The 172643-nt window shown below is 51.5% G+C and carries 151 protein-coding genes, 1 tRNA gene, 1 pseudogene and 1 riboswitch (1 of these 154 only partly in view); of the genes and pseudogenes, 61 read left to right on the top strand and 92 right to left on the bottom strand.

Going from position 1 to position 172643, the window contains the following annotated elements; translation table 11 throughout:
• Positions 1-141 precede the first annotated feature (141 nt).
• From P2G88_RS04570 to P2G88_RS04475, 20 genes are all read right to left on the bottom strand, one after another.
• Complete coding sequence (locus tag P2G88_RS04570; RefSeq protein WP_275794519.1) at positions 142-1395, bottom strand: glycosyltransferase family 4 protein; 1254 nt, start codon at positions 1393-1395, stop codon at positions 142-144.
• A gap of 155 nt (positions 1396-1550) precedes the next feature.
• A complete protein-coding gene (locus tag P2G88_RS04565) occupies positions 1551-3257 on the bottom strand; it encodes a hypothetical protein (protein WP_275794518.1) in 1707 nt (568 codons plus the stop codon).
• A gap of 430 nt (positions 3258-3687) precedes the next feature.
• A complete protein-coding gene (locus P2G88_RS04560) occupies positions 3688-5796 on the bottom strand; it encodes a secretin N-terminal domain-containing protein (protein WP_275794517.1) in 2109 nt (702 codons plus the stop codon).
• Entirely contained in the window at positions 5780-6289 is a 510-nt protein-coding gene (locus P2G88_RS04555; protein WP_275794516.1) for a hypothetical protein, read from the bottom strand. The genes P2G88_RS04560 and P2G88_RS04555 overlap by 17 nt, the downstream gene beginning before the upstream one ends.
• A gap of 2 nt (positions 6290-6291) precedes the next feature.
• A complete protein-coding gene (locus tag P2G88_RS04550) occupies positions 6292-6846 on the bottom strand; it encodes a hypothetical protein (protein WP_275794515.1) in 555 nt (184 codons plus the stop codon).
• Positions 6847-6861: 15 nt separating this feature from the next.
• Positions 6862-7560 carry a hypothetical protein gene (locus tag P2G88_RS04545; protein WP_275794514.1) on the bottom strand — a complete coding sequence of 233 codons (699 nt, stop codon included), beginning with the start codon at positions 7558-7560 and terminating at the stop codon, positions 6862-6864.
• A gap of 373 nt (positions 7561-7933) precedes the next feature.
• Entirely contained in the window at positions 7934-8824 is an 891-nt protein-coding gene (locus P2G88_RS04540) for a type II secretion system protein GspK (RefSeq protein ID WP_275794513.1), read from the bottom strand.
• 4 nt (positions 8825-8828) lie between these two features.
• Positions 8829-9539 (bottom strand): prepilin-type N-terminal cleavage/methylation domain-containing protein, encoded by a 711-nt coding sequence (locus P2G88_RS04535; protein WP_275794512.1) that lies wholly within the window; start codon positions 9537-9539, stop codon positions 8829-8831.
• Positions 9536-9976: a type II secretion system protein gene (locus P2G88_RS04530; RefSeq protein ID WP_275794511.1), complete on the bottom strand. Its 441-nt coding sequence runs from the start codon at positions 9974-9976 to the stop codon at positions 9536-9538. Before P2G88_RS04530 ends, P2G88_RS04535 begins: the two co-directional genes overlap by 4 nt.
• Positions 9963-10361 carry a type II secretion system protein gene (locus P2G88_RS04525; RefSeq protein WP_275794510.1) on the bottom strand — a complete coding sequence of 133 codons (399 nt, stop codon included), beginning with the start codon at positions 10359-10361 and terminating at the stop codon, positions 9963-9965. Before P2G88_RS04525 ends, P2G88_RS04530 begins: the two co-directional genes overlap by 14 nt.
• Complete coding sequence (locus P2G88_RS04520) at positions 10361-11560, bottom strand: type II secretion system F family protein (protein ID WP_275794509.1); 1200 nt, start codon at positions 11558-11560, stop codon at positions 10361-10363. The genes P2G88_RS04525 and P2G88_RS04520 overlap by 1 nt, the downstream gene beginning before the upstream one ends.
• On the bottom strand, positions 11560-13233 hold the full coding sequence (locus P2G88_RS04515) for an ATPase, T2SS/T4P/T4SS family (protein WP_275794508.1): 1674 nt from the start codon (positions 13231-13233) through the stop codon (positions 11560-11562). The genes P2G88_RS04520 and P2G88_RS04515 overlap by 1 nt, the downstream gene beginning before the upstream one ends.
• A 3-nt stretch (positions 13234-13236) precedes the next feature.
• Positions 13237-13632 (bottom strand): type II secretion system major pseudopilin GspG, encoded by a 396-nt coding sequence (gene gspG / locus P2G88_RS04510; RefSeq protein ID WP_275794507.1) that lies wholly within the window; start codon positions 13630-13632, stop codon positions 13237-13239.
• Positions 13633-13634: 2 nt separating this feature from the next.
• Complete coding sequence (locus tag P2G88_RS04505; protein WP_275794506.1) at positions 13635-14918, bottom strand: lipopolysaccharide biosynthesis protein; 1284 nt, start codon at positions 14916-14918, stop codon at positions 13635-13637.
• 131 nt (positions 14919-15049) lie between these two features.
• Positions 15050-15658, bottom strand: coding sequence for a sugar transferase (locus tag P2G88_RS04500; RefSeq protein WP_275794505.1), 609 nt, complete (start codon positions 15656-15658; stop codon positions 15050-15052).
• Between the two features lie 42 nt (positions 15659-15700).
• Entirely contained in the window at positions 15701-17017 is a 1317-nt protein-coding gene (locus P2G88_RS04495; RefSeq protein ID WP_275794504.1) for a hypothetical protein, read from the bottom strand.
• Between the two features lie 8 nt (positions 17018-17025).
• On the bottom strand, positions 17026-18189 hold the full coding sequence (locus P2G88_RS04490; RefSeq protein WP_275794502.1) for a glycosyltransferase: 1164 nt from the start codon (positions 18187-18189) through the stop codon (positions 17026-17028).
• 29 nt (positions 18190-18218) lie between these two features.
• Complete coding sequence (locus tag P2G88_RS04485) at positions 18219-19448, bottom strand: O-antigen ligase family protein (protein ID WP_275794500.1); 1230 nt, start codon at positions 19446-19448, stop codon at positions 18219-18221.
• 16 nt (positions 19449-19464) lie between these two features.
• Positions 19465-20388, bottom strand: a complete 924-nt coding sequence (locus P2G88_RS04480; RefSeq protein ID WP_275794499.1) for a Wzz/FepE/Etk N-terminal domain-containing protein — start codon at positions 20386-20388, stop codon at positions 19465-19467.
• Entirely contained in the window at positions 20388-23066 is a 2679-nt protein-coding gene (locus tag P2G88_RS04475; protein ID WP_275794497.1) for an SLBB domain-containing protein, read from the bottom strand. The genes P2G88_RS04480 and P2G88_RS04475 overlap by 1 nt, the downstream gene beginning before the upstream one ends.
• Before the next feature lie 229 nt (positions 23067-23295).
• On the opposite strand from P2G88_RS04475, the gene P2G88_RS04470 reads away from it, so the two are divergent.
• The 3 genes from P2G88_RS04470 (at position 23296) to galE (ending at position 26177) form a co-directional block, all read left to right on the top strand.
• Positions 23296-24744 (top strand): peptide MFS transporter, encoded by a 1449-nt coding sequence (locus P2G88_RS04470; RefSeq protein WP_275794496.1) that lies wholly within the window; start codon positions 23296-23298, stop codon positions 24742-24744.
• A gap of 102 nt (positions 24745-24846) precedes the next feature.
• Positions 24847-25146, top strand: coding sequence for a DUF6170 family protein (locus tag P2G88_RS04465; protein ID WP_275794495.1), 300 nt, complete (start codon positions 24847-24849; stop codon positions 25144-25146).
• Positions 25146-26177: a UDP-glucose 4-epimerase GalE gene (gene galE / locus P2G88_RS04460; protein ID WP_275794494.1), complete on the top strand. Its 1032-nt coding sequence runs from the start codon at positions 25146-25148 to the stop codon at positions 26175-26177. The genes P2G88_RS04465 and galE overlap by 1 nt, the downstream gene beginning before the upstream one ends.
• 131 nt (positions 26178-26308) lie before the next feature.
• Here the strand turns inward: galE and P2G88_RS04455 are convergent, their stop codons facing one another.
• From P2G88_RS04455 to ccmA, 12 genes are all read right to left on the bottom strand, one after another.
• Positions 26309-27325 carry an SDR family oxidoreductase gene (locus tag P2G88_RS04455; protein ID WP_275794493.1) on the bottom strand — a complete coding sequence of 339 codons (1017 nt, stop codon included), beginning with the start codon at positions 27323-27325 and terminating at the stop codon, positions 26309-26311.
• 9 nt (positions 27326-27334) lie between these two features.
• Positions 27335-28609 carry a Vi polysaccharide biosynthesis UDP-N-acetylglucosamine C-6 dehydrogenase TviB gene (tviB, locus tag P2G88_RS04450; protein WP_275794492.1) on the bottom strand — a complete coding sequence of 425 codons (1275 nt, stop codon included), beginning with the start codon at positions 28607-28609 and terminating at the stop codon, positions 27335-27337.
• 96 nt (positions 28610-28705) lie between these two features.
• Positions 28706-29461: a VacJ family lipoprotein gene (locus P2G88_RS04445; protein ID WP_275794527.1), complete on the bottom strand. Its 756-nt coding sequence runs from the start codon at positions 29459-29461 to the stop codon at positions 28706-28708.
• A gap of 8 nt (positions 29462-29469) precedes the next feature.
• Entirely contained in the window at positions 29470-30681 is a 1212-nt protein-coding gene (gene ccmI / locus P2G88_RS04440; protein WP_275794491.1) for a c-type cytochrome biogenesis protein CcmI, read from the bottom strand.
• A complete protein-coding gene (locus tag P2G88_RS04435) occupies positions 30678-31118 on the bottom strand; it encodes a cytochrome c-type biogenesis protein (protein WP_275794490.1) in 441 nt (146 codons plus the stop codon). Before P2G88_RS04435 ends, ccmI begins: the two co-directional genes overlap by 4 nt.
• Entirely contained in the window at positions 31115-31687 is a 573-nt protein-coding gene (locus P2G88_RS04430; protein WP_275794489.1) for a DsbE family thiol:disulfide interchange protein, read from the bottom strand. Before P2G88_RS04430 ends, P2G88_RS04435 begins: the two co-directional genes overlap by 4 nt.
• Positions 31684-33669 carry a heme lyase CcmF/NrfE family subunit gene (locus P2G88_RS04425; RefSeq protein WP_275794488.1) on the bottom strand — a complete coding sequence of 662 codons (1986 nt, stop codon included), beginning with the start codon at positions 33667-33669 and terminating at the stop codon, positions 31684-31686. The genes P2G88_RS04430 and P2G88_RS04425 overlap by 4 nt, the downstream gene beginning before the upstream one ends.
• Before the next feature lie 11 nt (positions 33670-33680).
• The gene (gene ccmE, locus P2G88_RS04420; protein WP_275794487.1) at positions 33681-34148 is read right to left on the bottom strand and encodes a cytochrome c maturation protein CcmE; all 468 of its coding nucleotides are present in this window, start codon (positions 34146-34148) and stop codon (positions 33681-33683) included.
• On the bottom strand, positions 34132-34350 hold the full coding sequence (gene ccmD / locus P2G88_RS04415) for a heme exporter protein CcmD (protein ID WP_275794485.1): 219 nt from the start codon (positions 34348-34350) through the stop codon (positions 34132-34134). The genes ccmE and ccmD overlap by 17 nt, the downstream gene beginning before the upstream one ends.
• Positions 34340-35092, bottom strand: a complete 753-nt coding sequence (locus tag P2G88_RS04410; protein WP_275794484.1) for a heme ABC transporter permease — start codon at positions 35090-35092, stop codon at positions 34340-34342. Before P2G88_RS04410 ends, ccmD begins: the two co-directional genes overlap by 11 nt.
• Before the next feature lie 13 nt (positions 35093-35105).
• Positions 35106-35774, bottom strand: a complete 669-nt coding sequence (ccmB, locus tag P2G88_RS04405) for a heme exporter protein CcmB (protein ID WP_275794483.1) — start codon at positions 35772-35774, stop codon at positions 35106-35108.
• A complete protein-coding gene (gene ccmA, locus P2G88_RS04400) occupies positions 35771-36436 on the bottom strand; it encodes a cytochrome c biogenesis heme-transporting ATPase CcmA (protein ID WP_345798873.1) in 666 nt (221 codons plus the stop codon). Before ccmA ends, ccmB begins: the two co-directional genes overlap by 4 nt.
• Positions 36437-36580: 144 nt before the next feature.
• On the opposite strand from ccmA, the gene P2G88_RS04395 reads away from it, so the two are divergent.
• Positions 36581-38662, top strand: a complete 2082-nt coding sequence (locus tag P2G88_RS04395) for a flagellar hook-length control protein FliK (protein WP_275794481.1) — start codon at positions 36581-36583, stop codon at positions 38660-38662.
• Positions 38662-38979, top strand: a complete 318-nt coding sequence (locus P2G88_RS04390; RefSeq protein ID WP_275794526.1) for an EscU/YscU/HrcU family type III secretion system export apparatus switch protein — start codon at positions 38662-38664, stop codon at positions 38977-38979. Before P2G88_RS04395 ends, P2G88_RS04390 begins: the two co-directional genes overlap by 1 nt.
• Positions 38980-39029: 50 nt before the next feature.
• On the opposite strand, the gene P2G88_RS04385 is transcribed toward P2G88_RS04390, so the two are convergent.
• The 14 genes from P2G88_RS04385 to flhA form a co-directional block, all read right to left on the bottom strand.
• Positions 39030-40208, bottom strand: a complete 1179-nt coding sequence (locus P2G88_RS04385) for a DUF885 family protein (RefSeq protein WP_275794480.1) — start codon at positions 40206-40208, stop codon at positions 39030-39032.
• 231 nt (positions 40209-40439) lie between these two features.
• Positions 40440-41789: a hypothetical protein gene (locus tag P2G88_RS04380; RefSeq protein ID WP_275794479.1), complete on the bottom strand. Its 1350-nt coding sequence runs from the start codon at positions 41787-41789 to the stop codon at positions 40440-40442.
• A 281-nt stretch (positions 41790-42070) separates the two neighbouring features.
• Entirely contained in the window at positions 42071-42481 is a 411-nt protein-coding gene (locus P2G88_RS04375) for a DUF2802 domain-containing protein (protein ID WP_275794478.1), read from the bottom strand.
• A gap of 82 nt (positions 42482-42563) precedes the next feature.
• A complete protein-coding gene (locus tag P2G88_RS04370) occupies positions 42564-43052 on the bottom strand; it encodes a chemotaxis protein CheW (RefSeq protein ID WP_275794476.1) in 489 nt (162 codons plus the stop codon).
• Positions 43053-43072: 20 nt separating this feature from the next.
• Positions 43073-43801, bottom strand: coding sequence for a chemotaxis protein CheW (locus P2G88_RS04365; protein WP_275794475.1), 729 nt, complete (start codon positions 43799-43801; stop codon positions 43073-43075).
• On the bottom strand, positions 43798-44577 hold the full coding sequence (locus P2G88_RS04360) for a ParA family protein (protein ID WP_275794474.1): 780 nt from the start codon (positions 44575-44577) through the stop codon (positions 43798-43800). Before P2G88_RS04360 ends, P2G88_RS04365 begins: the two co-directional genes overlap by 4 nt.
• A gap of 46 nt (positions 44578-44623) precedes the next feature.
• Positions 44624-45787 carry a chemotaxis response regulator protein-glutamate methylesterase gene (locus tag P2G88_RS04355; protein ID WP_275794473.1) on the bottom strand — a complete coding sequence of 388 codons (1164 nt, stop codon included), beginning with the start codon at positions 45785-45787 and terminating at the stop codon, positions 44624-44626.
• Entirely contained in the window at positions 45787-48054 is a 2268-nt protein-coding gene (locus tag P2G88_RS04350; RefSeq protein ID WP_275794472.1) for a chemotaxis protein CheA, read from the bottom strand. Before P2G88_RS04350 ends, P2G88_RS04355 begins: the two co-directional genes overlap by 1 nt.
• Before the next feature lie 12 nt (positions 48055-48066).
• The gene (locus tag P2G88_RS04345) at positions 48067-48813 is read right to left on the bottom strand and encodes a protein phosphatase CheZ (protein ID WP_275794471.1); all 747 of its coding nucleotides are present in this window, start codon (positions 48811-48813) and stop codon (positions 48067-48069) included.
• Positions 48814-48847: 34 nt separating this feature from the next.
• Entirely contained in the window at positions 48848-49231 is a 384-nt protein-coding gene (gene cheY / locus P2G88_RS04340; RefSeq protein ID WP_275794470.1) for a chemotaxis response regulator CheY, read from the bottom strand.
• Between the two features lie 44 nt (positions 49232-49275).
• Positions 49276-50001, bottom strand: coding sequence for an RNA polymerase sigma factor FliA (locus P2G88_RS04335; protein WP_275794469.1), 726 nt, complete (start codon positions 49999-50001; stop codon positions 49276-49278).
• The gene (locus P2G88_RS04330; RefSeq protein WP_275794468.1) at positions 49998-50870 is read right to left on the bottom strand and encodes a MinD/ParA family protein; all 873 of its coding nucleotides are present in this window, start codon (positions 50868-50870) and stop codon (positions 49998-50000) included. The genes P2G88_RS04335 and P2G88_RS04330 overlap by 4 nt, the downstream gene beginning before the upstream one ends.
• On the bottom strand, positions 50867-52201 hold the full coding sequence (flhF, locus tag P2G88_RS04325; protein ID WP_275794467.1) for a flagellar biosynthesis protein FlhF: 1335 nt from the start codon (positions 52199-52201) through the stop codon (positions 50867-50869). The genes P2G88_RS04330 and flhF overlap by 4 nt, the downstream gene beginning before the upstream one ends.
• A 38-nt stretch (positions 52202-52239) precedes the next feature.
• Entirely contained in the window at positions 52240-54339 is a 2100-nt protein-coding gene (flhA, locus tag P2G88_RS04320; protein ID WP_275794466.1) for a flagellar biosynthesis protein FlhA, read from the bottom strand.
• A gap of 402 nt (positions 54340-54741) precedes the next feature.
• Here flhA and leuA point away from each other — a divergent pair, with 402 nt between their 5' ends.
• The 6 genes from leuA (at position 54742) to P2G88_RS04290 (ending at position 62831) form a co-directional block, all read left to right on the top strand.
• Complete coding sequence (gene leuA, locus P2G88_RS04315) at positions 54742-56298, top strand: 2-isopropylmalate synthase (protein ID WP_275794465.1); 1557 nt, start codon at positions 54742-54744, stop codon at positions 56296-56298.
• A complete protein-coding gene (leuB, locus tag P2G88_RS04310) occupies positions 56299-57396 on the top strand; it encodes a 3-isopropylmalate dehydrogenase (RefSeq protein ID WP_275794464.1) in 1098 nt (365 codons plus the stop codon).
• Entirely contained in the window at positions 57396-58796 is a 1401-nt protein-coding gene (gene leuC / locus P2G88_RS04305) for a 3-isopropylmalate dehydratase large subunit (RefSeq protein ID WP_275794463.1), read from the top strand. Before leuB ends, leuC begins: the two co-directional genes overlap by 1 nt.
• Positions 58793-59395 carry a 3-isopropylmalate dehydratase small subunit gene (gene leuD / locus P2G88_RS04300; protein ID WP_275794462.1) on the top strand — a complete coding sequence of 201 codons (603 nt, stop codon included), beginning with the start codon at positions 58793-58795 and terminating at the stop codon, positions 59393-59395. The genes leuC and leuD overlap by 4 nt, the downstream gene beginning before the upstream one ends.
• Before the next feature lie 170 nt (positions 59396-59565).
• Positions 59566-61488, top strand: coding sequence for a hypothetical protein (locus P2G88_RS04295; RefSeq protein WP_275794461.1), 1923 nt, complete (start codon positions 59566-59568; stop codon positions 61486-61488).
• 149 nt (positions 61489-61637) lie between these two features.
• On the top strand, positions 61638-62831 hold the full coding sequence (locus tag P2G88_RS04290) for an HD-GYP domain-containing protein (protein ID WP_275794460.1): 1194 nt from the start codon (positions 61638-61640) through the stop codon (positions 62829-62831).
• Positions 62832-62917: 86 nt separating this feature from the next.
• Here P2G88_RS04290 and P2G88_RS04285 read toward each other — a convergent pair whose 3' ends face one another.
• Both P2G88_RS04285 and P2G88_RS04280 read right to left on the bottom strand, forming a co-directional pair.
• Entirely contained in the window at positions 62918-63934 is a 1017-nt protein-coding gene (locus P2G88_RS04285; protein ID WP_275794459.1) for a general secretion pathway protein GspB, read from the bottom strand.
• Positions 63927-64838 carry an AAA family ATPase gene (locus P2G88_RS04280; RefSeq protein ID WP_275794525.1) on the bottom strand — a complete coding sequence of 304 codons (912 nt, stop codon included), beginning with the start codon at positions 64836-64838 and terminating at the stop codon, positions 63927-63929. Before P2G88_RS04280 ends, P2G88_RS04285 begins: the two co-directional genes overlap by 8 nt.
• A gap of 367 nt (positions 64839-65205) precedes the next feature.
• Here P2G88_RS04280 and P2G88_RS04275 point away from each other — a divergent pair, with 367 nt between their 5' ends.
• Entirely contained in the window at positions 65206-65619 is a 414-nt protein-coding gene (locus P2G88_RS04275; RefSeq protein ID WP_275794458.1) for a hypothetical protein, read from the top strand.
• Positions 65620-65678: 59 nt separating this feature from the next.
• Positions 65679-66926, top strand: coding sequence for a multifunctional CCA addition/repair protein (locus tag P2G88_RS04270; protein WP_275794457.1), 1248 nt, complete (start codon positions 65679-65681; stop codon positions 66924-66926).
• A gap of 4 nt (positions 66927-66930) precedes the next feature.
• On the opposite strand, the gene P2G88_RS04265 is transcribed toward P2G88_RS04270, so the two are convergent.
• A complete protein-coding gene (locus P2G88_RS04265) occupies positions 66931-68139 on the bottom strand; it encodes an acyltransferase family protein (protein WP_275794456.1) in 1209 nt (402 codons plus the stop codon).
• Between the two features lie 98 nt (positions 68140-68237).
• On the opposite strand from P2G88_RS04265, the gene P2G88_RS04260 reads away from it, so the two are divergent.
• The 3 genes from P2G88_RS04260 to srmB all read left to right on the top strand — a co-directional run bounded on the left by P2G88_RS04260 (position 68238) and on the right by srmB (position 71426).
• Positions 68238-69119 carry a LytTR family DNA-binding domain-containing protein gene (locus P2G88_RS04260; RefSeq protein ID WP_275794455.1) on the top strand — a complete coding sequence of 294 codons (882 nt, stop codon included), beginning with the start codon at positions 68238-68240 and terminating at the stop codon, positions 69117-69119.
• Entirely contained in the window at positions 69119-69847 is a 729-nt protein-coding gene (locus P2G88_RS04255; RefSeq protein WP_275794454.1) for a sulfite exporter TauE/SafE family protein, read from the top strand. The genes P2G88_RS04260 and P2G88_RS04255 overlap by 1 nt, the downstream gene beginning before the upstream one ends.
• Before the next feature lie 343 nt (positions 69848-70190).
• Positions 70191-71426, top strand: a complete 1236-nt coding sequence (srmB, locus tag P2G88_RS04250) for an ATP-dependent RNA helicase SrmB (protein WP_275794453.1) — start codon at positions 70191-70193, stop codon at positions 71424-71426.
• Between the two features lie 8 nt (positions 71427-71434).
• Here the strand turns inward: srmB and P2G88_RS04245 are convergent, their stop codons facing one another.
• The 5 genes from P2G88_RS04245 to P2G88_RS04225 form a co-directional block, all read right to left on the bottom strand.
• Positions 71435-72202 (bottom strand): transporter substrate-binding domain-containing protein, encoded by a 768-nt coding sequence (locus tag P2G88_RS04245; protein WP_275794452.1) that lies wholly within the window; start codon positions 72200-72202, stop codon positions 71435-71437.
• Positions 72203-72314: 112 nt separating this feature from the next.
• Positions 72315-73076: a hypothetical protein gene (locus tag P2G88_RS04240; protein ID WP_275794451.1), complete on the bottom strand. Its 762-nt coding sequence runs from the start codon at positions 73074-73076 to the stop codon at positions 72315-72317.
• Between the two features lie 185 nt (positions 73077-73261).
• Positions 73262-74695: a hypothetical protein gene (locus P2G88_RS04235; protein WP_275794450.1), complete on the bottom strand. Its 1434-nt coding sequence runs from the start codon at positions 74693-74695 to the stop codon at positions 73262-73264.
• A gap of 103 nt (positions 74696-74798) precedes the next feature.
• Positions 74799-75719, bottom strand: a complete 921-nt coding sequence (locus tag P2G88_RS04230; protein WP_275794449.1) for a histone deacetylase — start codon at positions 75717-75719, stop codon at positions 74799-74801.
• Positions 75720-75772: 53 nt separating this feature from the next.
• Entirely contained in the window at positions 75773-76816 is a 1044-nt protein-coding gene (locus P2G88_RS04225; RefSeq protein ID WP_275794448.1) for an energy transducer TonB, read from the bottom strand.
• Between the two features lie 151 nt (positions 76817-76967).
• On the opposite strand from P2G88_RS04225, the gene rdgB reads away from it, so the two are divergent.
• From rdgB to P2G88_RS04210, 3 genes are all read left to right on the top strand, one after another.
• Complete coding sequence (gene rdgB, locus P2G88_RS04220; protein WP_275794447.1) at positions 76968-77570, top strand: RdgB/HAM1 family non-canonical purine NTP pyrophosphatase; 603 nt, start codon at positions 76968-76970, stop codon at positions 77568-77570.
• Entirely contained in the window at positions 77563-78705 is a 1143-nt protein-coding gene (gene hemW, locus P2G88_RS04215) for a radical SAM family heme chaperone HemW (protein WP_275794446.1), read from the top strand. Before rdgB ends, hemW begins: the two co-directional genes overlap by 8 nt.
• Before the next feature lie 84 nt (positions 78706-78789).
• On the top strand, positions 78790-79944 hold the full coding sequence (locus tag P2G88_RS04210) for an AI-2E family transporter (protein WP_275794445.1): 1155 nt from the start codon (positions 78790-78792) through the stop codon (positions 79942-79944).
• On the opposite strand, the gene P2G88_RS04205 is transcribed toward P2G88_RS04210, so the two are convergent.
• The 6 genes from P2G88_RS04205 to P2G88_RS04180 form a co-directional block, all read right to left on the bottom strand.
• Positions 79937-81139: a methyl-accepting chemotaxis protein gene (locus tag P2G88_RS04205; protein ID WP_275794444.1), complete on the bottom strand. Its 1203-nt coding sequence runs from the start codon at positions 81137-81139 to the stop codon at positions 79937-79939. The two genes, P2G88_RS04210 and P2G88_RS04205, sit on opposite strands and share 8 nt — an antisense overlap.
• Positions 81140-81240: 101 nt before the next feature.
• Positions 81241-82029, bottom strand: coding sequence for a YggN family protein (locus tag P2G88_RS04200; RefSeq protein ID WP_275794524.1), 789 nt, complete (start codon positions 82027-82029; stop codon positions 81241-81243).
• Positions 82030-82132: 103 nt separating this feature from the next.
• The gene (locus tag P2G88_RS04195; RefSeq protein WP_275794443.1) at positions 82133-82654 is read right to left on the bottom strand and encodes a DUF1566 domain-containing protein; all 522 of its coding nucleotides are present in this window, start codon (positions 82652-82654) and stop codon (positions 82133-82135) included.
• On the bottom strand, positions 82651-84327 hold the full coding sequence (locus P2G88_RS04190; RefSeq protein WP_275794441.1) for a DUF1566 domain-containing protein: 1677 nt from the start codon (positions 84325-84327) through the stop codon (positions 82651-82653). The genes P2G88_RS04195 and P2G88_RS04190 overlap by 4 nt, the downstream gene beginning before the upstream one ends.
• 51 nt (positions 84328-84378) lie before the next feature.
• Positions 84379-84861 carry a PAS domain-containing protein gene (locus tag P2G88_RS04185; protein ID WP_275794440.1) on the bottom strand — a complete coding sequence of 161 codons (483 nt, stop codon included), beginning with the start codon at positions 84859-84861 and terminating at the stop codon, positions 84379-84381.
• 1 nt (position 84862) lies between these two features.
• Positions 84863-85858, bottom strand: a complete 996-nt coding sequence (locus P2G88_RS04180) for a response regulator (protein ID WP_275794439.1) — start codon at positions 85856-85858, stop codon at positions 84863-84865.
• Between the two features lie 186 nt (positions 85859-86044).
• On the opposite strand from P2G88_RS04180, the gene P2G88_RS04175 reads away from it, so the two are divergent.
• Positions 86045-87010, top strand: coding sequence for a DUF3034 family protein (locus tag P2G88_RS04175; protein WP_275794438.1), 966 nt, complete (start codon positions 86045-86047; stop codon positions 87008-87010).
• Positions 87007-87429 carry a group 1 truncated hemoglobin gene (locus P2G88_RS04170; protein ID WP_275794437.1) on the top strand — a complete coding sequence of 141 codons (423 nt, stop codon included), beginning with the start codon at positions 87007-87009 and terminating at the stop codon, positions 87427-87429. Before P2G88_RS04175 ends, P2G88_RS04170 begins: the two co-directional genes overlap by 4 nt.
• Before the next feature lie 266 nt (positions 87430-87695).
• Here P2G88_RS04170 and P2G88_RS04165 read toward each other — a convergent pair whose 3' ends face one another.
• From P2G88_RS04165 to P2G88_RS04155, 3 genes are all read right to left on the bottom strand, one after another.
• Positions 87696-88028 (bottom strand): hypothetical protein, encoded by a 333-nt coding sequence (locus P2G88_RS04165; RefSeq protein WP_275794436.1) that lies wholly within the window; start codon positions 88026-88028, stop codon positions 87696-87698.
• Between the two features lie 141 nt (positions 88029-88169).
• On the bottom strand, positions 88170-89219 hold the full coding sequence (locus P2G88_RS04160; RefSeq protein WP_275794523.1) for a methanobactin export MATE transporter MbnM: 1050 nt from the start codon (positions 89217-89219) through the stop codon (positions 88170-88172).
• Positions 89220-89279: 60 nt separating this feature from the next.
• Positions 89280-90092 (bottom strand): MbnP family copper-binding protein, encoded by an 813-nt coding sequence (locus tag P2G88_RS04155; RefSeq protein ID WP_275794435.1) that lies wholly within the window; start codon positions 90090-90092, stop codon positions 89280-89282.
• Positions 90093-90115: 23 nt separating this feature from the next.
• On the opposite strand from P2G88_RS04155, the gene P2G88_RS04150 reads away from it, so the two are divergent.
• The 5 genes from P2G88_RS04150 (at position 90116) to P2G88_RS04130 (ending at position 97868) form a co-directional block, all read left to right on the top strand.
• The gene (locus tag P2G88_RS04150) at positions 90116-92848 is read left to right on the top strand and encodes a choice-of-anchor B family protein (protein WP_275794434.1); all 2733 of its coding nucleotides are present in this window, start codon (positions 90116-90118) and stop codon (positions 92846-92848) included.
• A 326-nt stretch (positions 92849-93174) separates the two neighbouring features.
• A tRNA-Ile gene (locus tag P2G88_RS04145) sits at positions 93175-93251 on the top strand.
• Positions 93252-93910: 659 nt separating this feature from the next.
• A complete protein-coding gene (locus P2G88_RS04140; RefSeq protein WP_275794433.1) occupies positions 93911-94396 on the top strand; it encodes a hypothetical protein in 486 nt (161 codons plus the stop codon).
• Between the two features lie 215 nt (positions 94397-94611).
• Positions 94612-96837, top strand: a complete 2226-nt coding sequence (locus tag P2G88_RS04135; protein WP_275794431.1) for an acetyl-CoA hydrolase/transferase C-terminal domain-containing protein — start codon at positions 94612-94614, stop codon at positions 96835-96837.
• Positions 96838-96914: 77 nt separating this feature from the next.
• Positions 96915-97868 (top strand): hypothetical protein, encoded by a 954-nt coding sequence (locus P2G88_RS04130; protein WP_275794430.1) that lies wholly within the window; start codon positions 96915-96917, stop codon positions 97866-97868.
• 84 nt (positions 97869-97952) lie between these two features.
• Here P2G88_RS04130 and P2G88_RS04125 read toward each other — a convergent pair whose 3' ends face one another.
• The 8 genes from P2G88_RS04125 to P2G88_RS04090 all read right to left on the bottom strand — a co-directional run bounded on the left by P2G88_RS04125 (position 97953) and on the right by P2G88_RS04090 (position 108160).
• Entirely contained in the window at positions 97953-98954 is a 1002-nt protein-coding gene (locus P2G88_RS04125; RefSeq protein ID WP_275794429.1) for a PA2778 family cysteine peptidase, read from the bottom strand.
• Positions 98951-99334: a DUF6627 family protein gene (locus tag P2G88_RS04120; RefSeq protein ID WP_275794428.1), complete on the bottom strand. Its 384-nt coding sequence runs from the start codon at positions 99332-99334 to the stop codon at positions 98951-98953. Before P2G88_RS04120 ends, P2G88_RS04125 begins: the two co-directional genes overlap by 4 nt.
• A gap of 265 nt (positions 99335-99599) precedes the next feature.
• The gene (locus tag P2G88_RS04115; RefSeq protein ID WP_275794427.1) at positions 99600-100127 is read right to left on the bottom strand and encodes a hypothetical protein; all 528 of its coding nucleotides are present in this window, start codon (positions 100125-100127) and stop codon (positions 99600-99602) included.
• A gap of 24 nt (positions 100128-100151) precedes the next feature.
• Complete coding sequence (locus P2G88_RS04110) at positions 100152-101471, bottom strand: M24 family metallopeptidase (RefSeq protein WP_275794426.1); 1320 nt, start codon at positions 101469-101471, stop codon at positions 100152-100154.
• Positions 101472-101783: 312 nt separating this feature from the next.
• Complete coding sequence (locus P2G88_RS04105; protein WP_275794425.1) at positions 101784-104882, bottom strand: PASTA domain-containing protein; 3099 nt, start codon at positions 104880-104882, stop codon at positions 101784-101786.
• A gap of 479 nt (positions 104883-105361) precedes the next feature.
• Complete coding sequence (locus P2G88_RS04100) at positions 105362-106822, bottom strand: tetratricopeptide repeat protein (protein WP_275794424.1); 1461 nt, start codon at positions 106820-106822, stop codon at positions 105362-105364.
• A gap of 164 nt (positions 106823-106986) precedes the next feature.
• A complete protein-coding gene (gene ytfE, locus P2G88_RS04095; protein ID WP_275794423.1) occupies positions 106987-107646 on the bottom strand; it encodes an iron-sulfur cluster repair protein YtfE in 660 nt (219 codons plus the stop codon).
• 34 nt (positions 107647-107680) lie between these two features.
• Positions 107681-108160 carry a hypothetical protein gene (locus P2G88_RS04090; protein WP_275794422.1) on the bottom strand — a complete coding sequence of 160 codons (480 nt, stop codon included), beginning with the start codon at positions 108158-108160 and terminating at the stop codon, positions 107681-107683.
• A 150-nt stretch (positions 108161-108310) separates the two neighbouring features.
• Between P2G88_RS04090 and moeB the strand changes: the two genes are divergently transcribed.
• On the top strand, positions 108311-109063 hold the full coding sequence (gene moeB / locus P2G88_RS04085) for a molybdopterin-synthase adenylyltransferase MoeB (RefSeq protein ID WP_275794421.1): 753 nt from the start codon (positions 108311-108313) through the stop codon (positions 109061-109063).
• On the opposite strand, the gene P2G88_RS04080 is transcribed toward moeB, so the two are convergent.
• The 4 genes from P2G88_RS04080 to P2G88_RS04065 form a co-directional block, all read right to left on the bottom strand.
• Positions 109055-110860 carry a thiamine pyrophosphate-dependent enzyme gene (locus P2G88_RS04080; protein ID WP_275794420.1) on the bottom strand — a complete coding sequence of 602 codons (1806 nt, stop codon included), beginning with the start codon at positions 110858-110860 and terminating at the stop codon, positions 109055-109057. The two genes, moeB and P2G88_RS04080, sit on opposite strands and share 9 nt — an antisense overlap.
• 13 nt (positions 110861-110873) lie before the next feature.
• The gene (locus P2G88_RS04075; RefSeq protein ID WP_275794419.1) at positions 110874-112301 is read right to left on the bottom strand and encodes an MFS transporter; all 1428 of its coding nucleotides are present in this window, start codon (positions 112299-112301) and stop codon (positions 110874-110876) included.
• A gap of 116 nt (positions 112302-112417) precedes the next feature.
• Positions 112418-113302, bottom strand: a complete 885-nt coding sequence (locus tag P2G88_RS04070) for a U32 family peptidase (protein WP_275794418.1) — start codon at positions 113300-113302, stop codon at positions 112418-112420.
• A gap of 4 nt (positions 113303-113306) precedes the next feature.
• Entirely contained in the window at positions 113307-114302 is a 996-nt protein-coding gene (locus tag P2G88_RS04065; protein ID WP_275794417.1) for a peptidase U32 family protein, read from the bottom strand.
• Positions 114303-114516: 214 nt separating this feature from the next.
• Here P2G88_RS04065 and P2G88_RS04060 point away from each other — a divergent pair, with 214 nt between their 5' ends.
• The gene (locus P2G88_RS04060) at positions 114517-114993 is read left to right on the top strand and encodes an SCP2 sterol-binding domain-containing protein (protein ID WP_275794416.1); all 477 of its coding nucleotides are present in this window, start codon (positions 114517-114519) and stop codon (positions 114991-114993) included.
• A 10-nt stretch (positions 114994-115003) separates the two neighbouring features.
• A complete protein-coding gene (locus P2G88_RS04055; protein ID WP_275794415.1) occupies positions 115004-115426 on the top strand; it encodes a hemerythrin domain-containing protein in 423 nt (140 codons plus the stop codon).
• A 97-nt stretch (positions 115427-115523) separates the two neighbouring features.
• Here the strand turns inward: P2G88_RS04055 and nrdD are convergent, their stop codons facing one another.
• Entirely contained in the window at positions 115524-117341 is a 1818-nt protein-coding gene (gene nrdD, locus P2G88_RS04050) for an anaerobic ribonucleoside-triphosphate reductase (RefSeq protein ID WP_275794414.1), read from the bottom strand.
• Positions 117328-117807, bottom strand: coding sequence for an anaerobic ribonucleoside-triphosphate reductase activating protein (nrdG, locus tag P2G88_RS04045; protein ID WP_275794413.1), 480 nt, complete (start codon positions 117805-117807; stop codon positions 117328-117330). The genes nrdD and nrdG overlap by 14 nt, the downstream gene beginning before the upstream one ends.
• A 254-nt stretch (positions 117808-118061) precedes the next feature.
• On the opposite strand from nrdG, the gene P2G88_RS04040 reads away from it, so the two are divergent.
• A complete protein-coding gene (locus P2G88_RS04040) occupies positions 118062-118472 on the top strand; it encodes a ribonucleotide reductase subunit alpha (protein WP_275794412.1) in 411 nt (136 codons plus the stop codon).
• 49 nt (positions 118473-118521) lie between these two features.
• Here the strand turns inward: P2G88_RS04040 and P2G88_RS04035 are convergent, their stop codons facing one another.
• The 6 genes from P2G88_RS04035 to P2G88_RS04010 are packed head-to-tail and all read right to left on the bottom strand — an operon-like array spanning position 118522 to position 126470.
• Entirely contained in the window at positions 118522-118866 is a 345-nt protein-coding gene (locus tag P2G88_RS04035; RefSeq protein WP_275794411.1) for a hypothetical protein, read from the bottom strand.
• 16 nt (positions 118867-118882) lie between these two features.
• Positions 118883-119674 (bottom strand): peptidylprolyl isomerase, encoded by a 792-nt coding sequence (locus P2G88_RS04030; RefSeq protein WP_275794410.1) that lies wholly within the window; start codon positions 119672-119674, stop codon positions 118883-118885.
• 60 nt (positions 119675-119734) lie between these two features.
• Positions 119735-120418 (bottom strand): respiratory nitrate reductase subunit gamma, encoded by a 684-nt coding sequence (gene narI / locus P2G88_RS04025; RefSeq protein WP_275794409.1) that lies wholly within the window; start codon positions 120416-120418, stop codon positions 119735-119737.
• Positions 120418-121149 carry a nitrate reductase molybdenum cofactor assembly chaperone gene (narJ, locus tag P2G88_RS04020; protein ID WP_275794408.1) on the bottom strand — a complete coding sequence of 244 codons (732 nt, stop codon included), beginning with the start codon at positions 121147-121149 and terminating at the stop codon, positions 120418-120420. Before narJ ends, narI begins: the two co-directional genes overlap by 1 nt.
• A gap of 4 nt (positions 121150-121153) precedes the next feature.
• On the bottom strand, positions 121154-122683 hold the full coding sequence (narH, locus tag P2G88_RS04015) for a nitrate reductase subunit beta (RefSeq protein WP_275794407.1): 1530 nt from the start codon (positions 122681-122683) through the stop codon (positions 121154-121156).
• A 1-nt stretch (position 122684) separates the two neighbouring features.
• Entirely contained in the window at positions 122685-126470 is a 3786-nt protein-coding gene (locus P2G88_RS04010; RefSeq protein WP_275794406.1) for a nitrate reductase subunit alpha, read from the bottom strand.
• Positions 126471-126741: 271 nt separating this feature from the next.
• Between P2G88_RS04010 and P2G88_RS04005 the strand changes: the two genes are divergently transcribed.
• From P2G88_RS04005 to moeA, 3 genes are all read left to right on the top strand, one after another.
• Entirely contained in the window at positions 126742-128586 is a 1845-nt protein-coding gene (locus P2G88_RS04005) for a histidine kinase (RefSeq protein WP_275794405.1), read from the top strand.
• A gap of 119 nt (positions 128587-128705) precedes the next feature.
• Complete coding sequence (gene narL / locus P2G88_RS04000) at positions 128706-129365, top strand: two-component system response regulator NarL (RefSeq protein ID WP_275794404.1); 660 nt, start codon at positions 128706-128708, stop codon at positions 129363-129365.
• Positions 129358-130605: a molybdopterin molybdotransferase MoeA gene (gene moeA, locus P2G88_RS03995; protein ID WP_275794403.1), complete on the top strand. Its 1248-nt coding sequence runs from the start codon at positions 129358-129360 to the stop codon at positions 130603-130605. Before narL ends, moeA begins: the two co-directional genes overlap by 8 nt.
• 239 nt (positions 130606-130844) lie before the next feature.
• Here the strand turns inward: moeA and P2G88_RS03990 are convergent, their stop codons facing one another.
• The gene (locus tag P2G88_RS03990) at positions 130845-132458 is read right to left on the bottom strand and encodes an antiporter (protein ID WP_345798872.1); all 1614 of its coding nucleotides are present in this window, start codon (positions 132456-132458) and stop codon (positions 130845-130847) included.
• 234 nt (positions 132459-132692) lie between these two features.
• Positions 132693-134423, bottom strand: coding sequence for a bifunctional protein-serine/threonine kinase/phosphatase (locus P2G88_RS03985; protein WP_275794402.1), 1731 nt, complete (start codon positions 134421-134423; stop codon positions 132693-132695).
• A 126-nt stretch (positions 134424-134549) separates the two neighbouring features.
• Here P2G88_RS03985 and P2G88_RS03980 point away from each other — a divergent pair, with 126 nt between their 5' ends.
• The 13 genes from P2G88_RS03980 to P2G88_RS03920 all read left to right on the top strand — a co-directional run bounded on the left by P2G88_RS03980 (position 134550) and on the right by P2G88_RS03920 (position 145782).
• Positions 134550-135860: an MFS transporter gene (locus P2G88_RS03980; RefSeq protein WP_345798871.1), complete on the top strand. Its 1311-nt coding sequence runs from the start codon at positions 134550-134552 to the stop codon at positions 135858-135860.
• 287 nt (positions 135861-136147) lie between these two features.
• A complete protein-coding gene (locus P2G88_RS03975) occupies positions 136148-137332 on the top strand; it encodes an alginate export family protein (RefSeq protein ID WP_275794401.1) in 1185 nt (394 codons plus the stop codon).
• 375 nt (positions 137333-137707) lie between these two features.
• Entirely contained in the window at positions 137708-139195 is a 1488-nt protein-coding gene (locus P2G88_RS03970) for a NarK family nitrate/nitrite MFS transporter (protein WP_275794400.1), read from the top strand.
• 103 nt (positions 139196-139298) lie between these two features.
• A riboswitch (molybdenum cofactor riboswitch) is annotated at positions 139299-139452 on the top strand.
• Positions 139441-140409: a GTP 3',8-cyclase MoaA gene (gene moaA / locus P2G88_RS03965; RefSeq protein ID WP_275794399.1), complete on the top strand. Its 969-nt coding sequence runs from the start codon at positions 139441-139443 to the stop codon at positions 140407-140409. (Overlaps the previous riboswitch by 12 nt.)
• Positions 140410-140973 (top strand): molybdenum cofactor guanylyltransferase, encoded by a 564-nt coding sequence (locus P2G88_RS03960; protein ID WP_275794398.1) that lies wholly within the window; start codon positions 140410-140412, stop codon positions 140971-140973.
• Positions 140970-141515 (top strand): molybdenum cofactor biosynthesis protein B, encoded by a 546-nt coding sequence (moaB, locus tag P2G88_RS03955; protein WP_275794397.1) that lies wholly within the window; start codon positions 140970-140972, stop codon positions 141513-141515. The genes P2G88_RS03960 and moaB overlap by 4 nt, the downstream gene beginning before the upstream one ends.
• A complete protein-coding gene (gene moaC / locus P2G88_RS03950; RefSeq protein ID WP_275794396.1) occupies positions 141512-141997 on the top strand; it encodes a cyclic pyranopterin monophosphate synthase MoaC in 486 nt (161 codons plus the stop codon). The genes moaB and moaC overlap by 4 nt, the downstream gene beginning before the upstream one ends.
• Positions 141994-142239, top strand: a complete 246-nt coding sequence (gene moaD / locus P2G88_RS03945; protein ID WP_275794395.1) for a molybdopterin synthase sulfur carrier subunit — start codon at positions 141994-141996, stop codon at positions 142237-142239. Before moaC ends, moaD begins: the two co-directional genes overlap by 4 nt.
• Position 142240: 1 nt before the next feature.
• Positions 142241-142696 (top strand): molybdopterin synthase catalytic subunit MoaE, encoded by a 456-nt coding sequence (gene moaE, locus P2G88_RS03940; protein WP_275794394.1) that lies wholly within the window; start codon positions 142241-142243, stop codon positions 142694-142696.
• Positions 142683-143426 carry a molybdate ABC transporter substrate-binding protein gene (gene modA / locus P2G88_RS03935; protein ID WP_275794393.1) on the top strand — a complete coding sequence of 248 codons (744 nt, stop codon included), beginning with the start codon at positions 142683-142685 and terminating at the stop codon, positions 143424-143426. The genes moaE and modA overlap by 14 nt, the downstream gene beginning before the upstream one ends.
• Entirely contained in the window at positions 143423-144106 is a 684-nt protein-coding gene (gene modB / locus P2G88_RS03930; RefSeq protein ID WP_275794391.1) for a molybdate ABC transporter permease subunit, read from the top strand. Before modA ends, modB begins: the two co-directional genes overlap by 4 nt.
• A gap of 8 nt (positions 144107-144114) precedes the next feature.
• Positions 144115-145170: a molybdenum ABC transporter ATP-binding protein gene (gene modC / locus P2G88_RS03925; protein ID WP_275794390.1), complete on the top strand. Its 1056-nt coding sequence runs from the start codon at positions 144115-144117 to the stop codon at positions 145168-145170.
• A 405-nt stretch (positions 145171-145575) separates the two neighbouring features.
• Entirely contained in the window at positions 145576-145782 is a 207-nt protein-coding gene (locus tag P2G88_RS03920) for a cold-shock protein (RefSeq protein ID WP_275794388.1), read from the top strand.
• Positions 145783-146244: 462 nt separating this feature from the next.
• Here P2G88_RS03920 and P2G88_RS03915 read toward each other — a convergent pair whose 3' ends face one another.
• Positions 146245-148257, bottom strand: a complete 2013-nt coding sequence (locus P2G88_RS03915) for a hybrid sensor histidine kinase/response regulator (RefSeq protein ID WP_275794387.1) — start codon at positions 148255-148257, stop codon at positions 146245-146247.
• Between the two features lie 91 nt (positions 148258-148348).
• Positions 148349-149527 (bottom strand): EAL domain-containing response regulator, encoded by a 1179-nt coding sequence (locus P2G88_RS03910; protein WP_275794386.1) that lies wholly within the window; start codon positions 149525-149527, stop codon positions 148349-148351.
• Positions 149528-150089: 562 nt separating this feature from the next.
• On the opposite strand from P2G88_RS03910, the gene P2G88_RS03905 reads away from it, so the two are divergent.
• Positions 150090-150335, top strand: a complete 246-nt coding sequence (locus P2G88_RS03905) for a hypothetical protein (RefSeq protein WP_275794385.1) — start codon at positions 150090-150092, stop codon at positions 150333-150335.
• A gap of 52 nt (positions 150336-150387) precedes the next feature.
• On the opposite strand, the gene P2G88_RS03900 is transcribed toward P2G88_RS03905, so the two are convergent.
• Positions 150388-152454 (bottom strand): amidohydrolase family protein, encoded by a 2067-nt coding sequence (locus P2G88_RS03900; protein WP_275794384.1) that lies wholly within the window; start codon positions 152452-152454, stop codon positions 150388-150390.
• Between the two features lie 228 nt (positions 152455-152682).
• Here P2G88_RS03900 and P2G88_RS03895 point away from each other — a divergent pair, with 228 nt between their 5' ends.
• From P2G88_RS03895 to P2G88_RS03875, 5 genes are all read left to right on the top strand, one after another.
• Positions 152683-153309, top strand: a complete 627-nt coding sequence (locus tag P2G88_RS03895) for a cation diffusion facilitator family transporter (protein WP_275794383.1) — start codon at positions 152683-152685, stop codon at positions 153307-153309.
• Between the two features lie 14 nt (positions 153310-153323).
• Positions 153324-153665, top strand: a complete 342-nt coding sequence (locus tag P2G88_RS03890; protein WP_275794382.1) for a hypothetical protein — start codon at positions 153324-153326, stop codon at positions 153663-153665.
• Between the two features lie 128 nt (positions 153666-153793).
• Positions 153794-155041, top strand: coding sequence for a TolC family protein (locus tag P2G88_RS03885; protein WP_275794381.1), 1248 nt, complete (start codon positions 153794-153796; stop codon positions 155039-155041).
• Entirely contained in the window at positions 155038-156285 is a 1248-nt protein-coding gene (locus P2G88_RS03880; RefSeq protein ID WP_275794380.1) for an efflux RND transporter periplasmic adaptor subunit, read from the top strand. Before P2G88_RS03885 ends, P2G88_RS03880 begins: the two co-directional genes overlap by 4 nt.
• An 8-nt stretch (positions 156286-156293) precedes the next feature.
• Positions 156294-159425: a CusA/CzcA family heavy metal efflux RND transporter gene (locus tag P2G88_RS03875; protein WP_275794379.1), complete on the top strand. Its 3132-nt coding sequence runs from the start codon at positions 156294-156296 to the stop codon at positions 159423-159425.
• A gap of 57 nt (positions 159426-159482) precedes the next feature.
• Here P2G88_RS03875 and P2G88_RS03870 read toward each other — a convergent pair whose 3' ends face one another.
• Positions 159483-160220 (bottom strand): MauE/DoxX family redox-associated membrane protein, encoded by a 738-nt coding sequence (locus P2G88_RS03870; RefSeq protein WP_275794378.1) that lies wholly within the window; start codon positions 160218-160220, stop codon positions 159483-159485.
• 394 nt (positions 160221-160614) lie between these two features.
• Between P2G88_RS03870 and P2G88_RS03865 the strand changes: the two genes are divergently transcribed.
• Positions 160615-161535, top strand: coding sequence for a C1 family peptidase (locus P2G88_RS03865; protein WP_275794377.1), 921 nt, complete (start codon positions 160615-160617; stop codon positions 161533-161535).
• Between the two features lie 140 nt (positions 161536-161675).
• The gene (gene lepB / locus P2G88_RS03860; RefSeq protein ID WP_275794376.1) at positions 161676-162314 is read left to right on the top strand and encodes a signal peptidase I; all 639 of its coding nucleotides are present in this window, start codon (positions 161676-161678) and stop codon (positions 162312-162314) included.
• Positions 162315-162329: 15 nt separating this feature from the next.
• On the opposite strand, the gene P2G88_RS03855 is transcribed toward lepB, so the two are convergent.
• Complete coding sequence (locus P2G88_RS03855; RefSeq protein ID WP_275794375.1) at positions 162330-163472, bottom strand: histidinol-phosphate transaminase; 1143 nt, start codon at positions 163470-163472, stop codon at positions 162330-162332.
• A 1-nt stretch (position 163473) separates the two neighbouring features.
• Positions 163474-164382 carry a CHAD domain-containing protein gene (locus tag P2G88_RS03850; RefSeq protein ID WP_275794374.1) on the bottom strand — a complete coding sequence of 303 codons (909 nt, stop codon included), beginning with the start codon at positions 164380-164382 and terminating at the stop codon, positions 163474-163476.
• 186 nt (positions 164383-164568) lie between these two features.
• Here P2G88_RS03850 and P2G88_RS03845 point away from each other — a divergent pair, with 186 nt between their 5' ends.
• The 7 genes and pseudogenes from P2G88_RS03845 to P2G88_RS03815 all read left to right on the top strand — a co-directional run bounded on the left by P2G88_RS03845 (position 164569) and on the right by P2G88_RS03815 (position 172068).
• Positions 164569-165855 carry an efflux RND transporter periplasmic adaptor subunit gene (locus P2G88_RS03845; RefSeq protein WP_275794372.1) on the top strand — a complete coding sequence of 429 codons (1287 nt, stop codon included), beginning with the start codon at positions 164569-164571 and terminating at the stop codon, positions 165853-165855.
• Positions 165848-169021, top strand: a complete 3174-nt coding sequence (locus P2G88_RS03840; protein WP_275794371.1) for an efflux RND transporter permease subunit — start codon at positions 165848-165850, stop codon at positions 169019-169021. The genes P2G88_RS03845 and P2G88_RS03840 overlap by 8 nt, the downstream gene beginning before the upstream one ends.
• On the top strand, positions 169021-169635 hold the full coding sequence (locus P2G88_RS03835; RefSeq protein ID WP_275794370.1) for a TetR family transcriptional regulator: 615 nt from the start codon (positions 169021-169023) through the stop codon (positions 169633-169635). Before P2G88_RS03840 ends, P2G88_RS03835 begins: the two co-directional genes overlap by 1 nt.
• A 160-nt stretch (positions 169636-169795) precedes the next feature.
• Positions 169796-169969: a hypothetical protein gene (locus P2G88_RS03830; protein ID WP_275794369.1), complete on the top strand. Its 174-nt coding sequence runs from the start codon at positions 169796-169798 to the stop codon at positions 169967-169969.
• Positions 169970-169990: 21 nt separating this feature from the next.
• Positions 169991-170377, top strand: a pseudogene (locus P2G88_RS03825) (acyloxyacyl hydrolase); the annotation flags it as partial.
• A 171-nt stretch (positions 170378-170548) separates the two neighbouring features.
• The gene (locus P2G88_RS03820; RefSeq protein ID WP_275794368.1) at positions 170549-171424 is read left to right on the top strand and encodes a hypothetical protein; all 876 of its coding nucleotides are present in this window, start codon (positions 170549-170551) and stop codon (positions 171422-171424) included.
• A 152-nt stretch (positions 171425-171576) separates the two neighbouring features.
• Positions 171577-172068, top strand: coding sequence for a hypothetical protein (locus P2G88_RS03815; protein ID WP_275794367.1), 492 nt, complete (start codon positions 171577-171579; stop codon positions 172066-172068).
• A 177-nt stretch (positions 172069-172245) separates the two neighbouring features.
• Here the strand turns inward: P2G88_RS03815 and P2G88_RS03810 are convergent, their stop codons facing one another.
• Positions 172246-172643: the 3' portion of a cytochrome b/b6 domain-containing protein gene (locus P2G88_RS03810; RefSeq protein WP_275794366.1), read on the bottom strand. 121 nt of this gene lie beyond the right edge of the window; the window shows 398 of its 519 coding nt (coding positions 122-519); its start codon lies beyond the right edge, outside the window; the stop codon is at positions 172246-172248.

Here is a 172643-nt window from a genome sequence, read left to right as displayed (position 1 = left end):
CGCAGGGCTTCTGCTTTAAACTCTTCGCCGTGGCGTTTACGGGATCTGGATTCTTTTGTCATGCTTCACCTCGATTGCGATTCTATCGCTTAACGAGGTGTCCAGTCTTGTTGGTATGGATCACTTGTAATACGTCAACGATCAGGTCGCAAAACCCTCAATCAAATTTATCTGCTTCAGGGCCAATTTATCCCGGTCAAATTGCTGTGAAAGTATATTGCAGCGTTCGGCTATCTGAGTCATTTCATCTGTCGAAACAGTACTGAGTTCGATTAATGCGTTGGCTAAGGCTGTTGGATCGTCAGGGGCTACTGTTGCGCCAATACTTGATCCTGTAATCATCTCCGAAATCCAACCTGGATAGTTACAAACAACAGGCATGCTTGCAGCAACATAATCAAAAAACTTATTAGGTGATGTGCCATAGTAGAAAGCCGGAACATTTTTCAGTAGCATCAGACCTGCATCCATAAAACCAAGACAGGTTACAAGTTCGGTTTTTGGCATGGGGGGGTGGAAAATCAATATATCACTGACCTCCATCTCAATCGCTTTCTTCTGCAAGCTGGCTTTCAACATACCATCGCCTATTAAATGTATGGCAATGGTGTCTAAACCTTGGTCCTTTATCTCTTTTGCTACATCAAGCAGTACTTCCAAACCGTTTGCTATGCCGTGAGTACCGGCAAACACAAAATTAAATTTACGATCACACCAATTATCAAGAGGGCATTTTTGCCCAATAACGCCTTCCATCCTTTGGCTCCTGATTAGTCTCGCTGATTGAAATGCATCAATATCACACCCGTTTGGGATCATCGCACTGACCTTTCCTGGCTGCTTCCTGCGGATACCTTCGACCATTCCAGGTGAGAGTCCAACATTTTGAGAGGAGTAGCGATACGCTAAGCTCTCCAAGATATCCAATACTTTCAGTATCAGAGGATTAGAGATGACTCCCATGGCTTTGGGTAGCTCAGGCCAAAGATCTCTCACTTCAAAAACATAGGGGGTTTTACGCCACATTTTTAGGGCCAGAGCAGGTACCGCTATGGTTAGGGGCGTGGAGGTAGCATACACAAGATCATATCTGTCTTTCAGCGCGACAAGGATGGTGCGAAGAGCAAAGCTGATAAATGTTTTTGCCCGTTTAAAGAAGCTATCGTGGTTAGAATAAGGAATGGCGAGCTCAATCACCTTGATACCATTAACTATCCCTGACCTTATACCACCTTTAAAAGGCCCGTCCAGACCTGTATTGCCGGCACCAAAACTCCCGCAGAGCACTGTGACCTGATGCCCTCGTTCTACCAAACGGCTGGCCACCTCATAGGATCTGGTGCCTGAAGCACCATTTGGTGTTGTGAAATGCTGATGTAGGTAAAGAACCTTCAACTTCTAACTCGCGATGAAAATTGGGCGCATATTATAAGGAAAGCTCCATGCGATGTCATTTACAGTATGTAATTGGCTGGTATACGTAGGTATTAAATGACAAAAAAAGGCCCGCATATGCGGGCCTTTCTACGTTTAACAATAGTCCCGAAGGATTATTGCCATACGCGGTTGTCTTTGGTGCGGCTTACGCAATCCAGTTCGCCAGCATCACCAGCCAGGTCGCCACATACGCGAACTTCAGACTGGTTGATGTTGTACAACACTTTACCAGCAGCACGGCCGTCTGGGCTCTTGTTCTGTACGTCCAGGTGAACAGTGTTCTGAGGAGCGATTACAGTAAAGGTCAGACCGAAGTGGTAGTTAGTGTTGGCATCCAGACCCAGAGCAGAAGCGATGGTCGCGCCAGTTACAGTCATCTGACCGTCTGCAGGAATAGAAGTAGGCAGAGACACGTTAGTGAACTGGTTATTAACTTCTGCTACAGACAGACCAGTAGTGGCATTGTAAACCACGGCATCAACGATCACTTCGGCAGCCTCAGAAGACTCGTTAGTGAACTTGATGATAGAAGACCAACCAGTAGTGCTGGGGATAGTGTACACATAAGGTACCTTGGCCTGCATACCGTTGATTACCCAGTCGTGAGAGGTGGCTGAAGTCAGAGAGAACTGAGCAACATCAACTGGCTCGCCGTCGGTCTGGTCAGGATTTACGGTCATCGCAAAAGTCCAAGCACCAGTTTCCAGCGGGCTGTTAGTGGCATCTACCACACCGTTTTGACCAGTACCGTCAGCGGCACCGTCGTTCACGTTGATGTCGTTGTTAACGGCAGCAGCGAACAGGTTAGTAGTCGCGTTAGCACTCAGTTCATAAACACCAGTAGTGGCGTTCTTGGTGAAGGCAGCAGCACCCAACTGAACAGAGCTTACACCAGTGCTGTTATCGCGAGAAACAGACATGGTGTAGGTATCAGTAGCCTGAGCCAGGTTAAAGGTGTATTCAGCGGTGTTAGCCAACTGAATGGTCGCGCGAGACGTTTGAACGTCTGGCGTAGTCTCCACGAAACCGGTACGAGTTGGGCTTGCTTCTACGTCGATAGTAGAAGTCACAGTATTAACTGTCAGAGTCAGACCGTTAACCATGGTCGCCACGTCGGCTGGAGCTACAGTCTTAGGTGCTTCCAGAGGGTTAGAGGCGCTGTCACGGGCATCAGAGATAGCAACAGTTACTTTGTCTCCAGCAGCACGATCCTGTTCTACAACGATATTAGCCACGTCGCCTGCAGCAAAGGTATTGGCGTTGAACAGGTACAAAACTGTACCGGCCGGCAATGGAGCATCACTAGCAATTGGAGCACTAGCAGTACCATCACTCAGCAGAGCAGTTTCTGTGCCAGCGAAACCGGTGGTATCGATTTCGATCAGCAGGTCGCTGTAGTAATTGCCATTAGGTGAGTTAGTGAAGTCATTGGTAGTACCAGCATATCTGAACGCACCAGCACCGGCAGCAGCAGCCTCATCCCAAATCGCTACGAAATAAGTCGGATCCTGCTCCAAACCACCATTGGTGAAGGTGTAGCGGATGGTTGACTTGTCTTGCAGTGCCACAGCAGACGCATAGGTGATTACGCGCTGAGTGAAAGCAGCCAGACCTTGATTTGGCAACGCGGCGTTACCCAGGTCTACACCCAGGTCAGCACCGGTAGTGAAGCGACGCTCAACAGTCACATCACCTTTGCCGTCAGCGGCATAGCCAGCAAGGTTACCGTTAGTAGCGCCAGTTACCGCGGCACCAGCGTCAGCGGCCCAGTTCAGTACATAAATATTAGAGCTAGCAGCAAGTGCACTACCTGCAGTCATTGTCCCTGCAACAGCGAGTGCCAAGAGTGATTTTTGTAATTTCATGTTTGTCCTCTTACAAAATCGTGTTTTTCATGAAAAACGTCGGGTTCTGCTCGTTTTCTAATCCAGACGACCAGACCCCGAGTCCGTTCCAATTGAACACAAGTTTCCAACCAGTGTCAACTTCCATCGGCAAAGACGGTACAGATTTTTTATAGCTAATTCAAGAATTTGAATTCCCAGGGCAAAAAAGCCGAAAAAATCACCTCAAAGGTATATTTTCACTTGCGCCAACACCCCAATTGGCAGCAAAAACATACTCTAATTTAGTCAAAAAGTGGCCATTGGCAAATTTTCGCAGGGAATATGTGAGGGATTCCATGCTCCACAAATATTTATTGCGTAAAAATGTCCCGAAAAAACACGGAAAACATACAAAACACAGCCCTTATTTTATACGCAACTCTTGCATACCCTCACTAAAGGCATCGAGCACGGCATCAATCTCTTCCTCGGTACTGAGAATTCTTGGCGTAATCAGCACCACCAATTCAACTTTGGAGCTGCCTTTACTTTTACTTTCAAAGAGATTGCCAAACAGGGGCAGATCCCTTAGCAACGGCACACCGCTATTGGTGTCATTGCTGCTTTCGCTAATCAGGCCCCCTAACACCACGGTTTGACCATTTTTGGCCAGTACATGGGTGGTGATAGAGCGATTGGAAATAATGGGGGAACTGACATCGGATAATTCGTTGGGTGTTGCATCGCTAACCGACTGGTTAACCAACAATGAGACTACCCCTTTGGAGTTAATGTAAGGCGTCACCGATAAATTGACACCAGTGGAGCGATATTGCACAGTTTGCAGCAAAGTATTGCCACTGCCTTCTAAGTTGGACGATTGCTGAGAAATCACCGGTACTTGAGAGCCTACATTGATGCTGGCCACTTCCCCGTCTCTTACCACAACCCTGGGATTAGACAGTACATTAACCCTGCTGTCAGAAGACAGCAGAGACAAGGTCACGCCATAATCCACGCCGGTCAGGGCGAAAGCCAAACCGTTTTTCATATTGTAAGAGCGCTCTACCCTGGCATTACCCAATTCATTATTAAAAAACCATTCAAGCCCCTGAGTGTAGGAATCGCCCAAGGTTACTTCGGCGACTGTCGCCTCTATCACCACCTGCTTAGGTAATACATCCAACTGCTTTATCATCGGCAACAATTCGTGATAGCGCGATGGGGTAGCGTAGAACACAAGGGCGTTTTGGTAGTAGTCCACAACCATAGAGAGATCACGGGTTTTAATAGATGTGCCAGTGGAGCCGGTATTACCTTTCTGATTTTGGCGGCCGGAACTGCTATCTGTACCACCGGCATTGCCGGCGTTAAAGCCATCCTGCTGGTTTTGCCCACCTGACCTGGGGGACATACTGGTAGTGCTGCCTTGCATTTCGTTATCCAATTCCAGAGAAAGCAGCTGCGCCAGGCTGGCACCTAGTTCTTCTGAACGGGCGTTTTCGGGGAAATAAACGAAGTAGCGCTTATCACTGCCTGAGGTTGGCACATCAATTTGCTTGGCCCAGTATTTTATCCTTTGGATTAAGTCATCGCTGGCGGCATGAATAATCACGGAATTACGCCTGGCTATTGGTGATAGGGCTAAACGCCCCTGCTTATCCTCTGCCGTCGGCAATCCTTCAGCACTGAGTAGTGACTGAACCTGAGTAATAAACTCCTCAGGATTAACATAGGTGAGTTTCAACAAACCTATGTGTCGGCTTTTTGCAGAGGGCACATCAAAGGCATTTACCACTTTTAAAAAGCGACTGATTTCGTCTCTGGAGCCCACCGCCAGCACCGCGTTTTGCTCGGGTACCCATTTTGAACGAACATTAAGCAAAGTGCTGACCACTTCTTGAATACTTTGCCACTGGGCGTAATAGATTGGCACCAGCTGGGCAATCTGCTCTGAGGCTTCCAAGGGCATGTCGGAAGCTTCCCGGCCTATTCCTAGAGCAAAAGCACCTTTAGCAGAGCGGTTTTGCTGATAGTAAAAAAAGAAGATACCGTCTTTCACCTCGGCAGCGATATTGTTTTGTGAAAGCAGCTCGTTGGCGATCTTATAAAGTTGCTGCTGGCTGGTTTTATCCTGCAAGTTTAAAGACAAATTGACAGATTGGTTACTTTCCACCGACGCATCCATCACGTAATTCAGTCCAAGATACTGACCAAATACCAAATGAATAAAATCACTTGCCCGCATTTTATTGATGGCTACTGTGAGTGTGGGTGCCTCACCTAAGCCCAGCTGTTTTTGTTGTTTCTCTGAGGAAAGCACCGCAGACGAGGCACTTTGGGGTACCACCTGCAAAGATTCATATGAACTGCCCACTTGGCCTTGGCTGTTGTCGTCAGCCTCTCTCTCAGATGAAGCGGCGGGAAAGGCGTTAAGTTTGGACTGGGGAACCTGCAACTTGGCATTATTTGCCGTACAAGCCGTCAATAATGCCACCGATAATGCGGTGATGAGGTTAGCTTTCACTTTCATTTTTTAGTTGCTCTTTATCAATATCAAATAAGGCCAGCGTATATTCATCACCCGACACTTCCACCACCACCCTGCGGCCTTCTATGCGGATCAAGGTTGCACCAAGGATTTTTTCACCAGCACGTACATGCACTATATCGCCAAGTTTGGCCGCCTGGCCCAGCGTGCTTGCCGAAAACGTCGCATAGTGGTCCTGGCCAGCGGATGACACCGCCAGTAAGGTGACTTCATTCTGTTCAAAACGGATTGCCGCTTTCCCAATCATCTCGGGTACCGCCGCTTCTACCGTTTTTGCAGTATCCTCCGGCTCTCTGTCAGCAAAGATATCCTGACGTTTAAATTGGTAGTCTGCCTGTGACTTTGAATCAGTGCCTGAGTGCACAGGTTCGGGGAGCGCGAGTTCTTTAGTAGTTCCCAATAGTGGGCCTATCAACGCAGCACCGTCGATTAACAGCAGTAGCAATAAGATCATGATGACAGATGAGGCTTTCATCGTTATGAGGGCCTCTTCAGGTGATAATAACTAATGGTCAAATCGAAATTAAAATCCTGATACAAGCTGTTGGTGTCCCTGGCCAGAACCAACTGTGACAGATGCAGTTTTGGCTTAAATTCAGACAGTCGCTTCGCTAATTCTTGTAAATCTGCGCCCCGGCCGGTAAAGCGAATCTGCAGTTGACTTTCTGTAATTTGCTCATCGATATTTGAGGTTTTCCACTGACGGCGACCTTTCTCAATCCCTAACTCTTCGGCCATGGTTTCTATTTGCTTAAGGAACTGCAATTGCTCTTGCGCAAGCCCTGGCACTCCTGAGAAATAAGCTCCTAACTTTGACTGTTTATTGCGAAGGGCATCAATATTGGTTTGCAACTGTTCTGTTGCTTGTCGAATTGAGTCTTCATCCCTGGTTTGTGTCAGCACGAAAGACAAGCTATCCAACCACTCAGCTCGCAAGTTATAAATGGGTAGCCAAACAAATTGAATCAGCAGCAGCATACCAAGTAACACAGCATAAACTTGGTGTTTGGGTTGCTTAAGCCATTTTTTCATCGAAGTATTCATGCACTACCTGGATAGATAACAGGAAATTGTAAATACCTGTTTTTTAGTAAATCTGTCTTCATTCAAGGGGGACGAATAGTGAGCCTGTTGACAACGTCCGTCACTTAGCAACTCATTGAGTAGTTTTGCAGCATCGTCTGCCTGACCGCGCATTACTACCTGATCTTCACTGATACGTATCTGCTGGATAACATATTCTGCGCTACCAGCACCCAATATCCTAAATATTTCATCGGGGGATCTTATGCCGGCAATCAAAGCCTCTAGTTTTTCGGTCTCAGCCAGAAGGCCGTCATGGACTTTTTTCTCAGCAAAATAGCTTTGCATTAATTCCTGACTATCGGCCAGGCGACTTTGATTCATGGTTAAAGCCGCAAAAGACAGAGCCAAAGTTGCCAACAAATAAGCGGTAATGGTCAAGGACACACCAAGCAGCAACTTAGGCTTTAAACTGAATTTTCGTTCTTTCTGGGCTTTAGAAAAGCGCAAAAACGGTAACGCTTTAAGCCAATGCCAAGGTTTACCTAAGGCCCATAGTAAACCAGCTTCGTTAGAGGCGAAGTTATAGGTTTGTGGCCCTGCATCTTCGCCTGAGTTCGAAAGGCTTTGGCATACAAATAAACCGCTCTCCTCTTTTTCAACGCGAAAGCCCCCTTCCTGGTTTGCCGCGTCCTCACCCGGCTCCAGCGCCAACCAAAGCATCAAGTCTTCCGGGATCAGGAACCGAGTTCTATCAAAACAGGCCGATGGTATGGATTCCACTAATTCAGCCTTATAAAACCAGAAATAAACAAGAGTCCGACCTTTTCCAAGGGACTTAGGCAGATAACAAAAGCGGAAATTTGGAAACGGACAATACTGAGCAGCATTCAGTCTGACGGCTTTATCCAGATGCAGAGGATTACTAATCGGAAACTCAGCCTTAGCGCGGTAAAACAATTGCCTTGATAAGATCAACACTCTGGGGCTTAGCTGTTGTTTCTCCCCAGTAGCCTGTGAGACAAGAGGCAGAAGACCTGACTTAGCATCCCGAATAAAGCCTGCCTGCCCCGCTAGCCACCGCAGCATGTTGTTTTTACTTATCATCTTGCGCCGCTTCATTCCAGTACCAATACCCATGGGAATTTACCAAGTCGCCCCTATCCCCTTTGCGAAACACCACTTTTCTATAAGCCGCAACATCAGGTAGGTCGACGTAAACCGCGAATTCTATCGTATTGCTTGGCGAAAATGAAAGGTGATCAGCCAAGCCAGTTGTTTCAAACATTCTGGCCAGGTCACTTTCAGAGAGGGCACCACGCTCTTTAATAATTTGCTCTGCCCGACTTTGCCCAACAGTTATTTCCACTATGGCCTCAGGGGCAACAATGTAGTTAAAGTTGCCTACTTCAAATGGCGTTAAATAGGGAAGAAGCTGCTGCCATAGCGACTCATTCATTGCAGGCAATCTCAACAATTCTTCGAACGACTGCATGTCGGCATTCCTGGGAAGCGGCTTACCTAGTAGTTGATAATCTCTTTGCTCCATGCCATTGAGATGAACCAGATCATCCCCATCGGTCCAATCTTTAGCTTGGGCCTCCAGAGTGTCTGCCAGCTTTTCAGAGCCTGACAATCGCGCCACAAGTTGTTTGAACAAGGTGAAATTTAAGGGCGTAACCGGCAGTAAAGAGGAGGCATCACGAATACGCACATTTATATTTTCATTCAGCGCAAATACCTGGCCGTGATAGTTCCAGCCGCCCGGCAACTCCACAGGCTCGGTGGAGTACTGTTTTTTCAAATGCAAATATTGAATTTGCGCAAGCGCATCTTCAGCCAGGTATTCCGCCTCCACTTTTTCCAGCATCGCAGTGGCATCGGAAAGCGCCAGTCTGCTTTGCCAACTAAACAATGCCACCACCAGCGCCATTACAATGGCGGTGACAAGAGCTGAAATAAGGGCAACACCTGACTGCTTGTTCATGAGATCACAAGCTCTCCAGACCATAAAATTGCGACTGTGTGCGGATCGCCTTGGCCGTATTGTTAACCTTAGGAACAAAAATCAGTTCAGAACCCGGTGCATTACCATTCCATGTTAGGGTAATGGCCCGCGGAAGTCCGGATTCAAAAATATATTCAAATTTATTTACTTTTTTACCGGCCAACTCCATTCGCTTTGGGTCCAGGTTAAAGGGGAGACGATACTCAAAAGCAAAGTTGGGGGCTTGTGCCTCGCTCAGTTCGAATTCCTTTCGCTCTACCATCTCGGAAGCTGAGTAAATAATCTCAAGCGCTTCCGGTAAGTTGGCAAAGTGATAGTTACTCAAACTCATTTCCCTTAAAGTTATACCGATATGTCTCGCGCTATTGTCCAGAGTCCAATCAACCAACACCGAGCCCGGCAATCCCAATACCGAATAGTGGCTGATATAGGTGATGCGTGAGCTATCACCGTAAAACAACAGGACAGGTTTATTGTCTGCGGACACCAGGTAGTAGTCGCTCATTGACTTTATGGACTTATCTAATTGCGTAATCAGTCTGAAATCGGCAACCAAATCATTATTAACAACTTCTGATTTGCTGATGGATTTGATAAACCCTGCAATGGCCAGGTAGCTGGTAGCCAAAATAAAGCTCAGGATCGCAGCAACAATCAGCAGCTCTATCAAAGTGAAGCCTTTAGATGCCCTCACTGCGCCTCCTGGAACGATGATTCCGCGTTCTCCCCTATCAGCCTTCTAAATTTGAAAGTGTGTAAAGGTCTGCCGGATATATTTCTGATCTCGACGGTGACACCAACTAGGTAAAAAATTCCTGCCCCCTGAGCTACTTGCCCCATTTCAAAATCCCAGAAGCCCTCCTGGAAGCGATCAAGCACTTCCCCATGCCAGTGTGCCGTGAAACCAGACAAGCGATATTCACCTGATAAATTCTGACTGCTGAGATGAAGGTCAACATGATTCTTGGCCAACAACGCAATATTGGCGGCCTGGCTTTTCTGCTCAAGCCGTTGCGTGGTATCTATATATTGGCGAAGGGCAAGTTGTCCTAAGGCAATAGCAGAGACCAGAATAGCCAAAGAAATAAGCACTTCAATGAGGGTAAATCCCTTATGCCTAACAAAGGACATAATTCAACTCACAGTCAAAGACGATAAACTGCTTGGCACCGTCAATGAAATAGGCCACGGATTGCTCTTGCAATAAACCCGTAGTGGAAAAATGGAGCTCGGCATCTTCAAAGGTTAGCTGTTTGAAATCTATTGACTGTTCCAGAGCAGCCCCAGACCAGACTTCCATCACAGTTCCCTGAAAGTGGAGGGAATAGGCCTGCTGTTTGTTCATGGCCCTGAAACTGGTGTTCTGCACCTGCTGGCGAACTTTGTTTTTTTCAGCAAATCGTTCAAAACTATTGAGAACAGAGACGCCTTTGGGGCCCACCAACATAGTCAGCGCAGAGATGATCGCCATCACGATCAAAAGCTCAATCAGGGTCAATCCGCGAGCTTTGTGCATTAAAGGCTGATATCCTGGGTGGCCATTATGCTCATAATCATTACGATAACGATTCCACCCACAATCAAGCCCATAAAAAGTATTAACATGGGCTCCAGCAAGGTGGTCAAGGTTGATACCCTTTGCTTAAAAAGTTGCTGACTTCTGTTTGCCACGTTCTCAAAAGCCGAGGCCATATCGCCGGTCTCTTCACCGGTTTCGATAAAACCCAACTGAATATTGTCATATAGCCTGACCGGCTCTAGCGAGTCGCTGATACGGGCGCCTTGTTTGATCTTCTCTATGGCCGAAATAAGAGATTCGCGTAAAAGCGGGTAGGCAACGGCATTCGCAGCAAGTTGCATGGCTTCATCCAGTGAAACACCGGATTTCAGGGTCAGATGCAGAGCTGATGAGAAACGTATTCTGTCCACCACCCTGAGCATGCTGCTGACAAAAGGCAAATTAAAAACCAGATTCTTGAATTGATCGCTGTTTCTTAACAGTCCCGGGAGCACGGCCACCAACAGCAGTGGCGTAAGAATAATTCCGGCAATGACCACCACCCCATATGCTTCCATAAAGTTAGCCACATTCAGCAGCATGTGGGTGTACCAGGGCAATTCCTTAGCCTCCTCAAACAAGGGCGCAAGCTGCGGTAAAACAAACTGGAAGATAAAGGTAATTGCCAGGATACAGACAAATAACACTACAGCGGGATATGTGAGCGCCCGCTGCAATTCTTCCTTAAGGGCAATTCTGAACTTCAAGTCTTCGGTAATGCGGGACACGGCACCGGCCAAATCGCCCGTTGCCTCCCCTACCTGCAATAAACTGATATAAAGTCTGTTGAACAAGTGCGGAAACTGTTTCGCCTTGTCGGTAAAGCTTTGTCCCTGGCGAATGCTCTGGCGAAACTGCGCAATAAAATATTTTAATGCCTTACTGGGTGCACCCCGCTCCAGGATGCCAAAGGCCTTATCCAGTTTTACGCCGCTTTTTAACAGATCGGCCAAATTGGATATAAAGACTTCCAGTTCCTTTAAAGAGAAGTTTGCTGCACTGTGTCCTTGTTCCTGAGTGTTAATGGCGCTGATGGAAATCGCCGTCAACCCTTGTTCGGCCAACCTGCGTTTGACCACTGCTTCATCGGCGGCCAGTTCATCCTTTTCAAGCAATTCGCCCGCACTGTTATAGGCTTTAATTCTGAATAGCTGCATTAACCCGCCACCCGCTTCACTTCTTCGATGGTGGTTTGGCCTTTAATCGCCTTAAGCAGCCCATCCTGAAGTAAATTGCGACGATGCTGGCTTTGCATCATCCGCCTGGCTTTGACCACAAACTCGGCATCCTTTTCCAAATCGGCGATAGACTCGTCACAACGCAAGTATTCCACCAGTGCCACACGACCTTTATAGCCGGTATTTCCGCAGGCCTTGCAGCCAACGGCACTGCGCAAGGTGATTTGTCCCTTGTTGTAAATGCCGGCAAGCTGTTTTAGGGGTAAATGCTCGTGCTGATGACCATAATCCATTGGCACTGCGCAATGTTCACAGAGTTTTCTCGCCAGCCTTTGCGCGACAATGGATATCAGCGCCGCATTTAACAAGTATTCGTCAATCTCCAGATCAAGCAAACGAGTAAAGGCGCTGGGCGCATCATTGGTATGCACGGTACTGAACACCAAGTGTCCGGTCAAAGAGGACTGAATCGCTATTCTTGCCGTCTCAGTATCACGGATTTCACCTAGCATGATAATATCCGGATCCTGACGCACAATACTGCGCAGCCCGCGAGAAAAGTCGAGGCCGATCTCCGGCCTTACCTGTATCTGGTTGATACCGTCCAGCTGGTACTCAACCGGATCTTCAAGCGTGATAATTTTCCTGTCTTCGCTATTCAGACGATTCAGGAAAGAGTAAAGAGTTGTGGTTTTACCGCTTCCGGTCGGGCCGGTCAGCAGGATAACGCCCGCCGTTCGTCCCAGATCTTCTTCAAGCAGTGCCAAGGTGTCTGCTTCGATACCCAGTACATCGAGATCGTAACCGATAGAGCGCTTCATCAAAAAGCGCATTACCACGCTCTCACCTTCATTTAAGGGCAATGTGGATACCCGAATGTCGAATTCATAGGTGGCAAAGCTGTATTCTATCTTGCCGTCTTGGGGACGCCTTTTTTCGGCGATATCCAAGTTGGCCAGGATCTTGATTCTGGAGACGATGGGCAACTGCAACTTTTCGGGCAGAACTTCCAGCTCTTTCAGCACGCCATCCACACGCATACGGGCGCGGCATGCACCTTTGTAGGGCTCAATATGCAAATCCGAGGCTCCGGCCCTTACCGAGCGAATGATCAAGGAGTCCACCAAACTCACAATCGGCGTTTCACTTGCCAGTTCCTTGAGGCGCTGAATATCGCCGTCCAATCCCGCTTGTTCCATGCCGAAGGCGTCCGTTTCCAGGTAACGGGCTTGCGCAGTACGCAGCACGGTAGGGCTGCAGATAGACAGCTTGTAGGCAGTCTGTTCAAACTCGAGGTATTCCCTTACCGGATCGGCCAGCTCCCCGCTGCCCAGAAGGTGGATAAGGCCAGATTCCCATTGGATAGGCACGGTGCCGTGTTGAGTAAAAAATTCCACGTTTAATGGGCAGCTTCTGACCAGTTCAAGCAGGTGTTCACTTAAGACAACCTCATCGAGATTGTCAAAACTCACATAAGGCACCGCCATGGCAATGGCCTGCGCCTCAGCGAAATCCTCCTCGCTGACTAAGCCTAGGCTGGAAATAATAGACTGAAGGCTACCACCATAGCTCTTTTGAAAGCTGTGTATCTTGTCGGCATCGACTTCACTCAGCCGCCCCTTTTCGCTCAGAACATCGACTACATTTCTCATTGCTTAGAACACAATGTCATCACTGTTTTCACCTTCTTCCTGGGTGCCGTTTTTACCTTTTGACAACAGCTTGAAAGAATTGCTATCGGTATTCACTGAATACTCATAGGGTTGCCCCCAGGGATCAGCGGGGATTTCTTTGGGAAAGTAGGGACCATCCCATGTAGGCAGGTTGGAAGTACGTAACTCCTCCAGACGCGCCGGATACTGACCATTGTCCAGTCTGAAGGTATCTAATGCCGTAGCAATCAACTGCATTTGCGCTTGCGCCGTCTTTTCTTTAGATGAATCAACCTTCCCAAACATGGCTGGGCCAACCAAAGACGCCAACAGACCGAGGATGACCATTACTATCAGCAATTCTATTAACGTAAATCCCCGAACTGGTTTATTTTGCATTTTTACTCTACCCCTCCAATTACCGTCTCTTTTGAAGACGCAATCCTATTCAAAAGCACATACATCAGCAAGTAACATACGCTCATCCCCAGACTGAAACCGACCAATGCCACTTCAGCCGAGGCTGCCGTCTGCGCAGACAGGACAAAACAAGCCACCACCAGAATCAGTCTCAGACTATCCCAGAGGAAAAGCGTTCCCTGTTTATTGGCAATAGCGGTCAGATTAATAAAGGGGGATACCACAAACTGAGCCAGGAACATGGGAGCCAGAATTCTAACGAATTCCCCAACCTTTTCCCACTGGGCACCAAGCAGCCAACTGAACAACCAAGGAGCGATCATGGCCAGCAGTAACATCGGACCCAGTCCTATCAGAAACAATCTGAGCATGGCTCGTTGCAGCATTGAGTGACATGCCGAGCGATGGGACTTCCATAACCTACTGAACTGCGCATTATAAACCTGGCTCACTGCCTGACCAATTAACACCATGGGAGCCGCCATCACCTTCTGCGCCAAGGCGTAGAAACCTGCCGCCTCAATGGAAAATAACGCTGCCAGGAACACTGTAGGCGCCTGGGTAACAGATACGTTCAACAAGGCTGCCGGAGTCGAAATGCGGATAAAACGGCGATGCCTCCTTATCAGACTTAGATAAAATCGACGACGCAGCGGACGTCGATTACGCACAGATTGGCCACTCTTACTGCACAGCATAAACAAGCTAAGCACCCGGCCAACCACATCACCCAAGACCAGGCCGATAGACGGCAAGATAACCATAACCGTCTGTGCTATTGCAATGGCCGCCGAACGAACCACCTTGGCAACGGCAACCACCTTAAACTGCTGTCGCCATCCGAGGTAATTGGACAGCAATAGAAACACGGCAATAGCTGCGGACGCCAGCGGTACAAAGAGTAAGGCAGGCTCTATACCTTCTGGGAGGAGCCCCGCATAAACCCCTGAGAACATGGCAACACAGCTGAAAAATACAAGATTAATAAAAGCGAAAAGGCCGCCGAGCACCACTGTCGCCCTGGCCTGACGCTCGGTGCGACAAGCATAAACGGCTAACTCAAAGCGCAGACAGAATACGGCAGAAAGTATTCCGGACACGCTCATAAAAACGCCGAACTGACCAAATTGCTCGGGGCTGTAGAGCCGGGTAAGTAAGGGCACGACCGCCAGGGTGATAAGTTGCGCCAGCACCGCCCCTGACATCACCTGCAACAGGGGCTTGCGTATTGAACCCAATTTCATAAAACGATGGCTACTTAACATCTAGGTCCCCTGCTGACATCAATAAGCAACCTTAAGTTGCTTGATCAAACAGAACAGGGCGTTACACATTCACGCAAAAACACTGCAGAAGGCGTTATACAATTTCCCATCCCACTATGAATGAATAAGCGCTAATTGTGCCCATTATATTTGCTCATAGTAACCTTGGCTGAGGCATTTACTCCCTCCGCACCCAGTACTTTTTTCACCGTCAGTAAAACTATCTTAATATCCATCTGCAGGGACATATTGTCCACGTAGAGCAAATCATAGTGAAACTTTTGCTTCCAACTTATGGCATTTCGACCATTCACCTGCGCCAGGCCTGTAATCCCGGGTTTGACACTATGACGGCGCCTTTCCTCTTCACTGTAAAGCGGCAGATACTCTACCAATAGCGGCCTCGGGCCGATAAAGGACATATCACCCTTCAGGATATTTAACAATTGTGGCAACTCGTCAAGGCTGGTTTTTCTGACCAGTGCGCCCAGTTTGGTGAGTCGATTTAGGTCTGGCAGCAGTTGTCCGTTGCTGTCCGTGTCTGAAGTCATAGTGCGAAACTTAATTAACTTAAAATGCCTTTCGTGGCGACCAGGCCTAACTTGAATAAAAAACGGGCTACCTTTGAGACTAAAAGCGAGCAGCAACGCCACTGTAAACGATAGCGGAAGAGTAAGCACAAGCAACACAGCGGCAAACACGCGGTCTGCCACTGCTTTGAAAATTGGATAGATTGTCATCTGTTCACGTTATTACATACGAAAGCGGCGAGGATTCTACCTTTATTGGGCCATGATGTCCTGGCTCATCAGCACATAAAGTTCCGAAAAACCATTGCTGAAATAAGCAGGCCAAGCAACCAAAGGGTTTCTCTCCCTGGTAGTGTTGGGGCCTACGTAGGTTTCCAAAATATTATCGTTTAAAGGAAAAGTCATGTTGGAAAAATCCGATTTCAACTTGGTACTCTTCAAAAAGGAATACCAGCTGAGCATCAAATTACCTGAGTTCTGGTAAGGACCGTAACCCAAATTATCCCCTACAGTTGCATAATTGTACCGATATACCCCATTTCTGCCATCTGAATAATTGTTCATTCTGGGAGCCTGGAACTCTGCAGTCGCAGAAACCAGAATGTGGTTTTCAAATTGCCACTTTAAACGGCCAAAAAGATCATCGAATAACTGATACTCATCACTCTGCACAGAATAGGCATCTCTTAAACTAAGCAACCAAAGTGGCATCCGATGCAAATGAGAAGAATCAGTGGCAATATCATCCAATATCATCTCGACAAGATCCGGCACCAATATTTCATTGCCTGCATATCGGTAGTCACGATAATGGCTCCATACGCCAGGTTGGAACAACCAGCCACCTTCATCGGTGAGCAGACTCTCTTGGGCATATAGCGTGGATGCGTAACTCAGTATTTCTGTTAAAAATACTGGTTGTGTCAAGTCAAGCGCGTTAGTAATAAAAGCAATGTCAGCCGAAACTGAAAGGAAATGAAACTCCTCATCAAAAATAGCCCTGGCGTACTCCGGGTTCGGCGCAAATTCATTAAGTTTGAAATCCAGTCTCTCGCGCATCCCCCCTGAAAACACACGGCCACCATAGGTTGTCACTTCCGCATTGGTCCACAGCTCTTCCAGGTTTTGTAGTATTTTTTTGTAAAGAGACTGCTGATGCTCATCAAATTCTGCTCCAGACTGGATAATCAACTTCAAAAATTGGGTGTTCAGATAGAAAAATTGCAATCGGCGTTGGAAATGAGTATCGAGTGTTTCCTCAAAGACTCTTTCATATCGCGTGAAAAACTCAACAAAATCTTCCTGTACGAAGGATTGTTCAGACCGCAGGAAACTCCAATGTAAAGGCACCATAAGCACATGGGCTGCATCATAGTTTTCTGAGGGCAACCACAGTTCGCCCTGAAGGTAGCGTTCGCCTGTGCCCCCCCACAATTCCAGAATCCTCTCGTTTTTTGCAGGCGGCGCTGGAGGCTCTGGAGTAATGATATCTACATCCCCGGAGCTTCCACCACAGCCAATAACAGCGATACACATTTGGAAAACAAACATATACTTACAATAGCTCATGTACCTGCTCACTTAACATTCCTCATGTTGACCTTATCAAAATCCACACAGATACGATGAAAAATCGACACATACTGTTGAGCAATGTTACTCCAGTTGAAGTCATCAATCTCTCTGGCAATGATGTTCTGCGGAATGCCTCTGGGCCACCTTTTCAAATGAGCAATGATAGCTGCCGCTATCCCCGCATCATCTTTGGGGTCGACACTCTCGAGGATGCCACTACCTTGAAACATCCCATCTATAGCTTCACCAAAGGAACAAATGACTGGACAACCTTGGCTCAGAGCCTCGATGTAAACTAATCCAAATGATTCGTGAAACGAAGGCATCAGGAAAACGGAGGATTGCCTGTATACATCGCGAACCTTATCCTTTTCGGTCATATGCTCGTGGACATCCAACCAATCAGGTCTATCAACAATCCCTGTTAGCTGCTGCAACTTTTCCCATGACCCACCTACCATTATTAATCGAAGGCTCGGAACCTCCTTTCTGGCAATGGACACAGAGTTTAAAATCGCAGGTAAATTCTTATTTTTGTCAAACTTACCAACGTAGCAAACCGTCTTAGCACTACATTCCCCTCCCTTTGTGCTATTGACATTCTCTATCCAATAATTGTCAATCCCATTCGGAAGTACTTTGTATAAGTTACGACAGTAAAAGAGACCTGGATAACGCTCTTTAAGGCGATTTTTGTAAGCCTCAGATAGAAACACAACCTCAGACGCATTTTTTAACACCTTTCTGACTAACCATCGGTACCATGGCAGCTTTGGAATAAACCAATTCAGGTCGGTGTTTCTAACAACAATAATGTAGGGCAATCCCAGAAACTTACTGCAAAGGTAAGCAGGAACACCATCGCTCCAAGCAGTGTGAGCAAAGAGTATTGTGTTATTATCCTTGACGCGGTGTCTTAAATGCCCAAAAAGGGCCTGTGCAAACCATATCACTTTCAACAGGGGAAAAAATCGAATTACTGGACCGTTCAATCTCCTAAAGAATGTAGCAATGCCATTTGCTTCGACATCAGCAATTCCCACGTCTTTATCTCGCCTTACCGGCACAAAAACATCCTGTTGCGACACACCACTTCGTGATAAAGCATGAATTAAATTATTATGCACTCTAGAGGAAACATAATTATTACAGATATGCACCAACATATTTTCACCGGAAAATTGCGTTAAAAAGTCTAAGCGGAACGTTCTTCAGAAAAATCCACTTTTCCCCGTGCACGCCCCTCCCCCCCCCGAAGAGTAACCATAGAAACAGTTAAACCCAGAAAGAAAAAGAACTGTCTATTCTCAACATAGGAAAAAGACTTCATTGAATTTAAGAACAAGAAGAAGAATACGGCGAATACGTAAGTGCTTCGTCCATTTAATGATGTAATAAAACCAATCAACAATGGAATGGAAATCAAAACAACCCCAACAAATCCAAGCTCATACCCTACTTCAAGGAAAAGATTATGAGGGTAGTCCATCCCATCAAAACCGTGAAAATTTCGGGAGTAACTTCCTAACCCATGACCTACAATGGGACTTTCGTTGATACCATCCAAAGAAAAGTCTATATGAGAGTACCTGGTATTTATTGACGCCCCCTGATCATTACTTACCAGAAGCATAATTCGCTCCGCACTCATTGACAGCAATTTAACAATTTCTTCGGATTTCTCTGCATATCTTGTTGCAAAGACAGAGAAGGCAAGAAGCATTAACCCTCCGATTATTGTCAATTTTAACGATTCAATGGAGACACGCTTGGAGGCCAAAGCTTTTGCAAAGGGCATGGAGAAAAGTATTAACAGAACCAAAACCAGAAAAACTAGCGGTGCTCTAGCACCTGACACAAAAAGCGTTACGCCAAAAAACAATATCAGCAGCCACTTAATAACCAAATTGGTTTTCTTTAAAAAAAGGGTCATAATGCATAGTGCACACAGCCCACCAACACCTAAATAAAGCGTTTTAAGCGATTCCAGATTAAAGCTCTGACCGGCTAGCAAGCCTAAGCGCCACTTGGGGAAAAAATATAAAAAAATACAACATGTTAGAAATGAGAAAATAATTAAGTACTTGGTGAATTTTTCCAGATCAAATTCCCTGTAAAAAACCGGCAACGCAAAACAAAAAAAGGGTATCAGAAACATTGAAAATTTTGTCAGATAATTAAACTCAGAACTCGTGTATATGCTTGAAAAAGCCATCCAAGAGAGAAAGAGCAGCATGCAAAATCCAACAACACTGGCTTCCTTCCTTATAGAAAAACTTTTAAAAATGATGACTTTTAATAGCATATCCAGAAAAAGAAATATTAGACATAGCAGTGTTATATCTGGAAAGCCAGAGGCAAAAATCTGGATGTGGCCCTTTAAAGGACCACTGACCATTAATAGTGCCGATAGTAACTCAATCATTCAATATTCAAATGTTTTATGCTGACGTATTTTTTGGACTGTATCGATACAACACAACCACTGAGCTGAGAATTACTGCGCCAACGAAAATCAAAATAACGATCACTGCCCTTAAAGGTTTGAATTTTTCATCCGGAATATAAGGCGGGTCAATAGTTTTTAGAACATACTGCTCCTTAGTATCAAGCAACATTTTCCTTTGCAACTCATTCTCAATAAGCTGGGAAAAAACACTTTTAATGCTTGAAAGATCTGTATTTCGTATCTTCTCCTCTAGATATGCAATTTTTGCTTCTGATTCCTTCAAAGCATTTTCTTTCATCACCAGATTAATTTTATCAACAATCAGGGACAACCAAACCGCGGCTAAGGAAGGTGAGTATGACTCTATAGACAACTTAATCAACCCGGTTTCGACATCTTGATTCACACTGAAGATATCATTGAATGCATCAAACAGTTCCGTTTGATTAGGTTCTCTAAAAGAACCATCATTGCTCTCAATTCTCCACTCTCCATTTTTGTACAGATCCTCGTCAATGATGAAACTCCGCTTTTCCCAACTCCAGGCTTTCCCGGCAATAAGTGGAATGGCTAGATCATTCTCATTAATAAACTCCAATACAAACTGTCGGGTTTTTAAAATCGAAAGAGACAGGGTGGAGTCGTCTTCCGATTCCTGAAGATTGATGCCAGCTAAACTTGCTAACCCGCCGAATTGTGATGCCATACTTTGCAAGCCGCTTAGTTCACCATCGGATTTAACCTGCTTTAACACAGTCACAGAACGATAGGTATTCTCGATAAACAAAGTTCCGATAGCGGCAAGCATCGCAACCAAAGAAGAAAAGATAACAATCTTCCACTTATGATTTAGCAGTATTGCCACACAAGCGGCTAAGTCGATTTCTCGACCTGCTACCATTGAGTTTGAATTCATTACAATGATCCTATTGCAGCGATTGCTACACCTGTCTGATAAAGGATTTGCGTAACAGTTGACCAAAGGGTCAAATTGTCAATGGGAGCTGTATCCATGGGTACTACAATAGTATCGCCAGCGGACAAACGGCTCGAATTTGAAGCGAACCAGAAGGAGGACGATTCTGGCCGTTCTACTGAACCATTTGCTTTAATCACGTAAACATTCTCATCGTCCCCCAACCGTTTTATACCCCCACTGGCAAGAAGATAGTCGTTCAAAGACATATCAGATTTATAGCGATGCGAGGTCGGCAGATACACTTCACCAATAACGCTGACGGTCTCACTCTGCGGGGGGATATGCAACACATCACCGCGAATCATCAAGATATCAGCCTTCTCATTACCTTCTAGAATAGAGGGTAAGTCGATAACCATCCGCCCTATGGCCTCGACATCTGTCAAATCTTGGAGAACTCTTTGCAACTCGGCATAACTGGTTGTACCGGTTTCAGTGACGCTTTGCGTCAACTTCTTGGCCGCGAGCTGTTTTCTAAGTTCATCAGCCAGTTCGAGCAGGTTTTTCTTTTCCTTTTGTTTTAAATCAAGCCTCGTAAATACTGCACCTTGAGGTAACGCATGGCTGGTTAAGCCACCGGCCTGTTCAATAAGCTTGGACAACTTTGTGCCGCGTTTGAATGTATAACTACCAGGGTAAAGCACTTCACCGAATATCTGCACCGTGAGGTATTCATTTGTTGATGGCCTCGGGAAAATAGACACCACATCTCTTTCGCTAAGCACGAATTCATCGGCATCTTCAACAAGCACATCAAATTGTTCAACACCACCGTTCTCATCCACCCTTGAGATTTTTACAACTTCAGCAGCAATGTCGGTTAAACCGCCTGCGGCTTCAAAGGCTTCTTTTAACGTTAAACCAATTTCGAGTGGATAGGTGCCAGGAAATCTGACATTACCCGTCACTTCAATTAACGGCAGTCGCTGGCTATAGAAAGTCTTGTTGAGAATTCTTTCGTAAATGGGCCAAAGTAGATACTGACGAGAGGTCTTGTTCCATCTGTGAATCTGGTATTTATCAACTAATTCTGCGAGCCGAACGTTTTCCAGTTCATAGATAGACGGAACATCTGTAGGCGTTAACTGCACTTTAATGTCAGGCTGGGTTACGGAGTAATACAGATCCCAAAAAAACTTTTCCTCGATAGTTTTACCTACCCGCTCCTTTATCAACTCGTCTCTCTCTTCCTCCGCAGACAAATCCTTAAAGCTGAGCAACTGGTCAGAATTTGAATATCGAGAGAAGAAAACGACCATATCATTAACATCCAGAGGAATATCGTCTGAAGTCCCTTGAATGACCTGATAGGGATTGAACTGATGGACTGAAATACCTCCATTAACTTCCCTTAGAATAAGTGCATAATAAAGGTCAGTATGTACAGTAAAAAAGGAGACTTCTGAGCCGATCAAGGATTTAACGGTTAACCCCTGCTGCCATTCAAAAAAACCTGTCTGAGAGACTTCACCCAGCACCTGAACGGCATTTCCAAATCTGTCGTTGACTTCAGGCACAACCATTTCATTGAGTCCCATTGCTATCGGGTCATTCTGGCTGGCCGACGAAAAGTCCATATTGACGAGCTTCTTCACACCGTTTCTATATAGATGCAAGCTGACAGAATTAAGCAAGGCACTAGCCTTAGCGTTTCCAGACATTTCCAGCAGATCTTTGTATGTTTCGCCTTCAATCAATTCATAAATAGCAGGACGTTTAACCGCTCCTTTGACGGTAACAGTGCGACCAACGGACGGAACAAAAATAACGTCGCCAGATTGCAGAAGAGCGTCATTGCTGGCATCCCCCTTAAGGATAAAGTCGTACAGATCCATGGTTTGAATAGTTTTCCCTGCCCGCTTAAGCTGTACTTTTCGCAATGACCCATTTTCTTTTATACCGCCTGACACAAACAGTGCATGAGTGATAGTTGCCAACGAGCTAACAGTGTAAGCGCCGGGCGTAAATACTTCGCCCACGATAAAAACCTGTATAGAACGCAGCTCACCAAAAGAGATGCTAGCCTTAACCCCCAATAATTGATTGCTGATCTCTTCGGTCAGCAACTCTTTAACTTCCTTGTAAGTCAATCCAACGACTGAAACAGGTGCCAGACCAGGAAGCTCTATTTTGCCCTCACTGGAGACCTTAACTTCAAGCTGTTTGTTTTCTTTGCCATAGATATTTACAAGCAAAGAATCACCAGGTCCTATCACATAACTCAGAGGTACCGGAGCGTTGGACAGAGGTGAAAAAGTAGTAGGTTGAGCAGCAAAGATGTCATAACCGAAAGGCTTTATTTCTTCTTCTTTTTTCTTACCTTTCTTACCATCCTCTTCTTGAACTTCCTGCTCTTCGTCTTCAGACAAATGTTCACCTCTCGGCAACATCATTAGCTGCTCATTGGTGCGGCTGGGCTCGTTGCCTGTTTGCTGGATTCCAAGCATATTCATATCCAGACCGTACTTTTTGGCCAATGCCTCCTGCTGGGATGGAGAGAGTTTTTTGAACATCTGAATTTGTTCATCGGTTGGCGTGAAGCTTTGGGCTGGTGCCGTTATTGGCGCGAGAAGACACAATGATGCTATCAGCGCGATGAAAAGTTTGGACTTCATAAGCAATAGTATTCCTGCTCTTGCTGCTGTTTATATTTGAGGTTCGAAATGAACAAGCTGGCGATTCTAACCCAATGACGACGCTTTTCGAAGCATTACGGAAGGGATTAGCGGAATGACTGGCTGTATCCCATTCTTGCTTTTGCCCCCCTTCGGCGGTATAACCGGGGGCTGACCTCGGGCGGCGGACGCCCGTATTCCGAATAACTAGTATGATAAGGAAGAATAAATGAAGGCACCCAGTGCGGGAACCCTGATGGGACATCCCAAAGGCCTGTTCCTCTTATTTGGTACTGAGATGTGGGAGCGCTTTGGCTATTATGGCATGCGCGCCCTGTTGGTACTGTATCTTGTTGCTGCCGTGGAAGACGGTGGTTTTGGCTGGACCAATGGCGATGCGCTGCGACTCTACGGCACCTTCACCATGGCCGTATATCTCACTCCCCTGATTGGCGGCTGGTTGGCAGATAATTTTATCGGTCAGCGCAAGGCTATTATCCTTGGCGGTATTTTCTTCTCTTTGGGCTATTTCACTCTGGGTATTCCCAAAACCATGATCCCCGGCTTTGAGCTGGAAGTGTTTTATTTCGGATTGGTGCTTATTTGTACCGGTAACGGCTTGTTTAAAGCCAACGTTTCCAGCCTGGTGGGTGATCTCTATCATGAAGGTGATCACCGTCGTGATGGTGCTTTCACTATCTTCTATATGGGTATTAACCTCGGTGCGTTTCTGTCACCTCTGATTGTTGGTTACCTGGGTGAACAGGTTAACTGGCACTATGGCTTTATCGCTGCCGGTTGCGGCATGTTGATTGGTTTGGCCCTGCAATTAACCTTGGCCAACAAGTATCTCGGTGAGATCGGTGTGGTGCCCTCTGCCAAGCTCAATCAGCAGAATAAAGCCAATATGGCTTCCACGGCCCTGACCAAAGAAGAAAAAGACCGCACCAAAGTGATTTTGGTCATGAGCATCTTCTCCATCATTTTCTGGGTGGGTTTCGAGCAGGCGGGTGGTTTGTTCAATATCTACGCCTCCAGCTTCACCGATCGTGATCTGTTCGGCTTTGAAGTGCCGGCGTCCTGGTTCCAGTCCTTAAACGCCATGTTTATTATTCTGTTTGCCCCAGTTGTAGCCTCCATCTGGGTGGGCATGGGCAAGAAAGAGCCCACCTCGCCGGTGAAATTTGCCCTGGCTATGGTGTTCCTGTCTCTGGGCTTCTTCGTAATGGTTTGGGCGACCATGGTGCAAGGTGGCGACACCAGCGTTAAGGTCAGCATGTTGTTCCTGGTATTTGCTTATCTTTTCCATACCTTGGGTGAGCTTTGCCTCTCCCCCATTGGTCTGTCTATGGTATCCAAACTGGCCCCGCTTAAGTTTACCTCGCTGTTAATGGGTGCCTGGTTCCTGTGTACCGCCATTGCTAACAAGCTTGCCGGTGTGGTCGGCTCCTTTGTTGGCGAAGGCGAAGCGCAGGTTGAAAATGCCCTGGCTATCTTTGCTTCTGTGGGTATTGCCGGTCTGGTTACCGGTGGCATCGTGTTTTTAAGCGCCAATAAGTTGGTGGATTGGATGCACGGCGCTGAAGGTGATACTCATAGAGACCTAGAAGATGAGTTTAACGAAGAGTTGTCTGTCACGGCCACTCACGAAGGCATGACAGAAGAGCCGATTAAATAATAAGGCTCTGCTGTCAAACGCCCGGATTATCCGGGCGTTTTTCTTTGTAAGCATCGGGGCATCTCAGTATCATTGGCTTATGATGAAATGACTAAACGGCCAATGAAGTTCTATTTTTCCACCCGGCAAATACCTGCTCTGAGGCACTTACCCTTGACCCAAAGGTTACAACAAGTGCAGTTAGCGCAGGCAAAATTAACAGGTCCTGAGAAGTTACTGCTCAATGTGCTGAAGCTGGTGATCCTTATCCCTATCTTCGTGCTGATTTTGCGGTCAGGTCAGGAGTGGACTTCATTACTCTGGGCATTCTTAGTGGCAACCGCTTTTCCGCTGCTGCTGAAGCCCTTGCAATACGGACTCTGCAATAAATATCTGAGTTCGCCAACACAAAAGGAATCCTGATGGCGCATATATTAGTTACCGGCGGTGCCGGTTATATCGGTAGCCACACTGTGCTGCAATTGCTCGAACAAGGCGATGAGGTCACGGTAGTCGATAATCTCAGTAACGCTTCTGCTCAATCTCTGCATCGGGTGCAAAAGCTCACAGGCAAACGTCTGCGCTTCGTCGAAGGTGACATTCGTGATCCCCGTCTCCTTGACGAAACATTTTCCCTAAAGCGGGTAGATGCCGTTATTCATTTCGCCGGCCTCAAAGCGGTCGGTGAATCCGTACAATTGCCATTAAGGTACTACGACAATAACGTCTATGGCACCCTGGTGCTTTGCGAAGCCATGGCCAGGCACAATGTAAAAAACCTGGTATTCAGTTCATCGGCCACAGTATATGGCGATCCTATCGCTCTGCCGCTTGTTGAAAGCATGCCCACCGGTCAGCCAACAAACCCTTATGGCCAGTCCAAGCTGATGGTGGAGTTGATCCTTAAGGACCTTTACAAGGCCGATCCGGACTGGAATATCGCCCTACTCCGTTACTTTAACCCTGTGGGTGCCCATCTCTCTGGCGAAATAGGAGAAGATCCTAACGGCATACCCAATAATCTGATGCCATTTATCGCTCAGGTGGCTTGCGGACGACGTGAATGCCTGTCTGTATTTGGTGATGACTACGACACCCCCGATGGTACCGGCGTCAGAGACTATATCCATGTAGAAGACTTGGCCAATGGGCACCTAAAAGCGTTGATCAAACTGCAAAGCTCACCTGGCGTGGTGACTTATAATCTCGGTACCGGACAGGGCTATAGCGTTCTGGATATGATCAAAGCCTTCGAGCAAGCCAGCGGTCAGCAAGTGACATACAAAATCGCCCCAAGACGAGAAGGCGACGTGGCATCCTGTTATGCAGACCCTTCATTGGCGCTTCAAGAACTTGGTTGGCAAGCGCACAAAGGTATCGAGGAAATGTGTGCCGATACCTGGCGTTGGCAGTCCAAGAACCCCGATGGATATCGACATGAAAGCGAGAAGTGAATATCAGTGAAGTCTGAGGAGTGATGCATGTTAACACCCTCCTCCTTGCTCTCTCTGTGTTCTCAGTGATCCTGCGGTGATAAACGAAAAAAGGAGCGAAATTCGCTCCTTTTTCTTGTTCTGCCCCCAGCTTACTGGTTTTTAATATACCAAGGCATGGTCAGGCTAATACCATCAAAAATATGAAACTGTGGCTGATAGCCCAGAATCCGCTCGGCCTTACTCACGTCAGCCTGGGAGTGGCGCACATCGCCTGCACGAAAGTCACGGTATACAGGCTTACGGTTGTAGGTCACGCCTTGTTCAGCCAACGCATCTTTGATGGCATGAAACAGTTGATTCAGCGTGGTTCTGTCCCCGACAGCCACATTGAAGACTTCGCTATTTTCTACCGGCGTAGTGGCGGCCAGTAAGTTAGCCTGCACCGCATTTTCCACATAACAGAAGTCTCGACTGGTCTCGCCGTCACCATTGATATGCACTTCCTGATTCAGGGTCATGGCCGCCGTCCATTTGGGGATCACAGCGGCATAAGCACCGTTAGGATCCTGACGTCGTCCAAACACATTAAAATAGCGCAAGCCAATGCTATGAAAACCATATGCTCTTGAGAAAACGTCAGAATAGAGTTCATTGACGTATTTTGTCACAGCATAGGGCGACAGAGGTTTACCAATGTTTTCTTCCACTTTGGGTAAAGCAGGGTGATCGCCATAAGTGGAGCTGGATGCGGCATAAACAAAAGACTGCACTGATGCTTCCTTGGCAGCCACCAGCATATTCAAGAAGCCACTGATATTCACTTCGTTGCTGGTTACCGGATCATTCAACGAACGCGGTACAGATCCCAGGGCAGCCTGATGCAGCACATAGTCCACACCTTTAACGGCTTCTTCGCAATCGGCTTTTTTACGGATGTCACCTTCGATAAAACGAAAATTGGCCCAGCGTTTGTCGCCAACCAAAGACTTCACTTCATCCAGATTCTTCCGATGTCCGGTAGCAAAGTTGTCTAACCCTACCACCTTTTGGTCCAGCTTTAACAAGGTCTCCAACAAGTTGGAGCCGATAAAGCCTGCCACTCCAGTGACCAGCCATACTTTTGGCTCTGCCTTGAGTCGTTGCTGTAATGCCTGGTAGTTGTCCATAGGAAGTTTCTATAGCCTCATATCGGTCAGTGCCTTATCGAAGGCATATTTCAGATCGTAAATCACGCGGTTGTCTTTGCAGATGGCAGATAGTGCCGCAGCATCGTAAGACTTAAATTGTTTGTGTGCCACTGCCAGAATAACCGCGTCATAGGCTTTGCTATCGGGTTTATCCACCAACTCCAGTCCGTACTCATGCATGGCTTCTTCGGGCGATGCCCAAGGGTCGTGAATATCCACGTTAACCCCGTATTCCTTCAACTCATCCACAATGTCTACCACACGGGTATTACGCAAATCCGGACAGTTTTCTTTAAAGGTCAATCCAAGCACCAGGACACGCGCGCCTTGTACCTGAATGCCTTTTTTAATCATGGACTTGACCAACTCACTGACCACATATTCGCCCATGCCGTCATTGAGTCGGCGTCCGGCTAAGATCATTTCCGGATGATAGCCGATAGCCTGTGCCTTATGAGTCAGATAGTAAGGATCCACGCCAATACAATGTCCACCTACCAAACCGGGTCTGAAGGGCAAAAAGTTCCATTTGGTACCCGCCGCTTCAAGCACTTCTAGGGTGTCGATTCCCATGCGATTAAAAATAATCGCCAGTTCATTAATCAGGGCGATATTTACGTCGCGTTGGGTATTTTCGATGACCTTAGCCGCCTCCGCCACCTTGATAGAGCTGGCAAGATGGGTACCGGCGACAATAATTTCACGGTAAAGAGCATCAACGGTTTTTGCCACCTCAGGCGTTGAGCCGGAGGTCACTTTTTTGATAGTGGAAACACGGTGCTCTTTATCACCCGGGTTAATGCGCTCTGGGCTGTAGCCGGCAAAAAAATCCTGGTTGAACTTAAGGCCCGACACACGCTCAAGCACAGGTACACAATCCTCTTCGGTGGCGCCGGGATAAACGGTGGATTCGTAAATCACGATATCCCCTTTTTTAAGCACTTTACCGATAGTTTCACTGGCGCGTACAAGAGGAGTCAGGTCGGGACGCTTAAAATCATCAATGGGCGTAGGCACGGTGACAATAAAGACATTGGCGGCCTTCAGCTCATCCAGGCTGTCGGTAAAGGATAGCCCTTTGGCCTCCTGCAACTCTTCCTTGTCCACTTCCAGGGTAAAATCCACCCCTTTTTTAAGCTCGCTGATTCGCTTGCTGTTAATGTCAAAGCCAATTACTTTGCGCTTTTTACCAAATTCCACCGCCAGTGGCAGCCCTACGTAGCCAAGGCCAATCACGGCCACATGCAAATTACTAATATCCATTGCTTTATCCACAAGTAAAACTGAGTTACCAGGCCACAAACCATCCTGCTATGGTGAGGGATTTATCAGCCAAGTCAACGCCCAGCAACGATTTTCCTACAAATCATCGAGGAAGCTGTCGATGTCTTCATCTAACTGCAGCTCCTCTTCACTAACTTCTACCTGGCCATCTTTCACTTTAAATTCCAGGTTCTGAAAGTAAATATCCTTGACCATGGCGTAAGGGTCCACAGCCTCATTGAGCAGCGCCTCTTGCTGCACCAGATCAATACGTTTCTCAAGCCCTTTAACCACAAACCGAACAATGTTCAGCTGCCAGGCAAGGTTATCAATTGGGAAATAAGCCGAATCCACCGCATCGCCCACACCACTTCTAACATCATTGGGCCCCATAGCAGGCACCATTAAATAGGGTCCAGTGCCCACGCCCCAGGTACCCAACACTTCGCCAAACTCCTCTTCCTTGCGCTCCAGCCCCATGGCTTTGGCAACGTCGATTGTACCGAGCAGGCCAACCGTGGAGTTGATAACAAAACGCCCCAGACTGACCATGGAGGGGCCTACTTTACCCTGCAGTAAATTGTTAATGCTACTTGAAGGCTCTTCCAGGTTTTCGGCTGCATTTAACAACCCTTTGCGGGCAAAATTGGGCATATAATCGCGATACACTACTGCCACGGGCCGAACCAGATAGGCATCCAGGTAGTCCCAGTTAAAGGTCCACACAGCACGGTTTACGGGCTCCAGTGGATCCCAGTATTTTTCTTCCACCTGATTAGTTTGCGCCTGTTGCTCTGCGTTATTAGGCGTGGCACAGCCCCCCAACAGTAGCAGGCTCAACCCAAGGAACATGAACTTTTTCACTGAATTTCCTTATCAATAGTGATGGCGCTTGATAATTCGTTGCCGGGCTCAATTGCAAGATTGATTTCACCTTGCAGTTCGCCAGGTTGCAACTCAACCTTATCGTCCAAGGAGACTCTGGCCACCAATGTCGCTTGTTTAAGACTGGATAAATTAACGCCAGGCATCATAGCATCGTCATCCGTTAAGCTGACGGTGATCGGGAAAGCACTCAGGGGCTGCTTGACTACCGCCGCCGGCAATCGGCTTTGTCCTTGCGCATCTCTGGCAAATACAAAAAGATAGCCATTTTCAGGCAGACGCGCCTGCAGCTCAGCGGCCATATTCACAGTAAGCATCAATTTGGTTTGGGCCTGTGGAGAAAGTTGGGCCATCCGATTAGCGACTTCCTGTTGCATGGGATCATCTGCTGGAAGTCTGTCCTTCAAGGCCTGCCAATTGCTAAGGGCCAAGGCTTTATCGCCAAGCTGGGTAGCGGCGATAGCAAGCAGCCCCATCGCTCCTTCGTTGTCCGGAGCCAAGGCACGTAAGCGTAGCAAGTACGCCTTAGCTTCCCTGATATTTTGCTCATCGTTGCTCATCAGCAACGCCTGCGCGAGACTTTGCAAGGTACTTGGGCGCGCCGGATCCAAATCGAGGGCCTTATGATAGGACTCAATGGCCGTATCTAAACGGCCCAGACTGGCATACAGACGCCCCAGCAACAACCAGCCTTCGGGACTGCTGGGGTCTTCCTTCAATTTGGTACGAAGGGCCAAGGCGAAACGCTGCAACTCGTCGGCGGTCAAATTAGGATCAGCTTCCACTACCACCCTACGTCCCAAGGGACCGAGGTCTTCCATGGCCTGTTGCCAGCCTTGCAACAGCGATAGTTGATTGGCCTGCCAGTAACTGGCCGAGGCGACCACTAAGCCAATGACTAGCAGGAGCAAGGGGATTAGCGATGATTTTTGCCTTAAAGCAACCTTTTCCTGCTGCTCCAGCACCATGGCCATCTTCAACTCGTCTTCTGCCGTTTTTTTGTCTGCAGCGTCAATCAGGCCCTCTTGAAGCTCTTTATCCAATTCCAGCAAACGCTGACGCGTTAGTTGCAGGTTTAGCCCTTTGCTACGGTCAACATTGGCTTGACGCGCCCTGACAAGGGGCAATACCGCCAGTGCTATTGCCAGCAAGAACATGGCCGTCATGGCAACCCAGTAGCCTGTCATTTATCTTTCTCCAGCCATTCTTCTGCTTCTGCCAATAAGTCGTGAGCATTTGTCTCTTTACTTCTCTTGCGCTTTTTGACCAAGACAACTACTGCCAATAACACAAATGCCAGCGGCAATAACCACAGTGAAAGCGTAATCAGATTCAACGGTGGCTGATAATAGACGAAGTCCCCATAGCGGAGTTTCATATAATCCACTACTTCGGATTTGCTTTGCCCCTCTTGCACCAATTGATAGACCTTACGCTTGAGGTCTTCGGCGACCATAGCGTTGGAATCGGCAATATTCTGATTCTGACACTTTGGGCAACGCAGTTCTTCAGTCAACTCCACGAAAAGCACACGTTTTGCCGGATCGTCAAAGGGGTATCGCTCTTCTGCGGCAAAGGCGAGCGCAGGGAGAAGCAACAGCACAACAATCATCAATGCTCTCATGGGCCCATCAACTCCTGATATAGGGGAAGAAACTTCTGCTCCCAGATACGAGGATTGAGGTCACCGACATGATGAAGGCGAATCCTACCCTCACGATCAATCAAAAAGGTTTCCGGGGCACCCGTCACCCCCAAATCAATGGAGTAATCGCGGCTGACGTCAAAAATATTGAATTCATAGGGATCGCCCAATTGTGAGAGCTTATCGCGGATAGACTGTTGGATCTGCGGCAGGCTTTTTCCACCGAAATCCGGGTCCAGGTCCTGCTCATAATACAGACCAACAATGCGCACCCCCTGCTCTTTCAATTGAGTCAGGAAGGGAAGCTCGATGGCACAGGTGACGCACCACGTCCCCCACACATTCAGCAGCGTCACCTGCCCCTGAAACACCTGGGCATTGTATTGCGTTGTCTCATCCATCACATCAGGCAAGGTAAATGCTGGTACCTGGCGTTCCAGTAAACTGGATTCCCGCTCTCTGGGATCGGAATAAAGACCCTGCAACAAAAACAAAGTAACGAAAAGAAATAACGCCAATGGCAACAGGAAGAGACCGATTCGCTTCATACTGCGACCTCCTGCTGATTGCCACTGACCGGGGCTTCAACTAAACGCGCCATACGGTAACGTTTATCAGACATACTCAGCAGTCCACCAATGGCCATCAATAACGCGCCAGCCCAAATCCAGCGCACAAAGGGCTTCACATAAGCGCGCACAGCCCAATCTCCATCAGGCAATTGTTCACCCAAAGCCACGTATAAATCGCGGGTCAGCCCGATATCCACCGAGGCCTCTGTCATCACTGTACGTTGTACGGTGTAAAAACGCTTTTCAGCCGCCAAATCGCCGATATGACGCTCGCCTTCGTAAACATCCAGATGGGCCACATGCCCTTCATAGTTGGGCCCATCCAGCCTTTCCACGCCGACAAAAGTGATGTGGTAACCGGCTAACTCGACTTGATCCCCCGGGCTCATGCGCAAATCGCGCTCTTCGCTATAGCCACTAACCATGGCAATACCCACCAGCATCATGGCAAAGCCCAGGTGTCCGGCCACCATTCCCCAGTGACTGGGGGTCAGTGCAGACAACTTAGCCATCACGCCTTGACTAGCAGACATACCGGCTATGCGCTGACGTACTTCCTGAACGGTGGCGATCAACACCCATACACTCAATCCCAGGCCCAACATCGCCGTATAGTCGACCTTATCTTTAGCAAAGCCCAACAGCACAGTGGTGAAGAACGCCAGCAAGAAGGCAAACAACAACTGATTTTTAAGCGCACTGAGAGGTTGATTCTTCCAGCGACTCAATGGACCAATGGAGAGTAAGGCAACAAAAGGTACAATCAGCCAGGTAAACATCTGATTAAAAAACGGTGCACCAATACTGATAGAGCCCAAACCCAGCTCTTTATGGACCAACGGCAGCAAGGTACCAAGCAGTACAACCAAGGTGGCGGCACTGAGCAGAATATTGTTGCCCATCAACATGGTTTCCCTGGACATCACCTCATAGCGACCGACACTGGTCAATGCGGGTGCCCGCAGCGCATACAACAGCAGAGAGCCACCAATCACCACGACCAGTAAGCCCAGAATAAACAATCCCCGGGTCGGGTCGCTGGCAAAGCTATGTACCGAAACCAATATGCCTGAGCGCACCAGGAATGTGCCCAATAAACTCAATGAGAAGGCGGCAATAGCCAACAATACTGTCCAGGACTTAAAGACTTTGCGCTTCTCAGTGACTGCCAGCGAGTGCAATAAAGCGGTGCCTACAAGCCAAGGCATAAAAGAGGCGTTCTCAACAGGATCCCAGAACCACCAACCGCCCCAGCCAAGCTCGTTGTATGCCCACCAACTGCCAAGGGCAATACCCAGCGTCAAAAAGACCCAGGCAGCCAGGGTCCATGGACGCGACCAGCGAGCCCAGGTGGAATCGAGCCTGCCATTAATCAGCGCGGCGATAGCGAAGGCAAAGACCACCGAAAAGCCCACATACCCCATGTACAACATGGGCGGGTGGATAATCATGCCAAAATCTTGCAACAGCGGGTTCAAGTCTCTTCCATCCACCGGATAAAACGGCAGCAAGCGCTCAAAAGGATTGGAGGCAATGAGGACATACAAATAGAAGCCAATGCCCACCAAAGACAACACCGACAAAACTCTGGCCACCATATCTAAAGGAATACTGCGACTGAAAAGCGCCACCGCGGCAGACCAGGCAGTAAAAATAAGTACCCACAGCAGGAAAGAACCTTCATGCCCCCCCCACACGGCCGTAATTTTATAATACCAGGGCAGCAGGCTATTGGAGTTGTGGGCTACGTAGGCAATGCTGAAATCATCGTCAAGAAAGGATTGGGTCAGGCAAAAATAGGAAAAGGCGGTAAATAAAAACACCCCTATGGCTAATGGCCTTGCAGAGGCCATCAGCGATGATTGTCCCGTTGTTGCTCCCCACAAGGGATAACCCGCCATCAGGATAGACAGGAATAATGCCAGTACCAGTGAAAAATGCCCAAGCTCAGCCAGCATCTATGCCTACCTTAGTTATATGAACTTTCAGAGGGTTTAACGTGCTTAATGCCCTTCATGGCCTCTGCCACTTCCGGTGGCATATACTCCTCATCATGCTTGGCTAACACTTCCTGGGCCTCAATTTGGGTTTCACCCACTAAATGGCCGGTGGCAACAATGCCCTGCCCTTCGCGGAACAAATCCGGCAATATGCCTTGATAGCTAACGGTAACGATGGGGCCGGTATCCACTAAATCAAAGCTGACGGCGAGACTATCGGGATCACGCCGAACCGACCCTTCGACCACCATACCGCCAATGCGCAAACGCTGGCCAATTTGAGGCTTTTGCCCACTTTTGCCTTGCACAATTTCCGAGGGGGTGTAGAAAAGGTCAATGTTCTGTCCCAGCGCATATAACATCAGGGAGATAGCCCCAGCCACCACCACGACAATACCGCCAACCGCCATCAATCTTTGTTTACGCCTTGGATTCATGTTTTTCCCCATTTTGCTGACTGGCGCGAATTCTGGTTTGTCTGGCTTGCTCTTTTCTAAGCGCCTCAATCAAACACCTGCGACTATGCAACCCATGCCACCATAGCAGCAGCAAAGACAACAGACCGACACCGAAAGACAACCAGACATAAAGCCCATAACCGCCCATCGCCAGGAAGGATTGGAAACTGTCAAACTGCATTTTGTTCCTCTTCAAGCAACATTGCTCTCACCCAGGGACGATGGCTTTCTCTTCTGAGTAATTCATTCTGCAGACGATATAAACACATGGCGCCGGTAAGTAGCGCCAGTCCCAAGATGCACAGCAGCAACGGCCACAACATGCTGCTGTCGATAGAAGGTTTGGCAAACTTGGTAATAGTGGCGCCCTGGTGCAAGGTATTCCACCACTCCACGGAATAGTGGATGATGGGCAGATTCACCACCCCCACTAACGCCATCACACCCGAGGCTTTGCTACCTTGCTCTTTATCTTCAAAGGACTGGTACAGGGCGATTACCCCCAGATACAAAAACAGCAGGATCAATTCCGACGTCAGCCTGGCATCCCACACCCACCACGTGCCCCACATAGGCTTGCCCCAGGCAGCGCCGGTGAACAAGGCAATAAAGGTCAGTACCGCGCCCACCGGTGCAATGGCTGCTACTGCCATATGCGCCGTACGAATTTGCCAAACGAGACCGATAAATGCGGCAATGGCCATGGCGCTGTATGTGCCCATAGACAAAATGGCACTGGGCACATGCAGGTAAATAATTCGGAAGGAATCGCCTTGTTGATAATCAGCCGGGGCAAAAGCCAGCCCCCATATTGTGCCAGTGGCCAGTATCAGCAAAGCAGAAACACCAAACCAAGGCAGCAAGGTTGTGCACAGAGCGAAGGCTCGTTCAGGTTTGGCGTAGGGGTGTAACCATTTCCACATCAGCTGTTCTCACTTAACTCTGACTGATTCTTAGGGCATAGGCAGTGGCCATGGGGGTCAGTGCCAACGCCAACAAAAACATTGCGCCGATAATGGCAAGCTGACCATTATAGGGAAGTTGCATGGATGCCGCATCCACAGCGGAAGTAGCAAAAATCAGCAATGGTACAAAAAGCGGCAACAACAGCAGCGACAATAGTACTCCACCACGCTGCAAACCCAACGTCAGGGCAACTCCGGTGGCCCCCACCAGGCTGAGCAAAGGCGTGCCAAGTAACAATCCCAGCAACAACGACCAGAACATGGGTTCGCTGAGATTGAGAAACAGGGCCAGAAGCGGAGAAATCAGCAGTAAGGGCAACACGCTGGTTAACCAATGTGCCAGCACTTTCGCCAGTACCAGTAAGCTCAACGGCAAGCCAGACAGCATCATCTGCTCCAGCCAGCCGTCATTAAAATCTTCGCGAAACAAACGCTCCATACCCAGCAAAGATGACAGCAAAGCGGCAACCCAGATCACACCGGGACCAATTTTCTGCAGGGTTTGCGGCCCGGGACCTATGCCCAGGGGAAACAAGCTGATAACCAGTACAAAGAAAATAATCGGCTGCATCAGCTCGGATTTCTGACGATAAGCTAACGCCAGCTCTCGGCGCAGCACCCCGGCCAGGCGTCCCGTCATAGTCGGTACTCCAAGTGCAGATCCTTTACCGGGTAATCCATATCGAGCTGTTGGTGAGAGGTCATGACCACGCTTCCACCGCTTTGCAAGTGGCTGGTTATTTTTTGTTTAAGGAGCATTATTCCTTTACGATCCAGCGCCGTAAAAGGCTCATCCAGCACCCACAATGCCGCGGGCTTGAGCCACAAACGTGCGAGTGCTACCCGACGCTGCTGACCGGCAGACAGTTGGCGACAAGCCAACTCTTCCAATCCAACCAGGCCGAGAGCATCTAATAAGGCATACAGGTTTTCATTGGTTTCAATGCCCTGTATCTGACACCAATACTGAAGGTTCTCAAGGGGATTCAGGCAAAGATTTACGCCTAACTTGTGGCCGAAGTATTGCAGCTGATGTTGGAAAGCCATGGGATGCTTAACAACCGACTCCCCCCCCCAGGTCACGTCGCCGCCAGCAGGCTCTGCCAGTCCGGTCAAAATACGCAGCAAACTGGTTTTACCGGCACCGTTGGGACCCTGCAAATGCAGAATCTCCGCCTTGTCCACGGAAAAACTGAGGGAATCAAACAAGACCCTGTCGCGTTTTATGCAGGTTAGATTATGTGCAATCAGGCAGGACAAACCAACTCTCTGACAACCAAGGGAAAAATGCGGCAGAATCATATCACAGCCGGGCCTTAATGACAGTCTTGCTGCTAGGTTGAAAAGTGCATATGAAAAAGGCTTAACGCACCTTTTGTTCTTTATACTTTACTGTGCGTTGCCGACCTGAGTTAAACTCCCCAAAAAGGCTGTCGATAAGCTGACATGACAGATTTGCAATTTTCCCCACAACAACAGCTGGCTAGCGCACTCAAGCAAATGCAGTCAGGTGCGCCAATCGAAGCATCCACGCGCAATGCTGTGCCGGTGTTGGTCAAGGAAGTCAGTATTCAGCAAGTCTTGATGATAAGCGGTGGCCGGGAAGTCAGAGCCGGGATAAGAGACATTCAAGGCAGCCTAACCCCCGGGCGTGAGTACCAAGTGGCACAAGAAACCGGCAATGCTGGCCGATTGCAATTCTTTTCAGCAGAGACTGCACGTCTACCTCAACAGACGCTGAATTACCCTTTGCCTAAAGCCTTGGCCCAGGCAATTACAACAGAAACCATTCTCGCCCTTTCGCAAAAGCAGCCCGGTGCCATGATCATGCAGGCCGAGGTTATTGAGCAAAAAGGCAATCTGCTTACAGTACAGCTACCAAGCGGAAAGCTAGAATTGCCCCTGCCGAAAGACAGTGGTCAATTTAGCCCGGCTCAGAAGCTGACCCTCGAGCTACTGCCCAAAGGTGACCAATGGCAATTGCGCATTAGTCAATCACCTGAACAACCGACGCCAAGAACATCCAGCGCTCAGCTGCCGCTGCAGATTGTTCTTCCTCGTGCTCTGCAGCACGCCGTTGGCGAGTTATGGTTAAGCGAACGCAACAGCCCCCCGATGGATAGACAACAACTTGCACAAATGGCCAAGGCACAAGGGACTTCCGTTCCACAAGCGCTGCAGCAACTGCTTGATAAAACAACATTGATCGCCCAGCAGACGCGTCAGGAGCAACCGTCGTTGCGCCTGTTGGGCGGTAATCTTTTAGAAATTAAAGCACCGACCACGCCAATACCGCAGGCGGTGATCACGCTGCAAAAAGCCGATTTACCAAAACTGTCTGCCCTGCTTTCGCAAGCGACTGCCAACACCAGCGGCGCTCAAAATAATGCGCAGGCAATGCCTCTTTCAGTGGATACGAGTTCGCCACAGGGTAAACAGCCAGTAACAGCGGTAAACATTGATAAAACCCAAGCAAGCTCGGGAAAAGTAATTGCACAGGAGACTTCCGACAAAGTAGCGTCTACCCGCATGAGCGAGAATGCAGCGGTTCGACCGACGCAGAATCAGGCTGCAGGAGCCCCCCTATCCTCAATGCAGACCCAATATCAGCAACTGGTGTCTTTAAGCCGGCAGTTGCAGATTGTCTTGGATGCCCCACAGCAAGCTTTGGTCAAATTGGAACAATCCCTTAATCCCACTCCCGGTAATCCCCCTGGACTGGCGCCACTACTGCAGCAACTGAAGCAAGATCTGACGCAGAGCCTGCCCAGAGGAAAGGACATTCATCAAGACGTAGAAAGCCTGCGCCAATTGTTGAGCGCGGCAGCTTTACCTGTGACTCCGGTCACGCTTAATAGCCCCCCTCCGAGTCAGGGATTACTTGGAGGATTGATGGTGATGCTGCAGGTGGCATTAGCATCTCGATTATCACGGAGCCTGCCCTCCCAGGGTGCAAAACTGGCTGAGGGGCTGGCGAGCCTGATTAGCCACAGTAAGGCCATGAGCGGGCAAGCCCCCATGACTCCCAAGCAGCTCAGTGACTTTTCTCAGGTTGAACAACGACATCAGATTATTCGCCAGTTGGGTCAATTGCTGTCTTCCCACAGCGCCTCAAAAACAACCAGCGCCGATTTGCAGTGGCAAGGACAGGATGTCTTTCATTACAGCCTGCCGGGTATCAGTTCACAGCGCCATCCGCTGGAGATCCTGATCCGCCGCGAACCGCCTTCGGAGGAAAGACGCCAACAAGCTCAAAGCACTGACAAACAGTGGCAGCTAAGCATGAAACTGGAAGTGGGTGAAATAGGGGCTTTACTGGCCAAAGCCAAGTTATTTCAAGAACAACTGGAATTGGATTTCTATGCAGGCAATCAGCAAGTGCGGGAGAAGGTAGATCAGTATCTGCCCGTGTTGATAGAAAGACTCGAGGCATTGGGGTTAACAGTACATAGAAGCCAATGCCAACTGGGCAAAATTCCCGAGCATTTGCAGCAGCGTCCGTACCATTTATTTGAGACAAAGGCATGATGGAAAAAGGCAATAAGCCTCGCAGTGCAGTAGGCATAAAATACGAGGCAAAGGATAGCAAGCAGGCCCCGACCGTCATCGCCAAGGGCTTCGGCGATCTTGCTGATGAGATCATCCGTTTAGCCAAAGAAAATGGCGTTTTGGTCCATGAAGATGAGCAACTGGCAGCCTTTCTCAGCACCTTAGACTTAGGTCAGGAGATCCCCAAAGAACTGTACTACGTGATTGCAGAACTGATTGCCTTTTCCTATGTGCTGCAAGGTAAATATCCGGAAAGTTGGCGTAATGTTCACGGACGAGTGGATGACAGGGCTTAAGCTATCAGCTCTTTTTCCCATGCACACTAAACAGCATCTCAGCCTGTTTTTCAAGTATTCCCCTTAAGTGGCAACGCTTTCAGGGAAAAATTAGATAAGCTCAGGATCTCTTGGTGGATATCGGCTAAAGATTTATCCGGGTAACGTTGCTGCATGATGTCTATGGTTTGCAAGATCATTGCCTTGCCATAGACATAGGTAATTACCTGAGCGGGCCAACGCCTAATTCTGTTGATTTCTCTCGCCATAACTGATTTTTGCTCGGGAATATGAGTTAACCACTCCTTTTCGGCGCGCTCGTTGTCCCATCCCTTGGCATGGATACCGATGTCAATTAATACCCTCACCGCCCTTAGCGCCTGCCAATCCAATGCGTAATGCGCGCTTGACTGGTCGATGAACAATCCAAGTTCACTGCCAAGGGTTTCAATGTAGGCCGCCCAGCCTTCGGCGAATACTAGCGCCCCTTGCAGTCCCAAAAAGTCCGGACATTGGGCATTGTTTTGCAAAAATTGGCTTTGATAATGATGTCCGGGTACGCCTTCATGCAGAAACAGCCAATCCAGGTGCTTTGCCGGCAAGTTGTCATCATGCAGGTGATAAATAAACTGCTGCGTGGCGGCATTGTATATGCCAGGTGCCGGAAAATCTTTTGGCAAGCCGGATTTTACAATTGTTACCTTCGGTGCCTGATAAGCAGTCGCCAAAACCTGTGGCAAATGTTGGTAAACCGTCACTTCCCTTTGCTTAAATGCACGAACGATGCTGTCAGCATCATCTCCTTTGATGACGCTGTGATCCTCTGGCAGATCGCTTTCTGCGAGCTGCTCACGCTTTCGTCTGGCGTCATCAAGTTCAGACAGGGCAATAGACTCCAGCTCATCAAGTGGCACATCCGCATGTAGCCAACTACGAAGCCAGTGACGGTACCAGTTGTTGCCATCGACAAACTGAGAAAAGGAGCCTTTATATTGTACCGAGGAAGAGGGCAACGCATCGAGCAACTGCAACCGGCTTTGTGCCAGTGCTAACACAAAGCGGATTTCACTGGTCGCTAGCGTTTCACATTGGGATAGTGTTGAGCTTTGCTGAACTGACTCGCCGAACTGTTTGGACAATGTCGCCAATAACCGCTGCTGATGGGATTGGTCGGTGCTTGCCTGCTGTTGGAGGATAGCGGCAAAGTCGAGCTCGACACGGTGGATATTGAGCGCTGCAATCTGCCGCACGAGTGTCAGCAATGTTGAATCTGATGCAAGAACAGGGCTGGACATAGTCGACATCAGTGCCCCGCATAACAGCGCGCAGGTGCGAAATATCTGTTTAAACACTTTGTAGCTGAGCCTTCTACTATTTTGCAGTGTCAAATAACGTGAGCATGAATCCCCTGCCCCGGCATTATCTCACCAACACAAGGGCACGACACAGATGTGTCACTAATGCTATTCATGCTCAATCCCCTATGGCGTTAATATGCTTTGCATCCACTCAAGAGACGCCTTGGCGATTTCAGGATTGTAGTGTTCAAGCGGTTCTTCCGGCCGATAGGTGTTGTTCCTCATAGCTGCCAGTAAGCTCTGTTTGTTTGGATATCGCATCAGGGCATGGTCTGTGTCTGGGAACGAAATTGAATGGCCGCTACTTTTTGGGGTAGCATCGACTAATGCCGCAATTTGTGTAGCCCAGCTGCCGTCTATGGCCTGGATGTCTAAGGTGCCGTGCATCATCAAAGCATGGGACAGACTGTTTGACCACATACCGGTGAAATCATATCGATTCAGGCTTCTGAAAAAACTGAAATGTCGATCGAACACACTCTCTCCGTTTATCGGTATCAAACCTGACCTCATCGCGTCGTTCAGGGTTTTGTCTTGCAACAGGTGTTGCCAACTTTTGTCAGTATTGAGCCATTGGTCCAGAAAGGGATTAACAGTTTTAAGATTGGCAATGGACTGCTTGCTGCTTACACCGAAATACTGAACGGCTTGTTTAGTGTAAATATCCTGGAGGTACTCAAACCAGGGCTTAAGAACGCCCCCATAGCCCATGACCCCTTTTACCAGGCCTTGCTCGGCTATCTTGGCGGCATGCAGCACACCAAGCGAATGGCCAAATACAAACATATTATCCGGATTAATCCGTTTATCGGAGGAGAAATGCTGCAAGCCAGCCACGAAGGCCGCATTCTCGGTATCAAAGTCGTAGTCAGCACAATTTAGAGGCCCCTTACTGTCGCCGACGCCGGGTTTCTCCATTTTAAATACGCTAAATCCTGCTTGAGCATAACTTGCCAAAAGCTGGGAGAGGGTCATATTGGGTGACATGCCGTAATCGATGGAATCGCAGGTGTAGCCCTGTATGAACATCACTGCAGCTTTGTCTTCGCGGGGGGTATCGGGGTAATAGCTAATGGTGCGAATATGGTTGTTTTTCCAGGTAAATTGACCATAGTCTACGGAATATCCTTGACCGCTTTCTCTGGGACGCGATTTTGCTACCCCCTCCAGCCGTACCTCTTTTCCCTCGCGCACAACAGAGAGCTCTAGCTTGGTGCCTTCGTTAATAGCTACCAGCTGCTCCAATAGATGAGCAAAATCCCGCACACTTACACCGTTTAAGGCTTTCAGTGTGTCGCCGGTTAGCAGTCCAATTGCCGCACCTGTGCCATCTGGATGGAGACCACCAACTTCCACCGCTATACCCGGTGCACTGTCTACAGGCGCTAATCCTAAAAAAGCTGAGCTCTGCAATTGTGCGTTGGCATTAGCAAAGACCAGTACTGAAAAAACCAAGAGTAGTTTGCGAAACATAGTGATGAACCCAATAACACAAAGAATGCGCTGATGCTGTTAAAGGAGGGTTCACTGGAAGATAATCTGCAAGGAGGTTAACAATTTAATGCTTTTTATGGACGAATGACATCAAAAATGACAGCTTACCTATCATCATTGATAACGCGCGAGGAGACACCTATTGCGGTTCAGATTCAAACTAGTCACAGAAGCATCATGTTATGTGAGGCCGATTCTTAGCGCCCCTACTGAAAGATTAGAAGAACATCACCCATCCCTTACTGCCAGCATGACCTTGCTTAACCTTTTTTCCCATGCACACTAAACAGCATCTCAGCCTCGGCTCTGGGTAATTCACAGGCTTCCATTAATTCCTCAATCGAGGCGCCCTTTTGCAGAAGCTTTACGGCGTGGGAATAGCGCTTGGTCTGCGGATCCATTTGCGCCAATTCTTGTTGTCTTGACTGCAGTTCCTGCACTTCCAAGATCAAGGCTTTGACTTTATCACCGACCCCCAGGCTACCGACCCGCAGTTCGTGCAGTCCCTCCTGCAGCTCGCTTTGGCTTTGCTTGTGGGCTTCATGCAGCCCTTTCTGGTCGGATAAAGAAGTGGCAAGTTGAAGTAATTTGCGATGCAGATAAACACAGTAAATGCTCAACAACACAAGGCCTAGCATTAACAACGGCCAAATCCATTCACTCCAGTTCATCAATCACCTGCATTTTGTTAGCTCCTTGGGACAGACAAAAAAACGCCCGGCATGACCGGGCGCATGCTCGACCTTTGACGCATTAAAGACTACTGATTTCGTCCCACTCTTCATCGGTAAGCAGCTTGTTCAAATCCACCAGGATCAGTAACTCGCCATCTCTGTTGCTGACACCTTGGATAAACTTGGCGCTTTCCTCAGTACCTACATTTGGCGCGCTGTCGATCTCGGAAGACTTGAGGTAAACCACCTCAGCCACGCTGTCTACCAGAATACCAACCACCTGCTGTTCGGATTCGATAATAACGATACGCGAGTTGTCAGTGACTTCGTGAGCGTCTAGACCGAACCGGGCACGGGTATCAATTACCGTTACCACGTTACCGCGCAAATTGATAATCCCCAGAACATAATCCGGGGCACCTGGTACCGGTGCAATTTCGGTGTAACGCAACACTTCCTGCACTTGCATCACGTTGATGCCGTAAGTCTCTTCACCCAGGCGGAAAGTCACCCATTGCAAGACTTCATCTTTGGCAGCAGCTGCATTAGTGCTACTTTTATCACTCATAAGATCCGCTCCTGAGCTTGTTAAGCGTCATCTTCATTAATACCAAGACCCTGATCCAGCATTGCTATCATCGCATTCACATCGAACAAGGCGCACATTTTTTCTTTGACTAACCCTGCCAGCCAGGGACGCTTGCCGTGGGCTTCTCGCCATTTGACATCATCCTGGTCCAGGGTAACGGTATTCACCAGCGATTCACAGCACAGGCCCCAACCGCTATCTCCTAACATAATAAGATATTGATAATTTAAGGATTCTGCCAGTGTTTCACTGTATTTTTCTGGCATTACCCATTGTGCGGTGTCCACCACCTTGAGCTTTTCGTCACGATGCAGCATCACCCCCATAAACCAATCCGGCTTACCGATAAGGGGAGACGCTTTCTCCAACTTGTGAATACCGCCCAGTTCAGTCAAAGGTACCGCAAGGGTCAATCCTGCCACCCTGAAATAAAGCGCCTGGAATGAGCCTCTGCGATACTCAGGTGATTCGGTCTCTTCCAATACCGGAGCCGGTGTCATTTCCTCGGCAGCCACGGGGGGCAGCGGCACAGCAACTTGTTTGGCCTGAATGCCTGGCTCTGCCTGCACCGGTTCGGCGACAGGTGTCTGCACCTGTGATCCTGCGGCCTGCTCCAAAAGTCTTGCCACGGACTGTTGCTGAACTGAGTCGATAACCGGATCTTCGGTTAATAGTGCCGACAGGTAATCTTCCATTACCCGTTCATTAGCAAACTGCCCCTTTTTCATGACGAACTCTCTAGGGACTGCAAATGTTCAAGTAAGGTGGCGTAAGCATACACACCGCGGCTTTTCGGGCAATGCAACGGTGGCGGACTTTGCGCCTGACTGGCATCGCGAAAACGGGTATCTACCGGGATCACGCCACTCCATACCTTCTCACCATAGGTCGCCTGAAGCTGCTTATAAGCGTCCATGGCGGCATTAATACGCTTATCGTACATAGTAGGAATAATACTGTACTCAAAGGCTTTTGGCTGAGACTTTTGCATGATTTCCAAGGTGTGCATCATACGATCCAAGCCTTTAAGGGCAAGAAACTCAGTCTGTACCGGTATTAGTATTCTGTCACTGGCAGCCAGGGCATTGACCATCAATACACCGAGCACCGGCGGACAATCCAACAGCACATAGTCGAATTCATGAGAAACCGCATCCAGCGCATTTTTCAGCACCAAGCCCATGCCGCCTTGATTGCCCATGGTGCGGTCTAACGTGGCCAGCGCCATGGTAGCCGGCAGAATAAAGAGTGAATCCAACTTGGTGGGACACAAACAGTCTAATACTCTGTCGGTACTTGGCTTTTTGCCGGCGATAAAGATGTCATAGAGGCTGGCGGAAAGTTCTTCAGAATCAACGCCAAAATAATAACTTAAGGATGCATGTGGATCGGTGTCGACCAGCAGCACTCGCTTTCCCTGAAGGGCCAGTAATGACCCCAAGGTAACAGTGGTTGTAGTCTTACCTACTCCACCTTTTTGATTTGCAACTGTCCAGACGACCAATGCATAAACCCTTATTAGAAAGTGGACAGACTCATTGCCCGATGATTCAAGCCGACATTTCCATGAGGATATTTGCGCTGATATCATCCAGCGCCATACTGGCAGAGGAAATCCCCGCAGCAGCCACTGCCTGGGGCATACCATAGACAACGCAACTCTTTTCATCCTGCGCCCAGATTAACGCGCCGTGCTGCTTTAAGCATCTGCAGCCTTCTCGTCCATCGGCGCCCATGCCGGTCAGGATCACCCCCAGCACATTACCGGAGTAGACTTTGGCGATGGACTCAAAAGTGATATCGACACTGGGCTTGTAAGTGATATTTTCAAGGCTGCTGTCATCGAGAATACGTATACGACTCTGCCCTGCTGAACCCTCGAGCAGCATTTGTTTTCCACCTGGGGCCAGATAGGCACAACCGGGCTTTACTAAGTCGCCATTACTGGCTTCTTTCACCGTGATTTTGCACAGATTATTGAGTCGGGCAGCAAAGGCACTGGTAAACGTCCCTGGCATATGCTGAACCAGAAAAATCGGATAAGGGAAATTCTCGGGTAGCTGCGTGAGAATATTCTGCAGTGCCACCGGACCACCGGTAGAGGAACCAATAGCTAACGCACCATAGCGCTTACCTGAGCTTCGTGTCAGGCGTGTAACTGATGCTCCACCAACACGCCCCGCTGCCTCTCTGGCTTGTCCGAGGAGACTTCCGGTACGAGGACTGTCCGGACGCAAAGGCTGTGGCTTAGAAGGCTCAGGGCGTAATGTTTCAGAGCGAATAAACTCAGGGCGAGGCGTGGGTCGTAAAAAAGCACGGCGACGAGCCAGGGCTTTGACACGCTGCTGTAAAAGAGAGATGGCTTCGTTGCGTTCTTTAGCGATATCTTCGAAGCGCTTTGGCAGAAAATCCAAGGCACCGGCGTCCAGCGCATCTAATGTCGCCTGTGCACCATCATGGGTAAGGGACGAAAACATCAATACCGGGGTTGGCCGCTCAGCCATAATGCGACGAACCGCAGAAATACCGTCCATTACCGGCATTTCTACGTCCATGGTAATCACATCAGGCTGCAGTTTCGCCGCCTGTTCGATTGCCTCTTGTCCGTTTCGGGCTTGCCCAACGACCTCAAGCCCAGGGTCCTGGTTGAGGAGTTCCGTCACACGACGGCGGAAAAATGTCGAATCATCGACGACCAGAACCTTGTATCGCATTATACCGCTGCTTTTTTGGAGTCTCTCAGGCTTTTCTTAGCGTAACGTTTGAGTAAACCGGGAATATCCAGAATGAGGGCAATGCCGCCATCGCTGGTGATCGTGGCACCGGCCATACCTGGAGTACCTTGCAACAGGGCATCCAGAGGCTTAATGACCACTTCTTCCTGACCTATCAGCGCGTCCACCACAAAGCCGATTTGCTGGGTGCCAATCTGCGCGATCACCACATGTCCCTTGGCTTTCTCAATGGCCACTTTTTGCTTGGAACGTGTCAGCCACTCTTTGAGATAAAATAGTGGGATCGCCTTGGAGCGCACAATCATAGTCAACTGGCCATCAACCGTGTTGGTCTTCTTGATGTCCATGTTGATGATTTCATTCACTGAGGCCAGCGGCAGGGCAAATGTCTGCTCGCCCACCACCACCATCAAGGTTGGCAGGATAGCCAGGGTCAGGGGCACCTTGATTTCAAGGCGGGTACCCACCCCTTTTTGCGAGTGGATTTGTACCGTGCCGTTTAACTGGGTGATCTTGGTCTTCACCACATCCATACCTACACCGCGTCCGGAGATATCGGAAATCTCGGTTTTGGTGGAGAAACCTGGCGCAAAGATAAGATTAAAGGCTTCGGTATCAGACATGCGCGCTGCCGCATCCACGTCCAATACACCGCGTTTGATGGCAATCTCTTTGAGCTTTTCAGGATCCATCCCTTTCCCATCGTCATCAATGGTCAACAGGATATGATCCCCTTCCTGAGAAGCGGCTAGTTTCACCTCACCCGTGCGTGGTTTGCCAGCGGCAACACGCTCATCGGGCATTTCAATACCATGGTCCACCGAGTTCCTGACCAAGTGCACCAAGGGATCAGCCAAGGCTTCAACCAGGTTTTTATCCAAGTCTGTCTCTTCGCCTTCCAGCTTAAGGACAATGTCTTTCTTGAGGCTACGGGCCAAATCCCGCACAACCCGGGGGAATCGGCCAAATACTTTCTTGATGGGCTGCATGCGGGTTTTCATTACCGCACCTTGCAGATCGCCGGTCACTACGTCCAAATTGGCAATGGCCTTGGACATATCTTCATTAGCAATGTTAACCCCAAGGCTGATCAGGCGGTTACGCACCAATACCAGCTCACCCACCATGTTCATGATCTGATCAAGACGCTTGGTATCCACACGGACAGTGGTTTCCGCAGCCGCCGCTGCAGGCGCCGCGCCAGGCTTTTTATCGCCCGCTTTCAGTGGACCGGCAGAGGCTCTGTCTTCGTCATCATCATCGTCATCAGATGCGGCCGCTTTGGCCGCCACCGGCGCAGCTGCAGGCTTAGCAGCTGGCGCAGGAGGTGGTGTGGGCGCCGCTTTATCGGCAGGTTTGGCAGCGGGTTTATCTGCCGCTTTGGCCGCAGGCTTCTCGGCAGGCTTGTGGGCAGCCTTGGGGGCTGGCCCTTTTCCGCTGCCATGCAGCTGATCAAGCAGAGCTTCAAATTCGTCGTCGGTAATATCTTCGTCGCTACCCGAAGCCACTGGCGCGTCTTTTTTCGGCGCAGGGGCCGCGGCGGGTGCCTTAAACTTGCCTTCACCATGCAATTGGTCAAGCAAAGCTTCGAATTCATCATCGGTAATGTCTTCATCACCGGCGTCACCGGAAGCGGCCGGTGGTGTTTTTACAGCGCCGGCTTTGGCTCCGGGTGCGCTGCCGGAACCGTGTAATTCATCCAGCAGCTTTTCAAATTCTTCTTCGGTGATGTCATCGATCTCACCGCCAGTGGATGCTTCGCTTTCCACAGGTTCAGGCTCGGGTTCGGGTTCTGGTTCTGGTTCGGCCTGAACAGGCTCAGGAGCATGAGCAACCTCGTGGTGTTCATCTTCTGACTCGGGTTTGCTGAGACGGTGCAGCGCATCCAGAATTTCTTTGGGGGCTGGCTCCAGAGGTTCACGGGCTTTCACACTAACGAACATCTCGTTAATGGAGTCTAAGGACTGCAGAATAACGTCCATCAACTCTGGCGTAACACTGCGCTTACCAGTACGTAATACGTCAAACACGTTCTCCGCACCGTGACAGGCCTCTACCAACTCTGTCAGCGACAGAAATCCAGCACCGCCTTTGACCGTGTGAAATCCACGAAAAATAGCGTTGAGCAGATCGGTGTCGTCCGGATTATTCTCCAGTTCAACTAACTGTTCCTGCAACTGCTCCAGGATTTCACCAGCCTCGACCAGGAAATCTTGTAAGATGTCCTCATCAACATCAAACGCCATGCCCAACTCCCCTTAAAACCCTAAGCTTGAAAGTAGATCATCTACGTCGTCCTGACCAGTGACAACATCATCGCGATTAGACGCATCGATAATTGGTCCTTCGGCTTCTACCTTGTCTGGTTTCTTCTTGGCTTTCTTGGTTTTCTCACTCACATCTGAATCACCAAACATGGTCAGCATATTTACCAAGCTATCTTCCACTTCTTTTACCAGCACGATCACCTTGCGGATCACCTGCCCAGTCAAGTCCTGATAACCCTGGGCCATCAATATCTCTGTGAGCAGTTGATTAAGTTTAGCTGAATCAGCATCAGCCTCTTTCAGCAAACTATCCACGTTGTGACACAGCGATTTGAAGTCACCAAGCTGAATATCCCGCTCCATCAGCTTCTTCCACTCTGGAAGCACATCATGAATACGGGCGTTTAGGCGCTCAGCAATTGGCATGCTGGTCTCAACCGCATCCATGGTGCGGTTGGCTGCATCTTCGGTAGTGTCTATGACGTAATTGAGCCTGGATTTGGCGTCGGGAAGATCTTCCTTAGTCAAATCGGCAAGACGATCATCGATTTGGAAACTATTTAGTGAGTCATGCAACTGGCGGGTTAATTTTCCTACCTGGGCAAATAACTCCATGGAATCCTGTAAGCTAATAGCTTCCAGCAGGGCGGTAGCGCCCTGATAATCTTCCTTTTCGAGTAATGTGACCAGCTGCCTTGCATCTTCCAATGACATTGGCGCTTGAATGGATTCTGTCATACAGGCGTTCCTTAAACTTGAGGATCCGCCAGGACTAACCGAGGCGCTCGAATATCTTTTCCAGTTTTTCTTTCAAAGTGGCCGCAGTGAAGGGCTTAACCACATAGCCGTTCACACCGGCTTGGGCTGCAGCCACAATCTGCTCTTTCTTGGCTTCGGCCGTTACCATTAAAACCGGAAGGTGTTTAAGGTTATCGTCGGCGCGGATGGCCCTGAGCAAGTCAATACCCTGCATTCCGGGCATGTTCCAGTCGGTGACGACGAAATCAAAATCTCCCTGCTGCAGCATAGGCAAAGCGGTGCTGCCGTCGTCTGCTTCAGACACGTTGGTGAAACCCAGGTCTTTCAAGAGATTCTTGATGATTCGCCTCATCGTCGAGAAGTCATCGACGACAAGAATTTTCATATTCTTATCCAAAACCGCCTCCAATGAGGATTCAACAAATTCGTTATTATTCTAGGCTAATCTTCGCGCCAGGATTCCATCCGACTGCGTAGTCTCAGCATGGCTTGGCTGTGAATTTGGCTCACTCTCGATTCGCTCACTTCCAGCACTTCACCGATTTCCCGAAGGTTCAGTTCTTCATCGTAGTACAAGGACAATACGATGGCTTCTCGCTCAGGCAGTGTAGTAATAGCATGGGCCAGCGCTTTTTGAAATGATCCCTGCAACAAATCCTCAAAGGGGGTATCGCTGCCTTTGGAATCCTCCGTTGATATTACATCTTCGGTGACCCCAAGATCCTCAATTCCCACCATCCGGCCAGCATTAACTTCAGTCAGCATCAAATGGTATTCGTCCAGACTCACATTGAGCTTGGCTGCCACTTCCGCATCTTTGGCATCACCGCCCTTTTCCTTTTCGACCTGAGAAATGGCTTCAGAAATGGTGCGATGATTACGGTGCACAGAACGTGGTGTCCAGTCGCCCTTGCGAATTTCATCCAGCATGGCGCCACGAATACGAATACCCGCGAAGGTTTCAAAACTGGCGCCTTTGGAGCCGTCAAAATTTTTCGACGCTTCCAACAGTCCTATCATGCCAGCTTGGATTAGATCGTCAACTAAAACACTGGCAGGCAAACGTGCCATCAGGTGGTGAGCAATACGCTTCACTAAGGTGGCATGTTGCTCCACCAGCTTCTGCTTATCATCCAATTGCTGATAGGCTGCGGCTTTACTATTCACACATTATCTCGCTCGGCAATGGAACGCTGACTGACCAATTGTTCGAGGAAAAATTCTAAATGTCCACCTGGCTGAGAGGGTATCGGCCATTGCGCGGCCTGCTTTGCCAGATTATTGATAGCCACTGCGGCCGGTGAAGTAGGAAAGGCTTCAACAATTGCCTTCTGCTTTCTTACCGCCTTGCGAATATTTTCGTCAAAAGGAACAGTTGCTACTAATTCCAACGCCACATCTAGGAATCTATTGGTCACTTTTGAGAGTTTAGCAAAGAGTTCCTGCCCTTCACGTAAGTTGCGAACCATGTTGGCCACAATCTTAAAGCGGAATACACCGTGATCACGGTTGAGGATTTTAATCAGGGCGTAGGCATCGGTCAGGGAAGTGGGCTCGTCACAGACCACCACCAGAATATCTTGTGCGGCGCGGGCGAAACTGAGCACCATATCGGAGATACCGGCAGCAGTATCCACAATCAATACATCAATTTCGCTACGCAATTCGCTGAATGCGCGGATCAGGCCGGCATGCTCGGTAGGGGTGAGTTCGGTCATGGATTGTGTACCAGAGGAGGCAGGCGCTATCTTGACGCCATAGGGCCCTTCCACCAGCACATCCTCAAGCAGACACTCTCCGGAGAGTACATGACTGAGGTTCTTCTCAACTCGAAGGCCAAGCATTACATCCACATTAGCCAAACCCAAGTCGGCATCAAGCACCAGCACACGCTTGCCCTGCTTCGCCATAGCGATTGCAGTATTAAGGGTGATATTGGTCTTGCCCACGCCGCCTTTACCACCGGTGACGGCAATGACCTTAATTAAGCTGGGTCGATTCATTCTTCTTAAGCTACTCGCTTGATCCTCAATCATATTGATACTGCTGAGTTTACAACTTGCTTCGTTTTATGGGGCATTAAAGCATACTGCTTAAATAGCCTTGCTGCACAGGTAATTATGTACTTGGCTTCGGCTGCCTTGATGTCCTCTGGCACTTTTTGTCCTTCTGTCAAATAACTGACAGGCAACTTGTGCTCAATGGCGACGCTGATAGCTTCGCCCAAACTGTAACATTCATCCAGTTTTGTGAAAATACAGCCCTGCAAGGAAATCTGCCCGTAAGCCTGTACCTGATGTTCCATTACCTGGCGCTGGGCATTTGCAGCCAAAACCAGATAATGTCTGATACTAGTATAAGAGGACTGACTCAAAGTATCTAACTGTTTGATTAATCTGGTATCTCTTTGACCAAATCCGGCTGTATCAATCAGCACCAATCCTTTGCTGCGGAACTGATGCAGAAGCTCAGACAACTCCTCAGCATTACAGGCTTTACGCACTGTACAACCGATAATCTTGCCGTAAGTGGCCAATTGCTCATAAGCGGCGATACGATAGCTGTCGGTCGTGATCAAGGCTACTTGTTGATGACCGTGACGTTGGGCATACTGCGCGGCCAATTTAGCAATGGTGGTGGTCTTGCCGGTGCCGGTTGGCCCTACCAGCGCCACAACCCCACCCTGACGCAGAATATCGTTGTGGGTGGTGTGTAGACGATTGGCAAGCAACTTCATCAGGAAGATCCAGGCATCACGCTCTTCTGCATTCGGCGGAGCAAAAGAAACCAATTGCTCAGACAAATTGGCACTGATACCCATGCGCTCCAGTCTGTCTACCAAAAAATCATGTAGTGGACGGGTTTGTTTACGCTGTTCACGCATCAGCCCAGAAACCTGAAACTCCAGCACATTACGCAGAGATTTAAGTTCCTGACGGATATCCGACATGTTCTTTTCTTCAGAGAAGGCATCCCACTCATTGAAGTTCTCTTCCGGCATTTTGTCAGCGGCAACACTGACCTGGGCCGGACGGGGTGCTTTGATTGGCGCAGGCGCTTTTTCATGGCCCATCTGCTTTTCCAATAAAGCACGCAGGCTATCAGGACCACTGTCACCAATGATTTCACTTAAGGAAGGCGTTCTACCTTGCGGTTTTGCCTGCGGCTGTGGTGCTGCGGCCTGAGGGTTGATCGCAGGTTTCTGAATGGGAGCCTTGACTGGCGGCTCTCTGTCATAGGCCGCCACAATCTCAATGCCATCGCCCACTTTTTTGTTGGACATGATCACCGCATCCCCACCCAGCTCTGCCTTGACCTGAGTTAGCGCATCACGCATGTCTTTACCGTAAAAGCGTCTGATTTTCACCTTTCCCCTCCTGCCACCGTCTGATTACTGCGGTGCCGTTACTGACCTACTGCACTGACAATCTTGATTTGCTTGTCATCGGGAATTTCCTGATATGACAGCACATGTAACCCGGGTATGGCGTGCTTAAGGAACCTGGACAAAATTGGCCTGAGCATTCCAGAGGTTAACAATACCGCTGGTTCACCCGCCATTTCCTGTTGTTGCGCCGCATCGGTTAAAGACTTCTGCAAGCGCTCCGCTAACCCAGGCTCGATGCCGGCACCATCGCCACCACCCGCTTGCAATGACTGGTGCAATATCTGTTCCAGATCCGGAGATAAAGTAATAACGGGGATTTCTTTGGCGCCACCGTTGACCTGCTGCACGATCAAACGCTTCAGAGAGATACGCACAGCAGACACCAGAACGTCGGGATCTTGACTCTTAGGACCATACTCGCACAGGGTTTGTACAATGCTGCGCAGATCGCGAATGGGTACGCCTTCATATAACAGGGTCTGCAGAATTTTTACCACGGTGCTCATGGGCAGAATATCCGGCACCAGCCCTTCCACCAGCTTCGGATTTTGTTTGGCCAGCATATCCAGCAGTTGTTGCACTTCTTCATAGCCCAGCAACTGATAAGCATTGTTGGTTAACAGTTGGCTTAAATGGGTGGCCACCACCGTGGCGGCATCCACTACCGTATAGCCCAAGGTTTGTGCATGCTCTCGCTGATTCGGCCTTATCCATACCGCATCCAGGCCAAAGGCCGGATCCTTGGTCGGTTTGCCATCCAACTTACCAAACACCTGACCAGGATTGATGGCCAGTTCACTGTCATGGCTGATATCCGCTTCGCCAAGGGTTACACCCAACATGGCAATGGTATAAGTATTAGGATTCAGGTCGAGGTTATCGCGGATATGTACAGGTGGGATAAGGAACCCCAGTTCCTGTGATAACTTCTTGCGCACCCCTTTGATACGAGCAAGCAACTCTCCGCCCTGGGATTTATCCACCAAGGGGATCAAGCGATAGCCCACCTCCAAGCCGATGGTATCGACGTGCTGTACGTCGTCCCAGCCCAACTCTTTCACTTCGGTGGATTGTCTGGACTGCTCCGGTTGGACCGGCTGCAAGGCGCCTTCTTTGGCCTGCTGCTGTTCTTTACGCCAATCCCAGAAGGCGTAGCCCCCCAACAAAAACGCAAAGCTTAAAAACGCCATGTGCGGCATGCCGGGTACAATCCCCATCACAAACAGAATCCCCGCCGCAATGACCAACGCACGGCGGTTACCCAACTGCCCTTTGAGCTCTGTGCCGACTTCTTGCTCTTCATTTTCGCGAGTGACGATAATGGCGGTGGCCACCGACAGTAACAGTGAGGGGATCTGTGCCACCAAACCGTCACCGATGGTCAGGATGGTGTAGATTTCAAGGGCACTGGAGAAATTCAAATCATGTTGGATCATACCGATGAAGAGGCCACCCACGATATTGATCAGCATGATAAAAAGGCCGGCGATAGCATCGCCTTTGACAAACTTTGAGGCACCATCCATTGAACCATAGAAATCTGCTTCCGAGGTGATTTCCTGGCGTCTGCGGCGGGCTTCGTCTGAATCTATGTAGCCGGCATTAAGGTCGGCATCGATGGCCATCTGCTTACCCGGCATGGCGTCCAAGGTAAAGCGGGCGCTTACTTCTGAAATCCGCCCGGCACCAGCAGTGACGACCTTGAAGTTAATGATCATCAAGATGGCAAAGACCACAATACCCACGGCAAAATTACCGCCAATTACCACTTCGCCGAAAGACTGAATCACTTTACCGGCGGCATCTCCACCTTCATGTCCTTCGAGCAAAACCACCCGGGTAGAGGCCACGTTCAAGGCCAGACGTAAAATGGTGGCAATCAAAAGGACCAGGGGAAATGCACCAAAATCGATGGGACGCTTGGTGAAGACAGCCACCAGAATGACCACCAGGGACAAGGCGATATTGAAACTGAACAAAATATCCAGCAACAACGGCGGTATAGGCAGAACCACCATGCCCATAATCGCCAGCAATACCAGTGGCGCCCCGAGGCCTGAGGTGAATTGCTGTACCTGGTTCTTGTTGATGCGTGTTAAATAAGCCGGTAATTCCATGGTCAAACAACAAAATATTGACGTCTGACCGTGCATCGCAACTAACGTGCCAGTTCTAAAAATATTCCTGGGATAAACCCCGCATTGCAAAAACGCTGAATATTTAGAATAAACATCTCACCAATACCACATAAAACAAACAGACTGACGCAGCAAGCCATCTTTAAACAGAAAATCGAAATTATTTACCTAATTTTTGGTTGACTGATTTTTTGTGCCAGGTTACTAATAGGGCCAGTAATTCAATACATCTGAATAACATGAAACACGCCTCTCTCGCTTTCCTACTCCTTATGGCAGCACGTTTGCACGGGTAGGTATTGCCGATTGGCGATAGAGATTAAAAAACCCGTGCCCAGCACGGGTTTTTACTTTTTGGAACACAACAAGGCGGATCAGGCCATGACAGACAGAGTGAAGATTTTTGACACCAGCTTACGAGACGGCGAGCAAGCACTGCCGGCCAGCCTGAGCGTAAAAGAGAAGCTTCAAATTGCGCTGGCGCTGGAAAGGCTTGGTGTCGACATTATCGAAGCGGGCTTTCCGGTCTCTTCGCCAGGTGATTTCAAGTCAGTACAAACCATTGCCCGGGAAGTCAAAAATGCCATCGTCTGTGGTCTTTCCCGCGCAGTGATGGCCGATATCGATGCTTGTGGTGAAGCCCTGAAAGTCGCCGAGCGTTTTCGTATCCATACCTTTATCGCCACCTCAGATATTCACGTGGGGGCAAAATTGCGCAAGTCCCAACAAGAGGTGCTGGAGATGGCGGTAAACGCTGTAAAGCATGCGCGTCGTTATACCGATGATGTGGAATTTTCCTGTGAGGATGCCGGACGCACCCATATCGATTATCTGTGCCGGATGGTGGAAGCGGCAATTGATGCGGGCGCCACCACGGTCAATATTCCAGACACCGTAGGCTATACCATCCCCAGTGAATTTGGTGCCATTATCCAAACCTTGTTTAACCGTGTGCCCAATATCGATAAAGCCACTATCTCGGTGCACTGTCATAACGATTTGGGCTTGGCGGTAGCGAACAGCCTGGCTGCAGTGCAGCATGGCGCCAGGCAAATTGAGTGCACCATCAACGGCATCGGCGAGCGCGCCGGGAACTGCTCGCTGGAAGAAATCGCCATGATCCTGCAAACCCGTGAGGCGCTGTTAGGACTAAAAACCGGTATTCGCAGCCAGGAGATTTCCCGCACCTCAAAGCTGGTCAGCCAAATCTGTAATATGCCGGTGCAGGCCAATAAGGCCATTGTCGGTAGCAATGCCTTCAGCCACTCCTCAGGCATTCACCAGGATGGGGTCTTAAAAGCGCAAAATACCTATGAAATTATGACGCCAGAGAGTGTGGGTATTAACAAAAACCATCTGAATCTGACCTCGCGCTCGGGCCGTCATGTGATCAAACACCGCATGTTGGAACTGGGTTACAAAGATGAAGATTATGATTTGGATACCCTGTACCAGGCGTTTTTGAAACTGGCCGATAAAAAAGGCCAGGTTTTTGACTACGATCTGGAAGCCTTGGTGTTCTTTGACCAACAAAAGCAGCAGCAAGCCTTTTATGAGCTTTTGTATCTGCATGCCAACGCCGGCAAAGGGATGATCCCATCAGCAACTGTAAAAATGCGCATGGGCGATAAAGAGGGAACCGCATCGGCCACCGGGAATGGTCCGGTAGACGCCGCCTTTAATGCCATTATCCAGGTCATCGGCAAGCGCGATGTGGAAATAGTCGACTTTAAGTTGGACTCCAAAGGCGAAGGTGCCGATGCGTTGGCGCAGGTCAGTGTGGTTGCCGAGTACAACGGTCGTCGTTTCAACGGTATCGGTCTTGCCACCGACATTGTCGAAGCCGGGGTAAAGGCATTGATTTACGTGCTGAACAACACCTGTTTGGCCGACCAGATTGACGAGAAAAAACAACAACAGAAAATTGCAGGAGTCTAGATGACCCAGTTCAATATTGCGGTGCTGCCTGGGGATGGTATCGGCCCCGAAGTGATGGCAGAAGCCATCAAAGTGTTAGGCGCTGTCGCCGAGCGTTTCTCCTTAACCTTTAATTTGTCGCATTTTGATGTGGGTGGCTGTGCCATCGACAAACATGGCCATGCCCTGCCCCCAGAAACCCTGGCTGGCTGCGAACGCGCCGATGCGATTTTATTTGGCTCTATCGGCGGACCCAAATGGGACAAACTGCCTTTGGAACAACGTCCTGAGCGGGCCGCCCTGTTGACCCTGCGCAGTCACTTCGACCTTTTTGCCAACCTGCGCCCTGCCCGTATTTATCCTGGTCTTGAAGCCCTCTCACCGCTTCGCGCCGATATCAGCGCGGCCGGCATGGACTTACTGGTCATGCGCGAGCTGACCAGCGGTATTTATTTTGGCAAACCCAAAGGCATCGAAGGAGAAGGCGAAGAACAGCAGGCCTTTGACACCATGCGCTATTCCCGTCGTGAGATTCGTCGAATTGCCAAGCTGGCTTTTGAGGCTGCCCGGCTTCGCAATAAAAAGGTAACCTCGGTGGATAAGGCCAACGTGTTGGCATGCAGCCGTTTGTGGCGCGAAGTGACCGAAGAAGTTGCCACTGACTATCCGGATGTCACCCTTGAGCATATCTACATCGATAACGCCACCATGCAGCTGATCCGTTATCCGGCCCAGTTTGACGTGCTGCTTTGCTCCAATTTGTTTGGCGATATCTTAAGCGATGAATGCGCCATGCTGACCGGCTCCATGGGATTGCTGCCTTCCGCCAGTATTAACGAGCAAGGCTTTGGCATGTATGAGCCGGCCGGCGGCTCGGCCCCGGATATCGCCGGGCAAGGCATTGCCAACCCTATCGCACAAATTCTCTCGGCAGCCATGCTACTGCGCTACAGTCTTAACCAAAATGATGCCGCTGACGCCATTGACAAGGCAGTGCAACAAGCACTCACCCAAGGCATGCTGACGGCAGAGTTGTTAAGTAAAGATAAGCAGCATCAAGCCAAAAGCACGCAACAAGTAGGCGACTTTATCACCCGATGCATCAAGGAGCAGCACTGATGGGTAAGACCTTATATGAGAAGATCTGGGATGCCCATCTGGTGGCCCAAGTCGGTACAGATAACCTGATTTATATCGACCGCCACCTGATCCACGAGGTGACCTCTCCGCAAGCCTTTTCCGGCCTTGAGGAAAAAGGCCGTAAGCTACGCTGTCCCGAACGCACCTTTGCGACCATGGATCACAGCATTTCTACCCGCTCATTGGCACTGGATGCCTGCGGCGATGCCAATAAACTGCAGCTGGTGACCCTGAAGGAAAACTGCCAAAAACAGGGTGTCGAGCTTTTCCCGGTGGGCCACAAGCGTCAGGGCATCGTGCACGTGATTGGCCCGGAGTTGGGTCTGATCCTACCCGGTATGACCGTGGTATGCGGTGACTCTCATACCGCTACCCATGGTGCCTTTGGTGCACTGGCCTTTGGGATTGGCACCTCTGAGGTGGAGCATGTGTTTGCCACTCAAACCCTGAAACAGGGCAAGGCCAAAACCATGAAGATAGAGGTCAATGGCAAACTGCCAGTGGGCGTTACCGCCAAAGACATTATCCTCGCCATTATAGGTAAAATCGGTCATGCCGGCGCCACCGGCTATGTGATGGAATATGCCGGCAGCGCCATTGAGGCCCTGTCAATGGAAGGGCGTATGACCATCTGTAATATGAGCATTGAAGCCGGGGCCAAAGCAGGCCTGATTGCACCAGACAAGATCACCTTCGATTATCTGCAAGATAAGCCTCGGGCCCCTAAAGGAGAAGATTGGGATACCGCCCTGACTTATTGGCAAAGCCTGAAATCCGATGCCGATGCCCATTTTGACAAGGTAGTGACGTTACATGCCCAGGACATTAAACCTCAGGTCACCTGGGGAACTAATCCTGGCCAAGTGGTGGCGGTCGATGAGGCGATCCCTGAACCACAAAGCATCAGCGATCCGGTGGCCCGTACTTCTGCAGAAAAAGCACTTAAATACATGGACTTAAAGCCCGGACAGAAACTCAGTGAGGTGGCCATCAGCCATGTGTTTATCGGCTCTTGTACCAACAGCCGTATCGAAGATCTGCGTGAAGCCGCCAAAGTGGCGCAAAAAGGTAAGGTCGCCAGTGGCGTCAATGCCATCGTAGTACCTGGCTCAGTCGCCGTGAAAGAACAGGCCGAAGCCGAAAAACTGGATAGCATTTTCAAAGCGGCAGGCTTTGATTGGCGTTTGCCGGGTTGCTCCATGTGCCTGGGGATGAATGACGACATATTAGGGCCGGGCGATCGCTGCGCGTCCACCAGTAACCGTAACTTTGAGGGCCGCCAGGGCCGGGGCGCCCGCACTCATTTGGTTAGCCCTGCAATGGCCGCCGCAGCGGCGCTGGCTGGGCATTTTGTAGATATCAGGGAGCTTGACGCATGACAGGTATCAGTATTGTTGAAGGCACCGCTGTGCCGATGGATCGGGCCAACGTGGATACCGACCAGATTATCCCCAAGCAATTCCTTACTGCCGTGACCCGCGCAGGCTATGGTAAGCACCTGTTTCACGACTGGCGTTACCTGGATCTGCATGAAAAAGAGCCTAATCCTGACTTTGAGTTGAATAAACCCGAATATCAGGGCGCCAGCATTTTGCTCGCCAGGGAAAACTTTGGCTGCGGCAGTAGCCGTGAACACGCGCCCTGGTCACTGACGGATTATGGCTTCAAGGTCGTGATTGCCGTCAGCTTTGCCGATATTTTTTACGGCAACTGCATGAACAATCAGCTTTTACCCATTGCCCTTGAAAGCCAGCAAATGGATGTGCTGTTTGACGCAGTGAAGGCGGATCCGGCGGTACAGATCACCGTGAATTTACCGGCACAGCAGGTCAAACTGGGCGATTACCGTTTTGATTTCGCCATTGAGGCCCATCATAAATTCAAGTTAATCAAAGGCCTGGATGCCATTGGCGAAACCCTGACGCTACAAGACGCTATTGCCTTATATGAGCGCAGTATTCCCGCCTGGCGTGAATAACCTCTTTTCTTCATTCAGGCATAATAGGACGGGCTATCTTTTCGACTGCTCCACCTGTCGAAGTGGGAGCCGTTCTGCTAGAATTCTCGCCTCTTCTACCCCTTCGGTCAGGAAGACTGGTGGTTCACGCCTTGTGAGCTAAAACACAAAATGTCTAGGATAGTGAAATAATGAAAGCGCATTCTATTGCCTGCCTGTTGCTGGCAACGCTGCTTTATGGCTGCGGCGGAGGTTCTTCGAGCAACGATACTAGCACTCCATCAACACCCAATAGTGCACCAACCTTGTCAGGGCTATTCAGCCTCAATACCAAGGCCAGAGTTGAAGGTTTATTAGTCATTGATGCCAAAGACAGTGACGGTGACAACCTCAGTGTAAGCTTCACCGAAAAACCGGATTGGTTGAGTTACGATTTCAATCAGAATCAACTGACCCTCAAAGCCAACGCCGGCTTTTTTGATATCGGCAGCCATAGCCTGCAGGTCACGGTGTCCGACGGCAAGGCCAGCACCAGCTACCCGCTGAATATCGAGGTGGAAGACAACCCGGATCAATACCAGAACATCAATCTGGGCCGAGATAACTTCACCGGACACTGGGTTTTGGAGTCCGGTCATCAAGTTCACTTGTTCGAGGACTATAGCGGTGTATTCGTCGACAATGACAAACAGCCCTATCCACTGTCCTGGAGCGTTAACTACGGTTTTATCGATATTCGTGTAATGGAGCCGGGTTGCCAGGATTGCACAATGGAAAACCTGGAAATTGAAGCATTGGTGAAAGAGGGCAACAGATATCGGTTGCATATCGCCAGTAACAAGCGAGAGTCCTTTACCACCAATACTCTAGTACCATCAACTTATGCCCCCAACAAAGCCATGTACGGTGATCCCCAATCGCCAGCCGGTTTTGCGTTGTCGCTGGATCTGGATCTGGAAAGAAGCGTCCTGGAAGGACGACTCAATTACTATATAAATGTGGAATGGAATGCACTTCGCTCCGCCAGCTACAGCGGTAGCTACCATGTCAGCCTGGCTGCTTTTGGAAACGCCACGGGCATCCAACTAAATAGCTCCACAGGCACCGCGGTCATCGAGAACTACACTCTCAGAGTGCCCAGAAGGGCAGACAGCAGAGATGTGGAGATCGCAGTAAACTTTATCCTCAGCGAAGCAGAAATTCTGTTTGCCGATACAGCACTGATGATAATGAAAACCACCATCAAGCCGGAGCTAACGGATGAATTTTCCGGCACTAATCTAGCCGAGTACGATGGACTAGAGCACTTTTTACAAAGCAGTTTCACCAGCGTGCAGGAATTCAGTTTGCTCACCCCCACAGAAGCGCCGCAGATAGCGGTGGGCAGCACATATGCATCCAGATTTACTATTCCCGCAGCCTTTGAGAATTACCCCTTACTTAAAAGCGCCAACAGGTTAATTATTGATGATGCTCAATCCGCCAGATTGGAAACCCGTTCCATTGACGGCGACATCTTGTCCATACCAATCAACTGGTCAAGGCAACAGAACAGTTTAACGCTTAGCCATGCCGGGCAATCCACTACCTACCAATTCTATCTCACCCTTGCCGGTGATAGAGTGGCCACCGGCTTCAACCTGCTTACCGAAAGCAATGAAGTCTATACCTATTTCTATAGTTTCGAAGAGGCTCAGCCTATATCACTGAGCAGTGAACAATTGCAGGGCCGCTATCAGCACCTCAGCTTTCTGAAGTTCGATGGCTGGCAGCAGGACCATATGAAATTGGCCGGCAATAACAAAGGCGATTACTACCATTACAGTTACGATGCTGAACCAAGGGGCTTTTGGACGCTAAATGCCGATGACAGCTTTAACCTGGTCAATTATAGATCCAGTTGTGCCGGAGCCGACAGTTATGAAGAATGCGTCTCTATTATCCAGAATGCCAGAGCCAATGGCGAATTCTCTACCCTGGTACGCCGCAAGTTAACGCCCTATAAAATTGAGGGTGACAAGCACTACTTCTGGCAAGAGTTGCAGTATGATTTGTACGATGAAACCATACAAAGTGCTTCTTTGGTGATCATGACTAAAAAGGCCTCTCAGTAATGTTCCACAAAGAAACCCGGTATCCTCAAAAACCGGGTTTCTTTCGTGTCCGACGCCCCGCTTACAACGCAACAGCTTGATCTCTTGTCCACTTTGGTCGATAGTTCAGCCCTGTCTATTCGCGACGTCAACGGCAGTAAGACAATCCTATGTTAAAGCGCTTTCCCATCGACGAAATTAAGGCCGGTATGTATGTGACTCAGGTCACCGAACAGAGCGGTTTTCTTAAGGTGAAAACCTCCGGATTGATCAAGGATCCTGGCATTATTCCCCGCCTTAAAGCGCGTGGCATTAAAGAAGTAGAAGTGGATTTATCACGCAGTCTGCTTGGCTTTGAAAAAGAAGAAGAGCCTGTGGCTGCGCCTAAAGCGCAGGAAGATCCACCACCTAAGAAGAGTGAAGCCGGGGCCCTGAAAGAGGCGCAAAACTTATATAGTCAGGCGAAAACTGTTCAATCAAGAATATTCAAGCGTCTTCGTCAGGGTGCGCAGGTAAAAGTGACCGAACTGATGTCGCTGAGTCACGATATGATGGAGTCGCTGTTTGACAATCCCAATGCTCTTTCCTGTCTAACCCTGATTAAAGACAAGAATGATTATTTGCTGGAGCACTCCCTCAACAGTTCAATCCTGATGGGACTCTTTGCCCGTCACTTGGGTTTCGACCGAGAGTTGATTGATGAACTCGGTCAAGGCGGCATGATGATGGATGTGGGCATGGCCACCTTACAAAACAACTTGCTGGATAAGCCATCCTCACTGACCAACGAAGAGCAAAACTTGATGCGTACCCATGTGGATTTTGGCGTTAAATTGCTGAAATCCTCCAAGATTGAATCGGAAGTAGTACTGGATGTGGTGGCAAACCACCATGAAAGATTGGATGGGTCTGGTTATCCAAAAGGTAAGTCCGGTGATGAGCTGTCCGTATATGCTCGCATGGCCGCCATTGTGGATACTTATGATGCAATGACATCTGATAGACCTTGGCGTAAGGCGCTCACGCCCACACAATCGTTAAAATCACTGTTATCCAGCAGTCAGGGAAAGCTAGATCAACAGTTGGTGCAGCAGTTTGTACGCTGCATGGGCGTCCACCCAGTAGGCTCATTGGTCAAACTCAAGAGCGGTAAAATCGGCATTGTCACAAGGATGAATAAAGAAGATCCCCTGTGTCCCATTGTCCGCACTTTTTACTCAGCTCGCTCACAACATTACACAGAATTAAAGATTGTCGATTTATCCAAAGCACAGGATAAAATCGAATCGGGGGTGCGCCCTGATGAATTTAAAATGAATCTGCCTAAGTTTTTTAAGGATGTGTTTTTAGGACAGTTGGACTAAAAGGGAGTCTAATATGTTGCTGGACAGCGCATGCCCGAAGTGTTTGTCCAGCCCGACCGTCTGAAGCTCGTCATTTGTTACGCATCTCACCAATCGGTTAACGCGGCCATACTAAATTCCTGACCTTTGAACAGCAACACCACTTGCTGGGGTTCGATACGCAGAATTCTCAGGTTGTCGGTGATCCAATCCCCCTCACCTAGCGCCATACCGTTCACCCGTACCCAGCGATCTGCCGCTTCCGAGGCGTACATATGGGCAGAGAAAGAGAGGCTGGGTAAATCGGCCTGCACCCAGGCCGGTAATTGATCCACACTAACCACGTCACTGGTTTCCATTGTCGCAGGACGCTCCCGAACCGGTTTCTCAAGGGGCATTTCTTCATCGAGGGCAATCACCGCTTCGCGGAATTTTTGCATAAGCTCTGGAGAAATATCTTGTGTAGATGGCACTTTAGCAGGCGTGTTAAGTACGTCGCCCTCCACTTCAGCCTCACCGTTAGGAATACTGACCAGCCTTTTGGCAGGCACCGCAGTCTCAGTATCGGGGGACGTTGCTGGTAACTGATCGACAGGGCTGCTGTTCGCTGGCGCCGGCAACGCATCTTGCACATTAACCACGTTGTTTGCCGCTGGCGTCGCAGCTACCTCAACCACCGGCTTACTCTCAAAAATACCGCGCCATTGTTCATAAGTCGCGCCAGTCCAGCCCAGCGCAAAACCGCCGATTAGTACCATCGCCCCGGTAAGGGCCCGTTTGCCGTAATAGCGCCAAGGGCCGGGCAAAGACTGCACCGAAGGCATAAATAAGCTGCGATTAAACTGCTCCGAGAGCTGATTATCCAAAGGCTTATGGCCGCTATCCCGGCGTAACAAAGTTCGGGTATGAGTGGACTTTGGGGCAACAGGGGCGCTGGTTTCCAGTTCTACTGTTTGTGCCGGGTCGATAATCAGTTCACTGACGCCCATCTCACGCAGGCCGTGTACCATGGCCTCGCTGGTTACCAAGCCGGATTTTCGAATTTTTACCGGGCCGTTTTGTGCTGCGATTTGCAGGATCACCATGCCCGGTTTCAGAGCATCAATGCTTACACGCTCAGCCATACAGCCTCCCTGCGATAAATCCCAGCGCCGCGCCCAATAACAATAAGCCCCCCATCAGCAATCCCCATTGTCGGCCTTGGCGCTGGCTGACCACATCCTCGCCCAGAATTTGCCCGGCTGCTGCCAAAAACAGATAGCGCGGTACTTGTGGGCGTTGCTTGGTAAAAGCCAATGTCAGCGCGCGATCGCATAACAGGTTAATCACTCGGGGAATGCCACCGGTGATCTGATACACCGCCTGCAGTGCGCTGGCACTAAACAGACTTTTGTCGCCACCAGCTACTGATAAGCGATGAGCGATATAGTCTTTCACTTCGCTGCCGGTCAGCGGCAACAGGTGATAACGGGCGGTAATACGCTGGGCCAACTGGCGAAGCTCGTTACGTTTAAGCAGTTGCTGCAACTCCGGCTGACCAATCAGCACTACTTTTAAAAGCTTCTCGCGATTGGTTTCCAGATTGGTTAACAGTCTCAGTTGCTCCAATACTTCAGGCAGCAGGTGCTGGGCCTCATCGATAATCAATACCGTGTTGATGCCTCGCTCATGATTGGCTGCCAGACGGCTTAGGATCTTGTCGGTAAAATATTTGAGGCTGGCCTTTTCATCTTCATAGTCCACCCCGAGCTCATCACAGATGGTGGCGAGTAACTCTATGGCCGACAAGGTGGGATTCAGGATCATCGCCACCTGGGTATTATCCGGCAATTGCTGCATCAGTTTGCGCGATACCGTGGTTTTGCCGGTCCCCACCTCGCCGGTGAGCATGACAAAGCCGCCACTTTCCCTAAGACCAAAGGTTAAATGGGCCAGGGCTTCCTTATGCCGGGGACTCATAAACAAATAGTCCGGGTTGGGCGCAATAGAGAAAGGGTTATCTGATAAGCCGAAATAATTCAAATACATGGGCTTGGCGGCACCGGTAATGGAGAGGGTCAACAACAAAGAGAGCCAAGCTAACCCCTTATCCCTGGCTTGTCAAAGGCCAAACTCAGTGAATGATATGCCTTATCGCGTGTCACAAAAAAACAAACAACGCTGGCATCAGAACCGAACGAGCAAGCTCGAGGAGCATTCACTTACTACAGCCATCTCAGGACAATACAAGACTGATTACTTTTCAATCAAAATATTTCCTGAAAACCACTTCCAAATTGCACAATTCCGCCTTATGATGCGCGCCGCTGGGGTATATACGAGCTGAACAGACTAAGGCTACGAGACCGATGCATTGTTTTGGTTGGGCAATAGCCTGAGTTTAATGAGGCAATCAATGAAAATTTCTGTTCTTCCCCTGGTGTTCCTGTGCTTGTTCGCCTTTAACCTGTATGAAAACTACAGTGCTGAAGTGCCTGCTTCTCAAAGCACACAAATCATCGCATCCGATGCCGATATGGTCGATGGGCAAGTTTCTTTTGCCTTAGATAGCATTCCTTCTGTCAGTGCCAAAGTGCAAAAAGCCTGGGACGAAAACGAAGTGGTCGGTACCGCTTTATTTGTCGTTAGCAGCGTGATCCTGGTGCCTTGGTTCCTGGCTCTGTGTGCCTATATGCTGTTTAATCTGACCATGTTAAAGGTGTTTAAGCCACGTAATCTTTGGCCACAAGCCAAGCCTGCCGCCGGCAAAGCACCTGTTGACGCCGTCCAGGTTAACGACAGCAAAGAACTGGTCGACGCTACCAACTAATTCGATCACCGTCCCTTCTTCAGGCAGAATAGCAAGCAAACAACTAAGTTTGCTTGCTTATGCAGATCTACCTAGTGGGCGGTGCGGTCCGTGACCAGCTTTTACATCGCCCAATCAAAGAAAGAGACTACGTGGTGGTCGGTGCCACCGAAGAGCAGATGCTCGACCTTGGCTATCGCCAGGTCGGCAAAGACTTCCCCGTTTTCCTGCATCCTGAAACCGCCGAAGAATATGCCCTGGCCCGCACCGAACGTAAATCAGGCCGCGGCTACACCGGCTTTATTTGCCATGCCGCACCCGATGTGACCCTAGAACAGGACTTGGCCAGACGCGATCTCACCGTAAACGCCATGGCCCTGGACAATGACGGGCAACTGATCGATCCCTTTAATGGCAAACAGGACCTTGATAACCGCATACTGCGTCATGTTTCCGATGCCTTCGTGGAAGATCCCCTGCGTGTACTTCGGGTCGCCCGCTTCGCCGCACGCTATCACCATTTGGGCTTTGGTATTGCCAATGAAACCCTGGAACTGATGCGCGAGATAGCCCAATCCGGCGAACTGGCTCACCTGTCTGCCGAACGGGTATGGAAAGAGACGGCCAATGCCCTTAGCGAAAACCATCCCGATGTATTTTTTGAAACCCTGCGCGCGGTAGGCGCACTGAAAGACTGGTTTGGCGAGCTGGATGCGCTTTGGGGCGTACCCAATCCGGCCAAATGGCACCCCGAAATCGATACTGGGGTGCATACCATGATGGTGCTCAGTCAGGCGGTATCGCTGTCTGATAGTCTGGCCGTACGCTATGCCGCCTTGGTCCATGATCTGGGCAAGGCGATGACTCCACCCGAGCACTGGCCATCCCATCGCGGCCATGAAACCCTTGGCCTGAAAGCCATCGAAGTGATCAGCGACCGATTAAAAGTGCCCAATGACTGCCGCGACCTGGCGCTGTTGACGGGTGAGTTCCACACCCATTTACACCGCGCCTTTGAGCTGCGGCCGGAGACAGTGCTTAAAGTGCTTAATCGCTGTGACGCCTGGCGCAAACCCGAACGTTTCGAGCAGATGCTGATTGCCTGTGAAGCCGATGCCCGCGGCCGCCTGCATTTTGAAACGGCTCCCTATCCGCAGGCGGATTATTTTCGTGATGCTTTCGCAGCAGCCCAACGGGTGCAAGCCCAGCCATTTGTTGAGCAGGGTATTAAAGGCAAAGATATTCGTAGCGCCATGGACAAAGCCCGACTAAAAGCCATCGCCGAGATGAAGGACAAGTGGCAATCAATATCAGGCATAAAAGCCTAGCCACCTATACGGCGGCTAGCCCTTCTGCATGTGAATTTTTTTTGCGGCGCATTTTCAGTCCAAACAACGGCCTTAGCCAGTTGCTGCGTTTGGCAATCTCATAACCCAGATAACAGCCAGCACTGGTCAGCAGCAGAATAATCACCGCTTCGAGTCCTGGGGCCAATGCAAGACTTTTCAGGTTGGCGGCGGCAACAATAATCAGAGTCTGATGCAACATATACCAGGGCAGAATCGCGTCATTGGCGTACCTGAGAGTTGGACTGGGCTTATTCAGCCAATGGCCTGCTAATCCCAGTACTGCCAATATCCAGGCCCAATGATTGACGGTATACACCATACCGTAGGTTATTTTCACCGCCAGGTTCTCGTTAAACAATGCCGCGGCATCAGGAAACGCCTGATGATTATCCAGAATAATCAAGCTGTAGGTGCAAAGCGCCAACAACAGCAGACGGTTCCGGTTTGCGATAGCCCCTTGCCACCAGCGCTGCTGCAAAGGAAAAACATAACCGAGCACAAAGACGCTGAAATATTTACCATGGTTGTACCAATCATCTAATAGCGCATGGGTACTGGGAAAAGATTGGCGAAGCGCCAACCAGATCAACATCAGAATGACAGCCATGGCGAAAAAAGCCATCCAGAAAGGCACAGCTATCAGCATTTGGCCTTGAGCCAAGCGTTTAAGCACTGGCGCCAACAGCAGAATCAACAAGCTGTAGCACCACAGATAAGGCAGAAACCATAAGTGATTCCAGGTAAGCAGACCGATGGGGCTATGGTGTTCAACCAGCAAAGTGGTATGGGGGTTGATGTACTCCAGCCAGAAGGCCCAAAAGCCCGGTTCAATCAGGCCTTGGTCAAGGGCCTCATAGTAAGGCTGTGGTGCCACAATCACGAACATCCCAAACAGCAGCGGCAGCATTAACCGGCGGGTGCGAATACTGGCCAGCTCAGTGTATTTATATTTGTCCGCCACCAAGGCCAGCGCCATGCCCGAGATAAAAAACAACAAGGACATACGCCAGGGATTCGAGAGGATCATTACATCCTGGAGCCAAGCGAAAGTTTGCTCGTTTTTGATATGCCAGCCCCAATCAGCTACGTAATACATGCCGACGTGGTACAAAATCAATATGCCAAATGCCAGGGTACGCAGCCAGTCAATGTCATAGCGCCGTGCATTCTGCGAAGTTTGCGTTTGAGTCATAAGATATCCTTAGGGTAGATTAGCGACCCTAGCATGGGCATGAAACGTCATAGCAAATAGCAGCAAATGGCTTAGCGGACGGGCTTTGGGGATAAGCGGTGGAATACCGGGATAAGCAACAACAGCAAAAAGCAACCTTATTTGAGCGTTTTGATCGTCGGCGTCATCTTTATCTGTGGCTGGCTGTCGGCTTGTATCTTTTAATCAACAACGGCATTAATGCCTCATCGGTGTGGATGGAGCATAATCGCGACGGAAATCCCGGCATTGCCCTGTGGGAGCCGATTGTCTGGGAATATACCAGTGCCCTCAGCACCTTGATTTTACTGCCGCTACTGTTCTCCATGGCCAGGCGATTCCCCCCCAAAATGACGCGCATCGGCCAGCAAATTTTGCTGCATTTTGGTGCCAGCCTGGTGCTTTCTCTTTTACATGTCGCCCTGATGGTATGGATGCGTGAGCTTATCTATTTGATGCTGGACAACCACTACCAATTTGGACCGCTGGTGCGGGAGTTTTTCTACGAGTATCGTAAAGATGCCTGGGGCTATTTGTTTTTCTACAGCCTTTACCAAATATATTTATTTATCTACAGCCGCCTTCGCGGCGAAGCAGAGTTGATCGGCTCACAACAAGCCAATGAAAACCAGCCAGTGCCGGATCATCTGCTGGTACGCAAGCTGGACAAGGAGTTTCTGGTCAAGGTAGAAGATATCGACTATCTGGAATCGGCCGGTAACTATGTCAATCTGTATAGCGGCGGTCGTATCTATCCTCTTCGTGCCACTTTGGCCACTACTCTCGAGCGCTTGCAAGGCAAGGGTTTCAGCCGCATTCACCGCTCTTATGGGGTGAATCATAACGCCATCGACAATATTCGTTATCTGCCAAGCGGCGATGGCGAAATACAACTTAAAAACGGCCAGGCGTTGAGCCTGTCGCGCCGCTACAAAGACGACTTTAAGCGGCAGTTTCACTGATGACTGTAGACTATCTGTGGCTGGGGCTGGCCATTTGGCTGGGATTCACCGTACAGGCGGTAGCGGGCTTTGGCTCTATGGTAGTGGCGGTCTCATTGAGCAGTCTGATGTTTGCCATCCCGGAGCTGCTGCCGATCCTAATCCCGCTCAATATTCTGGCCACCGGCTCCATGGCCTGGCAATGCCGCCGGGATGTGGATTGGATGCTACTGCTTAAAGGCATTCTCCCCTCCATGATCCTCGGCATGGGCGCAGGCATTTTGCTTTTGGATGAGTTACCCGGAAAAGCACTAAAAACCGGCTTCGCGCTGCTGGTACTTTGGTTTGCACTGCGCGAGTGGATAAAGCTTTATCGTAATCTGCCGATGAATCCACGCCCTGCCTGGTGGCGTCAGCTTTGGACCTTATTGGCTGGGCTGGCACAGGGACTCTATGGTTCAGGCGGCCCGCTTTTAGTCTATGCCATCGGTAGCAAAGGCCTGAACAAAGCCGCATTTCGCGCAGTGCTGCTATGTGTCTGGTTTTCGCTGAACAGCCTGTATACGGTTGTGATGCTGTTCCAACATAAGGTACAACCTGTTGCTGGTCTTATTCTGCTGTATGCCCCGCTACTGTATCTGGCTATTCGCTTGGGCAACTATCTGCATCATAGGGTAGACGAACGCCAGTTTAAGCAAGGTGTTTGTGCTTTGTTGGTGATGTCGGCTTTGGCGATGCTGGTGAGTTGATTCCCGCTTACAACATGCGGGAATGACGGGAATTGTTACTGTATGCGGCGGAGTTCCCGATTACTGCATTCGGGAATGTTCCAGTTACAACTAAGGTAAATGAGGGATGCCCGATAAAAACATTCGGGCAAGACAGCCAGTGACAGTTGTATTAGCGGGGATCCCGTCATTCCCACATGTAGTAAGTGGGAACACACCCGCATGCTTTAAGCGGGAGTCTATTCCAGGAACATTGCTGGATGCCCGATAAAAACATTCGGGAATGACGGTAGGTTACATTATAATCCGGGCCATGCTTGTATAAGTTTCGCCCCGGCTAGATGCCGTCGCTAATTGGATACCTATGTTCGATAAATTGGAACTCGACGACAACCTGGTACGCGCCTGTCGCGAATTAGGCTTTAAAAACCCCACCAGCATTCAGGAAATGGTGTTACCTCCCGCCATGGAGGGTAAAGATATCCTCGCTTCTGCGCCCACTGGCACAGGTAAAACTGCCGCATTTCTATTACCTGCGCTGCAGTTTATGCTGGATTTTCCTCGTCGCGAGCCTGGAAGCTGTCGCGTATTGATCCTCACCCCCACCCGCGAGTTAGCGCTACAAATTTATGAGCAGGCCCAGGCGTTGTCGCGCTTTACCCACTTTAACTGCGGCGTTATCACCGGCGGCATCAACTACGGTACCGATAAAGACACCCTGTCGCAGAATCTGGATATTCTGGTAGCCACGCCAGGCCGGCTATTTGAACATATCGAAAACGAGACCTTCGATTGCAGGGATATCGAAATTCTGGTGTTGGACGAAGCTGACCGCATGCTGGATATGGGTTTTAGCAGTATCGTCAACCAAATTGCTGCTGAAGCCCGCTGGCGTAAGCAAACATTCCTGTTCTCTGCAACGCTGGAAGGCCCGGGGATAGCCCGCTTCGCCCGTGACATTCTCAAGGATCCGGTGCAGGTAGAAGCCAACCCCAGTCGCCGCGAACAGGGCAAAATAATGCAATGGATGCATCTTTGCGATGATGCAGCCCATAAATTTGCCCTGTTGGAGCATATCCTCAAGAACCAGGTACAAACCGCCATTGTGTTTGTCAAAACACGTGACCGCCTGATGCAATTAAAACAGCAGTTGGACAGTGCACAAATTCCCTGCTGCTGGTTACAAGGCGAAATGCCGCAGGATAAACGTATTGATGCCTTAGTGCGCTTCAAATCTGGCGCCGTCAAGGTGTTGATAGCCACCGACGTGGCGGCTCGTGGCATCGATATTCCCGATGTCAGCCATGTGATCAACTATGATTTACCGCGCACCGCCGATGTCTATGTACACCGTATCGGACGTACCGGTCGCGCCGGTAAAAAAGGTATCGCCATCTCCCTGGTGGAAGCCCATGACTATAAGATGCTGGGCCGTATCGAACGCTATTCAGGCGAGCTGATCAAAAAACGGGTAATCGATGAGCTGAGGCCTAAGCACAAAGCCCCCAGCCTGGCGAAGAAAAAGAAAAAAGCTGCTGCCAAGAAAGGCAAAAGCACCGTCAAAAAGTCTGCCACTAAGAGGGCGAGTAAATCTGCCTAAGCCACAAGCTACCGGCATACTTCGCTTTCGCAGGCCATATTTAAGCTGGGCAGACCCTCTTGGGGAGTCTCGAGCAACCGTTTGAGTAGGCTACCCTTTAAGTGTTTAGGCGCGGCCAGGTAATCCACAGAGTTGTCTATTACCGCCACGCCTTTCACCACCTCTTTAGCAAATCCTAAACTTGCCAGATTTTCATGCACCACCGGCATAAAGCCGGGAATAAAGTCCACGCGATTTTGCATTAGCATTTGTTCCAGAATGGTGGGCGATGATGAGGTGATAATTGAGATATGCTTTTCGGTAAAGCCGAAACGACGTAAGGCACTGCACTGCGCACTGGCGCGTGTACAAGCCACCTGATGATCACTCCCCAACCATTGCGCTTTGGTTTGCTCAATAAAGGGAGAATCGCTTCGCGCAATCAGCTGCATCTCTCCGCTGTCATACAGTGGCAAAATCCAGTGGTATTGGTCTTCGCGTTGGGGAGTTCTGAGCAACTCAAATATCAAACTGCTATCGTCACTTGCAAGCATATCCATGGCTCTTGGCCAAGGTAAAAAAACAATCTCGTAGCTTAATGTACTGGCCTCCATAAAGCGCTTTAGCTTGTCGATGGACGCCCTGGCAAACTTACCTTGCGGTTTACTGAGCTCGGTTTGCGTATGCAGATTAACGAGCACGGCAATATCCGGACGCTCTGCAGCAATAGCGGAAAGTGGCAGAAAGAACCACCACCACGCTCCTGACTTGCACTGCATTACTAACCAGTTCAGCATCTGCCTATAACGCCTTGGCCTTGTCTGGCTTAGCATAGCTTGTCCTGTGGGTCATGCCATATGGCTTGAGGGGCCGGCTTAGATTTCACACCTGTGCAATTAGCCGTGCACTCTAACAAATGCCATCTGCGCAGGGCATATGAAGTTTCGGCAAATCATCTTGCGGTGTCTGCAAAAGCTGTTGCAATAAGGTTTCCTGCAAATGCTTAGGGGCAGCCAAGTAGTCCACCGAGGTATCAATAGTGGCCACGGCTATCGCCGCGCTATCTTCATACCCCAGTCTCTGCAGATTTCTGGCAACGGCCATGGGATAGCCCGGGATAAAATCTACTCGCTCCAACATCAGCAGTTGCTCCAGCACATCCATGGACGAAGGAGCTACGGTAAAAATCCGTTTTTTGTCAAAACCAAAGCGCAGAAGAGCATTGCAATGGGCGGTGGCTAAGGTACAAGCCACCAAGCTTTTTCCTTGTATCCATTGTTCACGCGTTTGCGATGCCATTGGCGAGTCTGCGCGAACCATCAGCGCCATATCGCCGTCTTCAAAGACCGGCATAATCCAATAAAATCGCGATGCTCTTCTGGGAGTTTTCAGTAATTGGAAGATAAGACTGTGATCATCTTGTTGAACCTGTTCGATGGCTTTGGGCCAGTCTACAAAAACAAGCTCGTATTTCAGGCCACTGGCGTTAAGAAACATGTCGAGCTTGTCGAGAGCCGCGCGTGATAACTGACCTTGGGGACTTTGTATGACTTCTTTGGTTTCAGAATCCACATAGACATTCAACACTGGCAACTCAGAGGCGCACGTGTTGCTGGCGAAACTTGATGCCACCAGCAACAAAAACATCCATGACAGGAGCGCTTTTACCATCTTTCTTATTGTCGCCACAAAAGGGGGAATGCTGTGCACCAATATAGCGATACATCCGCTTAAAGTATGAACAGAACCAGCCTATCAGCCATACCTAATCCGGGCAATGCAATGATATAGATTATTACGCTTCGTGCGGCCTGAGACACATCGGCGGTCCCTGCCAGAGGGACCGGATGGAGGGGTTAATCGGCTCGGCTAACGGTCTCACTCGGCGCTGAATGATTCCCATGAAAGTCCACTGCCACAATATGATAGCTGACAGTTGCTGGCGGCCATGGGTCGACAAAACCTGGTTCGATGACATGGGTATAAGCCTGACCATTTCTGAAGATCAAGTACTTGGCGACACTGTTATCGTCGCTGGATGCTTGCCAGCTAAGTGACAAGCCGTACTCTCCTTCTTGGCTTAAGCTAAGCCCCTGAGGCACGCTGGGCGGCTGATGATCGCCTGCGTAGCTGCTTACCACGGCTTCGGCGACCAACTGATGGGAAAAATCATAAGCAGCCAAATGGATTTGGTGTTCAACCCTTTGCGCCAACCAGGACAGGCTGAAGCTATCTGCCTGACCATTCACAGCCGTTAACACCTGGCCATTAGCAGACAGTTTGTAATACTGCAGCGGTACTGAAGGGGGTGTCCAGTTTAAGTCGATACCCCAGTTTTGCGGGTTTGGGGTGGCACTCAAGTCACTCAGGGGGGCAGGAGATTCATCGGGTTCGCTGCCTTCAAATCCATAGTACTCAGCAACTACATCCCAGGCCAGGGTCTGCAATATTCTGGCCTGCTCTACAGGCATGTCCAAGAGCACATTGCCCCAAGCATCCAGCATTCTGGTGCTGGCACCCTCCGGTGACTGGCCGTATATCGCCGAATAAACCACTGCAGCCACAAAGTAATTGCCGGTGGCGTTCATATGGACGGCATCGGAGAAGAGGTCTGTGCGGTTTTCCAGGCCGGCAATCTGGCCTTGTTCTATCTGATGGATCAGTGTCTTTAGTGCCAAGTTAACCGGGATCACCTGGATATTTGCGTGCCGTCCGCGCTCCGCAGACAGGGCCTCGGCTTCGGCGGCGATCTCTTCGTATTCGGCCAATTCAGCGTTCACGGCGTCCAGCCATTCACCGTTGTGATAATAAAGCCCTTCCCAACTGGTAAACAAGAAACTGCGACCTTGTGGGTTTTTACTTAGCAACAGCTCGGTAAACTGCTCCAGGTATACTTGAGTGTGATTCCACACATGGTTGCTGTGAATGGAGTTGTTTGCATCTGTCACCACCAATACGTCGTAGGCATTCTCTCCCGAGACGCTTTCGATGGCGTCACAGGCAAAATCCTGTGGCGGCCATCGTCCCTGAAAGTCTTCACTGTGGCAGGTTTCCCAGTTGACGCGAAGCGGCGTGCCGTTATTCACCTGAACCGCTTTGTGTAGGCTGAGGCCCTGGCTTGTGGCCATTTGTGCCAGCATATGGGGCATTTCATAGTTAATAAGGCTGTGGCCGACGAATACGGCTTTGGCCTCCTCCACTGGTGCGGCGAAAGCACCAGTACTGCATACACCGGCAATCAAACCGGCCACAACATTTTGCATTGCCAAACGAACGGCTTTCTTCATCATTTTTTTCTTCCTCTACTACACAGAAGTGCACTGTCGCGTCTACGCAATAGGGATGCAATACAAAGGGGACGGGTTGCCTGTTCTTCGGTATCAAATGCCTGAATTATGCTATTGGTGAAGTCACCATTGGTGCCAATCCTGCCGCACGAAAGAGCTGCAAATGCACTTGGGTCAATGCCTGAATGTCCCGCTGATAGCCACCGCCGATTACCGCCACCACCGGCATTCCCTGCTGTTTACATGTGTTGAGCACCAGGCAGTCCCGGGTATATACACCTTGCGTGCTGATATGCAGATGGCCCAAGTCATCGTCAATATGCACATCCACACCGGCATCATAGATCACCGCATCAGGCTGATAGAGACGAAGCGCCAGACTCAGCGCACTGTCCAGCGTATCCAGATATTGTTCGTCTGCGGTGCCTTTAGGCAAAGCGAAATCCATATCCGATAGCTGCTTTCTGTGGGGGAAATTCTTTTCGCCATGCAGGGATAGGGTAATGATACGGCTATCGTCTTTGGCCAGATGGGCAGTGCCATCGCCCTGGTGCACATCACAATCCACTATCAGCACTCTGTCCACACCTGAAGTTTTCAGCATTTCCAGGGCCGCCAAATACAAATCATTGACCATACAAAAGCCAGCACCAAAATCGGCAAAGGCATGGTGATAGCCACCCGTCAGATTCAACGCCATACCATGTTTCATTGCCAATTGTGCCGCCAAAACCGTGCCGCCCGCGGCGGTCAGGGTGCGGCGGATAAGTTGTTCAGACCAGGGAAAGCCGATACGACGCATGGCCTTTTCATCCAAATCGCCGCGACAAAGCGCCTGGATATATGCAGGGCAGAACACCTCACAAAGCTTTGTTTCTTCCAGCGCCTGAGGAGTAAAAAAGTGTTGTGATGGGACCCCGAAACCCGCCAAGGCATCGCGAATAGCCTGATACTTTTCAATCGGAAAACGATGCCGGTAAGGCAAGTTCAGTTGGCTATAGATAGGATGGAAAACTAGGGGGACCAAATTCGGCTCCTGACAATGGAATAACACTAGTATTCCATTGTCAGGCGAACAGATCAGCTCTTCTGTGACTTTGTCTCTGGAGCCAATTCCACCAAGGTAAAGCGGCTGTTAGGCTCGCCTTTGACATACACACTGCACTGTCCCCAACTTTGCGGCACATCCCAAATAAGCTCTGCGATAGCTTTATAGCTACTATGTTGGCTATCACAACGCACTTCCAGGCCCACCAACTCACCCTCCACATCAATCAGGGTAAAGCGATTGCGACTCAGACCATGACTCCATAGGGCTCTCTCATCCACGGCACCCTCAACAGCAATGGGTGATTCGCTGGCAAGCAGTGCCGCCGCATTATCGGCATAGGGCTGAAGCTGCGCGATGACATCTTGGTGATTTGAATTGGTACGCAGTTTATTGAAGGTTTCAAGGGCTGCCGCCAACAGGTTGGCGCTGACTTCTAACTGAAAGCGTCTGGCTCTTAAAACAAAGAGTTGTTCATCGGTAAGCCTGTCTTCGTAAGCCAGTGCTCGCTTAAGACTTTGAAGCTCTTGTTCTGCGGCGCCTTTGGCCTGCTGATAAGCCGCCTTTACCATCCACAAAACGGCCCCCTCATTGAGGTTCCAGGACTCTTTATCTTCCAGCAGATCCAGCTGCACCTTAGCCGCATCCAACTCCCCAGCCTTAATCAAGGACTGGATAGATTCAACGCGGTTAGCAAAACGCCGGGTAACACCTTTGCTTGGCTTAGACATGGAGAAGTCGAACAGCACGCCATTTTTACATTGTTGCACCGGCTTGCCATCCAGTTGTGCCGGTTCGAAAGTCCACTTTTCTACAGCTTCTTTGGCTGCCTTCTCAAAGAGGCGCTGCCCTGAGGAGTCTTCTACCAGCACATTCTCCACTGTGCCTTGTGCAGAAACCACATAGCTTAACTGTACCCAGCCTTCCTGACCTTTACGGCCCAATTGTGTCGGATATTTGGGCACCACTCTGTCCACGACTTCGGCATTAATAATGCTATCCAGGTAAACAGGCTGTTCAGCGCAGACCGGCAAACTGATGGCGGAAATGACCAGGGTAAAAGTCCTTTTCAGCATTAAGAGCCCTTGTAACTTATTGATTGGAAATAACTTCCTTATCTTAAACCTAAAAATTGCAGGATGACAACACAAGCACGTGCCCAGCAACATTCAACCGCTTGCGAAAAAACGCTAAAATGACGCCTTTATCACGCAAAGATCGATTTATATGAGTCAACAATGGGTCATGGCCACCGGCAATGCCGGTAAAGTCAAAGAGCTGACCACCCTGCTCTCGCCACTGGGTATTGAAGTAGTGCCACAAACAGAACTGGGCGTTGGCGAGGTGGTGGAAACCGGCACCACTTTTGTGGAAAACGCCATTATAAAAGCCCGTCATGCTTCGCGTATCACCGGTCTGCCGGCCATTGCCGATGACTCCGGACTGGCGGTAGACGCCTTAGGCGGCGCCCCGGGGATTTATTCCGCCCGTTATGCCGGAGATAACGCCAACGATGAGCAGAATATCGATAAATTACTGTCTGCCATGCAGGCTACTCCAGAAGGGCAGCGAAGCGCTCGCTTTATCTGTGCTTTGGTGTTTATGCGCCATGCTGATGATCCGATACCGCTGATTTGCCAGGGACAGTGGCAGGGACAGATCGCTCTCACACGTCAAGGGGATGGCGGCTTTGGCTATGACCCGGTATTTTGGCCGGATAATCTTCACTGCAGTGCCGCCGAGTTACCCAAAGCGGTCAAAAATACTCTAAGTCACAGGGCTCAAGCCATGCAGCAACTGCTGAAACTATTGGATCACCACATTGCGTAACCCGCCGCTGTCTCTCTACATCCATATTCCCTGGTGTGTGCAAAAATGTCCTTATTGCGACTTTAACTCCCATGGCCAGAAAAGCGCCTTGCCAGAAGCGGAGTATGTGGCCCATTTGCTCGACGATTTGGCCGAAGACGCCAAGCTGGTGGGCAGCAGACCCGTAGACAGTATCTTCTTTGGTGGCGGCACCCCCAGCTTGTTTTCCGGTGACAGCATCGCCAGGATTCTGCAGGGCGTCAAACAACGGGTGAACCTGGCATCGGATGCCGAAATTACCCTCGAAGCCAATCCCGGCACCGTGGAATTGGCAAAATTCGGCGGCTTTAAAGCGGCTGGCGTTAATCGCATCTCCATCGGCGTACAAAGCTTTCAAGAGCAAAAGCTCAAAGCATTGGGCCGTATCCATGATGCACCACAAGCCGAAAAGGCAGCGTACTTTGCCCATGGCGTCGGCCTGAACAGCTTTAACCTGGATTTGATGCATGGCTTACCGGACCAAAGCTTGGACGATGCCCTCTACGATCTGCGTCAGGCCATCGCCCAGTCACCGCCGCATCTGTCCTGGTATCAGCTGACCATTGAGCCCAATACGCTGTTTGCTTCTAAGCCGCCGACATTACCCATGGATGAGGTGTTATGGGATATTCAGGAGCGTGGTCATGCCCTGCTCGCCGAAGCAGGCTATGTACAATACGAGACCTCTGCCTATAGCCGTCCCGGCCATCAGTGCCGACACAATCTCAACTATTGGCGTTTTGGCGACTATCTGGGTATCGGCTGTGGCGCCCACGGGAAAATCACCCAAGCCGATAAAGGCAAGATCCTGCGCACGGTTAAGGTCAAGCATCCCAAAGGCTACATGGATTTAAGCAAAGACTATCGCCAGGAAATCAAAGCCGTAGAGCAGGATGACCTGCCCTTTGAATTTTTTATGAACCGTTTTCGGCTACTCGAATCTTGCCCCAAAGACGACTATGAGGCACTCACAGGTTTGTCGCTGGACGCGTTTGCCGTGGCCGATAAATTGGATAAGGCCGTACAATTGGGACTGATATTGGAAGACCCACAGCATTGGCAGGTCAGTGAGCAGGGCAAACGCTATTTAAACAACCTACTGGAAACGCTGTTGTAACAGGACCAACCGGCTCAGGCTGCCTTGTGCCTGGGCGCCTTACCTGGTTATGTCAGCCTGATGGCAGTACGCAGAGGGAAATTTATGCAACAAGAAAAACTTGAACAACGCTTTTTTCTGCTGTCATTGGGGCTGGTTACTCTGTTGTTCGCTTATCTGCTGCAAAGCTTTTTCGGGGTCATCTTCTGGTCCTGCGTCATTGGCATCTTGTTTTATCCGCTGTTTGCCAAGCTCGAATCTGCCTTTGGTGGCAGGGCCAACCTCGCGGCGCTGACCACCTTGCTGCTGTGCTGCGTGATGGTGATAGTGCCGGCCTTGGTGATCCTCGCCTCTTTCTTTGCCGAGGGTGCCAGGCTGTATGAAAAGCTGGAAAGCGGCGAACTGGACCCGGGCCAGTACATCGAGCAATTCAAATTATCCTTTCCCATCATGCAAGATTTTTTCGCGCGCTTTGGTATCGATTTGGACAACCTGAAATCCAATGTCGCCCAAGGAGCCATCAGCGCCAGCCAGATGCTGGCAGAGAATGCCGTGCAACTTGGCCAGGGCACCATGACGCTGCTGTTACACCTTGGTGTGCTGCTGTATATCAGCTTTTTTATATTACGTGACGGCCCGCAGCTGATTGCCATACTGGTTAGCGCCCTGCCTCTGGGCGATGAAAGGGAGCATTTACTTTTTAGAAAGTTCTATGAAGTCACCCGCGCCACCATCAAAGGCAACCTGGTGGTCGCTGTGATGCAGGGGGCCATGGGTGGCCTGATATTCTGGCTGCTGGGCCTGCAGAGTCCGCTGCTATGGGCTGTGGTGATGACCCTGCTCTCGTTGGTGCCTGTGGTCGGCGCCGCGCTGATTTGGGCACCGGTGGCCTTGTACCTGCTGGTCTCGGGCAACTGGATCGACGGCCTTATCCTGATCGCCTTTGGCGCAGGGGTCATCGGCCTGGTCGACAATATTCTGCGGCCAGTGCTGGTGGGCCGGGATACGGCCCTCCCCGACTATCTGGTACTGCTTTCCACCTTGGGCGGTTTTGCCGTGTTCGGCATGAACGGCTTTGTGGTCGGACCGCTGATTGCGGCGCTTTTTCTGACCTTCTGGGATATCTTTATCCGTGAGTTCAATCCCCGCTTCGACCCTGGCGAAATAGACGCCAAGAAGGAGTTGCAACAGTGGCAGGAACAAGACCGCGAGCCAGAGAGCGATAAGTCCAAGACCGCGACAGGCGACCCGCTCAAATAAAACGCTGCAACTGGGCGTGTGTGCTGTCGGTTTCCTGTTTAAGGTCGCGAATATCCTGCTCGACATCCTGCATGTCGGTGCGAATTGCCGCCCCTAATTTAGAAATATGCTGCACCGACGCATGGGTGCTTTTATAGGTATTGCTTAAATCGTGCACCGCGCGGCCTATTAGCCTCAGGCGATCGCTGTTGCTGGCCAGCTCCTGCACCATGGCCTGGAACTGCTCACTGGTGGAATGAATATCAGACTGGGCTTTGCCGGCGACTTGCGTCAACTTCTGGGTTTCCTGCTGCGTGTCTTTGACCAGCCCTTCCATCTGGTTGATAAAATTGTTGATCTGACCGGTGGCCTCATTCACTTTAACCGACAAGGTGCGTACCTCATCAGCTACCACCGCAAAGCCGCGACCGGCCTCACCGGCACGGGCAGCCTCGATGGCCGCGTTAAGGGCCAGCAAGTTGGTTTGGTCAGAGAACTCCTGCACCATCTTTAAGATCTGACGAATACTGACCGCATTTTCCTTCAACCCCCCCACAGTGCTGTCAAATTCCTGCAGCAGCTTGTCGATATCACCCACATCATCAGCCAGTGCTATTAACCGCTGCCTGGAGTCATCGGCGGCATCGAGATTAGTGAGAGTGGCTTCAGCCACTGCGTCGGTCTGCTCGACAATATTGCCGATGGCATCGAAAACGCCCTGACTGGAGGCGCTGATCTCATCGGTGATCTTGTCCTGATTCTTGGCGTTTTGTGTACTGTTTGCGACTTTGGCTAAAACGGCCTGGTTTTTGTCGCTGGCCAGAGCGGCCTGTCCACTGATGTCATGCAGCAGTTTGGCAAGACCGGCCACAAAGTTGTTGTAGCCTTCTGATAGCTGACGAAATTCATCATAGGTAAAGGCCGGCAAGCGCCCGGTTAAATCCCCCTGATGATGATTGATGCTATCCAGGTTTTTGACCATTGCCTGCACGGGGCGCACAATTAGGAAAGTGAGATAAAACAGGGTAAATAGAAAAGCCAGCACGCTCAAAACCGCGATGCTGGTCAGCAGGCCGCTGCGGTCTCCCTGTTCGGGCCAGGCCAACCACAGCGCCACCACCTGGAAAAGATACAAAAAGCTGACATTACCAATGATTTTGCGGGTCAGCGTATAGAAAAAGGTCTTCTCGACAAAGTGATAGAGTTGCCCAAACATGGCGTTTCCTTATGTCTATGCCGGATAAAGGGACACAGTCTAGTCCAATGCATGGACTAAGATCCTGACATATATCATAGATTTGTGGAAAAGCGTTGCACTTATTTGCTGGCTTTGGCGTTACCGGTAACGATGAGATCATAGGGCTTCAACGCAGGTACCGTTGCGCGTAGCTCTTCCTCAATACGATCCAGGCGGGTCATTTCATTACAGAACCACTCTGCTTTTTTACGTAGGGTATTGGCCTGAGGAGCGATGCGCCGTTCTATTTCCGCACCCATGGTTTCAAGACGCCTGGACAACTCTTCCATGCGCTTCTCGATGCTGCTGTCCCCTTCGGAAGAGAGCCCGCCAATAGCGGAGAGGATCCCACCAATGGAGGTATTCAGCGCGCCTTCGATTTCGCGCTCAAGCTCGGGATCCATGATCTCATCCACATCTTCCAGACTGCGTGGACCGATATAGAAATTCTCGTTAGCACGGATAAATTTGCCCTTCACCTTCTCGCGCACACGCCATAGCGCCTTCTGCAACCGTTCATAGTTGTCGTTGTCACTGCCAATCAACCCCACATACACATGATCCACTGTGCTAATGGCTAGATCCACGCCTTCGCTGGCCAGAATGATCACCTTGGGGACCGCATAATGGATGCCGCTGGCAAGCTCATGCAGCAAGGCTTCTTGCTTTTCGTCCAATTCAATCCACTCGCCCCTGACAATCAGTTGCTTCGCATCGTTGATCTGATAATGGGTATGGGCATCCTCGGTGATACGGATATGACGTTTATTGACCACCAGGCCATACTGAAGATCCACTTCACATTTTAAGGCGGCCAAGGCTGGCACGCTCATCACAACCAACAACAGGGAAAGGGCGATACGCAACATAGTCAATCAGGTGTCCGAACCAGGAAAAAACCATCGAAATATAGTGTGCGCCTGCTCGGCCCGCACGCCAAGTGCAGACCGACCAGCCGAGCAAAAAACAGGTTCAACGCCGGGTGACCAACCGTACATAGGGAAACAGCGTCTTGGCCTTGAGGGCATTACTGCCGTTATAGAATGCCACGGTCCAGGCCCGCTGGGTATCCAGCATTGAGGGAGTGGCGCTCCAAAAATCATCGGAGGGAGTATTCGGGAAGATCTCCTCATTAATAGCAGGATGTACACATTGGCGTTCCACTAAGCTGGTCAGCTCCTTGACGTTAGGCACCCGCCAGCCCTTCAGTCCAGCAAATTCGAGACCATAGGCTGATTGTAGCGCTTGTTGCCAGTTGAGCTGCGAGGCCTCACCAACACATAGCTCGTTTTCACCGTCCCAACTCTGGCCAACACTGCAGCGCATCCAGGTGAGTCCGGTACTGGTATCGGTGACGGTGCCATCTTCATTGTCGACAAATACATCTGATTGAGTTGTCGCTGTCACTGTCGTCAAACAGGTTTGCGCGGTTGCCATAAAGCCAAGGCAGCCAAGCACCATCGCCCACATTAATTGAGAGAATCTCTTTTTCATCGCCCCGCCCTTACCAAGCGCACGGCCGCTGCCGAGGATTTATTCAGGAAATTGTCATTACCGCTGGAAAAATTAATCGCCCAGGCATTCTGCGCGGTGGTACTGGTGCCATCGACGCTAGAGCCGCTGGTCCAGAACCAGAACGGACCATTATTGGTAACATCCGGGAAATACTGGGTATCGATAAGCGGGATGGTACTTTTGCCATAGTGCACCAATGACAATAATTCCCGATGGGTCGGCAAACGCCAGTCATAAAACCCACATAAGCCGGCCGCATTGACCGCTGTCACATGGGCGCTGGTGTTGCATTGTGCCTGCGTACAACTGGTGCCAGCCCCATTTAACACCCCTGGATTGCCGCCGGTGTTAGTGCTTTGGTACCAGGAAAAGCGATGATCGATATCATGCACGCCGCCGCTGTCATCTTTTACCTCCCAGATAAGGCCGGTAAGGTTATCACGTACACAGCGCCAGGGCTGCGAGGTATCATCCTGCTCATCACCATTGGCATCGAGGCGGGTAAAATCGAACCCGCCTTCACCCCGTCCGGCTTTGGTCAGCAGCCCATGGGCCGCTGCCCTGTCACGTCCGCGATCGCCATCCTGTCCGGGGAAGGCAGCCAGAGCATTGTCCGACAAGCTGCTGTTGTCAGCCCGGCGCGTAACGCCAGTATCATTTAACCTTGCTTGCGGCATCGGACGGATAATCGCCCTGACACTGGCTTCTGAAATATGTCCCAGCGCATCTTTTACTTCCAGGGTAAAGGTGGCGGTATCGGTACTGCCGATTACCGGGGCCGCCGCAGAAGTAATCAGCGATGTGGGGCTTTGGATCGCCGGCGCCAGAGCCGAATCGTTGAGCCAACGGTAAGTCAGTGGCAGTGCTGCCGAATTGACTGTGGAGGCGGTGCCCGCCAGCAAAATGCTTTCGCCGCTAAATAAGCTTTGCTCGATACCGGCAGTGACTGCAGGTGGCGTATCTCCCACGGATAGCACCTGAATCTCGATACTCTCGCTGTCCTGCGCACCCTCCTGGTCGGTTACCGTTAAGGTAAAGCTGAGGGTCTGTCCGTCTTGTTCGATGGGCGTATTGATAGACAGGCTATCACCATCCAGACTGAGGCCCTCTACCACGCTAGTGCCTTGGGTCTGCTGCCAGCGCCAACTGGCGATGGGGGCTTTTCCGGTGGGCGGATCTGCATCAATACTGTCGGTGCCATCCAAGGTCACCCGGATCCCGGCGGGGTAGCGCCCGTCGGTCATTGGCGTGCCCTCAGTCACATTCAAAAAGGCGGTGGGCTGCGCATTAACCGGATTGACCGTGATTATGGTGTCATCGGTTCCGCTATTGCCCTGCCCGTCTGTCACCACCAGGGTAAAAACGTAGCTTAGCGGTACGCTGGTGGTCGGCGTCGTGAAGGTGGCGGTTGCTTCGCTTGTGCTTGCTTGGGTAAAACTGATGTTGGGACTGACGCTCCAACGATAGGTAAGTGTGTCGGTTTGACCACGCGCCTGCGCACTGAGGGTCACCAAGGTTTGTTCATCGACACTTTGATCTGCCCCGGCGGTCACCACCACTAGCAGGTTGTCATCGCCCTTGCCGTCAATAAAATCGTCACTGGAGCAGGCTTGCAGTAAACAGCTGGCCACTATCAAAAACAGGACTCTCACAGTCTCTCCAACAATGCTTTTCTTAGTTATCTTACTAACCGGGGGTTTTCTTTAACCCCGTTCGTGTATTTCGCTTAAGGTGACCTGCACCGATTCCAATTGTTTCTTGCCGGTGGCCACATCGGTCATGTCGTAAATCATCATGCAGATGTTATCCACCTTTCCGGTGGTGCTGGTCAGGGGAGAGAGAGTAATGTTCTGATACATAACATCTTCCGACCCGGTAATAGGGCGATAATTGGGAAAGCGCATCAGGTAAGGACGCTGCTCCCAGATCATAAAGGCGCGGTTACGCAGTTCAAAAACCGGCTTAGCTTTGTTCATAAACCAGGCTTTATCGATTTCATCAAAAAGTTCAAACAGCACTTTGTCCCTGACCTGGCTGGGTAGCAGTCCGGAGTGACTTTCCATAAAACCATTCCACAGCTTGACGCGAAAATCCTTATCCAGCACCACCAGCCCCACATCGACAGTTTGCAGCATGTCCATCATCCAGTGGAACTCAGGCATATCGTTAAACAGGTTATGTGCCATGTTATTCCTCCAACAGATGGGACAGCTTCTGATTCATCACTTTCATGGACTCCTCGGTCACCAGCAGCACCAGATCGCAATGCACACTGTAGCCTTCCAACCCGTAACTAAGCTCAATGGCCAGGGTGCGTCGCCAGCGGGTCTTGTTAGTGGAAATCAATTCAGTGATATTGCGGTGTTGCCCCAGCACCACAGGGTGTCCTTGGCTAAAGTGCAGGTCCAGCTGTTGGGCCAGTCCATTTAAGCAGGTACCAATAAGAATATTGGCAGCGTCCATCAACAATTCCAACTGAACGCGGTCATCCACCTCGCCTTTGATATTCATGATCTTGGCCACATCGGCAAAGCTGGAATCACTTAAAATAAATAAGGCCTCACCACATACCCCCGGCCCCACAAAGCCCTGGCAAATACCGGATACGGTGTCTTTATCCTCGATATCCTGCAGCATCATATGCAATTCTGCCGACTCGATAAGATTCACGTTGGGGATAGGCAGTTTGACAAACACATTAAGAATACGGGCCAGATGATCGCCCGCCTGCCCCATGGCGATATTGGTAATTTCCTGATAGCAGTCACGAATGGCCGGATCCAAGCGATCCAGTTGAGGCGCCGACTTGTCTTCTTGTGAGGCAATAATGCGGTGTTTAATCAATACCTGGTAGAACAGCTCAGGCTGGATCGGCTTTTCGATAAACTCCAGCGCTCCTAAGGTCTTCACGCGCTCATGGGCTTCAGGCTGAATATCCCCTGATATAACAATCACCTTGGTGGGCAACTTGGCGGCTTGAATGGCCTCAAGCACCTGATAGCCGTCCATTACCGGCATATTCAAATCCAGTAGCAACAGGTTACCTTTGCCTTCCTGCAACGCTGCCATACCCTCCTGGCCGTTTCGGGCAAAATGTACGGCAACCGGCCAATCCTCAGGCAGGCACTTGGCCACTTGCTTACGCGCCACCAGGGAATCATCACAGATCAACACTGAAAACATAATTTTTTATCCACCTGCATCGTTCACCAGAGGGCCAGAGCACACATGAAAACACCTAATTGATAGCAGCTAATCGACTGAGTTACCAAGGATTCTTCCTATAAGAATAATCAACTGGCGAATGATCCAACAAAGGGCCATTATCGGTACACTTAATTCGCGAATTAGCCATTAGCGGACAGAAAAATGATAACAAAAACAGCACTCGGCAAGACTTTGACTGCGGCCGGCTTGCTTGCCTTCAGTACACAATCCACGGCTACCGGCAGTGCCTTGGTCGCCACTGGCGGCATTACCAGTTTTGAAGGCACCGCCGGTGGCGGCATAACGCCATGGGCCTTGATAGCAGGTTATGGAAGTAGCGAAGAAGTCCAGGGTACCGCGGCGCTACAGATGCTGAATGTGGGCGACTATCAACTGCGCACTCTTGGCGCCGCCGTGGGCATCTATGACCGCGTCGAGCTATCTGTCCAGCGCCAGGACCTGAAGATTGGCGCCGGTATTGTCAGCAACGTGTTTAATCTGCTCACTGAAGGCGCGGTCAGTAATGCGCCGGGTACCAGTATCGGGCAGGATATCCTGGGTCTGAAAGTCAAACTGCTTGGCGATGCCGTATTTGAACAAGACAGTTGGCTTCCACAATTGTCTGCTGGCCTGCAATACAAGAAGAACCGCGACATGAACACAGACCTGCCCCTGGTCAATGGAGCGGTTCCTATTCCAGGTGTTGGCGTACCCGCCCTGCTTGGCGCCACAGAAGATGCTGGTACCGACCTGTACCTTTCTGCCACGAAGCTGTGGCTTGGCGGGGCGATGGGCAACAATCTGCTTTTGAACCTTACCGCCCGTATGACCAAAGCCAATACCTTCGGTTTACTGGGCTTTGAATCGGCCACTGATGATGGGTACGAACTGGAATGGGAAGGCTCGGCAGTCTTGCTTCCCTCCCCCTCCACCGCTGTGGGCGCAGAATGGCGCACGCAAAGCGACAGGTTGGGCGGACTGGCTGAAGAGGAAACGGTGACCGATTTCTTCATTGCCTATTTTCCCGATAAGCATTGGTCATTAACCGCAGCCTATGTGGATTTAGGCAGTCTGCCCTTTGAATCTAATGCCCACGGCTTCTACCTCTCTGTGACGGTGAACTTATGAAATTCCTGACCATACTGTTTTTAACCCTGGGTCTGGCAGCCTGCGCCAACTCGCCGAAGCAAAGTCTGTATGAAGAGATTGGCGGCACCAGCACTTTGGATAAAGTGTATGGCCTGGCCATCAACCGCATATACAACGATCCGCGCCTTGCACCCCATTTTGAAGGGGTACCAAAGAGCCATCTGAGAAAGATGCTGACCGAGCAAACTTGTGAGCTGATTGGCGGTCCCTGCACCTACAGCGGAAAATCTATGCAAGAGGCGCATCAGGAGCGCAACGTCACCCATGCCGAGTTCTATATACTGGTGGAACACGTACAACAGGCCATGCGTCTGATCGGCCTGACTTACGCTCAGGAAAACCGTCTGCTGGCGGCCCTGGCACCGTTGAAGAAAGATATTGTTTATCAGGGAGAATAACGCCCGTTAGACAAAGTGCTTGGTAGCAAAAAATAAAGTGGGGCCGAAGCCCCAAAGCAGGGAACAATACATGTGTTCAAATCCAGTAATGAATCCATGTATAGGTTGGTTCACTAGGCCAACGAGATCAGTGTATCCGCACAATGGCGTAAATTAATGGCGAAGTGACGAATTGTATTAAAGGCGGGGTGGATAGCCGAATTCCATGGATAAAGGGAATTTCAGGCACAAAAAAAGCCCCGCAGAGCCTTTTTGGTTAAGCACTATTAGATAGTACTTTCCTGGTGAACACGGATAAATAATTCCGGGTCGTCCACCTTGCTGTAATCCAGTTTGTACTCTTTGCCGTTAAGGGTTTGCACAAACAACAGCGTTTTCTCTTCACCAAAGAAATCACCCAAGGTGATATCGATAAGCTCCATATCCATCATTTTCGCATCGCGCTTATTGTCTGGAACAGGACCATCGTATTGTTTAATGCCTCTGTGCGTCACCAACACGGGCGGGTTATCGTCGCCGTTGATAAGTAAGAGGTCGTACTTTCTCAACTTGTGGATGATGGTGTTTCGACCACTCAGCAGATAGGGTTTTTCTGTCATACTGACTCCGCAACCAATTTGTTCAACATTGTTCTTGTTTTTTTGAAAAGATAACAGAGTTTTTACAGTCACGCGACCGTAAATTGTCAAAAATCAGGCTCTGTGGAGACGCTCTTCGTCCTGCCGTCAGGCCAATACTGATCAGGGCTTGGGTGGTCCATGCCGAGGATTGTTGAGAAAGGCTGGATCGGTCAAGCTATGCAAAAAGGCCAAAAGGTCCTGTTTTTGTGCATCAGTTATCTCAAAACCCTTAACAAACGGGCTTTTCAACGGGCTGTTTATGCCATTACCCCGTCCACCGGCAGCGTAGAAATCGATCACCTCTTCCAGGGTGGCGAGACTGCCGTCATGCATATAGGGCGCACTGACGGCGACATTGCGCAGGCTGGGGGCACGGAAATGGCCCATATCCCGCGATTGTTGGCTGATTTCAATCAGGCCCTGATCCGCTATGGGGAAAGCCCCCTGCCCATCTTCATTGTAGAGCCCGGTATTGTGAAAGGGGCGAAGGTCCAGCTGCTGGCGTTCATGCTTGCTGGACTGCGTGAAGTTAAATCCGCCATGACAGTGATGGCATTCCAGTTGCTCAGAGAAGAACAGTGCCAGCCCTTGTTGGGCAGAGTCGCTAAGTGCGCTGTCATCGCCGCCATAGGCGTAGTGATCAAAGGGGCTGTCGAAAGACAACAAGCTTCGCACAAAGCTCGCCAGGGCTTTGACCACCAATGAAAAACTCACCTCCTCACCGGGGAATGCCTCCTTAAAGAGGGCGTGGTATTGGGGCGTATCCAAACGGGCCAGCACCTCATTTTCATGGCCGCTGATGCCCATCTCCACCGGTTTTTCGCCGAACAGGGGGATCAGTAACTGCTGCTCGATATGGCTAAGGCCAGAATGCGCCCAGGTAAAGCTGCCGTTGTAGGCCACATTGACCAGCGATTGACTGTTGCGTCGGTGTGCCTCTCCCGTGCTGCCAATAGCAGTGACTTTAGGTTCGGCGAAAGCATATTGTTGTTGATGACAATCGGCGCAGGATTGACTGGCATTAGCGGACAAATTGCGGTCGTAGAAAAGATGACGTCCCAGCGTCACTTTTGCCTGTGACATCGGATTATCCTCAGGAACCAAAGGAGCCGGGAAACCCTCAGGCAGTTGCCATTGGTAGGGCTCTGGGGCCTTGGTACAGGCCGCCATTAACAGCAGGAGAAAAGAAGCTGTGAGAAAGCGAAATAGCCTAAACACGGCGAAAGAGGCCTAACGCCATTCGAAAACGGCGCCACCTAAATTCTCAAGCAGCCGGTCACAAGATGTCGTTTCACCGGGATGAAAAGTACAGCTGTTTTGCCGTGCGGGGGTGATACCCGCCATCAACCTGTCTAAATGCAGAACCAGGGTGGATGCTTGTCCTTTGGGACGTTTCAGTGACACCTCAAACAAATTGGGTGACTGGCATGGCTGCTCCGGAGGGCGCACTTTAGAGGCTGAATCACAGCCGGTGCTACCCAAATGAAAGGCCCAGCTGTCGGATACGGATTTGAGTTGCAGGCGCATAAATTTATGGCCTGTCTGCCAGGTCCAAAACATGCTGGACAGATTCAATGGTGAGGGCTGGCTTAAGGGATCTTGATGATTAGTGGTATAAGGCAAACCCAGAGAAAAGCTAAGCTGCTCAACCGCACTTAAATCCAGGCCTGGGTTTAGCTGCAAACGATGATGACCCATTTGCTCGCTGGCGTTGACACATTCGTTCCACTCCATCGAGATCAGGGCCGATTGCTCGGTTTGCCAGTTGTTCACCGCAAAAGGTAAGGGATTATTGTTCTGGTCACGCAAATCGCTGACATAGAATTTGACATGCTCCAGGTACCAGTTCCCGGCCATGGGCAACGCACTACCACAGGGGATGGGTTTACCGCCCATATACAACTCGACCTGCAGTTGGGGCTTTTGCGATAGAAAGCCGCAGCCCGCCAATACCAGTATTCCCCCCCATCCGACACAAAGCCGTACAAGGGATTTTGAGTAGACGCGCAATGCTGCTATGTTTGCCAGAGATTTTATTTTCATCAGCGCTTGGGAAGGCAAAAACGATGAGACAACTAATACCCTGTATCATGCTGGCGGTTACCCTGTTCAGTCAACCCGCCATCGCGCACGCAGAGAAGGGCAAGGACAGGTTTGTCGCCCCTGATGGGAACGATAGCGGAGCCTGTGACAACCGCCTGCGGCCCTGTGCTTCCATAGCCTTTGCAGCCAGGCAGTCCAACAAGGGTGACCGCATTCTGGTTGCAACAGGTAGTTACAATATTGATCAACAAAGTGATCTGTTTTACGTCCTCAGTGAACTGGTACCGGTTCTTGGCGGCTACAGCCGTATCGACTTATTCGCCAGCCAAAACCCTGATACCCATTTAACCTTCCTAAACGGCGTGCCCGAAGACTATGCCAAGCGAGTCAGTGAACAAGGCTTTGTGGCTATCCGCGACCAGCAACATAAAGCAGATGACCAGTTACAAGCCAAGCTGGCAGAGATAGCCGAGCTGAATCAGGCCCATAACCAGACTGCGTGTGTCGACGGCAAGGCCGGCAGTTATAGCTGCGACAAGGTATCGCTGGTCAGCCACATGCCGCTGTCGGCCTTTACCGGCAGCCCCAGCGCCGCCAATGACATTTGGGGCCATGTGGATTTGAATACCGGAATCGAATACGCCCTGATTGGCCTGCGTAACGGCCTGTCCGTGGTTAGTCTGGAAGATCCACAAAACCCATTGGAAATTTCCCATATTGCCGGGCAAAGCACCACCTGGCGCGATGTTAAGGTGTACCAATTCTATGATGAACAAAACCGTGTCTGGCGCGCCTATGCTTATGCCACCGCCGACAGCACCTCGGAAGGCCTGACCATAGTCGATCTTTCAGGCTTACCTGGCCAGGCGACCTTGGTGCAAAAGCAGAAGCTGCATGGTAGTGCCCATAACGTGTATATCAGTAATGTGGATTACAGCCTGAATATTGCCCTGGACGGCGCCACACCTCAGGTACAGATCAGCGGCGCCAATGTGCAGCGAGGCGCCATGCATGGCTTTAGTCTTGGCGATCCAACCCAACTCAAAGAAGCCTATCGGGCCCCCAGCGGCCTGTCCGGAGACTACAGCCATGATGCTTCTTCGGTCCTTATCACCGACGCGCGCAAGGACAGCCAATGTGGCCCTGCGGCCGCCAACGGTTGCACGGTGTTGATGGACTTTAACGAAAGGGAATTTCGCCTGTATGACGGCTCGGCGCTGAATCAGATTACCGAGATTGGCCGAGCCACCTACCCGCAAGCAAGCTATGTGCACTCCGGATGGTGGAGCGAAGATAAGCGCTATGTGCTGGTGCATGATGAACTGGATGAACGTAATCTGAGCCTGAATACCACGGTTCGCATTTTCGATATTTCCGATCTGCGCACACCGCTGTTGGCCGCCACCTGGACCGGCCCCACCGCCGCTATCGATCACAACGGCTTTGTGCGCGGCAATCGCTACTATATGTCTAATTACGAGCGCGGTCTGACCATTCTGGATATTGGCGATCCCTTAAATCCGAAGCAGGCCGGTTTCTTTGATACCTTCCCAAGCTCAGACAACAATGGCTTTTTAGGTGCCTGGGGAGTATATCCCTTCCTGCCAAGCGGCTTGATTCTGGTCAGCGATATTAATAGCGGTCTGTATGTACTGCGTGATGAGACGCCTGCTGATGTGGGACTGGTCTCCTTTACCCAATCCGCCGCAGTTGCTGATGAAGGCGATACCCTGAGCCTGGATATTCAATTAAACCGAAGCACCTCCGGGCAGGTAGATGTGGCCTATGAAACCCTGCCCGGCTCTGCCCAGCAGTCTGACTTTACCCCACAAAGCGGCATGCTGAGTTGGTCGGGCAATGATGCACAAAGCCAAACCTTAACCCTGGCAATAGCCCAGGACACAGCGGATGAAGAGCCCACAGAAAGTTTCTTTGTGCGCCTTTATAACCCCAGCACAGGCGCCAGCCTGACCCACCCCAGCCTGGTAAGAGTGGATATCCCCGGCGCCATACAAAGCGGCAGTGTGCGACTCACCCAAGAGCTGCTGCAGGTAAGGGAAAACCAAGGCCAAGCAGACATTGCAGTGCAACGCATTGGCGGCAGCGAATCGACTATTTCTATTGATTATGAGCTTATCCAGGGCAGCGCCGTGGCGGGAGAAGACTATGAGGCCATGACTGGTACCTTAACCTGGGAGGATGGCGATAACGCGGACAAAACCCTCACCTTAAGAGTGATCAACGACAACAGCCAGGAGCCCCAGGAATTTATGACCCTGAGCCTCACCGCTGTAGGCGATGCACGCCTCGGTACCCCGGCCACCACCCTTATTCAAATACTGGACGATGAATCCAATCAGCCACCCACAGTGGATGCCGGCACCGACCAACAGGTAAATACCCGCGCTGCGGTCAGCCTCAGTGGCAGCGCCACCGATCCTGACGATGAAAGCCTCACCTATTTGTGGCAGCAAACCGGCGGCAGCAGCGTCAGCCTGACCAATAGCCAAACCAGCAGCGCCAGCTTTACTGCGCCAACTCAGGATGCCACCCTCACTTTCAGCCTGATAGTAACAGACAGCTTTGGCGCCAGCGGCACCGACGAAGTAAAAATAACCGTGGTCGCCCCGGCCACTGTCACGCCAACGCCAACACCCACCAATCCAGGCACCAGCTCAGGCGGCGGCGCACCATTGTGGCTGCTAATCGGCGGCGCACTGATGTGTGCTTTAAGGCAAGTAAGGCGTGAAGCGTGAAGAAAAATCCTGTCATTCCCTAATGTTGTAATAGGGAACATCCCCACATGTGGTTAGTGTAAAAAAAAGCGGTCATGCCCGAATGCCGTAATCGGGCATCCTTCCTTAGCCCGTCATTCCCGAATGTAGTAATCGGGAACATGCCCGAAGTAGTAATCGGGCATCCATCCTTATCCTGTCTAATGCTGACTAAAAATCAACCGCTTACATCCCCCACCCCAGCCAAATGGATGACAGCAAAATAAAACTTGCTTATACTGCGCTCCGCTTTGATAGTCGCTCCCCGGCGACAAGTACAAGTCAAAGCGCAACAAATTTCAGAAAATGGCCCTATAGCTCAGTTGGTTAGAGCACCCGACTCATAATCGGTAGGTCCCTGGTTCAAGTCCAGGTGGGGCCACCATTTCACAGACTCTACCGCGATAGTAACCACCAACCTAATTTAGTCTGTGTTACCTCTTTGCCACTTTTTAACAGTACACTTTGTACCTTCTACCCAGATTTAACACCATGACAATGTTGAGCTTTCCAATTAACTCAAGCCAATGAAGATCGCACAATAAAACGCTGCACTGCCGACCCCATCTTTAAGGCCCTCAAGCACCTGTCCAGTTACAAAGGCATTGCGGCCTTAGATAAACCATTTCGCCAGTTCCCGGTTTCCTCTGGCTGGCCCTGCCTGCCTGGGGATCCTTGCGTTTTATCTCGTCCCTGCCCTCGACACTGTCGATAAAATAGGTCTTGGCAGAACAGCCTTCGCTGCACAAGGCGTTGGGCTGCATCACATAATCCGGATATTGCTGGCGTGCCCTCCTTGACCAGTGGCAGTGCCATTTTCGTGAAGGCGCCAATGGGGGCAACGGTAAAGCCTGGCCGTGGCTTTACTTGGTGCGGCTGCAATTGCCTGGAAGCGCATTGCGGCTTAGCGGCCGCTTGGCGCAAAAAAACCGGACTGTCCTGTCTGACAAGCTACGCTGTATAAGGACCACTTGGTCTGTCCATTATCTTGGATGGATTCAAGGTACGAAGTGCAAAGGATAAATCTGACAGGGTGAAATCAGTATGTTTATTGGGCATGGTAGCTATGCGGTGGAGCATGATCAGAGCATCATCGTCTTTGTGGCGCAAGGGGCCTGGAATTTGGAGGCGTCCAAGAGCGCTATCGAGCTTATCTCTCTTTATGTTGACGCGATGTCGGCAACAAACTTTGCCATCATCGCCAACACCCGGCAGGTAGAAGGGATCACGCCGGACAGCTTTAAAGTCTGGCTGTCAGCGGTAAGAAAATGGCTGCATCAGGGCCACACTACCCTGGCCAGGGTCGATGAGCCGCGCTCGGCTTACTATAAAATTTTTCTGTCAAAGTTTGATGAATTCGCCAGAGCACACCAGCAATTTCAGTTGCTGGACTCTATGGATGAAGCATTTTCATGGCTTCATCAGTTGGGCTTTAAGGGCTTTGAGAACGGCCTGCCAGCGCTTAAATTCTTTGATGGATTGGATATCAATAAGGGGCGGGCAACCTCTTTTTCCAACCAACGCCGTTAGCATGTGACAACCATTGCGGGCCAGGATAAGAAACGGCGCAAAACCATTAAGTCCGGCTAGCCGGACGAGAATCTGGAAACGGAGGAAGTGTTGAAACAAGCGAAAGACAACGGCATCTTCACAGAAGAGGAAGCTGATAAGCTCGCTAAAGCGTGCAACGCCGTCGATGACTGCCATACCGGTAGACCACTTCTGTCCAAACGAACTTTCGCCACATGAATGTTAGCTCTGCCAAGCGCTTTGATGATGCCTCGCGCTGTGCCGAAGCGATTGTCCAGCGTGTGGGCAAACGCATTGTCCTTGGCCTGCCGCTGGGGCTTGGCAAGGGCAACCTGTTGGCAAATGCGCTGTATCAGTACGTCAAAGACAGGCCCGAGCTGTCTTTACATATCGTCACGGCCCTGACACTGGAAGCCCCCAGCGCCAACAATCTCCTGGCACAACGTTTTCTGGAACCGCTACTGAAAGAACAGTACGGCGACTATCCGGGCCTGGACTTTGCCCATGACCGGCGCCAGGGAAAATTGCCGCAAAACATACGCGTGAGCGAATTTTTTCTACAGCCCGGTGCGTTCATTGGCGATGCGCGCGCCCAGCAGGATTATGTCAGCAGCAATTACACCCATGTGGTGCGTGATTTACTCGATGCCGGCATCAATGTCGTTATCCAGATGGTAGCGCCCGATTCAAAGGACCAGGCTCGGCTGAGCTTAAGTTGCAACCCTGATATCACTCTCGATCTGTTAGCGGCGCTTAAGCCCGCACAGCGCAAGCAATTTTTGCTGGCCGGCGAAATCAACCCGTCGCTGCCATTTATGCCCCATGACGCGGTGCTGCCTGACGAGCAATTCGATGTGCTGTTAACGGCAAAGCCCTATGCACTATTTCCTGTGCCATTGGCACCGGTTGATGAGGCCCATTACGCCATGGCACTGCATGTGGCGAGTCTGATCAAGGATGGCGGCACCCTGCAAATTGGCATCGGTTCGCTCGGTGATGCCATCAGCCATATGCTGATTCTCCGTCAGCAATTCAACCCTATCTATCAGTCACTACTGTCAAAACTCTTGCCAGAGGCGCAACAATCCCTCAGAAGCATGATACCGGTGCAGCGCCATGCTTTTGCCGAGGGGCTTTACGGTGCCAGTGAAATGGTGGTTGAAGGTTTTTTGCATTTGCATGAGCACGGCGTGCTGCGTCGTAAGGTCTACGATGACAGGGCCTTGCAACAATTGCTCAATGAAAAGCTTATCAGCGAACCGGTTACCCTGGCGGCGCTGGATGCACTGCAAAAAGTGAAGCGGATTAACGAACCGCTGCTGCAAGCCGACTGGCAGTTTTTGCAGCACTACGGATTAGTGGCCCAGAACATCTGCTATGCCGATGGTGATTTGCAGTTTGCCGATGGCAGCCGTTCACCTGCATCACTGCAACACCCCGGCACTCGCCAGAAGCTTGAGCAGCAAGGTCTGGGTCAAACCCTTCGGGGCGGCATCTATCTACATGGCGCATTTTTTCTTGGTTCCGCTCGTTTTTATCAGCAATTACGGGACTTACCGGAAGCAGAGCGCACTGGCATCAACATGACCGGCATTTCGTTTATCAATGAACTGTTCGGCGACACCAGATTAAAAAAGTTACAGCGACGCGACGCCTGTTTTGTTAATTCGGCCATGATGGCGACCCTCAATGGCGCGGTGATTTCTGATGGCCTTGCCAATGGCATTGTCGTCAGTGGCGTCGGTGGTCAATACAATTTCGTTGCCCAGGCCCATGCACTCAAAGGCGCTCGCTCGATCCTTTGCCTGCCGAGCACGCGCCGTCAAAGCGGCGAGATCCTCTCCAATATCGTCTGGCAGTATGAGCATCAGACCATTCCGCGTCATTTGCGCGATATCGTGGTGACGGAATATGGCGCGGCGATTTTGCGTGGCAAAACCGATCGCGATGTCATCGTCGCGATGTTAGCCATTACCGATTCACAATTTCAGCCGGAATTGTTGGCTAAGGCCAAGGCGGCCGGCAAGATTGAGCAGGACTATCAGATCCCACCCGCGTTTCGAAACAATACCGCCGCTTCGCTCAAGCAAAAATTTGCCGATGCCGGCGCCCTTGAGCATCTGCCGTATTACCCGCTCGGTACCACATTCAGCGATGAGGTGGCACTATTGGCATCATCGCTTCAGTACCTCAAAGAGCGTGGTGGTAACCGCCGTATCTTGCTCGCCTTGTTATGGCAGGGTCTGCGGGGAGGGCAGAAATTACGGGATCGTTTTTGCAACCATTTGGCCCGGATGCAGTTACTCGAGTGCAAGAGTTGGTCTGAGCGCATCAACCGCTGGGTGTTGCTTGGCGCGCTGGAGAGCGACCGTGATGTGCGCCGGCCACTACGGGCAAAAGCGCCAACTGATGCCTCGACCAACGAAGGGACCACGCAATGAATGAGTCAGTGAAAATAGAATCCCGATCCGTCAACTAATCGATCAGCACCTTAACTACAATCTTACAAGGATGTGCAATGAATACTCAGAACGAATTGTCGGCCGGCTCAGACAAAAGCAGTTTGATGGAGAAGCTGTCACAGCTTGCGACCCGCTTGTACAACTCCCTGCCAAAACAGGTAAAGCGGTTTATATACGATCTCACCTTTGCTTCACTTCGCCAGAATGACCCCCGGCCGAACAAATTAAAGTGGCTGACACTGTTAGATATCGGAGAATCGCAAAAAAACGGTGGGTACTACACAAATGCCAAAGAGGTAACAGCTGGCTCTGAAAAGGCACCCACAAAGCCAGACGAAATTAGGCGCTTGAAGAAAAATCAGGCGATTTTTCAGTTCCAAGGCGTTTGGGTGGGAGGCCTTAACGGTGCCTTGTTTATGGCCCTGGCAACCTACGGCCTTGCCGATTGGCCCTTGCTCACGCTGTCCGCTGATGTTGATCTGCCTTTTACTATGCAGAAAATACAGCCTTACCTTTTTTGGGTGTGGTGCCTTGGGTATTTCAGCACGTCAATTTACCTCAATACCCGTGATTTACAGTGGCAAGAACTGGGATTCAGCGATCTTCTATGGGATATATTAATTACCTTAGGAGCCGCTTTTGTCCTTATACAATTTGCTTTCGTGCCAATGCCAGACAATAGCATTGCTCTGGCGTTTTCAAGCGATTGGCAAATGAGCCAAAGTCTGTCTCAAGCAGTGCTGCATATGAATCTGTTCTTTGTGGCGGTGGGACTGACCAGTTACTTGTGTTATTCAGTACTGGGCACAGACAACGCTCAGGGTAGCGGGCGATGCAGGATGTACCTGGCTGTTCTGGGGGGATTGGGCTGGGCAAATATCGGCTTGGGATATGCCTCATCTTGGTTTCAGAGTCTGTTATTTGTTTTACATGGCTACTTGTTATACCGCTACATGCAAAAAGGGATCTATGAAGGGACCCCTGCTTCATCAGGTGTGGCAGCACCATAGCTACGAGCGTATCAAGTGGTCCTTGTGCATTGACACGCCGCCCTGCATCAAAGCGTTGTAACCACGGATTTTCAAGGTGTTGGGTTATGTTCCTGGGGTAAGCGCCGGAGGGGCCACCATTTTCATCTCACACATAGGCCCGCTAGCAGCGCCATGCCTTTCGATATCTTGCTGGGTCTCTATTAGCGTCTCATCTCCAGGAAACGTTGTGAGCGCGAGCTCAATAATATTCTTGGCATGCTCTGCACAGTTGATTTTCTGAAGCGCTACAGCGTAATTATTCAGGTAAGCCAGTTGCCCCTTGCCCGCGTTGTAGCCTTTGCCAAACCACTCAACCGCCATTTCTGGTTGCTCGGACAGGTAGTGGTTGGCGATAAGAAAGTAAGGCAGCCATTGGCCAGGCCACTGTTTTGTGGCATTTTCCAAGAAGCCCAGGGCTTCGTTGGTTTTTCCTATAGCTAACATATCATAGGCCGCACTGACGTAGATAAAGGGGTCAAGCACTGGCGAAGTGACAGTTTGGGGGAGCGGCGCCAGCAGCCAGTAGCCGCCCCGCGCCCAGGTTTTCTCAAACAGTGCAAAGGACATGCTATGGTTCGGTGTCAAACCAGTATGCAGGGTGATGGTTTGCTCGTTGAGGTCATAGCCAATCACGACCGCATAATGCCATTGCGGCAACCATGGAATGGAAAGATTCTGAAAAACGATGGTGGGGATGCCGGCGTCTATCAGTGACAGTAATTCGCGTAAATCACTTTGCTTACTGTAGGGCAAAAGACCGAATTGACGGGTTGCCACAACCATTTCCAACTGCAAACTCCCTTCTTTCTCTGGAATAAAGAGTTTTGGCGCTATCTGCTCTGGCGAGACGGGTTTGTGGTGATAGCCAAACACCTCTGCAAGCGTTGTCGGGCCGCAGTAAAAGTCTTGCTGGGGAATAAAAGGTACAGAATCAATACGTATCTGCGATGCAATATCCCCAGGCGGTGAATGCAATAATGCCCGGGTCTGTGGCGGTGTCTGGCATCCGCTTAGCATAAAAAAGCCTGCCAACAGGCAGGCTTTTAAGAACAAAAGCGACTTCACTTGGTACTGATAGGGCGAATAAAGGGATATACGTCGGTAACACCAGCCAAATCAAGAATGGCGATAACAGCCAGAACCGTTAATACCGCACCTACAATGCCACCGGCAGGGGCTTCTTGAAGGTGTGCATTTAACTGATTGATTTCGTGGTCAGTCATGGCATTTATCCGCGCCAATGCGTCTTGTGGTTTGACACCCATGCTGATGAGCTGCGCTTCCACATCTGCGCGTTCAACCATACCGATTAACTGCTGTTTATTAAATTGAGAGATTTGCGCGCTCATTACGGCATCGGATGAAATTGCATCGGCATGTGATTGGCCTACCACACTGACTAACAGCGACAATGAACATAAGATACTTTTAACGGCATACTTCATTTTGTTTCCTAGATCTCATGGTGTAAGTTTTTGTTGTGATTAGTAAAGCAGCTTTTAGGGGCGAACGCGAATGGTAGCCAAGTTAGCGAACATAAGGGAGCGCAAGTTATGGGGAAAGCTCAACGCCTGTCCTTGAGCCTATCGCAACACTGGTTCCCTTTGCTTGTCTGTGCACACACCAGACAAGCAAACCGCTATGACGTTGTCCAACCGCAGCATCATGTGTCGAGAATGACCCTGACCTACAAACCACAGATGCTAAGGTCTACTCGTTGTAAGACGCGGAAGCAGCAGAAGAAGGCGGAGTGGGCAATAAAATCAGTGTCGATACGTCTTCGTTGCCCTCTTTTTTCCAGATTTCGTTTCTTATAACGCGTTTATCTTCGGCCAATTGATAGGAAAATCCGGAGTTATGCGGCATGTCTAATGAGGCGAGGTTACGAACACTTATCATCCTGAATTCTATTGGTACCGGACTCTGCGTTGAGATCCACTGCATGGTCGGCTGGTGATTTGAGGCACAATAATGCGTCGCCACCAAGTGTTCGCCATCCATATGAAATGCTGTCATTTCCTCCCGGTTGTTTGGCATTTGCCAGGTCTCCAGTAACACGGAATCTTTGGCGGTCAACCGATAGGTAACGGTAGTATCTACCAAGCCCTGCACCTTGTATTCTCCGGTCAGTGCCTTCAATCTTTCAAATACAGCTTGGGCTGGTGTCAACGTTTCCTGTGCTACTACCTGCATCGACGTAGTGATGCCGGCCAACAATAGCAGGACAAGGTTTTTCATTACACACTTCCTATGAGGATGTCATCACTCAGATTGGATCAGATGAAAGCCCGTCTGGCGGCCATGCAGATAGCGTACGCCCTGTTTATCAAAATAGGCGTCCTCTTCGAGCATGATACGAATTTCCTTGTTCCAGGCTTGAATAAAGCTCGCTGCATTCAGTTCAATAGAATAAGCCGTGTTCAGATGCAGCGGGTAGTCGCCGCTGCCAGGGACGCCATCCTGGGCGTCCCACATGCCAAGCGTGGTGCCGGCCGCATGGCCATGATAGCCGATAGGATGGCTGTAGATGGCAGGCTTTATCCCTTCTTCAATGGCCATTTGCCGGGACATTTTTAACACCTCATTGCCGGTGCGTCCGGCTTTAAAATTGGCGGTAAAGATATCCTGCAAACGATTGGCGCTGGCCATGGCTTGATATAAATAGTCGGGGGCATCGGTTTCACCGGGGCGCAGCACATAAGCATGCTGTTGCTGATCGGTATTCAGGCGCAGATAAGTAATACCAAAATCCACATGCAGTAAGTCACCAGGCTGGATAACCTGCTCTTCCTTGTTTTTGCTAAAAGCACTCAAATGATCGAACTTTTCGCCACTGGCCCGCTGAATGGAGACAGTGGGATGAAACCAGTTGTCCAATTTCATCGCCTGGGACTGCTCTCTAAGCCACCACACCACATCTTCGGTGGTGGTTTTCCCTGGAGTGATGACTTGATTCGAGAAAGCAGTGGCAATTAACTTATGGCCCATGGCCACTATGCTGGGATACAGGGCCATTTCCTTTTCGCTGCGGGTTTCCAGCCAGGCGATAGCCAATGGCTGCGCTGGCACTAACTTAGCCTGCCATTTACTACCCAGAACTTGTTGCAACTCTTCGTACTCGGTGGCCGTGATGCCATCCGCCAGGGCCACATTAGCGGACTTATTGATGGCAATGCTGGCCGGAGCCCTTTGCTCAATCACCTCTTTTAGCGCCTGCCATTGATCCGGTTGTTTTTCCTTGTCCCAGGCCTTTTTAAAGGCATTGCCCACATCGTAACGAGCGATGGCCAAACGCTCCACCGGCTTTCCCTGACCAGGGTTAAACAGTACCAAAATGGTACGTCTGCGCGCCGACAGCCAAGTCGAAGGCAGCATGGTTTTTAACACCGGATCTTCATTATACTCGCGGGAGATCAGCACCCACATATCAATCCCTTCACGCGTCATCAGCTGAGGCAGCAGGTGGGTTAGCCTGTCTTCGAGGAGTTCATCGACAAGCGCCGCCCTCTCACGCATGGGCAAGGGATGGGCAGTGGCCTGAAAGCCGATGATGAAAAAGGTCAGAATAAGAAGTAATCGCATACGAAAGTCTTGGTGCTGTTATTGTCATTGGCAGACTACCACAAAAAGTACGATGTTCACCTTGAACACAATAAAAATCATAAAGTTACTGCTCAAGTACTAAAGTCGTCTGCTATTAACTGACACCGAATGACTCAGTGCAAGCCAGAAAAAAATAAAGGGGAAGCTAATCTGCCGTCGTTGGGTTGGTGGGAGGTTTCTGCGGCTTAAACAATGTGACATCAGGCGCTGTAGAATGGCGCCGTCTAGAAGACGACGCCATTCACTCATGGGACATAGCTAAGGGTAGATATGCGTTTTAGCCCTTGTTGCCTAATTAACCGCACACCTTGGTCTGCTACACATCAGCATTAACATACGCGCATCCAGCACCGTGATAACGCCGTCACCATCCAGATCTCTGGGATCTTCAGGACCGGTAGCGGGTTGATTTCTGGCATCCAGAATCAAGCCAAGATCGTCGCGGTCTACATCACCGTCGCCGTCTATATCACCCTGCACTCCGGCGGAAACGATAAGATCCATATCACTGCCGGGGGCGACTAGACTACCGCCAGAAGGTGTTTGATTGATCACCACGCCTGTCGGTACAACGGCACTATATTCTGTGGTGACTATACCCACCGCCAATCCCGCGCCCGTAATCGCGGCTTCAGCGTCTGCCTGCAACAGGCCTATCACATCGGGTGTCGAAACCTGAGTGACTCCGATTGAAACCACTAAATCAACCGCACTACCAGCAGTGGCTTGAGCACCGCCTCCAGGGGTTTGACTAATAACATTACCCGCAGGAACAGTGCTGCTGTTTGCGGTGCTTACCGCTCCCACCGTCAACCCCGCGCCCACAATGTTTGCTTCTGCCGTTGCCTGCGGCAAGCCGGTTACATCAGGCACAGTTATTAACAGTGACCCCAAAGAAACAGTCAAATCAACAGGCGTCCCCTCAGCGACAAGACCGCTGGTTGGATTCTGACTGATCACATTACCTGCAGGAACAGAACTGCTGTTTGCGGTGGTAACGGCACCTACTGTCAGTCCCGCATCGACTATGGTCGTTTCAGCAGCCGCTTGCGATAGCCCTGTTACATCAGGAACATTCACTAGCAGGGGACCATCGGAAATCACCAGGTCAACAGGTGAACCTGGTAGCACCGTTCCTCCTGTCGGGTTCTGGCTGATCACATCACCGGCGGGAACAACTGCGCTATTGGCAGTGGAAACCGTGCCGACCGTCAGACCCGCCGCCACGATGGCCGCTTCGGCATCAGCTTGAGACAGGCCCACCACATCTGGCACGGGCACAGGCGTTGGCCCCAATGAAACCGTCAAATCGACGCTGTCACCAGCCTGCGCCTGGCTGCCACTTAGCGGTGTTTGACTGATGACGTCTCCCGCTGGCACCACGGGGTCCTGCGCGGTTGAAACCGTTCCGACCACCAAGCGAGCTGCTGTGATGGCCGTCTCAGCGTCAGCTTGCGGCAAGCCCACCACATCGGGCACCAGCACTTCATCCACAATTTGCACAAAGCGGGTTTCAATGGCATCCGGACTCAATGCATTGGCATCGGTTACCGTCAGTTTGACGATAGCACTGCCGCTATCACCCAGGCCCGGCGTAAAGATCCAGGAAGGATCGGTACTGACAACGACGTTGTCGAGTCGCCATTCGAAGGACAGGGGATCGGCATCCGGATCACTGGCATTAGCCGAGAAACTCAATGGATTGAGGTTACTGGCGGTTGGTGTCAGCGTCGCAGGCACAAAGGACATGATCTGCGGTGGTCCGTTAACTTCAAGCACCTGCAAATCGGCATAGGCAATATCCTCATTACCATCAGTATCGGTGACTAGCAGGCCGATTTTTCCTACCAGCGGCGTATTAAAGACCGGGCTGACATTACTGCCGAAGGCATCATCAAACAGACCGTCCAAGTCCAGATCCCAGGCAAAGGTTAATGCCTGGCCGGTTGGGTCCGAAGAGCCACTGCCGTCAAGATTGAAGGTTTGTCCTTCATCGCCAATATATGGCCCGCCTGGATCGGCGGTGGGATGACCCGACGTCACCAAGGGCGCAAAGTGATCGACCACATCCTGGGCTTGCACACCGAGTTGCTGAACAGCAGGCAAAAAGGTGTCAATGGCGCCAACAATACTGTCTATGCCCCCTCCCCTTGAGTAGGTGCCTGTTGGCGCCGGGAAGGCATTGATGCGGTCAAATAAAAACACAATATCCGCATCGCCAAAACCAGAATCCCTTAAGCTTTGCTCTTCTGCCGGGGTCAGCCCGCTGTTGATAAGCCTGGTGTTCAGCGCCGCAATATCGGCGCCATCATAAACCAGATTGGCCAAGCCTTTGGCTGCCAGCTCGGCTTTGTAATCCATCGCCACTTGTTTGGTGGTGGTCAGCTTATCCGCCAAGATGTCGGCGTACTTTTTCAGTTCCTGCGCTTGCAGGAAAGTGAACAGATCATCATTGGCCGCTTCTGCGCCCTGGAATTTCTCTAAAGTACGGGTTAAAGAGAAGACCAGCGCCTGCTCTTCGGCAATGCTGTTGGCCAGGGCAATACTGACTTGATCCAGCGGATCGGCGGTGGCGGCGTTAAATGGATAGGTTAATGATACCCCGGGATAGAGTGACGCTTGCCCGGCGAGATCCGAGTTAACCGCCCCGATATCGATAGGAATAAATTCCATAAAAAGCGGGTCTGGCGGGTCATTTTCCAGGGTTTTATATTTCGCGGCCTGACCGCCAGCGAGCGCCGCAATAATCTGGCCGCCCTGCTGCAAAACCGCGCCGTTGTAATCTGTCGGCACACCCAATACAGCGCCAGCCACATTGACCCCAACGGAGACCCAATCGCCTGTTGCTGCTGCCCAGGCAATGGCAATCGCCGTGGCATTGTTGGACAGATTGGCCCCCCAATCAGCGGTATTTTGCCAGGCAGCGGCTTGCGCTCCGGCCGCCGCTTTGATGGCGGCTACATCGACCGTTGGTGGCGCTCCACCCGAGGAAAGGACCGCGATAGAATCACGGGCACTACCGCCCTGATTATTAACCACCACAATGTCATAGTTACCCACAGCAAGCGGCGGCAGCCACAGTATCAGGTCGAAGAAACTGCCTGGAAATCCGCCGGTGCTATTACAGCCACCGGCGGTGACGTCGTTGGCATTGGTCGGCGCAGCACCGGGCGGCACCACACAGACCAGGCCGGAGGGGCCAAAGAAAGAGCCGCCTGCCGTCCCCGTTGCGCAAACCGGTTCATTGTCTTGAAACACATTTTTAAAACCCAAGTTGCAGTCACTGGCAAGCACTTGTTGTGCCTGTGCCGTATGCGCTGCACTGAGCAGGAGAAGGAGTAAGGTGAAGGATGTTAGTAGGAGAGAACGTATCGTTCGTATGCTATTCATATGCCGAGCCCTCGTTTCCCGCTGGCTTATGTCAGCGTGCTGAGTCTTTGCTTATGGAAAGGGCTCTCTTATACCTCTTCGTTTATCTCCAAAAATCGGCAAAAAAACACTATTTTTCCGTAAATCTATTTTGCTAGAAAGCCCACAAACCTCTCTATAAACAGTGAATTGATTGAAAATGAAATTGCGATAAATTGAATGCTTCCTTGCACATACTCTTTTTATCCTTGCAGACAGTTCAGAGCACCGGGAAGGGCATGCATTAACTACACCACGGTAATGAGAAGCTAAATACAGACTATAAGTCAGTGACTTAGAAAATGAGGCAGAGTTGAAGCCGATACAGTATGTAAAAAAAGCCGACATTACGCAGGCGCACTGAATACGCCTTGCCCCCATGTCGGCCATATTATGCTGTGCATCAAGACAACGCCTGATGCTGCTGTGGCTCAGTCGTTTCCACCCCGGTTAAATTTCTATTAACCGTCAATGGGCATTGCGTACCGGACAGCGTTATTCTCCGGAGCTGCCTGTGCCTGGCTCGCTTTGGCCACTTGCTCTTTGAATCGCTGGTAATGGATCAGGCCTTGTTCAATCATCTTCGCCGGAAAGGCGTCGGTCATTTGCTCTAATAAGCTGTCTGCACCTTCCTGCTTGCTGTCATTGGCCAGTTTGGCCCAGCCATAAGCCACTTCCAGCAAGGCTTCTTGTTGCTGCTGTTGTTGCTGTTGGGATTGAGAAATAATGACCTTGGCCAGATCCAACTGCGCCGCCGGCAGGCTCAGGTTGGCGGCCTTTTCGAGCTCCCGTCTGGCCTTCTCCCAGTCTTCGGCCATGGCATAGTCGATACCCATACGATAATGCTCCATGGCTTTGGCATCGGTGCGATATTCTGCACGCTGCTTTTGCGGGCCTTTGTTAATGCCGATAAATTGGCTGCCCTGCGCATCACTGAGTTTGTCAGCCTCAGCCAACCAGTATTGGGCCTTCTTTGCATCGGCCTCTGCGCCCAGCCCTTTTTCATAGACTTGGGCCATCGTCAGTGCCGCAGATTTCATTCCCTGACTGGCCACCTCTTCCATCATTACAACAGCCTGCTGTTGCTTTTGCTTGTCCTGCCCGTCCAGCATCAAGGCGGCAAGATTTTCCTTTCCTAACAGGTCTCCCTGTGCGGCAGCACGCTCAAACCACAGTTCGGCTTTGTCATAATCCACACTTCGCCCCAGTCCCAGTTTATACATCAATCCCAATCTGGCTTGTGCACCGGCATGGTTTTGCTCTGCAGCGCGCACCGTCCAATAGTAGGCCTGTTCATAGTCTTTGTAGGTCAGATATCCATTGAAATAGTAAGCCCCCAAGTGGGCCTGAGCGTCAGCATTGTCTCCCCGGGCGGCTACTTTCAGCCACTTCAGTGCTGCCATATCATTTTGGGCAATTCGTTTCCCCTCGAGATTGGCCACATAGAGGTCGATGGCTGCAGGAACAAAGTCATTGTTGGCAGAGATTTCCAGATACTTTATGTAGTCCTCATCCTTGTCACTTAATCTTGCATAATGGTAGATGCCATCGGCCAACTCGGGCAGGTCACGAAACGCAAGGATCATCTCTAAATAGTCTTTGGCTTTCTTTTCATCGACTTCATGGGCTTCCATCCCCAGATATAATTTGCCAAGCAGGTAGGCGCCGAAGGCGACATGCTTATCTTTGGGAAAGCGCTGGGTCAGATGGGTAAACCAATATTCTGCGCGGACCAGATCTTTGGGCACACCGTTAACGCCGTTTAGGTAGGCATAACCCAGGTTAAAAGCCACATCGTTGCTGTCCAGGGCATTGCTTTCAATTTGCTTAAGTTGATTGGCAGACAGCGGCTCCTGAGCAAAGGCAGCGGCACCGAAGAAGACACAGAACAGATAAGTGCAGAGATAGCGAAAAGCACGCATCACACATCCTTGTATTGAATAGAAAAAACGGCCGGCAGTATAACAATTTCTAAGTCGCGGCAACCACTGCTTGTGATTAACGTTTTGTGAGTAAAAGGCTGCGACCGCTTTTAGTCACAGCCCTTCGTGATAAATTGCCTTAGTGACACAGATTGTTGCGCCCCCTATGCTTTAACATGGCGGGGCACAAACAGAATATGGTTCTCCAAATGAATATGCTCCATCAGATCTTCCTTTAGCTCCTGCACACCGGCGTAAAGCGCCCGCCAGCTATTGCACGCTCCCTCTGGCAATATGAAGTGGTGGGCCAGCATAACCATTTTCTCCAGCGCCTGGCCATGCTCCAAATGATCTTCCAACATCACATTGATGGGTCCCTGAGGGTACATACCGTTAATAAGCATAGGAAAGAGGATCTGTTCCTCCTTAAGCATATGGCTCTCCAGCTCATCCAGCATCAGGGTCAGATGCTCTGCCAGTCCGCTGGGACAGTCAGGCGATGCCTGATGGACAGTCTCGACCCGTTGGGCCAGGCGGATAAGCTCGGGCATCTGACGGCGATGCTTATCGTGGAAGCGATCGAGGATATGCTGCACCAAATCGGCAACTGGCTGTTGCGACCAATCCGGTTCCGGTTGCCGGCATTGAGCAAGGTTATCTAGTGCCGTCAGTACAGCTTTTTCATCCACACCCCGGCGCTGCAGGGCCTCTGCCAGGGTTTGCTGGCCGGCACAGCAAAAATCCAGGCCATATTGGTGGAAAACCCGGGTTGCACCGCCTACGTTGATGGCCAGCTCGGCCAGTGACTGATTCAATATCGACATGTTGGACTCCCAAACTGATCTGAAATCTTGTTCTTTATTGGGCAATAAGCAGGTACGGATCTGGCGCTACCAATGCCAATCCATTGAATATATCTAAAGGGTCTTCCTGGCAGTCCCCCTGGCTGCGCAGACTATTTTGCAACACTGAGCGTAGCGTCTCGTCGTTGTGTAAATACAAGGGCAAATCATGATGCCGGTAGTGACAACTGCGTTGATGGGATTGCCCGGTAATCACCAGCCAGCGCAGCAACTCCCTGGACAGACCGGGCACATCGCTTGGTACGCAAAGAAAATGCTCCTGAGGGAAAGTGCAAACCGCTGTATGCAGCCAGGAGAGCAGACCAAATCCCTCGCAGACAGGAGAACTCCCCCCATTCATCGATGGGCTTGCGGCCACCAGTACCTTAGTGGCACCCACGGCCATCAACATTGGCGTCAACGTCTGCCTGCGGATAAGGCAATTATCAACAAGCTGTTCTTTTCTGTCCGGCATAATCAGTGCGACGAAGTTCATAGCCATGCTCCAACAGTACCCTGAGCATTATTTCAACAGCTTGGACACAGCGGCACCATATGCCTAAAGGGAGCCAAGGCCGTCTCCTTTGGGGTATTGCCTGCATCCACTTTGGGGCACAGAATAGGGTTTTCGCTGTTGATCCCGCTTATGCCTAAAAGCCTGACCTTAGACCAAGCTCTTCGCTACAATCGTCAGATATTGCTGCCCGGGTTCGATCTCGACGCCCAGGAAGTGCTGCTAAATGCCGCGGTGCTGCAGATAGGCGTTGGCGGTCTTGGCAATCCTGCCGCTCAATATCTGGTTGGTGCCGGTATCGGTGCACTGACGTTATGTGATGACGACAAAGTGGAATCCTCCAATTTGGCCCGCCAAGTGCTGTTTAGTGAAGCAGATCTGGGACGCGGCAAATGTGAGGCGGCCCTTGACCGGCTGCAATCCTTAAATCACCAGTGCCGCTTAAAAGGCATTCCCAAACGCCTGGACGAGGCAGCGTTGAGCGCACAGATCATGGCCCATGATCTGGTACTGGATTGCAGCGATAACCTGGCCACGCGGCAACTCATTAGCAAGCTGTGTGTCCGTTTTGGCAAGCCGCTGGTCAGCGGCGCGGCCATTCGCTTTGAAGGTCAGCTTTTCAGCTACGCCCCCGGAAAAGACTGTCCATGCTATCAGTGCCTGTCCGCGCTTTTCGGTGAGCAGCAATTAAGTTGTGTTGAAGCCGGCATCCTTGCGCCAGTTGTGGGCATCATTGGCGTGATGCAGGCCTTGGAGGCAGTTAAACTGCTGACCGGCATCGGCCAGGCCAGTCTTGGCCGACTGCAGCTATTTGACGGCCTGCAGGGGCGCTGGCAGGAATTCAAGGTACTCCGCCGGCCCGATTGCCCCATTTGTTCAGTCTGAGCCATCACACAGGGCCTGCCATTGAGCGCTGGCTTGTGCAGAACCATTTTTGGCCTGTATATAGAGGTTAAGCAAGCGAATTTCACGGCACTGGTATTGCTCTTGCGCCAGGCAGGGGATCTCAATCAACCTCAGTCCCGCCTCATGGCCATATTGCTCAAATGCGGCGGCAAATTCCCCCACACTCTGCACCAGGCAGGACTTCCCGCCATAGGCGGCAATCAAATGGTGGACATCGAACGCAGGATCATTGCAGTGATAGATGGGTTCATTGCCACTTTTGCCAAGATGAAAAATATTGTTACGCATATACAGTATGGTGACATCAGTCTGATCTTTTTGAATATGGATAAGCTCGTTGCTTTGAAAGTGCATTCCACCATCGCCGATGATCACCACCAGCCTGTCTTCAAAATGCTGCTCCTTTATCAACTTGGCCGCCTGCCTGGCATAAGGTAGTGCGGTGCCCATGGCGCCATACCAGGGATTGGTCAGCCAACCGCGTCCACTTCGCCCAAGCCGGGTTCTCAGGGCGTAACTGGCAAAATAGCTGTTGCCCACTTCAGGTAAATACAGGCAGGGTCGCGATTGAGCTGCTTGCAACTGATTAAGCACGCTGGCCAGATTATGAAAATCCAGCTTGTCAGCAGCCTTAGTCGGTTGCAAAGCATACTCAACAGCAGGGGCACAGAAGCTTGGCAGCGGCAGGTCCAACAGTAGAGTAAACAGCTCTACCAGATCTAACTCCAGCGCGACCGTACTCTTAAGCACCGTTTTATTGGCGAAACTCTCAATGAAATGGCTGCCGGTGGAGAAAGCCATATTGGTATCCTGTGCATATATACTGCTGGCCACATCCAACACATAATCCATATGCCCTTCAACATAATCGCGGCTGGGATTGTCGCTGAACACGCCATTGTAGGCGCCAAGGCACAAGGGATCGAACTCATCAAATAAACCTTTGGCCAGCCAACTGGTAGCGAAAGGGATCTGACAACGCCGGGCAAACTGCATCAACAAGTCTTTCAACTTCGGGTTGTGCTTGACGCCATCGCCGATAAATAAAAGCGGTTGCCTGGCCTGGTGTAATCGCTTGAGGATCTCCGCAGCAATAACCTGGCTGCCATCGAGGATCTGCATCGGCAGCGGCAACTGGGTCAGGCTAGCCGGCAATTTCAGCGCCTGGGTCAACATAAACACCTGGTCTCTTGGCACTTCAATAAACACCGGTTGTTTATGCATCCAGGCATGCGTAAGCAGTTGGAAAAATTGCTCTGCGGCCATATTGGGCTGCCCAGCGCTGCGCTGTCCCTGCAGGCGGGTAACGCGCATGCCCATCGCAGCGAAAGCCTCCAGGGCATTGTCATATTGCATGCGCCAGGCGTTGCCGGAATGCACCATATGATGGATAGCGGAGTTGCCCGACACTTCTGCCTCGCCGGGCGCGCCAGAGATGAACACCACCGGCAGTCGCTCGGCCATGGCCAACGCAGCAGCGCTAAGGCAAGGTAAACTGCCGACCATATAGGTGGTCAGGCAAAAACCCATGCCTTCTAATTCCGCCTGGGCACAGGCGCTGAACCCCGCATGCATCTCATTGCTGGCGGCACAAAGTTCAAGTTCGTTGCCCAGGGCCTTGATCAAATTGGCGGCAAAGTCTCCGCCCACCCCATACAGGCGTCGGCCCCCAAACCAACGGATTATCTGCGCCATGGCCTGTCCTAATGTAGGCAGATTGCGGCAATAATTGTCCCCCAGGTTCTGTTCGTAATTAAAAGGGATTGGCTGTGGCATCAAAATTTCCTTACTAACAGGCCACAGGCGACTCAGCCCGGCAATAGCGATACCAGGTCAGCGCCATACAGCTTAAGTAAAACAGGGATAAGAGCAAAAAGGCCGAGTTCAGGCTGCTGGTCATCAGCATCATCAGGGCCAGTAACAGGGGCAATAAAAAGCCGGCAAAGGCGGCCATGGCACCCATCAGGATCTGTGCCTGTATGGCTTCCTGCTCGGCGCATGCCTGGACTTTGTTAATGTCAGATGCCTGCAATTCGTGGCAGCGTACTGTCACAAACACTGTGGATACCATCCGAAAGAGCGCACCGTTGCCCAGGCCAGCAGCGGCAAACAAGAGGACAAATAGGGTCATGCACTCCATCAGATGGGCAGGGTCCTGAGTCCAGGGCAGGGCAAAAAAAATCGCCAACGCCGACAGGGACATCATCACAAAGCCCCACAGAGTGATTGGGCCAGCGCCCAGCCGATCCGCCAATACAGCGCCCAGGGGTCTTGCCAGGGCCGCGGCCAAGGGGCAGATAAACACAAAGCGCAACGGATCATAGGCGGGGAAGAGTGTACTTAGCACCAACGGCAAGGCGAATGACAGGCCTAAGATGGATCCAAAGGTGCCCATATACAGACACCCAAGATAAACAACATGCGCATTGTAAAGGCCCCTTCTCTTCAGGTTAAAGACTGCGTTATTTGGATTGCGATCTTGCAGGCCGAACCAAGCCAGTAGCACAGCCAGAATAATAAAAGGCAACCATATCAGTGGTGCGTTTTGCAGCCAAAGAGGCCTCGACCAGCCACTTTCATCCAGCCACCAATGGGGCTGCCCAAACACAAACCAACAACAGCCTGCCGATAGCGCCAGGGGCGTTAAAAGCTGCAAGGCGGCGATGCCGAGATTGCCAAGGCCGGCATTCAAGCTTAAGGCCCAGCTGCGCTGAGAAGGCGGAAAGAAATCAGCCAGATGCAACATGCTTGACGAGAAACTGCCCCCCCCCAAACCACACAACAGCGCCAGAAAGGCCATCAGCCAATAGGGGGTTTGACTGTCGCGAAGCACATAAGCTAAGCCCAGGCAGGGGATGAGCAGCACCCCGGTCGACAGCGCCGTCCAGCACCTGCCGCCAAGCGCTGACAAGCCATAGCCATAAAAAAGTCGGCTCAGCACAGCAGACAACGCCGGTAAGGCCACCAGCAGGAACAGTTGGCTAAGGCTGTAATCAAAGCCCAGCCTGGGCAACTTCACTACCAGCACACTCCAGATAGACCAGACGGCAAAAGCAACGAAGAGATTGGCGATTGAAATCCACAAGCAGCGCATGGCCAAATTGCGGGCATTTTCACCCCATTGTGCTGGGGCATTGCCCTTTTGGACATCTGCTGCAAAGGCCGATATCTCCCCAGCGGCCCGATTTACAAGCCAAGAGGGAGTCTTGCCTGCCATGTGCACATTGCCTCAAACATTAGTACATGGCTGGATCATAGGGCCGTCCCCTTGACGGCACCATACGGCATAATGGGCATGCCAGGACCGCCGGCTACCCCTGTGGGAATACTCCTCTAGGACTGACTATGGGAGTGGTTGCGCATACCGGCGATATTATGCCAATAACCATTACATTGCCCCTCATAGCCGCTGGCGAGCCCGCCCTCTTTGGCTTGGCGGAAACGTTCAAGCCACGCCAGGGTCTCGGTGGACTGAGGGCTAAGACGCACTACATCCACTAATCCAGCCATACTGGACAAATCATTGATCAGGTTGTAGCAGTCTCCAGACTGGGTCTGTATGCCGTTAATATTGAAAACCTTCTGTCCTTCCTGACTTTTCATCAGACGACCCGTTGGATACTTGATACAGCACAGTTCACAGTCATCCTTGGCCCGGTTTTCGGAGCGCGCGGTAAAACAACGGGCAGAATATGCCAGGGGCAGATGCCCGTAGGCAAACACCTCCGCCTCGAAGCGATGACGGATATTCAGGTTTTCGCAACCGCTGAGGACTTTCATCAGCCAGTCTCTGGACAGCTCTACCGGCATCACCCAGCGGCACATCCCGAGGTCGAGCAGGTACTTTATGCTTTGTGCGTTGTAACAGTTGATGGCAGGTCCCACCACAAAAGGTTTGCGCTGCTCGGCCATAAAATGGATAGCCCCCACATCATTGGCCTCTACCAGCAGTTCGCCATTCTCGCACAGACTTTTCAGGGTTTTCACTTCCGATGGTGCCTCCAGTAAGGCCATGGTGGAAAGCACCACCTGTTTGCCGCAGGCTGCTATCTCCCGAGCCAGTGCCAGCCAGTCTCTGCTGCGTAGCTCACGGCGTTTGGAACAAACGGTTTCGCCCAGATAAATGATGTCGGCCTGGCTGGCCATGACCTGATGATAAAAATCCTCCACCTGAGCCTTAGGCCAGAAATAGAGTAGGGGTCCCAGTGAATACTGCATCTTTTTACTGCCATTTCCGGTGATAAGCGCCCAACGAGGTCTGCCTGCCTTCTGACAGGGCCTCCAAGCCCTGTTCCCATTGCCTTTGTACCTGAAATTGCTGCGGCCTTGTCATACAACTGTCGATGGCCTGGCGCCAGATGCGCGTGACCTGCTGAACATAGGCTGGACTGCGCTGGCGGCCTTCAATTTTGACCGCACTGATGCCACAGGCCATCAGCTGTGGCAGCAAGTCCAGAGTGTTAAGACTGGTGGGTTCTTCCATCGCATGATAAGTATTACCTTCCACCTCAAAACGCCCCTTGCACAGGGTGGGATAGCCAGCGTTTTCACCCGCTGCGAAGCGATCGATCAGCACACCAGCCAGACGCGATTCAAGCCCTTTCTGCGTTTCCTGCCAGCGCACATGAGCAGCCGGTGAACAGGCACCGGCGGTATTGGGTGACTCGCCGGTCATATAGGAGGACAGATAACAGCGTCCTTCAGCCATAATACACAAACTGCCAAAGGCAAAAACTTCCAGCTCCACATCGGTCTGTCTTGCCAGCTGTTTGACCTGATGCAGAGACAACACTCTGGGCAGCACCACCCGTTTGACGTTGAATTGATTTTGATAGAAGGCAATGGCCGCACTGTTTGTGGCGCTGGCCTGCACCGACAGGTGCAGTTCCTGCTCGGGATAACGAGCACTGGCATACTGAAGTACCGCCATATCGGCCAGGATCAGCGCATCGGCACCGTTGCCGACGGCCATATCCACCGCATATTGCCATCGGCACCAGCCATCGGGATGAGCGAAGGTGTTGATGGCCACGTGCAACTTACGGCCATGGGTATGCACAAAGTCAGACGCCTCGGCCAGTTTGCGGTCGGTAAAATTTAAACCGGCAAAATGGCGGGCATTGGTGTCATCCTTAAGACCCAGGTAGACCGCATCGGCCCCCTGCTCCACCGCTTTTTTCAATGCAGGCATGTTGCCGGCGGGACAAAGTAGCTCCATTTTTCCTCCTTAGAGGTCAGTGGCTTCAGATCACCGCCACCTGTCTATAGCTTTACTGACAGCCGAGTGTACGCTCAAAGCCAAGAGTTGCTATTGACCAAAATGGGTACCCATTTTGCCAACGGACAATCCCCTGCATCTTTGATGTAGATTAATTTTTGCCAATAGGGGCGACGCTAATCTGCAAACCTACGCCAACCAATGGCCAATCTTTATGAAGAACCTGATTTGTACTATTGCAGAGTCACTGTTTAAGCCAGGCATCGTCCTGTTTTCCAAGCTCCCCCCCCTCTTGCAATGCAGCTTGGCCGAAGGCCTGCTTAACCAGGCATTGAAACAGCCTTTAGCTGAGGGCGAACTGGATTTTATCGGTTGCGCAGTGCTGAAAATCCGAGTCGATGATTTGCATCAGGCCTGGTACTTACGCCTGCATCAGGGACGCTTACGCGTCGCCTTGCAAGGACAGGACAACGCCTGTTTCAGCGGTGAATCACAGAGTTTTCTGCTGCTGGCCAGCCAATCGGTGGATCCGGATACCTTGTTTTTTCAACGGAAACTGATGATAAGCGGGGATACCGAGCTGGCACTGGCGGTGAAAAACCTTCTGGACAGCCTGGAGTTAGAGCAGTTTCCCCCTTTGTTTAGCAAGCCACTGTCATGGTTTGGGCAGTGCAAGCAAGCACAACTCTGAGGACATTTTGATGCAAAGCTTTGTTACCCAATTTTTTACCAGCGATCTTCAGGGCCTGGAATTGCTGTTTATCGCCTATAGAAAAAGCAAACGGCAAGATCTGCTGTTGTCGATAACCTATTTTGAGAAGTTTAAGGCCGGTATTGAGCGGCATTTTGCACAGGTGGAGCAGCTGTTGTTTCCCTTGTTGTATCAGGACGGTCCAGATCGGGACTCTGTCAGCAAAGCCAGACGCGAACACCAGCAAATCCGGCAACAGCTCAGTTGGATAGCCACCCTGCTGGAGCGCGGTGTAGACAGTAGCGAAGACGACCAGGCTCTGGAGTTTATGTTGTCAGATCATCTGGAGAATGATGAATTTACTCTCTACCCCTTATGCGACAAGCGCCTCAGTGAAGACGCCATGGGGCCGCTGCTGCTGGGGTTATATTGATAGTCTCGGAAAGGTCGAGGTGCCGCTTAGCCTGGTAATGGGGCCTCGTTTTTCTGTGCCTGAAGCCCCTCTGTTTGCCCAGTCGCGCCACTTGGGCTCAACCAGCAGACCGGGCTGCTTCAACAAGCGTACTTGTGGTCCCCTGACGATGATAATGGCGCACGCTATGCTCCTTACGGCGTCCCTCACTAAAAGCCGATACCCGCTTTAAATAACCTATCACCCTGGTGCCGTGATCGATGTGGGTTGAGCCACATTGGCTACAGCGCATCAGCGTGCGCTTGTCGATGTGTTCACAACTATTGCAAATGGTGATGCGTACATTGATGCAGAAGTAATTGCAGCCGGTACGGGCGGCAATGTTATACAGATTCAGATAGTTCTGTTCACTCAGGGATTCTGCCAGATTCAGATGCAAGGCCGAGCCGCCATCCAGATAGCGGGTCATCTGCTCGCCATGCAGAATAAACTTGTCCAGGTGGTTAAGGCTGTCGTCTTCGACCACATAGAAATAGCTGTTGTAGCAATCTCTGGGCACCTGATAACCGTCTTTGCGATCCCATCTGGCGTTTTTGATCCCCAGATTCTCGGCTGGCACAAACTCGGTGTTAAACAAATAGCCGCTGTGCTCACTGGCCCGCCGATTGGCATCAAAGATAATCTTCAACTGACTGTCCACAAAGGATTGATATTGCAAGTTGACGCCAGGCTGTATGCCTAAATACTCGGCGGCTTCCACCAGTCCATTGATACCGATAGTCAGAAATTGTTTATTCAAACTGATAAAGCCGGCGTCGTAAACCGGCAACAGGCCGTTTTGCTGATGCTCTTCCATTAGCTTCCGGTAAGCTATCTGGTATTGCTGGATCTTCTGTACTTCCTGTGCCAAATCCCGCCCATCCTGAACCAGGCGGTTCATATTGATGGTAATCACGTTGATGGAACCGGTCGCCACGCCACCTGCACCCAGGCTGTAGGAAAAAGTGTTATCGGTTATTTCATTTCGCAAACGACAGCATGACGCCAGTGAATCGGCACTGGCTGATTGGTAAATAAAGAAAGAGCCGCCCTCGCTCATGTTTTTGGCACAGAGTGCCGCAAAGGTCTTGTCTTTGACCATACCATCCTCGGTCAGCATCGCGGCCGTCACCACGGGAAAGGTCAGTACCGCCTTGTTGCGCTCCCGATTGAACCAATCCAGGAAAAAAGCCTGTAAGGTGCTGACCGAAGGCCAGCTGGGCACCGTCATATCAGGAAATACAAACTGACCGAACATGGCATCGAAGTAAAATTGGTCATACAGCGAAATATTCCAGAACACGCTCTGATAGCCCCTGGCTGCCGCTGGTTGGTTAAGGGCATACACCACATGTTGCAGATGATTCTCAATGGCCTTGGGGTGGGTGTTGAGATAATCATCGCCATAGTCCCGCCGGGCGAAATAATCAAAGTAAGTGAGGAATTCGACTGTGGCCACCGCGCCCGCAAACTGGGCGCTGATGGCAAACACCAGGTTAACGAAGCTGCCGCAAAAGGACTCCAGGTGCTTGGGTGCCTTGGATTCGCCACCAAGTTGGGTCAGTCCGTGCAGTAAAAAAGGATACATGGTAATGGAGGTACAGTAGGGTTTAAGACTGGTTTCATCGTGCACATAGATCTCGTGGGCCTCAATTTGCCTGGCATATTCCTTGGCCAGTTCCTGGCCGTATAACTCGGTAATCTTGGCTTGCACCTGTGCGCGATTGATCTGGATAAAAAAGTCTTTCATTAACTCCGCTTCCAAGGTGGCGATATTCTTGAAAGTGACATTGGCATTGGCATCCATCTGCGAGCCGTCTGCGGCGTTTTGTGCCAGCTGATAGTCGCGGATAAAGTCCAGCTTGCCTTGTAGTTGTTGGTTATCAAGCTGCTGCATGGTTATTCTCCCTAAAACGAAAGTTAAGTAGATTGCCGGTGGCCAGGGCCACAAAACGTTGGTTAGTGACAGTACTTTGCAGACCGCCGAGGTGAGCCTGCCAGGCACCGGTTTTCAGGTAATCAAGGCGACGCAGTAGGCGCTGTGGCACCCTCTCCAGGCCGGTATAGAGGCAGGTTTTGAGGTCCAGTCCCTTGGCAAGGTCGAGTTTGGCTTCCAGCGCTTCGAGATGCCACTCGCCACCAAAAAACAATACACAGGTGATCAGGTGGCGATAACGCTGTAAATAATGGCCAAAGCGTTCGTCACTCAATGGCTGACCTGCTTGGGGATCCCAACTGTCCTGGCTATGACAACCTGGGCAGCGAAGCGGACAGCCAAAGATAGTAAAGGCCAGGGACACCTCGTCGGGCACCTCCTGGAAACAGACCTGCGGGGGGAAGCTATTGAAGGGCTTACTACGCATATGTTGTGCCTTAAATCATTTTTAAACCCAATATATTGTGTTTAACCTTAAAGAAGCACGCGCAGAAGAATTTGATCCAGATCAATAACAGCCAACATCTGCTTGGCACAGAAATACGCGTCCCCTGGCAGACCGCTACGCACGGGTGCTGCAGCTTTTCTACCCAAGAAGGGGTAGGATCAATGACCCTAATGTCCCCGGATAGCTGCGGCTGATGGCGGTAGACTAAGGCTTTTCCACGGTCAGGAGCCTCTATGCATATTCACTCATATACGGATTTAATCCGCGCCGCCTTGCAACAAGATCAACCACAACGGCTGCTTTTCGTATTCGCTAAGGCCGAGTTACCCTCAGGCCATACAGATAAACAAAAGCAGGGCTTCGAACAGGGCAATGGTGGCGCGTTGGCACCGGTGCTATGTGTGGATAAGCTCCCTCAGGAAGCAGCAGACTTCTGCACACTGGTGGAAGAGTCCCGCCATACAGGTCAGGACTGGGACATTGTCTTTGTCAGCGCCATGCAAGGAAGGGCGGGTATTGCACCTAATAGCGATGAGGCGGTACATCCCCTGCACATGATGATGAATAAGATCCAGAGCGGCATGATTGGCGATTTTCTGACCTTTACCCGCGAAGGAGAGTTGGTGGCACTGGCACCTGGCTAATGTCTATGACCAATGCGGCGATGTCCATCACACTCAAGGGTTTTACTAACTATATACAGCCGCCACAACTGGCGCAGCGCCAGTCAGCGGCATTGACCGCCTGATAAAACCAGCGCAGGTGTGATTCATCAAGGGGAATGCCATGAGTCTCAAAGAGCGGTAACATCCACTCTAGATTCTCCACTATCCAATCATCTTCTTCGGTGCCCTCCAGGTAGGCGTCATCGTCGGGGAACAAAAAACTGAAGTTGCCAAAGGTATCCATGTCATTTTCGGCCTGTTTATCCGGCAGTACCAGCACCGCCCCCCGGTAGTGGATAATCCAGTGACCCAGGCACAGGGTATGGCCCTTCGCCGACCATCTGGCAGAGAAGGGATTGTCAGTGTCTGTCACGTCTCTCTCCTCACGCTCACTGCATCAAAGGCGAGCCATCCAGGCCAAAGTCAAACCCCTGGATATCGGCCCCGGCCAGCAATGTCCTGATATATTGTGCCTGATGCTTGCGCCTCACTTTAGTATCCAGATACTGGCGGATATCGGCTTTAACCTGCTCATACGGCAAGGGATGACCTTCTACCCGCCTTACGATGTCCACCAAATGAAAGCCGTAGCGGGATTCAACCGGCGTGGCCATCAGCCCATGGGGGGAAGCGAAAATCTGGCGTTCAAATTCGGGCACCGTCTGACCCTTACTGATTTGCCCCAGATTACCGCCGAGCTTAGCCGATGAGCAGGCGGAATAGCGAGCAGCGAGCTCGGCAAACACGCTTGGTGCCTGGCGCAGTTGGGAGAGCAGAATGTCGGCCTGATCTCGGGCTTGCTGGCGCTCCTGTGGTGAGTCCGCTGGCGCGGCCAGTAATATATGCCGTACTTCTAAGAGCGGTGCGGTAGAGAATTTTTGTTTGTTGGCCTCAAAAAAGTGCCGGCATTCCTGCTCGGTCGCTTTGGGTGCCTCTGATTCTTTGGCCATCAGGGCTTCCAACAGGGCTTGCTCCTGGATGGCATCAAGCCCTTCTTGTGCTGACTTTATTCCCAGCGCCACGGCGCGTTGACGCACCACTTCATTGATAATCAGGGCTTGAGCCGATTTGACCATGGCCTCTCGGCGGCTGGTAGCGGGATGATACTGCATCTCTGCGCTAATGGCGTCGGCCTGAATGGGCCAGCCGTTCACGCTGATCGTTGGAATGTCGGTAAGCATAGTAAGCCTCGATAATCACTGTAGAGAGCGGGCACATCCTTATGCCCCATGACAAACTGTTTAGCCTTTTTGCCTGACCACCTGGTAGCTACGGCGCATATATTTGACCGGCACGCTCCAGATATGCACCAGGCGACTGAAGGGAAAGAGCAGAAATAGCGTCATACCCAAAAACACATGCAGCTTGTATATCATGCCCACCTCGGCAATCGCGCTGGAGGCTTCCACTGCCTGGAAGGTCACGGTGTACTGGGCCCAAGCCATCAGTTTGAGCATCTCAGAGCCATCCAAATGTCCCAGTGAGAAGGGAATGCTAAGCAGGCCCAAAATCAGCTGCACATAGAGCAACATCAGTATGACAATATCCATCCTGGTGCTGGTGGCGCGCACCCTGGGGTTGGTCAGGCGTCGCTTGAGCAATATGGTCATGCCATACAGGCAAATAAGACCGAAAAAGCCACCGGCGGCCATGGCAATCACCTGTTTGGTGGAGGCCGTAACACCCAACACATCCCACACCTGATGGGGGGTGAGAAGGCCAACAAAATGGCCCGCCAGGATAGCCAAAATACCGATATGAAAGGCGAAACTGCCTTTTCTTAATTGCTTGCTTTCCAGCATCTGACTGGAGCCGGTTTTCCAGGAATAAGGCTCCCGGTCGTAGCGAATCAGACTGCCCAATACGAATACCGCCAGGGCGATATAGGGATATACCCCGAACAACAAGTGATTGAAATAGGACATCATAGGCTCCTTATTGCTGCCTGTGGCCGCGACGCGGCGTCGATAAACTCAATTGGCAGATCCTGATCACGGCGCTGACCTTCGCTTGGCCTGTTGGCCGCACTGGGACAGCCGCCGTTAATGGCATCGCCGCCAAAGATCACCGCCTCTTCCTCCCAGACCTTATCCAGGGCCTTAGGCGTATTGTCGGCTTTTTCTGTTGCCACCTGCTGTGCCAACTCGCCAAGATCCAGCTCGGCTTGGCTTAACGCCAGCAGCGCGTGAAACAGCGCGCCGTAGTTGGACTGGCGCTTGTCCAGGCGCACGGCAAGCAATCCCAGCACCGGGGCGATATCCCTCAGCCACCCCGAGGCTTCATTGCCCTGGGTGGCGGCAAATTCCAGAAACAGCGGCAGATAGTCGGGCAGCTCATGGGCGGCGATGGCCAGCCCCGCCGCCTGATATTGGCGCTGCAGCTCGACCATGGCCTGGCCCCGGTCGCGGGACTCGCCATGGATATGCTCGTAAATCAACAGGGACAAGGAACGGCCGCGCTCAAACAGGCCATCGTATTCTTCCTGCCAGTCTAAGAGCTCGCCGCTTAAGCGCTTTTGGGCAAAGGCCAGTAAGGCCTGACCTTCAGCATCCGGCAGCGGTGCGTCCTTAATAAGGGCGAGGATAACCTCGCCGTTTTCCATCAACTCATCCCTTGGATAGTCCAATAGCCGGGCAATTAATGAAATGATCTGCATGCTCTTACTCCTGCACTTCCACCGGGATCACCTGGCGCACGGTCTGGCTCTTGCCACCGAACAGGTTAACTCCGGAGTTGCTGCTGCATCCGTTACCAAAGGTAAAGCCGCAGCCGCTTTTCATGTCATAAGCTTTTTCGGCGTAAGCGGTATGGCTGGTGGGGATCACAAACCTGTCCTCGTAGTTGGCCAGGGCCATATAGCGGTACATCTCTTCAACCTGCCAGTCTTCCAGGCCAACCTGATTGAGCACCGCCTGATCCACCACGCCATCCACCTGCTGGGCGCGTTTAAAGGCGCGCATGGCCAGCATCCGCTCCAAAGCGCGGATCACCGGTTTCTCTTCACCGGCGGTTAAGAGGTTCGCCAGGTATTTAACCGGAATGCGCAATGACTTAAGGTCCGGAATAATGCCATTCTGACCAAGATGTCCTGCTTCGATGGCGCTTTGGATGGGCGACAGCGGCGGTACATACCAGACCATGGGCAGGGTACGGTATTCGGGGTGCAGCGGCAGGGCCACCTTCCACTCCATGGCCATCTTATACACCGGCGATTGCTGCGCTGCGTCCAGCCAGGCCTGGGGAATGCCTTCCTGCCTGGCCGCTTCCATCACCTGAGGATTGAAGGGGTCGAGGAAGATATCGCACTGGGCCTGGTACAGGTCTTTGTCGTTGGGAACGGCAGCGGCATCGGCAATCTTGTCGGCGTCATACAGCATCACGCCTAAGTAGCGGATACGGCCCACACAAGTCTCGGAACACACCGTGGGCTGGCCCACTTCGATTCTGGGGTAGCAGAAGATGCACTTCTCGGATTTTCCGGTCTTCCAGTTGTAGTAAATCTTCTTGTAGGGGCAGCCGGAGACGCACATGCGCCAGCCGCGGCACTTATCCTGGTCAATCAATACAATGCCGTCTTCCTCACGCTTATAGATGGCGCCACTTGGGCAGGACGCCACACAAGCCGGGTTAAGGCAGTGCTCACACAGGCGAGGCAGGTACATCATAAAGGTGTTTTCGAACTGGCCGTAAATATCCGCCTGGATCTGGTCGAAGTTCTTGTCCTTACGGCGTTTGGAGAACTCGGTGCCGAGGATCTCCTCCCAGTTAGGACCCCAGTGGATCTTCTCCATACGCTCACCGGTGATCAGTGAGCGGGGACGGGCCACCGGCTGGTGCTTGCTCTCCCCTGCCCTGTGCAGATGCTGGTAATCGAAATCGAAGGGCTCGTAATAGTCATCAATTTCAGGAAGATCCGGGTTAGCGAAGATATTGGCCAGAATACGGCGCTTGCCGCCCTGCTTGGGCTCCAGCTTACCGTTGGCCCGGCGGACCCAGCCGCCGTTCCATTTATCCTGGTTCTCCCATTCTTTGGGATAGCCGATACCCGGCTTGGTCTCCACGTTGTTAAACCAGGCATATTCCATGCCCTCCCGGGAGGTCCAGACGTTTTTACAGGTAACCGAACAGGTGTGACAGCCGATGCACTTGTCCAGGTTCAGCACCATGCCTATTTGCGCTCTTACCTTCATGTTACTTCTCCAATTCATTCAGCTTGTCATCAAGGACGTCATTGCTGTCTTCATCCAGCCAGTCCACCTTGCTCATCTTACGCACGATAACAAACTCATCACGGTTACAGCCCACGGTGCCGTAGTAGTTAAAGCCGTAGGCCTGCTGGGCATAGCCGCCAATCATATGGGTGGGCTTGAGCACCGCACGGGTCACAGAGTTGTGAATGCCGCCGCGGGTACCGGTGGTTTCGGCGCCGGGCACGTTCACAATGCGCTCCTGGGCGTGGTACATCATGCTCATGCCCTCAGGCACCCGCTGGGAGACCACCGCACGGGCCGCGATGGCGCCGTTGATGTTAAAGATCTCTATCCAGTCGTTGTCCTCGATACCGGCCTCTTTGGCATCCACCTCCGACAGCCACACAATGGGGCCGCCGCGGGACAAGGTCAGCATCAGCAGGTTGTCCGAGTAGGTACTGTGAATGCCCCATTTCTGGTGCGGAGTGATCCAGTTAAGCACCACTTCCTTATTGCCGTTGCCACGCTTGTTTAGAAGCGGCCTGATGGTCTTTAAGTTCACCGGCGGCTTGTACAGGCACTGCATCTCACCAAAGTCGCGCATCCACTCGTGATCCTGATAGAACTGCTGACGCCCGGTGACGGTACGCCAGGGAATGAGCTCATGCACATTGGTATAACCGGCGTTATAGGACACATGCTCATCCTCAAGGCCGGACCAGGTGGGTGAGCTGATGATCTTGCGCGGCTGGGCCACAACATCCCGGAAGCGAATCTTCTCTTCTTCCTTGGGCAGGGCCAGATGCGTGTGATCCAAACCGGTGATATCGCTAAGGGCTTTCCAGGCCTTAACCGCCACCTGGCCGTTGGTCTCCGGCGCCAGGGACAGGATCACCTCCGCTGCATCGATGGCCGATTCAATCTTCGGCCGCCCCTGGTTGACCCCGGGTTTGATATGGCGCTGGTTTAGATCCCCTAAGAAATCCACTTCCTTCTGGGTATTCCAGCTGATGCCCTTACCGCCGTTACCCAGCTTGTCCATTAACGGGCCCAAGGAAGTAAAGCGGGCGTAGGTATTGGGGTAGTCGCGCTCTACCACCATCATATTAGGGGCGGTCTTACCCGGTATCAGGTCGCATTCGCCCTTCCACCAGGCTTTTACGCCAAAGGGCTGGGCCAGTTCGCCGGGGCTGTCGTGCTGCATGGGCTGGGTGACCAGATCCTGCTCCACCCCAAGGTGTCCCTCGGCCAGTTGCGAGAAGGACTTGGCGATGCCTTTGAAGATGTCCCAGTCGCTACGGGACTCCCATACCGGATCCACCGCCTTGGACAGTGGATGGATAAAGGGGTGCATATCCGAGGTATTGAGATCGTCTTTTTCGTACCAGGTGGCCGTAGGTAGCACGATGTCCGAATACAGACAGGTAGTGGACATCCTAAAGTCCAATGTTACAAACAAGTCCACCTTGCCCTCGGGGGCCTGGTCTCGCCAGGTCACATCCTGGGGCTTCTCGCCGCCCTCTTCGCCTAAGTCCTTGCCCATCAGGCCATGCTTGGTGCCAAGCAAATGGCGCAGCATATATTCATGGCCCTTGCCGGAGGAACCTAACAGGTTGGAGCGCCATACAAACATATTGCGTGGGAAGTTTTGCGGGTTATCCGGATCCTGGCAGGCAAATGTTAAATCACCGGATTTCAGTTGCTTAACCGCATAATCCTTAGGATCCATGCCCGCGGCCTTGGCGTCTTTACACAGCTGTAGCGGGTTTATGCCCAACTGCGGCGCAGAAGGCAGCCAGCCCATGCGCTCGGCGCGGGTGTTATAGTCGATAATGGAGGCGTCCCACTTCTCTTTGTTGGCCAGGGGCGAAATCACTTCCTGCATATGCAGTTTCTCGTAACGCCACTGATCCGAGTGGTTGTAGAAGAAAGAGGTGCCGTTCATATGACGGGGCGGACGCACCCAGTCCAGGGCAAAAGCCAGCGGGGTCCAGCCGGTCTGCGGACGCAGTTTCTCCTGACCCACATAATGGGCCCAGCCACCGCCGCTTTGACCCACCGCGCCACACAGGATCAGCATATTGATCAGGCCACGGTAATTCATGTCCATGTTGTACCAGTGGTTCATACCGGCACCGACGATGATCATGGAGCGGCCTTTAGTTTTGGCCGCATTGTCGGCAAACTCCCGCGCCACTTTGATCACGTGCTCGGGCTTAACCCCGGTGATGGCCTCCTGCCAGGCAGGGGTATAGGGCAAGTCTTGATCAAAGGACTTAGCACAGTTGGGATCCTTGTATCCGTTCTCCACGCCGTAATGGGCCAGGGTCAGGTCGAATACGGTGGCCACCTTGATGCTGCTGCCGTCGGCCAGTTGCACATTGCGTACCGGTACCTTACGGGGGATCACCTCGTCATGACTGGTATGCTGGAAGTAGCCGTATTCGTGCTCACGACCGCCAAAATAGGGGAAGTGCACTGTGGCCAGTTCATCATGCTGGTCCTTAAGACTCAGGCGCAAATTGACTTCATCACCGCTTTGGCCGTCAGTCTGGGTCAGGTTCCACTTGCCTTTGCCTTCCTTGATACCGGGCTCCCCCCAGCGGTAACCTATGCTGCCTGTGGGAGAAACCAGACGCTCGTCGTTCTGGTTGATGCCGATGGTCTTCCACTCGGGATTATTTTCCTGGCCGAGGTTATCGACCAAATCCGAGGCGCGCAGGAAGCGGCCCTGCACCAACTTGCCATCCTGCTCCTCTAATGTGACCAGCATGGGCATATCGGTGTAGCGGCGCACGTAGTCCATAAAGTACGGCACCTGTTTGTCCACATAGAATTCTTTTAAGATCACATGGCTAAAGGCCATGGCCAGGGCGGCGTCGGTGCCTTGCTTGGGCGCCAGCCACTGGTCGGTCAGCTTGGCCACCTCGGAATAATCGGGGGTAATGGCCACCACCTTGGTCCCCTTGTAACGCACTTCGGTCAGGAAGTGGGCGTCTGGGGTACGGGTCTGGGGTACATTGGAGCCCCAGCAGATAATGTAGTTACTGTTATACCAGTCGGCAGACTCGGGCACGTCGGTCTGCTCGCCCCATACCTGAGGGGAGGACGGTGGCAGGTCGCAATACCAGTCGTAAAAGCTCAGGCAGTTACCGCCGATCAGGGACAAATAACGGGCGCCGGCCGCATAGGAGACCATAGACATGGCCGGAATCGGCGAAAAGCCGGTAACCCGATCCGGGCCATAATTCTTGGTGGTATAGACGTTGGCGGCGGCGATGATCTCATTCACCTCATCCCAGCGGGCACGCACAAAGCCGCCCATGCCGCGTTGCTGCTTGTATTCTTTGGCCTTGACGGGATCCTCGACGATGCTGGCCCAGGCCAGTACCGGATCCTTGTGCTGCAGCTTGGCCTGACGATACAGCTTGACCAGACGTTTACGAATCTTGGGGTACTTTAAACGGTTGGCGCTGTAAATATACCAGGAATAGCTGGCGCCCCGTGGGCAACCGCGGGGCTCGTGGTTGGGCAAGTCCGGCCTGGTACGGGGATAATCGGTCTGCTGGGTTTCCCAGGTGACCAGGCCGTCTTTCACATATATCTTCCAGCTGCATGAGCCGGTACAGTTGACCCCATGGGTGGAGCGCACGATCTTGTCATGCTGCCAGCGACGGCGGTAACCGTCTTCCCAACTGCGGTTTTCGTCCGTGGTCACGCCGTGACCCTGAGCGAAATCCCCCTTGATGCGCTTAAAATATTGCAGTCTGTCCAGAAATTGGCTCATGCCGCACTCCTAATGTCGATGTTCTACTGGTCTGGGTGCCCATGCTGGCACTTGCTAAGGGCAGTAAACTTGATCTCTATCAAGGCGACAATGCAGGCAAATCAGGCATGCTGGGGCGCTCTACCCCCAAATAGGTAGCTGAAAAAAAAGGCCAAACTCAGTAAGATTGCGGCCTGGCACCAGAGGTCGCGCGACGCTACTGTGCATAAAGTTGGCGGACAGGCTCTTAGGGGTACTCCCATCGCGCTCGGCAAAACAGGCAGCAGGCAGCATGTTCAGCAGATTTAATCGCTCCATCGTTTTTCGCATCGGCCTGATGATGTTTGCCATCAGCTTGCTCGCCGTGGTCAGCATGACCAGCGCCCTGTTTATCAGCGACCGGGCAGAATCCGATGCCTACGCCATCAACCTGTCAGGCTCATTGCGAATGCTCAGCTACCAGATGGTCAATACCTTGCAGCGGACGGATATCCCAGATAGCGACAAAAGGCAGTTGCTTGAGTCTCTGATGCTGGAGTTCGAAAAAAAACTCAATTTGCCCCTGATTCGCCGCACCACGGCGGATCATCCGGGCTCTGAAGCCCATGGCCTTTACCAAACCGTGCTGGACAACTGGCAACAGCAGATAAAACCCGTTATCTGGCAAGGCCTGACGGCAAGCGGTAATGTCGCGGCGCTACAGACACAGATTGATCGCCAGGTACGAGATGTGGATACCTTGGTACGTTATTATCAGCGCCATGCTGAAGACAATGTGGCGGCCATTCGCCTGATTATTAGCATCGCTTTATTGCTTACGGCTGTCCTCACCATAGTGGCGTTGTTTACCGTCAATCAACATATTAAACAGCCTCTGGCTCAGTTGACCCAAATTGCCCTGCAGATTGGCCGGGGGGATTTTACCGGCCGCGCCGATGAAGGGGGCAAGGACGAACTGGCCCTGCTCGGTCACACCCTGAATCGAATGTCCGATGCCCTGAGTAAATCCCATGCCCATATGGAACAAAAGGTCAGAGAGAAAACCGCCAAGTTGAATCAGTCCAACCAGTCCATTGAGCTTTTGTACAACATCAGCAAGAGCCTGCAGGACACGGATAGTGGTCCTCAGGACTTTGAGCCCATGTTACAGAGCCTGGCTCATATCACCGGTATCCGCGATTTGGATCTTTGTGTGATGACTGCCTCCGGCAATAAGCCCTATGAGCATCTGATGACCTGCGATAAGGTGCTGCCAAGTCAATGTCTTGAGACTGATTGTTCGGGTTGTGTAGATGGCGATACCAGACAGGGTAATAAACTGAGTTTTCCCCTGACCCGTGGCGACCTGAATTTCGGAGTACTGACCTGCCAGCTTGCTCCGGGTCAACCGCTTTTGGAATGGCAACAACGCTTATTCAATTCAGTTGCCGAACAGATTGCCGTCAGTTTGAGCCTGCGAGAGCAGCAGGAACAAAGTCGGCGTCTGGCGCTGATGCATGAGCGCACCGTTATCGCCAGAGAGCTTCACGACAGCTTGGCCCAGGCACTTTCCTATTTAAAAATTCAGGTCGCTCGCCTGCAAAAACTGCTGGATAACAGTGAGCAGGAAGCCAAAGTAGCGCCAATTATCGATGAGCTGAAAACGGGATTGAACTCTGCATACCGGGAACTGCGCGAGCTGTTAACTACCTTTCGCCTTAAGATGGACGGTCAGGGTCTGCATAGCGCCATGCAAAGCAGTTTAAATCAATTGCAGTCGCGCACCGAGCAGATGCGCTTCCACTTGGAGTTTAAGGTGGAAAACCTGCCCTTTTCCCCCAATGAGGAAATACATCTGTTACAGATCACCCGGGAAGCGGCACAAAATGCGCTCCATCATTCCCAGGCTAATAGCGTAACAGTGCGTCTGGCGCCGGATCTTCAACATCCACAGCGCCTGCAACTGAGTATCCGTGACAATGGCATTGGCATCGGTAAGGATCCCGGCAAGCTGAATCATTATGGCCTGGCCATTATGCAAGAACGCAGCCGTAACCTCGGCGGAGCACTGAAAGTCACGCCTCATCCCGAGGGGGGCACCCTGGTCAGCTTTGACTTTGAGCCGGAATACTATCGTCAACGGAAGATAGCGGTCTGATCTTTCATTCGAGTACCCATTTGGAGGTACTCCCTATCTCCATGGGGCAGTTGGAATACCCAGCGCCAGCCGTTACATTAAGCCAACCCTCTGAATTTTATCAATGTCAGGAGTAGGCCATGTCCTCACTTACCCCAGCCACTATTATGATGGTGGATGACCATCCCCTGTTACGAAAAGGACTGACCCAGCTAATCGAGCTGGAGGATGAACTGCAGGTGATTGGCGAAGCCAGTAACGGCCAGGATGCTGTGGCCATGGCTGTGGAGCTGGAACCGGACTTGATTACCCTGGATCTCAATATGCAGGGTATGGACGGCCTGCAGACCTTGAAGAGTCTGCGCGATCAGGGGGTGGAAGCCCGCATCATCATGCTCACCGTATCCGACAATGATGAAGACGTGGTTGAAGCCATCCGCTTGGGTGCTGACGGCTACCTGCTGAAAGACATGGAGCCCGAGGATATTATCCAGAAGCTAAAGCAAGCCGCGCTGGGGAAGATGGTAATGAGTCCCCAACTGGCGGAAATTCTGGTCACCGCCTTGCGTCGCCCCCAACGCCAAACCAATCGCGCTCTGGCCAGCCTGACCAGCCGCGAATTGGATATTCTCAAACTTATCGCCAAGGGCATGAGCAATAAGCTAATCGCCCGTGAGTTGGATATCTCCGACGGCACGGTCAAGGTGCATGTTAAGCATCTGCTTAAAAAGCTGGATCTGCGCTCCAGGGTGGAAGCCGCGGTGTGGATGGTCAATCAACAGGCTAAGATCGATGACTAGCAGCGATTGCGTTGGTAAGAAGTCACATGGCGGTCTGCAGCCCATTGAACAGGCACTGAGTACCTTGTTGGAAACCTTGCAGCCCGTTAACGCCCGTCAGTTGCAGCCCTTGGAGATAGCTTGCAATAGGGTACTGGCGGAACCTGTTGTTTCCAGCATGGACATTCCTCCCCACGACAACTCCGCCATGGATGGTTATGCGCTGCGTTGTGCAGATCTGACCGCCCGTGAAGACTTAAAGCTGCAAGGGACCGCCCTGGCCGGCGCACCTTTTACCGAGAAGGTAGCCCCTGGACATACAGTGCGCATTATGACCGGTGCCATCATACCTTCTGGAGCCGATGCGATCGTCATGCAGGAACAAACAGAAGTGCAGCAAGGCCGTATTCGTTTTTTAGTTAAACCTCAATGCGGTGACAATATCCGCAGGGCCGGTGAAGACATCAGCCAGGGGCAGTGCGAGATTGATGCGGGAAAACGCCTGACTCCCGCCGATATCGGTGTGTTGGCCTCATTGGGAATAGCCCAGGTCAACACTTTTCGCCCGCTAAAGGTTGCAATCTTTTCCACCGGCGATGAGCTGGTGCTTCCTGGCAATCCCCTCAAAGAAGGACAAATCTACGATAGCAATCGCCCGGCGTTGCGTACCCTGATGCAAAGCCTGGGAATAGAGGTGCTGGATTTGGGGCCTATTCCCGACAATAAGGCAGCCCTGCAGGAAGCCATGGAACAGGCGACCACTTGCGATGCCATGATCTCCTCCGGTGGCGTATCGGTAGGCGAAGCGGATTACACCAAGGACATGTTGGAGGAAATGGGACAGATCCATTTCTGGAAATTGGCCATTAAACCGGGTAAGCCCTTTGCCTTTGGCCATATCCGCCGCTGTGCTTACTTTGGCCTGCCGGGTAATCCGGTGTCGGCCATGGTCACCTTTCACCAGTTAGTGCTGCCGGCGCTGCGAAAACTCAGCGGCCAAAGTCCAAGACCAGCCATGCTGCTTAAGGCGAAATGCACTGAACCCTTAAAGAAAAACCCAGGACGCATGGAATTCCAGCGCGGCATATACTGTCGCGGGCAAGACGGTGCGCTTTTGGTAAAAAGTACCGGTAAACAAGGATCGGGATTGATGACCTCAATGGCCCGTGCCAACTGCTATATTCTCCTCGCCCAGGATCAAGGCTGCGTAGCCGAGGGAGAGGTTGTTCAGATCCAGCCTTTCGACGATCTGCATTGGTAGTAGCCTAGCGGGGCTTCGCCCCGTGACCCAAGTCGCTGGTTCATGACGACATTTCCTGATTGACTGTTATTTTGCCGCGGCAATCGTTACCTGCGATGTCCTGAAACGCCTATTTCCCATCCTTGGTTTTGCTCTGAACCGGACAATGTCTTATTGCTGGGGGCAGTATTCTGCAGTGGTATACATGAAATAAAAAAGCGCGGCTATGCAGCCGCGCCTTTGTTTTGTGTATTTGCCCGCTATGGATTGTAGTGTTCTGCACCCTTACGCAGGTAGAAGAACCAGTTCAGGCCCAGGCAAATGGCATAGAAGATAGCAAAACCAATCAGCGCCGTTTCCGGGGTAGTGGCCTTAATCTGTTCGCCGAAGACCTTGGGAATATAGAAGGCGCCATAGGCGGCTACTGCCGAGGTCCAGCCTAGCACGGGGCCCGCCTGCTCCTTGGGGAATACCATGGCGATGGTTCTGAAGGTGGAGCCGTTGCCGATGCCGGTGGCGGCAAACAACAGCAGGAACAACAGGAAGAAGGGCAGAAAGAACTGCTCGGGGGTGGCCGACTGATACGCCATATGCATATAGTAAGCAGCGCCTAAAGAAGAGATCACCATTACCAGGGCACAGAACTGGGTCACCAGGGCACCTCCGAGCTTATCGGAGATCCAGCCGCCCAGAGGACGGATAAGGGCGCCGATAAAGGGCGCGATCCAAGCATACATGAGGGCGCTGGGGCCGTTGGTATTGACTGTATTGTGGGTCATCACCCCATCCACCATTACATGCTGGAAACCGAAGATCACTTTAATCGCCAGGGGGAAGGCGGCGGCAAAGCCGATAAAGGAGCCGAAGGTCATGGTATAGATGATGCTCATAACCCAGGTGTGATGATTACGGAAAATCTGATATTGACGGGTCAAGCTGTTGCCAATGGCGCCGGGTAGCAATTTAAGCAGAAAGACGGTGGCGGTGATCACCAACACCAGCACAAGTTCTTTGGGTACCTCGAAGCCCGAACCATTGGCGGCTTCGGGCAGGATCAGCCACAATCCGGCCACGGCGGTAAACAGGCCGATGCCGAGCATCAGGCTGATCATGGCCATAGCGGCCAGGGGATTGGGCAAATCTGGGGTGACCTCAGGTGTACGGATATTATTCATGCCAAACCAAGAAGCAAAGGCCAGGGGCACCAGGAATAGCAGCCACAAATAACCGCCGTTTTGGATCCAAGTATCGCTACCGGCTGGTACCTTGCCAATCAAGCTACCGGAAGCCGTTACCAGCGCCACAGGATCACCGCCAAAAGCACCGAAAGCGCCGAAGGTCATAAACAGCGGGATCAACACCTGCATGGTGGTAACCCCGAAGTTGCCTAAGCCGGCATTAAGACCCAGGGCTAATCCTTGCTGTTTCTTAGGGTAGAAGAAGCTGATATTGGACATGGAAGAGGCGAAGTTACCGCCGCCAATACCGGACAATAGCGCCAGTAGCTGATACTGCCACAGCGGCGTATCCGGATTTTGCAGGGCGACACCGGTAAAAAAGGCCGGAATGATCAGTAAAGAAGTGGTAAAGAAGATGGTGTTGCGCCCGCCACAAAAGCGGATAAAGAAGCTACTGGGAATGCGTAAAGTGGCGCCGGACAGACCGGCGATGGCAGTCAGAGTAAAAAGTTCGTCGGCGCTAAAGGGAAAGCCGGCGTTCATCATTTGCACGGTCAAAATACCCCAGTAAAGCCACACCGCAAAACCACACAATAGACTGGGTATGGAAATCCACAGGTTACGCCGGGCAATTGCCTTGCCTTGGGTCTCCCAGAACCCTGCGTTTTCAGGATCCCAGCGATCAAGATTGGCCATAGTTTGTTCCTCATTGGTCGGAAAAAGTTTCAGCACCACTATCGATAAGGGCAGCCAAAGGTACAATTCACACCTAGGGGTAGGCCGGCCGGGCAAAAGGGGCAGAGACTATCCAAACAGAGGTATTGGCTTACCTTTGTAAGCCTCATTGAGGGGCAAGAATGGGCAATCAGGGAAAGGCTTTGGCCCTACCTCGTCAGAGGTAGTGGCGCTGATAGAAAACGAATAAACACCTTAGTCCCCAGAGAGGCTAAACAGGTAGATTACGACCAAAAAGGTAATAAACCAGAAACCGCTTAATAGCTTCCAGAACATCAGCTTACCGGCTTCTTTGGGGGCCGGCTCTTCTTTCAGTAACTCAGGATTGGGGCGATTCAAATCGGCCATTAACATGGCCACACTGGGATAGCGCTCGTTAAGGTCAAAGCTTACCCCCTTGGCTAAGGCACGATCGAACCAGCTGGGAATAATGGGATTAAATTGGCTGGCACTGCGATAGCGCAAGCGGTCATAGTCGGCAGCGCTGCGACAGTCTTCGATGGTCTCGCCATAAGGTAGATGGCCAGTAAAAAGTTCATAGCAAATCGTCGCTAAGCTGTAGACATCACCCTGCTGGCCGGGATTGCGCCCCAGCAAATAATTGGGATCGGAGTAGCTGGCAGTGCCCAGGGCGCCCAGATGTTCAATGGGCCGGTACAGCTCTGCTACGCCGGCCACAAATACTGAGCCAAAGTCCACCAGTTTGACCTTATCCTGTGCATCCACCAGAATATTGCCGGGTTTAAGATCCTGGTGCACCGCGTCATTGGCATGAAAGGCCAATAGGCCCTCGGCAATCTGGCGCACAAGCTGGATCAATTGCTTAGGCTTGGCATCGGCGTAGCCTTTGCGCCATTCGTCCAAATCCACGCCCTCGACCCTTTCCATCAGATAGTACAGTGCGGTACGCGGCCGCTGATGCTGGATAATACGCACCACATTGGGATGGTTAATGCGACTGCCAATCCACTGCTCACGAATAAAGCGGTCGATATAATGGCTGTCGTCATTAAAGTTCACCGACGGCGTCTTCATCACCAGTTGTCTGCCACTGTCCAAGTCTTTAACCAGATAGAGTTGGCTGCGACTGGAGGCCCACAATTCCTCCAGCACCTCATAGCCATCCAGCTTCATGCCGGTTTTTAAGGGAGGCGGAAAGGGTAAGCGGGTCAGTTCAGCATTGAGATCATCCACATCCTGATGGGGCAAGGCCAGTACCTTGATCACCGCCGCGCTAATATTGTCATCGCTATGGGCGGTCAATGCCTCATTCAGAAGCTGTCGGCATAACGTTTGGGCGTCTTTGTCCTGGCTCAACAGATGAGTGAGCCGTGCATTGTTCAACACATCGTGGATGCCGTCAGAGCAGATCATAATCACATCGCCTGACTCAAGCAGCAGATTGCCGTAGTCCACATGCAAAAGATTATCCATGCCTAAAGCGCGGGCTAAAAACACATGATCATTGCCCAGATGGGCCAGATGATCCCGGGTCAACTGCTTAAGTTCGCCGCTCCTAAGCAGATAGATGCGGCTGTCGCCCACATGAAAAAAGTGACCTTGGCAGCCTTTAAGCACCATGGCGGAAAAGGTGGTGAGATAGCCCTTGTTTTCATCGGTAAATTCGTGACTCTTACGAAACAAACGCAGATTGATGGCCGAGAGCACCTGCTGGCCGCTATGGCTCACCGACCAGGTATCCGGAGTCTGATAGTATTCTTCCAAAAAGCGGGTCACTGCCGTGTGGCTGGCTTCTTCACCAGCTTCCGCCGCCGATACACCGTCAGCCAGGGCTACCACCGCCCCTTTGACCTGGCTGATATAATCCTGCTCGGGGGCCAGAAAAGCGACGGCGTCCTCATTCAGGCTTTTGATACCGGCCTCACTCAGGCAGGCGAGATCCAGCCCCAGGCCTCTGGTGGTCATCTTGTCTCTCGGCGCTTTGTTTTGTCCATCAGTATCATGGCTTTTGGCTTGTGGACAAGACCATGGCCTTGATTTTGTTGATGGATATCAAAAAAACACTGTCAAGCTATTGGGATGCAACGGGACTTGGATACACTGTTTAACAAGACTTCCCGACCAAGCCGCATTATGCACTGGAGCCCACAACAAAGTACCAGGGCGCTGTTTCTGGCGACCCTGGCATTTGCCGCCAATTTTTCGGTGTGGACTTTGTATGCGGCTATGACCGAACCTCTGCTTGCCACTCTGCAACTGAGTCTGACCGAACTGGGCGTGTTGCTAAGTGCCCCCATGCTGACCGGTGCCTTAACAAGAATACCAGCGGGGCTGTTAGCTGACCGTCTAGGGGCGAGACGATTATGGTGTGTGCAGATGCTGCTGTGCCTGCCACCTCTATGGCTTCTCCCACAAGCCCAAAGCTTTGATGCCTACCTACTGCTGGGGCTTTGGATAGGCCTGTCCGGTAGCTCCTTTGCCCTGGGCATCCGTTATATCAGCGATTTTTTCCCCCGTCAGCGCCAGGGCACTGCCATGGGCATCTTCGGAGTGGGTAATGCCGGGGCCGCCATCAACCTGTTGCTGGTGCCCCTGCTGATGCAGTACTCCCATTATCAGATGATAGGCCCCATCTATACCCTGGGCCTGGGTTTGGTGCTACTGGTGTTCTGGCTGTTCGCCCCCCATGCTCCCATAGCCGCTGCCCCCGCCAGTGAGCCGCCTTTGTCCATCAAGGCATTGCTTGGTCGCATTCATATCTGGCGTCTGGCCCTCTATTACTATTTTGTTTTTGGCTCCTTTTTGGCCCTGCTGATGTGGCTACCCCACTACTATATGAAGGCTTATAGCCTGTCCATTCAGCAGGCTATGGCCTTTACCCTGCTGTTTGTGGCCAGCTCTTCCGTGGTGCGCTCATTGGGGGGCTGGTTTGCCGATCGCTATGGCGGACGGGCGGTAAACTGGACGGTATTCTGGATCTGCCTGGTATGTCTGTTCTTTTTAAGCTATCCGCCTACGACCATGACCATCCACGGCATCGACAAGGATGTGCACCTGAGTATCGCCGTCAACCTATGGTGGTTTACCGGCTTGCTGGTGATTATCGGTCTGGCCCAGGGCTTTGGCCGCGCCAGTGTATATAAGCTGATTCATGACCGCTATCCCCAGCAGATGGGCGCGGTGGGCGGCCTGGTGGGCGCTATTGGCGCTCTGGGTGGCTGTACGTTACCCCTGCTGTTTGGCCTGTTGGTGGACTGGAGCGGTTTCTACAGCATCTGTTTTATGCTGCTTTACGGCGTCCTCGCCGCCTGTATGGCGGTAAGCTACTTCGCTATCCAGGCAGAGCGCTTTGAACGCCGTGTGGCCCAGGCCAGTGAGCAGAATTTTCTGGAACAGGATTAATGGAAGATTGAGTTAAATCCTCACTACACCCTTCCTTCGTGTCCTTTGTGCGCTTCAGGGTTTGATCAAGCTGGTTAACATTACCAAGAAAGGCGCAAACGGTGCGAAGGTAGTGAAAACATAGCGTTAGTATCTATTGCTACCTCTCAATCAGCGCCGCAATGCTCCTTTCTAGGTAGTGCCAGACCCCTTGGGAGTGGGCACGCAAAGCCTTGATGCAAATCAAACTTCCGGTATGCGCCACCCCCTAACCTGCGAGAAAAGCTTACAACACTCCAGGAGTATTTATGACACATAAACTGTCAGTCCTCGCAGCCTTGACCAGCCTTATGCTGGCCCCCAGCCATGCCGACACCATGGCGGACATCGGCCAGGCCATCACAGAAGGAAAAGCCCAAGTGATGCTGCGCTATCGCACCGAGTATGTGGATCAAGAAGGTATTAATGACACGGCGCTGGCTTCCACCTTATTAAGCCGCTTCAGCTTTGACAGCGGCAGCTTGAACGGCCTGAGCGTCCATTTGGAAGCGGACAATGTCACTTCCATCGGCGGTGAAACCTACAACTCCACCGTCAACGGCAATACGCTTCGCCCGGTGGTTGCCGATCCCACTGGCACCGAAGTTAACCAGGCATACCTGGCCTACCAAGCCAGTGGTTTGACCTTGAGCTTCGGCCGCCAGCGCATCAATCATGACACTCAGCGATTTGTCGGCGGTGTGAGCTGGCGCCAGAATGAGCAAACCTTTGATGGTTATCGCCTGCAATATCAGCCCATGTCAGGCACTACACTGGATTACAGCTATGTGTACAACGTGAACCGTATCTTTGGCGAGGACAGCGCCGCCGGTGATCTGGGTGGCGACTTGCATCTATTGCATGCCAGCCACCAGCTAAACGCCAACCACAAGCTGAATGTCTTTGGTTACTGGTTGGACTTCGATACTGCTGCGGCCCTGTCCACCCAGACCATGGGCTTTGGCTATGAAGGCAAATTTGCCGGCCTGATCCTTACCGCCAGCCTGGCTCAGCAACAAGAACATGGCGACAGCAGCAAGGATTACTCCGCCGATTATCATCAACTGGAGCTCTCCGGTCCCCTGGCAAGCTTCAGTTGGAAGCTGGGTTATGAATTCCTGGGCGCGGACAATGATGGCGCCTTTATTACCCCACTGGCGACCCTGCACAAGTTCCAGGGCTTTACCGATAAGTTTCTGAATACCCCGGCAGACGGTATTGAGGACATCTACGCTGGTATCGGCACCAAGCTAGCGGGGGTAAAACTTGACCTCAGTTACCATCAGTTTGACAGCGACAGAGGCAGTAAAGATTACGGCGATGAATGGAATATCAGCGCCGCTTATGCCATCAATGCCAAACTCGGCCTGCTGGTTAAATACGCCGCCTACAGCGCCGATGATCTGGCTACCGACACCGACAAACTATGGCTGATGCTGACCGTCAATCTATAAGACAAGGTTCCCAACCTTTAGCCCCGGAAACGGGGCTTTTTTTTGGGGCGCCCCACAAACCAGGAGGTACACTGAGCTTGTGATGTCAGCATCATTCTCCATGTTAATGCCAATCACCTTTTAAACACCACGAAGGACACGAGAGCACAAAAGGGCTTCCTGATGAACTTAGTGTTAGGTCGGTCCACAGCCACAAGTATGTTTACCACCAGGGGGGTAATAAAACAGCTCGTACCAAGCACAGCGCCCAGCCCCTACCCCTTTGGAGATAGGCCGAAAACCCAGAGGGTGTAGGCGCTGGTAAAGATTGACCCATATCAACTTTTAGCGGCTCCACTGGCTGACAATGGCCCTAGTCCTACTGTGGAGAAAGCCATGAAAGAATCCTTCAACCTGTTTTCATTCAGCGGCAAGATGAAAGTCTTGCACTTAAGCTGGATGGCCTTTTTTATCACCTTTGTGGTGTGGTTTAACTTTGCGCCCATGTTGCAGGCGGTTAAGGCCTCGCTGGGGCTGACCACGGATCAGATCAAGACCCTGTTGATCTTAAACGTAGCCCTGACCATACCAGCCCGGGTGATTATCGGTATGCTTACCGATAAATACGGTCCGCGCCTGGTTTATTCGGCACTGTTGGCTATTTGTTCCATTCCCTGCTTTATGTTTGCCCTGGCCGATACCTTTGTGCAGGCTGCCATTGCCCGCTTTCTGCTGGGCTTTATCGGCGCCGGTTTTGTTATCGGTATCCGCATGGTATCCGAGTGGTTTCCCCATCATGAACTGGGCACCGCCGAAGGCATATATGGCGGCTGGGGCAACTTCGGCTCAGCGGCGGCTGCTTTTACACTGCCAAGCTTGGCTCTGTTGTTTGGCGGTGAGGACGGCTGGCGTTATGCGATTGGCCTGACCGGCGTAATCAGTCTGCTGTTCGCCTTTGTGTATTACAACAATGTGTCCAACACGCCTAAAGGCTCAACTTACTTCAGACCCAAAAACCTGGGCGCCATGGAAGTGACTTCGGTACCCGACTTCTTCTTCCTGCTGCTGATGAAGCTGCCCATGTACGCCGCCCTGGCTCTACTGGCCTGGAAACTCTCCCCCGGTGGCGTCAGCATGCTGAGCCAGGATGTGGTCAATGCCATCTATGTCGGCCTGGCCGCCCTCTATCTGCTGGAAGTCTATAAGGTCTGGCAGGTGAATAAATCCGTGTTTACCGAGCCTGTGCCCGAGCTACATCGCTATCGCTTTAAGCAGGTGGCGGTTTTGGATATCCTTTACTTCACTAACTTCGGCTCTGAACTGGCTGTGGTGTCCATGCTCCCCTTGTTCTTTGCAGAAACCTTTAATCTTGATCCTGTACTTGCAGGTTTGGTGGCCGGCGCCTATGCCTTTATGAATCTGATGTCACGCCCAGCCGGCGGTATTATCTCCGACAAGTTCGGCCGTAAGTCTACCCTTTTGATCCTCACTGCGGGCCTGGCAGCCGGATATGGCCTGATGGGTCTGGTGGACAGCCAATGGCCTCTGTGGCTGGCAGTGGTGGTGGCCATGAGCTGCTCCTTCTTCGTGCAATCCGGTGAAGGTGCCGTATTTGCCGTGGTCCCCTTGATCAAACGCCGCCTGACCGGTCAGATTGCCGGTATGACAGGCGCCTACGGTAACGTAGGTGCGGTGACCTTTCTCACCGTGCTGTCCCTGGTGGACTACAGCACCTTCTTCTACGTGATCGCCGCGACCGCACTTGTAGGCTTTGTCACCCTGCTGTTTATGGATGAGCCCAGAGGACAGATTGCCGAGGTGCGAGAAGACGGCACAGTAGAGCTTATTAACATCTCTCACCCCGAAGTCTCTACTAAAGGTTAGTGAAGCCAATACCCCCAAAGGACATAAAAGGTAACCTTTTGGGGCATGGTAAAACCCCGGACTATAGGTAAAGTAAGGTAGTGTCCTCGATAAAGAGGGCATTATCATCCACGAACTACCGAGCCCTTGTGAGCTAAATCCTTTAATCTGTTAGATAAATGGACATGCCGCCTGGGCCGCAAGCGACAAGTTTGCCGGGGTTGACGGAGAAATCCCCCAGCCTCCCGAATTGGAAAGGTGAGAAGATGTTGGAAGACAAATTTGGCCGCCGCTTTCACTATTTGCGGCTGTCCATAACGGATGTATGTAACTTTCGCTGTAGTTATTGTCTGCCTGACGGCTATCAATGCGACGGCGATCGGGACTTTCTTAGCAAGGCGGAAATCCGGCCTCTGGTGCAGGCTTTTGCCGGTCTTGGCACCAGTAAAATCCGCCTGACCGGCGGCGAACCGTCGCTGCGAAAAGATTTGCCAGAGATTATTGCGCTTTGTGCACAAACGCCGGGGGTCGACAAGGTAGCCCTGACCACCAACGGCTTTAAGCTGCCACAGATGATCCAGTCCTGGGCCGACGCCGGCCTGAATGCCCTCAATGTCTCCATCGACAGCCTGGATCCCAGGCAATTTAAGGCCATTACCGGCCATAACAAGCTGGATACCATTTTAAAAGGGGTGGACGAAGCCCTGGCTTTAGGAATCAAGGTCAAGATCAACAGCGTGCTGCTGCGCCCCTATTCAGAATCCACTTTATCCCTTGCGATGGAATGGCTGAAGGACAAACCGGTCAGTCTGCGTCTGATTGAACTGATGCAAACCGGTGACAATCAGGCCTTTTTCAAGGCCAACCATTTGTCCGGCCAGCCCATTAAAGACAGCCTGCTGCGTCAGGGCTGGTTACAAGTGTTGCGGGAGAAAACCGCAGGCCCAGCCCAGGAATTTGCCCACCCGGATTACGCCGGGCGCATTGGACTGATAATGCCCTACAGCAAAGACTTTTGTAAAAGCTGTAACCGTCTGCGGGTGTCGGCCAAGGGCAAACTACATCTTTGCCTGTTTGCCGATCAGGGGCTGGATCTGCGCGACTTATTGCGAGACGGCGATGTCAAAGCCATACAGGCGCGTCTGGTGGAATTGCTCGGCCGTAAGGAAGCCAGCCATTGGCTGGACAAGGGCTATACCGGCGCTACCAGCCAACTGGCCATGCTGGGAGGCTGAATGCTGGTTGGATTAGTACTAGCCGGCGGCAAGTCCAGCCGTATGGGGCAGGATAAGGCAGCATTGACACAACAAGGCCAAAGCCTGCTGCAAAGAGCACAGGCGCTGTTAACGGCCAGCAGTTGCGAACAAGTGCTGACCAGCCGCAATACACCCGGCTTTTTACAGGACAGATACCCCGGCGCCGGCCCCCTGGCCGGTATAGATGCCGCCCTGAACAGCCTGACCAGCAGTGACGCACTGCTGGTCATTCCTGTGGATATGCCCGCACTCACCCCGATATTGTTAAGCCAGCTGGTTAACGCCGGTCAAGAACATAACCTTCCCTGTTATTTTAAGGACAGTTGCCTGCCCTTGTACCTTCCGGTTAGCCAGAAGGCCAGGGACTACCTGCAGACTGAACTTAGCAGCGGCGGCAAAGCCAGAGTGCAAACGCTGCTGGAGGCACTTAACGCTCGACCGTTGCCCTGTGCTAAAGGCGAGAGTCTAAGTAATATCAACACATTGAATGAATGGCAGGGCTGGCTGCAACAGACCGCCAGCGGATCAGAGACAAGCCTATGACAGACAGCATCGCAGCAACGCCTCTAAATATCGCGGTTTTGACCGTTTCCGATCATCGCGACCAAAGTAATGACAGCTCTGGACAGTATCTGGCCGATGCCCTGGCCAAGGCCGGTCATCGGCTGGCGGTAAGAAGCATCTGTACCGAAAATCTTTATCAACTCCGTGCCCAACTCAGCCAATGGATAGCGGACAGCAACGTACAAGTTGTGCTGGTCAACGGCGGTACCGGTTTTAACCCTAAAAACTGCGTACCTGAGGCTTTATGCCCTCTGTTTGATACAGAGATAGAAGGCTTTGGCGAGCTGTTTCGCCATCTCTCCTATCAGGAAATCGGCACTTCTGCGCTGCAATCCAGGGCCCTGGCGGGCTTGGCCAACCAAACGCTAATTTTTTGTATACCAGGCTCCACCGGCGCCTGCAAGACAGCCTGGGAGGGCATTATCCGCGAGCAGCTCGACGCCGCCCACGGTCCCTGCAACTTCGTGCCCCATATCAGTAACCAGAACGCCTGTGAGCGTCGCCCCGGAGACATAGCATGAACGGCCTGACCCATATCAACGCCGCCGGTGAGGCCAGTATGGTGGATGTAAGCCACAAAGCCGCCAGCGCCAGGGAGGCCCTGGCAGAGGGCTATGTGCGCATGCAGGATAAGACCCTGGCCATGATCCTGGACGGCGAACATGCCAAGGGCGATGTCTTTGCCGTGGCCCGCATAGCCGGCATCCAAGGTGCCAAACAGTGTGCCAATCTGATCCCCTTATGTCATCCGCTGATGCTGACAAAAGTGCAGGTGGATTTTGAACCCCAGCCACAGCAGAACCGCGTGAGGATCCTCGGGCGCTGTAAACTCAGCGGCCAAACCGGGGTAGAGATGGAAGCCCTGACGGCGGTATCAATAGCGGCCCTCACCCTGTTTGATATGTGTAAGGCGGTGGATCCTGGTATGGTAATTGAGGGGATCAGGGTGCTGGATAAACAAGGCGGCAAGTCTGGCCACTGGCGAGCTCAGGAGAAAGCATGATTAGAGTCTTATTTTTTGCCCGCCTGCGTGAAGTGCTTGGCTGTGAATCACTGGAGCTTCCCTGTGATTTTTACGATCTCGGCGGCCTGCGACAGGCCTTGATGGCCCGCGGACCAGATTGGCAGGAGTTTCTCGCCCCCGGTACCAGCCTTGGTGCAGTTAATCAAACCCTGGCCAAAGACGATGTCCCCCTTCAGGATGGCGATGAGGTGGCTTTCTTCCCACCAGTGACCGGAGGCTGATATGCATGATCATATCGCCATACAAGAGCAAGATTTTAGCCTGACACAGGAATACCAGGCGTTACGGGAAGCCAATCTGCAAGACGGTGCCATTGTGACCTTTAGCGGTACAGTGCGGGATCTTAACCAGGGCAAGCGCATTCAAAGTTTGACCTTGGAACACTACCCGGCCATGACGCTAAAATGCCTGCAACAAATAGTGGCAGAGGCCAGAAACCGCTGGCAACTGGGCCGTGTGCGTATTATTCACCGAGTGGGGCGTCTGGCCTTGGGGGACCAAATCGTCTTTGTGGGGGTCAGCAGCCGACATCGGGGCGATGCCTTTGCTGCCTGTGAATTTATTATGGATTATCTCAAGACCCGGGCGCCTTTTTGGAAAAAGGAACAAACAGGAAATGGCGAGCATTGGGTCGAGGCCAAAGCGGAGGATCAGCGTAAAGCCGATGCCTGGAAGTAAAATCATTCTGCTACTGTTTTTCTGGCTTTGTCCGGCGCTGGTAAAGGCTGCCACCTTGCATGTTGCGGTCGCCAGTAACTTTAAAGCCACCCTGTCCGTGCTGGCACATCAGTATGAACAGGCCAGCGGCCATAAAGTGGTGATAAGCGGCGGTTCCACCGGTAAGCAATATGCGCAAATTCGCCGGGGTGCGCCCTTTGATGCCTTTTTCGCCGCCGATGCAGAGCGTCCCAAACTACTTGAGCTTAATGGCCACATCGTTACCAATAGCCGATTTACCTACGCCATTGGCCGCCTGGCGCTATGGAGCAACGAGGCCAAATGGCAACCTATAGGTTTACACAGCCTGGAGCAGGATTTTCGCCACCTGGCCATGGCCAATCCTAAGCTGGCGCCCTATGGCCTGGCTGCCCAGCAAAGCCTGACCCGATTAGGGCTATGGCATGTCTTGAAGGACAAACTGGTGCTGGGGGAAAATATCGCCCAAGCCCACCAATTTGTGCACACGGGCAATGCCGCCATGGGGTTGCTGGCGTACTCCCAGGTCATAGAGCAAGAACGCCTTGTGCCTGGCTCCGTGCTGCTGTTACCACAGGCACCGCTGCACGATCCTATCGTTCAACAAGCTGTATTGCTGGTGGATACCGAAGCGGGCTGGAATTTTCTTAGCTTTGTGCGCAGCGAACCCGCCAAGGTACTTATCCGCCAGCACGGCTATGAGGCCCCATGAACTTATCCGCCGATGATCTTAATGCTCTTTGGTTAACCCTAAAATTGGCGGGGCTCAGCACAGTGCTATTACTGTTACTGTGTACCCCCCTGGCCTGGTGGCTGGCCCATAGTCGTTGGCGCGGCAAGTTCTTACTCGAGGCCCTGATTGCCCTGCCCCTGGTGCTGCCGCCCACGGTACTGGGGTTTTATCTGCTGCTGGCCCTTGGCCCTCAAGGCCCCATTGGTGGGCTGATGCAAGCCCTTGGTGGTCCCAATCTGGCCTTCACCTTTAGTGGCCTGGTCATAGGCTCGCTGTTTTATTCCCTGCCCTTTGTTCTGCAACCGCTGCAAAATACTTTTGCCAGCATTGGCAAGCGCCCTATGGAAGTGGCCGCCACGCTGGGCGCGTCAAAATTGGATGCCTTTTTCACTGTGATCCTGCCATTGAGTCGCCCGGGAATATTAAGCGCTGCAGTGCTGGGTTTTGCCCATACCCTGGGCGAGTTTGGCGTGGTGCTGATGATTGGCGGCAACATTCCCGGGCAGACCCAGGTGGTCTCTATCGCCATTTATGAACACGTGGAATCCCTGGCCTATTCCCAGGCCCATTGGCTGGCGGCGCTGCTATTAATTCTGTCTTTCGTACTCCTGCTTAGCGTCTATGCCGTGAATCGCCGCTGGAGGCTGGTCAGCCCATGAGTTTGAGTATGCAGTTAAGATTGCAAAAAGGTGACTTTAACCTGGATGTCAGCCTGGAACTGCCGGCCAGGGGGATCATTGCCCTGTTCGGTCCTTCCGGCAGTGGTAAATCCAGTTTATTACGGGCGTTGGCGGGCCTGGAGCCCAATACTAAAGGGCAACTGACGGTCAATGGCCAGTGCTGGCAGGACCAAGATTCTTTTATGGCCCCCCACAAGCGGACTGTGGGCCTGGTGTTCCAAGAATCCAGCCTGTTTGCTCACCTGGATGTGAAAGGCAACATCCTGTACGGCCGCAAGCGAGCAGGTCACCGGGCACAACAGATCGACCTGCAACATCTGTTGGAACTTTTAGGGATCCAGCACTTGTTGTCGAGGTCCGTGGACCAGCTTTCGGGGGGAGAACGCCAGCGTGTAGCCATTGTCAGGGCCCTGGCTATTAATCCCTCCCTGCTGTTGCTGGATGAGCCCATGACGGGCCTGGATCAAGCCAGACGCAATGAACTGATGCCCTATCTTCAGCGATTGCATCGGGAATTGGCCATTCCCATCATTTATGTCAGTCATGACCGCCATGAAGTGGCGCAACTGGCCGAACATCTGGTTCTGATTGAACGCGGCCGTGTACAAGCTTACGGCCGGATGAGCGACATGTACACCCGCCTGAGCCTGCCCCTGGCCCATACAGCGGATGCCGAAGCCATCCTCGATGCTGTTGTCGACGGCTACGACGCCGAGTATCAGCTGCTCAGGCTAAAACTGGACGGCGGACATTTTTGGCTTCCCGGCCCGCAAAGTGCCATTGGTGATGCTGTTCGGGTACAGATCTGGGCCAAAGATGTGAGTATTTGCCTGGACAAGCCCAGACAAACCAGCATTTTGAATATACTCGAAGCACAAATCCAGGCCTTGATGGAAGTAGGCTGTGGACAGGTGTTATTAAAACTGCAGTTGGGTAGTCAGGTATTATTGGCCAGGCTCACGCAAAAATCAGCGGATTTGCTGGGATTACATGCGGGACAAAAGGTCTATGTGCAAGTTAAATCAGTTGCACTTCTCGGTTAAACTGCCATTTTCTAGGGACAAACTCGTTAAGCGAGCCTGACAACCAATTTGACTTCACCTGGGAGGCCGAACGTGCCTAGGCGACACTAAACACTCCTAAAACATTACGAACTTATGCTGCGACATAAGTTGGAACTACCTGGCAATGGCGTTAACGCAAACACTCAAAAAATAACATGGAATTCTAGAATATTTTTTAGACATACAGAAAATAAGATGATAGGCTTCTTACCGTTAATTTAGTGCTACTCCATTTCGACATCTGCTTTTATTTATACTTTCTTCCTTCGAATCTTTTTGTTTCAAGCCTGAATAGATATTTTTAAGTCACTCGCTTTAGTTTGGTCCTACTTTGGCCGCGATCACGTGGTCGCGACACTTATCTTTTTTATTCAGGAGTTAAAAATGTCCAATTCCAATGGCACCGTAAAATGGTTTGATGAAGCAAAAGGCTATGGTTTTATCAGTCATAATGGCGGCAAAGATGTATTCGTACATTTCCGCGCTATCGTTTCTGAGGGTTGCCGCAACTTAGTCGAGGGCCAACTTGTGACCTTCGGTATAGAGCAGGGTCCTAAAGGACCGCAAGCGGTCAACGTATCAGTAGGCTGACCTTTATCAGTCGCTAAACACAGGGCCAGTGTTTATTCCCTGGTCTTTTGTTTAGATTTTAAAAAATCAAATTGAACTAATTCAAACCTACAACATCAACACTATAGTTAAACGAATAATCAGTATTATGTCTTATAAAATAAATGGCGTGGAGCTAACCAAAACTCCACCAATAAAGAATGTTTCCGTTAATAAAAACACTGTGGTCTTCACCGACGATCAAGGCAGACAAAAAGTCGCTTTATTTTGTGCGAGTGAACGTATGAAATTTTTACAGTGGCTGTTTGCCTAATCAGCACTCGCTGGTAGGTTACGATCCTGGCCTTTCCAAGGCTCAACATAATTAGCTGCCAGAAATCATGTAAATTCTTCATTAGTCCAAGTGGTATTGACGCTCCCTGATACCTCAAACATTACCGCAGCTTTACCCTCTATTCGTGCGCCAGCTGGGCAGACTTTTCACTACCCCGAGGATTGGGCGTCACACACGTCTGCAATGGCCTGCTTTAGTTCCTTTATCGTGTAAGGTTTGCTAATCAGGCCTTGGCAACCCCACTTAATCCGATTTTCCTCGCTCACCATGTTGGTAAAGCCGGTCATCACAAGAATCGGCGTTTGAATTGCGCTGCGCCTAACCTTATCGATAAACTCAACACCGCTCATCTCTGGCATCGCATAATCGGTGATTATGAGTTGATACTCATCTGAATGCTCCTGAAGGTGCCTGAACGCTTTCTCGGCGCTTTGAAATGTACTTACCTTGTAACCCAACTTACTCAGTAAAGTATGACCTAATTTGCATAGATCGGTTTCGTCTTCCAGAAGAAGAATCCCCTCAATGTTGCAACACTTTTCCAAATGTTCATCCATTCGAGGCGGCACATAACCACTCGGAATGATGGGAAAATACAGCGTAAAACAACTGCCTTTGCCAAGCTCACTGCTGACCTCAACTCGTCCACCGTGTTGCTTCATCACATTGGCGACAATAGCTAGTCCCAGACCTGTACCTTTTTCTGTACCTTTGTCCTTGGTGGTAAAGAAGGGCTCAAAAATACGTTTTTGCGTTTCCTTATCCATCCCGCAGCCAGTGTCTGATACCTGAAGACAAATAAAATCGCTTTTTCCCATTTTTTTGCCGGCCAAACTGCCTGTCTTAGCGAGACCGAGACTGATCCTCAAGTCTCCACCTTGAGGCATGGATTGGATGGCATTGGTACAGATATTAAGGAGCACACGATGAATTTCCGATGCATTGGCACCAATTGCAGGCAATGAATCGTCTACGTCCTGTTTCACCTTAATATTTTGGTGAGTGGTGGTCTTTAGCAAGCCCGTGACTTCAGCCAACAGTTTGTTCAGATATACGGGCTCCACATGGGTCAAAGGTTTTGACGGCTCACGACTTACCAACAGAATTTGCTGCACCAGCTCCTTGGCTCGAGTGGCTGATTTTTCCAATTGGTCTAAATAACCGCTCTCTTTGCCTTGCTCGGTCAAACTGAGCTTTAGCAATTGGGCATAACCTAACATAGGGGTCAGTAGGTTATTAAAATCATGAGCGATTCCACCAGCCAATGTACCCAGCGCCTGCATTTTTTGTTGTTGCAGAATGGCTTCTTCCATCTTCTTTTGGTTGGTTATATCGATGTGAGAGCCAACCATTCTCAATGGCTCACCTTGTTCATTTTTTAGCAACGATGCATGGGCCATTATCCAACGATAAGATCCATCTTTATGGCGCAGCCGAAATTCTTGTTCATGGCTGTCACCTCTCGTTTCCAAAGTATGTTTGACGACCTTAAGGGCCTGCTCCAGATCATCCGGGTGGACGCGCTTTTGCCACTCATCAAATTGATTTTCTACCTCATGCTCCTGATATCCCAACTGCGCTTTCCACTCGGGCGAGAAAAACGTATCGTTGGTTTCCAGATCCCAGTCCCACAGGCCAACATTGCCAGCAGAGATAGCTTCCTGCAGTTTTAATGCTGTATCCCTGTGCATATTTTCTCGCTTTTTGATGGCAGTAATATCCACACCAACACTGATAAAGTAGCCATCGCAGGGGATGCTGGTCATCCCCAAATACTGATCGGTACTTTCGAAGTAGCTTTCCCAACTGTGGGGTTTATTCTCGCTGAAAATCTTGTTCACAATGGGTAAAAATTGGCGGGTTGCCTCAGTTTCAAAGATATCATCGGTGACTCTGCCTATCACATCGCTTAATGACTTGCCCCAAGCCTTTAAGGCCATGTCATTAGCATCCAGTAAACGCCAGGTCTTAATAGTTCTATCTGGGTGATAAATCAGTTCCCAAATGTGTACCTCATGCTGCATTCTTTGAAATAAATGGCTGTAGCGCTGCAAAGCTTGGTGTTCTGTCTGCGCTTGCTGTAACGCCAACTCCAGCGCATGAATACGCCGTACTAAGGTCTCTTCAGTCTCAGTGGAGAAAAGTGTGGAAGGTGGTTGCAAGTGAATATCCTCTGTATGAAACCCAAAAAGTGTTAGTGCCGGCTATCCTGGCCGCAAACACTTACCCATTAGGACAAGCCAAGGCTTGTATCTACCCAGCTCCTAATCTGTTAATTGGCTGGTTCATAAATGCCTGTAGTGATATCAGGTCTAAGGGCCTGGAAAAGTAGTACCCTTGTAGATACTGACACCCCATTTCTTTTAATTGCCGAGCTTGTTCTTTGGTCTCAACGCCCTCTCCAATGACCAGCATGTTCATATCCTGGGCCAGAGCTATGGTATGTTTGATAATGGCCATGCTGCCTTTTCTCTTGCTCATATTGGCAACAAAAGAACGGTCTATCTTCAATTCATTGAATGGCAAAATATCCAGCTCATGGATAGTTGAAAAGCCGGTACCAAAATCATCCAAGGAAATGTCAAATCCGCGCAGCCTCAATTTAGCCAGTAAGGACTTGACCTCTTTGGAAAGCGTGACGGCAGAAAGCTCGGTTACCTCGAAGCAAATTTGCTGGGGTAAAAAACCAAGGGCAGATACATTTGTCTCAAGATTGGCCAGTAAGTCTTTGTGCAGAGAACAGGGATCGATGTTAAAAGAAATGCGTTTTTCTTTGGGGAAACCGATACTGGCTAATGCATTCAAAGAGGAAAGTAACAGCTCCTGGGAAAATTCATCCATCAGGTTTTCTTCAACCAGCTTTTTGATAAATGCGTCAGGGTAACATTCGCCAAAAAGTGGGTGATTAAGCCTGGACAGACACTCGACCCCAAATAACATGTTAGTTTTCACATCGATCTGAGGCTGAAAAACCGAATAAAACCATCCATTTTTGATGGCAATAGACAAGTCTCCCCGGGTCAACTCTACTGCCTTTGTTTTGGTTTTCATTGTGGTAGGAGTTTGGTGTTTCGCCTGACTAATGGCAGCAACAAATTGCTCATAAGTGAAGGGCTTGAGCAATTTTCCACCAAACACTAACCCTGAGTCATGTAATACATCAATAGCACTGTCGATGATATCTTCCGACACCCCGGAACACAGAATAATAGGCACCCGAAGACCGGTATGACTGAGCTCTTCGAGCACATCAAGGCCATCGTTAATAGGCATATTCAGATCGAGAATGATCAGCGCTGCGTCTTGATACTGGGAAATTTCGGAATGTGAAAATTGGGGATAAAACTTGCTCTGATAACCGGCATTTTGTGCAAATTCGCACAAGACTTGCCCAACTTCTTCAACATCCTCAACAATCAGAATATGAGACATTACTATATCCATGATGGGCAAACGTTGCAGATTGCTACTTAAACAAGCAATCCAGTACATCGACGACTAACAACTTACCAATCAGGGTATGCCTTCGCTTGATGGTCTTCCCTGCTATCCTTGATTCGATTTACTTAAGGCCTCACGCTCGCTGACACCAAGGAACTCTGATGTTTGCGGGGGTAAACGGCCTTCTTGGCTCAACACCAATACAATATAGGTGAAGTTATATTCTTAGCTAGAGCATTGGGGCTCAAAGCAACAAAAATAAATTGATGCCAGTGTTGGGGCAGCCAATTTGATGAATTCACTGGCCTCTCGGGATTGACGATTACCATTCACTGTGCGGACATGATTAGGAACAGTTTCCCTTTTCTGAGTTTTAGAAAAGGGCAGGTTAATGCCCCACATTCGCACGAATAAAGCGCACGCTTCCCAGTAAACTACCCACCAAGCTCACCAAGCCTGACCGTGAAGAAATCACCATATACTGGGAAAGTCCTGAGAACACGCCTAGCGCAATGAGCAGCACTATCACCAGCAGGGTAATAGGCACTTTGTAATGTTACCGTTGCCCCAGGTTTCCTCTAGAAATCCACTTTTTAAGGCATCCCGTCGTTTCGGCTTGGCGCCCAAAGTAGGCGAAGCTTTGGATAGCAATGCGGATACGTCCGCACCTGACAAAGACCAGCCCGTTGGCGGCCAATTGCTGCTGAATCGCGATATTTTTGCGGTTAAGGCGTTTGCCGATGACTTGAACGCCTCCCCTTTGGCAAATTTACCTGAAGGGCCGTATAGCCCGGGTTAAGTTGGGAAGCCCGATTTCCTTACCGGGCTTTCGCTGGAGGCATCCCGTGTCTTTACAGCGCCCCGCTCTGTGTGACTTGTGGCAATTTGGTAAAAGGCTTGATACCAAACTCGGGATACACTTCAGAGGGGTAATAAAAGACCCCGCCGCGAGAGACCAAACTGATGGTTTTAATGGCTTTAATATCCTCAACAGGATTGCCGGGCACCACAAAGAAATCCGCCAGCTTGCCGGGTTCGATGCTGCCGCGATCCTCATGGCCCAGATATTGGGCCATATCATAGCTACCCAGCTTAAGCAGCTCAGCCGGGGTAAAACCTAACTGCTGATAGAGCTCTAATTCACGATGCAGATTAAAAGCGCCGCCCAAATCGGTGCCGGGCAGAATCTTAATGCCTTTGTCCTTCATCATCTTCAGGGTGGTCAGGATCTTCTCATAAGCACCGCGATAGGCGGCGTCCTGTTCAGGACTGGCAATATTTACCAATGACACTTTGGCAGCGCGCTGCGCGCCCGGCGGCATATGCTCGATGTAATCGGTAACGCCGACGCGGGTTTCGCCGTTACGGGCCAGCAACAGATATTCATGAATAGCCAGAGTGGGATCGATGGTGACATTGTTTTTCACCATTAAATCCAGGGTGTGTTGTACGGCATCGCTGTTGAGATCAAGCGCCGGCAAGCGATCCAAGGCAGTAAGACGCAGCAGAGTCCGGGTATCCTCATGGGGCTCCAGTACCCAGCCCAGCATCACCTGATTGATATGGGTCATCTCATCAAAACCTGCTTCAATCATGGCGTTGGCATTGGAAAACGCCGGAACATGGCCGGTCACCCGCATATTCAGGCGCTTGGCTTCGGCGGCAAGCGCAGGTGCCCATTCGCCCTTCATACTGTTGTAGAGTTTGATCCCGGCAAAACCATGCTTGGCATAGGTATGCACCGCCTCGATAGCTTGCTCCTGGGTTTCCACCAAAATGCCGTTATTATTATTGGACGGACTCTTTCCTTCAATCATGCCGTAACGGGTGATACGCGGTCCGGCGAGCACGCCATTATCAATCCTGGCTTTGAGCTCATCCAATACTTCAAGCGCATTGCCCATATCCCGGAAGGTGGTCACCCCGGCTAAGACATTCATTAAGCCGTCATCATCACTGGTGTGGGCATGCATCTCATAAAGTCCGGGCACTAAGGTGCCACCCGCGCCATCTATCTCGGTTTCGCCTGCTTGCGAGACTACATCAAGGGGCTGAATTGCCTGGATACGTTCACCATTTAACAACACCGAAACCGGCTCGCTCAGACTCAGATTCTGCGGCTGGAAGATACGCACGTTGCGGATACGAACCGCTCCGTCATAGCGGTGGGCAAACTTGGCCTGAATAGCTTCGAAGCGCTGTGTGGCATACTTGGCCGACAGCTGACGAAATCTGGCCTCATCCGCTTCATAACCTTCACGGATGACAATCATGCGGGGGCTGATAAAAGCGAAGAACTGTTGTTGCTGGTCGAGAATCAAATAATCCGGATCCAAGTCAGCACCAGACAATGCGTATGAAGTCAGCTCCAGGGATCCGGCATCATTACTCACACTGAGGCTTTCCATCGGGCTTAAGGTCAGGGTGCCGACAGGTAAGGCCGATAAACTCTGCCCTTCGGACTGCAGCAAGGCTTTGGCCAGGATAAAGTTTTGGTAAGGACTGCTGTTTTGTGGCACATAAATAGCCGTGTTTGCTAGCTTGGCTTCCCCATGACCGGTGGCGTCTTGCCATCGGGCTTGCCCATCTGCCAGGGTCAGCCATTCATCCACTTTATTGCCGAAGGTAGTATTGCCACTGATAGCCAAACTCTGTGGAATGCCTTGATCATTGAGGAGTATTTTCTCCACATAGGCCGGGCCGCGACCATTGCTTTTAAAGTCAAAATCCACTGAGATCTCATTGCCCTGATGGGTTGCATGCAGATGCCCCACTACGTTGCCATTCAGCATGACGTTGTAGCGATGCTGCTCAGAGTCAGGCTTTTCTATTACTTCGGTGGTGTTATCGGTGACAGGCGGCTGCGAGCAGCCAAGTAGCAGACTTAAAAAAAGCCCCGTCATTATTCTTTGCATCATATGCTTCCCGGTAAATTTAGCTTTGCTGGATTGTCTTGCCAGCTTTGATAGATGTTTGTACTGAGAAAACGCCAGTCTACAGCCATACTTGCGGCGCGGACAATGTCACCAGATAAAAAGCAGATGGCTACCGACAATCCCTTGGTGACAAAAAGAGAGCCCTTGACCTTCCCCCCGACAGACGCTGTAAGCTAAGTGATATAGCTGCATACATTGAATAGGGTACTTATGGCTGATTGTTGCGCAACCAATGCCCAAGACAACGAACAGCGCCGCCTGTTATGGACAGTACTAATCCTCAATGCTGCGATGTTCGTTGTGGAATTTGTTGCCGGCTGGTACGCCCAATCAGCCGGCCTTTTGGCCGACTCGCTGGATATGCTGGCCGACGCTCTGGTGTATGGAGTGAGTCTGTATGCAGTGGGGAAGTCGCTTAAGCATAAGGCCAGTGCCGCTTTGTTAAATGGCACCTTACAGTTGTTACTGGCTGTTTTGGTGCTGGTTGATGTGGGCAAAAAAATCCTGTTAGGGGCACAGCCAGATACCACTTTGATGTACAGTGTTGCGTTTGCGGCCCTGGCGGTTAATATCCTGTGCTTTGCATTATTGTACCGTCATCGCCGTGGGGACATTAATTTACGGGCCAGTTGGATCTGTTCACGCAACGATATGCTGGCTAACACCGGTGTTATCGGTTCGGCAGCACTGGTCACCTGGATTGGTGCCGCCTGGCCGGATTGGTTGATTGGCGCACTGATTGCCATGGTGATTTTATTATCGGCCCTGCGTATTATTCGTGAGGCAAAAGCCTCCCTGAGCAACGGACAACCTGTTTCAGATTGTTGTCCACACTAGATAAATGTAGAAAAATGAATCACGCCCGACTCTATTGCGCTTTATTGTTGATGCTGCTGCACAGCTTCTTCGCTTGCGCGGGCGCGCCTTTTCATTTGCCAGACGCTGACCACCAGGACTTTGCGCATCTGAGCCATATGGAAGGTCCTCACCTGCATGAAACTCAGTCTGATCGCGAAGGGGGCACGACAGAAGCCCATGAGCATCAGCTGCACGTGCATTTGTCCTGTTTAAACGGCTACAGCTTTGACCTTTGCCTGGCACCGGCATTGCCGGAAAAAGCCGTACGCACGCCGAACGTCTATCTCAATCTGTATTACCAACCACCGGTGCCCCCACCCAACTCTCTCGCTTGATCAACCCTGCTTGTTTGCCCCGGCAATGCTTTTGCCGGGGCCTGATTTTTATTGATTAACGAGATAACCGCATGACATTTTTCCGAATTCGGGCTGGTGTGCTTACACCCGCTCTATGCGCCCTTTTGATGCTGGGGATACCTGGTGCAATGGCGACCCAGGACAAGCCGCTAAGCTTGGCCCAGGCTCTGGAACGGGCTTTGCAGAAACACCCCACCTTGTCCCAATATCCTTATGCAATGCGTGCTCTGGAAGCACAGCGCCTGCAAGCGGGTTTTGTACCCAATCCCAGCCTTGAGCTGGAGCTTGAAAACATGATGGGCAGCGGCGATAGCAAGGGTTTCAACGCCGCTGAAGTGACCCTCTCATTCAGTCAGCTGATTGAGCTTGGCGAAAAGCGTCAGAAACGCCTGGTGCTTGAAGAAAAACGTCAGGCCCAAGCCAACAGCAGCTACGAGCGGGATCGTTTGCTGGTGCTCTCGGATACCGCACAAGCCTATTATCAGGTACTGGGCTTGCAGGCACATCATCAACTGAATGAAACGCGTCTGGCACAGGCCAAACGCGCTTTTGAGGCCATCGAAAAACGTGCTCAGGGAGGGGCCGTAGCCGCTGCCGATGTGGCGCGCATGGCCCTCAAGGTCAGTGAAGTCCGGTTGCAGGGATTGCGATTGCAGGAGGCGCTGGAGCAAGCGCGCCACCATCTGGCACAGCAGTGGCTGGCACAACCTGACTTTACTCAGGTACTGGGCGATATCAACACACTGCCCCCACTTCCCGCTGAAGCAGCAGTCATGCAGGCGGTTAACCAGGCGCCCGAATCCCTGCTGCTGGCGCAGCAAATTCGACTGCAGCAAGCGAGCTTGTCACTGGAAAAAGCTCAGTCGACAGCGGATATCAGCGTAAGCGGTGGCTTGCGCTTTCACAATGAACGCAATGACAGCTCCCTGGTATTGGGGATATCGATGCCATTACCGCTGAGCGATCCCAACCGGGGTAACGTGAATGCCGCTCTTGCCCGCCTCGACGGTTTGGCCCATGCCGAGCAGCAGCTACGCCAATCGCTGAGAAGCCAGGCCACCGCCCTGTATGTGCAGATGCACAGCAAGCACAGGATAATTGCTCACATCACTCAAGCGCTGCTGCCAAACGCACAGCAACTGCTAACAGACAGTGAAAAAGGCTATGCCAACGGCCAGATTTCAGTACTGCAGCTATTGGATGCCCAGGAACAAGGGTTTGAAGCCAAACGCGCGCTGCTTGATGCCCACCTTTCCCTGCTCCATTCGCTCTTGGCCTTACAGCGATTGACCGGCCAACAGTTGACGACGTCGCAGCTATTCCCAGGCACCGAACACAGTGAGTTTTTACCATGAAGATATTTTTCCCCGTACTGGTGGCCAGCCTGACGCTGGCCCTTTTATCCCCCCCCTCAGTGCAGGCTTCTGGTGAGCATGGCCATCAACAGGCTCATGCCAAGGCTCATGCCGAGGCCCAACCCGAAGGCCCCCGGGGGGGCAAACTGCTAAAACAAGGCGATATCGCGCTGGAACTGACCATCTTTGAAAATGGCGTGCCGCCAGAGCTGCGCGTCTATGCCTACCAACAGGGACAAATCCTCAGTCCCGATAGCATCCATCTCAAGATTGAGCTGGAACGTTTGGGCGGGGTCACTGACACACTGCATTTTCGCGTGGAAGAGGATTACCTGGTCAGCGCCGAGGCGATCGATGAACCCCATTCATTTGATATCAATGTAGCGGCCCGTATTCAGGGCAAGGATTACCACTGGCAGCTGGAAAGCCATGAAGGACGTACCACCCTTTCTGCCAGGGCCATTGCCGCTGCCGGTATTGAAACCGCCACCGCCGGTCCCGGCGAGTTGGCTTTCAAGGAATCCTTGTTTGGCGTGATAGCCCCCACCACCGACAGACGCTTTACCCCCATGGCCCCCTATCCAGGCATCATCGAAGCGGTGTTGGTCACTCCGGGCGATAAGGTCAAAAAGGGCCAGCCGCTGATGCGCATTAAAAACAGCCAGACCCTGCAACGCTATGTGATAGACAGCCCCGCCGATGGCATCGTCAGTGAACAATATGTCAATGCCGGCGAGCTGGCCGGCGAGCAAGAGCTGCTGGAAATCGTCGACCTGTCCAAGGTCTGGGTAGAGTTGTCTGCCTTTCCGGCCAACATCGAGGCCATGGCCGTGGGCCAGCGTGCTCTGGTCTATGACCTGCACCAGCACCTGCAGGCCGAAGGCGAAGTTTTTTATCTGGCCCCGATGATGAGCGGCGGGCATATCGCCCGTGCCAGGTTGCTAATCGACAATAAGGACGGCCATTGGCGCCCCGGCATGCATGTGAAAGCCGATATTATCACCGGTAACCGCGCGGTAGCTTTGGTAGTCGCCCAAGAGGCTATCCAAAGCTTTTTGGATAAACCGGTGGTGTTCGTACGCTTTGGCAACACTTTCGAAATGCGCATGCTCACATTGGGTCAACGGGATAGTCATTGGGTAGAAGTGTTGGGCGGCCTTGCTCCCGGCAGTGAGTATGTAACGAAAAACAGTTATGTGCTTAAAGCCGATGTCCTTAAATCCGGCGCCAGCCATGACCACTGAGGTAGATCATGACTGACCATATTATTTCGTTTGCCATTAAACGGCGCTATCTGGTGCTGGCGCTAACCATGCTTATCGCCGCAGTGGGTGTTTATAACGCGTGGCGTCTGCCAATTGACGCGGTACCAGATATCACCAATATTCAGGTGCAGATCAATACCAAGGGCGAAGGCTATACCCCACTGGAGGTGGAGCAGCGCATCACCTACCTGGTGGAAAATGCCATGGCCGGCTTGCCGCGCTTGGATTATACCCGCTCCCTTTCACGCTATGGCCTGTCCCAGGTTACTGTGGTGTTTGAAGACGGCACCGATATCTACTGGGCCAGACAGCAAATCAGCGAACGCCTGCAACAAGTCGCTGCCGACCTGCCACCCGGCATCGAACCGGCCATGGGGCCTATCATTAGTGGGCTGGGGGAAATTTTTACCTATATTGTACGCAGTGAGCCGGGGGCGCTGCGTGACGATGGACAGCCCTTTACAGCCGAAGATCTGCGTACGTTGCAAGACTGGGTTATTCGGCCGCAGCTACTCAAGGTTCCCGGGATCGTGGAAATCAACAGTATCGGCGGCTTTGAACGCCAATATCAGGTGGCACCCGACCCAGGCAAATTGCTGGCTTACAAGCTGAGCATCCATGATATAGCCGCCGCCCTGAGCCTCAACAACAGTAACCGGGGCGCCGGTTATATTGAGCGCAACGGCCAGCAGTATCTGGTTCGCACCCCCGGCCAGCTGCGTAATCAGCAAGAGATTGCGCAACTGGTGGTGACCAAGCGTGACGACGCCCCTGTAAGAATTGCCGATGTGGCCGAAGTGCGCTTAGGCAAGGAACTGCGCACGGGTGCGGCCAGTTATGGTGGAGAAGAAGCGGTGCTTGGCACTGCCATGATGCTGATGGGCGAAAATAGCCGTATCGTCGCCAAGGCGGTGGCCGGAAAATTGGCGTCGGTGCAGCAGAGTCTGCCGCAAGGGGTGATAGTAGAAGCGGTATACGATCGCACCACCTTGGTAGAGAAAACCATCGACACCGTTAAAACCAACCTGTTTGAAGGCGCAGTGCTGGTGATCGTGGTGCTGTTTCTGCTGCTTGGAAATATCACAGCGGCCCTGATTACGGCATTGGTTATCCCTCTTAGCATGCTCTTTGCCATCAGCGGTATGGCCGCCAACCGAGTGTCGGGGAATTTGATGAGCCTGGGCGCCATCGACTTTGGCATTATTGTCGATGGTGCGGTCATAGTGGTGGAAAACGCCTTACGCCGCCTGGGATTGGCCCAGCAAGGTGCGGGACGGCTGTTGTCTGTTAAGGAACGGCTGGAAGTGGTGTATGCCAGCACCAAAGAAGTGTTTAATCCGGCCCTTTTCGGTGTGCTGATCATTATGCTGGTGTATTTACCAATCTTCGCCCTAAGCGGCATAGAGGGCAAAATGTTCCACCCCATGGCCTTTACGGTGGTGGCGGCCCTCCTGGGCGCCCTGCTCTTTGCCATTACCTTTGTACCGGCAGCCCTGGCCATCTTTCTGCGGGGTAAGGTGGTAGAGAAGGAAAACCGGTTGATGGCCATGGCAAGGCGCCTGTATTCGCCTGTGCTCAGGCAATCACTGCGCTATCCCCTGCTGATGGTTGGCTTTGCCCTGGTACTTTTACTGGGTGCGTCCTGGCAGGCTTCGCGCATGGGCGCGGAATTTTTGCCCAAGCTGGATGAAGGCGATGTGGCCATGCATGCCTTGCGGATCCCCGGCACCGGTTTGGATCAGTCGGTACAGATGCAACGGCAACTGGAACAAGCCATCGGCGAACTGGGTGAAGTCGCCCTGGTTTATTCCAAGATTGGTACCCCCGACATCGCCAATGACCCGATGCCACCCTATGTGGCCGACACCTTTATTATGCTCAAACCCCGCAGTCAGTGGCCGGATCCCGGCCTGTCGAAAAAGGATTTCATCGAAAAGCTGCGCCTGCGGGTGGCTGACGTGCCCGGCAATAACTATGAGTTTACCCAACCCATTGAAATGCGCTTTAACGAGCTGATTGCCGGGGTACGGGCCGAAGTTGCCCTGCGCATTTACGGCGATGACCTGGACATGTTAACGGCCTTGGGTGAAACAGCCCAGATGCTGCTTGGCAAGGTTGATGGAGCCGCTGATGTGCGCCTGGAGCAGCTATCCGGTCTACCGACATTGTCGGTTATTCCGCAGCGCGATCATATGGCGCTGTTAGGCCTTAGTGTCACTGATATTCAGGATACGGTGAGCGCCGCCATAGGCGGCATCGCCACCGGGCTGGTATACGAAGGGGACAGACGCTTTCAGCTATTGGTGCGCCTGGATGAGCAGTGGTCACAGACACCCCAAGCGCTGGCCCAGTTACCGGTGGCCGTACACAGCAGCCTTAACCCGGAGCTGGCCTATGTGCCTTTGGGGGAAGTGGCCGATATCGTGGTCGGCGAAGGCCCCAATCAGGTCAATCGTGAAAGCGGTAAACGCAATGTGGTCATCAGTGCCAACGTAGAAGGCCGGGATCTGGCCGGTTTTATCGCCGAAGTGCAGTCATTAATGGCGAGAGAACTGGCCCTGCCCCCGGGCTATTGGCTGGATTACGGCGGTACCTTCGAGCAACTGCAATCGGCCAGCAAGCGCTTGTCCTTGGTCGTGCCACTGACCCTGCTGCTGATCCTGGGCTTGCTCTACAGTGCCCTGAACTCTTTGCGCGATACCCTGATTGTGTTTAGCTCCGTGCCATTGGCGCTGACCGGCGGGGTATTGGCCCTGAGCCTGCGCCATATGCCCTTATCCATCTCTGCTGCCGTGGGCTTTATTGCCTTGTCGGGCGTGGCAGTACTTAACGGCTTGGTGATGCTGTCCTTTATCCGCCAACTCAGAGAAAAAGGGAAACCGCTGTATATGGCTATTGCGGAAGGAGCTAGCGCACGTTTAAGACCCGTGCTGATGACCGCCCTTGTGGCCAGCCTTGGCTTTGTGCCCATGGCCTTTAACACCGGCACCGGCGCCGAGGTACAACGGCCACTGGCCACCGTGGTCATCGGCGGCATTGTGTCGGCTACCCTGCTGACCCTGGTGGTGCTGCCTGCGCTTTATCGATTGGTGCACAGGGACAAATTGCAACAAGCCTGAATAGGGAGAGCCTAAAGATCAATTAGGCCGCCGCGAATTTCCCTGGCGGCCTTAAGCTCACAGCTTGTAGAACATCCAAACCCCGGCAGCGATCATAAACAGGTTTTCCGTGAGGGAGACAAAGCCAAGTGGCACTTCACTATTGCCGCCCACACAGGCACATTTAAGCTCACGCTTATCAATGTACACCGCCTTAAACACCGAAATCGCCCCTACCGTACCAATAAATAAGGAAACAGGCGCCACCAGATAAGCCCACAGACCAGCCAACATGCCGATACCGGCGTAAGCTTCAGCAAAAGGATAAAGATAGGCATAGCGTACCCAGCGTTGGGCCAGCAGATCATAGCCAAGGAATTGATTAGAAAAGGCCTCCACATCCTGTAGTTTTTGCAAGGCCAGCAAAGTCATACAAAAAGCCACAAAACGCTCCACCGTAAGCATAGAGAAAAGCGGTTCCCCACCTACTCCATTCACGGCGATTGCCAGCAATAAACCGATGGCAAAAATAGCGATCACTGGCCGGTAGGCGGCAGCTGGTTTATCTTCAGGTAAGGTCTTGTTGAAGTATTGGAGTAGCTCATCGTAACCGCCAATACGTTTATCCTCGATAAACGTCTGGGGGGTAGTATCCACCTGATGCTTGTCCATAAAAGCATCCGTTTGCTCGCGGCTTTGCAGCTGATGATCCTCAACCTCATAGCCCTCCTGCTCAAGCAATGCCTTGGACTTTAAGCCAAAGGGGCAGATGTGGTCCTCGGTTACCATGCGGTATAACTGCGCTTGCTTTGCCATCTCTATCGCCCTCTTAATCTTCTCCTTCAACCTAGTGGCTATGATGCAGATTTCAAGTCGAACTGGGATAGACAGGATTGGGGTCAGGTCTTGTTTTTTGCAGGGCAATCGTCTGTTATGACGTCACTGTAGTCTTATCAGGTTGTTCCGTTTAACGGCTAAAAGCTTATACCTTGTGGCAAATCGCCTTCATCCCCGTTCACAATCCCGCCAACGCTTTAGACGAACACCCAGGCTTGTGCACTGAGAACCAATCGCAACACTCGTCATTTCGTCGGGAATACTGTTACCCGGCAAAACATCCACAAACCAGCCATACTCAAACACCGGTTCCCGTAGTCAGACGTGGGGATCGATTAATGGATGTTCCCTTTAATCTGATGGAGAAAGTCTGATGAGCACTTCTACCCTTTCCCTGGGCTGGTTGCCCGATTTGCCTGATTTTCGTGACCGTGATTTGAATTTTGACTCGGTGTCTCCCAAGGCCAAAAGCCATGGCCAGCAACGTTCCTTAAAAGAGATGGCCAAGGAACTGGGTATTGCCAACACCCACCATGCGGACTTACCTGGCAGACGCGACCTCACCCGCTGGTGTCCTCCCATTGAAAACCAACAGAGCATAGGCTCATGCACTGCCAATGCCGGTGTGGCATTGCTGGAATATTTTGAGCGCCGGGCCTTTGGTCGCCATACCGATGCTTCCAGGCTGTTTTTGTACAAAGCAACCCGGAACTTGCTGCAGTGGCAAGGCGATACCGGCGCTTACTTGCGTACCACCATGGCGGCCATGAAACTCTTTGGCGTACCGCCGGAAAGTTACTGGCCCTATGACATCAGTCGCTTTGACGAGGAACCCTCCTCCTTTTGCTATGCTTTTGGCCAGAACTATCAGGCATTGAGTTACTACCGGCTGGATCCCAATGGCATCAGTCGTCATCAGCTACTGGACCGCATTAAAACCAACATCTCCCGGGCGTTGCCCGCGATGTTTGGTTTTACCGTCTATCAGTCCATCTCACAGGCAAGTAATGATGGCAGGATCCCCTTTCCTGCTCGCACTGAACGCACCCAAGGCGGTCATGCGGTGGTGGCCGTTGGCTATGATGATGATAAGGAAATCGTCAATGGGTCAGGCAATGATCGCATCACCACGCAAGGTGCCCTGATGATCCGCAATTCATGGGGTGAGAGCTGGGGTGAAGACGGTTATGGCTGGTTGCCCTATGAATATGTGTTGCAGGGTCTGGCAGTGGATTGGTGGTCACTTATCCGCAATGAATGGGTTGATACCAATCGCTTCGGCCTGAACGATTGATATACCTGGAGGCAGGGAACCCACCTTTGGCCACCCTGCCTTTTCTTATTTTTCAATTTGTTACATCTTACTGATTTGGCGCCGGAATTATCGCCAGCTCTTCAGGTCACAGAAGTGTAAATAAGGAGCAGGATAAATCCATGTCAAACAAACTAAAGGGCATCTGGCACAACAATCGCGGCTTTTTCCTCTTTGTAGTCTTAATGCTGGTGTTTAGAAGCGCCGTTGCCGATTGGTACAACGTGCCAACGGGCTCCATGCAACCCACCATCGTTGAGGGCGACCGGGTATTAGTAGATAAAATGGCCTATGATCTGCGTATCCCTTTCACCCATGTCTCGCTGGTAAAACTGGCTGAACCTAAACGTGGCGATATTGTTGTGTTTGATTCCAAGCGCGCTGACACCCGCTTGATTAAACGGGTCGTTGGGATCCCCGGTGATGTGATTGAAATGCGACAGAATGCGCTGTTTATCAACGGCCAGCAGTTGGCTTATCAACTGTCAGATCAGGGGGAATTGTCGGAAAATCTGCTCGGATTCTCTCATGCCGTACGCCTCGCCCCTGGCGGCTCCCGGTTATCCAACTTTGCGCCTGTCAGAGTCCCTGATAACCATTATCTGGCCTTGGGTGATAACCGCGACAACAGCGCCGATTCCAGAGTGATTGGCTTTGTGCCAAGGGAAGAATTGCTGGGGCGGGCCCATCATGTGGCGCTGTCGATAAACCCCGATAATTATTATCTGCCAAGGACCGATAGATTCTGGCAGGCAATTTAGGGTTAGTGGCTGAGCTTACGCCCAGCCGCGCTCCCGAAACACTTGAAGGGTATTGACGAAATCCCGCATCTGCGCGGGAGTACCGATGGACAGGCGGTTCCAGCCATCTTCGTCAGTCATCCGCCGGCCCACCCGGATGCCGGCTTCCAGCATACGTTTTTGATAATCGGCCAAAGGACTGTTAATCCGATGCAACACAAAGTTGGTATGGCTGGGAATATACTCGAGCTCAAGTTTGTCCAGGGTATTCAACAAGATTTTCTTGGCTTCCAGGTTGGAAGCCAGACTTTGCTGACGGTAGGCCTCATCCTCAATGGACGCCAGGGAAGCAGCCAGACCCGGTGCATTCAGGTTAAACCCGGCCGAATAATCATCGATGGCCAGGGCGGTATTGGTAGTCGCCAGGCCATAGCCCATCCTAAGGCCAGCCATACCATAGACTTTGGAGAAGGTACGCGCCACCATCACATTGTCCATCCCCGCTTTTACCAGCGGCAGAGCCGACGCATACCCCGGCTGCCCCTCTGCGTAATCAAAATAAGCCTCATCGACCAGGAAGAAATGATTAGAGGGAGAGGATTTAATCCAGTCAGTCAGTACTTTCGTCTCGACAATGGTGCCGGTGGGGTTATTCGGGTTGCACAAGTTGATCAACAGCGCGCCTTTCTCTGCGGCCGCCGCCTTTGCCATGGCTTGAATGTCGGTCACAAAACCTTTGCCGACCGGTATATCAATCACCTGCATTCCCTCCAGGCGCGCGGTGTCAGCCATCAGGCCAAACGTCGGTGAGGGTTGCAGTAGTTTGGCGCCCTGCTCTTTGGCCCAGCGCACCGCAGCCTGTAATACCTGGCTTGAGCCATTACCCAATACGATCTGCTCTTCCGATACGCCATGCTTGGCAGCCAGGGCAGACACTAGCTGTGCCCGAAGCGCATCGGGGTACCGATTGCCAAGCTCCAGCAGCGCATTTTGTGCCGCCAGCATGGCGTTGGGCGACATCCCCAACGCGTTTTCGTTAAAGTGCAGCAACAACTGTGCTTGCCCCTGGCGAAGTGCAGGCAACGCCGAGGATGCCAAGCTGAAAGGCGTTAGCCCCAGCGCCATAGCGCCACCTAATAACTTGATAAAGTCGCGGCGCGCCAGATGCTGCGATGCCATATTATTCTCCTTTACTGATCCGCCATTGGGTCCAATAAGCGGCAAAACGTTTGCCCAGGGTCTTGGAGGTGTCAGCATATAAACGCTGCCCCGATATAAAAGCTTGACTGCGAAGTTCTGCCCGACGCCCATCCAGCAAAGTAAACAGTAATGCCAGGGTTTTATCCATGTTTTGTCGTTGATGATAGGGTCCCAATACCGACTGCAGCACCGACAGATCATGTTCATCGCCAATAATGGCTGACAACTGGTGCGCCTCCTCTGCCAATGGAATAAGCAGGGAGGGCCAGATGTTTTCTAATAGCTGCAAGTGAAACCAGTGATACTTCACTCGCTTTCGCCATTCATGAAAGTGCTCGGTACTGGGCTCCTGTAAGGCAAGGCCCATGGCGCGCCGTCCTTGTCGGTAGTTGGCACGAAATCCGGCCAGCCAAGCCTGAGGTTTATCGGTATCCAGTTGCCAGCTATCGACCTCTGTGACGGCCTTTTTCATGGCCTTTTTGACTTGTTTCAGGGCTTCAAGAACATCCTTTTTTTCACTGGCCTGTGCGTCGCGCTGACTATGTAAGTAGTCTCTGATAGGCGCAAGATTCTGCCCTTTTAATTCCGACTTACAAGCAGCAATTAGCGCCCCCAGAGATTCGATACAGGCCTGGTTATCCCGAAGTGACGATAAGTCTCTGGCCATATCCCGAAACAGGGCATTGGCCGATGAATACTCTGCCATGGCAGGACGCACAAGGCGCAATAAACCTCGCAAGCGCTTGCAGCGTTTACGCACCTCATGCACCTTTTCATGGGCAGATAACTTATCGCTGTCGATATCTTTGATAGCCCCCCGGATTTGCTCGAGGCTGATACGTCTTAACCCCTCTTCCAGGGATTCATCCACTTGCAGGCAGAATCCCACCACCTTTTCCTATGCAGTTTGAAAGTTAAACAAGGATAGCCAAGGGCTTGTTTTTAAGCCTGTTTTTTAGTCTTTTACAGACAGCTAGGAAGTTTGGTCTATAACTAGGGCCATTAGATCTTACTCTGCACATTTACATACCTTCCAGAATGTATATAATGCACACAATTCAATCAGGTCACTTCTATGATGCCAAAAGCCCCAATCCTTACTTTACTGATGCTTGTTCTACTTACCTTCACTGCTAGGGCCCATGAAGACAGTGCCCCTGTTGATAGCCAAAAGGCGGTGCCGGTGGCCGCCTCTAAAGTCAGCCGCGGTATGCTGCGGGATTGGGCCTTTGCCGAAGGCATTGCCCAAGGCATTCGCCGCGAATACCTAAGCTTTGAGCGCCCGGGTCGGGTGACCTTCATCGCCAAGGATGACAACGGCATTCAACTTCGGGCCGGTAGTCAGGTGTCCGGGCCGCAAAGCGGCGAAACCTTCGGCCAGTTGCTGGGCCGGGTGGATGAACGCGAGGACACCGAAGTGGTGCGCGGCTATGAGTCGAATCTGAGCGGTGCCAAGGAGCGGATATCCCAGACCAGGGCGCAACTTGAGCAGGCCCGCAATAACCTTGAGTTGGCCCGCGACAATTTCCAGCGTACTGAGTCCATATGGCAGCAAAAGCTTATTCCCAAAGAGCAGTATGACGCCGCCCGTACCGACAAGCTCAACGCCGAGCAGGCCCTAAGCAGCGCCGAGGCCGAGCTGAAAGCCGCCATCAGCCAGGAAAGATCCGCTATCGCCCAACTTAACCAGGCCAAGGTGGGACTGGAAAAAACCAGCTTGTTTGCGCCTTTTGACGGGGTACTGCGCAAGGTCAATGTGCGCGAAGGCGACTATTGGGGCGGCCCGGCGGCGGTAATGAGCGACCGAGAGCGCGAAGCCAGCGCCGCCATGGTGATTGTGGATACAAGTCAGTACGAAGTGACCCTGAATGTGCCCTACTACGCCACCGGCAAGCTGGCCGAAGGCCAGGCAGTGTTTTTAAGCCATAGCCCGGCAGCGCTGGTGGCGGCCGCCCAGGCCAATGATATGAGTAGTGTCACCCAGGGCCGGGTGTTTTCCGTCAGCCCCAGCATCAGCCTGGAGCAACGGGCGGTGGAGGTAAAAGTGCATACCATTGCAGGAGCGGAGCTGCTGCTCGATGGCATGTTTGTGACCGCCTGGATTTTGGTGGAAGAGCGCCCCCAGACCCTGAAGGTGCCCAATCAAGCAATACTGATGCGCGACAACAAGCCCTTTGTTTATATGCTGGATGCCGACAACCGTGCACAGCTTCGCGCCGTACAAACCGGTATCGAGGATCTGCAGGAGATCGAGATCCTCGAGGGCCTCAATGATGGTGACCAGGTGGTGACGGTGGGCAAGCATAAGCTGGCCGACGGTACGCCGGTGCGCCTGGTTAATGGTGGAGCCAAGCATGAATAAGCTGGCCCATAAGTTTTTTGTTAATCGCATTATCAGCAGCCTGGCGCTGATGATAATGCTGCTGGGCGGCCTTATGGCCTATCAGAGCATGCTTCGGGAAAACTACCCGGATCTGGCCATTCCCCAGGCGCTGGTGTCGGTGGAATGGCCGGGGGCCGCGGCCGAGCAAATCGAAAAAGAAGTCACCAAGCCCCTGGAAGATGCCTTAAACGGCTTAAACGGCTTAAAGAAACTGCAAAGCGGCTCCCAGTATTCCTATTCGCTGGTGGCAGTGGAGTTTGAGGCGGACCTGGATGTCAGCGAAGCCATGGCCAGGCTTAGGGCCAAAGTGGACGAGGGCAAGGCCGACTTTCCCGATGGCGTGAAGGTGCCCAAGGTGGAACAAATTTCCGTTAACGACACCCCGGTGCTGGAGCTGATGCTCTACGGCCCTTTGGACGATTACGCCCTGAGCCAAGTGACCCGCAAGATTGAAAAGCGCCTGCAAAGCCACCCCGGCATTAAGAAAGTGGAGCTTGGCGGTTACCGGGAAACGGCGGTACAGGTGCGCTTGCTGCCCGAGCGCCTTAAATCCCTGGGCGTCTCGCCATCGCAGGTACGCCAGCGCCTGCAGGAAGCCAATATGGATATGAGCTGGGGCGAGTATGACGACGGCGATGCTGTGGTGCAGCTGTATCTGGCCGGGCGCTTCGACAGTATCGAGAGCTTGCGCAAGTTGCCCATAGTACGCCGGGACGACAACAGGGTGATCCGACTGGAAGAGCTGGCCATGGTCTACAAGGGCCTGGAGCAGGCCCTTAGCCGCACAGCCTTTTCCGAGACCGGCAGCGCCTTTGAAAGCGGCGTATCTTTGGGCATAAAAAAGCGTCCGGGGGTGGACACCATCGGTCTGATTCAGGAAACCAAGGCGCTGATGGCGCAAATGCAGCAGGAAACCTTCTGGCCGCAAAACCTGAAGGTGGCGGTGATCAGCGACGAAAGTGAGCTTATCCAGGAGTCCTTCGACAATATCTTCGACAATATCTGGCAGGCCATGGTGGCGGTGTTTCTGATCCTGATGGTGATGCTGACCTGGCGCGAAGCCCTGGTGGCAGGCCTGGCCATCCCCCTGACCTTCCTCGCCACCCTGATGGTGCTGGGTCTAAACGGCTATAGCCTTAACTCCATGATTATTATCGGCATGGTCATGGCGCTGGGACTGCTGGTAGATGTGTTTATCCTGGTCATGGAAGGCATGCACGACCATTTGTATGTGAAAAAACAGGCCTTTAGCGAGGCGGCCATCAATACGGTGAAAACCTATGCCTTGCCGGCCATGTCCGGTCAGCTCACTACCATTTTGGCCATGGCGCCCATGGCTGCCATCGGTGGTATTGACGGCAAGTTTATCCGCCTGATCCCGGTGACCGTGGTCACCTGTTTGCTGTTTAGCTATGTTATCGCCTTTTTTGTCTGTATCCCCCTGTCTAAATGGCTGTTGGCCGACACTAAGGCCAAGGGCGAAACCGCAGTGGATAAGCTAACCAAAACCCTGGAGCACAAGGTACGCACCTGGCTGCTACAAAACGCCCTGCAATCCAAGGCCCAGGCCCGTAACTGGGTGCTGCTGGCACTGGGGCTGTTTGGGATCTCACTGGTACTTTTCTCGCAATTGCCGTCGCTGCTTTACCCCAAGGCCGACGGCCGTAATCTGGCTATCACCATTGAGCTTGCCCCCAACGCCAATCTGGAGCAAAGCCAGCAGGTGGCCACACTTGCCGGTGAATACCTGAGTCAGCAGCCCTTTTTTGACAATGTGGCCATGTATGTGGGCAAGCGCAGCCCCAGGGCCATCGGCTCCTTAAGTGAAAACCTGATGCTTAACGACAGCCCCAATTTTGTCGGCTTCTCGGCGCTGTTTTCGCCCAAGGATGAACGGCCCAAGCTTGCCTATGAATACGTGGATGAACTCAGAGCCGGGTTGGAGCAGGCCTTGTATGAGGTGCCGGGGATCAGCATTTTGTTTAAGCCCGAGGTCGGCGGCTCCACCGGCGAAGATCCCCTGCAAATCGTTATTATGGGCGATGATATGCAGCGCCTTGCCGATATCGCCCTCAAAGTGGAGCAGCGCCTTGGCACCATTACCGGGGTGTCCGATGCCCGCAATAATCTGGGCGCCTGGAAAACCCAGGTCAGGCTACAGGCCAATCCAGAAGCCCTGAGCTTTCACGGCATCAGCGAGCAGGACTTTGCCGCCCAACTGCGTCTGGCTACCGAAGCCGATGAGTATGGCAAGTTTAAATTGGAAGGCACAGAGGATGATCTGAAAATCCGATTAAGCACTTACTGGCAAAGCCGCGGCGATGCAATGGGCGGCCCGCGCTCCATCTCCGAGATTGCGCTGATTAATATCTTTGACAGCCAGGGCAATGTGGTGCCCTTTGCCAACCTGGTGGATTACGAAATCCGCTCCACTGCGCCGGTCTTTACCCATACCGGCACCAAGCGCGCCATCACGGTAATGGCCAAGGTGGAAGGCATTACCGTGGGCGAAGTGCTGGATATCATGACCCCAGAGCTGGATGCCATGGCCGGGGACTGGCCACAGGGCTACGGCTACCGCTTCGCCGGCGAAGCAGAAAGCGCAGAAGATACCTACAGCCAGGCCGGCATGGTGTTTGTGCTGGCCATTTTCCTGGTGTTTGCGGTACTGACCCTGGCGCTGAATTCCTTACTGCAACCCATAGTGGTGCTGCTGACCCTGCCACTGGCCTTAACCGGCACCTTCAGCGGCTTTTGGCTATTTGGTATCCCCTTTTCTTTTCCGGCCATGATTGGCCTGATTTCCCTGGTGGGGATCGTAGTCAATGATGCCATCGTCATGGTGGATACCATGAATAACCACCTAAAAGCCGGTAAGCCCTATGCACAGGCCATTGCCAGCGGCGCCGCCGATCGCCTGCGGCCGATTTTCAGCACCTCGCTGACCACCATCGTGGGCCTGACGCCATTGGCACTGAGCGATGCCATGTGGTTCCCCCTTTGTATGGCGATTATTTTCGGCCTCATCGCCGCCACTGTGGTGGCCATCGTGATTATTCCGTCCATGTACTATCTAGTATCCTCGCGCCGGGCCAATGCGATTGAAGCCGGTCTTAGTTCCACCACCAGCCCAGAGACAGCCTGATGCCAAGACGTACCAAAGAAGACGCCCAGAAAACCCGCCAAAGCTTGCTGCATACGGCGCTGATGCTATTTGCCGACAAGGGGGTATCCAACACCACTCTTACGGATATCGCCAGCGCCGCCGGGGTCACCAAGGGCGCCTTTTACTGGCATTTTAAAAACAAACTGGAAGTCTTTGAGGCCATTAACCAGGAATACACCAAAGATCTGACCGAACAGACCCTGGCCATCGCCGCACAGGCAGAGGATCCGGTGCAAGGCCTGCTCGATGCCATTGGCCATTACCTCGGTCAGGTGGAACAAAGCCAGGAGCTACGAGCGCTGTTAATGATCGCCACCTTTAAATGCGAATACACCGACGAGTTCGCCCCGCTGATGCAAATGGACTTACAGGAGCTGGCCGACGGCATGGATCTTTTCCACGAGGCCCTAAGCCTGGTGCCAGAGTCCCGCTGGCAGCAAGCCAAGCCAGATATCGCGTTACTCGGCGCCCAATGCATCAGCCTCATTCTAGGCAACCTGCACCGCTGGTTATTACAGCCCGAGAATAAGTTAAGGGAGGAGAGCCTAAGCGGCATCCGTGCTTTGCTTCGGGGGTATGGGTTGGGGATTTAATGTAGTTGGGGCGTTCGGCTGGCTCTCTAGCGTATTGTCTTTTTGCTAACCGATTGTCAGCTTTGAGTTGTTAGTCTTGGCATAAACAGTATGTTAACTGCCACACAGGCCGGTAACTGATTCTACACTTGCTGTGGAATGTCTTTGACCAGGCGAAATAATGTTGCCCATCCGTGCCCTCTACCAGTATGCCGTCTCCCGTGGCCTGATAATTATGCTGATGGCTGGCCTTTTATATCCCGCCGTCAGTCATGCCGACAACCTGCGCCTGCATAGCTATAGCCTGCGCGCCCACCTTACCGAGAAGACCGTGCTGGGCCAAAGTGCCACCTAGGAGTTTGAGCAATACGATCTCGCGGCGACCTTTCGCCTGCCCTGGCTGCGCCATGCCTATTCGGGTTTTGCTTCAGGCACTGGGCTTATCGCTAGTACGGGGCTGCTTCGCGGCGCCGGCCACAATACCTTGGTCGTGTTGGCTGTGCCGACTTTATACCTTGAACACCGCAAAACGGGCATTGCTGTGGATATCGGGGCCGGTGGCGCGTTACTGAGCCGGCATCGTTTTGGTACCCAGGATTTTGGCGGTCCTTTTCAGTTTGCCCTGACCTTGGGTATGGGGCTTCCTGTCTACGACAATCTGGGTATTGGCTATCGCTTTTTACATTATTCCGATGCTGGCACTAACGGCTCAGGCACTACCGGTGCCGATATGCATATGATTGAGTTTATCTGGCGCTATTAAGGACAGCAGCCATTCGCCTTGCCCTTAGGTGTGTTCGCCTTATTCTGCTAGAGCTTGTAAAAAATCTATATTATCAGATAGTTACGCTGACATCTCGTTCGTCATAAAGGCCGCATCAATCGAAAGCAAGTTCATCAGGAAAGTAAATAATTATTTATATAAGGAAATATAATGAAGCTTCATTCCCCTTCAGTATCTCTATTGCTGTCTGCGTTGGTCATCTGTAGCGCCACTGCTGCCAAAGAAACCACACCAGTGCTCGAAGGACCCTATCTGGGGCAAACCCCGCCGGGACTCACGGCAAAGCCCTTTGCACCGGGCATTGTCACCACCCAGGGATTTGATGATGGCGGGGTCTTTTCCAATGATATGGAGGCGTTTTACTTTATTAGAAAAAATAGCGAAAAAAATAAATTCGAAACGGTCATCTATAAACTAAAAGGTAACCTTTGGGTTGAAACAGTGAGTGAAGAGCCAAGGCCCTTCTATCCCTTCTTCTCGCCGGACGGCAAGACCATGCATCTGGGCAAAGGATACAGAGAGCGCACCGACGCCGGTTGGTCAGAGATAAAAAGCCTGGGTGCTCCGTTCGATGATATCAACATTATGAGCCTCTCAGCTTCTTTACAAGGCACCTTTGCCATTGACGAAAGACGTCCGGATGATGACGGTATCCTTCGATTTTCACGGCTGATAGATGGCAAGCGCGAGGCACCCATCCCCTTTAACCAAGACATCAACAGCGGTACCCGAAATGCCCATCCCTTTATTGCGCCCGATGAATCCTATGTGATGTGGGACGGCATTAAAGAGGGTGGATTTGGAGATGTCGATCTCTATATCAGTTTCCGTCAGCCGGACGGCGCATGGGGCCCTGCCATTAACATGGGTGACAAAGTCAACACCGCTGCCTATGAGGCGGGGCCAAAGGTCACTCCAGACGGAAAATACCTGTTCTTTGTACGGAATATGGGTTCGGACAAATTTGAAGATGTCGATATCTTCTGGGTCGATGCACAGATTATTGAGACGCTGCGTCCCCATTAAACACCAGAACTACTTCAGCGAGTGTGCCGCTATCAGGCCAGACAACCTTGCAATCAACCCACAAACCTTGCATCTGGTCGTATTGTGGGAAACAAGCCACGCCTTAGGGGTTACCGTATTTAGGGCAATCCAACAACACAGGAATCAGAACAATGAGAATCACAGGTACACTGGTCACACTATTGGCAAGCTGGATGTGCTTGTCGGTATCGGCATTTGAGATAGGTGAATGGAACGGGGTTTGGGAGCGCTATTCCGCCGAGGGGCAACTCGTAGAGAGGATCAGTGCAAAGGAAGTGGTCCAGGGAAAACTCATCTCATCGAAGATCGAGTATTTTAAAGAAGGCAAACCGGTCGGGGATGGGGCAACGGTAATGTCAGACCTGAACGGCCAGTTACGGGCAACGATGCATTTTACCAGTGGCATGCAAATTGAGCTGGATAGCCTTGCACGTGAAAAGGACTCGGTGTTCTTCCATCTCAGGCAGATCAATCTTGCTAACGGAGAGCATATTGCTGACCTGTATACGCGCTTTACCTTGCTCACCGTCGATGGTAAACAGATCATCAGGCAAGACGTCTACCAAGACAAAGAACAAAATACCCCTCTACGTAGCGTAGATTTTTACAAGAAGCCGGTCTGATGCGTTTAATCCGGCATAGAATGACTGGTGCCCATGCCGGGCGTGCCTTGGCTTTTACACTTGGGCAAGCACGTAACGCCCTTGTTGTCTGAAAAGCAGGAAAAAAGACCATAGTTCTGGATCGCAGACAAATAAGGATTTCAGAGCGTTGGCACCCAAAAGCACCCGAGACGGACGCTACCGCTTGGCAACCATAATCCCCACAAAGTGAATACCAATCAGCCACCAGATGGCGTCTCTATGCTGCATATGAAGGTCATGAAAGCCGGGGAATACCTGGTAGAAATTGTCCCTGGACGGTTCGAACGCCATACCGAACAAGCTCAGCCGGATTTCGTAGTTGTTAAACATCATCAGGCCGGTGGCCACCAAGCCGAAAATGCAAACATAGAGCGCCAGATGGGTGATTTTAATAAACCAAGCATGCTTGGTACTTTTTGGCTTAACCCTCGGGATCTCGGTCTTGGTCTTGGTCTTGGTCAGATAGGGCAAGACTATCCTCAGTAAGGTCAGCAATACCAACACCATGCCGATCAGGGCATGTATTTCTACTGCTTCCTGACGATGCTCCAATT

The sequence above is a fragment of the Aliiglaciecola sp. CAU 1673 genome (genome assembly GCF_029223185.1).
GTDB lineage: Bacteria > Pseudomonadota > Gammaproteobacteria > Enterobacterales > Alteromonadaceae > Bowmanella.
This window is presented reverse-complemented; position numbering and strand designations above follow the sequence as displayed.

Excerpts from the sequence above, each read along its gene's own strand:
- P2G88_RS04565 (WP_275794518.1), bottom strand. The coding sequence starts at position 3,257 with ATGACTGCAGGTAGTGCACTTGCTGCTAGCTCTAATATTTATGTACTG.
- P2G88_RS04560 (WP_275794517.1), bottom strand. The coding sequence starts at position 5,796 with ATGAAAGTGAAAGCTAACCTCATCACCGCATTATCGGTGGCATTATTG.
- P2G88_RS04555 (WP_275794516.1), bottom strand. The coding sequence starts at position 6,289 with ATGAAAGCCTCATCTGTCATCATGATCTTATTGCTACTGCTGTTAATC.
- P2G88_RS04550 (WP_275794515.1), bottom strand. The coding sequence starts at position 6,846 with ATGAAAAAATGGCTTAAGCAACCCAAACACCAAGTTTATGCTGTGTTA.
- P2G88_RS04545 (WP_275794514.1), bottom strand. The coding sequence starts at position 7,560 with ATGCTTTGGTTGGCGCTGGAGCCGGGTGAGGACGCGGCAAACCAGGAA.
- P2G88_RS04540 (WP_275794513.1), bottom strand. The coding sequence starts at position 8,824 with ATGAACAAGCAGTCAGGTGTTGCCCTTATTTCAGCTCTTGTCACCGCC.
- P2G88_RS04530 (WP_275794511.1), bottom strand. The coding sequence starts at position 9,976 with ATGTCCTTTGTTAGGCATAAGGGATTTACCCTCATTGAAGTGCTTATT.
- P2G88_RS04525 (WP_275794510.1), bottom strand. The coding sequence starts at position 10,361 with ATGCACAAAGCTCGCGGATTGACCCTGATTGAGCTTTTGATCGTGATG.
- P2G88_RS04520 (WP_275794509.1), bottom strand. The coding sequence starts at position 11,560 with ATGCAGCTATTCAGAATTAAAGCCTATAACAGTGCGGGCGAATTGCTT.
- P2G88_RS04515 (WP_275794508.1), bottom strand. The coding sequence starts at position 13,233 with ATGAGAAATGTAGTCGATGTTCTGAGCGAAAAGGGGCGGCTGAGTGAA.
- gspG (WP_275794507.1), bottom strand. The coding sequence starts at position 13,632 with ATGCAAAATAAACCAGTTCGGGGATTTACGTTAATAGAATTGCTGATA.
- P2G88_RS04505 (WP_275794506.1), bottom strand. The coding sequence starts at position 14,918 with ATGTTAAGTAGCCATCGTTTTATGAAATTGGGTTCAATACGCAAGCCC.
- P2G88_RS04500 (WP_275794505.1), bottom strand. The coding sequence starts at position 15,658 with ATGACAATCTATCCAATTTTCAAAGCAGTGGCAGACCGCGTGTTTGCC.
- P2G88_RS04495 (WP_275794504.1), bottom strand. The coding sequence starts at position 17,017 with ATGAGCTATTGTAAGTATATGTTTGTTTTCCAAATGTGTATCGCTGTT.
- P2G88_RS04490 (WP_275794502.1), bottom strand. The coding sequence starts at position 18,189 with ATGTTGGTGCATATCTGTAATAATTATGTTTCCTCTAGAGTGCATAAT.
- P2G88_RS04485 (WP_275794500.1), bottom strand. The coding sequence starts at position 19,448 with ATGATTGAGTTACTATCGGCACTATTAATGGTCAGTGGTCCTTTAAAG.
- P2G88_RS04480 (WP_275794499.1), bottom strand. The coding sequence starts at position 20,388 with ATGAATTCAAACTCAATGGTAGCAGGTCGAGAAATCGACTTAGCCGCT.
- P2G88_RS04475 (WP_275794497.1), bottom strand. The coding sequence starts at position 23,066 with ATGAAGTCCAAACTTTTCATCGCGCTGATAGCATCATTGTGTCTTCTC.
- P2G88_RS04470 (WP_275794496.1), top strand. The coding sequence starts at position 23,296 with ATGAAGGCACCCAGTGCGGGAACCCTGATGGGACATCCCAAAGGCCTG.
- P2G88_RS04465 (WP_275794495.1), top strand. The coding sequence starts at position 24,847 with ATGAAGTTCTATTTTTCCACCCGGCAAATACCTGCTCTGAGGCACTTA.
- galE (WP_275794494.1), top strand. The coding sequence starts at position 25,146 with ATGGCGCATATATTAGTTACCGGCGGTGCCGGTTATATCGGTAGCCAC.
- P2G88_RS04455 (WP_275794493.1), bottom strand. The coding sequence starts at position 27,325 with ATGGACAACTACCAGGCATTACAGCAACGACTCAAGGCAGAGCCAAAA.
- tviB (WP_275794492.1), bottom strand. The coding sequence starts at position 28,609 with ATGGATATTAGTAATTTGCATGTGGCCGTGATTGGCCTTGGCTACGTA.
- P2G88_RS04445 (WP_275794527.1), bottom strand. The coding sequence starts at position 29,461 with ATGTTCCTTGGGTTGAGCCTGCTACTGTTGGGGGGCTGTGCCACGCCT.
- ccmI (WP_275794491.1), bottom strand. The coding sequence starts at position 30,681 with ATGACAGGCTACTGGGTTGCCATGACGGCCATGTTCTTGCTGGCAATA.
- P2G88_RS04435 (WP_275794490.1), bottom strand. The coding sequence starts at position 31,118 with ATGAGAGCATTGATGATTGTTGTGCTGTTGCTTCTCCCTGCGCTCGCC.
- P2G88_RS04430 (WP_275794489.1), bottom strand. The coding sequence starts at position 31,687 with ATGAAGCGAATCGGTCTCTTCCTGTTGCCATTGGCGTTATTTCTTTTC.
- P2G88_RS04425 (WP_275794488.1), bottom strand. The coding sequence starts at position 33,669 with ATGCTGGCTGAGCTTGGGCATTTTTCACTGGTACTGGCATTATTCCTG.
- ccmE (WP_275794487.1), bottom strand. The coding sequence starts at position 34,148 with ATGAATCCAAGGCGTAAACAAAGATTGATGGCGGTTGGCGGTATTGTC.
- ccmD (WP_275794485.1), bottom strand. The coding sequence starts at position 34,350 with ATGCAGTTTGACAGTTTCCAATCCTTCCTGGCGATGGGCGGTTATGGG.
- P2G88_RS04410 (WP_275794484.1), bottom strand. The coding sequence starts at position 35,092 with ATGTGGAAATGGTTACACCCCTACGCCAAACCTGAACGAGCCTTCGCT.
- ccmB (WP_275794483.1), bottom strand. The coding sequence starts at position 35,774 with ATGACGGGACGCCTGGCCGGGGTGCTGCGCCGAGAGCTGGCGTTAGCT.
- ccmA (WP_345798873.1), bottom strand. The coding sequence starts at position 36,436 with ATGATTCTGCCGCATTTTTCCCTTGGTTGTCAGAGAGTTGGTTTGTCC.
- P2G88_RS04395 (WP_275794481.1), top strand. The coding sequence starts at position 36,581 with ATGACAGATTTGCAATTTTCCCCACAACAACAGCTGGCTAGCGCACTC.
- P2G88_RS04390 (WP_275794526.1), top strand. The coding sequence starts at position 38,662 with ATGGAAAAAGGCAATAAGCCTCGCAGTGCAGTAGGCATAAAATACGAG.
- P2G88_RS04380 (WP_275794479.1), bottom strand. The coding sequence starts at position 41,789 with ATGTTTCGCAAACTACTCTTGGTTTTTTCAGTACTGGTCTTTGCTAAT.
- P2G88_RS04375 (WP_275794478.1), bottom strand. The coding sequence starts at position 42,481 with ATGAACTGGAGTGAATGGATTTGGCCGTTGTTAATGCTAGGCCTTGTG.
- P2G88_RS04370 (WP_275794476.1), bottom strand. The coding sequence starts at position 43,052 with ATGAGTGATAAAAGTAGCACTAATGCAGCTGCTGCCAAAGATGAAGTC.
- P2G88_RS04365 (WP_275794475.1), bottom strand. The coding sequence starts at position 43,801 with ATGAAAAAGGGGCAGTTTGCTAATGAACGGGTAATGGAAGATTACCTG.
- P2G88_RS04355 (WP_275794473.1), bottom strand. The coding sequence starts at position 45,787 with ATGCGATACAAGGTTCTGGTCGTCGATGATTCGACATTTTTCCGCCGT.
- P2G88_RS04350 (WP_275794472.1), bottom strand. The coding sequence starts at position 48,054 with ATGGCGTTTGATGTTGATGAGGACATCTTACAAGATTTCCTGGTCGAG.
- P2G88_RS04345 (WP_275794471.1), bottom strand. The coding sequence starts at position 48,813 with ATGACAGAATCCATTCAAGCGCCAATGTCATTGGAAGATGCAAGGCAG.
- P2G88_RS04330 (WP_275794468.1), bottom strand. The coding sequence starts at position 50,870 with ATGATTGAGGATCAAGCGAGTAGCTTAAGAAGAATGAATCGACCCAGC.
- flhA (WP_275794466.1), bottom strand. The coding sequence starts at position 54,339 with ATGGAATTACCGGCTTATTTAACACGCATCAACAAGAACCAGGTACAG.
- leuA (WP_275794465.1), top strand. The coding sequence starts at position 54,742 with ATGACAGACAGAGTGAAGATTTTTGACACCAGCTTACGAGACGGCGAG.
- leuB (WP_275794464.1), top strand. The coding sequence starts at position 56,299 with ATGACCCAGTTCAATATTGCGGTGCTGCCTGGGGATGGTATCGGCCCC.
- leuC (WP_275794463.1), top strand. The coding sequence starts at position 57,396 with ATGGGTAAGACCTTATATGAGAAGATCTGGGATGCCCATCTGGTGGCC.
- leuD (WP_275794462.1), top strand. The coding sequence starts at position 58,793 with ATGACAGGTATCAGTATTGTTGAAGGCACCGCTGTGCCGATGGATCGG.
- P2G88_RS04295 (WP_275794461.1), top strand. The coding sequence starts at position 59,566 with ATGAAAGCGCATTCTATTGCCTGCCTGTTGCTGGCAACGCTGCTTTAT.
- P2G88_RS04290 (WP_275794460.1), top strand. The coding sequence starts at position 61,638 with ATGTTAAAGCGCTTTCCCATCGACGAAATTAAGGCCGGTATGTATGTG.
- P2G88_RS04285 (WP_275794459.1), bottom strand. The coding sequence starts at position 63,934 with ATGGCTGAGCGTGTAAGCATTGATGCTCTGAAACCGGGCATGGTGATC.
- P2G88_RS04280 (WP_275794525.1), bottom strand. The coding sequence starts at position 64,838 with ATGTATTTGAATTATTTCGGCTTATCAGATAACCCTTTCTCTATTGCG.
- P2G88_RS04275 (WP_275794458.1), top strand. The coding sequence starts at position 65,206 with ATGAAAATTTCTGTTCTTCCCCTGGTGTTCCTGTGCTTGTTCGCCTTT.
- P2G88_RS04270 (WP_275794457.1), top strand. The coding sequence starts at position 65,679 with ATGCAGATCTACCTAGTGGGCGGTGCGGTCCGTGACCAGCTTTTACAT.
- P2G88_RS04265 (WP_275794456.1), bottom strand. The coding sequence starts at position 68,139 with ATGACTCAAACGCAAACTTCGCAGAATGCACGGCGCTATGACATTGAC.
- P2G88_RS04255 (WP_275794454.1), top strand. The coding sequence starts at position 69,119 with ATGACTGTAGACTATCTGTGGCTGGGGCTGGCCATTTGGCTGGGATTC.
- srmB (WP_275794453.1), top strand. The coding sequence starts at position 70,191 with ATGTTCGATAAATTGGAACTCGACGACAACCTGGTACGCGCCTGTCGC.
- P2G88_RS04245 (WP_275794452.1), bottom strand. The coding sequence starts at position 72,202 with ATGCTGAACTGGTTAGTAATGCAGTGCAAGTCAGGAGCGTGGTGGTGG.
- P2G88_RS04240 (WP_275794451.1), bottom strand. The coding sequence starts at position 73,076 with ATGGTAAAAGCGCTCCTGTCATGGATGTTTTTGTTGCTGGTGGCATCA.
- P2G88_RS04235 (WP_275794450.1), bottom strand. The coding sequence starts at position 74,695 with ATGATGAAGAAAGCCGTTCGTTTGGCAATGCAAAATGTTGTGGCCGGT.
- P2G88_RS04225 (WP_275794448.1), bottom strand. The coding sequence starts at position 76,816 with ATGCTGAAAAGGACTTTTACCCTGGTCATTTCCGCCATCAGTTTGCCG.
- rdgB (WP_275794447.1), top strand. The coding sequence starts at position 76,968 with ATGAGTCAACAATGGGTCATGGCCACCGGCAATGCCGGTAAAGTCAAA.
- P2G88_RS04210 (WP_275794445.1), top strand. The coding sequence starts at position 78,790 with ATGCAACAAGAAAAACTTGAACAACGCTTTTTTCTGCTGTCATTGGGG.
- P2G88_RS04205 (WP_275794444.1), bottom strand. The coding sequence starts at position 81,139 with ATGTTTGGGCAACTCTATCACTTTGTCGAGAAGACCTTTTTCTATACG.
- P2G88_RS04200 (WP_275794524.1), bottom strand. The coding sequence starts at position 82,029 with ATGTTGCGTATCGCCCTTTCCCTGTTGTTGGTTGTGATGAGCGTGCCA.
- P2G88_RS04195 (WP_275794443.1), bottom strand. The coding sequence starts at position 82,654 with ATGAAAAAGAGATTCTCTCAATTAATGTGGGCGATGGTGCTTGGCTGC.
- P2G88_RS04185 (WP_275794440.1), bottom strand. The coding sequence starts at position 84,861 with ATGGCACATAACCTGTTTAACGATATGCCTGAGTTCCACTGGATGATG.
- P2G88_RS04180 (WP_275794439.1), bottom strand. The coding sequence starts at position 85,858 with ATGTTTTCAGTGTTGATCTGTGATGATTCCCTGGTGGCGCGTAAGCAA.
- P2G88_RS04175 (WP_275794438.1), top strand. The coding sequence starts at position 86,045 with ATGATAACAAAAACAGCACTCGGCAAGACTTTGACTGCGGCCGGCTTG.
- P2G88_RS04170 (WP_275794437.1), top strand. The coding sequence starts at position 87,007 with ATGAAATTCCTGACCATACTGTTTTTAACCCTGGGTCTGGCAGCCTGC.
- P2G88_RS04165 (WP_275794436.1), bottom strand. The coding sequence starts at position 88,028 with ATGACAGAAAAACCCTATCTGCTGAGTGGTCGAAACACCATCATCCAC.
- P2G88_RS04160 (WP_275794523.1), bottom strand. The coding sequence starts at position 89,219 with ATGGCGGCCTGTACCAAGGCCCCAGAGCCCTACCAATGGCAACTGCCT.
- P2G88_RS04155 (WP_275794435.1), bottom strand. The coding sequence starts at position 90,092 with ATGAAAATAAAATCTCTGGCAAACATAGCAGCATTGCGCGTCTACTCA.
- P2G88_RS04150 (WP_275794434.1), top strand. The coding sequence starts at position 90,116 with ATGAGACAACTAATACCCTGTATCATGCTGGCGGTTACCCTGTTCAGT.
- P2G88_RS04140 (WP_275794433.1), top strand. The coding sequence starts at position 93,911 with ATGTTTATTGGGCATGGTAGCTATGCGGTGGAGCATGATCAGAGCATC.
- P2G88_RS04135 (WP_275794431.1), top strand. The coding sequence starts at position 94,612 with ATGAATGTTAGCTCTGCCAAGCGCTTTGATGATGCCTCGCGCTGTGCC.
- P2G88_RS04130 (WP_275794430.1), top strand. The coding sequence starts at position 96,915 with ATGAATACTCAGAACGAATTGTCGGCCGGCTCAGACAAAAGCAGTTTG.
- P2G88_RS04120 (WP_275794428.1), bottom strand. The coding sequence starts at position 99,334 with ATGAAGTATGCCGTTAAAAGTATCTTATGTTCATTGTCGCTGTTAGTC.
- P2G88_RS04115 (WP_275794427.1), bottom strand. The coding sequence starts at position 100,127 with ATGAAAAACCTTGTCCTGCTATTGTTGGCCGGCATCACTACGTCGATG.
- P2G88_RS04110 (WP_275794426.1), bottom strand. The coding sequence starts at position 101,471 with ATGCGATTACTTCTTATTCTGACCTTTTTCATCATCGGCTTTCAGGCC.
- P2G88_RS04105 (WP_275794425.1), bottom strand. The coding sequence starts at position 104,882 with ATGAATAGCATACGAACGATACGTTCTCTCCTACTAACATCCTTCACC.
- P2G88_RS04100 (WP_275794424.1), bottom strand. The coding sequence starts at position 106,822 with ATGCGTGCTTTTCGCTATCTCTGCACTTATCTGTTCTGTGTCTTCTTC.
- ytfE (WP_275794423.1), bottom strand. The coding sequence starts at position 107,646 with ATGTCGATATTGAATCAGTCACTGGCCGAGCTGGCCATCAACGTAGGC.
- P2G88_RS04090 (WP_275794422.1), bottom strand. The coding sequence starts at position 108,160 with ATGAACTTCGTCGCACTGATTATGCCGGACAGAAAAGAACAGCTTGTT.
- moeB (WP_275794421.1), top strand. The coding sequence starts at position 108,311 with ATGCCTAAAAGCCTGACCTTAGACCAAGCTCTTCGCTACAATCGTCAG.
- P2G88_RS04080 (WP_275794420.1), bottom strand. The coding sequence starts at position 110,860 with ATGCCACAGCCAATCCCTTTTAATTACGAACAGAACCTGGGGGACAAT.
- P2G88_RS04075 (WP_275794419.1), bottom strand. The coding sequence starts at position 112,301 with ATGGCAGGCAAGACTCCCTCTTGGCTTGTAAATCGGGCCGCTGGGGAG.
- P2G88_RS04070 (WP_275794418.1), bottom strand. The coding sequence starts at position 113,302 with ATGCAGTATTCACTGGGACCCCTACTCTATTTCTGGCCTAAGGCTCAG.
- P2G88_RS04065 (WP_275794417.1), bottom strand. The coding sequence starts at position 114,302 with ATGGAGCTACTTTGTCCCGCCGGCAACATGCCTGCATTGAAAAAAGCG.
- P2G88_RS04060 (WP_275794416.1), top strand. The coding sequence starts at position 114,517 with ATGAAGAACCTGATTTGTACTATTGCAGAGTCACTGTTTAAGCCAGGC.
- P2G88_RS04055 (WP_275794415.1), top strand. The coding sequence starts at position 115,004 with ATGCAAAGCTTTGTTACCCAATTTTTTACCAGCGATCTTCAGGGCCTG.
- nrdD (WP_275794414.1), bottom strand. The coding sequence starts at position 117,341 with ATGCAGCAGCTTGATAACCAACAACTACAAGGCAAGCTGGACTTTATC.
- nrdG (WP_275794413.1), bottom strand. The coding sequence starts at position 117,807 with ATGCGTAGTAAGCCCTTCAATAGCTTCCCCCCGCAGGTCTGTTTCCAG.
- P2G88_RS04040 (WP_275794412.1), top strand. The coding sequence starts at position 118,062 with ATGCATATTCACTCATATACGGATTTAATCCGCGCCGCCTTGCAACAA.
- P2G88_RS04030 (WP_275794410.1), bottom strand. The coding sequence starts at position 119,674 with ATGCTTACCGACATTCCAACGATCAGCGTGAACGGCTGGCCCATTCAG.
- narI (WP_275794409.1), bottom strand. The coding sequence starts at position 120,418 with ATGTCCTATTTCAATCACTTGTTGTTCGGGGTATATCCCTATATCGCC.
- narJ (WP_275794408.1), bottom strand. The coding sequence starts at position 121,149 with ATGCAGATCATTTCATTAATTGCCCGGCTATTGGACTATCCAAGGGAT.
- narH (WP_275794407.1), bottom strand. The coding sequence starts at position 122,683 with ATGAAGGTAAGAGCGCAAATAGGCATGGTGCTGAACCTGGACAAGTGC.
- P2G88_RS04010 (WP_275794406.1), bottom strand. The coding sequence starts at position 126,470 with ATGAGCCAATTTCTGGACAGACTGCAATATTTTAAGCGCATCAAGGGG.
- P2G88_RS04005 (WP_275794405.1), top strand. The coding sequence starts at position 126,742 with ATGTTCAGCAGATTTAATCGCTCCATCGTTTTTCGCATCGGCCTGATG.
- narL (WP_275794404.1), top strand. The coding sequence starts at position 128,706 with ATGTCCTCACTTACCCCAGCCACTATTATGATGGTGGATGACCATCCC.
- moeA (WP_275794403.1), top strand. The coding sequence starts at position 129,358 with ATGACTAGCAGCGATTGCGTTGGTAAGAAGTCACATGGCGGTCTGCAG.
- P2G88_RS03990 (WP_345798872.1), bottom strand. The coding sequence starts at position 132,458 with ATGGCCAATCTTGATCGCTGGGATCCTGAAAACGCAGGGTTCTGGGAG.
- P2G88_RS03985 (WP_275794402.1), bottom strand. The coding sequence starts at position 134,423 with ATGACCACCAGAGGCCTGGGGCTGGATCTCGCCTGCCTGAGTGAGGCC.
- P2G88_RS03975 (WP_275794401.1), top strand. The coding sequence starts at position 136,148 with ATGACACATAAACTGTCAGTCCTCGCAGCCTTGACCAGCCTTATGCTG.
- P2G88_RS03970 (WP_275794400.1), top strand. The coding sequence starts at position 137,708 with ATGAAAGAATCCTTCAACCTGTTTTCATTCAGCGGCAAGATGAAAGTC.
- moaA (WP_275794399.1), top strand. The coding sequence starts at position 139,441 with ATGTTGGAAGACAAATTTGGCCGCCGCTTTCACTATTTGCGGCTGTCC.
- P2G88_RS03960 (WP_275794398.1), top strand. The coding sequence starts at position 140,410 with ATGCTGGTTGGATTAGTACTAGCCGGCGGCAAGTCCAGCCGTATGGGG.
- moaB (WP_275794397.1), top strand. The coding sequence starts at position 140,970 with ATGACAGACAGCATCGCAGCAACGCCTCTAAATATCGCGGTTTTGACC.
- moaC (WP_275794396.1), top strand. The coding sequence starts at position 141,512 with ATGAACGGCCTGACCCATATCAACGCCGCCGGTGAGGCCAGTATGGTG.
- moaD (WP_275794395.1), top strand. The coding sequence starts at position 141,994 with ATGATTAGAGTCTTATTTTTTGCCCGCCTGCGTGAAGTGCTTGGCTGT.
- moaE (WP_275794394.1), top strand. The coding sequence starts at position 142,241 with ATGCATGATCATATCGCCATACAAGAGCAAGATTTTAGCCTGACACAG.
- modA (WP_275794393.1), top strand. The coding sequence starts at position 142,683 with ATGCCTGGAAGTAAAATCATTCTGCTACTGTTTTTCTGGCTTTGTCCG.
- modB (WP_275794391.1), top strand. The coding sequence starts at position 143,423 with ATGAACTTATCCGCCGATGATCTTAATGCTCTTTGGTTAACCCTAAAA.
- modC (WP_275794390.1), top strand. The coding sequence starts at position 144,115 with ATGCAGTTAAGATTGCAAAAAGGTGACTTTAACCTGGATGTCAGCCTG.
- P2G88_RS03920 (WP_275794388.1), top strand. The coding sequence starts at position 145,576 with ATGTCCAATTCCAATGGCACCGTAAAATGGTTTGATGAAGCAAAAGGC.
- P2G88_RS03910 (WP_275794386.1), bottom strand. The coding sequence starts at position 149,527 with ATGTCTCATATTCTGATTGTTGAGGATGTTGAAGAAGTTGGGCAAGTC.
- P2G88_RS03905 (WP_275794385.1), top strand. The coding sequence starts at position 150,090 with ATGTTACCGTTGCCCCAGGTTTCCTCTAGAAATCCACTTTTTAAGGCA.
- P2G88_RS03900 (WP_275794384.1), bottom strand. The coding sequence starts at position 152,454 with ATGATGCAAAGAATAATGACGGGGCTTTTTTTAAGTCTGCTACTTGGC.
- P2G88_RS03895 (WP_275794383.1), top strand. The coding sequence starts at position 152,683 with ATGGCTGATTGTTGCGCAACCAATGCCCAAGACAACGAACAGCGCCGC.
- P2G88_RS03890 (WP_275794382.1), top strand. The coding sequence starts at position 153,324 with ATGAATCACGCCCGACTCTATTGCGCTTTATTGTTGATGCTGCTGCAC.
- P2G88_RS03885 (WP_275794381.1), top strand. The coding sequence starts at position 153,794 with ATGCTGGGGATACCTGGTGCAATGGCGACCCAGGACAAGCCGCTAAGC.
- P2G88_RS03880 (WP_275794380.1), top strand. The coding sequence starts at position 155,038 with ATGAAGATATTTTTCCCCGTACTGGTGGCCAGCCTGACGCTGGCCCTT.
- P2G88_RS03875 (WP_275794379.1), top strand. The coding sequence starts at position 156,294 with ATGACTGACCATATTATTTCGTTTGCCATTAAACGGCGCTATCTGGTG.
- P2G88_RS03870 (WP_275794378.1), bottom strand. The coding sequence starts at position 160,220 with ATGGCAAAGCAAGCGCAGTTATACCGCATGGTAACCGAGGACCACATC.
- P2G88_RS03865 (WP_275794377.1), top strand. The coding sequence starts at position 160,615 with ATGAGCACTTCTACCCTTTCCCTGGGCTGGTTGCCCGATTTGCCTGAT.
- lepB (WP_275794376.1), top strand. The coding sequence starts at position 161,676 with ATGTCAAACAAACTAAAGGGCATCTGGCACAACAATCGCGGCTTTTTC.
- P2G88_RS03855 (WP_275794375.1), bottom strand. The coding sequence starts at position 163,472 with ATGGCATCGCAGCATCTGGCGCGCCGCGACTTTATCAAGTTATTAGGT.
- P2G88_RS03845 (WP_275794372.1), top strand. The coding sequence starts at position 164,569 with ATGATGCCAAAAGCCCCAATCCTTACTTTACTGATGCTTGTTCTACTT.
- P2G88_RS03840 (WP_275794371.1), top strand. The coding sequence starts at position 165,848 with ATGAATAAGCTGGCCCATAAGTTTTTTGTTAATCGCATTATCAGCAGC.
- P2G88_RS03835 (WP_275794370.1), top strand. The coding sequence starts at position 169,021 with ATGCCAAGACGTACCAAAGAAGACGCCCAGAAAACCCGCCAAAGCTTG.
- P2G88_RS03830 (WP_275794369.1), top strand. The coding sequence starts at position 169,796 with ATGTTGCCCATCCGTGCCCTCTACCAGTATGCCGTCTCCCGTGGCCTG.
- P2G88_RS03820 (WP_275794368.1), top strand. The coding sequence starts at position 170,549 with ATGAAGCTTCATTCCCCTTCAGTATCTCTATTGCTGTCTGCGTTGGTC.
- P2G88_RS03815 (WP_275794367.1), top strand. The coding sequence starts at position 171,577 with ATGAGAATCACAGGTACACTGGTCACACTATTGGCAAGCTGGATGTGC.